Below are 224,780 nucleotides of genomic sequence, written 5' to 3'. Positions count from 1 at the left end.
CCAATCAGGTTCAAGACACCTGTCTCGCGGAACCGCGTGACATAGGTGTCCAGCTTGGCGAGGTTGTCCTGGAGCTCAGCCATCTTTCTTCCTTTCGATGAAATCGCGGACGGTGTTCAGCTTCGGTGCCAGGTCAGCATCGATGTTCCGCATTTCCAGCGAAAGCATCACGGGTCGCGAGTCGGTCAGCACTTTCAGATGCGACTTGGCGGCCTCAAAGATCGCCTCGGCGGCGACCTTCCGTGCCTCAAGCGGACGCCCCTCCCGCAAGCGAACGGAAATGTCGATAAAGCCGTTCTCCGGATCGCCATCGGCAATCGAATAGATGTCGCACCGGATCGCACGTACCCGGACACCGGTTAAGGGAAAGATTTCCTGTGCGGCCGCAGTCATTCGCAGCCGGTCGCAAAGCCCCGGAACATCGGCTTGCGACTCCAGATTGGCCGAGTACTCGACGATAATATGCGGCACTGTTCCTCCCTGAACAGTTAACTTGTTAACTACATTGCAGTCTTATCTGACAGAAAACCATTGACGGAGTCAATCCATATTCGCTTGACAGATTTCACCGCATGGCTTGGAGTGTTAAAACGTTCCCAGGTTAAATGAGTACAATGAACATTGCTTCACGTGAAAAGTCCCGGATGGGAATGCCGACGACGGCCCGCTCGCTCCCCATTGCGCTTCTTCGCGCGCGAGAACGCGTCATGCAGCCGATTCGCCATGTTCTCGCCGATGCCGAGGTAACCGAAGCCCAGTGGCGCGTTCTCCGCGTGCTCGACGAGATCGGGCCGACAGACGCCACGGAAATCGCGCGCGAGGCCTGCCTGCTGATGCCCAGCCTGACGCGTATCCTGCAGGGGCTGGAAGAAAAGGGCATGGCTGCCCGCCGGGCACATCCGAGTGACGGACGTAAGTCGCTGGTTTCGATCACCGAAAAGGGCAAAGCGCTGATCGCGACGCATTCAAGCGATGCGAACCGAATCTATACGGAGCTGGAGGCTGAATTCGGCCGCGAGAAGGTCGAGACGCTGCTCGACCTGCTCAACGAATTGTCGCGTCTCGAACGATAAATCGGATCAGAGCCCGCCGACCTCGGAAAGATACTCGGAAACCACCCAACCGGTGCGACCGGAATCTTGTACCTGTATCTCGACCCAGCCATCCTGTCCTTCGCTGATGATCTCGGCTTTGACGCCGCGACCAAGGCCGGTCAGCACCGAATGCTGCTGCGACGGGCCGGACCTAAGATTTAAGGCGAATGTCGAAACCTCATAGAGCTTGCCATCCATTGATACCGAAGCCTCCGGCGCCGCCGCAATTGTCTCGGAAGTGGCTTCCGAAGCAGAGGTAACCGGCAGAGCAGCCGCTGGGTCGGCAGAGGCGATCCGAACGGTGGCGTCTTCTGGCTCGTGGACCGTCATGACGAGCGACGATGCCCCGCTGTCAGTACCGGAGTGCAGCGCCAGACCACCGCCTCCATTCGGCACTTCCAGCGAAAGGGCACCAACGACTTCACCCAATGGACCCAGCGGAACCGCGTGCTCATCCGATCCGGCGATCTCCGGCGCTGCCGGTTCCCCGGTCTCGGTCGGCTCGGCCAGCTCGGGCGCAGCCAGATCCGGCTCGGGCATTGGATCCGGTACAGCCGCCGGCACCTCTGGTGCAGCTTCCATCGCGTCGACCAGTTCCTTCAACAAAGGGTCGGACGGATCAATCAGCGCGTCGATGCGCGCTTCGGGTAAACCGCTCTCCACAGGCTCGGCGAGCGAGGCGAGTTCGAGCTTTTTCTCGTGTTCTTCTTCGTCCGGCGTGAAGAAGTCCGAAAGCGCGTCAATCGGCAGGACACTCGACATGCCAGACTTGATAACACCGAAGGACCCGTCCGGCATCGGCATTTCCTTTGCAGGCAGGATTGCCGGCAAGTCGACTTCAGCCACCAGCGCCGGCACGCTGGGCGCCGTTACTTTCGCCACCGAACTCCCGGCCTCATCCCCGTCGGGCGCAATCGCGGTGGCAACTGCCGCTTTCGGTACCGCAGCAGACGCATCTTCCATCTCGACCATCGGCAGCATCTTGGATGCCGTCACGAGAAGGGCAAAGAGAATGATGTAACGCATTTCGGACTCCGGACGTGTCTGCCTTCTGTCCGAGTAACCATGAAATCTGGTCAAAAAGCGGCGACAGATTGCCAGTTTCCAGACAATCACATCGCTTCGAACAAACCGTCCCGTCTCACAGCCAGGAATGTTTCGTCGATCGACTGCCAGGCGCGTTCGACCAGAGTATCGATCTGTGCCGGGGTAAGGATCAGTGGCGGAGAGATGATCATCCGGTCTCCGACATGCCGCATGACCAGCCCGTTGCCGAAGCACCTTTCGCGACACCGCAGACCCACGGTACCAACGTCGGCCTTGAATTTAGCGCGGGCGGATTTGTCGGGCGTCAGCTGCAAGCCACCAAGCATGCCAAAGGTGCGCGCATCGTCCACCATCGGATGGTCTGCCAGTGTTGCCCACTTCTCGGCCAGATAAGGTGCTGCAACCTCGCGCGCATGGGTAATTATCCCGTCCTCCTCGAGGATGCGCAGGTTCTCCAGAGCCACAGCGGCAGCGACCGGGTGGCCGGAATAAGTGTAACCGTGTGCGAATTCGCCCGCGGCGTTTATCGCCTCGGCAACTTCCTTGCGGACAATCGAACCGCCCAGCGGCTGGTATCCAGAGGTCAGACCCTTGGCGATGGTCATGATATCCGGACGGATGTTCAGCGCCTGGCAGCCAAACCACTCGCCAGTGCGCCCGAACCCGCAGATCACCTCGTCGGCGATCAGCAAAATCTCGTGTTGATCGCAAATCCGCTGGATCTCGGGCCAGTAGCTCTCTGGCGGGATGATAACGCCGCCCGCGCCCTGGATCGGCTCAGCGATGAAGGCCGCCACATTGTCCTCGCCAAGCTCGGCGATCTTCGCTTCAAGTTCCCGCGCCCTGGCAAGGCCGAAGTCCTGCGGATCCGTGTCACCGCCTTCACCATACCAGAACGGCTGGCCGATGTGCTCGATATCCGGGATCGGCAGGCCGCCCTGTGCGTGCATACCGCTCATGCCGCCTAGGCTGGCGGAACCCATGGTCGAGCCGTGGTAACCATTGCGGCGCGATATGATGATTCGTTTGTCCGGTTTTCCTTGCGACGCCCAATAATGCCGCACGAGGCGGATATTTGTGTCGTTCGCTTCCGAACCGGAGCCTGCATAGAAGACATGGTCCATGCCCTCCGGAGCGACCTCGGCAATACGAGCTGCCAATGCGAGGGCCGGAATATGAGTCGTCTGGAAGAACGTGTTGTAGTACGGAAGCTGCCGCATCTGATCCGCCGCCACCTGCGCCAACTCCGGCCGACCGTAGCCGATGTTCACGCACCACAGCCCCGCCATTCCGTCCAGCATTTCCAAGCCTTCGCTGTCGGTAAGCACCGCGCCGTCAGCCCGCGTGATGATCCGGACACCCTTTGCATTGAGAGCATCGCCATCCGTGAAAGGGTGCAGGTGATGCGCCGCATCCAGTACCTGAAGTTCGGCGGTGGGCAGGTGGTTGGTGATCTGCGACATGGCGGCTCCTGGGGTAACTCGAACGGCGGCCAAGGTATGGGCCCGCGCGGCGCGGTCAATGGGCAATCGAACCCGGCGTCACGGCTACGCTACGTCCACAAATCCCAGTTGCGGGGGATAAATATATTCGTTCAAATGCCCAACCGAGAGAGCGCCGACTCTCCGACACAACAGGGGAACATCCAATGAGACTGAATTCCGCAGCCCTGGCCGCCGCCGCACTCGTGGCAAGCGCCGCTTCCGCAGAAGAGGTCCACGTCTACAACTGGTCCGACTACATCGACGAAGAGCTGCTGAGCAAGTTCGAGGAAGAAACCGGCATCGACCTGGTCTACGACGTCTTCGACTCGAATGAGGTGCTTGAAACCAAGATGCTCGCCGGCGGCTCCGGCTATGACGTCGTCGTGCCCACCGGCTCTTTCCTGCAGCGCCAGATAGCGGCCGGTGCCTTCCAGCCGCTCGACTACGACAAGCTGCCCAACGCCGAGAACCTCTGGGACGTGATCAAGGAACGCACGGAAACCTACGATCCGGGCCAGCAGTACTCGATCAACTACATGTGGGGCACCACCGGCATTGGTGCCAATGTCGGCGAAGTGACAGAAGCTCTGGGTGAGGATGCGCCCCTCGACAGCCTCGCCCTGATCTTCGATCCGGCGAACATGGAGAAGCTCGCCGAATGCGGCGTGCATTTCCTTGACGCTCCGACCGAAGTGATCCCGGCCGCACTGAAATACATCGGCGAGGATCCGGACAGCAAAGACCCCGAGGTCATCGCCAAGGCCGAGGAAGTTCTGCTGGCCGTGCGGCCCTACATCCAGAAGTTCCACTCGTCCGAGTACATCAACGCGCTCGCTAACGGCGACATCTGCGTGGCATTCGGGTGGTCGGGCGACATCCTTCAGGCCCGCGACCGCGCCGCCGAAGCCGATAACGGTGTGGAGGTCGTCTACAACGCACCGAAGGAAGGCGCGCTTATGTGGTTCGACCAGATGGCAATCCCGGCCGATGCGCCGAACCCGGACGCCGCGCATGTCTTCCTGAACTTCATCATGGATGCCGAGAACATGGCGGCTGCCTCGAACTATGTCTACTACGCCAACGGCAACCTCGCGTCGCAGGAATACCTTGTCGAGGATGTGATCGGTGACACCGCGATCTACCCGGACGAGGCCACGCTCGAAAACCTCTACACCTTCACCCCCTACCCGCCGAAGGTGCAGCGCGACGTCACGCGTCTCTGGACCAAAGTGAAATCGGGCATCTGAGCTTGCGCGTGCCCGAAACCGCAAAGTCACGGTTCCCCCGGACCATCGGGGGGACCGCGCAATGAGCCCGCAGGAAGTCTTCGCCCCGTGGGACGATCCGAACGCCAGGCCCCTGATCCAGTTCAAGGGGGTCACAAAGCGTTTCGGCGACTTCACCGCCATCGACAATGTCACCCTCGACATCTACGCACGTGAGTTCTTCGCGCTGCTCGGTCCCTCCGGCTGCGGCAAGACCACCCTGATGCGGATGCTTGCCGGGTTCGAGACTCCCAGCGAAGGCACGATCCTGCTCGACGGCACCGATCAGGCCCCGATCCCGCCCAACCAGCGCGCCACCAACATGATGTTCCAGTCCTACGCGCTGTTTCCGCACCTTACCGTGCGCGACAACATTGCCTTCGGGCTGAAGCGAGAAGGCAAGCCCAAGGACGAGATCCACGCGCGCGTCGAGGAAATGCTGCGCCTCGTCCAGCTGCAACAATTCGCCGCCCGCAAGCCGCACCAGATTTCTGGCGGCCAGCGCCAGCGCGTCGCCCTCGCCCGCGCCCTCGCCAAGGCGCCGAAACTCCTCCTGCTCGACGAACCGCTCGGCGCCCTCGACAAGAAGCTGCGCGAGGAAACCCAGTTCGAGCTGATGGATATCCAGGAAAAGACCGGGACCACCTTCGTGATCGTGACTCACGATCAGGAAGAGGCGATGACCGTCGCCTCCCGCGTCGCGGTCATGGATCACGGTCAGCTCAAGCAGGTCGCCACGCCGCCGCAGATCTACGAGAACCCCAACACCGTCTACGTCGCCGACTTCATCGGCGAGGTGACGATCTTCCAGGGCACCGCGAAAAAGGCGGACGGCTACTACGAATTCACTTGGGCTGAGGGCCAGCCACCTTTGAAATGCCGCTCGCCGCTGGAGCTCTCTAACGGTCAAAGCTGCTTCGTTGCGGTCCGGCCTGAAAAGGTCGAGATCAGCCACGTGAAGCCCGAGGACGACAATGTCCTGCCCGGCAAGATCATCGACATCGGCTATCTCGGCAACCTGTCGACCTACCATGTCGAATTGGGCAACGGTCAGATCATTCGCGCCCAGAACTTCAACACCGACCGCAGCACGCGGCAGGTCTTCACCTGGGACGACCAGGTCTGGGTCAACTGGACCGTCGGCTGCGCCGTCCTGCTGGAGCAATAGGAATGCGCCGCGCGATCCTTATCGGCATTCCGTTCATCTGGCTGCTGGCGCTTTTCCTGATCCCCTTCGTGATCGTCTTCAAGATCTCGCTGTCGGATCTCGCTCTGTCGATCCCGCCCTACACACCGCAGCTCGACCTGTCGCAGGGCTGGGCAGGCATCCGCGACTTCTTCTCGCAGCTCGATTTCGAGAACTACATCTTCCTGACCACCGACGATCTTTACTGGCGCGCCTATCTCTCCAGCCTCAAGATCGCCGCGGTCGCCACCTTCCTGACCCTGCTGGTCGGCTATCCTATCGCCTACGGCATGGCGCGCGCCGAGGAAAGCTGGCGCCCGATGCTGCTGATGCTTGTGATCCTGCCGTTCTGGACCAGCTTCCTGATCCGGGTCTATTCCTGGATGGGCATCCTCAGTTCAGAGGGCTACCTGAACCAGGTCCTTCTGGCGCTCGGCATCATTTCTGATCCGCTGACGATCCTGAACACGAATGCAGCGGTCTATATCGGCATCGTCTATACCTACCTGCCGTTCATGATCCTGCCGATCTACGCGACGCTCGAAAAGATGGACATTTCTCTACTCGAGGCCGCCGAGGATCTCGGCTGCTCACGCTTCTCCGCTTTCTGGCTGGTGACAATCCCGCTGTCTCTGCCGGGCATTGTCGCCGGCTGCTTCCTCGTCTTCATCCCGACCATTGGCGAGTTCGTGATCCCGTCGCTGCTGGGCGGCTCGCAGACTCTGATGATCGGCAAGGTACTGTGGGAGGAATTCTTCTCCAACCGCGACTGGCCGGTGGCCTCCGCCGTGGCGGTCATCCTGCTCCTGATCCTGGTGATCCCGATCGTGCTGTTCCAGCGCAACGAACAGAAACAGCGGGAGGCTGGCAAATGAGGCGTTTCTCATGGTTCAACGCCACCTCGCTGACGCTCGGCTTCGCCTTCCTTTACCTGCCGATGCTGATCCTCATCATCTACAGCTTTAACGAGTCGAAGCTGGTGACTGTTTGGGCCGGCTTCTCGACCAAGTGGTACGGCGAGCTGTTCCGCAACGAGGCGTTCCTGGATGCCGCCTGGGTGACGCTCCGCGTGGCGCTGTTCTCCTCGACCCTGGCCACGCTGCTCGGGACGATGGCGGCCTACGTCATCGTCCGCTCCGGCCGCTTCCCCGGCCGCACGCTGTTCTCGGGTATGATCTACGCCCCTCTCGTGATGCCCGAAGTCATAACCGGCCTGTCGTTGCTTTTGCTGTTCATCAGTATCGGGCTCGACCGAGGCATCTTCACCATCGTCCTGGCGCATACCACTTTCGCTATGTGCTATGTGTCGGTCGTCGTTTCCTCGCGCCTCGTCTCCTTCGACACCTCGCTGGAAGAGGCGGCACTGGACCTCGGCTGTTCACCCTTTGAAGCGTTCCGCTTGGTCACGCTTCCGATCATCGCGCCCGCCGTGATATCGGGATGGCTGCTTGCATTCACTCTTTCACTCGATGACCTCGTGATCGCCTCGTTTACCTCCGGCCCGTCGGCCACCACGCTTCCGATGAAAATCTGGTCTTCGGTCCGCCTCGGCGTCTCGCCCGAAATCAACGCGCTTTCCACCATCCTGATCGGCATCGTGGCCGTCGGCGTGATCACTGCGTCGCTGCTGTCGAAGCGCGCCATCGCCGCCCGCCAGCGCGAGGAACAGGCGGCGGTCGCAGCATGACCGATTTCCTTGACGAGTTCGCCGCCTACGAGGCGAAGCATGGCCAGCCAGATCGTATCGAGCTGCTGTTGCCCGATATAAACGCCATCCATCGTGGCAAGTGGCTGCCCGGCAATGACGCAAAAAAACTGGTCAGCGGCGCCGTGCGCCTGCCACTCTCGACCTACGCGCCGAACATCATGGGCGAGGATATCCCGGAAACCGGCCTCGGCCTTGCAATAGGCGACCCGGACGGGATCATGATGCCCGTGCCGGGCACGCTGAAGCCCGTTCCCTGGGCCGACGGACATGTGGCGCAGGTGCAGTGCGAGATGGGCGAGGACGGCGAGACGATCTCCGACCTTTCGACCCGCGGCAAGCTCGCCGCCATGGTCGACCGCTTCGCCGCCCGCGGCCTGAAGCCGGTGATCGCAAGCGAACTGGAGTTCTACCTCCTTACCCCGCGCGAGACGCCGGAAGAGGCCCCCTGCCCGCCGCCGCACGCGCCCGAGGCGCAGAACTACGAGTTGAACGTCCTCGACCGGACGCAGGAGATCCTGACCGAGATCCAGCAGGCCTGCGCGATCCAGGGCCTCGCCACCGACAGCCTGATCGCTGAATACGGGCCGGGCCAGTACGAGATCAACTTCCACCATACTGACGACGTGCTGGAGGCGGCGGATACCGCGGTGCTGTTCCGGCGGCTGGTGCGTGGCGTGGTGCAGCGGCACGACATGGAAGCCACCTTCATGGCCAAGCCCTATGCCGAGCATCCGGGCAACGGCATGCATGTTCATGTCAGTGTCGCCGACGAGAGCGGGAACATCTTCCGGCATGGCGGGGACGGATGCGGCGGGATCGCCGACACGCTGGGCTTCGCGGTGGCGGGCGTGCTGGAGACCATGGCGGAGTCGCAGGCGGTGCTGGCACCGCACATGAACTCGTTCCGGCGGTTCGCGCCGGGCAGCTTCTCTCCGAACCTGCCGGACTGGGGGATCGACCACCGGGGGGCGGCGATCCGGCTGCCGGATACCGAAGGCCCCGCCGCCCGGCTGGAGCACCGGATCGGCGGCGCCGACTGCAACCCCTACCTGGCGATCACGGCCATCCTGGGAGGCGTCCTCTACGGGCTCGACCGCAAGCTGCCGCCGCCGCTGCCGATCGAGGATCCGAACTGGGAGGAACCGGCGCCGCTGGGGCATGACTGGCGCCACGCGGTGGATGCCTTCGCCGCCTCGGCCTTCATCCGGGACATCTTCGGCGAGAGCTTCCAGCATATCTATGCGACCCTGAAATACGATGAGATCGCCAAGCTGACCTCGGAGATCACGACGGCCGAATACAGGGTCTATCTGGGCCGGCTCTGACGGGCGTCCCCGTGGGGACGGGGGGTCAAGTTATTGATTTCAGGCGTGTTAGCGCAAACGTCGGCGTGGGGACGCAATCCCGGCTCCTTCTTCTGGTCGGAAATATCCCGGGGGGTCTGGGGGGCAGAGCCCCCCAGCCGGTCGGATCGCGACAGCGATCCGAACCCGCCCCGCCAATCACCGCCGCCGCCAAAACAGTGACTCGCAAGCGACATGCGCGCCATTCCGGACAAAACCGGATTCAAATCGCGCCGCACCTGTTCTAGACAGGTTCGTATCCACCGAAAGGCCCTCCCATGCGCATCCTGATCACCAATGACGACGGCATCAACGCGCCCGGCCTGACCGTGCTGGAGGCCATCGCAGAGGCCGTCGCCGGCGAAGCGGGAGAAGTCTGGACGGTCGCCCCCGCCTTCGAGCAGTCGGGCGTCGGGCACATGATTTCCTACACCCATCCCACCATGGTTGCCGAACTGGCGCCGCGCCGGTTCGCGGCCGAGGGCTCGCCCGCCGACTGCGTGCTGGCCGGCATCCACGACGTGCTGGGCGGCAACGCGCCCGACCTGGTGCTGTCGGGTGTGAACCGCGGCAACAACGCCGCCGAGAACACGCTCTATTCCGGCACCATCGGCGGCGCGATGGAAGGCGCGCTGCAGGGGCTGAAGGCGATCGCGCTCAGCCAGTATTTCGGCCCCGGCAATGCCGCGCTCGACGATCCGTTCGAGGCCGCCGCCGCCGTCGGGGCGCAGACGGTGCGCAGGATCCTTGACCACGGCCAGTGGGGCAACGGCGAATACGGCATCTTCTACAGCGTGAACTTCCCGCCGGTCCCGGCCGCCGGGGTCAAGGGGCTGCGCGCCGCACGGCAGGGTCTGCGGCCGGGCACCAAGTTCAGCACCGAGCCGCATTTCTCGCCCTCGGGCCGGAAATTCGTCTGGATCAAGGGCGGGCCGCAGCACGTGGAATCCGCGCCCGGCACCGACAACCAGGTCAACCTGGAAGGCTATGTGTCGGTCACGCCGATGCGCTGCGACCTGACCGCCCATGACGTGCTGGACGAACTGACGGAGGCGCTGGAGTAATCGCATGCTGGGGGCAGCCATGACCATGGACGCAGAACGCACGATGCAGTTCCTCTTCGCTCTCCGCTCGAAGGGAGTGACGGACAAGCGCGTGTTGGAAGCGATGGAAAAGATCGACCGCGGCGAGTTCGTGCGCGGCCATTTCGCGGAACGCGCCTATGACGACCTGCCGCTGCCCATCGCCTGCGGCCAGACCATCAGCCAGCCGGGCATCGTGGGACTGATGACGCAGGCGCTGAACGTGCAGCCGCGCGACAAGGTTCTGGAGGTCGGAACCGGCTCGGGCTACCAGGCGGCGATCCTCAGCCTGCTGGCCCGGCGGGTCTATACCATCGAGCGCCACCGCACGCTGGTGGCCGAAGCGCGGGCGCTTTTCGACCGGCTGAGCCTGTCCAACATCACGACGATTGCAGGCGACGGAAGCTTCGGCCTGCCCGACCAGTCGCCCTTTGACCGTATCGTCGTTACCGCAGCGGCCGAGGATCCTCCCGGTCCGCTATTGGCGCAATTGCGTGTTGGCGGTATTATGGTATTGCCGGTCGGCCAGTCTGACGCGGTCCAGAGTCTCATAAAGGTGACAAAAACCGAGTCTGGACTGGAGTATGACGAATTGGCCCCGGTACGTTTTGTGCCTCTGATCGAGGGACTGGGACAGGACTGACGGCAAGACCCCGGGCAACAACGGGGAACCGAGAGGACGAGCGATGGCAGATTTCCGCTTACGCAAGGCATCCGTGCTATTTGTTTCCGCGAGCCTATTCGCGCTTGGCGCATGCTCCGGCGGCTTCGACGTCGACATGCGCGATCTGAGCGGCGGGTTCGACACGACCGACGCGACCCGGCTGGCCACCGAAAGGCGGCCGAACCCGGATGCGCGCGGGGTGATAACCTACCCGAACTTCCAGGTCGCGGTGGCGCAGGAGGGTGACACGATCGCCTCGATCGCGCAGCGGCTTGGTGTCGATCCGAACATGCTGGCAAAGCACAACGGCATCGGCGCGACCGTGCCGCTGCGCAAGGGCGAGGTGATCGCCCTGCCCGGCCCTGTCGGAACCGGAGCCGGGGCAAACGGCACTGTCGACATCAACTCGCTGGCCAGCGGTGCGCTGGATCGTGCCGGTACCGGCACCGTCCGGCCGCCGTCTTCGGTGACGACCACGACGCTCGACCCGGCACCCGCCCCGGCCTCCGCCGCCAAGGCGCAGCCCGGACCGGAGCCGGTTCGCCACAAGGTGGTGCGCGGCGAGACCGCCTATTCCATCGCCCGGCTCTACAACGTCTCGGTCCGGTCGCTGGCCGACTGGAACGGCATGGATTCGCAGATGACCGTCCGCGAAGGCCAGTACCTGCTGGTTCCGGTCGCGACGGCCGGCCAGCCGGAACGCGCGGCGCCACTGGACACCACCTCGGCCCCCGGCCAGGGCAGCACCGTTCCGGAGCCGCCCAGCGCCTCGCGGCCGCTGCCCGAGGAGAGCGAGGTCGCCTCGGCCGCGCCGCCGCCCTCGCCCGATCTCAGCAAGGAGCGCACCGCCGAATCCGGTGGCCGGCTGATGATGCCGGTTTCCGGGTCCATCATCCGCCCCTTCAACAAGGGCAAAAATGACGGCGTCGACATCGGAGCGGCCGCCGGCACCAAGGTGCGCGCCGCCGATGACGGCACCGTCGCCGCGATCACCCGCGACACCGACCAGGTGCCGATCCTGGTAATCCGGCACGCCGACAACCTGCTGACGGTCTACGCCAACATCCAGAACATCGCCGCCAAGAAGGGCGACAAGGTGACCCGCGGCCAGGCCATCGCCGAGGTGCGCGACAGCAGCCCGTCCTTCCTGCATTTCGAGGTGCGCGAAGGCTTCGAAAGCGTCGATCCGGTGCCTTACGTCAACTGAGTCTTTCCCGCGCCGCCCGGCCTTCCGGGCGGCGCGGGAGCCTGCCGTCGCGCTGGACCCGTCTGCCGTGTATTGCGGCAAACTTGGTTAATGCGCGCCAAACTCCCGTCACGTTCGACCTGATTTCAAGGGCTTACGCCCCCCGTTTCGCGTGACTGATCTCAAAACCGTCCGATTGTCGCCTCAGCCGGGCCGCGCCGGTCCCGCATACCGGGCGGACCCCATGGCGAGGGTCCGGGCCCGGCGCGTCTGCGCTGGGACGTCACTGACAGGACGGCCGGCCCCCGCCGAGATGAGAGAAACCGCATGGCCGTCTACAACGTCCGCTTCTACGACTATAACCCGCAATACCTGATCCCGTCGGGGACCGGCAGCAGCTTTACATGGTCCGGACCGTCCGCCGCCGTCGGCAAGGCGACGATCACCGACAACGAATTCGGCAGCCAGGGTTATACGCTTGACGACGACAACAGCGGGGGCGAAAGCGCGACCGCCTGGGTTCAGGTCGGCAACGACGTCTCGACCTATTCCAACGTCGACGCCGAAATCGCGTGGACGGTGACCGACAACGTCACCGGGCAGACGTTCCAGATCGTGCAGTTCGAGGTCGAGAACGGGTCTGCCAGCGGCTATTACACGCTGTCCGAGATCCCGCTGGTCGCGGGCCGCAGCTATACCGTCAACGATTACGACTCGAACCCCAACGTCCAGTCCAACGATCCGGTGTTCAGCGCGCAGGATTACGAGGCGCCGGACGCGGTGATTTCCGGGACCTCCGGGAATGACAGCATCGACGGGTCCTACACCGGCGATCCGGAAAACGACCAGGTGGATGACGGGTTCGCCGGCGGCAGCGACGGCAACGACAACGTCATCGAGGCGGGCGGCGGCAACGACACGGTCGAGGCCGGGCTGGGCGACGACAGCGTCGATGGTGGTTCCGGCGCGGACAGCATCGTCGGCGGCGACGGCGCGGACACGCTGGAAGGCGGCAGCGGCAACGACACGATCTTTGGCGACAATGCCGGCGGCACCCCCGCGGGCGACGACGAATACCTCGACTGGAGCGCGCAGGGCGGGGACGGCACCAACGTCGCCTCGGGCTTCACCCAGAATACCGGCGATACCGATGTCAGCGTGTCGTTCACGAACGACGGCAACAACAACCCGACGTTCAACGTCGAAACCTCCGACGACGTCTATGTCGGCAGCGGAGAGGGTTTCGACGACGACTCGAACCTGTACCTCTACGGGAACGGTGGCGGGGCGACCTCCAGCGCGTATTTCGAGTTTTCCGCCGCATCCGGCGCCGCGGTCACCGGCGAGGTGCAGGACGTGTCGTTCCGCATCAACGACATCGACTCCTACCCCAACAACCACGTCGATATCATCACGATCAACGCCTACGACGCCGACGGCAACGCCGTTACGGTGACGATCACGCCGTCCGGCGACGACACGGTGGACGGCAACACGATCACCGCCGGCAGCAGCCTGGACGACCCGGACGAATCCGACGGTTCGGCGCTGGTGGAGATCGCGGGGCCGGTGTCGCGGATCGAGATCAGCTATTCCAACGGTCATAACCTGACCCAGGCAATCTATGTCTCGGACGTGCATTTCACCACGATCCCGGATGTCGACGAGCTGAACGCGGACGTAATCGACGGCGGCCTCGGCGACGACGTGATCGACGGAGAGGAAGGCGCCGACACGATTACCGGCGGTGAAGGCGACGACACGATGACCGGCGGCGAGGGCAACGATACCTTCGTCATCGGCGCCGGCGACGGCAACGACGTCATCACCGATTTCGACACCTCGGACGAGGACGGCGACGGCCAGTTCGCGGACCAGCTGGACCTGTCGGGCCTGACCGATGCCGAGGGCGGCAGCATCGAATCCTGGGATATCGCGATCACCGATGACGGGTCCGGCAATGCCGTCCTGACCTTCCCCAACGGCGAAAGCATCACGCTTATGGGTGTCACGCCGGACGAGATTTCCGGCGCCGAGAACCTGAATGCCGCCGGCGTGCCCTGCTTTGCCGCCGGTACCCTGATCCGCACACCCACGGGCGACGTTCCGGTGGAGAGCCTGCACGCGGGCGACCTGGTCGAGACCCGCGACCACGGCCCGCAGCGGCTGATCTGGACCGGCCAGCGCCACCTCGATGCAGAGGCCCTGCTGGCCGAACCGCAGAACCGTCCCGTGGTGATCCCCGAAGGCGTGCTCGACAATAACAGCCCGCTCGTCGTTTCGCCGCAGCACGGCATGCTTCTGGACGAGCGCCACGGCCTGCCCGGCGAACGTCTTGTGCGCGCCAAGCATCTGGCCGAGGCCCCCGGCCCGGTCCGCGTTGCCAATGGCAAGCGGCAGGTGACCTATCATCATCTGATGTTCGCCGCGCATCAGGTGATCTTTGCCAACGGCACACCCAGCGAAAGCTTCTACCCCGGCCCGCAGTCGCTGAAGATGTACCCGGCCCCGGTGCTGGCGCAGCTTACCGCGCTGGTCCCCGATCTGGGCGTGAAGCCGGTCGAGACCGCCTATGGGCCCACCGCCCGCATCTACCTGAAGCGCCGCGAGGCGCTGGAACTGGTCGACCTGCGCGGTGTGGGGAAGATGGCGTCGGAGGCGGCTTAGGGTTCGCGCAGACGGCCACCCCGGAACAACGGGAAATGCCGCACACAGATCCGCAGCTCCTGACGGCGGCCGAAACCGTCGCGTAACGTGCCATCCGAACGAGGCATCGCGGCGTGGTCTTGACAATTAGTTCGCTACCTTGCAATTATTGTATGGTAGCGAACTAACTGACGAGATATAGCCTATGCATGAAGGCAACGACACCGAGCACACGACGGTCGGCGCGTGGGCAAAGCGGTGCTACTTCGCGGGCCGCGCCCTTATGGATGCGACCTTGCGGCCATACGACCTTGGTTCGACCCAATGGTATGTGCTCTGGCATCTGGCAACGTTCGGCCCGACCGTTCAGCGCGACCTGGGACGAGCCCTTGAACTCGAAAGAGCGACATTGAGCGGGATCGTGGCCACTCTCGTCCGGAAAGACCTCGTCAGCCAGGCAGCGAATGAGAAGGATCAGCGCCAGCGGCTTCTGACATTGACGCCGTCTGGACAAAAGCTGTGGCAAGACCTCCCCGATCTTTCGTTTATCCACGAAACCGCATTCGGCGACATGGATGATGCCGATCTGGCAACCACGATCCGTGTTCTCCAAGCCGCAACAGAGCGGCTGCAAGAGCGCCTTCGCACAGGAGACCCCGAATGACCGTGCTCGTAACCGGCGCGACCGGACTTGTGGGCGAGCGTCTTGTTCCGCGGCTCCTGGAGGCGGGATGTGACTGCCGGATTCTCCTGCGACCGGGAAAGCAGCCCGCTCAGAACGCGGAGACTGTGACGGGTGACATCCTTGATCCCGCGACGCTTGCGAACGCGGTTCAAGGCATCTCGGCGATCGTTCATCTGGCGGCCGTCTTCCGCACCAAGGACACCGATCTGATCTGGAAAAGCAATCTCGAGGGGACCCGTAATCTGATCGCGGCGGCGAAGGCACATGCCCCGGCTGCCAGATTTATCCTGTCGAGCACCAGCAACGTCTACAACGCCGACAATGCCCATCCCGGCCGCGAGGACGACCCGGTCGACCCGCACCATGCCTATCCCGCAAGCAAGGTGGCGGCGGAAGCGGAACTGCGCGATAGCGGGCTGAACTGGTCCATCGTGCGGTTCCCTTTCGTTTACGGAGACGGCGACGGTCACCTTGAAGCCCTTCCCGGACATGCCGGCCAATGGCATCCGGCACAGCGAATGAGCACCATCCACCATCGGGATATCGCGACAGGGATCAAGCTGGCGCTGGACGGTGTGTTCGACGGGCGCATCGTCAATATTGCCGACGAGGCGCCAACCTCGGTCTACGAGCTTGCAGCACTGGTCGGGGTGGAGATGGAGTCGATTTCAGAACCGTTGTCAAACCCATGGTATCTGCATGTCGACGGTTCGCTGGCCCGCAGCCTTGGCTTTCGCGCGTCCGTCAGGACCGTGTTCCAGGCGCAGCAAGAGGGGTTGCTGTGACGGGAGTCCCGTCCCTGATTCAAGCGTGCGGAGCCGCGCACCGGCGGGCCGCGGCGCGGCGATCCAACCGTTGGGCTATGGCGCTTAATAGTGGCCAGGCCCCTCTTCGCCATGAGCTAAGCGCTGGTGGCAGCCATATCGCCGGGCCCGGGGGCGGCCCGGCGATGCGCGGCGGCTTCGCCGCTGTTCGCGCGGGTTCTCTGAACGAACGGCTCGTGGCAGACGTCGCAATGGGTGGCCACCTGTGAGCGGCTCCTAGATCCGCACGCCCCGCCGGCCGGCAAGATCGGTGAAATATTGCCACGCCACCCGGCCTGACCGGGCGCCGCGCGTGGCCTGCCATTCGATGGCCTCGGCACGCATCTCGTCGTCGCTGATCTCGACCCCGTAGGCGTCGCAATAGCCGCGGACCATCGCGAGGTATTCGTCCTGCGAACAGGGATGGAAGCCCAGCCACAGGCCGAAGCGGTCGGAGAGCGAGACCTTTTCCTCCGTCGCCTCGGACGGAGAGATCGCCGTCGACCGTTCGTTCTCGATCATGTCGCGCGGCATCAGGTGGCGGCGGTTGGAGGTGGCGTAGAACACCACGTTGTCCGGCCGCCCCTCGATCCCGCCGTCCAGCACCGCCTTGAGCGACTTGTAATGCTGGTCGTCGTTGGAAAAGCTGAGGTCGTCGCAGAACAGGACGAAACGTTCGCCGGCATCGCGCAAAAGCGCCAGCAGACGCCCGACGCTCGGCAGGTCCTCGCGCTGCAGTTCCACGATCTTCAGCGCGTTGCCCTGCGCCAGCACCTCGGCATGGACGGCCTTCACGAGGCTGGACTTGCCCATGCCGCGCGACCCCCAGAGCAGAGCGTTGTTCGCGGGCAGCCCGCGCGCGAATTGCAGCGTGTTCTGCAGCAGCGTGTCGCGGGCGCGGTCGATGCCGATCAGCAGCGGCAGGTCGACCCGGTTCACCCTGCCCACGGGCACGAGGCGGTCGGGATCCACGTGCCAGACGAAGGCGTCGGCTTCGGAGAAATCGGGGGCCGCCAGCGGTGCCGGGCGCATCCGCTCCAGCGCCTCGGCGATGCGCCTCAGCTCGTCGCTCACGCCTTCGGGTCCTCGTCGTCGGAGTCCTCGGGTTCTTCGTCATCCTTGAGCGTGTCGAAGTAGTTCTCGAGCTCGTCCTCTTCGCCCGGCTCGTCGAACAGGCTTTCATCCTCGCCGATGATGCCTTCGGCGCGCGCTTCCTCGTCCTTCTTCTTCTCGACGCGGGCGACGAGGAAGATCGAGATCTCGTAAAGCGCGTAGACGACGGTGAACAGGATCACCTGCGTGGTCACGTCCGGCGGCGTCACCAGCGCGGCGACGGTCAGGATGCCGACGACGGCGTATTTCCGGGTGGCCTTGAGGCCGCGCGAACTGGCCAGCCCCGCCTTGCCCATCAGCGTCAGAAGGACCGGCAGCTGAAAGCAGATGCCGAAGGCCACGATCATCTTGAGGGTGATGTCGAGGGACTCGTTGACCTTGCCGTTGAAGACGATGCTGATGCCGCGGCTGGTGTCTTCGGCCTCGGGCACGCCCTCGGGGCTGGCCATCATGTTGGACAGCATCGCCGAAACGTAGGAGGGCAGATCCGCGAAGCCCAGGAAGAAGCGCATGGCCAGCGGCACGACGACGTAATGGGCAAAGGCCGCGCCGGCCAGGAACAGCAGCGGCGAGGCGATCAGGAACGGCAGGAAGGCGTTCTTTTCCGACCGGTAGAGGCCCGGCGCGACGAAGCGCCAGAGCTGGTAGGCGATCACCGGGAAGGACAGCGCGAGGCCGCCCACCATCGAGATCCGGATCAGGGTGAAGAAGTATTCCTGCGGCGCGGTGTACTGCATCACCGGGTTCGGGTTGCCGAGGTCCCGCATCGTCTTTTCGATCGGGACCAGCAGGAAATCGAGGATCGCGCCGCCGAAGGAGAAACAGATCACCATTCCGACGACGAAGGCGAGCACGGACCAGATAAGCCGCGTGCGCAGCTCGGCGAGGTGTTCGATCAGCGGGGCCGAGGAGGCGTCGATGTCGTCATCGTCGGCAGCGGTCATTTCGCGTCATCCCCGCTGGCCTTGGCCGGCTTGGTCGGTTTTGTGGTCTTGGGTTTGGTGGCGGTCTTGGGTTTGGATGCGGCTTTCGGTTTCGCAGCGGGCTTGGACGCCGTCTTGGGCTTTGCCGCTGCCTTCGGTTTCGCCGTGGATTTCGGTTTTGCCGCGGTGGCCGGTTTCGCGGTCGCCCCGGATTTCGCCGGCGCCTTGGGCTTGGCGGCCGCTTTGGGCGCCGGTTTCGGCGCTGCCGCCGTCTCTGCCGCCGCCGGTGTTTCAGGCGTCTCGGGCTTCGACACCGCGTCGGAGGCCGCCTTGGCGGCGCGGGCCGCCTCGGTCGCCTCGGCGGCTTCGCGCGCCTTCCGTTCCGTGGCCCGCTTTGCGGCGCTTTCGCGGATCTTCTCTGCCGCTTCGGCCCGTTCGGCGGAGAGCTTCGCGGTCTCGGGGCCCGGTTCGGCCTTCGGCTTGGTCTTGCCCGGCTCCCACTTGTCGAACTTGTCGGCCGCGGCGTTCAGCTTGTCGAGCCCCAGCGATTTCGCCGAGGTCGCCGATTTCAGCGTCTTGGTGACATCCGCCACCCCGGCCTCGTCGGCGGCGTCGTTCATGGCGCGCTGGAACTCGCGGGCCATGTTGCGCATCTTGCCGGTGAACCGGCCAAGGGTGCGGAACATGCCCGGCAGGTCCTTCGGGCCCACCACGATCAGCGACACGATGCCGATCAGGAGTAATTCGGTCCAGCCGAGATCAAACATGGAGCGGTCCGGGACAGAGGCGGATCAGGCCTTGTCCTTTTCCTCTTCCGGGGTCACGTCGCGGGCGGTGGTGGCGGCCGAGTCCTCGACCTCTTTCTTTCCGTCATCGACGCCCTTCTTGAAGGCGGTGATGCCCTTGCCAACCTCGCCCATCAGCGAGGAAATCTTGCCGCGCCCGAAAAGCACCAGCACGACGACGGCGATCAGAAGCAGGCCGGGAAGGCCGATATTGTTCAGCATGGGGTGTCTCCATCAGCAGGCCGCGGCGCGGCGGCCCGGTCCAAGATCACTGTCCGTGTTTATGGATTTCAGGCGCACCATGGAAGGCGCAAAGCGCCACATATCCCGATTTCGGGGTCACATTTTGCCCATCGAGGGGGTGTTTGGGGTTGCCGGAATTCCACCTGTCAGGTTTTTGTCAGTTAAGGGGATGCCGATCATGCCAGATCAGCCGAATCACCTGCGCCGAAACGGGGACCGCCATGCGCCGCACCGACCGCCTCTACACCCTGATCCAGACGCTGCGCGACGGGCGCATCCACAAGGCTGTGGATCTGGCGAAACGCGTCGGCGTCAGCGAGCGCACGATCTGGCGCGACATGGAGACGCTGATGTCCTCGGGCGTGCCCGTTCGCGGCGAGCGCGGGCTGGGCTACAAGATGACCAACCCGGTGACCCTGCCGCCCCTGAACCTGTCGCTGGCGGAGCTGGAGGCGCTGCACCTCGGCCTCGCCGCCGTGGCCGCAGGCGGCGACGAGGAACTCCGCACGGCGGCGCAGACGCTTTCCAACAAGATCGATGCGGTGCTGCCAGAGGATCGCGCCACGGCGCCGAAGAACTGGGGCTTTGCCGTCTATCCCTTCGCGGATGCGGCACAGGGCTTTCGCCACATGCCCCGCATCCGCGCCGCGATCCGTGCGCGGCAGAAGCTGGCCATCGACTATGACGACCCCGCCGGAGATTTCGGCCGGCGGGTGATCCGCCCGCTGAAACTCGATTACTGGGGCCGGGTCTGGACCGTCACTTGCTGGTGCGAAACCGGCGCCGACTTTGCCGTCCTGCGCATCGACCGGATCGAAACGCTGGACGTAATGCCTGCCCTATTCGTCGAGGAACAGGGCAAGACGTTGATGGATCTCAGGGCGCGGGAGGTAAGACCGTCCAACTTCTCAGGTCAAAGTTGAATGTATCGGCAGTACACAGCCGGTTAACTAGATGGCCAAACTCCCGCCAACTTTAGAACGTCCTCAAAGCCACCAATCTTTCCTGTACCATCAGGCGTTTCTGGCTCAAACTCCGCGTCACCTCTTCCGAGATAGCTCGTAATGTCATGCAAGATCAAACCGATCAGTGTGTTGGCCACAATGTGACTGCCCAATGGCCCGAGGTGTCTTCCGTCTGCGAAGACTTCCGCTTCACGCAGAATGTACAACCACATCGGCGTGGCATCCAACAGTCCAACCTGCTCTAGGGCCTCACCCACGCGGCCTTCACCCAACTCCTGGGGGGATAACTTTCGGATAGCTCCAGGATTGGAAACATTGATCGTATCGACAGCGGCTTGGCCCGTGGGAATATTCAATACGTAGCTTCTGCGAAGATTGCGGGTAGGAAGCCGTTGGATACCCGGTTCCTCATTTGGAAGCATCGAGGTGTCCGAAGGAAGGCTCTGGTCCATCGCACCCGCCGGCTGCGCCGTGTTGGTTAGACGAGACCAGTCGGCTTTGCATTGCTTCGGGAGCCGCTCATGCAGACAACCATTCCATGTGAGCATGCCAGCTCCTGTCAGCTCAAAGAACCGCAACAGCCGGACGCCATCCATATCCGAATTGTAATCATAGAACTGCTGAAGCATGGAATGCCCGAAGCGGAACGCAGCCACCGAAAATTCCAAAGGCATCGGGAATTCATCGTCTGCCTTCTCAATCTTACTGTAAAGTGGAGCCCCTTCTTGAATGACGGCTTCCACGATTTCCGGATCGCAAACCGACTTTAGATAGCTATTTATGATCAGCCAGTGATATACGTCCGTCACATACCGTCTGGCCGAATCAAAGTCCTTGCCTGCGCTAACGGCCGCGTTATGGAACCTAAGAAACGCGACCTGAAGCTGTGCTACCAACAAATTCTCGTCGTTACGCATATCGCCAATCAAAGCCATAGACCTGATTGGAACCCTGCCTCCATTATTGTTGGTACGGAAGAATTTGTTCGGAAGGTCCCCCTCGGCCAACACTTCCGCATCAAGCAGATCGCCGATCCGCGGCAGATCGAAATCATGGCTTCCAGTAACACCGCCCTCCAAGGTGCCCAACCGCATCTTGTTTGGGTTATTGCCGTCACGCATGGCCCTTTCAAGCGTCCCGCCTGGGTCGCCACCATAAAGACTGTCCAGATCCAGCCGACCAGTTCTGACATTCATCAGTCGGTCACACACATCACTACGCAAATTCGCTGTCAGCGGCACCCTGGCAATATTAAAGTTGGGCGAATCCTGCTCCCGATCTGTGTTGGCGGTACAATCATGGTCAATAAACTGACCAAAATACGTGAAAATGGCCGACAGATTCCCCATCAGCGTCCGGTGTTCGAACGTCGACAAGCCAAGGGTATCTAGTTTACGCGAGACCTCTCCGAAACTGTCGCTGATGTTGATGCCTGCTGCGTGCTCAAACATGTAAGCAAACTTGCCGCCTGCGTCTTCCACCGAGCTTTCAACGGCTTCGTGGTCCGGTGCTGTCGCCTCGTTCGAAACAGTATTGCAACGCGAGGTTCGCATTGTGACATGCATGTCAGGCTGTTTCTCCATGAAAATCATGCCATGACCTTGGCCTTTAAACATATTTCTCTCCATCGGCTAAATTAGATACGCAACGACGTCACATTCCGACGCCTCCAACAAATTCACTGAATGGATTACCCCCCCACAGCAAGAATAAACAGTTCAAATATTAAATTTACGATATCAAATATTGGAAATAAACCAAGTCTAAATTTTTACAATGAGGTGAATTCATTTCCGGACAGGGTTAACCGCAGGAAAAGTCAATCAAATCCAGACGCAGAAAGACTAGTTCTTTGCGTTTAAGTCACGTGACTGGACGCCCCGGTTCGGGAACTGGCTGCCGGAAACACGAAGCACCGGTCCCGCCGGATCGTCAGCCACAGCGCCATGCCCGGCTTTGGCAGGAACACGTTCGGCACCGTCGCCTTGATGACCGAGCCGTCGTGATCCATCCGGAACTCCACAAGGCTCTCCGACCCCATGAACCTCGCCCGCTGCACCACGCCCCGCGCCGGGGTGCCGTCCTGCGCGGTCGGCAACGGACCGGAGCCGTTGCGGTCGAAGTCGATCTTCAGGTGCTGCGGGCGGATCACGATTTCCACCTCGGTCCCGTCCGGAACGCCGGGGGCAAGGAACTGGCCGAAGGGCGTGTCGGTCAGCGCGCCCTGCACCCTGCCCTTCACCACGTTGATGTCGCTGAAGAACGCCGCCGCTTCCTTGTCGGCGGGCGTGTTGTAGACGTTATAGGGCGCGCCCTTCTGCACGATCCGCCCGCGCCGCATCAGCGCGATCTCGTCGGCCATGCGCATCGCCTCTTCCGGCTCGTGGGTGACCAGCAGGACGGCGGCGCCCTCTTCCTTCAGGATCTCCAGCGTCTCATCGCGGATGCCGTCGCGCAGCCGGTTGTCGAGGCCCGAGAACGGCTCGTCCATCAGCATGACCTTGGGCCGGGGCGCGATGGCGCGGGCCAGCGCGACGCGCTGCTGCTCGCCGCCCGACAACTCGTGCGGGTAGCGGTCGATCAGGTGGGTCATGTGCACGCGTTCCAGCATCGCCTCGACCCGCGCGCGTTTTTCCGCACGGTCGCCGGTCAGGCCGAAGGCCACGTTCTCGGCAACCGACAGGTGCGGGAACAGCGCGAAATCCTGGAACATCAGCCCGATTGACCGACGCTCCGGCGGAATACGAAAGACGGTGTCGCAGATCAGCTTGCCGTCCAGCCAGATCTCTCCCTCGTCCTGCATGTCGACCCCGGCGATGCAGCGCAGCGTCGTCGACTTGCCGCAGCCAGAGGGGCCCAGCAGGCAGGTCACCTGCCCCGGCATCACGCTGAGCGAGACATTGTCCACCACCGTGCGCCCGGCAAAGCGCCGCGTCAGGTTGCGGATGTCCAGCCGGGGAATGGCACTGGTCACGAAGCGGATCCTCGATCCCGATGGGATTTGTCGGGCATTGCCGGGGATAGCAACGGAGCCCGGCTGCTGCAAGGCGGTGGCCTGCCCCGCGCCCGTGTCAGGCGCCTGCCCCGTCTTCGGCATCGTCCGGCAGCCGGTCCACGATCCTGGCAAAGACCCAGTCCAGCGCCGCGACAAGGAACAGGACCAGCAGGACGACGATGACGATCGCCTGCGCCCGGTAGATCGCATCCTGCAGGGTCGCCGTTGAACACAGCAGAACCGCCGCCGAGAACAGCATCGACGCGAAGGGTCTTGGATGGACGACATAGCGGATGCCCAGCGTCGCGAATATCAGTGCGAGGATCAGGCGGACCTCTGTCGGCAGGCCGAGCACCTCGGCGAGGACGGCGATCACCACGCCGATGCTGGCCGCCTTGCCGAAGGTCAGCACCGCGGCCCGTTGCGCCTGCAGCGGCATGATGCCCCGCATCGTGAACAGCAGCGCGATCCAGTAGCTGCGCGGCGTCTGCAGCCACGCCATCAGCGCGTCGGTGATCAGCAGGCCGATCCCGATGAACACGGCAAGGGCGACAGCCTCGGCGCGGCTGATCTTCACCTTGGGAAACATGCCGGTGAGCCGCCTCCAGTGGGTGGCGGCGGCCCCGGCGATGAACCCGGCGGCATAGGTCAGCGCCAGGTTCCAGCTGCCGTCCTGCAGCAGGCCGAGCCGGACGGTCAGGTAGGTGAATATGGCGAAGACGACGACGCGGGTGCCGTATCTGTGCGCCTCGAACCCGGTGCCAATCACCAGCAGCAGCCCGACCAGCGTGGCGAACGCATAGCCCGGAATGGCGATCAGGCACAGGATCACGGCCAGCATCGCCGGTCCGGCGCGGAGCGCCATCCCCATGCCGCCGGATATGATCGCGAAGGCGCCCAGGACGAAACCGCCGACCGCGGCGAACGCACCGCCCTGACCGATGAGCAGCAGGCTTGGCAGAAGGACCACCATCGCGGCGCCGACCAGCGTCAGAGTCGTCGGCCACGGCAGCACCGGCGCGGCGGCGCCCTTGCCCTTTTGAGGATCGTCCGCCATCGCACCCCTCGCCACCGCTGAAATACCGTTGCGCGGGAATTGTCCGGAAAAACGGGCCGCACGGCAAGCGTGAAGCCCGGTTTCGCAGCCGTTGAGGGCCGGTTACAGCGTCGCGTTGACCCCGCCGCCGTCGAGCAGCCAGTTCTGACCGACGATGAACCCGGCATGCATCGAGCACAGGAAGGCACAGGCGGCGCCGAATTCCTCGGGCGTGCCGTAGCGGCGCGCGGGGATCGTCGCGGCGCGTTCCGCCTGCGCTTCCTCGATGCTGATGCCCTTCTGCTTGGCGACGCCGCCGTCCAGCCCCACGGCGCGGTCGGTGGCGTGGATACCGGGCAGCAGGTTGTTGATCGTCACGCCCGAAGGCGCCACCTGCCGCGAGGTGCCGGCGACATAGCCGGTCAGCCCGGCGCGGGCCGAATTCGACAGGCCCAGGACCGGGATCGGCGCCTTGACCGATTGCGAGGTGATGTTGACGACGCGGCCCCAGCCGCGCTCCATCATTGCCGGGACCAGCGCCTTGATCAGCGCGATGGGCGTCAGCATGTTGGCGTCGAGCGCCTTGATGAAATCGTCGCGGTCCCAGTCGGTCCACATGCCCGGCGGCGGGCCGCCCGCGTTGTTCACGAGGATGTCGATGTCGCCTGCGGCCTCCAGCACGCTGGCGCGGCCCTCCTCGGTGGTGATGTCGGCGGCCACCGCCGTCACCTCGACACCGTAATCGTCGCGGATCGCCTGCGCCGCGGCCTCCAGCGCCTCTGCGCCGCGGGCGTTCATCACCAGATCGACGCCGGCCTCTGCCAGCGCGCGGGCACAGCCCAGTCCCAGCCCCTTGGAAGATGCGCAGACCAGCGCCCGCTTGCCCTTGATGCCCAGATCCATCGCCGTCCGGCCTCCATCCCATGTCGGTTTGCGTTCGTCTCCGACGTAGCACCCCGGCCCGCCAAGGGAAAGCCGCCGAGTCGGCGCTATGGATGACGGGCACCGTTGTCGGATCGGCACCAAAGCCGGACAGAAATGCGGAATGCCTACCGCCAACCCTGCGGCACCTAATGATTTTAACCCTCAGGAAGGAAAGCGGTGGAGTGATTAACGGGCCGTTGATACTTCTGACTTACTCCATGTCCGTGGAGCGTCCGGCCTGGTCCCTCGGGGGCTGGTTCCAGTGCCGGGCGACCTCAGTTCTGGCTGGGTTTGGGGAAACGGACGTCTTTCTATGAGCGCACTCGGTTTCGCCGAAAGGCATGCCCTGCCGGGCCTGCCGGTCTTTTCTGCGCAGGACTTCCGGGTCTGCAGTGGCGTCAGCCTTGGCGACCCGCTCGGACCCGCCGACGAGCTTCTGCCGGACGACGTATATCGGCTCTCCGCATCCGCCCGTCGCATGCGACTGTCCCTTGACGGTGTTGACGGTGCCGCGCATTTCACCGTGGCAAACCGCTCGCGCGACGGACGTTGGGGGGCGGTGGTCCATCTCGATTGCTGCGCCACTTTCATGTCCGTCAACGGAACGCCGGTGGATCTGCTGATCCTCGTGGAACTGGAACCGGGGACGCACCTTATCGCCGCCACGTATCTTCTGCCACTGGCGCAATTGCAGCCGCGCGCGGAATACACGCTGATTGCGATCAATGCGGCCGGTGACAGCGGCCATTTCGCCGGGCTCGCCAGGTTGTCGTTCAGGAATGGCGTGCCGGCCGAAGCGGACGATGTTCATCCTGAAAGGGTGGAACAACTGGACGCCCTTACCGCGCCGGCACCCGCGCGCGCAATGCGAAGGATGTCCGGCGGGAAACATCGTCGCGCCTGATCAATGGGCGCGAAGCGCCGTGATCAGCTCTTTCTTGGTCATGCCGGACCGGCCCTTGATGCCGATCTCCTTCGCCCGGTCGTACAGGTCGTCGCGGGTCCAGTCCTCGTATGGCGGCTGCTTGCCGCCCTTCCGGGACGGATGCATCTCGTCATTCGCCTTGGCGTTGGAAATCCGCGCCGCCTTTTCCTTCGACATGCCCTTGTCGCGCAGTTCCTCGTACAGGTCTTCGTGCTTCAGTTGCGGTGTGGGCATTTGAGTCTCCTGTCAATCGGTGGTGACAGGCAAACGCCGCAAGTCATGCCGGCGTTCCGCGTTTGACGCGCCGCCGGCGGATTTCTACCGTACATCGGCAACTTATCCGGAGGTCCCATGATCCGCGCCGTTTTCCCTGCCCTGCTCTGCCTGCCGCTTCAGGCCGTCGCCGCACCTATCGAGCAGACCGAGACGCCGGAGCCGATCCATGCCACGCTCGCCGCCGAGGCGCAGAAGACCGGCGAAATCTTCGACAGTGTGCGCGGCTGGCCGATGGACCTGGAAAACGATGGCACGCTGGAATGGATGGTGCAGGCGGCCTATGCCTTTCCGGGCGGCAATGCCGTCTATGTCCGCACCTATTTCTTCGACGGCCCGGATGCCGGGTTCACGCCGTGGTACGACGCCGGCTTCGACCGCTCTATCAAGAGCGTCGACAAGGAAGGCACGGCGATCAACCTGACGCTCTACGAACTGCTCGACGGCGACCCGCGCTGCTGCCCCAGCGGCGAGATCCCGCACCGCTTCGACATCATCCTGCCGTAAGCGGCGATCTTGCCGTTTCGCCGCGGACTGTTATATCGCGCGCATGCTGGACCGTGCCTCAAACGCCCCTGACCTGCCCGCCGAGATTGCCCGGCGGCGCACCTTTGCCATCATCTCGCACCCCGATGCGGGCAAGACGACGCTGACCGAGAAGTTCCTGCTGTACGGCGGCGCGATCCAGATGGCCGGACAGGTGCGCGCCAAGGGCGAGGCGCGGCGCACGCGGTCGGACTTCATGCAGATGGAAAAGGACCGCGGGATTTCCGTGTCCGCCTCTGCCATGTCATTCGATTTCGCCAGCGGCGAGCGCAACTATCGCTTCAACCTCGTCGACACCCCCGGCCACTCGGATTTTTCCGAGGACACCTATCGCACGCTGACCGCCGTGGATGCGGCGATCATGGTGATCGACGGCGCCAAGGGCGTGGAAAGCCAGACGCAGAAACTGTTCGAGGTCTGCCGCCTGCGCGACCTGCCGATTCTGACCTTCTGTAACAAGATGGACCGGGAAAGCCGCGACACGTTCGAGATCATCGACGAGATCCAGGAAAACCTGGCCATCGACGTGACCCCGGCCTCGTGGCCCATCGGCGTCGGCCGCGATTTCCTTGGCTGCTACGACGTGCTGAACGACCGGCTGGAACTGATGGACCGGGCGGACCGCAACAAGGTCGCCGAGTCGATCCGGATTTCGGGCCTCGACGATCCCAAGCTGGCGCAACACGTCCCCGCCGACATGCTCGACAAGCTGCGCGAGGACCTCGAAATGGCGAAGGAGCTTCTGCCGCCCTTCGACGCGCAGGCGTTCCTTGACGGCACGCTGACGCCGATCTGGTTCGGGTCGGCGATCAACTCCTTCGGCGTCAAGGAACTGATGGACGGCATCGGCAAGTTCGGCCCAGTCCCGCAGCCGCAATCGGCCGAACCGCGCCAGATCGGCCCGGACGAGACCAAGGTGATGGGCTTCGTCTTCAAGGTGCAGGCCAACATGGACCCCAAGCACCGCGACCGCGTCGCCTTTGTCCGCCTCGCCTCGGGGCATTTCCAGCGCGGCATGAAGCTGACCCATGTGCGGTCGAAGAAACCGATGGCGATCTCGAACCCGGTGCTGTTTCTCGCCTCCGACCGCGAACTGGCCGAGGAAGCCTGGGCCGGCGACATCATCGGCATCCCGAACCACGGCCAGCTGCGCATCGGCGACACGCTGACCGAGGGCGAGACGATCCGCGTCACCGGGATCCCCTCTTTCGCGCCGGAACTGCTACAGAACTGCCGCGCCGGCGACCCGATGAAGGCCAAGCACCTGGAAAAGGCGCTGATGCAGTTCGCAGAGGAAGGCGCCGCCAAGGTGTTCAAGCCGAACATCGGCTCGGGCTTCATCGTCGGCGTGGTCGGCGCGCTGCAGTTCGACGTGCTGGCCAGCCGAATCGAGCTGGAATACGGCCTGCCCGTCCGCTTCGAGGCGTCGCAGTTTACTTCCGCCCGCTGGGTCACGGGGCCAAAGGCGGCGGTGGAGAAATTCGTGAACGCCAACAAGCAGCACATCAGCCACGACCATGACGGCGACATCGTCTACATGACCCGCCTGCAGTGGGACATCGACCGGATCGAACGGGACTACCCCGAGCTGACCCTGTCGGCGACCAAGGAAATGATGGTCTAGCCGGACCTGCGCAGGCAGGCCCCGGTCTACCTGTATCCCGAGACGGCAGGCGCCCGCCCCGATCGGCAAATTTCCGTGTGGCGCGGGCACCAAGATGGACCTTGCACCGCTCGGCCTGTATTTCTTCGGTAACGTAAGGCCGGCATCCAAGACCGGTGCCCGGATCGAGGTGCAGGAAAGGCAGGAGCCCCCCGTGAGCAGGATACCGAAATCGACAGTCTTGCAGCTGGCCTTTGCCAGCATCCTCGGTCTGGTCCCCTGCGCCAGCCTCGCCGCCGGCCCCTGGGACCTGCTGGGTTCGGTCGAGATCCGCGAGACCGAGAAGAACGGCCGCTGGGCGGTGGAAAAGACGTTTCCGGAAGAGTTGAAGGCCGCCGCTGACGGCTTCACCGTCACCGGCTTTTACGTCCCGATCGAGGCGCAGGCCTATGTCCGCAGCTATCTGCTGGTCGCCGACCCGGCCGATTGCCCGTTCTGCGGATCTAACGGCTACGGTCCGACGCTGGAGGTGCACATGCGCCGCCCGATGCCCGATATCGCCGAAGGCACGCAGATCACCGTGCGCGGGCGGCTGAACTTCCTGCTCAGCGAAGACACCTACCAGTCGGTGATCATGACCGAAGGCGAATTGCTGAACTGACCGGGAAACAGAAAGGCGCCCGCACCGTTTTTCCCGGGTGCAGGCGCCTTTTCAACCGGTCGGAAGCGCTCAGGCTTCCTTGATCTCGGATTCGGTGTCGGATGCGCGACGTTCCAGTTCCTGCGCCCGGCCGGGCCGGCGCGTCCAGAAAACGAAGAGCAGATAGACAATACCCAGAACCGCCATCGTCGCGGCGCCGGGGATCAGGTAAGGCGAGAATTCCATAGCGGTCTCCATTTGTTGGTAAAAACAGCTTAAACGCGAGAATTACGCCGGTATTGTGGCCGAATCGGGCCAGTTGGACGGCCCGGCTGTTCCAGTTGTCGGTAAATGCAAGCTGGCACCACGATAGATTTACTGTGGATAAAGCTGGGGAGGCCGCAGCGTCACTGTCAATCACAGTAACCGCGTTCTCCCGGCCAATTACCGGCCGAAAACACAACAAACCTCCGGATTCACGGGATTTTCCTGTGATCGCGGACAAGCCCCGGTGTCCTTGGGGAAAACTTGACGTTGCGGACGCCATCGCCTACATACCGGGCATGTGGAAGACGGGCAATTTGGCCTGTCGGGCCGCGCGGGTATAGCGGCCGTTTTGTAAGCCGCAAGTTATCCGAAAGGGCTCCATGACTGACTTCACTGATTTGGGACTGTCTCCCAAGGTTCTTCGTGCCGTAACCGAAGCCGGCTACGTCAAGCCGACGCCGATCCAGGAAGGCGCCATTCCACCGGCGCTGGAAGGCAAGGACGTGCTGGGCATCGCACAGACCGGCACCGGCAAGACCGCCAGCTTCACGCTGCCTATGATCTGCAAGCTCGCCCGTGGCCGCGCCCGCGCCCGGATGCCGCGCTCGCTGGTTCTCTGCCCCACGCGCGAACTGGCCGCACAGGTGGCGGAAAACTTCGACACCTATTCCAAGCACGTCAAGCTGACCAAGGCCCTGCTGATCGGCGGCGTTTCGTTCAAGGAACAGGATGCGCTGATCGACAAGGGCGTCGACGTGCTGATCGCGACCCCTGGCCGCCTGCTTGACCATTTCGAGCGTGGCAAGCTTCTGCTGACCGGCATCGAGATCATGGTGGTGGACGAGGCGGACCGCATGCTCGACATGGGTTTCATCCCGGATATCGAGCGGATCTTCTCGCTGACGCCGTTCACCCGTCAGACGCTGTTTTTCTCGGCCACCATGGCGCCGGAGATCGAGCGCATCACCAACACCTTCCTCTCCGCCCCCGCGCGGATCGAGGTTGCGCGTCAGGCTACCGCATCGGAAACGATCGAACAGGGCGTCGTCATGTTCAAGGCGTCGCGCCGCGACCGCCTGGCGACCGAAAAGCGCGCCGTCCTGCGCGCGGTGATCGAGGCCGAGGGCGAGAAATGCACCAACGCCATCATCTTCTGTAACCGCAAGGTCGATGTTGATATCGTCGCCAAGTCGCTGAAAAAGCATGGTTTCCATGCCGAAGCGATCCACGGTGATCTGGACCAGTCGCAGCGCACCCGTACGCTGGACGCATTCCGCGACAAGTCGCTGCGTTTCCTCGTCGCCTCCGACGTGGCCGCGCGCGGGCTCGACATTCCGTCCGTGTCGCACGTCTTCAACTACGACGTGCCCTCGCATTCCGAGGATTACGTTCACCGCATCGGCCGCACCGGCCGTGCCGGGCGTGACGGCAAGGCCGTCATGATCTGTGCGCCGTCCGACGAAAAGAACCTCGCCGCGATCGAGAAGCTGATCGACAAGGAAATCCCGCGGATCGAGAACCCGGTCAAGGCGGCCCCTGCCCCCGAGCCGGTAAAGGAAGAGGCAGACGCCGCCCCGAAACCGTCGCGCAGCCGCTCGTCTTCTTCTTCGTCTTCCTCCCGTGGCAGGTCGAAGTCGGATCAAGGCGGTGGTGGCCGGTCCCGCGGACGCGACGAAAAGGTCGTCGGCATGGGCGATCACATGCCGCAGTTCATCGCCATGAGCTTTGAAGAGCGCCGGGCGAGCTAAGGCATCGCCACCCCCCGTTTACGGAATCTTCACCGGAATGACGCAATTCATTCCGGTACTTGAAGAAGACGGGGACGCTTACCGATGGCCAGTGATACCGGCTTTCCTGAACTGGATCGTCTGTCGCTGAACCTGCCCTGCCGGGTGTTCACCGAAGACGACGTATACGCCGCTCGGCTGGTCGACCTCTCCTATGGCGGCGCCTGTGTCGAGGCGCCGGATCTGCCGGAATTCACGCCTTCCGGCCTGACCCGGATCGAGGCTCTGGGCCTCGGCACGCTGGATGTGATTTTCCGCTGGCGCCGGGGCGCCCGGATCGGCGTCTCTTTCAGATCGGATTTTGAGGCGCGCCCGATTCTGGAGGCATTCTTCGCCGCCCAGGGCGAGGCCCTGACCGGCGCCTGACCGGGCGCGCTCTGGCTCAGGCCAGTTTCGCGTCCAGCGTGATCTCTGCCTTGAACAGCTTCGAAACCGGGCATCCGGCCTTGGCCTTGTCCGCGGCTTCCTTGAACTTCGCCTCGTCCGCGCCGGGGATCGTTGCCGTCAGGTCGAGATGCACCTTGGTGATCTCCGGCCCCGCCGGATCCAATGTAACGGTGGCCGTCGTCGCGATCTCGTCCGCCGTCATGTCGTAGTCCGACAGCACGTTCGACAGCGCCATCGAAAAGCACGACGCATGCGCCGCCGCCAGCAATTCCTCGGGGTTGGTGCCGCTTTCGTCGCCGAAGCGCCGGGCAAAGCTGTAGCTCTCGCTGTCCAGCACGCCGCTCTGCGTCGAGATGGTGCCCTTGCCGTCCTTCAGCCCACCCGACCACTTTGCCGATCCGGTTTTCTCGATCATCGCGCGATCCTCCTGTTCCGCTACCCCGCCACATAGGCGTTCAGCGGGTCAGGACAAGCGGCTTATGACCACCGTGACCTCGGGCTTCTTGCCGATCTCGTCGGATGCGGTCTTGCGCACGATCCGCCGCATCGCGTCGTCCAGCTTGTCATCGCTGATCAGCGTCTTGCGGTCGGCGCGGTGCAGGAACTGGCTCAGGTCCTCTTCCATCACGTCGACCAGCGGTGCGCCGGTGACGCCGGTTTCCGGCAGGCCCACGACCTCGCACCACGGATCGCCCACCGGTTCGTCCTCCTCGAGGATCGCGGTGACGGTGACATGCCCGTTCAGCGCCATGCGGATGCGGTCGCGCACGATCCCGTCGAAGGCGCCGATCAGGATCGAGCCGTCCTTGTAGGTCCGCCCCGCCTCGATATGTTCGACCACCCTCGGCCTGTCGCCGGTCAGGTCCACCATGGTGCCGTTGGGCGCGATGACCCCGGGCAGGCCAGAGGCCTCGCCCAGCCGTACATGCGCGCGCAGGTGCCGGTGCTCGCCATGCATCGGGATCAGCATCCTCGGACGGATCACGCCGTGGAACCGTTCAAGGTCCGGCCCGTTGGCATGGCCCGACACGTGATAGGCGCCGCCTGAGTCATCCACGACGTCCACGCCCATCTCGGAGAAGGCGTTGACGATGCGGATCACGCTTTTCTCGTTGCCCGGGATGGTCTTGGACGAGAACAGGAACGTGTCCCCCTCCTTCAGCTCGATCCCCAGATACTTGCCGCGCGACAGCTGCGCGGTGGCGGCGCGGTGTTCGCCCTGGCTGCCGGAGGTCAGCAGCATCAGGTGATCGCGCGGGATGTCTGCGGCGTCCTCGGGGCTGACGACCTTGGGGAAATCCGCGAGGATGCCGGTCTCGATCCCCGCCGTCACCATGCGACGCATCGCGCGGCCCAGCAGCACGATGGACCGCCCTGCCCGCTGCCCGGCCTCGGCCAGCGTCTTCAGCCGCGCGATGTTGCTGGCGAAGGTGGTCGCGGCGACAAGGCCCGGCTGCGCGGCGATCAGTTCCTCGATCCCGGGCCCGATCTCGGATTCAGAGCGTCCCGGCAGCGGCGAGAACACGTTGGTGGAATCGCAGACCAGCGCCTGCACGCCGTCCCGCGCGATTTCGGTCCACATCGCCTCGTCATAGGGTTCGCCGACGCCGGGCGAGAGGTCCAGCTTGAAGTCGCCGGTATGGACGATCCGGCCGTGCGGCGTGTCGATGACCAGGCCCGAGCTTTCCGGAATCGAATGCGACACCGGCGCAAAGCCCACCGTGAACGGCCCCGCCTTCACGGTCTCGGGCCATGCTGAAACGGTGCGGATCTCCTCCGGGTCCAGCCCCGCCTCTTCCATCTTCATCCGGCCCAGATGGGCGGTGAAGGCGCGGGCATAGACCGGCACGCGCAGTTTCGGCCACAGCTGTGCCAGCGCGCCGATATGGTCCTCGTGCGCGTGGGTGATGAAGATCGCCTCCAGCCGGTCGCGGCGCTCGGCCAGCCACGCGACATCGGCCATGATCAGGTCCACGCCCGGCGTGCCGTCCATGTCCGGGAAGGTCACGCCGAGGTCGACGACGATCAGCCGCTCGTCATCCTCGGGACCGACGCTGTAGACATAGGCGTTCATGCCGATCTCCCCCGCGCCGCCGAGGGGAAGGTAGATCAGGCGGCTCTCGCTCATGCGTGTTCCTTGTTGTAACGGTGGATCACGGTCAGCCCGTGCATCGTCAGATCGTCCTCGATGTCATCGAACAGCACCTCGCCCGTAGCGAACAGGGGCGCGAGCCCGCCGGTGCCGACCACGCGCATCGGGCGGTCATATTCGCCCTTTATCCGGGCGGTAATCTCCTGCACCAGCCCGACATAGCCCCAGAACACGCCGGCCTGCATGCAGGCCACCGTATTGGTGCCGATCACCTTCTGCGGCTTGGTCACGTCCACATGCGGCAGGGCGGCGGCGGCCATGTGCAGCGCCTCCAGCGACAGGTTCACGCCGGGCGCGATGACGCCGCCGACATAGGCGCCGTCATGGGCCACCACGTCAAACGTGGTCGCGGTGCCGAAATCAACCACGATAATGTCGCCGCCATGCCGGTCGAAGGCACCGGCGGTGTTCACCAGCCGATCCGGCCCCACCTGTGTGCCCGCGTCGACGCGTGGCGGCACCGGCAGCAGGCAGTCGGGTCGGCCGACCACATAGGGCCGCGTATCGAAGTAGCGGTCGCAGAGGACGCGCAGGTTGAACACCACGCGCGGCACGGTGGAGGAGATGATCACGCCCCCTATCTCGATCGGGACGTGGCGATGCTCCATCAGCTGGCTGAACCAGACCCAGTACTGGTCCGCCGTCCGCTGGTGCTCGGTCGCGGTGCGGAAGGTCGCGACGAATTCGTGCCCGTCCCAGACCGAGAAGACCGTGTTGGTGTTGCCGCAGTCGATGCAGAGAAGCATGTCTCCGCCCTCCCGTTAGAAAAAGACCTCTGCCGCCGCGATGGCGCGCGACCCTTGCGCAGTGTTCAGGACGAGATATCCCGCCTCGTCCACCGTGTCGAACCGTCCGGTGACGGCCTCGTTCGGCAGGCGGGCCGTGATCGTGTCACCCAGTCGCGCCGCCCGCATCAGCCAGGCCGACCGGATCGGCGCGAAGCCGTAGGTGGTGAATTGCGTCTCCCACTTCGCATAGGCCGGGGCCAGCGTGGCCAGAAAGCTTGTGGGGCTTACCAGCGCCTGCGTCTCCTGCGCCAGCGAGACCGGCGGCACCGCCCCCTGCTCCACCGCGTCAGCGCCGGGCGCCTGCGCGAGGTTGATGCCGATACCTATGGCCAGCGCGCCGCCCGGCAACCCCTCCAGCAGGATCCCCGCCACTTTGCCGCCGTTCAGCAGCACGTCGTTCGGCCATTTCAGCTGGAACACGCCCTTGGTGCCGCAGCGTGCAAGGAAAGCGTCGTGCAGGGCCAGAGCGGTGACGAAGGATCGCAGCGCCGCCTGCGCCGGCTCTCCCGCCTGCGGCAGAACCAGCGTCGCGGCGAAGTTGCCCGGCGGGTGCTGCCATGTGCGCCCGCGCCGACCGCGCGCCGCCGTCTGATGCTTCGCAAGGATCCAGGCCGGGCCGCTCAGCTCCGGCAGGCGCCGGCGCGCCTCGTCCAGCGTGCTGTCGGTCTCGTCCAGAACGATCTGGGCATAGCCGTCCGGCCAGCCCTGCGGCAGATCAGTTGACAAGAGCCGCCGCCGCTGCCGCCGCCGGGCCCTCGATGCCGAACAGGTTCACGACGCCCAGCACCATGACCGCCGAGGCGACCATCAGCAGGGCCCACTGCACCGCCGGCATCTTGCCGTCCAGCGCCTCGCCCTCTTCGCCGAAATACATGTAGTAGACGATCCGCAGGTAGTAGAAGGCGCCGATGACCGAGGCGATGACGCCCGCAACCGCCAGCCAGGCCATGCCCGCATCCACCGCCGCGCGCAGCACATAGAACTTCCCGAAGAAACCCACCAGCGGCGGCACGCCGGCCAGCGAGAACATCAGCACCAGCATCGCCAGCGCCTTCAGTGGCTCGCGCTTGGAATAGCCGTTCAGCGCGTTGATGTCGGTCACGACGCGGCCGTCGCGGCTCATCGACAGGATGAAAGCGAAGGTGCCCACGTTCATCGTCACGTAGATCGCCATGTAGACCAGCATCGCCTCGACCCCCAGCGCGGTGCCGGACGCGAGCCCGATCAGGGCGAAACCCATATGGGTGATCGACGAATAGGCCATCAGCCGCTTGATGTCGCGTTGCCCGATGGCGGCGACGGAGCCGAGGAACATCGAGGCCACCGCGAGGAAGGCGAGGATCTGCCCCCAGTCGCCGGTGACGGTCCCGAAGGCGTCATGCACCAGTCGCGCGAACAGGCCCATCGCGGCCATCTTGGGCGCGGTGGCGAAGAAGGCAGTGATCGGGGTCGGCGCGCCCTCGTAAACGTCCGGCGTCCACATGTGGAACGGCACGGCGGAGACCTTGAAGGCAAGCCCCGCGATCATGAAGACAAGGCCGAACAGCAGCCCGATCGGCAGCGTCTCGTCCGTCGCGGCGGCGATGATACCATCGAACCGCGTGGTGCCGGAAAACCCGTAGGTCAGCGAGGCGCCGTACAGCAGCAGACCCGAGGACAGCGCCCCCAGCACGAAATACTTCAGGCCCGCCTCGGTCGATTTCACGCTGTCCCGCCGCAGCGAGGCCACGACGTAAAGCGCCAGCGACTGCAGCTCCAGCCCCATGTACAGCACGATCAGGTCCCCGGCGGAGACCATGACCATCATCCCCACCACGGCCAGCGCGACCAGCAGCGGATACTCGAACCGCAGCAGGTTCCGGCGCGCCATGTAATCCTGGCTCATCACCAGAACCGCCGCCGCCGACAGCAGGATCAGCACCTTGGAAAAGCGAGAGAATGCGTCGTCGCGGAACATGCCGTCCATGGCGACCCGCGCGCCCTCGTCCTTCACGCCGATCCAGAAGGCCAGCACCACGAATATCCCGGCGGTGATCCACAGGATCATGCCCGCCGTCTTGTCCTTGCCGGTGTAGACCGCGACCAGCAGCGCGATCATCGCGTAGATCGCCAGCGCGATCTCGGGCAGCATGATGTTGAAATCCGCGGATGTCATGTCAGTGCCCCGTGTTTTCTGCGACTTCGGTCGCGGCGCCCGGCCAGTCGGCCAGCGCGGTCTCGTGATCGGATATCAGCGCCTCGACCGAGGGGCCGATGACGTCTGTGACAAGGCTCGGGTAGACGCCCAGCAGCAGGGTCATCGCCACCAGCGGCGCAAAGATGAATTTCTCGCGCCTGTCCATGTCGGTGATGGAGCGCAGGCTCTCCTTGATCAGGTCGCCCATGACCACCCGGCGATAGAGCCACAGCGCGTAGCAGGCGCTCAGGATCACGCCGGTGGTCGCCACCGTGGCGACCCAGGTGTTGGCCTGGAACATCCCCATCAGCGTCAGGAATTCGCCGACGAAGCCGCTGGTGCCCGGCAGGCCCACGTTGGCCATGGTGAACAGCATGAAGATCAGCGCATAGGCCGGCATCCGCACGACGAGGCCGCCATAGGCGTCGATGTCGCGGGTGTGCATCCGGTCATAGATCACGCCGACGCAGAGGAACAGCGCGCCCGACACGAAGCCGTGGCTCAGCATCTGGAAGATCGCGCCGTCGATGCCCTGCTGGTTCACCGCGAAGATCCCGGCGGTGACATAGCCCATATGCGCGACCGACGAATAGGCGATCAGCTTTTTCATGTCCTGCTGCGCCAGCGCCACCAGCGAGGTATAGACGATGGCGATGGCCGACAGCCACAGCACCATCGGCCCCAGCACCTCGGACCCGATGGGGAACATCGGCAGCGAAAAGCGCAGGAAGCCGTAGCCGCCCATCTTCAGCAGGATCGCCGCCAGCACCACCGACCCGGCGGTGGGCGCCTGCACGTGCGCGTCGGGCAGCCAGGTATGCACCGGCCACATCGGCATCTTCACCGCGAAGCTCGCGAAAAAGGCCAGCCACAGCAGCGTCTGCAGACCGCCGATGATCTGGATGCCCATGACCGACATCGTCTCGGACCCGAAATTGTGCTGCAGCAGCGTCGGGATATCCATCGTGCCCGCGTCCACGTACATCGCGATGATCGCGACCAGCATCAGGACAGAGCCGAAGAAGGTGTAGAGGAAGAACTTGAACGACGCGTAGATCCGGTCCTTGCCGCCCCAGATGCCGATGATCAGGAACATCGGGATCAGCCCGCCCTCGAAGAACAGGTAGAACAGGATCATGTCGAGCGCGACGAACACGCCCAGCATCAGCGTTTCCAGCACGAGGAACGCGATCATGTATTCCTTGACCCGCACCGTCACGTTCCAGCAGGCGAGGATCGTGATCGGCATCAGGAACGTGGTCAGCATCACGAACAGGACAGAGATGCCGTCGACCCCGACCTTGTAGGTCAGCCCGACCAGCCATTCCCGTTCCTCGACGAACTGGAACCCTGTGTCCGAGGGGTCGAACTGTGCGATCAGGAAGATCGAGATCACGAAGGTGATCGTCGTCGCGATCAGCGCCAGCCATTTGGCGTTCTTCTGGGCCGCCGCGTCGTCGCCACGCAGGAACAGCGCAAGGATCACCGCCCCGAGAAGGGGGATGAAGGTGATCATGGAGAGGATGTTTTCCATAACTCAGCCCCCGCTCAGCGCAGCATCATCCAGGTGAGGAGGACAACGATCCCCAGCACCATGGTGAAAGCGTATGTGAAGATGTAGCCCGACTGCAGCCGCCCCGCGAGGCGGGTGAAGAAGGGGATGACCCCCATCGCCACGCCGTTCAGGAAACCGTCTATCGTGCCCTGATCGCCCTTCTTCCACAGCGCGTTGCCCAGCCAGCGGGCGGGCCGCACGAAAAGGAAGTCGTAGATCTCGTCGAAGTACCACTTGTTCAGCAGGAACAGGTACAGCGGGCGCTGGTTCTCGGCCAGCTTGCGCGGCAGAGAGGTGTCGCGGATGTAGAACAGCCAGGCGACGACGAACCCGATCAGCATCGCGACGAAGGGCGACACCTTCACCCAGGCCGGTGCGTGGTGCGCGTCGTCCATCACGTGGTTGTCCTCGCCGGTATAGATCGCGCCCTCGCCGGGATCCCAGCCATCCGGCACATCGCCCATCTCGTGGCCCTCGGCGCTTTTGGTCGCCGCTGCGTCCTCTGCGTGGCCGGCTTCCCCGGTGGCCTCGCCGGCCGTTTCGGCGGTTGCCTCGGCCGTGGCCGTCTCTTCCTGCGCCGTCTCCTCGGTGGCTGCGTCGTGGCCCTCTTCCGTTGCCTCGCCGTGGCCTTCCGCCGACGCCTCGTGATGCGCCGGGACGCCGTAGAACTCGTTCACCTTGTCATGATCGCCGAAGAAGTTGCCGTAATAGACCATGCCCGACAGGATCGCGCCGACTGCCAGCGCACCCAGCGGGATCAGCATGGTGTTCGGGCTTTCATGTGCGTGCTCGTGCGTGTGCCGGTCGCCGCGCGGCTCGCCGTAGAAGGTCATGAACATCAGCCGCCAGGAATAGAAGCTCGTGAACATCGCCGCGACGACGAGCATCCAGAAGGCGTAGGTGCCGACGGGCGTATGGCCGCCGAAGGCGCTTTCGATGATCGAGTCCTTCGACAGGAAGCCGGCGAAACCGACCGGGATGCCCAGCACCTCGCCCGACAGCGGGATACCGACACCGGTGATCGCCAGCGTGCCGATCATCATCGCCCAGAATGTGTAGGGCACCTTTTTCCGCAGGCCGCCGTAGTTCCGCATGTCCTGCTCGTGATGCATCGCGTGGATGACCGAGCCGGCGCCGAGGAACAGCATCGCCTTGAAGAAGGCGTGCGTAAACAGGTGGTACATGGCCGCCGAGTAGACGCCCATGCCCGCCGCGACGAACATGTAGCCCAGCTGCGAACAGGTCGAATAGGCGATGACGCGCTTGATGTCGTTCTGCACCAGACCCACGGTCGCCGCGAAGAAGGCCGTGGTGGCGCCAAGGAAGACGATCAGGTTCTTCGCCTCGGGCGCGAATTCGTAGAGCGGCGACATCCGGCAGACCAGGAAGACGCCCGCCGTCACCATGGTGGCGGCGTGGATCAGCGCCGAAACCGGCGTCGGGCCTTCCATCGCGTCCGGCAGCCAGGTGTGCAGCAGAAGCTGCGCCGACTTGCCCATCGCGCCGATGAACAGCAGCACGCCGACAAGGTTCGCCGCGTTCCAGTCCTGCCACAGGAAGCTCAGGTTGGTCTGCGCAAGCTCCGGCGCGGATTCGAAGATGATGTCCAGATCGATGCTGTCGGTCAGGAAGAACAGCGCGAAGATCCCCAGCGCAAAGCCGAAGTCGCCGACCCGGTTGACGATGAACGCCTTCATCGCGGCGGCGCCCGCGCTCGGTTTCCGGAAGTAGAACCCGATCAGAAGGTACGAGGCGACGCCCACGCCCTCCCAGCCGAAGAACATCTGCACGAGGTTGTCGGCGGTCACCAGCGACAGCATCGCGAAGGTGAAGAAAGACAGGTAGGCGAAGAACCTGGGCCGGTAGCTTTCGCCTTCCTTGAAGTTGTCGTCATGCGCCATGTAGCCGAAGGAATACAGGTGCACGAGCGCCGAGACCGTGGTGACGACGATCAGCATGATCGCGGTCAGCCGGTCGAGCCGGATCGCCCATTCTGTGGCCAGCGAACCGCTTTCGATGAAGCGGAAGATCGGGATCTGCTGGGTCACGCCGTCGAAGGACAGGAACACCGCCCAGCTCAGGATGCAGGCCAGGAACAGCAGGAAGGTCGCGACCCATTGCGCGGCGTATTCGCCGATCAGCTTCCAGCCGAAGCCGCAGATGACGGCGCCGACGAGCGGGGCGAAAAGGATGATGGGCTCCATTGGGTCAGCCTTTCATCACGTTGACGTCTTCGACGTCGATGGTGCCGCGGTTGCGGAAGAAACAGACGAGGATGGCCAGCCCGATCGCCGCCTCCGCGGCGGCCACGGTCAGCACGAACAGCGTGAAGATCTGGCCCGTCAGGTCGCCCAGGAAGGCCGAGAAGGCGACAAAGTTGATGTTCACCGACAGCAGGATCAGTTCCAGCGACATCAGCAGGATGATGACGTTCTTCCGGTTCAGGAAGATGCCGAAGATGCCGATCACGAACAGTGCCGCGGCAACCGCCAGGTAGTGTTCAAGTCCGACCATGTCGTCCCTCTAGTCTTTTCTTCTTTTCCCGCCGCCGCCTTATGGCGGTGACGATCAGCGCCACGAGCCCCAGCAGGGGCAGGAACGGCGCAAACTGGTTCACTTCGGCACGCCTCCGGTACGGACCCGCCGCCAGCGCGCCCAGCGCGGCGCGACCATGCGCAGCGCCACCGCACCGACCGTAGCCTTCACCGCCCAGAGCGCGACGAAGCCCGCAGGGCCGACCGTATGCCACAGGTGCTTGACGACCTCGATCACAGCCCCTGCCCCGGCTTCACGTCCTTGACTTCCATCGCCTTGGCCGGATCGCGGTACATCTGCGCCAGGATATCCTGCCGCTTGATCCACGTCCGGTGGCGCAGGGTCAGGACGATCGCGCCGATCATCGCCACCAGCAGGATCAGGCCCGCCAGCTGGAACAGGATGATGTAATCGTCATAGATCAGCTGCCCCAGCGCGGCGGTGTTGTGCACCTCCGGCGTCGCGATGGCGCCCATGCTCTCGGCCACGGTGACGCCCTCGGCGGTCACCCATGTACCATAGGCCAGCCCCATCTCCATCAGCAGGACCACACCGATCAGCAGCGCCAGCGGCATGTACCGGGCCATTTCGGCCTTCAGCTCGGCGAAATCGACGTCCAGCATCATGACGACGAACAGGAACAGCACCGCGACCGCGCCGACATAGACGATGATCAGCAGCATCGCGACGAATTCCGCGCCCAGCAGAACGAACAGGCCGGCGGCGGACAGGAAGGCGAGGATCAGCCAGAGGACCGAGTGCACCGGGTTGCGGCTGACGACCGTGAACAGACCGGCGGTCAGGACCACGATCGAGAAGACGTAGAAGGTGAAATCGGCAATCGTCATACACTGCCCTCCTTGCCGCCCGACAGGACCTCGCGGGCGAGGTTCATCGCCTTGGTCATCGCCGGTACGCCGCCGAACATGCCGGCCAGCGCGATGGTCTCGGTAATTTCCTGATCCGTGGCCCCGGCCTCCTGCGCGTGGCGCACGGTCAGGCGGATCTGCGCCTCGGCCTGCGCGCCCAGGATCGTCAGCCCCTGCAGCGTCAGCAGCAGCTTTTCCTTGGCGCCCAGCCCCTCCGGATTCCAGGTCCGGCCCCAGAAGGTTTCCATCACGTCCTTGGGCATCGTCGGCCACATCGCCTCGATGGCGCCGGGGGTGAACGACTCCATCATCGGACCCATCGCCTTGGCCCAGTCCTGCCCCATCTTCATGAGGTCCTCGAAGGGGTTCTTCGGGGTGTCGTTCATCGGTACGGCGCGTCCAATTCCAGGTTGCGGGCGATCTCGGCCTCCCAGCGCTCGCCGTTCTCAAGGAGCTTCTCCTTGGTGTAGTACAGCTCCTCGCGCGTCTCGGTAGCGAATTCGAAGTTGGGGCCCTCGACGATGGCATCCACCGGGCAGGCTTCCTGGCAGAAGCCGCAGTAGATGCATTTCGTCATGTCGATGTCATAGCGCGTGGTGCGGCGGCTGCCGTCCTCGCGCGGTTCCGCGTCGATGGTGATCGCCTGCGCCGGGCAGATCGCCTCGCACAGCTTGCAGGCGATGCAGCGTTCCTCGCCGTTCGGATAGCGGCGCAGCGCATGCTCGCCCCGGAAACGCGGGCTCAGCGGGCCCTTTTCATGCGGGTAGTTCAGCGTCGGCTTGGGGGCGAAGAAGTATTTCATCCCCAGCTTCAGGCCGCCGATGAAGTCCGACAGCAGGAAATACTTGGTGGCGCGGTTCCAGTCGATCTGGGTCATATTGCATCCCCGCTACGAAGCTCATCCTTAGCCCATGCGGTGAAAGCCTCCAGGACATGTTCTTCGTCCATGTTTTGATCTGAACCATCGCGGGTGAAGTAGTAGCCTTCAAGGCTACTACAGAGGCCCGCGGCGAATATCTCTTGGTCCTCTGGGCTCATGGCCAAGAACATTTTAGCTATTTGCGCTTCGGACATCGATCAGCCCCCCACGACCCAGCGGGCATAGGCGCCGCCGAACAGCTCGAATTGCGCGAAGAAGGACACCAGCACCACCCAGGCCAGCGACATCGGCAGGAACACCTTCCAGCCCAGACGCATCAGCTGGTCGTAGCGGTAGCGCGGGGTGATCGCCTTCACCATCGCGAAGAGGAAGAAGAAGAACAGCATCTTCCCGTACATCCAGAATATCCCGTCCGGCAGGCCCGGGATCGGCGACAGCCAGCCGCCGAAGAACAGCAGCGTGGTCAGCGCGCAGATCAGGAAGATCGCGATGTATTCCCCTGCCATGAACAGCAGGAACGGGGTCGAGGAATATTCCACCTGATAGCCGGCCACGAGTTCCGATTCCGCTTCCGGAAGGTCGAAGGGCGGGCGGTTTGTCTCGGCCAGGCCAGAGATGAAGAACAGGAACACCATCGGCAGGTGCGGCAGCCAGTACCAGCTGAACAGGCCGAACCGCCCGTCCTGCGCGGCGACGATGTCGCCGAAGTTCATCGAACCGGTGGAAATGATCACGCCGATGATGATGAAACCGATGGAAACCTCGTAGGAAATCATCTGCGCGGCAGAGCGCAGCGAGCCGAGGAACGCGTATTTCGAGTTCGACGCCCAGCCGCCCATGATCACGCCGTAGACCTCAAGCGACGAGATCGCGAGGACATAGAGAACGGCCACGTTGATGCTGGCGAGATACAGGTTGTCGCTGAGCGGGATCACCGCCCATGCGGCCATCGGCAGCGCGAAGGACAGAAGCGGCGCCAGCAGGAACACGGTTCGGTCGGCGCCGGCGGGGATCACGATCTCCTTCAGCACCAGTTTCACCATGTCGGCGGCGCTCTGCAGCAGCCCCCAGGCGCCCACCACGTTGGGTCCGCGCCGCATCTGCACGGCGGCCCAGATCTTCCGGTCGGCATAGAGGATGAAATAGGCCGTCAGCAGCAGGAAGATCGCCATCAGCAGTCCCTGTGCCACGATGATGATCGTTATGCCTAGGCCGGTTGAAAAGAAGTCAGCCATGAGTCCTCACACCGTCGGTATTCCCGTTTCCGCACAGTTTGCCACCGCAACTTCGGCGTCGATGGTGGCAAGTCCCCGCGGCAGAGCCGGTGAGATGGTGTAAACCGCATCTCCCCGCCAAAGACCACCCTCTTCCTCGATATTTGTGCGGACATGTCGCGCAAATCCGTAGCCCCGGATCAGAGCATACTGCGCCGCAGCACAATCGGCATAGGCCGAGACATCCGCCCGGTTCCGCGCGCCGGTCATGGCGACCCGGAATTCGACGAGATCGTCCTCCAGAAGACGGGTTTCGATTCCCCGGTAGTCGGAGGTGAAGGCGCCGCTCTCCGCCGCCCCATCCGTTGCATCGGACGGCGCGCAGGCGCAGAGCCCGCCCAGAGCGAGCCAGCCGAGTGTGGACGGCGCGCACAGGCTTTGCATTCTTACTCGGCCGCCACCGCCGTTTCGGTTCGCGCCCTTGCATTCGCGCTAAGCTCCGCCATCAGGGCCGAGGCACGCGCGATCGGGTTGGTCAGGTAGTGGTCGCGGATCGCCGGGCGGAAGCTGGCATCGCCCAGCTTGCCCATCTCCACCGCCTGCCACTCGTTCTCCGCCACCGCGCCGACCTTCTTCAGTACCGGAGCCGCGGCGACGAGCTTCTGGCGCAGCTGCGGGATCGTGTCGAAGGGCAGCGTCGCGCCCAGTTCGGCGGACAGCGCCCGCAGGATCGCCCAGTTCTCCTTGGCCTCTCCCGGCGGGAAACTTGCGCGGATCGCCAGCTGCGGGCGGCCCTCGGTATTGACGAACAGCCCCTGCTCCTCGGGGTAAGCCGCGCCCGGCAGGATGATGTCGGCGCGATGCGCGCCGCGGTCGCCGTGGCTGCCCTGGTAGATCACGAACGGCCCGTCGCCGATCTCGACCTCGTCGGCGCCGAGGTTGTAGACCACCTCGGCCCCGTCCAGCGCGGCGTCCATGCCGCCCTCGGTCACGGCACCCACATCCATCGCGCCGACACGGGCTGCCGCCGTGTGCAGCACCAGGAATTTCGACTCCGTCAGCTCGGCCACCTTCATCACCGCGCCCAGCACCGCCGCACCGTCGGCCTCGGCAATCGCGCCCTGCCCGACGATGACGACCGTCTCCTTGCCCCTGGCGTTCTTGTGGTCCTTCTCGGTCAGCGCCTGCAGCGCCGCCCGGTCGTTGCCGTAATACGTATACTCATAGGTCAGATCCGCCGCCTCGCCGACCACGGCGACACGCGCGCCGGACAGCCACGCCTTGCGGATCCGCGCGTTCAGCACTGGCGCCTCGTCGCGCGGGTTTGTCCCGATCAGCAGGATCGTCTTGGCGGTGTCGATATCCTCGATCCGCGCTGTCCCGACATAGCCCGACCGGTTCCCGGCGGGCAGCTTGGCGCCATCGGTCCGGCATTCCACGGACCCGCCCAGACCCTCGACCAGTTCCTTCAGCGCGAACGCCGCCTCGACCGGCACCAGATCGCCCACCAGCCCGGCAACCTTCTTGCCCTTCATCGCCCCGGCCGCCGCCGACAAGGCCTCGCCCCAGCTCGCAGGCCGCAGCTTGCCATTCTCACGGATGTAAGGCTTATCAAGTCGTTGCCGCCGCAGCCCGTCCCAGACGAACCGCGTCTTATCGGAAATCCATTCCTCGTTCACACCGTCATGGTTCCGCGGCAGGATCCGCATCACTTCGCGGCCCTTGGTGTCCACACGGATGTTCGACCCAAGCGCATCCATCACGTCGATGGTCTCGGTCTTGGTCAGCTCCCACGGCCGCGCGGTGAACGCATAGGGCTTCGACACCAGCGCGCCCACCGGGCACAGGTCGATGATGTTGCCCTGCAGGTTCGAATCCAGCGTCTCGTTCAGATAGCTGGTAATCTCCGCATCCTCGCCCCGCCCGGTCTGGCCCATCTGCGAGATCCCGGCCACTTCGGTCGTGAACCGGACGCAGCGGGTGCAGGAGATGCAGCGCGTCATGTGCGTCTCGACAAGCGGGCCGAGGTTCAGGTCGTCTACGGCGCGCTTCGGCTCGCGGTAGCGAGAGAAATCCACGCCGTAGGCCATCGCCTGGTCCTGCAGATCGCATTCGCCGCCCTGGTCGCAGATCGGGCAGTCCAGCGGGTGGTTGATGAGCAGGAACTCCATCACCCCCTCGCGGGCCTTCTTGACCATCGGCGAGTTCGTCTTGACCACCGGCGGCTGGCCTTCCGGCCCGGGCCGCAGGTCGCGCACCTGCATCGCGCACGAGGCGGCAGGCTTCGGCGGGCCGCCGACGACCTCGACAAGGCACATCCGGCAGTTGCCCGCGATGGACAACCGCTCATGATAGCAGAAGCGCGGGATCTCGATACCGGCATACTCGCAGGCCTGGATCAGCGTCATCGCCGGATCGACCTCTATCTCGTTGCCGTCGATGATGATCTTGCGAAGGTCGCTCATTGGTCGTCCCACTCGGTTTGGGCCGGGTTGCCCCGGCCCGTTCTTGTCTCAGTTCGCCCGCAATAGCCAGCCGGTCAGAGAGTTTCTCTCGATCTCGTCGCGGCCAAGCTGGCAGTAACTCTCGGCATCGCCACTGACGACACCGTTCTTCTCAAGGTAATTGTCGCGCTGCGTCTTCAGCCACTCCTTGGCGTCGGGATCCTTGCGCATCGCGTCGATGTCGTCCTTCGTGTAGCCCAGCGAGATCGCGTATTGCTCCAGCTCGCGCGCACGGGTCCAGACACGGAACATCCGGGCGGACATCGTGGGGCAGTTCTTGCGGATCTCGTCGCCGACGGCGGCAGACAGGAATTCCTTCTGCACGCGGTCATTGTCCCGCAGCGGCGGCAGGTCCTGCGCCGCGGCGGCCGCGGTCGCGGCGATCATGGTAACAGTCAGGGTTATGGTCTTGGTAAGCATGGGGGTCACTCCGCAGCCTGTATCGCACAATTGTGCGTCCGCCAGAGCCGAGCCTGCGGGACCTCGGCCCATCCGAACGCATGCTCAGATGGCCCCTTGCTACGCAAATGGTCCAGTCTTTCCAGCGCTTCTTCCAGCGATGGGCGGTGCCCCGCCGGAATCCACCACATGACAAAGTGCTGATCCGAAAGCATCTGAAACCATTCGTGACGGCGCTCGTAGAACTGCCGATGAACGGTGTTCCAGACGAAGGTTTCCAGACTGTTAACGTCGGTCCAGACCGTGAGGTTGGCCACGAACTGCGGATCGTCGCCGATATGGTTCTCTGTATTGCCGGTTCCGGGCTCGCCCGAGCCCTCCATCATCCAGACGAAGCCGGGCATGCGCTTGCCCAGACCGTTCACCCGGTCCAGCGCCGCCATGAACTCGGCCACCTCCGGATCGTCCGGCGGGGCGACCAGTCGGCCGACATTCAGCTGCGCAAGGTGCATCTCGCTCATGCGGCCGCCCTCCGGGCATAGTCCCAGCCGAAGGCATGCTCGCTGTCGCCATGCTGGCGCAGGTGCTCGGCCCGCTCAGCGGCTTCCGTGATCGTCGGGCGCGTGCCTTCCGGCACCCACCACATCACCAGCCGCAGCCCCTGCCCCGGCGCGTACCATTCGGCGCGGCGGTTATAGAAGATCTTGTGTACCGACTGCCAGACGAAGCGTTCCAGCGAGACAAGGTCGCGCCAGACCGACAGTGTGCTCGCAAATCGCGGATTGCCGCCCAGCGGCCCCTCCGGGTCCAGCTGAGCCGCTTCCATGTCGTCATCGCCCAGCCGCCAGATGAACCCGTCCGACCGTTCCGCGACCGCGTTCACCTTGGCAATGTTGTTCACGAAATCCGCGACAACGGGCGAGTCCCAATCGGCGCGCAGAACGCCCCAATTGAACTGTGCCAGATGCCGACCCATTCGCGCCTCCTTACCGTGCCGCGCAGCTGCCTCGCAGCGTGATCGTGTCGTCCACGATCCGCAGCTGCGCTGGCGGAATATCCGGCCCGATGGCCCAGTCCGTATCGGAACTGCCGAAGCTGCGGAGGCAGTAGACGGTCGCTCGATACCGCCCGGCCTCCTGCGCCGCGTTCGGGTCGATCCGGACAGGGCTGACACTGATCGTCAGGTCTCGCTTCTGCACGCCGTCGATCGACAGTTTCGAACGGAAGGTGATGTCGTTGATATTGACCTGGTTCGACCCGCGCGCGCTGGCAGTGCCAACCCCGAGGCTGCCCACGGTGTTGCGGTATATGCCGCAGGACGCGGTGGCCGTGATCAGCGCAAGCGCCAGTACCAGGCGGATCGGTTTCGCAATGCCTGTCATGTTCACTCCGCCGCGATGGCCGTTACGCGGCCGGTCTTCTTGGCCTTGATCCGGTCCTCGATTTCCTCGCGGAAATGCCGGATCAGGCCCTGGATCGGCCAGGCCGCCGCGTCGCCGAGCGCGCAGATCGTATGGCCCTCGACCTGCTTGGTCACGTCGAACAGCATGTCGATCTCTTCGACCTCGGCATCGCCCGTCACCAGCCGGTCCATGACCCGCATCATCCAGCCGGTGCCTTCCCGGCAGGGCGTGCACTGGCCGCAGCTTTCGTGCTTGAAGAATTTCGACAGCCGCCACACGGCTTTGATCACGTCGGTGTTCTGATCCATCACGATCATGCAGCCGGTGCCGAAGCTCGACTTGTTCTCGCGCATCCAGTCGAAATCGAAGATCGCATCTTCCAGCGCATCCTTCGGCAGAACCGGGCAGGACGCACCACCGGGAATGATCGCCTTCAGGTTATCCCAGCCGCCGCGGATACCGCCGCCATGCTTCTCGATGATCTCGCGCACTGACAGAGACATGCTTTCCTCGAAAACGCAGGGCGTGTTCACGTGCCCGGTCAGCCCCATTAGCTTGGTGCCCGCGTTGTTCGGCCGCCCGAAAGAGGCGAACCAGTCCGGCCCGCGTCGCAGGATCGTCGGCACGACGGCGATGGATTCCACGTTGTTCACCGTGGTCGGGCAGCCGTAAAGGCCCGCGCCCGCCGGGAATGGCGGCTTCATCCGCGGCATGCCCTTGCGGCCCTCCAGGCTTTCCAGCAGCGCGGTTTCCTCGCCGCAGATATAGGCGCCCGCGCCGTGCGCCAGGTACAGGTCGAAATCCCAGCCGGACCCCGCGGCGTTCGCCCCCAGCAGCCCGTCGTCATAGGCCTCGTCGATCGCGGCCTGCAGCGCTTCGCGCTCGCGGATGTATTCGCCGCGGATGTAGATGTACGAGGCATGCGCCCCCATCGCGAAGCTGGCGATCAGCGCCCCCTCGATCAGCGTATGCGGATCGTGGCGCATGATCTCGCGGTCCTTGCAGGTCGCGGGCTCGGATTCGTCGGCGTTGATCACAAGGTAGGCCGGGCGCCCGTCGCTTTCCTTCGGCATGAAGGACCACTTCAGCCCCGTCGGGAAACCCGCCCCGCCCCGCCCACGCAGCCCGCTGGCCTTCATCTGGTCGATGATCGTGTCCCGGCCCCTGGCGATGATGTCGGCAGTGCCGTCCCAGTGCCCGCGCTTCTTTGCGCCCGCAAGCGTGCGGTCGTGCATCCCGTAAAGGTTGGTAAAGATGCGGTCCTTGTCGGCAAGCATGCTCGGCTACCCTTCATTGTTCCGGCGTTTCCGCCAGATCTGATACGTGACGATGAATGACCAGAGAAACGCCGCCATGGCCGCGAAGTCGATCAGGAACATGTAACGTTCCTCGATCCCGAACCTCGCCCCCGCCCATTGCGCCACAAGCCAGACCACCAGCGTGGTGACGACGACGATCGCCACCAGCCGGGCCTGCCTTGCATGCGCCTTGGACATTTCCGGGGTCAGTGCCATGCAGTTCCCTAGTAGACCTCTCCCTTGTCGACCCGGCTGGAGAATTCGGTATCTCCGCCCGCGGCCAGAATTTCCGCCTGCTCGACCCAGCCGTCGCGGCTGACCCGGCCCTTGAAGCCCTTCAGGTTCGCGTCCATCCACGCGACCTCCGCCGGGCCCCAGCCCGCGATCTGGTCGAAGTGATAGACGCCCATCTGGTGCAGCAGTATCTCAAGCTTCGGCCCGACGCCCTTGATTTCCTTCAGGTTGTCCGGCCCGCCCTCGCGCGCCACGGGCAGCATCACGGGCTTGGTCTCGTCGCCCGCGGCCACCGGCGCGGGCTCCGCCACCGGCGCGGGTTCCGGCTCGGGCAGCGGCTCCGCATCCGTCGCGGGCGCCGGCGCGGGCTCTGCATCGGCGGCGGTCTCGGGCTCTGGCGCGGGCTCCGGGTGCGCGGCGGGCACCGGATCCGGCACACCGGCCGGCTGCGAGGTATGCGGAACGGAAGGCTCCGGCGACGCCACCGGCATCGGCTCCGGCGACTGCGCCGTTTCCGCCCCGACATATCCGCCGAACCCGAAATACAGGATCAGGAACACCACGATCCCGACGATCAGCCCTAACACGAAGGCTCCGAAAAAGCCGTAACTCGCGAACAGCCACAATATCAGCAGCACCACGACTCCGACGACTGCCGATATGATCAGCATCGTGTTGGTTGCCATCCGGTCCTGACTTTGGGCCATATCGTTTCTCCCCGTCTGCGCTGGTTGCGTTTACGGGATTAATACTTAGCGCGTTTAGAGAACTCTGTCTCCCCGCCCTCGGCGAGGATCCTTGCCTGGCTTACCCAGTCGTCGCGGCTGACCCGGCCCTTGAACCCCTCGAGGTTCTCGTCGACCCAGGCCACTTCCGCCGCCGTCCAGTTCGCCACCTGATCGTAATGGTAAAAGCCCAGCGAATGCAGCAGCTTCTCCAGCTTCGGCCCGACGCCCTTGATCTTCTTCAGGTCGTCCGCCTTGCCGTCGCGTGGCGCGTCTAGGGCTTCGGGCTTCGTTCCCTCGCCCGGCGCGACCTCGGCGTTCGGCTTGTTGCCCGTCGCATCGGCCTTCACCGTGCCGGGCGACGTCTCCGCCGCCTCGCGCTTGTCGATCCCGGTCTCGTCGGCCGGCTTGTCCTCGGACGGGCGCGGGCTCTTCGCCGCAGCGGCAGAGGCTTCGACCTCCGCCTCGGTCGTGTCGTTCCGGCGCCACGGCGCCGTCAGCGGCACCTCGGTTCCGTCGATCCGCTTGATCGTGTCGCCCAGTTCCACCGCCAGCGCGACCGATGCGTTATGCTCCGGCCGCCCCTCGACATATTCGGTCAGGCAGCTCGGCCCGCCTTTCGCCTCTGCCGAATAGCGGCCGTTCTGCGGCCCCGGCACCGGCACCTTGCCGGCGGCGAATTCGTCGAGGATCTCGGCAAAACGCTCCGCCGTCAGATCCTCGTAGTAATCCTTGCCGATCTGAGCCATCGGCGCGTTCGAGCAGGAGCCGAGGCATTCCACCTCTTCCCACGAAAACCGCCCGTCCTCGGACAGCGCGTGCGGATGCTTCGAGATCTTGTCCTTGCAGACCTGCATCAGCTCCTCGGCGCCGCAGATCATGCACGAGGTCGTGCCGCAGACCTGCACATGCGCGACCGAGCCGACCGGCTGCAGCTGGAACATGAAATAGAAGGTCGCCACTTCCAGCGCCCGGATATAGGCGAGGTCCAGCATCTCGGCGACGTGCTCGATCGCCGGGCGGGACAGCCAGCCTTCCTGCTCCTGCGCGCGCCACAGCAGCGGAATGATCGCAGAGGCCTGACGCCCCTCGGGGTACTTCGAAATCTGCGCCTCGGCCCAGGCCCTGTTGGCCTCGGTGAAGGCGAAGCTTTCGGGTTGTTCGTGGTACAAACGGCGCAACATCAGGCTTTTCCTTCCGCAACCAGGCGACAGCCGGTGAAAACCGAATACTGCGCACCCAGAAAATCGCTCAGGGCGGCGAACGCCCCCTTCGTTTCCTCGCTCCCCGCCGCGACCACGGTGGGGGTCATATCCATCAGCCGCTTCGACAGGCCCTCAAGCCGCTGCGCCAGATAGGCGCGGTACTTGTCGAGCTGCCCCAGCACGCTGGCCTTTGTCAGCCCGGCCTCCAGCGCATTCAGCGGCGGCACGACATCCCGTTGCAGCACCGCCAGACGCGCGCCGTCCTCGACGATGATCTTCGGCGGCCACGCCTCCTGATCCGCCATGCCGGGAACGGCCAGCCGCAGCGCCACGTCCAGCCGCGCCGCCTCGTCGAAGTTCTGCAGGCAGATGTCCAGCTTCTTCTCCAGGAACCGGGTCTCCGACGCCTCGACATAGGCGACACGCGCATACCACGCCTGCACGGCGACAAAGAGCGCCGCGATCAGCGTGCCCCCCGCCAGCAGGTAATTCGATATGTTCGCGCCTTCGGCCACTCAGGTATCCCGCATCATCACATCAATGGGCAAAAGCCTTTGCCGCAACCGCCGGCTGCGCCGCCGGATAGCGCGCAGGCGGTGCGATCAGGGCCAGGGCGGCGGCAGGCAACCAGGTGGCTCCCCCGAGCACCACCAGCAGCCCCAGGCTCAGCATTACCGGTCGACCTCGCCGAACACGATATCCATGGTCCCGATGATCGCCGCGATGTCGGCAAGCTGGTGTCCCCTGGAAACGTGGTCCATCGCCTGCAGGTGCAGGTAGCCCGGCGCGCGCAGCTTGGCCTTGTAGGGCCGGTTGGTGCCGTCCGAGACCATGTAGACCCCGAATTCGCCCTTCGGCGCCTCGACCGCGGCATAGACCTCGCCCGCGGGCACGTGGAAGCCCTCGGTGTAAAGCTTGAAGTGATGGATCAGCGCTTCCATCGACCGCTTCATCTCGCCTCGTTTCGGCGGGGTCAGCTTGCCGCGCGCCAGCACGTCGCCCTGTCCCTCGGGTTCGCGAAGCTTCGTAAGGCATTGGCGCATGATCTTCACGCTTTCGCGCATCTCCTGCATGCGCACGAGATAGCGGTCATAGCAGTCGCCGTTCTTGCCGACCGGAATGCCGAACTCCATCTCGTCATAGCATTCGTAGGGCTGCGACCGCCGCAGGTCCCAGGCCAGGCCCGAACCGCGCACCATCACGCCCGAGAAGCCCCAGTCGAGAATGTCCTGTTCGGTCACGATGCCGATATCGGCGTTGCGCTGCTTGAAGATCCGGTTTTCGGTCAGCAGTTCGTCGATATCGGCGAGCCGCTTCAGGAACGGGTCGCACCATGCCTCGATATCATCGATCAGCTTCGGCGGCAGGTCCTGATGCACACCGCCCGGCCGGAAATACGCCGCGTGAAAGCGAGAACCGCTTGCCCGTTCGTAGAACATGCACAGCTTCTCGCGCTCTTCGAAACCCCAGAGCGGCGGCGTCAGCGCGCCCACGTCCATCGCCTGCGTGGTCACGTTCAGCAGGTGGTTCAGGACGCGGCCGATCTCGGAATACAGAACCCGGATCAGCGAGGCGCGGCGCGGCACCACGGTGCCGGTCAGCTTTTCGATCGCCATGCACCAGGCGTGTTCCTGATTCATCGGCGCGACGTAATCCAGCCGGTCCAGATACGGCAGGTTCTGCAGGTAGGTGCGGCTTTCCATCAGCTTTTCGGTGCCGCGGTGGAGCAGGCCGATATGCGGATCGCAGCGTTCCACGATCTCGCCGTCCAGCTCCAGCACCAGCCGCAGAACACCGTGCGCCGCAGGGTGTTGCGGGCCGAAGTTGATGTTGAAGTTGCGGATCTTCTGTTCGCCGGTCAGCGTGTCGGAAGAGCCGTCGTCGTAAACGTGCCGGACGTCGCCATCCATCATTTCGCCGCCTCCTTCTCGTCACCGGGAAGGATGTACTGCGCCCCTTCCCAGGGAGACATGAAATCGAACTGCCGGTATTCCTGCACCAGTTTCACCGGCTCGTAGACCACCCGCTTCTCGGCCTCGTCGTAACGGACCTCGACATAGCCGGTGGTCGGGAAATCCTTGCGCAGCGGATGGCCGCGGAACCCGTAATCCGTCAGCAGCCGCCGCAGGTCCGGATGGCCCGAGAACAGGACGCCATACATGTCGTAGACTTCCCGCTCGAACCAGTTCGCGGCCGGAAAGACCTCGTGGATCGAGGCGGCGACCTCGTCCTCGCGGACGGCGCATTTCACCCGGATCCGCTGGTTCTGGTACATCGACAGGAAGTGGTAGACGAGGTCGAACCGCGCCTCCCGCTCCGGATAATCCACCGCGGTTATGTCCACCAGCGACGAAAACCGGCAGGTCTGATCGGTCTTCAGGAATTCCACAAAGGTCACAAGGGAACTCAGCGCAACGGTCACGTTCAGCTCGCCGTACGCGACCTCCCAGCCGACCACGCAGTCGGGGCGCTTCATCTCGATATGCGTGCCTAGCTCGTTCAGGGCATCCGACATGGCGTTACCTCACAATCGTGCCGGTGCGGCGGATCTTCCGCTGCAGCGCCAGCAGCCCGTACAGCAGCGCCTCCGCCGTCGGCGGGCAGCCCGGCACGTAGACGTCGACCGGCACGATCCGGTCACAGCCGCGCACGACGCTGTAGCTGTAGTGATAATACCCGCCGCCGTTGGCGCAGGAGCCCATCGACAGCACGTAGCGCGGCTCGGGCATCTGGTCGTAGACCTTGCGCAGCGCCGGCGCCATCTTGTTGGTCAGCGTGCCCGCCACGATCATCAGGTCCGACTGCCGCGGCGACGCGCGCGGCGCCATCCCGAAGCGTTCCAGATCGTAATGCGGCATCGAGGTATGCATCATCTCGACCGCGCAGCAGGCCAGCCCGAACGTCATCCAGTGCAGCGACCCGGTGCGCGCCCAGTTGATGACATCCGCCGTCGAGGTCACGAGGAACCCCTTGTCCTGCAGTTCCTTGTTCAGCGCCTGCACCGCATCCTCGCCTTGGAACTCGGTGTTGCGGGCCGCCGCCGGAACCATCGAGGACGGGGCCGATTTCACCCGGTCGTCCTGCTGGCCGTCGCCCAGCACCTCGGTCACCACCGCGGTGTCGGATTTGCTTTCGCTCACTCCCATTCCAGGGCCCCCTTCTTCCACTCATACGCGAAGCCCACGGTCAGGACGCCGAGGAAGATCATCATCGACCAGAAACCGACGGTCCCCACATCCTTGAACGCCACCGCCCAGGGGAACAGGAACGCCACTTCGAGGTCGAAGATGATGAACAGGATCGACACCAGGTAGAACCGGACGTCGAACTTCATCCGCGCATCGTCGAAGGCGTTGAACCCGCATTCGTAGGCCGACACCTTCTCGGGGTCCGGATTGCTGACCGCGAGGATCGCGGCGGCAAGCACGAGGACCAGGCCGAGTCCGACGGCCACGCCAAGAAATATCAGGATAGGGAGATAATCGGCGGCGAGGGTTTGCACGTACTGGCTCCTTCACTTGGGCGGCTTGTGCATAGTGCGAGCCCAGCCATAAACCCGGGCCCAGAGAGGGTCAACCGAGACTGAGCCTGTCGCGACGGCGCTGCACAGGGCTTTTTGTCAGCTGGCACAAATGAATATAGGGTGAATGCCCGAAAATGCGGCAGTGCGGAAAGTCGGGGCCGCCGCAGCGACCTGTATCTCACCGTACACTATAAAGAGTCGCCGGCGGAAACGTCACGTTTCCCAGGGCGGGTAGAAGTCCTGCCGGTACAAAAGCTCCGCCCCCTCCGGCGGCAGCGACGCGCGGAAAGCGGGGCGTTCGGTGATCCGCTCGTACCACTTCGCCAACGCAGGAAAAGGTTCCAGTTTCGCGAAATGCCGGCCCATATACACGGCCTGCCCCACCCCGATATCCGCCGCCGAAAACCCGCCCGTCAGCAGGTAGTCGCGGTTCTCCACCGGGGTCGATAGACGGCTCTCGACGGCGGCAAAGCATTTCTGCAGACGCATCGCCTCCAGCTTCATCACCGTGGGCGAGCGCATGCTGTCCTCGTAAAGCGCGATATGCTGCTGGGTCAGCGCCGCAGTGTGCTGGCTGACCGTCTCGGCGAAATGCATCCAGATCAGCCAGTCCGCCCGATCCACCGCCCCCGGCATCCGCGCCAGCCCCGCCTCGGGAAAACGTTCGCAAAGATACTGCGCGATGGCGCCGCTTTCCCAGATCACCTCGCCGTGGATTTCCAGCGCGGGCACGCGCCCCGCCGGGTTCAGCGTCAGGTACTCCGGGGATCGCAGCGTCCGGTCGAACGGATAGACCACCAGTTCGAATTCGACGCCAAGTTCGTGCAGCAGCCACAGGCTGCGCATCGACCGGGTCTGATGGCAGTGATGAAGCCGGATCATTCCGCCGCGCACCAGCCGGGCCCGCCCGGCAGCTGCACGGTTTCGGTCGCCAGCATCAGGTCGGCCAGGTTGGTGCCGTCGATCAGCACCACGACGGAGCCGTCGGGCACCACGGCGCGCTGCGCCGGCGCGGGTGTCTCGGCCGGTTCGGCATCCGGTGTCTCGGTGGCTTCGGCATCCGCCGCCTCGGTCGCACCGTCGGTCGCCTCGGCCGTATCCTCCGCCGGTTCACTGTCGGGCACCGGCACCGGTTCCGGCGCCGGCCCGATGGCCGCGCCCGGCCCCAGCACCTCGATCAGGTCCGCGCCGTAAAGGATTTTCCGCAGTTCCAGGCTTGCCATGCCCGCCGCTACCGCCTCGTCGACGCAGCCGGGCTCGAACAGCGCCGGCGCCTCGAAACCGGCAATCTTTTCCGGCAGCTGGCTGCAGCTCGATACGATGGTGCCGCCATCGACCACCACGCGCAGCGTGCAGCCCTCCTCCGGCGCCTTGGCCAGCCCGTTCACGAAATCCGCGCCTGGTCCGAAAATCAGCAACAGCAGCGCAATCCAGACCACGGCCTTCAGCAGGAAGCCCAGGAACGACCCGCGCCGCTTGGGCTCGTCACCTGACCCGCCGCTGAAGAACCCGCGTTTCGGCGCGTCTTCCTCGTGATGGGCCGGCCGCCAGTCCTTGTACCGGCTGTGCTCCCAGTTCTTCTTGTTAGACGGCGGTCCTTGTCGGTCGCTCATTTGTCACACCCGGATCGGTCCAAACTGCCTCTTGCGCGGGCGGCTGCCGCACCGCGCGCTTTTGCAGACAATCTTCCAAAACCGGAGCCGCAGGTAAAGACAGAGCGACCACCGACCATGCATTTCAGGTGCGGGTTGTTTGATTTCGGCCTCAGGCGCCTTCCGCCATCGGCGCGTCCGGCGCAGGCAGCGCCTTGCGTTCGATCAGCCAGCGTTGGCGATAGGCATAGCGGGCCGCCCGCGCCACATCGGCCTGAAATGACGCATTCACGGTCGCGCCCACGGCCCCGCCCACGATCGGTACGATCTGGCCCGCTTTTCGCGACGCAAGCGAAATGCCAAGCTGCCGCGTGATCCGCTCGACCACCTTCTCCGTCACCCAGCGCCCGCCCTGCTCCAGGATGATCCGCGCCTCTGGCCGTGCCAGTTCACGCGCCAGCCCGTTCAGGCTGTCCAGCGTCTCCTGCCGCCGGTCGCTTGCCATGGATGTCGCCACCTCCAGCACCATCAGCCGGAACACCCGCTCGCTTTCGTCATCCTTCACGAAACCATAGGCTGCGCCCGTCGCACGCACGTTCCGAGCCGCCAATGCGATTGTCGCTGGCACGTCCACGGCGAGTCCCGCCGCACCGAACCAGCCCGCGGCCCCGCCCGTGGCGGCGTTCGTGCCCTGCGCCCAGGCCTGCACCCTCAGCGCCACGCGGTCGCAGGCGGTGATGTCGTTCAGGTCATGCGCGGTCACTTCGCGCGGAACCGTCAGCCCGGCGGCCATGTCTGCCTGCCGCAGCGCGTGCCGCACTACGGCGGGCGGAATGATCCGTGCGATCAGGCCACCGAACGGCGCCGTCAGACGCTCTGCCCCGCTGCCCAGCCGCGAGGCGCGCCGCTTCTCGAACTCTTCCTGGTCCCGGATCACCTTCCGGATCAGTTCGGACATGCTGTCCGGGCCTTTCGGGGGTTTCGCGTCACTCATTGCCGTCTCGCCTCAACTGTTTTCCAGCATGTCTTCGAGATAAAGCGCCTACTCGGCCGTCAGCCGCATCAGGCAGTGAATGTGCACCGGACGGCTCAGCGTCCCGGCATACTGCGCGCTTTCATAGCGGCAGGTCGTATCGCGGAACCCGATCCAGGCGCGTTGCATCTCCTGCAGGGCGTCGACCTGGCTTTGGGCATAGGGCAATCCGGCAACCTCGGCATCCTGCGCGCGTTCGTGCGACCGCAGCGCCCTGTAAGTCGCGTTAAGCCGCGCATCCCAGAAATCACGCTCCAGCGCGGTGCATTCGACGATTCCGATTGTGGTTCCGCCTGCCGAGCCGGCCCTGCAGCTTTCGGATCCGAGGCCGATGCAACCCAGTTTCTCGTCCTGGGTGGCAGAGGCAGCGAGACAGGACTCGATGCGCGCCCTGTCGAAAGGCAGTTCCTGCGCCGGCGCCTGGGCCGGCAGCGACAAGGCCGTCAGAAGGACAAGTCTCCGCATCGGAACTCCGGTTACTCAATGACTGATAGATGGTAACTCCCGCGTGATCCGGCAATGCGTCCCCACACTAGGTTAGCGCTAACACGCCTGAAATCAATGGCTTGACCCCCCGTCCCCATGGGGACGCCCTGTTCCGTCAGCTCTCGGGCACCGCGAAATTCGCATGCGCCGTCACATACCAGGCCCCATCGATCTGCCGGAAGACCGTCAGCCTCGGCGCCCTTCTGGTCAGCGCCGCCCTGTCGACCTCCTCGTCCAGTACCAGCGAGTAGCGGATCACCCGGATCGCCCCGTCGCCGGTCTCCACCGCCCCCTCGACCTCCGGCACCGACTCGATCACCGGGAACCCGCCCGCCACATAGCTTTCCACGTCGTGCCCGGTCCCATCGGCCCGGACAAGCTGGAATTCCGGCGCCAGCACCCCTGCCACCATCTCCGCATCCCCCGACGCGACCGCGGCGACCCAGCCGCCAATCAGCGCCTCGGCACTCTCTCCCTCAATCCCGTCCGCTTGAGCCGCCCCCGCCAACGCCAGCGCGGCAAAAGCCGTCGCAACCAGTCTCCGCATGATCATCTCCCTTGATTCTTCGATCAGCCCATCGCCGCCATCAACTCACGGCCCACCAGCATCCGCCGGATCTCACTCGTCCCGGCCCCGATTTCCATCAGCTTCGAATCGCGGAAGATCCGCGCCACCGGCGCATCGGCCAGGAACCCCGCCCCGCCCATCGCCTGCACCGCCTGATGCGCGACCTTCATCGCCACCTCCGCGGTATAGAGCGCGCAGGCCGCCGCATCCTGCCGCGTTACCTCGCCCCGGTCGCAGGCCTTCGCCACCTCATATGCATAGGCGCGCGCCGAGTTCATCGAAGCGTACATGTCGGCGATCTTGCCCTGCATCAGCTGGAACGACCCGATCGGCTGTCCGAACTGCTTGCGCTCTGCCAGATACGGCATCACCTCGTCCAGACAGGCCGCCATCGTTCCCGCGCCGATCCCGGACAGCACCACCCGTTCATAGTCCAGCCCCGACATCAGCACCCGAACGCCCTGCCCCTCCTGACCCAGAACGTTCTCGAACGGCACCTCGCAGTCCTCGAAGATCAACTCGCCAGTATTCGACCCCCGCATCCCCAGCTTGTCGAAATGCACCGAGGTCGAGAACCCGGTCATGTCCTTTTCGATCAGGAAGGCGGTAATCCCCTTGCTGCCCGCCTCCGGGTCGGTCTTGGCGTAAACCACCAGCGTATCCGCATCCGGCCCGTTTGTGATCCAGTACTTGTTTCCGTTCAGCCGGTAGTGATCGTTCCGCTTCTCGGCGCGAAGCTTCATCGACACCACGTCCGACCCTGCCCCCGCCTCCGACATTGCCAGCGCGCCCACATGCTCGCCCGACACCAGTTTCGGCAGATACTTCTGCCGCTGCGCCTCGGTTCCGTTCAACCGGATCTGGTTGACGCATAGATTCGAATGCGCTCCGTAGCTGAGCGAAACAGAGGCCGAAGCACGCGCGATTTCCTCCACAGCGATGACATGGGCCAGGTAGCCCATACCGGCGCCGCCATATTCCTCGTCAATGGTGATCCCGAGGAGGCCCATCTCCCCCATCTCGCGCCACAGCTCGGATGGGAACTGATTGCTCCGGTCAATCTCCGCCGCGAGCGGTTTTACCCGGTCCTGAGCCCAACGATGGACGGCCTCCTGCAGGGCGTTGACGTCCTCGCCCAGATCGAACCGCATGGATGCGGTGAACATGGGGCTTCCTCCCTTTTGCCCGGTATCGAGGGAACGCTATCGGGCCGCCCGGAGGCGGTCAATCGACGCCAATACTTCTTTTGCGTCTGCAAATTCGGACTGGCGCTCAAGCTGCTGACAAAGATATGGTTTTGCGGATTCGTGAAATGAGGAGAACGCAAAACCGGTCGATGTTTTACGCCCGGTCGCAGGCTACTCCGCCGCCTTGTTCTGAAACACCCGCCCGACCTCCTGCGAGATGATGCGGGCGATCAGTTCACAATCCTCGACAGAGAAGGTCAGCGGAATCCGCATGTCCACAAGCCCCGCCAGCACGCGATCCGTCTGCGGCAATGACTCGGTCGGCGCATAGCGCCAGCTGTCGTAGCGCGAGGTGAAGGCAACCGGCTCCGCCGCGCCGAACCATTTCAGCTCCACGCCCCGTTCGCGGCAGCGGTTCAGTACAGTGCTGATATCATCCGGCGGCCAGTCGAGCAGGAGGAACTGGATCGAGGAGCCGACGAAGTCCTCTTTTTCCGGCCGCTCGATGACTTCGAGCCCGGCAACGCCGCGCAGCCCCGCCTCAACCGCACGGTACCGCTCGTTCCAGCGGGCACACTGGCCGGACAGCTGCCGCAATTGCACCCTCAAAATAGCGGCCCGCAGGTTGTCCATACGACCGGACATGTTCGGGGTCTCGTATCGGACACGTTCGAACGCAGTCGCAGCCGGAACCGCAAGATGCCTGTTGTACAGCATGTAAGACCCCGACAACATCACTGCCCGCGCCATGATTTCCCGGTCGTCGGTGATCAGCAGCCCGCCTTCCCCGGAATTCATGTGCTTGTAGGTTTGCGTCGAGAAACAGGCGACCACCCCATGACGGCCCGAGGAAACGCCGTTCCACGACGCACCCATGGTGTGCGCGCAATCCTCGACAACAGTGACGCCCTCGTCCCAGCACAGACCCATCAGACGGTCCATGTCGCAGATATGCCCCCGCATATGTGACAGCAGCAGAACCCGCGCGCCACTGGACAGGATCTTGGCCTGCAGGTCATCCAGATCGAGCACCAGGTCTTCCGTCACCTCGACAAAGACCGGCTCCGCCCCGACATTCGCGATGGCTCCTGGCACCGGAGCCAGGGTGAACGCATTCGATAAAACCTTGTCGCCAGGCTTCACCCCGACCGACCGCAGCGCCGCCGCGATGGCGTAGCCGCCGGATGTCACCGCAAGGCAATAGGCCGCGCCGGTATAGGCCGCGAATTCCTTTTCCAGCAGCGCAGCTTCGCCGTCCTCGCCTTCGGCAAGGTTATAGCGATGCAGCCGACCGTGGCGCATGACCTCGACGGCCGCCGCGATCCCGTCCTCGGGGATAGGTTCCTGTTGGGTAAAGCTGCCGGTGAATCGTTCATCCATGGCGCGAACTAATGCTCACCAAGGCGCTCGCGTCAATCGGTGTCACCCGATCAAACCTCGCGTCACCTTTGATAATTGATCAAAATGATCAAGTAGAGCATCGGGCTCCAGCTCGGCCACGGTACTACCATCGGGACCAAATGTCACAAGGGCGCAGGGCACCCCCGAGGCGCGCGCTGTGTCGCGGTCGGTAACGGTGTCACCCAGCAGGAAGGACTGTTCCAGAACGCCGCCGGCGCGTTCCACTGCAGCCCGATAGGGTGCCGGATCGGGCTTACGCACCGGCAATGTGTCGGCCGCGATCAGAGACGCGAAGTACCCCCGCACACCAAGCCGGTCGAGCAGGATCTCGGCCTGTGCCTCCGGCTTGTTGGTGCAGATGCCGACCGCATATCCATCCGCCAGCAACCGCTCGACCGCGTCGATTGCGCCGGGATAGATGGTCGTGTAGCGGTCGATGCTCTGCGTATAGCAGTCGACGAACGGCTGAAATTCTGCGTCGACCAATGCCTCGTCTTCGATCCCGATCCGCTTGAACCCCAGCCGAAGCATCGCCCGCCCGCCACGAAAGGCAGTGGATGCATCCGCCAAGGGATCCAACAGATCGCCGTGGCCCAGCCTTTGAAAACAGGCATTTGCAGCCGCGATAAGGTCGCCACTGGTATCGGCCAGCGTGCCGTCGAGATCGAAGATGACCGTGCGCACTATGTCCCCCGGCGTAAACTTGCCGCTCGCTGTAACCGGGCGAAACGCGTTTTGATAGTCACGGGACTTGCGAGGCGCACCGGTTCCGTTAGAACCGCCGTAATAACAGCAAAGAGCAGCGGAATGGCAACAGCACTGATCGTTCTGGCCGCGGGCCAGGGTACCAGGATGAATTCCGATTTTCCGAAGGTGCTGCATGAGCTGGGCGGCGCCCCGCTTTTTGCCCATGCGCTGGCATCCGGTGCGGCGCTCGCGCCGGAGCGCACTGTTCTGGTGATCGGCCACGGTGCCGGCGCGGTGGAAAAAGCCGCGCTTGAGGTTGACCCGGAGATAGGGATCGCCGTGCAGGAGGAGCAGCTCGGCACCGCCCACGCAGTGGCACAGGCCAAGGGCTTCTTCGACGGCTTCGAGGGCGACACCATCGTTCTTTACGGTGACACACCCTTTGTCCGCCCCGAAACGCTCGAGGCGATGCAGGCGGCACGCGCTGCGGGCCACGCGGTGGTCGTCCTCGGGTTCGAGGCCGCAGATCCCGCCCGCTACGGCCGGCTGGTGATGGACGGCCAGCAACTGATGCGCATCGTCGAATACAAGGATGCGTCAGACGAAGAACGCGCGATAACGCTCTGCAACAGTGGCGTTATCTGCGCCGATACTTCTGTGATGTTCGACCTGATCGACGCCGTGTCGAACGAGAATGCCAGCGGCGAGTATTACCTGCCCGACATCGTCGGGCTGGCGCGCGCCCGGGGCCTTACGGCCACCGCCGTCACCTGCCCAGAGGCGGAAACGCTCGGCATCAACTCCCGCGCGGAACTGGCCGCGGCGGAAGCGGAATTCCAGTCGCGCGCCCGGGCCGCCGCACTTGAGAACGGCGTGACACTGACCGCGCCGGATACGGTCTTCTTCGCCCACGACACGGTCATTGGCCGCGACGTCGTCGTGGAGCCAAACGTGGTCTTCGGCCCCGGCGTTACGATAGAAACCGGCGCCCGGATCCGCGCCTTCTCGCATCTCGAGGGCGCGCATGTCGGCGGCGGCGCCATCGTCGGCCCCTACGCGCGCCTGCGCCCCGGGGCGGAACTGGACGGCGGAGCGAGGATCGGGAATTTCGTCGAGATCAAGAACGCCCAGATCGGCCCCGGCGCCAAGGTCAATCACCTGACCTATATTGGCGACGCCACCGTCGGAGAGGACGCGAATATCGGTGCCGGAACAGTCACTTGCAACTACAACGGGGTGGAAAAATTTCACACCGAAATCGGCGCGCGCGCCTTCATCGGGTCGGATACGATGCTGGTGGCGCCGGTTACCGTGGGCGACGGCGCGATGACTGGCAGTGGTTCGGTGATCACAAAGGACGTTCCGGCCGACTCTCTGGCGCTTGGCCGCGCGGAACAGGTCGTCAAGATAGGCGTCGCGTCAAGGCTGTTCGAATTGTATAAGAAAAACAAAGAAAACAGGGGCAAGGAGTAAAGTAAATGTGCGGAATTGTAGGTGTTCTTGGAAAGCACGAGGTCGCTCCGATCATGGTCGAAGCGCTGAAACGGCTGGAATATCGCGGATATGACAGCGCCGGCATCGCCACGGTAAACGACGAGGCGCATCTGGAACGGCGCCGCGCCGTCGGCAAGCTGGTCAACCTCTCGGACCTGCTGGTGCACGAACCGCTGACTGGCAAGGCCGGCATCGGCCACACCCGCTGGGCGACCCACGGCGCCCCCACGGTCACCAACGCGCACCCTCACCGCTCCGGCCCCGTCGCCGTGGTGCACAACGGCATCATCGAGAATTTCCGCGAACTGCGCGAAGAACTGCGCGCCGATGGCGCGATCTTCGAGACCGACACAGATACCGAGATCATCGTCGCGCTGACCAACCGCTTCCTAGATCAGGGCCTGTCGCCCCGAGACGCCGCCGAACAGGCCATCGCCCGGCTCGAAGGCGCTTTCGCGCTAAGTTTTCTGTTCGAGGGCGAGGCCGACCTGCTGATCGCCGCGCGCAAGGGCTCTCCGCTGGCCGTCGGGCATGGAGACGGAGAGGTCTATGTCGGCTCCGACGCCATTGCGCTTGCGCCGCTGACCGACCGGATCACCTATCTCGAGGAAGGCGACCGCGCTGTCCTGACCCGCGACAGCGTCGATATCTTCGACGCGGAAGGCCGCCGCGCCAACCGCGCCATCCGCACCGTCAAGATCGACGCCGCCCATATCGACAAGGCGGGCCACAAGCATTTCATGGCCAAGGAAATCGCCGAACAGCCCACCGTGATCGGCGACGCGCTGGCGCATTATGTCGACGGCTCCCGCATCGACCTGCCCGAAGCGCTTGATTTCAAACGGATCGAGCGGATCACCATGGTCGCCTGCGGCACCGCCTTTTACGCCTGCCTGACCGCAAAATACTGGTTCGAACGGCTCGCCGGGATCCCGGTGGAGGTCGATATCGCCAGCGAATTCCGCTACCGCGAACCGCCAATCGGGCCGAACACGCTGGCGCTTTTCGTCAGCCAGTCGGGCGAAACCGCCGACACGCTCGCCGCCCTGCGCTACTGCGCCGCGCAGGCGCAGATCGCGGCGGTCACGAATGTCGAGACAAGCTCCATCGCCCGCGAGTCCGATGTAAACCTGCCGATCCTGGCGGGCGCGGAAATCGGCGTCGCCTCGACCAAGGCGTTTACCTGTCAGCTGACTGTCCTCGTGCTGATGGCTCTGAAGGCGGCGCATGACCGCGGCCGGATCACCGATGCGGACCTCGCCGAAAACCTCGCCGAATTGCAGAGTCTTCCGGGCCGCATGAACCTTGCGCTGACCCAGTCGGAGCAGATTGCCGCCGCCGCGCGCCGCGTCGCCGAAGCACAGGACGTGCTTTTCCTTGGCCGGGGCCAGATGTACCCGCTGGCGATGGAAGGCGCATTGAAACTGAAGGAAATCAGCTACATCCACGCCGAAGGCTATGCCTCGGGAGAGCTGAAGCACGGCCCCATCGCTCTGGTCGACAAGACCGTGCCGGTGATCGTGATGGCGCCGCAGGACGCGCTTTTCGACAAGACTGTGTCGAACATGCAGGAGGTCATGGCCCGTGGCGGCAAGGTGCTGCTGATCACGGACCCTGCCGGCGCGAAACTGGCCAGCGAGGGCACGTGGCAGACGCTGGTGATGCCCGAGGTTGCGACGCTGTTCGAGCCGATCCTCTACGCCCTTCCCGCGCAGCTTCTGGCCTATCACGCGGCGGTGGCCAAAGGCACCGATGTGGACCAGCCGCGCAACCTGGCCAAGTCCGTCACCGTAGAATGACGCCAGAGGCGGCGATCGCGGCTCTGGAAGGCTATATCCAGCCCGGAAAAGCTGCCGACATGGCCGCCTATCACAAGGCCGACCGCCCGTATCTTGGCGTTACCAATCCGGACATCGACACCCTGGTCAAGTACTGGCGGCGTGAAATGACCGTTGCCGAACGGGCAGAGTTGGCCGACGACCTCTGGCGCACGAATATTCACGAGGCACGCCTGGCTGCGGCCAAGCTGCTGACACAGGCGCGGATTAAGGAGGATGAGCCGGTCTGGCAGCTGATCGCCTCGTGGGTTCCGACATTCGATGCCTGGGCCATCGCGGATCACGCAAGCATTGCCGGGCAGAAGAGGCTCGTCGCCGATCCGTCGCGGCTGGACGAGGTCGAGGTTTGGACCCGCTCCGATCACATGTGGAGCAGGCGCGCCGCGCTGGTGATGACCCTGCCCTGGACCAAGCAGAACAATCCTAAGCCCGAGGAAGAAGCGATCCGCGACCGCGTGCTCGGCTGGGCAGCAAGCTATGTGCCGGACAAGGACTGGTTCATCCAGAAAGCCGTCGCCTGGTGGGTGCGGGACCTGTCAAAACACGACGCCGAGCGTGCGAAGGCGTTTCTCGAAGCGCATGGAGGCGACATGAAAGGCTTTGCCAGGAAAGAAGCCGGACGGCACCTGCGCTGACCATGTGCAAAAGTGACTTTTGCGCCGCAAACCCTTCCCTATGAACAAGTTTTGCGCGGTGCAATACTGCGATCTCGCTGAAGAACCCGGCCCGGTGGAACCACGACCCGAGCGCCTCACAGTGTCACGCCGCCAAAAGAATACTCCGCCCGCGGCCCAGGGCCGGGGCGGAGTCAATGTGCGAGCCGCGTCGGCGGCTCCTGTGGAAACGGTCAGCCTAGGCCAGCCGCTCCTTCACCATCGGGCCGACCCGGCCGAAATCCATCCGGCCGGTATATTGCGCCTTGAGCGCGCCCATGACGCGGCCCATATCGCGGATCGAGGAAGCCTCGGTCGTGCGGATGGCCTTGTCGACGGCATCCTCGATCTCGCTGTCGTCGAGCTGCTTCGGCAGGAAGTCCTCGATGACGCGGATCTCGTCCAGTTCGCGTTCGGCCAGGTCCAGCCGACCGCCTTCTTCATAGGCGCGGGCGCTTTCGTGGCGTTGCTTGACCATCTTGCCGAGAATGCCAAGCACCTCGGCATCGGTCACGCCATTGGCGCCCTCGCCCTCGCCGCGGAGGGCGATGTCCTTGTCCTTGATCGCCGCGTTGATTAGCCGGAGTGTCGACAGTCTGGCAGCGTCCTTCGATTTCATCGCATCCTTCAGCGCGTCGCTGATCCTGGTGCGCATGTCCATATGTGCGGGTCCTCTCCCCTTGAGGTTTCGCAAATCCGTAACATACTGCGAGTGCAAAATCCGCGCAACCGAAGCTTGCCGATCTAACCCATTGAGAACGCTAGGTAACGCGAATCGCGTCGAGGGTTGAAACCCGCCGCCGCTGCGAATAGGTTCCCGCCGATCCCGAACAAGGAGTCGCCTCCAATGCCCCTCTCGCGCGGACCGGATAACGCGACCGCCTGCCTTGCGCTGGCCGACGGAACCCTGTTTTTCGGCAAGGGGTTCGGCGCCGCCGGGCAGACAACGGCAGAGCTGTGCTTCAACACTGCAATGACCGGGTATCAGGAAATCATGACCGATCCGTCCTATGCCGGGCAGATCGTGACCTTCACCTTCCCCCATGTCGGCAATGTCGGGGTGAACCCCGAGGACGACGAAACTGCCGATCCGGTGGCCGAGGGCATGGTGGTGAAATGGGATCCGACCGAGCCGTCGAACTGGCGCGCGGCGGAACCGCTGGTCGGCTGGCTGGAAAAACGCGGCCGTATCGGCATCGGCGGCCTCGACACACGCCGCCTGACCCGCGCGATCCGCCAGCAGGGCGCGCCACATGTTGCGCTGGCTCATTCTCCCGACGGTGAGTTCGATATCGAGGCGCTGGTCGCCTCCGCCCGGGCCTTCAAGGGGCTGGTTGGCCTCGACCTCGCCAAGGAAGTGTCCTGCGCGCAATCCTATCGCTGGGATGAAATGCGGTGGGCCTGGCCCGACGGGTTCGCCCGGCGCGACGCGCCCGGCCACAAGGTCGTCGCCATCGACTACGGCGCAAAACGCAACATCCTTCGCTGCCTCGCCAGCGCCGGCTGCGACGTGACGGTTCTGCCCGCCACCGCAACGGCCGAGGATGTGATGGCCCACGATCCCGCCGGCCTGTTCCTGTCGAACGGCCCCGGCGACCCGGCAGCGACCGGCGAATATGCCGTGCCGATGATCCGCGACATCCTGGACAAGTCCGATATGCCGGTCTTCGGCATCTGCCTTGGCCACCAGATGCTCGCCATCGCGCTCGGCGCTCAGACCATCAAGATGAACCACGGCCATCACGGTGCGAACCATCCGGTGAAGGATCTGGAGACCGGGAAGGTCGAGATCACCTCGATGAACCACGGCTTCACCGTCGACAGCCAGACGCTGCCGTCCGACGTGACAGAGACTCATGTGTCGCTGTTCGACGGGTCGAACTGCGGCATCCGGCATCGGGAACGCCCGGTCTTCTCGGTGCAGTACCACCCAGAGGCGAGCCCGGGACCGCAGGACAGCTATTACCTGTTCGAACGCTTCGTTTCGGCCATCGAAAACCGTTAACTATCCTTAACTTAAGACAAAATTAACAACGATAGAAAATCCTCTGGGCGTTGCTTGCCTGAGGGTTTTCATCATGACTTCCGCGCGTCTGCTGTCCGCCGACGGGCCCGAGCGCCTGTCCGCCGTTCCTTCCAGCCGGCCCAACAGGGTTCCGCTGGGCCAGATCCTCGTCTCCCGCGGCGCGCTCAGTCCTGTCGACCGCCGCTTCGCTCTGGAACGCATGGCGCGCTTCGACACCAAACTCGGCGATATCCTCCTCGCGCAGAAGCTGGTTGACCGGCCCCGGCTGTTCGATGCCCTGGCCGAGCAGTTCGGTTGCGAGGTTGCGGATTTCGATGCGGTGCCACCCGACCTCGACCTGTTTGAAAAGGTCGGCGCAGAGCAATGCCTGAAACTCGGCGTTCTGCCATGGGTCGAACGGGACGGCCGAACCCTCGTCGCCTCCGGCCGCCCCGAAGATTTCGACCGGCACCTGCCATTGCTTGAGTCGCTTCTGGGTCCGGTTTCGATGGCGGTGACCGGAGAGATCGAGCTCCACCGCGCCGTACAGAAATTGCAGCCACAGTCGCTGATCCGCCGCGCCGAGACCCGCGTTCCGGAGCTGGAAAGTTGCCGCTCCATGGCATTCAGCTTCAACCGCCTACCGCCGCTCGCGCTGGTGCTGTTCCTGGTCCTCGCTGTGGCAGTGATCTTTCACCCGCTGCAATCGGCGCGCGCTTTCACCGTCTGGGCCATCGTCACGCTTCTGGCGAACAGCACGCTGAAACTCGCGGCGATGCTCCGGCAATTGCGTGCCCCGGCCGAACCGGACCAGCGGACCAAACGTCCCATCGTCGCCCGCCTGCCCCGCGTGTCGCTGCTGGTTCCGCTTTACAAGGAACGCAAGATCGCCGCGCGTCTGATCGGACGGCTGGAACGGCTGGACTACCCGCGCGAACTGCTCGACATCCTGCTGATCGTCGAGGCGGACGACACAACCACCCGCGCCGCACTGGCGGAAATCGACCTGCCGCAGCACATGCGGCCCGTCGTCGTTCCCGCCAGCAGGCTCAAGACCAAGCCCCGCGCACTCAACTACGCGCTGGAGTTCGCCCGAGGTTCACTCATCGGCGTCTATGATGCCGAGGATGCGCCAGCCCCCGACCAGATCCTGCGGGTGGTCGAACGGTTCCATGAGCGTGGACCGGACCTGGCCTGCGTGCAGGCTGTGCTCGATTTCTACAACAGCCGCTCGAACTGGCTGGCGCGATGTTTCGCCGTCGAGTACGCGGCCTGGTTCCGCGTGGTCTTACCGGGCATGACGCGCCTGGGGCTGGTGGCCCCGCTGGGAGGCACGTCGCTGTTCTTTCGCCGCACCGCGCTGGAAAACCTCGGCGGCTGGGACGCCCATAATGTGACAGAGGATGCGGATCTGGGCGTGCGCCTTGCGCGTCACGGCTACCGCACCGAGTTCATCGAGTCCGTAACCGCCGAAGAGGCGAACTGCCGGGCGTGGCCCTGGATCCGACAGCGGTCACGCTGGCTCAAGGGCTACATGATGACCTGGGCGGTGCACATGCGGCGCCCTTGGCGGCTGTGGCGCGAACTGGGGGCATGGCGCTTCCTCGGCGTTCAGCTCCTGTTCCTCGGCACGATCTCGCAGTTTCTGCTGGCGCCATTCCTGTGGCTGTTCTGGCTGATGCCCTTTGGCATCCAGCACCCATTCGCTCCGCTGATCGGCACTGCCGGCACCGTGGCACTGGTCGCCACCTTCATCGCATCGGAGGCGATCAGCCTTGCCGTCGGATTATTCGCCGTGAGGGGCAGACAGCACCGCCACCTCCTGCCATGGGTCATCACGCTGCACTTCTACTTTCCGCTGGCAGCGCTTGCCGCTTACAAAGGGCTATTCGATCTGCTGACGCGGCCGTTCTTCTGGGACAAGACCGCGCACGGCCTTTATGACGAAACCGCGGAAGCCACGACGGATTCCGAACAGGTCAGGCCGCGGCGCTTCCGCCAGCGTCGTGCTTGAGCCGGGTCTCAAACGCCTTGGAGATGTGTGCGCGCAGCGCGGTGTAGGCCGCATCTCCGTCCCCCGCCTCGATGGCATCGACGATCGCGTGATGCTCGCGCACCGTTCCCTCACCGCGCCCCTCGACCGCCAGCGACGTTGTCGCCAAAAGCGCCATCGTCCGGTGCACGAGGTCCAGCTGCTGCACGAGATAGCGGTTGTGCGACGCCAGATGGATCTGCTTGTGGAACCGCCGGTTCGCCCGCGACAGCGCCGCGGGATCGTCGACGATGCTTTCGTGCGCCTCGACCATGTCTTTTAGCACCCGCACCTCTTCGGGCGTGGCATGCTTCGCCGCCAGTCGTGCCGCCAGACCTTCCAATTCGGTCCGCACCACGTAAAGCTCCGCCAGCTGGTTATGATCCAGCGACGCCACGATCAGGGATCGCCCGTCGCGCGCCAGCAGCGATTGCGTCTCCAGCCGCTGCAGCGCCTCGCGGATCGGGGTGCGGGAAACGCCGAAGCGCTCAGCCAGTTCGCTTTCCACCAGTCGGTCGCCGGGCTTGTAGATTCCGACATCAATCGCCTCGAGTATCATCTCGTAGGCGTCCTTCTGCGTGGACTTCGGGTCCGACATGCGCGGCCTTTCTGAATACGGTGGTATACATTAGCCGCGCCCAAGCGTCACAATCAAGCTTTCACGATGGACGCTGCGCCGGCGCAGTCCTAAATACCGCCACATGGTGGCGCAGCATTTCTCTCATGTCCGGCACTGGGTCTTCGACCTGGACAACACTCTGTACCCGCCTGCGGCGCGCCTGTTTGACCAGATCGAAGAGAAGATGAACGCCTGGGTGATGCGCGAACTGTCGGTGGATCACGTCGAAGCGGACCGCCTGCGCGCCGATTACTGGCGCGAGCACGGGACGACGCTGGCTGGGCTGATGGCCAATCACAAGGTCGAGCCCTGGGATTATCTGCGCGAGGTGCACGACATCTCGCTCGACATGCTGGAACCGGACGAGGGGCTGGCGCGGTCGATCCGCGCCCTGCCCGGCCGCCGCATCGTCTACACCAACGGCGACGGCGAGTATGCCGAGCGGGTTCTGGAACGGCGCGGTCTGTCGGACGTGTTCGACGCGATCTACGGGATTGAGCACGCGAACTGGCGGCCGAAGCCGGAGCGCGCAGCGTTCGATCTCGTTTTTGCCGCCGAAAGGCTGGAGCCGAAGACCGCGGCGATGTTCGAGGATGACATCCGCAACCTCTCGGTGCCGCATGCGCTGGGGATGCGGACGGTACATGTGGCGCCCGAGCCGGATCCGCAGCCGCATATCCATCACCATACCGACGACCTGCCAGGCTTTCTGGCGATGCTGACATGACACCGGAGCGGGTCGATGTGTTCGTGGCTGGTGGCGGGCTGGCCGGTCTTGCCGCTGCCGCGGCCTTTGGCGAGACCGGCTTTTCCGTGCTGCTGGCTGACCCCTCGCCGCCTCCCGCGGAGAATGAACACGACGAGGATCTACGCTCCACCGCCTTCCTGCAGCCCGCCCGCGATCTGCTGGAGCGGATCGGACTTTGGGACACGCTTGCGCCGCATGCCATGCCGCTCGATGCGCTTCGGATCATTGATACCGCCGGCTGGCCGCCGGAGATCCGCGAGACGCGGGTGTTCGAGCCGGGCGACCTTGGCGCGGCGAGTTTCGGGTGGAACCTGCCGAATGCGCTGACCCGGCGCGAGATGGTGCGGGCGATTGCTAAGATGCCGGAGGTAGAGCTTTGCTGGGGCACCGGCTTCCGGTCGCTGCTGACCCGCACGGCCGAGGTGCGGGTGAACCTGACCGGGGGCCGGCAGGTCGCGGCGCGGCTGGCGGTGGCGGCGGACGGGCGCGACTCGGCGCTGCGGGAGGCGGCGGGCATCGGCGTCCGGATCAGCCGCTACGGGCAGAAGGTGCTGGCGTTCACGGCTACCCACGCGCTGGGTCATGCGCGGGTCTCGACGGAGGTTTACAACGAAGGTGGCGCCTTCACGACCGTGCCGCTGCCGGACGTGAACGGTCGGCCGGCTTCGGCGATCGTGTGGATGAATGACGGGCCGCGGGCGGTGGAGCTGGCGGGGCTGGATCCGGCGGCCTTCGGCGAGGCGATGACGGAGCGGGCCTGCGGGGTGCTTGGGCCGATGGAGCGGGTCGGCGGGCTGGGGATGTGGCCGGTGGTGACCCAGGTGGCCGAGCGGCTGACCGGCGAGAGGGTGGCTCTGGTGGCGGAGGCGGCGCATGTGCTGCCGCCCATCGGGGCGCAGGGGCTGAACACCTCGCTCCATGATATCGCGGCGCTGGTGGAGCTGGCGCGGGGGGATCCGGCGGGGCTGGGCGGGGAGGCGCAGCTTGGGGCCTATGAGAGCGGCCGGGCGGGGGATATTGCCCTGAGGGCGCGGGCCATCGACCTTTACAACCGGGTGTGCCGGTCGGGGGAGGCGCCGGTGCAGGCGCTGCGGCGGTTCGGGCTGAGGATGGTGCATGACGTGCCGCCGGTCCGGATGGCGATCATGAGGGCCGGACTGGGGCGGCGCTGAGGGGCGTCCCCATGGGGACGGGGGGTCAAGTCATTGATTCCAGGCATGTTAGCGCAAACGTCTGTGTGGGGACGCTTGCTCTCTGACCACGTCTCGAGCACATGCGAAATGGTCATCACAGCGTGAGCATCTTGAAATTTTGATAGCAAATTGCTATTTTGACGTCACCATGACTGGAGGTGGCCGATGCCGGTCCCCATGACACTTCGCGTCGATCAAAGCCTGAAGGAACAGCTGTCGAAACTGGGCGAGCTGCGTCACATGACGATGAACAAGCTGGCCATTCAGGCTCTGCAGCAATTCGTCGCCAAGGAGACGCTGCTGGTCGAGGAAGAACTGGAAGCCTCCCTCAGGGACCTGAGGAAGTACCGGGAAGCCGATCCGGACTTCGAGAAGGCCATCGAAGCAGCCGCCGAAGCCGAGCTGTCGACGGATCAAGATCCCGCGCAAGGCGTGATCGAAGCGCAGGAAGGCTTTGAGACGACAAGGCTCCTTCGCGGTCTGCTGAGTGCCTGACTGGGACGGGAACAGCGACAGGCTGCGCGAAAATCTGAAGAACGCATTTCGGCTTTCGCGGGATGAAGCCCGAAGCCGCGTGCTGCCCAGTGCAGAACTGGCGCGGCACTGGCATTCCACGTCGATGCAAGGACTTACCGGCAATCTGCACGGTAAAGTCGTTCCGGCCGAGACGTTGAGCGGCAAATTTCGCGGCGAAGAAGGGCTGGAAGGCGTCGAGGTCCGGATAGGTCCGCATCCGGGAACGCCGTCCGCGCAGGTTTCGGAAGAACTGGCGAAGTTCGAAGAGACCCTCACAGGCGCGGTTGAAGCGCTGGACGGGATTGTCCATGCCGGCGAAGGCCCAAGCGACAAGGATGAACTGAACGCCGTGATCGAGCTTTGCGCGTGGGCGCATGCCGAATGGGTCAGGATCCATCCCTTCGCCAATGGCAATGGCCGAACGGCGCGGATCTGGGCCGGGTTCATCGCCATGAGATACGGACTGCCGCCTTTTGTCAGACTGAGGCCGCGTCCCGACGATGGTTATGGGGCGGCCTGCGGCCTCGCCATGCGCGGCGATTGGGCGCCAACCGCCGAGGTGTTCCGCCGGATGTATCTGGATATCGTCCGTCCGCGATAACCCGTCGAGGCAATTGCACGTCAGGCCCTCTCCCTCAGCGCCCTTCGCATGATCTTTCCCGTCGCCGTCATCGGCAACGCGTCGATGGGTTCAATCCGGCGCGGGGCGACGTGGGGGCTGACCCGTTCGCGCACGCGCGCCACCAGCGCTTCGCCCAGAGCGTCGGACCACCCTGCCCCGTCGCGCAGGACGACATAGGCCGTCACCGCCTCTGTCCGCACAGGATCGGGGAGGCCGATGACGGCGGCCATGACCACGTCCGGGTGGCCGGTCAGGCAGGTCTCGATCTCGGACGGGCCGATGCGGTAGCCGGAGGACGTGATCACGTCGTCGTCGCGGGAGGCGAACCAGTAATAGCCGTCGTCGTCGCGGCGGGCGAGATCCCCAGTGCGCAGCCAGTCGCCGGAGAACTTGGCCGCCGTCGCCTCGGGCTTTTCCCAGTAGCGCAGGAACATCACCGGGGTGCCGCGGCGGACGGCGATTTCGCCCTCACCCGGCCCTTCGACCTCGCGCCCTTCTCCATCGAGCAGGGTCACGTCGAAACCCGGCAGCGGCTGGCCCATCGAACCGGGCTTCACCGGCATCGACCCGTGGCAGGAGGCCATGACGAGATTGCATTCGGTCTGGCCGTAAAGCTCGTTGATCGGGGCGCCCAGCGCCTCCAGCCCCCAGTCGAGGAGGTCGGCGCCCAGCGCCTCGCCGCCCGACGAGATGGTGCGGATGTTCAGCCCGTCCGGCACATCCGCCTGGCGCATCAGCTTCAGCGCGGTGGGCGGCAGGAACAGGTTCGTCAGGCGCTCGTTCCGGATCAGGCGATAGGCGTGCTCCGGGTCGAACTTGCGCATCCGGTGGCTGATCTGCGGTCGCCCGTAATAGAGGCAGGGCATCGCCATATCCATCAGCCCGCCGATCCAGGCCCAGTCCGCCGGGGTCCAGCCGATATCGCCCAGCTGCGGAAAACCTTCGTGGTTCGCCTCCATCGACGGCAGGTGGCCGAGCAGGAATCGATGCGCGTGTAGCACGCCCTTGGGATCGCCGGTGGTGCCGGAGGTGTAGATCAGAACCGCCGGATCGTCGGCGGCTGTGTCGACCGGCGTGATGGGGGCGTTGGCGGCGGCAATCTCTGCATGCAAGTCGCGCACCGGATCCGGCCCGCCGTCGACGCAATAGATCTCCGCCAGTTCCGGCAGCTCGGCGCGCAGGTCCATCACCTTGTCGAGATTGGCCGCGTCCGTGACCACCAGTTTTGCGCCGCTGTCCCGAAGCCGGTAGGCCAGCGCATCCGGCCCGAACAGGACGAACAGCGGCAGCGCGACCGCGCCAAGTTTCCATGTAGCGAAATGGCTGATCAGTACTTCGGGCGACTGTGCCAGCAGAACCGCGACGCGGTCACCCTGGCCCACGCCCCGCGCCCGGAACGATGCCGCGAGCGCGTCGGACGCGGCCTTGAGCTGCGCGAAGGTCCAGACCTGCCGCGAGCCATCCTCGCCCAGATGGGTGACGGCGACGCGATCCGCCGGACGCGCGGCCCAGTCGTCGCAGCACACCCGCGCGATATTGAAACGCGCGGGAACATCCCATCGGAAGCCCGCGCGCATATCCTGCCAGTTTCCGATCCGCGGCAGCAGCCTGCGCTGCAGCGGATCGGCGGGATCAGTTCCTGTAGACGACAAGCTCCGGCAGCCCGTCGAGCGGCGCGTCCAGCAGACGCAGCGCCGCGAGGGACACCTGGCTGCCCGATCCGCTGGCCCCGCCCGACGGGATCAGCTGAACCTGCACGGTGCGGCCGGAGGCCGGGTAGAACAGACGGCCAGAAGCGTTTTCCGACACGAGCGGCGTCTTGATCCAGAAGCCGGGCTCTTCCGGCGACCCGATCGAGGCGACCGTGGTACCAAGGCGGCCATCGCCCGCCGCTTCGGGCGCCGCGGTCGTGGTTTCCGTTGTGGTCGTCGTCGCCGGCGGCGAAGTTATCACCGGCGCCGGGGCCGCGGCGGCCTCGCGCTGTTCCGGCGTGGTGGTGTCGTAATCCTCGACCGTGCGCGCATCGGCCGATGGTGGCGGCGCGTTCGTCACCGCGGACAGTTCGGCATCGGAGATGATGCCTTCCTGGATTTCCTCGGGCGCTTCGAGATTGGTGGTCGCGGGGTCGATCGCGGAGAGCGGCTCGCCTGCGGGGCCGGTGGCGCCGCCGCCGAAAAGGCCGGTGTCCCCGGCGGTGTTCGCGCCGCCGCCGCAGCCGGCAAGCGCGAGCGCCGCGATTAGGAGTGTGGTTTGTTTCATGGCAGGCACGTTAGGTTGCTTCGGTACCCCTTACAACACGATGCTGTGGCTTGCGGCAAGGTCCCGCTCGCCCTAAGTTCACATGTCATGACCCCGCGATTAGTCGATCCTTTCGAGCGCGCAATCACTTACCTGCGCGTTTCCGTCACCGACCGGTGCGATTTCCGCTGTGTGTACTGCATGGCGGAGCAGATGACGTTCCTGCCGAAAAAGGAGCTGCTGACGCTGGAAGAGCTGGACCGGATGTGTTCGGCCTTTGTCGGGCTCGGGGTGGAGAAGCTGCGCATCACCGGCGGCGAGCCCCTGGTGCGGCGCGATATCATGACCTTTTTCCGGGCGATGTCGCGGCATCTGGAGTCTGGCGCGCTGAAGGAGTTGACGCTGACGACGAACGGGTCGCAGCTGTTCCGGTTCGCCGAGGACCTTTATGCGGCGGGTGTGCGGCGGGTGAACATCTCTCTCGACACGCTGGACGAGGCGAAATTCGCGCGCGTGACCCGCTGGGGCCGGCTGCCGCAGGTGATGAAGGGCATCGATGCGGCGCGCGCGGCGGGGATGCGGGTGAAGATCAACGTTGTCGCGCTGAAGGGGTTCAACGAGGACGAGCTGTTCGACCTGGTGGACTGGTGCGCGCGCGAGGACATGCACCTGACCTTCATCGAGGTCATGCCGATGGGCGACATGGGCGAGACCGACCGCGTCGGGCAATACTGGCCGCTGACGGATGTGCGGCGGCAGCTGGCGGAGCGGTACACGCTGACCGAGCTGACGGAGCGGACCGGTGGACCGGCGCGGTATGTGCGGCTGGAGGAGACCGGGCAGAAGCTGGGTTTCATCACGCCGCTGACCCACAATTTCTGCGAATCGTGCAACCGCGTGCGGCTGACCTGCACTGGCGAGCTGTACATGTGCCTGGGGCAGGAAGACATGGCCGACCTGCGCAAGCCGCTGCGGGATTTCCCGGCGACGGATGCGCCGCTGGTCTCGGCCATCGAAAAGGCGATCGGGCGCAAGCCCAAGGGGCACGATTTTGACTATTCTCGCCAACAGGTTGAGGGTCAGGTATCGCGCCACATGTCACATACCGGCGGGTGACCGAAGAAACCTCAGAGACGCCGAAAATCTGCCCAATTTTTTAACGAGATCTACGCCAGAAATTGAAGGCGGAGACTCGGACTTTGAGCATGATGGAAATATCGGCCCTGGCGCTGGAATTGATGGCGGCGCCGTTCATCGCGGTGGCACGCCTGGGCCCTGCCGCGCATCTTGCTGAATTCGTTGTCCTCGCCCTTGCCACGACCATCGCGCTGGTGTTGCTGGTGCGCCGTCTGGAAGACTGGATCCGGTCCAAGCGCAATCGCATCACCGAGGGGCGCGTGGTGCATATCTTCCCGGGACCGTCCGGCGTTGCGATGCCGCGAATCGGCTTCGTCGATGCGGCGGGCGTGAGCCACAGCTTCAGCTCCGCCCTGCCCTGCACGCAGGAAACCGGGCGGATCGGCGGGCGGGTGTCGGTGCAGTATGACCCGGTGAACCCGAACCAGGCGCAGCTGACCGGCCATCCCGGCGTGCAGCTGGCAAAGGCGGCGCTGATCGTGGCGATGCTGGTGGCCTTCGCCTATGCGGGGCTGAGCGCTTAAGGGCGCCCTACCCCCAGGCCTCTCCCAGATCCGCCCTGGCGCGGTCGATCCAGTGATCCTTCAGCCAGCCGCAGGGCAGCGAGTGGCGCAGCCATGAGCCTTTGTAGCCGGCGACCGCCTCTGGCATTTTCGGACGGCCGTGGAAGCAGACGACGCGGGCGTTGAGCGGCAGGCGCGGCGGGCGGAAATAGTTCATCGGCGGCAGGTCGAGGCAGTCGTGCTTGAAGCTGACCACGTGGTCGGACGGCAGGTAGGCGAAGGCGCCTTTTTCCTGCGCCAGTGTCGAGGTGTAGCGCTGTTCACTGCCGCGCGCCTTTTCGACCTCGGCGGTGGGTGACGCGGCGAGGGTCTCGTAGAGCCACGGGTGCAGCGCGGGGTCGTAGCGAAAGACGGAGCCGTGGCCGGTGGCGCGGCCGCGCCGCGCCTCTACCCAGTCGTGCCGCATCGCGACCTTTCCGGGCGCCATGTCATGGATCTCGTCCAGCGGGCCGGTAATCACCACGTCAAGGTCGAAGCCGAGGATCGGGCCGTCCAGATCCGGGATCAGGCCGGGACGGAACAGCGACACCTTCCGCATCGCGCCCTGCCGGTTGGCCACGGCGAGCGCCGCGTTCATTTCCTCGTGAAACGGTTCAGCCGGCAGGTCGAGGATCTCGACATCCGGATGGATACCCTCGGCATGTTCCGTCATGCACAGAAACCGCACGTCCCGCGACAGGTTGCGGCGCACGCCGGAGTACAGCCGGTTCACGTATTCAGGGCCGAACAGCGTGCCCCACTTGATGCAGACGACATTTGCCAAAGACATGGGCACCGGTTAGCGCGAAACCCGCGCCGCCGCCAGTGAGCGCTTGCCAGATCGGCCACGCCGGATTTACGATTTCCCCATGCCGCATAGCGGCATGACAGCCTCAACCGCCGTGAGGATCGCCATGCTCCCCCGCAAAGACACCGATGAAGAAATCGCCGCTGCCGCCTACATGATCTGGCTGGAAGAGGGCCAGCCGCACGGAATGGACAAGGAACACTGGTTCCGCGCCCAGACCGCGCTGGAAGGCACCAAGGCCAAGAAAAAGGCCCCCGCGAAGAAAAAGCCCGCGAAGGCCGAGGCGGCCGCGAAGCCGAAGGCGAAAGCAAAGCCGAAGGCCAAGCCGAACCCGAAGGACGCCTGAACCCGCGCCGCCGCGATCAGGCGGCGGGCAGCCTGCTTTCGACCATGCCTGCCAGCCAGGAACAGCCGGCGGGGATTGCCTCGTCATTGAAGTTGTATTCCGGGTGATGCACCGGTGCGGTATCGCCGTTGCCCAGCAGGATGTAGGCGCCGGGCCGTTCCTCGAGCATGTAGGCGAAATCCTCGCCGCCCATGACAAGAGGCGCCTCGTCGCAATCGCCGGCGACGTTGCGCGCGACCTCGGCCGCGAATTCGGTCTCGGTATCGGCATTCACCATGACCGGGTAGCCGGGCATGTAGTTCACCTTTGCGGTCGCGCCGAAAACCTCTGCCGTCGCCGCGGCGATCTGCGGCAGCCGCTCTTCGACCTGTTCCCGCACTTCCGGCGCCAGCGTGCGCACTGTGCCCTTCAGGGTCACGCGCTGCGGGATCACGTTGAACGCCTTCGACGAGGTCTCGAAGGACGTCACCGAGACCACGACCTGCTTGGTCGGATCGACATTACGGCTGGCGATGGTCTGCAGCGCCAGCACCACGTGCGACGCGACCACGGTGCTGTCGATGGTTTCGTGCGGTTTCGCCGCGTGGCCGCCCTTGCCCTCGACTGTGATTTCGAACTGGTCGGAGGCGGCGAAGAAGCCGCCGGGCCGGATCGAGAAGCTGCCCACCGGCTGGCCCGGCCAGTTGTGCAGGCCGTAGACCTCGTCGATCTTCCAGCGGTCCATCATGCCGTCGTCGCACATCTCCTTGCCGCCGCCGCCGCCTTCTTCGGCGGGCTGGAAGATGATGACAGCCGTGCCGTCGAAATTGCGGGTCTCGGCGAGGTATTTCGCGGCGCCGAGCAGCATCGCGGTGTGGCCATCATGGCCACAGGCATGCATCGCGCCGTTGGTCTCGGACGCATATTCGAGGCCGGTCGCCTCGACTATCGGCAGCGCGTCCATGTCGGCGCGCAGGCCGATGGTGCGGCCGGAATTGTTGGACTTGCCCCTGATCACCGCCACCACGCCGGTGCGGCCGATGGCATCGACGACCTCGTCGCAACCAAATTCTTCCAGCTTCTGCTTCACCAGCGCCGAGGTACGGTGCGTGTCAAAGAGGATCTCCGGGTGGCGGTGAATGTCTCGTCGCCATTCGGTGATCTCTGGCAACAGTTCGGCAAATCGGTTCTTGATAGGCATGATACCTCTGCGATTTCAGGTTGTTTCTGCGAAACTCCGACATTCCGGCCACTGCAACAAGGACCGTGCCGGATAGCGGCAACGGATGCGGGAGACCGGGTCAGCGTCCGTGCGATCCTTCCAGAACATAGTGGCCCGGACCGATTTCGCTATAGACCGACGGCTCCGGTTCGTGCCCGACGGGGAAGATCGGCGATGCGATGGGCTTGAAGTTCAGGTCGCCCTCTGACTTGCGGTTCGTGGGATCCGCCACGGGAACGGCTGTCAGAAGCGAGATCGTATAGGGGTGCTGCGGATTCTCGAAGATCGACGCGCGGGGACCGATCTCGACGATCCGCCCGAGGTACATCACGCCGACCCGGTGGCTAACCCGTTCCACCACCGCCATGTCATGGCTGATGAACAGGATCGATATGCCGAGATCCGCCTGCAGTTCCATGATCAGGTTCAGCACCTGCGCCTGAACCGTCACGTCGAGCGCCGATACCGCCTCGTCCGCGATGATCAGCTTGGGGTTCAGGGCAAGGGCGCGCGCGATCGCGATGCGCTGCCGCTGGCCGCCCGACAGTTCATGCGGGTAGCGATTCATGAAGCTGCGGGGCAAGTGTACCCGGTCGAAGAGCTGCGCCACGCGGTCGTTTATCTCGGTCGTACCGAGGTTGAAGTAGTTCCGCAGCGGTTCCGCCACCTGTGCGTTGAGCTTCATCTGCGGATTCAGGCTGGCAAACGGATCCTGGAAGATCATCTGCATGTCGCGGCGTGCGTTGCGCAGCGTCCGTTCGGACATGGCGATGACATCCTTGCCGTCCAGGATCACCTCTCCGGCATCGGGTTCCACAAGGCGCAGGATCGACCGTCCACAGGTGGATTTGCCACAACCGGACTCGCCGACGAGGCTGAGCGTTTCGCCTTCGCGGATGGCGAAGGAGACATCCTCGACCGCGTGGACGTTCGCCACGGTGCGTCTCAGGACTCCGGCCTTGACCTCGAAGCGGGTGACGAGGTGCTTCACGTCGAGGATAACCTTGTCCGACGCAGGGCGCACCGGACCCTCGACATGGGTGTCGTCGCCCAGCAGGCGCATCGGTTCGGGCGCTGTCTTGCCCCGCATCTCGCCCAGTTTGGGCACCGCCGCCAGGAGCTGCTTGGTATAGTCGTGCTGCGGGTTCGCGAAGATCTGTTCTACCGGACCTTCCTCAACCTTGTTGCCACGGAACATGACGACGACGCGGTCGGCGATCTGGGCGACCACGGCCATGTCGTGGGTGATGAACAGGACGGCGGCGCCGGTTTCGCGCTTCAGGCGGTTGATGAGCGCGAGGATTTCGGCCTGGATGGTCACGTCGAGTGCCGTGGTCGGCTCGTCCGCGATCAGGAGGCGGGGTTCACAGGCCAGCGCCATGGCGATGACGACGCGCTGGCGCATGCCGCCGGACAGTTCGTGCGGGTACTGTGTCAGGCGGCGTTCCGGTTCGGGAATGCGCACCATGCGAAGGAGTTCGACCGCGCGCGCAGCGGCTTCCTTCTTACTCAAACCTTTGTGAACGCGCAGGCCCTCGCTGAGCTGCATTCCGATGGTGAAAACCGGGTTCAGCGCGGTCATCGGCTCTTGAAAGATCATCCCGATCTTGTTGCCGCGAATCGTACGCATCAGGTCGTTGTCTGCCGCGGCGAGATCCAGGTTCTCGTCCTTTTTCACCTGGAAGCGCAGCTTTCCTCCGACAATCTCGCCGCCACTGAATTCGACGAGACGCATCAGACTGAGAGAACTCACGGATTTGCCGGAACCGCTTTCCCCGACGATGCAGACAGTTTCGCCCGGTGCGACTTCGAAGCTGACATCCTCGACTGCCACAACCGTTCCGTCGTTGGTCTCGAATTCGACACGCAACTTCTCAACGGAAACAAGTGGCTGGTCCAGCATTGCGCATTCTCCTTGCGGCTTCGGCACAGCTAGGACCCGCGACTGAAGATTGTCAAACCCGATCGCTTGTCAAATATGCGCTCTTCGCAGGCGCCGCCTATTTTTTTGGCGACTCTCCCGGCGGCAGGCTTGCATTTCCCGGAGAATTATTAAGAGACTTGCGGCAGTCGTCCTGAATGGCGAGCAAATGGCGAAAACCGAACAAGTCTTGCGCTTCACAAGTGCCGGAAAAGAAAATGTCGAACCGCCGTCAAGGCGCGTCATTCGCAGGGGACAAAATCCCAACAAGGAGGTTACTATGAATTTATCCAAAGCCCTTATGGGCACAGCGGCAGCATTGGCGCTGACGCCTTTGGCGGCAATGGCCGAGCGTGGCGAAGACGGCCAGCTCAACATTATCTACTGGCAGGCTCCGTCCACTCTGAATCCGTTCCTTTCGGGCGGCACGAAAGAGGTCGAGTCCGCTTCGATGATCATCGAGCCGCTGGCCCGCTTCGACCAAGACGGCAACATGGTGCCCTGGCTGGCAACCGAAATCCCGACGCTGGAAAACGGCGGCGTGGCCGAGGATCTGAAGTCGATCACATGGAAGCTGAAGGACGGCGTCGTCTGGTCTGACGGCACCCCGCTGACCGCGGCCGATGCCGTGTTCACCTGGGAATACTGCACCCACCCCGAAGGCGGCTGTGCCCAGAGCTCCTATTTCGATGGCGTGTCCTCGGTCGAAGCCGTGGACGACATGACCATCAAGGTCAGCTTCAACGAAGCCAAGCCGTTCCCCTATACCGCCTTTGTCGGCTCCGAGAGCCCGATCATCCAGGCGGCGCAGTTTGCTGACTGCCTCGGCGCAAAGGCGCCAGAATGCACCGATGCGAACTTCAACCCGATCGGGACCGGCCCCTTCGTCGTCACCGAGTTCAAGCCGAACGACGTGATCACGCTGGAAGCCAACCCGAACTTCCGCGAAGCCGACAAGCCGGCCTTCGCCACCGTGGTGTTCAAGGGCGGCGGCGACGCGGCCGCGGCGGCCCGTGCGGTGATGGAAACCGGCGAATTCGACTATGCCTGGAACCTGCAGCTGGATCCGGTCCTGCTGGACGAGATGCAGTCCAAGGGACTGGGCACGGTGGTTTCGGCCTTCGCGACTTCGGTCGAGCGTCTGCACCTGAACCAGACCGACCCGGACCCGTCTCTGGGCGATGCGCGTTCCACCATGGACAATCCGCACCCGTTCCTGACCGATCCGGCGATCGGCAAGGCCATGTCCATGGCCATCGACCGCGCCCTGCTGGTCGATGTCGGCTACGGCGCCGGCGGTACGCCGACCTGTAACGTCGTGCCCGCCCCCGCGGTCTATGCCTCGACAGCCAATGACGGCTGCCTGGTGCAGGACATCGAAGGCGCCAAGGCGGTTCTGGAAGAAGCCGGCTGGACCGACACCGATGGCGACGGCGTCCGCGACAAGGACGGCATGAAGCTCTCTGTCCTTTACCAGACCTCGACCAACGCCGTCCGTCAGGACACCCAGGCGCTGGTCAAGCAGTGGTGGGAAGAGATCGGCATCGAGACCGAACTGCGCAACATCGACGCCTCGGTCTTCTTCGGCGGCGATCCGGGCTCTCCGGACACGTTCCAGAAGTTCTATGCCGACATTGAAATGTACACCAACAACTTCTCGGGCGTTGACCCGGAGGCGTACATGGCGAACTGGCGCTGCTCGGAAATTCCGGGGCCGGATACCCAGTGGCAGGGCTCCAACATCCAGCGTTTCTGCACCGAAGAGTATGACGCGCTGGTCGACGAACTGTCGCAAACCGCCGGCATCGATGCGCGCGCCGAGCTTGTGAAGCAGATGAACGACATGCTCATGGAGAGCTATTCGATCATCCCGCTGATCTGGCGCGGCAACCCCTCCGCCCATGCCAACAGCCTTGGCGGCATCATGATGAACGACTGGGACTCGGAGATCTGGAACATCAAGGACTGGTACCGGATCGACGGCTGACCCCGTCCTGAAAGCAACCGGGATGCCCGCCGCCCGCGGGCATCCCGCCTGATGTACTGACTGCAAGAGCCCACAAGATGCTTCGCCAGCCCGTCTCGCCGAGAATACCTCCCAGATGCTGACCTTTACGATCCGCCGCCTGTTGCTGGCGATCCCGACCCTGCTGTTCATCTCGCTGGTGATCTTCCTGCTGCTTGAACTGGCGCCGGGCGACCCGATGGCGCAGGTGCCGCTGACGGTCCCGCCAGAGGTCAAGGAGAAGATGCGCGAGGCCCTTGGGCTGGGCGACCCGGTTTACATCCGGTTCTGGAAATGGCTAGTGCAGTTCTTCTGGGTCGAACCGATGCACCTGATCGACAACCTGTTCGGCACCTCCCTGGCCGAGGGCCAGCAGCGGGTGATTTCCTGGCAGACCCGGTCGCCGGTCATGGATATCGTCGCCCAGCGCATTCCGCAGACGCTGTGGGTCGTGGGCGTTGCCTATGTCGTCGCCGTGATCATCGCGATCCCGATCGGCGTCTATTCCGCCTATCGCCAGTACAGCTGGTTCGACCAGGCCGGCACATTCGTGACGATGGTCGGCTTTTCCGTGCCGCCGTTCTTTTCCGGCGTGCTGGTGATCGTGATCTTCTCGGTCCACCTTGGCTGGTTCCCGTCGATCTACGACACCACGCACAAGGTGACCGACTGGGACAGTTTCGTCGTGCAGCTGAAGCAGATGGTGATGCCGGTGATGGTGCTGGCGCTGCAGATCACCAGCCAGATCAGCCGCTTCATGCGCGCCTCTATGCTCGACAACCTCGGCCAGGACTACGTGCGCACCGCCCGCGCCAAGGGCATGACCGAAAAGGCCGTCGTGCTGATCCACGTGCTTCGCAACTCGATGATCCCCGTGATCACGGTGATCGCGCTGGGGATCCCTTCGATCTTCGGCGGGGCGATCATCACCGAGCAGGTGTTCAAGGTGAACGGCATCGGCCAGCTTCTGATCACCGCGATCTACGCCAACGACATCCCGATGGTGCAGACGCTGACATTCATCTTCGCCGTGCTGATCGTTCTGTTCAACCTGATCGCCGACGTGCTCTACGGCATCCTCGACCCGAGAATCCGCTATGACTGACCCCGAGCGCCCCACCGAGCCCGCAAGCAACCCGGCCGGCGCCGGAGCCGTTCCGGCCACGGACGCGGCCGGAAGCTACCGCGCGCCGCGCAACCAGTGGTGGGACGTCTGGGATCAATTCAAGTCCCACAAGGGTGCCGTGATCGGCGCCGTGTTCTTCATCCTGATGGTCGCCGCGGTCTATCTGGGCCCGTATATCTGGACCATCGACCCGACCTATATCGACATCCGTGCAAAGAACCAGGGACCGAACCTGCTGCACCCGATGGGGACCGACCAGCTTGGCCGCGATACGCTGGCGCGGATGCTGGCCGGGGGCCAGGTGTCGATCGCGGTGGGGCTGACCGCGATGGCGCTGTCGATCCTGATCGGCACGGTGATCGGCGTGCTGGCGGGGTATTTCCGCCGCCTCGACGGGCCGCTGATGCGGTTCACCGACCTGTTCCTTGCCCTGCCCCTGCTGCCGCTGCTGCTGGTGGCGGTGCTGCTGTTCCGCGACATGCTGTCGGCCGCCTTCGGGCCCGAGGGCGGGGTGTTCATCCTGATCGTGTCGCTGATCGGCATCACCTCGTGGATGCAGACGGCGCGGATCGTGCGCGGCGACGTGCTGGCGCTGAAGGAGCGGGAATTCGTGCTGGCGGCGCGGTCCATCGGCACGCCGTCGCAGCGGATGGTGACGCGGCATATCTTGCCGAACGTGCTGTCGCCGATCATGGTTTCGGCGACGCTCGGGATCGCGACGGCGATCATCACCGAGTCGGCGCTGTCGTTCCTCGGCTTCGGGTTTCCGCCCGACTTCCCCACCTGGGGGCGGCTGCTGTTCGACGCGGTCGACCGGATGCAGCTTTACCCCGAGCGGGTGATCTGGCCGGGGCTGGCGATCTCGCTGACGGTGCTGTCGGTAAACTATATCGGCGACGGGCTGCGTGACGCGCTGGATCCGCGGATCCGGGGACGTTGAGTCAAATAAGAACGGGCAGCCCTGCTGGATGGGCCGGTGCGGAACGCCGGCCTGCCTGAGCCGCGCCAATACGTACCTGATATCGCGGTTTCGGCCGAAATCGGGAAAACGTTCCGGTTTCGGCGTCGATTTCAGCCATTCGCATGCTTGAATGACAGGCATTTCCGGCGCAGGTGGAACATGTTCCCGCGCGCGAGGAGATCCGCCATGTTCGAAGAGCTCGGTTTCGAAACCCTGACCGCCCCGCAGGCCGCGATCTGGCTTGGGGTGCTGCTTGGCCTCGGTTTCGGCGCGCTGGCGCAGGTTACCCGGTTCTGCCTGCGCCGCAGCCTTGTCGGAGAGCCCGGCGAGCGCCGGAGTGCCGCGGGCGTATGGACGATAGCGCTGGCCGTGGCGGTGATCGGGACGCAGGCCGCGGTGGCGATGGGCTGGATCGGGTTCGGTGAGCATCGGTTTCTCGATCCCAACCTGCCGGTTCTGGCGATCGCGATCGGCGGGCTGGCGTTTGGCGCCGGCATGGTTCTGACCCGCGGCTGCGTCTCGCGCCTGACGGTGCTGGTCGCGGGCGGCAACCTGCGCGCGCTGACCGTGCTGCTGATCTTTGCGATCAGCGCGCACGCGACGCTGAAGGGCGTTCTGTCGGGGGTCCGCACCGGGCTTGGCAGCGTGACGCTGCCGCTGGGCGAGACCACCTCGCTGGCCGCGCTGCCTGGCGGCGCGCTGCTCTGGGGCGGGCTGATCGCGGTGGCGGCGCTTGCCATCGCCCTGCGCTCCGGCGCGCGGCCCCTGCAGCTGGCGCTTGCTGCCGCACTCGGCCTGCTGGTTCCGCTGGGATGGGTCGGGACCGGCTATGTCCTCTACGACGATTTCGACCCCATCGCGATGCAGTCGCTGAGCTTTACCCTGCCCTATGCCGACACGCTGTTCTGGACCGTCGCCGCCACCTCGATTCCGGCGAGCTTTGGCGTCGGGCTGGTGGGCGGCACCGTGGCCGGAGCGTTGGTCCTGACCGTGCTGCGGCGCGAATTCAGATGGCAGAGCTTCGAGACCCCGGCGCAGACCGGCCGCTACGTTCTGGGCGCGCTGCTGATGGGCTTTGGCGGCGTTCTGGCAGGTGGCTGCTCGGTCGGGGCGGGCCTGTCCGGCGTGCCGACGCTGGGCCTTGCCGCGATCCTCGCGCTGGCCTCCATCGCGGCGGGCGCGCTTGCGACCCACCGCATGGTCGACGCCCGCAGAGTGGCCGCAACGGCGGCGGTTCCCGCCGAATAGGTGCTGCTGCGTCCGGGCCGACCTCAGTGCAGGCGGTTGCGGATGCGGCGGACCATCAGGAAGACCGCGATCACGACGACCGGCACCAGCATGGCCGTCAGGTTGCCCTTGGACACCCCCAGCGGTTCCGCCAGCGGATAGGCGAGGTAGCTGGCGAGGCTGACCGCGTAGTAGCTGATCGCGACGACCGACAACCCCTCGACCGTTTCCTGCAGCCGCAGCTGGATCTGCGCACGCTGGTCCATGCTTTCCAGTAGCTTCTGGTTCTGCGCCGAGCGTTCCACGTCGACCCGCGTGCGCAGCAGCTCTCCGGCGCGCGCCGCGCGCTCCGCCATCGACTGCAGCCGCGCCTCGGTGGCCGCGACGGTGCGCATCGCCGGATCGAAGCGGCGCGCCATGAATTCCTGGAAACTCTGGCGGCCCTCGTAGCGCGCCTCGCGCAGGACCGCGATCCGCTGGTCCACCAGCGCCGCATAGGCGCGCGTGGCCGAGAAGCGGTAAGTGGACTGCGACAGCAGCGTCTCCAGCTCGGCATTGACGCCGAGCAGACCGCGCAGCGTTTCCTCCGCCGGTTCACTCTGCGCCGTCATCGCCTCCATCAGCGCGCCGAGCCGCAGGTCGGTGGCGCCCAGCTCCGGCGACAGCCGCCGGGCACGGGCGAAGCCCAGCATCGACATCGTCTTGTAGGTCTCGATCTCGCAGATGCGCTGCAGGATGCGTCCCTGCCGCGACGGGCCGGTATCGGCGCGGGGAAAGACCGCGAACCGCATGTGCCCTGCCGGATCGATGCGGAAATCCCCGGCGATGATCACGGCCCCGTCGAGGATTTCGCTGACGGCAAGGCTTTCCGGAACGAACCAGCGCAGCAGCTTTTCGGTCGGGTCGACGCCTTCCGCCTGCGGCTCGAACCGGATCAGTGCCGAGGTGATCCGCGCGCCGGGGGCGGCGTCCAGCCAGTCGGCGGGAAAGACCTCGAACTCCGCCGGATCGAAGGGACGGTCCGGCAGGTCGTTCGAGATCGCGGTATAGGTCACGAACTCGGTATGGCTTTCCCATTTCAGCCGGAACGGGCCCAGATCCGCGGAGTAATGCGTGGCGCCGGGCTGCGGATGCTGCGCGCCGAAGCGGTCCAGCAGCGCGACAAGGTGGGCACGGTCCTGGCCCCGGTCGCGGTTGGCCGCGTCCTCGGGCTGCTTCACCGCCAGATAGGCGGCGCGGGCCGGCGCCTTCAGCTGCGGGAAGGGCCGCGCGTGCAGCTCGTTGGCCAGCTCGTAGCGGAGGGCGTGATCCTGGATCGAACTCATGACAGTACCGTTGCGTCAGGACCTCACGGTACGGGGATTGCCGCGCCTGTAAACGGGTTTCGCCCGCTCTGCGGCGCTTTCGCGCGGGAAGGGACCGTCCCGCCGCCTCCTCGCGGCAGGACGGTCAGGGCCCGTCGTCCAGATGCTTTGCGCCCGCCCGGCGGCCGGACGCCGGCGATCGCCCCCGCAATCGCCGCGCCTCGGGCCTCCGGTTGCCCGCCCATGGCCGGGCGCGCCGCACCCCGGCCGGTCAGATGACCAGCACGTCGAGCGGCGGGAAGCCGTTGAAGCCCACGGAGCTGTAGGACGAGGTGTAGGCGCCCGTGTTGCGGATCACCACCTTGTCGCCCGCCTTCAGGTTCAGCGGAAGCTGCACCGGGCGTTTTTCGTAGAGCACGTCCGCGCTGTCGCAGGACGGGCCGGCGAGGATGCAGGGACCGGTCTGGCCGCCGTCATGCGGGGTCAGGAACTGGTAGCGGATCGCCTCGTCGATGGTCTCGGCGAGACCGGAGAACTTGCCGATGTCGAGATAGACCCAGCGGTGCAGGTCGTCCCCGGTCTTGCGCGAGACCAGCATCACCTCGCAGGCGATGGCGCCGCATTCGCCGACAAGGCCGCGGCCGGGTTCCGCCATGATGCGGGCGCCGGGGAAGCGGGCCTCGACCATCATGCGGACTTCGGCAGCGTAGGCGGCGGGCGCCTCGATCGGCTCGCCGTAGAAGGCCGGGAAGCCGCCGCCGATGTTGATCAGCGACAGGGCGTGGCCGGCGGCCAGCGCATCGGCCCAGATCGTCGAAACGTAGTCCAGCACGCCGGTCCACATGGTGGCGCGGCGGGTCTGCGAGCCGACGTGGAAGGACAGGCCGACCGGATCGAGGCCCAGGTCCGTCGCATAGGCCATCAGCGCCAGAGCGGTGTCGCGGTCGCAGCCGAATTTGCGCGACAGCGGCCAGTCGGCCTCGGGGTTGTCGACCAGCAGGCGGATATAGACCATGGCGCCGGGCGCATACTCGGCGATCTTCTCCAGCTCCTCATGCGCGTCGGCGGCGAAGAGGCGGATGCCGGCGGCGTGGGCGAAGGCAATGTCGGAGGCGCGCTTGACGGTGTTGCCAAAGGAGATCTGCTCGGGGCGGGCGCCCTGCGACAGGCAGAGCTCGATCTCGCCACGGGAGGCGGCGTCGAAGTTCGAGCCTTCCTGCACGAGGCGCTCGACGATCTCGCGGGCCGGGTTGGCCTTGACGGCGAAGTGGATGTGGGCGTGGCCCAGGCCGGATTTCAGCGCGTGGAACCGCTCGGCCACGACATCGGTGTCGAGCACCAGAGTGGGGCGGTCGAATTCATTCGCAGCGATGAAACGCTCGACACGGGACGGCAGGGATACGGGTACGGACGGCAGGGAGCCGTCGAACAGCATCGTCATGGTCATCTCCAATAGACCCGGCCATATATGACCGCTCAGTTCCAAGGGAGACGTTACCGTCGCTACGTAAACGCGGGCGAATGCGATGCCGGCCAGAGGCGCGTGCGTTGGCGTCTTGGCCGCGCATATGGGGCCAATTCCTGAGTCGCGCAAGAGGGTTTTTTCGGCGTGGCTGCGAATTTTTCCGGCGGAGTCGGAACGGGCGGATTTTGCCACACGTGGCGGGGTTTGGCGGGGCGCCCGGGCAGCGTCTGCGGGGAACGAGTTCCGAATTCCTGCCGTGTTAACCGCGCCTTAAGGTGAACCGGTGCATGGTGATCCGGCCGACGACCTGCCCGCGTTCCTTGATGGCGGAGCAGGACGAAACATCCTGTTTCATCGCGGCCCAGCACAGGACAGAGCGGATGAACGCGGCGAAGCATCCCGCCCCAATTTCGGGGCGGAATGCTTCGGGTCCGGGGATACCGGGCCTTGGCCCCGGTCTACCCTCGTCGGAGTGAACAGCCGGTTAAGCCGCGCCGGAGCCCGGCGCCGGTTCAGTCGATCATCGGCAGCAGCTTGTCGATCGACGCCTTGGCGTCGCCGTAGAACATCCGCGTGTTCTCCTTGTAGAAGAGCGGGTTCTCGATACCGGAATAACCGGTGCCCTGGCCGCGTTTCGACACGAAGACCTGCTTCGCCTTCCACACTTCCAGCACCGGCATACCGGCGATGGGCGAGTTCGGATCATCCTGCGCCGCCGGGTTCACGATGTCATTCGAGCCGATGACGATGACCACGTCCGTGTTCGGAAAGTCGTCGTTGATCTCATCCATCTCCAGCACGATGTCATAGGGCACCTTGGCCTCGGCCAGCAGCACGTTCATGTGCCCCGGCAGGCGCCCGGCGACCGGGTGGATGGCAAAGCGCACCTCCTTGCCCGCCGCGCGCAGCTTGCGGGTCAGTTCGCTGACCGACTGCTGCGCCTGCGCCACCGCCATGCCGTAGCCGGGCACGATGATCACGCTGTCGGCCTCGTTCAGCGCATTGGCGACGCCGTCGGCCTCGATGGCGATCATCTCGCCCTCGATCTCCTGCGCCGGGCCCTGGGTGCCGCCGAAGCCGCCGAGGATCACCGAGACGAAATGCCGGTTCATGGCGCGGCACATGATGTAGCTGAGGATTGCGCCCGAGGAACCCACCAGCGCGCCGGTGACGATCAGCAGGTCGTTGCCAAGGGTGAAGCCGATGGCCGCCGCGGCCCAGCCGGAATAGCTGTTCAGCATCGAGACGACGACCGGCATGTCCGCGCCGCCGATCCCCATGATCAGGTGCCAGCCGATGAAACCGGCGATCACGGTGACCAGCACCATGGTCCAGACCCCGGCGCCGCCGAAATACATCAGGCCGAGGATCAGGCATGCCAGCGCCGCACCGGCGTTCAGCATATGGCCGCCGGGCAGCTTCTCGGGCTTGCCGTCGATCTTGCCGGCGAGCTTGCCGAAGGCCACGACAGAGCCGGTGAAGGTGACCGCGCCGATGAAGATGCCGAGGAAGACCTCGACCTTCAGGATCGCCACCTCGACGGCGTCCTTGTGCCAGAGCTTCTCGCCGAAGCCGGTCAGACCGGCATCGGCCATCGCGGTGCCGGCGGCCTTCAGCTCGTTGACAGCGCCAAGCATCACGTCGGCATTGAGGCCGATGAACACCGCGGCGAGGCCGACGAAGGAGTGCAGCGCCGCGACCAGCTGTGGCATCTCGGTCATCTGCACCCGGCCCGCCACGAAGGCGCCGGCCACCGCGCCGCCGGCGATGGCGACGAGGATCAGGAACAGGTTCGACACGCCGGGGCCGAAGATGGTGGCGACGACCGCCAGGAACATGCCGACGATGCCGTACCAGATCGCGCGCTTGGCGCTTTCCTGGTTCGACAGGCCGCCGAGGGCGAGGATGAAGAGGACGGAGGCCGCGATATAGGCGGCAGAGACGATACCGGCAGACATGATCCCTACCCCCTTACGACTTCTGGAACATGGCGAGCATCCGGCGGGTGACCAGGAAGCCGCCGACGATGTTGATCGAGGCGATCAGCACCGCGACAAAGGACAGTAGCACCACCAGCCAGCTGGCTGCGCCGATCTGCAGCAGGGCACCGACGATGATGATGCCCGAGATCGCGTTGGTGATCGCCATCAGCGGCGTGTGCAGCGCGTGGCTGACGTTCCAGATCACCTGGAAGCCGATGAAACAGGCCAGCACGAAGACGATGAAATGGCTCATGAAGCTTTCCGGTGCCCAGGCGCCGATCAGGAACAGCACCACCGCGCCGATGCCCAGATAGGTCACCTGGCGCCGTGTCGCTTCCCTGAAGGCCAGAAGCTCCTGCTCTCGCTTCTCGGCAGGGGTCAGTTCCTTCACCGGCTCCTTCTTCGGCGCGGCGGCGATCGCCGCGACCTTGGGCGGCGGTGGCGGGAAGGTAATCTCGCCGTCATGGGTGACGGTCGCGCCGCGGATCACGTCGTCCTCCATGTTGTGCACGACATGGCCGTCCTTCTCGGGCGTTAGGTCGGTCATCATGTGGCGGACGTTCGAGGCGTAGAGCGTCGAGGCCTGCGTCGCCATGCGGCTGGGGAAATCGGTGTAGCCGATGACCGTGACGCCATTGTCGGTCACGATCTTCTGGTCGGGCACGGTCAGTTCGCAGTTGCCGCCGCGCTCGGCGGCAAGGTCGACGATGACGGAGCCGGGCTTCATCGCCTCGACCATGTCCTTCGTCCACAGCACCGGCGCGTCCCGGTTCGGGATCAGCGCCGTGGTGATGACGATGTCCATGTCGGGGGCCAGCTCGCGGAACTTCTCAAGCTGCTTCTCGCGGAACTCCGGCGAGGACGGCGCGGCATAGCCGCCGGTCGATGAGCTGTCCTGCGACGATTCCACGAAATCGAGGAAGACGAACTCGGCGCCCATCGACTCGATCTGCTCGGACACTTCGGGGCGCACGTCGAAGGCGTAGGTGATCGCGCCCAGCGAGGTCGCGGTGCCGATGGCGGCAAGCCCGGCGACGCCGGCGCCGACGACCAGTACCTTGGCGGGCGGGACCTTGCCCGCCGCGGTCACCTGCCCGGTGAAGAAACGGCCGAAATTGTTGCCCGCCTCGATCACCGCGCGGTAGCCGGCGATGTTCGCCATCGAGGACAGCGCGTCCATCTTCTGGGCGCGGCTGATCCGCGGCACCATGTCCATCGCGATCACGTTCGCGCCGCGGGTCTTCGCCAGCTCCATCAGCGCCTCGTTGGCGCCGGGGTAGAAGAAGGAAATCAGCGTCTGACCCTTGTTCAGCCGCTTGATCTCGGTGTCGCTGGGCGGGCGCACCTTGGCGACGATGTCGACCGCCTTGTAAAGCGCCGCGGCGCTCTTGATGATCTCGACACCGGCCGCCTTGTAGGCCGCATCCGGGAACCCGGCGGCCTCTCCCGCCCCGGCCTCGATCGCACAGTCGTAGCCCAGTTTTTGCAGCTGCGCCGCGCTCTCCGGCGTCATCGCAACGCGCGCCTCGCCCTCGTAAATCTCTTTCGGTGTCCCGATTTTCACCAGTCACTCCCTTGTCGCAGACATTTCCGGCCGGCTGACGGACCGCTCGCTGCCGAGAGATATCTTGCGCAAGGTAAGTTCACAAGCCATCGGCGGCGCAGAAGAAAGTTTCGCATGGGCGATTTCAGATCCAGCGGCGGGTGCGGGCCATGTAGGCCGCGTAGGCCTGAGGGAAAGCGGCGCCGACCCGTGCTTCCTCGGGCAGGATGAAGCGGGTCCGGATGATCCAGACGAAGAGCGGCAGCAGGATCAGGGGCAGGATCGCCCGCCAGTAGAGGATGGCACCGGCGAGGATCATCGCGTCGGCGAGATAGATCGGATTGCGCGACCACCGGTAAACGCCGGAGGAAATCAGCGCGTTGGGATGGTCACCGGGAATGATCGAGGTCTTGGCGCGGCGAAATTGCCAGGCTGCGGCGAAGAGAAGGACCGCACCGAGGATCGCGATGACCGGCCCGGCGATCGCCGCCCATGCGCCGAAGGCCGGGACCGGCACGAGGCGGCCCAGCGCCCAGGCGGCGGCCAGCGCGGCGATCAGCCAGACAGGGGGCATGTCGATCCATCTCATGGAGCAACGCTAGCCGGGCCGCGATCCGCCGCCAAGCCACTCTTGCGCCGCAGGGTGCGGGGGATAGAGTGACCGGCAAAGGAGGACCCCCATGAAACTTGCAGGCAGGCACGCGCTGGTCACCGGCGGCGGGACCGGCATCGGGCTGGGCATTGCGGCAGCGCTGGCGGAAGCCGGGGCGGAGGTGACGATCACCGGCCGCAGGCTAGACCGGCTGCAGGACGCGGCGGCGGGCAACCCCCGGCTCCACGCGCTGGAGATGGACGTGACCGACGAAGCCGCCGTGACCGGAGGCTTTGCACAGGCGGTGGAGGCGCACGGCCCCGTCGCCATCCATGTCGCCAATGCGGGCGTCGCCGAGGGCCGCTCGATCCTGAAGACCGATCTGGAGTTCTGGCGGAAAATCCTGACCACCAATCTCGACGGCGCCTTCCTGACGATCCGCGAGGCGCTTAAGACCATGTCGCAGCTGGATTACGGGCGGGTCATCGCGGTTTCGTCCATCGCCGGGCTGAAGGGCCTCAAGGGCGCGCCGGCCTACACGGCCAGCAAGCATGGCATGATCGGCCTGATCCGCGGCCTGAGCGCCGATTACATCGGGCGCGGCATCACCTTCAACGCGCTCTGCCCGGGCTATGTCGACACCGACATCGTCGACTACAACGTCCAGTCGATCATGAAGCGCGCCAAGGTGACCGAGGCGGAGGCGATGGATATCATGGTGAACGCCAACCCCCACAAACGCCTGATCGGCGTGGAGGAGGTAGCGGGCGCGGCTGTCTGGCTGTGCGACCCGGCCTCTGGCAGCGTCAACGGCCAGGCCATCGCAATTGCAGGCGGCGAGGTCTGAGTGACCCGCGACGAGTTCAACGCGTTCTGCGGCGGTCTCGCCGCGACCGATCATGTGGTACAATGGGGCAATGCCGATGTCTGGAAGGTCGGCGGCAAGGTCTTTGCGATCTGCGGCTGGAACGACGGGCGCGACGCTTTCACCTTCAAGGCGGGCGATATCGCCTTTGAAGTGCTGAAGGACGCGCCCGGCATCCGCCCCGCCCCCTACCTGGCCTCGCGCGGCATGAAATGGCTGCAGCATTACGCCGCGCCGGGGCTTCCGGATGGCGAATTGCGGGAGCATATCCACGCCTCCTACCGCATGGTCGCGGAGGGCCTGTCGCGGAAGAAGCGTAAAGAGCTGGGAATAGAGTTGCCGGAATGACCGATTTCACCGCCACGCGCGCGCTGTTCGACCTTCCCGAGGGGGTGATCTACCTCGACGGCAACTCGCTGGGCCCCCTGCCCCGCGCCGCCGCCGACCGGGTGGCGCAGGCGGTGAAGGACGAATGGGGCGGGATGCTGATCACCGCTTGGAACCGCGCCGGATGGATGGAACAGCCGAGACGGCTGGGCGACCGTATCGGGCGGCTGATCGGGGCGGCCCCGGGCACGGTCATGGTCGGCGATACCCTGTCGCTCAAGGTGGTGCAGGCCCTGCACGCGGCGCTGACGCTCCGGCCCGGCCGGCGCGTGGTCCTGTCGGACAACGGCAATTTCCCGACCGATCTTTACGTGGCGCAGGGGCTGCTCGCCGCCCTCGGCCCCGGCTACGAGCTGCGGACCGTCGCGCCGGAACACGTGGCCGACCATATCGACGAGACCGTCGCCGTCCTGATGCTGACGGAGGTGGATTACCGCACCGGGCGGCGCCACGACATGGCCGCGCTGACCCGCAAGGCGCATGCCGTCCACGCGCTCACACTCTGGGACCTTGCGCATTCCGCCGGCGCGCTGCCCGTCGACGTGACCGCGGCGAGGGCCGATTTCGCCGCCGGCTGCACATACAAGTACCTCAACGGCGGCCCCGGCGCGCCGGCGTTCGTTTACGTGGCGCCCGAGCATCAGCAGATCGCGCCGCTGCTTTCGGGATGGCTTGGCCACGAGGCGCCGTTTGCCTTCGATCCCGATTACCGCCCCGGCGCCGGGATCGAGCGGATGCGCATCGGCACGCCGCCGGTGCTGCAGATGGCGGCGCTCGATGCCGCGCTGGACATCTGGGACGGTGTGGACATGGTCGCGCTGCGCGCGCGTTCCGTCGAGCTGTCGGAGCTGTTCATCGCCGAGGTGGAGGCGAACTGCCCTGCCCTGACACTGGCCAGCCCGCGCGATCCGGCGCTGCGCGGCAGCCAGGTCGGGTTCCGCCACCCCGAGGGCTACGCAATCATGCAGGCGCTGATCGCGCGCGGCGTGATCGGCGATTTCCGGGCCCCGGATATCCTGCGCTTCGGCATCACGCCGCTTTACCTCGGTGCAGAGGACATCCGCCGGGCGGTCGTGATCCTGAGGGAGATCCTCGAAAAAGGTCTCTGGGACCGCCCCGAATACCGCGCCCGCGCCGCCGTGACCTGAACTACCAGCTGCCGCTGGCGCCGCCGCCAGAGGACGAACCGCCACCGAAGGACGACCGGCTGGAGCCGGAGGAACTTTCCGATTTCTTCGGGATCGTCCGGATCTCGGTGTCGTGGTGGCCGCAATTCTCGCAGTCATAGGTCACGCGCTTGCGCCCGGTGCTGCTGGTCGTCGCGTGTTCGAGGATCTCGGTCGTGCTCCGCAGCGTGCGATAGCTGCAGGCCGGACAGGCACTGAGGCTGGAGAAGATCGCCGGATAGCGCTTGATCTCCATCGACCCGCAGGACGGGCAGTACCAAACGTCGTAGTCCACCGATTTCAGGAATTCCTCCAGCTGCTGACCGCCGTCGAGATGCGCGTCATCGGCCTGCTCGCCCGCCCGCTGCATCCATGTATCGCATTGCGCGCAGCGACGTGGCCGGTTGCGGAGGTGCCGCCGCACCGCAAGGAACAGGGCTCCGGCCGCTCCGGCGGCCAGCGCCACCAGCCCGACCCAGACATCGGTCAGCACCCGGGCGATGCGGTTGAAGCCGCGCTCCAGAGTGCCGCTGTCCTCTTCGCCGGGGTAGAGACCGGTCAGTTCATAGATCGTCTCCTCGACCCCGTTCAGGATCCCCGCCTGATAATTCTCCTCGCGGAAATCCGGCAGGAACCCGTCGTCGATCACCCGCTGCATGCGGTCGTCCCAGGACGACGCATAGCCGGCGCCGATCTCGATCCGCATGCGCCGGTCGCCTTCGGAGACCAGCACCAGCACACCGTCATTGGATTCAGCGTTGCCGATGCCCCAGTCGTTGAACAGCGCCGTGGCGAAGCTTTCGAGCGAGCCCTGCCAGCCGTAGGTGCCAAGGCTGTCGATGGTCAGCACCGTCATCTCTACCCCGGTCCGGTCGTAGAGGCCGATCATCTCGCCGCGGATCTCTTCCTCCGCCGCCGGGTCCAGAAGGTCCGCGTAATCGTTGACGTAAACGTCCTGATAGCCGGGAATACCGTCCGCCTGCTCGCCTGCGCTGGAGGAATGGGTCGCAGACTCCGCCGACCGGACGCCAGCCTCGACCGGCGCGTCCGGCCGCGTCATCCAGCCGACGGCAAAGCCGATCGCCAGGCCGACGGCGATGGTGACGAGGGCGATCAGCCCGGCAAACCTGAGATCGTAGCGCGTCAAGGGTCCCTCCCCGGTATCGTTCCTTGCAGGGCGAACCCTATTCTGGGTCGTACGGGGAGGGAATTCGGTTCAAGCGCTCTTCAGCTTCGGACGGCTGCCGCGCGCGACCCAGTCGCGCACCGCGTCGCCGAAGGCATGGAACAGCCTGGTCGACACCGGGTCATTCTCGGCATTGAATTCCGGGTGCCACTGTACCGACAGGGTAAAGCCGGGCGCGTTCTTGACATACAGCGCCTCGGGCGTGCCGTCATCGGCAAGCCCGTCGACGACGATCCGCTCGCCGGCCACGTCGACGCCCTGGCCATGCAGCGTGTTGGTCATCACCTGGCGGTCGCCCATCAGGTGGTGGAACACACCGCCCTCGGCAAAGGTCACGCATTGGCGCAGTTCGAATATCTCTTCCTGCGTGCCATCCTTAGGCATGCGGTGGTTGAACCGCCCCGGCAGCTCGCGGATTTCCGGGTGCAGGGTGGAGCCATAGGCCACCGCCACCTCCTGAAACCCGCGGCAGATGCCGATATAAGGCTGGCCGCGTTCAGTCAGCGCCCGGATCAGCGGCAGCGTGATGCGGTCGCGTTCCCGGTCGAAGGTGCCGTGCGCCTCGGTCGCCTCCTGGCCGTATTCGACCGGGTGGACGTTGGCGCGGCCGCCGGTAAAGACGAAGCCGTCGAAATGGTCGAGCAGGTCGTCGACGTTCATCAGGTCCGGATCGGTCGGGATGATCACCGGCACGCAATCCGCCACCTTCGATACCGCGGCGGAGTTGTGGTACCCGCCCGCATGCACCCGGTAGGTATCGGAGATCATGTGCTGATTGCCGATGATGCCGACGAGGGGGCGTGCCATGCTCGAAACCTCTTTCTGTTCGATGCAGAATATAAGCGGATCAAACAGATGTGAACAGGGCCGCCTTTGCACAGCCGCCTGTGCAGCCGTGCAGAAGGCTGTCGAATGCGCAGGAAACGGGCAGCTGCGGGGCGAAACGCCCTATGCCTCGCCGTCCAGCCCCGCCGCCGCGACCCCGGCCAGCCCCGCCTCTGCATCGTTGTCGCTGGTATCGCCGGTCACGCCGACCGCGCCGACGACCGCGCCGCGCTTGTCGCGCAGCAGGATGCCGCCCGGCACCGGCACCACCGCGCCGCCGTAGACGCCGTTCACCGCCGCCATGAAATAGGCCTGGCTTTCGGCCCGCGCCATTTGCGCCTTGCCGGCCATGCCCAGCATCACCGCGCCATAGGCCTTGCCGTGGGCGATCGCAAAGCGCCCGGGCGCCGCGCCGTCCTCGCGCTCGAAGGCAAGCACGTGGCCGCCAGCGTCCAGCACCACGACCGAGAGCGGCTTCAGCTCCATTTCGCGGCCCTTGTCCAATGTCTTGCGAATGATCGTGCGCGCCTTGCGCAGGGTCACGTCTGCCATCGTCGTCCTTTCCTGTCCCTGCGGAGACCTTTCCGGATCCCCTGCTTCTTCTGGTTGAAAATATCCCAGGGGGGTCTGGGGGGACAGCGTCCCCCCGGCCTCTCCGCCGGAGAAACCCCTTACCCCTGCGCCTTCAGCTGCAGCCGCCGCGCGTGCAGTACCGGCTCGGTATAGCCCGAGGGCTGGTCCGTGCCCTTGAACACAAGGTCGCAGGCCGCCTGGAACGCGACGCCGTCATAGCCCGGCGCCATCGGCCGGTAGGCGGGGTCGCCCTCGTTCTGGCGGTCGACGACCTTGGCCATTTTCTTCAGCGCCTCCATCACCTGCGCGCGCGTCACCACGCCGTGATGCAGCCAGTTGGCCAGCGCCTGGCTGGAGATCCGGCAGGTCGCGCGGTCCTCCATCAGGCCGACATCGTTGATATCCGGCACCTTTGAGCAGCCGACGCCCTGATCGACCCAGCGCACCACGTATCCGAGGATGCCCTGCGCGTTGTTCTCGATCTCGGCGGCGATGTCGGCGTCGGACAGGTTCTCGCCCCGCTGCACCGGCACTGTCAGCAGGTCAGAAAGCGTCCCGTGCGGGCCGCCGGCGGCGATCTCGTCCTGACGCGCGAAGACGTCGACGTGGTGGTAATGGGTGGCGTGGAGCGTCGCGGCGGTGGGCGACGGCACCCAGGCGCAGTTCGCGCCGGATTTGGGGTGTCCGATCTTGGTTTTCAGCATGTCAGCCATCAGGTCAGGCATCGCCCACATCCCCTTGCCGATCTGCGCCTTGCCCTGCAGTCCGCAGGCAAGCCCGATATCGACGTTGCGATCCTCGTAGGACAGGATCCAGGGCGCGTTCTTCATCTCGCCCTTGCGGATCATCGGGCCGTATTCCATCGCGGTGTGGATCTCGTCGCCGGTACGGTCGAGGAAGCCGGTGTTTATGAAGGCCACCCGGTGCTTCGCCGCCCGGATGCATTCCTTGAGGTTCACGGAGGTGCGCCGTTCCTCGTCCATGATCCCCAGCTTCACCGTGTATTGCGGCAGGCCCAGCATCTCTTCGACCCGCGAGAATATCTCGTCGGCGAAGGCGACCTCTTCCGGTCCGTGCATCTTGGGCTTCACGACGTAGATGGACCCGGCCACCGAGTTCCGCTCGCCATTGGTCTTGTTGAGGTCGTGCATCGCGATCAGCGTGGTGATCGCGGCGTCCATGATGCCCTCGGGCACTTCCTTGCCGTTCGGATCGAGGATCGCCGGGTTGGTCATCAGGTGGCCGACATTCCGCACCAGCATCAGCGCCCGGCCCTTCAGGGTCAGCGCGCCGCCTTCCGGCGTCACGTAATGGCGGTCGGGATTCAGGGCGCGGGTGAAGGTCTTGCCACCTTTCGACACCTCCTCGGTCAGATCGCCGCGCATCAGGCCAAGCCAGTTGTAATAGGCCAGCGCCTTGTCCTCGCCATCGACGCAGGCGACGGAATCCTCGCAGTCCATGATGGCGGAGACGGCGGATTCGAGGTGGATGTCGGATATCCCCGCAGGGTCCTGCCCGCCGACCGGCGTGGAGGGGTCGACGACGATCTCGATATGCAGCCCGTTGACTCGCAGCAGGACCCGAAGCGGGTCAACCGCATGGCCGGCGAACTGCACCGGATCGGCAAGGCCGGTCTCGCCCTTGTCGTTCTCGACCAGCAGCTTGTCACCTTCGACCCTCAGCGCGGTCACGCTGGCCCAGGACCCGCCTGCCAGCGGCGCCACGGCGTCGAGATGTGCCTTGGCCCAGGCGATCACCTGCTCGCCGCGTGCGGGGTCGTAGCCGCCGCCCGGAGGTGGCGATCCGAGCGCGTCGGTGCCGTAGAGCGCATCATAGAGCGAGCCCCAGCGCGCGTTCGCGGCGTTCAGCGCGTAGCGGGCGTTGGTGATCGGCACCACCAGCTGCGGACCGGGGATGGTCGCGATCTCGGGGTCGATATTCGTGGTTTCGATGGAAAACGCCTCGCCCTCGGGCACGAGGTACCCGATCTCGCGCAGGAAGGCTTCGTGCTCTGCCGGGTCCTGCGGCGCGCCCTTCCGGTCGCCGAACCAGGCATCCAGCTGCGACTGCATCGACGCGCGTTTTTCGAGAAGGGCGGCGTTCTTCGGTCCCAGATCCTCGATCAGCTGCGCCAGATCCTGCCAGAACTGCACCGGATGAATATCGAGCCCGTCGGTGGCGATATCCTCGATGAACCCCGCCAGCGTCCTGTCGATATCCAGGTTCGCCCTCGTCACACGCGCCATGCAATCTCCCCTTTTCCGTTCGGACCCAATGCCGTTCGAAACGGCCTTGCCCTGCATAGGGCAGATGCGATGGCGCTGGCAACCGATCCGGGCGCGACAGCAGTTTTCGCGCTCCGGGAGGGATTCCGCCGATAGTTAGGCGATCACCTAAATATCTCTTGCCGAATCGAGTCCCGCCAATTACTTAGGGATCAACCTAAGTAAAAGGGATCGCTGCCATGACCCGCCTACGCATTGAAAGCTTCGCCGTCTCGCTCGACGGCTACGGCGCCGGACCTGAGCAAAGCCGGGACAACCCGATGGGCCGGAACGGGATGTCCCTGCACGGCTGGGCCTTTGCCACCCGCACCTTCCGCAAGATGTTCGGGCACGAGGGCGGCTCCACCGGCGAGGACGACCGCATCGCCAAACGCGGGTTCGAGAGTATCGGCGCGTGGATCATGGGCCGGAACATGTTCACCCATGAACGCGGCGACTGGTTCGATCCCGACTGGAAAGGCTGGTGGGGCGACGAGCCGCCCTATCACTGCGATGTCTACGTGCTGACCCACCACCCGCGCCCGGCGCTCGAACACGGCGGGACGACTTTCCACTTCGTCACCGACGGCATCCGCGATGCGCTGGACAGGGCCCGGGAGTCGGCAAAGGGCAAGGACATCCGCCTTGGCGGCGGCACGAAGACGCTGCGCGCCTACCTGTCTGCCGGTCTTGTCGACGAGGCGCATTTCGCCATTTCGCCGGTTCTTCTGGGCCGTGGAGAAGCGGTGTGGACCGGGCTCGACCTGCCCGGCCTCGGCTACACGATCAAGGAGACCACGGTGACCGACCTCGCGACCCATATCCGCCTTCAGAGGGAATGACCGGTCAGAAACTTGACCGCCTGTTCCAGGCGCTGGCCGACCCCACGCGGCGGGCCGTTCTCGCGCGGCTTTCCGCCGGACCCGAAAAGGCAAGCGTTCTGGCGGAACCCTTCGACATGGCCCTGCCTTCCTTCATGGAGCATCTGAAAAAGCTTGAAGAGGGAGGGTTGATAGAGACCACGAAACGCGGACGCACGCGGTACTGCGCTCTCAAACCCGGCGCACTGAACCCGGTGCGCGACTGGATGGAAGAACAGCGCGACCTCTGGGAGGCGCGCCTCGACAACCTGGAAGACTATTTGGAAACGCTTTTGAAAGAGGAAAAAAGATGACTGCCGAAACCGATCTCGTCCTGCATCGCATCCTGAAAGCCCCCCGTTCCCTTGTCTGGCGCTGCTGGACCGACCCGGAGCTTCTGAAGCCGTGGTTCATCCCGAAGCCGCATTTCATCTCGGAGGTGAAGATGGATGTCCGGCCCGGCGGTCAGTTCTTCACCATGATGAACGTCGACGGAAACGCCTATCCCAACGACGGATCGTTCCTTGAAGTCGTGCCGGAGGAAAAGCTGGTCTTCACCGACCTTCTGCTCGCCGATTACCAGCCGGTCGCGGAACCGGGGCTCGGCTTTACCGCGACGCTGACCTTCAAGGATCACCCCGAGGGCACGGAATACACCGCGCTGGCCCGTCACCGGACGCCGGAACAGGCAGAGAAGCACGAGGAGATGGGCTTCTCCCAGGGCTGGGGCACCGTTGCCACGCAGCTCGAGGAATTCGCCCGCAGCCTGATGGACTGATTTGGACACCGAAGGGAGGAGCTGCCATGACCCTCACGAGACGCGATTTCGCCAGTGGCGCGCTGCTGGCCGCCACAGCGCTGGCTGCCACTCGCGCAGCTGCTCAGGCGAGCCCGACGACCGGCTATAAGACCGTCAACGGCGTCGACTACTACTACGAAATTGTTGGTGAAGGAGAGCCCCTGCTGCTCCTCCACGGCGGGCTTGGCGCGGCCGACATGTTCGGGCCGAATACTGCCCTGCTCGGCGAGGACCGCCAGCTGATCCTCGTGGATCTGTATGGCCACGGGCACACGGCGCTGACCGAGCGGCCCGTGGGTTACGAGACGATGGGCGACGACATGGCCGGGCTGCTCGACGCCCTCGGGTATGATACCGTCGACGTCCTTGGCTACTCGATGGGTGGCGGCATCGCCTTTCAGCTCGCCGCGCAGCACCTCGACAAGGTGCGCCGCATGGCGCTTGTTTCGACCGGGTTTTCCCGCGACGGGTGCTATGCCGACATCCTCGCCATGCAGGCGATGGTCGGCGCGGACATGGCCGGGGCGATGCAGGGCACGCCGATGCACGCGACCTATATGGCCCGCGCGCCAAAGCCCGAGGATTTCCCGCGCCTGCTGGACGAGATGGGCACGCTGATGAAGACCGGTTACGACTGGTCGGACGAAGCGAAGGCGCTGCCGATGCCGGTCATGCTGGTTTACGGCGACTCCGACATGTTCCGCCCGGAGCATGAGATTGCCTTCTTCCAGCTGCTCGGCGGCGGGCTGAAGGACGGCGGATGGCAGCGCGAAAGCGTCACGCAGAACCGCCTCGCCATCCTGCCCGGGCGTACGCACTACGAGATGGGCGTCGCCCCGGAACTGCCCGGCACGGTTCTGCCCTTCCTGAACGGAACCGAGCCGAAGGCGGTCTGGACCGCCAACTGACCGCGCGCATTTCTTTGAATTACGGGACCCGATCCATGACCGACGCTGCCGAAGCCGACCGCACCCTCACGATCACCCGCGTCATGCCCGCCCCGCGCAGCGCGGTCTGGGCCGCCTGGACAGATCCGAAACGCCTGCCGCAATGGTGGGGGCCGCGCGGGTTTACCTGCCGCACGCACGAGATCGACATCCGCGAGGGCGGCGTCTGGCGCTTTCACATGATCGGGCCGGACGGCACCATCTATCCCAACCGCCACCGCTTTACCCGCATCGCGCCGGAACATGCCATCGACTACCTGCTAGACGATGACGGCAAGGGCGACCACAGCTTTGACGCCGTCGTTACTTTTGAAGAGGTCAAGGACGGCACCGAGGTTTCCCTGCGCATGGTCCTGCCCACCGCCGAAGAAGCGCGGATGGTGGAACAGTTCGGCGCCGTGCCGCATGGCTACACCACCCTCGACTGCCTGACAGAGGCGGCGATGGGGGACAGTGTCCTGTCGCTCACGCGGCTGCAAAACACCCCGCCCGAAAAGCTTTGGGAATTCTGGACAGAGCCGGAGCACCTGCAGCACTGGTTCGTGCCGGATGGGATGACCGTTGCGGAAACCGACTTCCTCCCCCGCGAGGGCCAGTCGTGGCGCACCGTCATGGTCGGCGAGGACGGCACCCGCTACCCCGTGCGCGGACGATTCGTCACCGTCGAGGCACCGCGCCGCCTGGTTTTCACGCATGGCTGGGAAGATGAAGCGGGACAGGTCGCGGCTGAGACAACCGTCACGGTCAGTATCAGCCTGCTTGGCAGCGGCTCGAAACTGACCTTGGTGCAGGAAAACCTTGCCAGCGCTGCCTCGCGCGACGGTCACCGGGAAGGATGGGGCGAGACGCTGGACAGCCTGTTGCGTTACGCGGGCTGAACCGTCTGCGCGGGCTGCCCCATCTGCGAAGTAGTGAGCTAATTCGAAGCACGAAGTTCCTCTGTCGTCGTCAGTTTCGACTCCGTGTCGCCGCGGTCTTCTCCCTGAACGGCGAGATACCCGAGGAACCATGCGGTCAGCAGTGTCGCGAAGATCAGCGCAAGCGCGATTCCGGCCAGCGGCGCCCAATGCCGCCGCTTCTGCTTTTCGATATTTGTCTTCGGTGCGGACATTGGGCTTCCTTTCTTTGCGTCTGCAGCCATTGAAGAGCGCGTTTCAGAGTTCTAACGTCCTCCGGAAGCTCAATGTTCCTCAGTTACCTAACGGGATTTCCTGAATGAAAGACGCGTCGCCCCAGCCGGTCTTCCTGGCCGACTACACGCCGCCCGCCTTCCTGATCGACGGCGTCTCGCTGATTTTCCGGCTCGATCCGGAGGCGACACGCGTGATCTCGAAGATCGCGTTCCGCCCGAATCCGGAGGCCGCACCGGGCCAGAACCTGGAACTTCACGGCGAGAACCTGAAGCTGATCCGCGCCACCGTGGACGGCACCGACATCACCCGCGATTGTGCGGTGTCGGAGACAGGGCTGACGCTCGGCGCCTCCGACCTGCCCGGGGGCGCCTTCACCTGGGAGGCCGAGGTCGAGATCAACCCGAAGGCCAACACCGCGCTGGAAGGGCTCTACATGTCGAACGGCATGTACTGTACCCAGTGCGAGGCCGAGGGCTTCCGCAAAATCACCTTCTACCCGGACCGGCCGGACGTGATGGCCACCTTCGACGTGCGCATCGAATCCGAGCAGCCGGTGATGTTGTCGAACGGGAACCGCGGCGGTTCCGGCCCTGGTTTCGCCGAATGGTCCGATCCCTGGCCCAAGCCCGCCTATCTCTTCGCCCTCGTCGCCGGCGACCTGCGCGCGGTGAAGGATACCTTCACCACCCGATCCGGGTCCAAGGTGGAGCTGGGCATCTACGTTCGTCCGGGCGACGAGGCGAAATGTGACTACGCACTGGACGCCCTGAAACGGTCGATGCGGTGGGACGAGGAGGTTTACGGTCGCGAGTACGACTTGGACATTTTCAACGTCGTGGCCGTCGATGACTTCAATATGGGGGCAATGGAGAACAAAGGGTTGAACATTTTCAACTCCAAGTACGTTCTCGCTTCTCCCGACACCGCGACCGATGTGGATTACGAAAACATCGAGGGAATCATCGCCCACGAGTATTTCCACAACTGGACCGGCAACCGCATCACCTGCCGCGACTGGTTCCAGCTCTGCCTCAAGGAAGGGCTGACCGTGTTCCGCGACCAGCAATTCTCGGGCGACATGCGGTCCCACGCGGTGAAGCGGATCGAGGACGTGCTGGCCCTGCGCGGCCGCCAGTTCCGCGAGGATAACGGCCCGCTCGCGCACCCGGTGCGGCCGTCCTCTTTCGTCGAGATCAACAACTTCTACACCGCGACCGTCTACGAGAAGGGCGCTGAGGTGATCGGGATGCTGAAGCGGCTGGTCGGCGACGATGGCTACGCCAAGGCGCTGGACCTCTATTTCGACCGCCACGATGGCGATGCCGCCACCATCGAGGACTGGCTGCAGGTCTTCGAGGACGCGACGGGCCGCGACCTGACCCAGTTCAAGCAATGGTACACGCAGGCCGGAACCCCGCGCCTGTCGGTCAGGGACGCGTTCGAGGACGGCACCTACACCCTGACTTTCAGCCAGCGCACGTCCCCGACCCCGGGCCAGCCCGACAAGGGCCCGCAGGTGATCCCCGTGGCGGTTGGCCTGCTGAACCCGAACGGCGACGAAGTTCTGCCGACGCAGATGCTGGAAGTGACCGAGGCGGAGCAGAGTTTCTCTTTCGACGGGCTCGCGTCGAAGCCGGTGCCGTCTATCCTGCGCGATTTCTCTGCGCCCGTCATTCTGGAACGCGACAGCAACACCGAGGAACGCGCGTTCCTGCTGGCGCATGACACCGACCCGTTCAACAAGTGGGAAGCCGGCCGCGCGCTGGCGAAAGACGTGCTGGCGCGTATGGTGACGGAAAAGGCCGCGCCGGGGCCTGCCTATCTGGATGCGCTGGAACGGGTGGCGCGCGACGACGGGCTCGACCCGGCCTTCCGCGCGCTGGCGCTGCGGCTGCCATCGGATGACGACATGGCGCAGACGCTGTTCGACGCGGGCACGGTGCCGGACCCGCTGGCGATCCATGCGGCCCGTGAAAAGCTGTATCAGGCCCTGGCCGAGCATCTGTCGCGGATCCTGCCCGAGATCTACGAGGCGATGAATATCCCCGGCCCCTATTCGCCCGATCCGAAGGCGGCCGGCTGCCGGGCGCTCCGGCTGATGGCACTGGGCCTGCTGTCGCGCCTCGACGGCGGAAAGGCGGCGGAAAAGCAGTTCCGCGCCGCCGACAACATGACCGAACAGCTCGGCGCGCTCGGCTGCCTGCTGGATATCGGTGCCGGGCAGGAAGAGGTCGGCCGGTTCTACCGCCAATGGCAGGGCGACCGTCTGGTGATCGACAAGTGGTTCGCCCTGCAATGCAGCCGCACAGCACCACTGGCCGCCGCAGCGACCGCGCGGGCGCTGACCGAGCATCCCGATTTCGACTGGCGCAATCCGAACCGCTTCCGCTCGGTGATCGGCGCTTTGGCGATGAATTCGGCCGGGTTCCACGATCCGTCCGGAGCGTCCTACGATCTGGTGGCGGACTGGCTGATCCGCCTTGACCCGCTGAACCCGCAGACTACCGCACGCATGACCACCATGTTCGAGACATGGCGGCGGTACGATGCCGACCGGCAGGCCCTGATGCGCGCGGCGCTGCAGCGGATTGCGGCGGTTCCGACCCTGTCGCGCGACACCACGGAAATGGTGGGCCGCATTCTGGGGGATGACTGATGCGGCCTTCGGTCCTGATCACCGGCGCCAGTTCCGGCATCGGCGCGGCCTGTGCGCGGGCCTGCGCCGTGGCCGGCTATGACGTCGGGATCGGTTATCGCAGCGACCGTGCGGGCACCGAGGCGGTCGCGGCGGATGTCGAGGCTGCGGGGGCCAAGGCCGTGCTGCTGCAGGGCGACGTGGCCGTCCCGGAAGAGGTCGACGCGATCTTTGCCGCTTTCGACGCGGCCTTCCCCCGGCTCCACGCGCTGGTCAACAATGCCGGGATCGTGGCGGAGGCGGCGCGGCTTGACGAGATGGAGCCGGAACGGCTGCAGCGGATGTTCGCGACCAATGTGACCGGGGCATTTCTTGTGGCGCGGAACGCGGTTCGCCGGATGTCCACGCGCCACGGTGGCGCTGGTGGTGCCATCGTGAACATCTCCAGCGTCGCCGCGCGGATCGGCTCTCCGGGATTGTTCATCGACTATGCCGCCAGCAAGGGCGCAATCGAGTCGCTGACCACGGGTCTGGCGCAGGAGGTCGCGACCGAAGGCATCCGGGTGAACGCCATCCGTCCCGGTCTGATCGAGACGGCGATCCATGGAAAGGGCGGCATGTCCGACCGGCTGGCGAAAATCGGCCACACCGTTCCCATCGGCAGGCCCGGCACGGCAGAGGAAGTCGCCGAAGCGGTGATCTGGCTGCTATCGGATAAGGCCAGCTACGTGACCGGTGCGGGCCTCGACGTCAGCGGCGGACGCTGACGGTCTGTGCGGCGGAAGGCGCGGGGCGCCTTCCGATATCTGTCACTCGGACTTGACGCAGTAGGGCTGCGCGCGAACCCAGTCGCGCATGTCGGCGACCTTGGACGGGGACTGGAACGGAGCCCAGTGCTGCGCGACGCCACCCCAGTCACCGGGGCCGCCGAGGATCTTGTTGTCCCGCGCCATCTCGTAGGCGGCAAGACGGACGCCGCAGGCGAGGTTGGCAGAGCCGTTGAACAGCGCCGCGGCCGATTGCGCCTGACAGCCGACGCCGCGCGCGGTGGCGGGAGCGATCTGCAGCAGGCCGAGCCAGCGGCCGCCGCCGCCTGACGCGTCCGGCGTCCAGCGGCTCTCGTGCTTGGCGAGGGCGGAGAACAGGGCGACCCAGAAAGCCTCTCGCTGTTTCAGCGGAGCCTCGCGATAAGCCGGGCACCAGTCATCGATGTCGGCGGGGGTCAGTCGGGGCAGAACGGCGCCATGGGATTCCAGCGCGTTCATGGTGGAGAGGGTCCATTCCTTGGCCTCTGGCCGGTGGTCCCAGCGCATCGGCGGAACTTCCGGTGTCTCATACCGCTTTTCCGCGCATCCAGCGGCGGCAAAGGCGGCAACAAGCGCAGCAGCGCGAAGCAGCGTAGCAAACATGGGCGGTAACCAGGCAGCACCGGGTCGTTGCCCGGCAAGAGATGCCTTTGCCAAATTCGGCGCGCTCGGTCTACCCTATGCCCTTACGATAGGCGAGAATCCACCGGCTTTCGCGCTGGATTTGCGGGGATAGACGGGATGCGCGCAGTGGTTGTAGAGTAAGACTTCGGATCAATTGAGTTAAAACAATGGACACTGCATTTTATTCAGAGTCGTCACTACGTGATAGAACTTTACGAATTGGCGAGTTCACACCGCAATCATATTCTTTCGTATTTGTTTCCACTGATAGTTACGGAAGCCCCGGAAAGCTGAAAAATTACGTAGAATCGGAGATTGAAGAAGATATCTTTACAGAAAGAAAGCAAAAGATTGAGAAATTTTACACATTCAAGTCAAAACAAGGGACAGCTTTTGCCGAGATTGTCACAATTAATGAAGAACGCTCGACGCAAACCAATCTTGAGGATAATTTCCGTGCACTAATTCGCTCCGGAGATCATACGGATTTAATTGATTATTATGGAGATTCCGAAAAGAAATATTGGATTCCACTTATGGGAACCGGCCAGGGCGGCTTAAAGTTTGTTGATTCTGCACGGGTCATTTTCTCTGTTGTTCGAGATGAAATATTAAATGGGAACTTCCCCAATAATTCAAAAATAGATTTCAGCCTTCCAAAAGATTTAAACCGGGAAGAACTTGAAGAAATTTCAAAAATATTCGATGACATATTTCCAAAAATCACTGCTAGAATCAAGATCTCCGACGCCGACTTTCGCTTCGACCGCCCGGTCGAAGGCAGCGAGGGCGACCGGCTTGACCGCATCGCCATCGCGGAAGCCATCGAAGAGAAGGTGATCGGCGTGTGGCGCGACTGCGTGACGCCCAGCGCGGAAGGCCAGACACCCGCCTACCCTGCGCATCCGTTCATCGTGCATCTGGCCGGCGCATGGGGATCGGGCAAATCCTCGATCCTGAACTTCCTGAAGGAGAGTCTGCGGAAGCAAACGGATGTTACCCTGCCGCCACCGCCCGGACGGGTCGGCGATTTCACCGAAAAGGGCTGGGTCGTCATCGAGTTCAACGCGTGGCGGCACCAGAAAACCGGCCACGCCTGGTGGGCGCTGATGACCGCCGTCACCGCGCAGGCGCCAATGCAGATAGGCGCGCGCGGTTCCGCCTTCCGACGCCGCGACTGGTGGTGGCGCGCCTATTCCAGCTGGCGCAACTGGATCGTTGGCGGGCTGGCGGTGGTGACGCTGGTTCTGTTCTGGTCGGCGGCCGCCGGTGCCGAGGGCGGCGTCGCCGAAACGATGAAGACCGTGGCCGGGCTGATCACCGGCATCGGCGCCATTGTCGCCTTCGCCTCCGGCTTCTCGCCGCGGTCCGAGAGGACCGCGAATGCGATCAAGGATCTGGAGATCGACCCCACCGCCGCGCTCAAACGGCGTTATGAAGCGATGATCCGCGAGATACACAATCCCGTGGCGATCCTGATCGACGACCTCGACCGCTGTGACGCCGCCTTCGTGGTGGAATTGCTGCAGGCGATCCAGACGGTCTATGCCGACGTCCCGGCGCTCTATGTCGTCGCGGCGGACCGGCAGTGGATCGTATCGGCCTACGATCAGAGCTACAGCAAATTCTCCGGTGCTATTGGCGAACCTGGGTTGCCGCTGGGCTACCTCTTCGTGAAGAAGATCTTCCAGCTTTCGGTGAACGTGCCGGATCTGGGACGCGGCGACCAGCGCAGCTTTCTGCGATCTCTGCTGCCTCAGATGACAGAGGAGACTGCGACTGAGGCGGAAATCGCCGAGGTGGAACAGAAGGTCGAGCAGGCTGCCGGGCTGGAGGCGATCACCGAGCTTGTCGGCCAGCAGACACGCGAGCCGCTTCGCCGTGCGGCCGGGCGGGCGGCCCTGCGCAAGCTGATGACGCCCGAAACGACGAAACAGGCGCAGCACCTGCTGCTCGATACGCTGGCGCCCGAGCAGGGAGAGATCCTGCTAGACCCGAACCCGCGTGCGATCACCCGGCTGGTGAACGCCTACTCGTTCCGGCTGGGCTATGCCCTGCGTGCCGGTGCGCTCGAGGTGGTCGACAAGCTGCCCTACTGGTGCGTGCTGGACCTGCGCTATCCGCTTGCCTCGAAGCGGCTGGCGGAAAAGCCGGAGCTCGCCGAGGCTGACGCCTGGAAGACGGATGCGGAAGCCGCCAGTTTCCCCGAACCCGCCGCGATCGGCGCGATCCTGGCCCATCTCAGTCCGGACGAGATCCGCGTGCTGCGTGGTTTCGGCTGAGCGTCGGGTGCTGGAGCGAGCCACACAGCTTTCTCCGCCGCGGATAAGTAGCTCACCTCGCGACAGGGCAAACCAGCCATACTGCCGGCACTTATCCCGAGAAATTCATTGCTCCCGAAATGCTCTTGAAAAACTGTCGGTTATCGGCTTGGTCAGATAGTCCGCGAAGGTGCGTTCCTGGGTCTGGATCATCACCTCCACCGGCATTCCCGGCGTCGCGATCAGGCCTGGCACAAGCTCAAGCTCGCTGGGATCGATGGAGACCCGGGCCAGGTAGACCTCCTGTGGAATGCCGCCGATATCCTCCATCAGCGCGTCGGCGGAAATGTAGAACACCTCGCCATTCAGCACCGGCGTGGTGCGACGGTTGAGCGCCGTCAGGCGAACCGTCGCCATCTGGCCCAGCACAACGCTGTCGATTTCGGTCCGCGCTATCTGCGTTTCGATGATAAGTGGCGCGTCCGCCGGCAGGATCTCGGCAATCGCCTTGCCCGGTTCGATGACACCGCTCTGGGTGTGATAATGCAGGCGCACGACCGTTCCGGCAACGGGCGCGCGGACCACCGATCTGTTCAGCACATTCCGCGCCTTCCGGGACTGTTCGCGAATGCTCTCGTACTCGGCGGCTATGGGGCCCAGTTCGTCCAGCGCCGCCTCTCTGTAGGCGGAATGGGCGCGCTCGATTTCGCTGGAATGCTTCAGGATCATCTGGCGCACCTCGTCCGTTTCGGCCTCCAGCCGGGCAAGCTGGCCTTCTGCCTCGGCCTGCATTCGGCGTAGCGCGTTCAGCTCACTTTTCCGTATCAGGCCGCTTTCCAGCAGCTCGGATTTCGCATCAAGGTCTTCGTCCAGGATGTCGCTGCGCAGTTCCAGCGACTGAAGCTGCGCCGAGTAACCGCGCTCGCGGATTTTGAGCGCCTCGATGTTCCGCTCTAGCAGGGCAATGTCGTTCATCAGGGATTTCCTGGTGATCTCGAATGTCAGCTGCTGGCCGTCGAGAATGGAGGCGACCTCGACGTCGCTCTGTCCGGCTTCGGTCAGGTTCGGAGAGAAAACCAGCTGGGCGCTTTCCCGGTATTCGGCGAGCAGCCGCTCCGAGGTTGCCTGCAAACGCAATTCGCGCAGAAAAAGCTCGCGCTCGTTGGCTTCCGCTGACGTCTGGTCGAGGGTGAGCATCTCGTCCCCTTCCTGCACGGTCTGGCCTTCGCTGACGTGGATCGCCTCGATGATCCCGCCTTCGAGGTGCTGCACGATCTTGTTGCGCCCGGTCGCCACAAAGCTTCCTTGCGCGATGACGGCGGCGGCGAGCGGCGCAGTAAAGGCCCAGACGCCAAATCCGCCGAAGGCGAACGCCATGAGGCTAAGACCCAGGACTGCAAGCCGGGTGATCGACCGTGGCACTTCCCCATACCACTCGCTTGCGGGATCCTGTGCGACCAGGTCAGGCATTGCCAATCTCCTGTGTTCCCTTGCCGTTACCTACGGGCGGCGCTTTTGGCCCGTTAATCTTGGCCAGTACCTGCTCGCGCATGCCGAACAGGGCGACGCGTCCATCGGTCAGCAGCATGATCTTGTCTACGACGCTAAGCAGCGCGGGCTTCTGGGTGATCACGACGATGGTGATGCCGCTCTGCCTGGCATGTTCGATCGCTTTTGCGAGGGCCTTGTCGCCCGCCACGTCGAGGTTGGAATTGGGCTCATCCAATACCACAAGGCGCGGATTGCCATAGAAGGCACGGGCCAAGGCGATCCGCTGTTTTTGCCCGCCCGACAGCGGCGCGCCGTCGGCGGCGACCGTCGTTTCGTATCCGTAGGGCAGCGACGCTATCATGTTGTGAACGTCCGCCAACATCGCAGCTGCGTGGATTTGCTCGTCGGTCGCGTCGTCGCGCATCCGTGCGATGTTGTCCTTGATCGTTCCCGGGAATAGCTGAACGTCTTGCGGCAGATAGCCGATGCTCTCGCCGAACTGGCGCGCGTCCCAGTTGCGAATATCCATCAGGTCCAGTCGCACGCTGCCCGAGGTCGGCAGGATCGACCCGACCAGCATCTTGCCCAGTGTCGTCTTTCCGGCACCGGAATTGCCGATCACGGCAAGGGTTTCACCTGGGCTGAGGGAGAACGAGATCCCGTTCAGAACGACCTGCTTGGTTCCGCCCGGCACATAGAGCAGGCGCTCAACATCCAGGCGCCCTTCCGGGTTCGGAAGGCGCAGTTTCTCGAACTTGTTCTCCGTGTTCCGCATGAGGGACCGAATGCGGCTTAACGCGCCACGCGTCAGGATCAGATTGTTCCATCCTTCGATCGAGCCTTCGATCGGCGAGAATGCGCGCCCCGAGATGATCGACGCCGCAATGACCATTCCGCCGGTCAGATACCCGTCTATCGCCAGATACGCGCCCCAGCCGAGGATCGCGACCTGGGTCAGAAGCCGGACGGCACGGGAAATGGCCGCGAAGGTCACGTTACGGTCCTGCGCCCGCACCTGCGCGCTGAGCGAGGCCGCCGTGTCCTTGCCCCAGATGCGCACGGCCTCGGGGATCATCGCCATAGCGTTGATCACCTGGCTGTTGCGAGACATCGAGTCGAGGTGCTGATTGGCCTTGGCCTGGGCAACGTTGGCCTCGCCGAAATGGCCAGCCGTGGCGCGCTGGTTGATCAGTGCGATGACGGTCAGAAGAATGGCGGTGACGGTGACGATCACCCCCAGATCCGGATGGATCAGATAAATGGCAAGCACGAAGAGCGGCGCAAAGGGCACGTCGAGAAACGAAAGCAGCGTCGGCGACACCAGAAAGCCGCGCACGGTCTGCAGATCGCCCAGCGTCTGATATTCCCTGCCGGTACCGTGCAGCGAAGCATGCGCCGCCGCCCGCAGGACCGGAGCCCCCAGCCTTGTCGCCACCTCGACGGCCGTTCGCATCAGAATAAATCTGCGGATCGCGTCGAAGACGGACTGCAAGATCACGGCCCCTACAATGAGCAGTGTCAGCATCACCAGCGTATCGACGGAGCGGCTGGTCAGCACCCGGTCACTGATCTGGAACAGGTAGACCGGAATCGCGAGCACCAGCAGGTTCGTGGCCAGTGTCAGCACGAAAACCACGATCATGTTCCGCGAGACGGCTTTCTTGGCCGACTGCATCATCCGTTCGTGCCGTTCCGGGTCACTCCGACGGTGGAACGGATCCTTCGGGCCGCCGCCGCCTCCGCCGGAGGACGCACGTTTCAGCGGCTCATTCGCACGGGCCTCGATCGTCTGCCCCATGCTGCCGGCGGCGCCGGACGGCGAGCCGGGTGTCGGCTCCGGCCCGCGGGCACGGTTCGGAGCCGGCGCTACCGTATCTCCGGCTGCCTCGTTGTCTGCGGCGGGTGACACGGTTTCCGTTCGCTTAGCCTCCTCCGGCGCCAGGTCACCCCCGGTAGAATCCTCCCGAGCGATGCCTTCCGCCTCCAACCGCTGAGCGGTGGCTTTCCGCTTGAACCAGAGCGCTAGTTCGGAGTCCGGTGCCAGGTTGTTGGTGCAATTCCGTTTGGGCCGCGCGTCCCCGGTTTCGGGCACGAGTTGGAGCTTGCCGAGCTTACTCGAATCCTGTGCCCCATCGTTTTCACCGGAGGACCTGCCAGAGCCCTGTTCACCACCGGCAGGCCTTGCCGCCTCTTGCGTATCGCTCTGCCGCGTGCCAGCGCCTTTCGCGGCCCGTGCATCCGTCGCCTCGACCTCCTTCGGCAATGGAACCGATTTCCCGTCGACAACCACGTCCCGGCCGTCCTTGTGCGGACACGCAGGAATAACGCGCATTTGCTTGCCCAGGATCAGACGATCCGGCGTTGGCGACCCGGCACCAGCAATTGGCGCATCGATCTTCTTAGAATATGCATTCATGAAAGTGATCCGATCGTCAGACGAGGACGCCGTTCATAAGGTCCACTTCATCGGTGGAAATTGTTTCGCCGGAGAATTCCCCTGCCATCTTCTGCGACACGGCCTCTTCCGTCTGTTCCATCAGGAACGCGACGGCCTCGCTGACCAGTTCCTGGTCCGGCGTAACGGTAAGGTCCGGTTCGTCGATCAGCTTGGCCTGGTGTATCAGAAGGTCGGGATAGATATCCTCCTGCGTCATGACGGTCGAGTCGATCCCGTTGGTCGATATCGAGGCGGCATTCAGCAAGGCGTTCGAACCCGCCACCAGTTCCAGCCCCGGCGGCACATTGCCATCGACGCGTATGTCATCCCGGTCGGAAGCAAGGATCGTCTGCTTGACTATCGTCGACTGGATCAGGTTGCCTTCGACCTTCAGGACGCGCGCCATTTCCAGGCCCGCCAGGGCCGGGTCGTTCAGCAATTGCTGTTTGAGCGCTTCGAGGTCGGACGCCGTGTCAGTGACCATTTCGGCCAGCGACTCGCTCAGCTCTGCCCGTGTGTCGATTCCGGTCGCGCTCAGTCGCGCCTCGTTCATGAGCAGATTGTCGGGTGCCGCATCAGGCCTTTCGTCGATGCCTTCGTCGATACCGGTATCAAATCGTCCCGGCGGGCCGCCGGTTTCCGACATCCCCGGCCCGTGTTCCTCATGTGTAGAGGCAAGCTGGTAGTCGGGCCCTGCCCCATCGGCAGGCATTGGCGGCATATCCGCTTCGATCCAGTCATCGTCCAGAAGCACCAGCGACTGCTGGATCGCGTTGATGGTAACGAAGTCCCCGCCTACCAGTATCAGGTCGTAGGCGAGTCCCCCGGTGGCCAGAGTGGTGGCATTGAAGACCGTATTGTCGCCAAGGATATAGGCCGTGTTCGCGCCGCTGATGGACATGCCGAACATGTCGTTGTCCATAATCTCGATGACCTGTTCCAGGTAATTCGAGATGAACAGGTCACCCTTGATGATGCTGAGTTGAACATTGACTGGGGCTGCGCCGTCCATGTCCCGTCCCGCCTGCCAGAAGGCCGGGCTAGATTCCTCTTCGATCAACACCGATTGGAAAACGGTAGTTGGTGTCTGCTGGGCACCCGAACCGAAATCACGGTTGGTAACAGCGGCAATCTGGCTGACAACGTCGATATCCGTCCACGATCCGCCAACCGCGATCAACGGCGCATCCACCAGCGAGATCGAAATGCTCGCCTCATTGATCAGAAGGTTCCCGCCGGTGATCAGGCTATGGCCCTCGGGCATGTCGGGGTTCGGCTCGTAGCCGTCCGGCAACGCCCAGTCCGGCAAAACGGTGTCGTCCTCTCCATCCTCCTCCGGACTATGGAAGAGGGGCAGAATATCGCTCCAGAACGGCAACTCGGTGGCTTCCTGTCCATTCAGAAGCGTGGCCGGAACGTCATCCCCGCGAAGGGTTATGATGTCGAAACCGAACGTCGCGCCGACGGAGAACGAACTGATCGCGTCAACCAGAGATGCGATCATGTCCGCGTCCGGTATGACACCCGACCACAAGCCAATTGGAGCGTGCAGCATTTCCACGATGGCGCTCAGCTGGGCCAGATCGGTGGCGCTTTCCGCGGCAGAGCGGAAAGCGCCTGTGCCCAGAATGTCGATATCGGACAGCCATGCGGATTGGACCACGACTGCTACGATCGAACCGGGCGGCGTCGGTGGCAGATCGGGTAGCTGCCACTCGAACGCGGGGAGGTCCCCTTCGATTGGCCTCGCGGACGCAACCGCATCCGAATTCCCTTCGGGACGCTCGGCCTGGTAAGGACTGGCAGAAAGGACCGGCAGGTCAATCTTCACCTCGCCCTCCGGGTCGAAGTGCATTTCAGGTATGGGATAAGGCGGAACGTTGGGAAGCGGATCGTCCTTGCCCTGGCGCAAGGTGTAATCCGTGGGGATCTCGACAGTGATGGTATCGATCGCTTCGAGTTCCTCGTTCTCCCGCAGCAGCTTGAACTTGTCGTAACTCTCGCGAAGCCGAAGTTCTTCTACCTTGAGGTCGAAAAGCCCAATGAAATGCGCAATGGCATCGGTCGTGCGATCTGCGCCCATCGTATCACCCCAACTAAATAATTTCGGGCCAAGAATCGGCCGGCCCAGGTAATCTCTACGTGCGCCGGGCCCGAAGGCCCGAGCGCGGTCTTATGATCAACAGACGATCATTCGGAATCGTCGCCGGCGTAGGACGAAGTCATCGACCCGCCGACCATCGTCATGTCGACCGTATTGCCAAGGACATTCGCGCCCATGACGATCGACTGGTTGAAGGCCGAGGTGTCCACGACAGCGGCGGCCGAGGCGTAGGATTCGCCAGTGACGTAACCGTCATCACCGTTGTTCGAGCCCCACATTCCCGAGTCGCCGCCCATGCCACCGGCACCAGAGTTGGCACCGGTTGCATCGCCGCCGGCCACGGCACCGCCAGAGGACGCACCGCCGGTGGCCATGCCTTCGGAATAGCCGCTGGTTCCACCGGTGGCCCCGCCGGCACCGCCAGCACCACCCATACCGCTCATGGTATCGCTGGTGTTCGCGCCCGACCCGGCCGAGCTGGCATCGCTGTCGTTGCTGGCTTCGCCGCCAAAGCCGGCGATGGCCTCGGACATGCTGTCAGCAGTACCGTCGGTGTCGGACTGTGCGAAAACGTCGGCATAGCCGCCGTCACCGGAGCTGCTGTCCGTAGCGGCACTGCCCGTGCCGTCTCCGGAGGAGTCGGCCGTCGGCATATTCGTGCCGCCCGCACCACCGTTGCCGCTGGTAGCGGAATCGCTGTCGGCATATCCGTTCGCGTTTCCATAGGCATCGTTGGTGCCGCCGTCGCCGCCCGACGAATCGGTGTCGGTGGTATTTGCGGCGTTAGTGGTCGGATCGCCGGAGGTCTGCTGAACCGTCGGGGAGCCGGTGGTCTGATCGCCGTTACCTTCAGCGGTCTGGGCAGCGTTCGCGTTTCCACCAGTGCCGTCACCGGCATTCGTGTCGCCGCCGGTCGAAGAACCGCCGCCGCCGGTAGTGGCTTCGCCGGTGTCGCCTTCGTCGTCATCGACTTCGCCTTCGCCGCCGTTAAGCTCTTCGTAGAGCGCGGCAATCGCAGCTTCGACCAGGCCGGAGAAGCCGCCATCGTCGCTGTCACCACCTTCGCCTTCGGCATCGGCTTCGGCATCGGCATGGACGTCGGCGTCGGCGTCGTTGTCGCCGCTTTCGACATCGTCCGAGTCGGTTTCGCTTTCACCCGAAGCACCGTTCAGGCCGACACCGAGCGCACCCGAGTGACCGCCATTCGCGTCTTCGGCTTCGACATCGCCGTCGACATCCGAGTCGGTATCGTTTTCGCTATCCGTCTCGTTGTCGCCGCCATCGGCGTCGCCTTCGGCATATGCACCGGACAGGCCCAGCCCGACACCAAGGCCGATCGCACCGGAATCACCGGTCTCACCGCCTTCGCCTTCGGTTTCGGCATCGCTTTCAGCCTTGGCTTCGCTTTCGGCATCGCTTTCGGCTTCGCCACCATCTCCACCGTCGGCATGACTGTCGGTTTCGGCTTCGGATTTGCCTTCGGCCTTGTTTTCGCTTTCGGCTTCACCGCTGTCGCCGCCATGGCCACCTTCGGCCTCGGCTTCGGCATCGCCGGTGTGGCCACCTTCGGCGTCGGCCATGCCGCCAACGCTGTTGGCGCCCTCGCCCTTCCCGCCAGAGGCCCATCCGCCCTTGCCGGACTCACCACCATCGGAACTGGCTGAGATGCCTTCCTCGGCACGGGCGTCACCACCCAGTGCATCGCCGTTCTGCTGGAAGTCGGCATTGTTCGAGACCGTCGCGTTCTCGAGGTAGTCATTGTCTTCCAGCTTGGCGTCCAGGAAGTTCAGCGACGCCATGTCGTTGCCTGCGCCGCTCAGCGCATCGGACATGTGAATGTCGTCGCCCGGATCGTAATTCATCTCGCCGTTGGACGTGATGACATCGCCATCCAGCTCCGCATCGTCCGAGAGGTCGATATCGACCCAGTCGTCGTCGCGCGGAATCCACTCGCCTTCGCCGAAGTCGATGTTGATGTCATTCGCCAGCGAGTTGGAGTTGTCGTTGTTGCCGTTCGTGTTGTCCACGGACTGAGCCTGGTCCTGATCCTGGCCCTGACCTTGGTCCTGACCCTGACCTTGGTCCTGGCCCTGATCCTGGTCCTGTCCTTGCCCCTGATCCTGGCCCTGACCCTGCTCGTTGTCGACTTCCGTCTTCTGTTCCTGGTCCTGGTCCTGCTCCTGGGCGTTGATATCCGCTTCTACCTTGGCGTCATCAACGTAAATGTTCGTATCGAAATCGGCATCGATCTTGTCGATGTTCACCTCTTCGAAGTCGGCGACGTTGACCGTTTGTCTTTCACCTCTACTCATGGTGTTCTTCCTTGATGCAATCGCCCGCCGGACCGCAAATCATCTCAAACGCGGTATTTCGGCGTGCTCGGTTTCAATGAATCGCGGGAGATCGGAATTCTCTGGATCGCCCCCGCACGATCGCTACAAGCCGTGTCCACCCCCTTCCCTTCCGACGGCCTTTCCGATCTGGGCGCAAATTGGCGCCTGCATTTGCCGCCGGTTCAAAATTCAGAAGTAAATGGTGGCAAAGGCATCAACTCTTTCCTATTCACCGAAAGAACAGGCGGGCTCAAAAATTTCATTTTACTTGCAAACTTCGAAAGTTAATTCCGTGACGAACCTCCCGAACAGTAACAATGGGCAGGTCATGGGAAGCGGAGAATCCGCCCGTCCTTAGCCGAAGGTGGATTGCTTTATCGGGCAGATCGTCGCGGTATACCCAAGCGTTCTAGAACCTTCGAAACTGTACCGGATTTCCCTTTGATACTAGCCAGATAGTAGAATCTTCCGAGGTTTCGCTGTACGCGCTCTGCCAATTCGTGTTATAGGGGTCAGGCTCTTTCAGGGCCGTTTGGGTGCGGTCTTCCCACGTTATATTTTTCATGTGTGGTAGCTGCTGGGGGGGACAATGTTTTCGGATCGTGGCGTGTCGCCAGGGCCGTCTTTTGTAGATGATTATTCCGTTGGAATAGCGGTTGTTGGTGGCGGATGGTTCTTTACGTCGCAGACGTGTAAGCACGTTGAAATTGAGTTCAGAATTCGCTGCGTTCAGGCGAACTCCTATTTCCAGCTTGTCGAAGAACACGAAAATCTTGACGAACTGAGACTTCTGGTCGTGGATCAGAGCCTTGCAGAAGACTTGCTTTCGCGGCCCGATGACTATTGGGCCATCAACCCAACCGCCACGGTCGCCCTGGGTTATCGCAGCATAGACGCGGCCAGAGCGTTCCTACAGCGAAGCTCCAGCGACAGGCACGGCCAGATCGGATTTCTGCCTTTGAATGTGCCGCTGGAGGTCCTTCTCTCCTCCATGCGCATGCTGTTCCACGGCGAATATTTCCTTCCCCGCAGCCTGCTCGAAGAAGTCGCCAAAAGCAGTGTCACCGGCGATGCGACGCGGACAGAGGAAGAAATTCTTCACGGAGAGCTGCGGTCGAAATTCAAAAGCCTTACTCCAAGGGAAATTGAAGTTCTCAAACTCGTATCGGAAGGGGACAGCAACAAGGAAATCGCCAAACGCCTCGGCATCACGGAGCACACGGTAAAACTCCACATCCACAACCTGTCGGGCAAATTCGGCGTGGCGAACCGCACCGCCGCGGCGAATCTGTTTTTCGCGATGCAGAAGGGCGGCTTCGATGCTCCCCAGTGATACGCACCGCAATTTCGAGCGCCTTCTCCTTCTGACCGGCCAGCTCAACTACATGTGGACCAACACCGAGAGCCTGCTGATCCACGTGATCGCGGGTCTCGCCGGCACCGACAAGGAAACCGCCGTCATAATTTTTCTGACACTGAACACGACGCGAGCACGCATCGATCTGGTTGAGCGGCTGGCCAAGATGGGCCGGCGCGAACCGGCGGAGCGGGACCGGATCCTCGAACTCTCCCGGGCGCTTTCAAAGCTGTCGGGCGTTCGCAATCATTTCAACCACTGCATCTATTCCTTCGACTCAGAAAGCGGCAATCCGCAGACGATCCTGATGCGCATTTCCGACCGGAAGACGGATATCCGGATGGGCCGAAAGGATTCCATCGACGCGGCCGAACTTGCCCGCATCGAGGACACGCTCGAAGAACTCGTGTCCGTCAACCGGAAGATCTGGCGCGCCATCAGCGAGCAGGGCTACCCGGCCTGACAGGCTGCAAATGGCGGTCCGGCGCTGCCGCTCGAAACTGCATCGCGAAACGACGTCGGTGGCAGCTTCAAAACGGACCCGCCGCGCATTTCGTACTACTGAGATTCCGACGCTATACCTGCCATTACACACTCCCTGCCCGGGCAGCGTTCCGACGCCCGGACCAGCGCTCAGGCCAGCCACTTGTCGTAGTCGGACACCAGCAGATGGAGCGGCGCTTCGTCCTCCTCGATCTGCGAGAAGCGGCCGATGGGCTCGCGGAACACGTTGTCCGTGCGGTCATCGTTGACATTCGAGACCTCTCCGATCAGCACGCGGCCGCCCTCGCCCCAGAAGGCGTGCCACGTGTCGGTTTCCAGTGTGACGCTTTCGCCAGGCTTCAGCTTCAGGTGATCGCCGGCGCCCATGCTGCGTTCCCGTCCGTCGGTGAGAACGCGGACCTCGGCGCTTTCGTCGATGGACCCGTCGGATTTCGCCTTGAACAGCTCCAGCACCAGCGTGCCGCCGCCGCGGTTGATGATGTCCTCGGTCTTCATGTTGTGCCGGTGCATCGGAGAGATCTGGTTCTCGCCCGAGATCATGATCTTCTCGGCATAGAGCATACCCTTGCCCTTCGGCACGTTGTCATTGGTGCCGTTGCGAACGGTGAACAGGAAGAGACCCATCTCGTCGAATTTGCCCAGCCCGTAATCGGTGATGTCCCAGCCAAGTGCATGATCGCGGATCATCGGCGAGTCGCTCGCAGCGTGCTGCTTCAGTTCCTCAGGCGTCCAGTAGGCAAAGGGCGGCATGATGTACCCGAAGGAGCGGATGAAGGCGTCGCTGTCCTTCAGGATCTCGTTGACCATTGACCGTTTCATGCGAGCCCTCCCGGCGTGGATATATCTGCGCCTGAACCTACAGCGCCCACCGGTGCCTTCAAGCCCGGACGCCACCGCTGGTGCGATTGACCGGGTTGCCATGCAACCATAAGGTCGGTCACGGGAGGAGATCGCCGGTTGTCGGAGTGCTTGGCATGCTTCTCCACGAAACGATCCGTATCGAAGCGCCGCCGCGGCAGGTCTGGAATGTGACGACCGACGTACTGCGCTGGCCGGTCTGGACACCCACGGTGACCTCGGTACGGGCGCTGGAGGAGGGCGAAATCCGGATCGGCGCGCGCTTTGCCCTGAAACAACCAATGCAGGCAGAGGCTGTATGGGAAGTGACCGAACTGGACCCACCGCACCGGTTTGCCTGGCGGCGCATGCCTCGCCGCGCCCTGGAAGGCAAGACGACAGGCGGTGTGCAAGCCGTCCACGCGTTGACCCCAGCCGGAACCGGCACCGAGAACCGCCTGGAACTGGAGATGCCAGGGCTGGCCTGGCTGATCTTGCCGCTGCTTCGGCGGGCGCTGCGGGCCGAGAATGCCGGACTGAAAAAGCACTGCGAGATCAAGACTTAATCGATTTCCCTTGCACAGCCTGCACGGCCCGCGCAACTCTGACCGTCGGAGGTGGCAGATGCTGACACTGCACAACTATTTCCGTTCCTCGACCTCGACTCGCCTGCGCGCCGCGCTGAACCTGAAAGGTCTGGATTACGACTACCGCGCCTATTCTCTCCTGAAAAAGGAGACGCAAAAACCTGATTTTCTGTCGAAAAACCCAGCAGGTCTGGTCCCGGTTCTGGAGCTGGAGGATGGCGTTATGCTGTCCCAATCGCTCGCAATCATCGAGTATCTCGACGAGGTCCATCCCGAGCCGCCCCTCCTGCCCGCCGACCCCAAAAGCCGCGCCCGCGTCCGCGCGCTGTCCTACATGATCGCCTGCGAGGTTCATCCCCTGAACAACCTCCGCGTCCTGAACTACCTCGCGTCCGAGTTCGACTCCGACGACCAGGGCAAGGCCGCCTGGTTCAACCACTGGGTCCACGAGACATTCCAGCCGCTGGAATCACTGCTGGCAAAAAGCCCCGACACGGGAACCTATTGCCACGGAGACTCCCCAAGCCTGGCGGATTGCTGCCTTTACGCCCAGATGTGGAACAACAAAAGGTTCAAGGTCGATTGCTCGGGATATCCGACAGTTAGCCGGATCTTTTCGAACCTGGACCAGCTGGAGGCGTTCCGAAAAGCGGCGCCTCCCGTGCAGCCTGACGCAGTCTAACAGCGGAAAACGGGACAGGGACGGGCCGACGAAACAGCCGCCAAAGCGCGTCTGTCACTTTCGGCCTCTTCCTGTCCAATTCGGCCCCGTGGCCTGTCAAATCTGCCATTGGAACGTCCTTTTTGCCACTGCCGTGATTCAGTGCAGCAGCAGATATTCCCGCCCGTTCGGCGAACAGATTTTTCAACCAAGCAAACTTGCCGGATGACACATTCAAACGAAGGAAACTTTTATGAGACGGATTACTTTTGTTGTTGCCACGAGCCTGACCATCCTTGCCTCGGGCAGTATCGCCTCCGCCCAGCAGTCTGCGGAACAGGCTCGCGCCGAAGCCGCTGAAATGATGGGTGGTAAGCCATTGCCGGATATCGAGAATTACCCGGACTTCGCGACCGGTGTCGCGTGGGAATGGATGAAGGCAATGGAAAGCGGCGAGGGCCCGCTTGATGTCAAGACGTCGAACCTGATCGGCCTTGCCGTGGCAGCGCAGATTCCCTGCGAGTTCTGCTCTGCCTACCATTACGCCGCCGCGAAAGCGGCGGGGGCCACCGACCAGGAACTCGCGCATGCCGCGGCCATGGCGGGCTACACCCGCAACTGGTCAGCCGTGCTTTATGGCACGCAGACGGATATTCCGGCTTACAAAAAGCTGGTTGCAGAGGTCTTCGGCAGCGAGTGACACATCCGGGCCGTGATGGCCCGAGGTACATCCTGAAACGGCATATTCGACAATCTTTCTGCAAAGGATGAGTGTCCGGTAGCCTGTTGTACCCTCACGTGAAAGCGCAGGGCGGAATCTGGGCGCGAAAGCGACCGGAGCCCGCCCTGCGCCGCGTAATGCCATACCGTCCGGTTAGTTACGAAAAGACACAGGTCGAAACACACGCGCAGCTGGATCATTGTCCGCCCTGAACCGTCACTGTACCAAAGAACCGTATTGGTTGCATTAGGCTAGGGAGGCGCGATGCGGGCGGTCATCCACATAGGAGCCCCCAAGACCGGAACAACATCGCTTCAGCGAAGCTGTGTGATGAATGAAGCTGTGTTGCTTGCAAACGGTGTCCTATTTGCGAAAGCCGGACGCGTATTCGAGTCCAGGACCGAACAGCGCCATGTTGGCCTGCGGTTCGCAGTGAAGGTACCCGCAAGCCCGCCCGATGGCATGATGGAAAGACTCGGTCTTACGACCGCAGATGCGAGGTCCCGTTATGCCGAAATGTTTGCCGATCAGCTCGACACCGAGATCGGTGAAGCAGAGCCGGAAACGGTTCTTCTCTCTGATGAAGCCCTGTTCCTGCTTGGCGACCGAAGCACGGTCGAACAGCTGTCTCAGTTCTTACGCGAACGTTTCAGCAATATTCTGGTGGTCTGTTTTTTAAGGCACCCGGTCGACTATGTCCGGGGTCTGTGCTCCCAGCGCATCAAATCTGGTGACCTTACCCGCATTGACCTAGAGAACGATCCTTACTTCGCGAACGGTCTCTATCAGCAAAGGCTGGACTACTGGTCAGCTGCCTTCGGCCGGGACGAGTTCAAAGTGCGGGTCGCGGATGAAGACATCATCAGTCAGTTCCAGGCCGTGACGGGAATCACCGGTCTGAACGATGCCGAACCACAAGACCTGAATAAATCGCTGAACGCCTTCGGTGCCGAATGTTTCCTCCAGCTGAACCAGCGTTACTCAAAGGACACGAGACCACCGATCATCCGGCGCGCATTCGAGCAATCGATGACGGGCAAGCCGTTTTCGTTGACAGCGACCGATGAGAAATGGGTCTGGGACCGTTTCAAATCGGAAAAGGAAGGGATCGTCCGCCACCATCTCGACCGGGACGAAGACGTCCGGGTGGTTCAGGAGACGTGGGTTTCCAGCCCGGTGCAAACCGAAACCAGCCTAATCGATCAGGATATCGTCAGGGAAACGGCAGATATCATCTCATTCCTGAGTGACCAGATTGAGGAAACGAAAAAACATCACCTGAAAACTGCGGGCCGGATGCGGAAGACCAACCTGCAATTAAGGACACGGGTCAGGAAACAGCAGAAGAAGATGGAGGTTCTGAATGCTCAGGTCGACTCTCTGTCCGGAGAGATCGAGACCCGGATCAAGGAGATCCAGGAGTTGCAGGAAGAAATCGAACGCCTGTCCAGACCGCTCATTAAGCGATTGTGGTCTTAGTAACAGCCGGCTTGGATCTCGAGTCGGCCGCTGATCCGGTTTTTCCCTTCTTTCGAAGGTCAATCGATCAGATTAGCTGAAAGACAGCAGATCTCCTGTAACTGCGGAAATGCGCGGAAGGCGTCTCACGCCCCTCCCGCCGCCTTGGACTGATTGACGCGGGCAGACAGTTCGGCGCGGGATTCCACGCGTTCTGAGTAGCGGTCGACGAGATGGTCGCGGATATCGCGGGTCAGAAGGGTGAATTTCACCAGTTCTTCCATCACGTCGACGAGCCGGTTGTAATAGGGCGACGCCTTCATCCGGCCCTCGTCGTCGAACTCGTCCCAGGCTTTCGCGACCGACGATTGGTTCGGGATCGTCAAAAGCCGCATCCAGCGTCCGAGAATCCGCAACTGGTTGACGGTGTTGAAGCTCTGACTGCCACCGCTGACCTGCATCACCGCCAGCGTCTTGCCCTGTGTCGGGCGCACGCCGCCAAGCGAGAGCGGTATCCAGTCCACCTGCGACTTCATCAGCCCGGTCATCGCACCGTGGCGTTCTGGAGAAGACCACACCATCCCTTCGCACCACGTTACCAGGTCGCGAAGTTCGGCGACCTTTGGGTGGCCGGGATCATCCGTGTCCACCTGCGGCAGCCCGCGTGGGTCGAATAGCCGGACTTCGGCGCCCAACCGGTGCAGGATTCGGGCGGATTCCTCGGCGCAGAAACGAGAATAGCTGCGTTCCCGGAGGGAGCCATAGAGTATCAGGATCCGCGGCGCATGGGAGCTGCGACTGGCAGGGGAAAGCCGGTCGGGCGAGACGGGTTGGAAGCTGTTTTCGTCGAGGTTGGGCGTGTCGGTCAACTCAGTCACCTGTTCATACTGCTTGTCGTCGGACCATGCCGGGCGCGGCGCTGTCTATCATGTTTCCCGCGGCATGCGAGCCAAATGCTCCCCGAAAACGGAACAATAGCCCCACGTGGCGATGTGACATTTGGCCGGGCAGACTGGGGGGCACACCCGCAATCGGGTATCTGAAAATACATTCGGCTTGACATGTCACCGACTGGTGACTTATGCATGTCACCAGTCGGTGACATGTATGGACACCGCATCGATCCGCAGACTGCGCCCTTCTTCCAGAACCAATCGGAGTCGACCATGCCTTCGCTCAAAAACGTTGCCAGATCTGCGCTTCTGGCCATCTGCTTCGCGACACTTGCCGCCTGTTCCGACCAAGTGCCCACCCGCACAGGCTTTCTGGACAATTACAGCACACTGACCGCCAGGCCGCTGGAGAACGGCGCGACGCTATTGGAGGCCTGGACTCCCAATGTGGACTGGTCCTCCTATGACAGGGTCTTTGTCGAGCCTGTCGTGCTGCGCATTGGCGAAAACGTACCGGCCGGCTTCACTGCCGCAGATGCAAGTTCCCTGACGGCGCGGGCAACGAATGACCTGAAGACCCGGCTTGACCGGAATTACACTCCGCTTTCGTGGCCCGAAGCAGGATCGCTGACGGTGAAGGCGGCCATCACCGGACTGGATCTGTCAGATCCGGCCCTGAACGTGCTGACCGCCGCGCTGCTGTTCGCGCCGCTGGATACGGGCGGGGTCACGGTCGAGATCGAGGTGTCAGACAGCGGCACCGGCACGATACTGCATCGCCGTGTCACTGCAATGAACGGAGAGGTTCACTGGGTCAGCGGCGCCTTGTCGAAAACCGGGCAGGCGGACCGTGCCCTCGACCAGATCTTCCTGCTGCTGGCCAATGACCTTACATTGCGCCGCGCAGGGAGAGTCGTGGATGGCAGATGAATCCGAGACCAACCGAGTGCGGGAACGGGCGGGCACCGAGGCCCGCCTGATCACTGCATTGGGTGAGATCATCGCGAAGAAAGGATTTGGCGCGGTCGGCGTGAATGCCGTGGCGCGCCAGGCCGGTACCGACAAAGTGATGATCTATCGGTACTTCGGTGGGCTGCCCGAACTGGTTCGCGCATATTCTGAGACGGCCGATTTCTGGTGGCGGCCCGAGGACCTGCTGGCTGACCCGTTGCCGGACACCCCAGAAGAGCTGCCAGACGCGATTGCGCTGATTTTCGAACGCCACGCTGCTTTCCTGCGCGCACATCCGGTGACATTGGAAGTGCTGGCTTGGGAGATGTCGGAGCGGAACGCCCTGACCGAGTGCCTGGAGGAACTGCGCGAACGCCGGTCGGCCGAACTACTTGCTGCGGTGGCGGGCCGCTTCGGCTTGCCGCAGGACAACGCAAGAGAACGGCTGGGGCCGGCCTTCGCATTGCTTGGAGGCTCGGTGAATTACCTGACGACCCGAGCCCGGCTGACTCCTATCTATGACGGGATGGACCTGACATCGGACGCCGCCTGGGCTGTACTGAGCGAAACGGTTGCCCGGATGGCAAAGGCGCTTGTGGAACACTGAGCGGGCCGCATCCGTGCTTGCCCCTCCCCCTGCCCTCGCCTACAACACGCTCCGATCCCCGAACCGGAGCGGATAGCCATGCTGGACCTCACCTTCGAGCCCCCGAAACCGAAAGTCATACAGGGCGCACAGAGCGACTGGGAACTGGTGATCGGGCTGGAGGTACATGCCCAGGTAGCTTCGAAGTCCAAGCTGTTTTCCGGCGCGTCGACGGAGTTCGGGGCAGAGCCCAATTCCAACGTCGCCTTCGTGGACGCGGCGATGCCGGGGATGCTGCCGGTGATCAACGAGTTCTGCGTCGCGCAGGCGGTGCGGACGGGGCTGGGGCTGAAGGCGGCGATCAACCTGGTCAGCGCCTTCGACCGGAAGAACTATTTCTATCCGGACCTGCCGCAGGGCTATCAGATCAGCCAGCTCTTTCACCCGATCGTCGGCGAGGGCGAGGTGCTGGTGGATATGGGGCCGGGCGTGGCGCGGCTGGTGCGGATCGAGCGGATCCACCTGGAGCAGGACGCGGGCAAGTCGATCCACGACATGGACCCGCATTACACCTTCGTCGATCTGAACCGGACGGGCGTGGCGCTGATGGAGATCGTCAGCCGCCCGGATATCCGCGGGCCCGAGGAGGCGGCGGCCTATGTCGGCAAGCTGCGGCAGATCCTGCGCTATCTGGGGACCTGCGACGGCAACATGCAGAACGGGAACCTGCGGGCGGACGTGAACGTGTCGGTGTGCCTGCCGGGGGCCTACGAGAAATACCAGGAGACGCAGGATTTCTCGCATCTGGGCACGCGCTGCGAGATCAAGAACATGAACTCGATGCGGTTCATCCAGCAGGCCATCGAATACGAGGCGCGGCGGCAGATCGGGATCGTCGAGGGCGGCGGGACGGTCGAGCAGGAGACGCGGCTTTACGATCCGGACAAGGGCGAGACGCGGTCGATGCGGTCGAAGGAAGAGGCGCATGACTATCGCTACTTCCCCTGCCCCGACCTTTTGCCGCTGGAGATCGAGCAGGCCTGGGTCGACGATATCGCCGCCTCGCTGCCGGAGCTGCCGGATGAGAAGAAGGCGCGGTTCGTGGCGGACTACGGGATGACCGAGTACGATGCGGGGGTGCTGACGGCGGACGTGGTGTCGGCGCATTTCTTCGAGGAGGTCGCGGCGGCGTCGGACGGGAAGCTGGCGGCGAACTGGGTCATCAACGAGCTGTTCGGGCGGCTGAAGAAGGACGACCGGGAGATCACCGACAGCCCGATGAGTCCGGCACAGCTGGGCGGGATCATCTCGCTGATCCAGAAGGGCGACATCTCGGGCAAGATCGCGAAGGACCTCTTCGAGATCGTCTATACCGAGGGGGGCGACCCGTCGCTGATCGTGGAGCAGCGGGGGATGAAGCAGGTCACCGATACCGGCGCCATCGAGGCGGCGGTGGACGAGGTGATCGCGGCGAACCCAGAGCAGGTGGAGAAGGCCAAGGCCAATCCGAAGCTGGCGGGGTGGTTCGTAGGCCAGGTGATGAAGGCCACGGGCGGCAAGGCCAACCCGAAGGCGGTGAACGAGCTGGTGGCGGCCAAACTGGGGCTCTGATCCGGGGCGTCCCCATGGGGACGGGGGGTCAAGGCTCTGATTTTGTTTATGTTTGCGCTAACATAGGGTGGGGACGGGTTTCCGTCTCCACCCTTCTTTCTGAATCAGCCGATCCACGCCAATAGTGCGTAAAGACCGGCGGAAGTCAGCATTACCGGTGTCGTTGGCGCACCGAATGCGGCGGCGATACTGACCGCCACAAAGGCAATACTCACGCCGCGCGGGCAGAGAATTATCTTGCCTGTCTTCTTCATCCACACAGACTGTCCGGTGGACTGGGCGAAAGCACAGGACAATTTGGCGATTGCCGAATTGGCCATCGCGGATACCGACGGCACCGCCGATCCGCGCCCGCATCTGGAGGCGGCTATGGTACATGTGGAGGCAGCTCTGGAAGTCTTCGACCCGGGGCATATGGCCTTCAATTACGACAAGGCCGCCCGCCTGCGGGACCACCTCCGCACCCGCCTCTCCACCTAGACCCGGCCATTTCCCGCCCCGATGCCTGCCTGCCGCTTTCCCTTGCCCTCCCCATCTGCTAGTGTCCCGCGGCGCAGCATCCGGAGGGGGTCATGCGATACGAATACAAGGTCGTGCCGGCGCCTAAAAAAGCCCGGAAGATCAAAGGTGTGAAGACCACCGAAGATCGCTTTGCCCATGAACTTGCGGAGATCATGAACGCCTACGGCGCGGATGGCTGGGAGTATCAGCGGACCGACACCCTGCCCTGCGAGGAACGCAGCGGGCTGACCGGGCGGACGACGAATTTCCAGAACATGCTGGTGTTTCGCCGGGTGATCGGCGGCGAGGAACGCGTGCCGGTGGAGATGCGGGCTGCGCCCGTTGCGGCAACGGCGCCGGTGGCAGCCCCTGCCCCCCTGGCCGAGCCTGAGCCCGCGCCCGCCGCCGAACCGGAGGCCGTCGCGCGCGAGGAGGCTGAGGTGCCGGAATTCCATTCCGCCGGCCACCACCCGCAGGACGCGGAGACCGGTGCAGACGCGGCCCCGGCGCCGGAGGAGACAGAGGCTGAACCAAAGACAGAGGGGCTGACATTCTCGTCGCGCAGCCAGGAGGGGCACACGCCGCGGCTGGGCGCGGCCCGGCATCCCGAAGCGAGCGACAAGGCGCCTGGAATAGCGGCGCGGTAGACCTTAACTTTCGATGTGCAGCGCCAGGGCGTGAAGGCTTGTCATGACGTCTTCGCCCAGCGCTGCATGGATCGCGCGGTGGCGTTCGAGACGGCTCATCGGACCGAAGGCGGCAGCGCGGATGTGAACCCGGAAATGGCTGTCGCCCCCTTCGCGATACCCGGCATGCCCGCGATGCTTTTCGCTTTCGTCTTCGACAGTTAGCTCGTCGGGTGCAAAGGTTTCGCGCAGACGCTGCTCGATGGTCTGTGACAGTTTCATTTTTTCCTTTCCGCCCCCTTCAATCCGGCGGCAAAACCATTAGACTTCCGTGTCCGAGTAGCAAAGGCAGACTACAATGGCGAATCCTGATCCGTTCGGCTTTGACATCCGCGTCTCTTCCGACAAGAAGAAACGCAACCGTGGAAAACGGGGGATGTCGGGCGCGTTCGAGACCTCGCAGCGCGAGTGCGAGCACCCCGGATGCACGGAAGCGGGACAGTACCGCGCGCCGCGGTCTCCGGATCACCTGGACGAGTACCTTTGGTTCTGCAAGGAGCACGTGCGCGAGTACAATCTGAAATGGAACTTCTTCAACGGCACGACCGAGGAAGAGTTCGAGGAGCAGATGGAACAGGATCGGGTCTGGGGCCGCGAGACCAAGCCATTCGCCAAGCCGGGGGAAGAACAGCGCGCCTGGGCGCGGCTGGGAATCGACGACCCGCACCAGGTGCTGGGCGAGAACGCGACGCGCAATCCGGGCAAGTCGATCACCGGCACGCGCAAGCTGCCGCCGACGGAACGCCGCGCGCTGGATATCCTCGATGCCAAGGATCACTGGGCCAAGTCCGAGATCCGCAAGAGCTACAAGGCGCTGATCAAGGTGCTGCACCCGGATATGAACGGCGGCGACCGGGGCCACGAAGAGCAGCTGCAGGAAGTTGTCTGGGCCTGGGACCAGATCAAGGACAGCCGCAACTTTCAGAACTGAGGCGCGGCACCGCCCGCCGCAACGCAGCGATGCGTTGACCTCCCCGTCATAATCCCCCATGAAGACCCGCGGCGGGGTCCGAGGATCCTGCAGCGCAGACGAATCCCCTGAGCAGAGGTCGACATGGCGGACGGTATACTGGATATCACGGCGAAGCCGACGGAAGAACTCGATGTCCGCGATGTGTTCGGCATCGACTCGGACATGAAGGTGAAGGGGTTCGCCGAACGCACCGACCGGGTGCCAGAGCTGGATACGACCTACAAGTTCGATCCGGACACGACGCTGGCGATCCTTGCCGCATTCAGCCGGAACCGCCGGCTGATCATCCAAGGTTATCACGGCACTGGCAAGTCGACCCATATCGAGCAGGTCGCGGCGCGGCTGAACTGGCCGTGTGTGCGGGTGAACCTCGACAGCCACATCAGCCGGATTGACCTGATCGGGAAGGACGTGATCAAGCTGCGCGAGGGCGTGCAGGTGACCGAATTCCAGGACGGGATCCTGCCCTGGGCGCTGCGGAACCCGACCGCCATCGTCTTTGACGAATACGATGCGGGCCGCGCGGACGTCATGTTCGTGATCCAGCGGGTGCTGGAGCATGACGGCAAGCTGACGCTGCTGGACCAGAACGAGGTGATCACGCCGCATCCGTATTTCCGCCTGTTCGCAACGGCGAACACGGTTGGTCTGGGTGACACGACCGGCCTCTATCACGGGGTTCAACAGATCAACCAGGCGCAGATGGACCGGTGGTCGCTGGTGGCGACGCTGAACTACCTGTCGCATGACGCCGAGACCAACATCGTTCTTGCGAAGAACCCGCATTACAACACCGAGAAGGGCCGCAAGCAGATCAGCCAGATGGTGACTGTCGCAGACCTGTCGCGGACGGCCTTCATGAATGGCGAGTTGTCGACGGTGATGTCGCCGCGGACGGTCATCAACTGGGCGCAGAACGCCGAGATCTTCCGCGATATCGGCTATGCGTTCCGGGTGACGTTCCTGAACAAGTGCGACGAGCTGGAGCGCGAGACGGTGGCGGAGTTCTACCAGCGCTGCTTTGACGAGGAGCTGCCGGAAAGCGCGGCGAGCGTCAGCCTGGGGTAAGGCGACCCCCGGCGCGGCGGCCTTTGATCAAGGGGCCGCATGCCGGGGATACGATCAGACTTTTGCGATCGAGGGCCGGGTGACCGGCCCTTTCGCGTTTCGCGGGTATGTCAGGCCGCGGCCTTCTGTTTTTCCGCGCGGGCGTCTTTCAGCAGGCCAGCCCACCAGGCCAGTTCGCCGATCATCGCGTCAGCGGAGGCGCCGATCGAGGCTTCAATCTCGGACAGCGGCTTCGGATCGCCGCCCAGCGGGTGCACCTTGATGAAGTCGCCGCCGCCGATATGGACGGCCGGGGCGACATTGACCATCGACAGTTCGACAGCGATCAGGCGCAGGTGTTCAACGGCGCGGGCCGCGCCGACGCCGCCGTAGCCGACCATCGCGGCGGGCTTGTGGTTCCATTCGAGGAAAGCCTGGTCGAGCGCGTTCTTCAGGGCGCCGGAAATCGAGTGGTTGTACTCGGCGACGACGAAGACGTAGCCGTCATATTTGGCGAGGTCTTCCTGCCACTTCACGGCATTCGGGTTCTGGGACGGCATCCACTTGTTCGACGCCATTTCGTCGAACATGGGCAGGTCGTAATCAGCGATGTCGAGGATGTCGGCATCCAGCCGGCCATCGGCTTCGATGCGGGATTTGATCCAGTCGGCGGGTACGTGGCCCCAGCGGGACGGACGTGTGGTGCCGAGGATCACGGCAATACGGGGTTTGGTCATTTCACTCTCCACGGGGATGTAGGTTTCTACTGGAAACCAGAGATAAAAAAGTTATCTGATACCGCAAGGAGGCACTTTGATGAAACCACCTCATGCCGCCCCCGATCAACGCACAGGATCTGTGCAGGCGGGCACAAAACACGCGCAAGCGTCTGAATTTTCAGGAAAAGTCGACCAGGGCGGGTCGGACTGCATGGCCGTTTCGTCGATGCTGCAGCGGATCGGCGACAAGTGGACGGTGCTGATCGTGTCCTATCTCGGGAACGGGCCGATGCGGTTCAACGCCCTGCGCCGCGAGATCGGCAACATTTCCCAGAAGATGCTGACGACCACGCTGCGCAATCTGGAGCGGGACGGATTCGTCCTGCGGACGGTGACGCCATCGCGGCCGCCGGCGGTGGAATATGAGCTGACGCAACTTGGCCGCTGTCTGCTGGTGCCGGTCAGCGGGCTGGCGCGCTGGACGCTGGAGAACATCGACCGGATCGAGGCGGCGCGGGCCGAGTACGACGCGAAGGAAGGTTGAGCGGACCGGGTCCCAATCCGTTCAATCCGGCTTTTCCGGCCTTGCCCTGACAAACCGGCGCCCATTTCGCGCCGGAATTTCCCGTTACATTGTTTTCATATCGCCTAATTGATTGGCAGTATTTTGATGATAATGTGTGATTCATGGGCATAAAAAGAACGACCTGCGCAGGCGCCGCCGTTATCCTTCTCAGCCTCCCGGCTGCGGCGTCTGCCGCTCAATCCTTTGACCTGGTTCGGGAATTCGCCAATTGCACCGGCCGCTACTCTGCCCTGATGGAACATCAGCGGCTGCTCTACGATCCCGCCTCGGGCCGGACCGAGGCACGGCGCAACAGTTTCGCGGATTTGCTGGAGGCGGTTCAGCCCAGGGAGGCCGGGCGAGAGGTGCTGACCTGGCGGATCGAGGCAAAAGTTGCGCAGGCCGCCCTGTTCCGCGCGGCGGATTTCGCGACCGACGACAGGACAAGACGCGATGCGCAGACACTGGCGGACCGCCATATCGCGGCCTGCGACATGCTGATACTGGGCAGCTGACCGGGGCGCATCCGGGCGCAGTTCCGCCTTGCGTTTCGCCGCCTGCGGGACGATGTATCGGCATATGAAAAAGCCCAACGACAACCCGGCCGATCCGTTCAAAAAGGCGCTTGCCGAGGCGACCAAGGTGATCGCCGACGATCCGGAGCTGCAGGTCAGCTATTCCGTCGATCCGCCGGGCGCTTCGAACGACTCGGTCCGCCTGCCGCAGGTAAGCCGCCGCATGACCAAGCAGGAGGTGCTGCTGGCCCGCGGCACCGCCGACGCCTATGCGCTGAAGATCAAGCATCACAACGAGGCGACCCATAACCGCTATGCCCCTCCGGGGCAGATGGCGCGGGATATCTACGAGGCGATGGAGACAGCGCGCTGCGAGGCGGTAGGCGCACGATCGATGCCGGGCACGGCGACCAATATCGACGCCAAGATCGAAGCTGAGGCGGAGCGCAAGGGTTACGGGCAGATCACGGAGTCGTCGGAGGCGCCGCTGGCTGCTGCTGCTGGCTACCTGATCCGGCATCTGGCGACGGGCCGGCCGCTGCCGGTCTCGGCGAACAACGTCATGGAGCTGTGGCGCCAGCATATCGAGGATCAGACGGGCGCGCGGCTGGAGGACCTGCAGGACAAGCTGTCGGACCAGTCGGCCTTTGCGAAGTTCGCGCGCGGGATGATCGAGGATCTGGGCTACGGCGACCAGCTGGGCGACGACCCCGACGAGATGTCGGACGAGGATCAGGACGACGCGGCGTCCGAGGAGCAGGAGGAGGATCCGGAAAGCACCGGCAGCGAAGAGGACGATGCCGAACAGGATCCCGACGCGACGCCGGAGCAGTCGCAGGACGAGCAGATGGATGCCGCCGAGGCGCAGGTCTCGATGGACGAGATGGACGACATGGAGCTGTCGGACGAGGCGGAGATGCCCGAAGGCGACATGCCGATGGAACCGCCGCCGCCGATGCCGCATTCCGAGGCGGACCCGGATTACAAGGCCTTCACCACCGACCACGACGAGGAGATCAAGGCCGAGGACCTCGCCGAGCCGCAGGAGCTGGAGCGGCTGCGCGCCTATCTGGATCAGCAGCTGGAGCCTTTGAAGGGCGCCGTGGGGCGGCTGGCGAACAAGCTGCAGCGGCGGCTGCAGGCACAGCAGAACCGGGCGTGGGAATTCGACCTGGAAGAGGGGATGCTGGACGCGGGCCGTCTGGCGCGCGTGGTGGCGAACCCGACGACGCCCTTGTCCTTCAAGATCGAGAAGGACACCGAGTTCCGCGATACGGTCGTGACGCTGCTGCTGGACAATTCGGGCTCGATGCGCGGGCGGCCGATTTCCATCGCGGCGATCTGCGCCGACGTGCTGGCGCGGACGCTGGAACGGTGCGACGTGAAGGTGGAGATCCTGGGCTTCACGACGCGGGCCTGGAAGGGCGGGCTGAGCCGGGAGGACTGGCTGAACGCCGGGCGGCCGCAGTCGCCGGGGCGGCTGAACGATCTGCGGCACATCATCTACAAGGCGGCGGATGCGCCGTGGCGCCGGTCGCGGGACAACCTGGGCCTGATGATGAAGGAAGGCCTGCTGAAGGAGAACATCGACGGCGAGGCGCTGGAATGGGCGCATCGGCGCGTGGCCTACCGGCCGGAGGCGCGGAAGATCCTGATGGTGATCTCGGACGGCGCGCCGGTCGACGACTCGACGCTGTCGGTGAACCCGGCGAACTATCTGGAGAAGCACCTGCGCGACGTGATCGCGATGGTGGAGAAGCGCAAGCAGGTGGAACTGATCGCCATCGGCATCGGGCACGATGTGACGCGGTACTATCAGCGCGCGGTGACGATCACGGATGTGGAACAGCTGGCCGGCGCGATGACCGAGCAGCTTGCGAGTCTGTTCGACAGTGACCCGCGCGCACGGGCACGGATGATGGGGATCCGGCGGGCGAGTTAGTTGCCCGCCGCTCATTGATCTGGCGGCCCGCCCCCGGCGGGCTTCCCCGCAGAAAAGCAGTATCCCGGACCAAAGGCGCAACGGCCAGCAGTCGCATCGCACCTTCGCCCGCGGACTCCGCCAGAGCCGAAGGCGGCGACGGAGAGATGAGTCTTGCAGCGTCAGCGGCGCATTTAGACGGCGGTGCCCTCTGGCATATCGCGCGGCGGCGGGGCAGTCTCGCGGCGAAGCAGAAAGGCCCCGAACATGTTCCAGACATTCGACTCGTCCTCCTCGCCCGATCAGGGGCCGCCGCGGCTTGCTGCTTTGCGGACGGAACTGGAGAAGGAGGGCCTCGACGGGTTCCTCGTGCCGCGGGCGGATGCGCATCAGGGCGAGTATGTTGCCGACTGTGACGCGCGCCTTGAGTGGCTGACCGGGTTTACCGGGTCGGCCGGGTTCTGCGCTGCTTTGCGGGACCGGGCGGGCGTGTTCGTGGACGGACGTTACCGGGTGCAGGTCAAGGTGCAGGTGGCGGATGAGTTCACACCGGTGGACTGGCCCGAGGTGCAGCTGGGCGACTGGCTGAAGGACGCTCTGCCAGATGGCGGCAAGGTCGGGTTCGATCCGTGGCTGCACACACTGGGCGAGATCGAGAAGCTGCAGAAACGGCTGAAGGGTACCGGGATCGAGCTGGTGGAGGTGGAAAACCTCGTCGACCGGATCTGGGCGGACCGCCCTGCCCGGCCCGCCGAGCCGGTGACCGCCTTTCCGAAGGAATTCGCTGGCGAAGGCGACGAGTCCAAGCGCGGGCGCATCGCGGCCATCCTGACGGCGGAGGGGCAGAAGACCGCGGTGCTGACGCTGCCGGATTCGATCTGCTGGCTCTTGAACGTCCGCGGGGCCGACCTGCCCTGCGTGCCGGTGACGCAGGCCTTCGCGATCCTGAAGTCCGACGGCACGGTCGAGCTGTTCTCTGACCCTGAGAAGTTCGCCGGGCTCGGCCCCGATCCGGCCATCGCATTGAAGCACTGGGACGATTTCGCGCCGGCGCTGGCCGCACTGGAGGGTCCGGTGCGCGTCGACAGGGCCAGCGCGCCGCTGGCGGTGACGCGGGCGCTGCAGGCGGCGGGGGTGCAGATCGCCTATGCAGACGATCCCTGCATCCTGCCGAAGGCCTGCAAGAACGAGACCGAGATTGCGGCGACGAAGACCGCGCATCTGCGCGACGCCGGCGCCATGTGCGAGTTCCTTGCATGGCTGGCCGAGGAAGCCCCGAAGGGCGGGCTGACGGAAATCGACGTGGTGACGGCGCTTGAAGGGTTCCGGCGGGCGACGAACGCGCTGCAGGACATCTCTTTCGAGACCATATCCGGCGCGGGGCCGAACGGGGCCATCGTGCATTACCGGGTGACCGAAGAGACCAACCGCGCGGTCAATCCGGGCGAGCTGCTGCTGGTGGACAGCGGCGGGCAGTACGTGGACGGGACGACGGATATCACGCGGACGATCGCGGTGGGTGCGCCGACCGACGAGCAGAAGACCTGCTTCACTCAGGTTCTGAAGGGCATGATCGCCATTTCGCGGGCGCGCTGGCCGGAGGGGCGTGCGGGCCGCGACCTCGACGTGCTGGCGCGGATTGCGCTTTGGCAGGCGGGTCGGGATTACGACCACGGCACGGGGCATGGTGTCGGGCTGTACCTGTCGGTGCATGAGGGGCCGCAGCGGCTGGCGCGGACCGGCGAGGTGGAGCTGAAGCCGGGCATGATCCTGTCGAACGAACCCGGGTATTACCGCGAGGGTGAATTCGGCATCCGGATCGAGAACCTCGTGGTGGTCAAGGACGCCGGTGACCTGCCGGGGGGCGATGCGAAGCGGAAGATGCTGGACTTCGAGACGATCACCTGGGTGCCCATCGACCTGGCGCTGGTCGCGTCGGACATGCTGACCCAGGACGAGCGCGACTGGCTGAACGCCTATCATGCCGAGGTGTCGGAGAAAGTGGGCGCGCGGCTGTCCGACAGCGCCCGCGCCTGGCTGGCCCATGCGACCCGGATGATTTGACATGGGAATGTCATCCGAAGGGTGGTAAAAGCCGCCGGACACTATGGATAGGGGATCGCGGGACATGAGCAGCCATATCGAGACGCGCAAGGCCGCGGGAACCTGGGTTGTCCGCGCCGGTGGCGCCGTGCTGGGAGAGACCCAGAATGCCGTAGAACTGCTGGAAGACGGCTATGAGCCGGTGATCTATTTCCCGCGCGAAGACATCGCGATGGCGTTTCTCGAGGCGTCGGAGAAAACCTCTCATTGTCCGCACAAGGGCGATGCCAGCTATTACACGATACAGGCCAAGAGCGGCCCGATCCTGAATGCGGCCTGGTCTTACGAGAGCCCGATTGCCGGGATGGAGGCGATCACGGGGCATCTGGCCTTTTACACCGACCGGGTAGCGGTGGAGCAGCTTTGATCTGATCCGGGCGGAAGGCCCGCTGCTTCAGGATCGTGGCGGCCGCGGCACGGTGAAACGACGCTGCTACGGCAGTCTCGGCCGGAAATCCTGCAGATGTCCCGTTACCGGTGTTCCTCTGCCGCAGTCGCGGCAAGTGCCTTGTTGTAGGCTTTGAGCGCGTCGACGTGATGGAGCGCGCCCAGCAGCTCGGGCGGGCGGCCATCGCTCCAGAGCGTGACGACCGGCAGGAAACTGGCGCCGCCCTTGTCGAAGATCGGCATCGCGCTGGCGAGCGTGGCAGCCCCGTCGACATAGATGCCCTGCTCTATCAGCTGCCAGCAGGCCTGCTCGGTTGCCGGCCCCTTCTCTGTCAGGTCGCGGGTCAGGCGGGCGACACGCACCGTGGACAGAAGATAGGTCTGCGGCCCCGCGGCGAGGTGGATATTGCGCCTGGCAAGCGTCGTCAGGAAGAATGACCGCGCGACGAGCTGGCTGGCGAGGGCCGTCGACATCGAAACGGCCACCATCACGGCAAGGCCGGTCTGCCAGTCGCCGGTCAGTTCGAATACGATCAGTGTCGTGGATATGGGCGCGCCGAGAACGGCTGCCGCGACCGCGCCCATGCCGGCCAGTGCATAGAGCGTCTCGGACCCGGACACGTCCGGGAAGACCGCGGTGGCGATCATGCCAAAAGACAGGCCCGTCAACGCGCCGACCATCAGCGAAGGCGAAAACACGCCGCCGCCCATTCTACCCCCCAGGGTGATTGCAAGCGCGGCGACCTTGATCACGGCGAAGATGATGGCCTCGTGCAGAAGCAGTTTGCCGGTCAGCGCGGCGGCGGTCGTTTCGTAGCCGACACCGATGATATGGGGGTAGAAGATCGCGATACCGCCAAGCAGAAGGCCGGCTGCCGCGGGGCGCAGCACCGCCGGAAGCCCGACACGGCGCTGCAGCCAGGAACCAAATTCGTCAGCGACAAAAACCGACCGCATCAGCGCGACCGCGACCAGCCCGGCGACAAGGCCGAGGATCAGGTATGCCGGAAGCTCGACGTAGAATTCCAAGGCGCTGGAGTCTGTCAGAGTGAACTCGGTGACATCGCCGAAGGTCAGGCGGCTGACAACGGTGCCAGCGACCGAGGCGATCACGATTGGCGCGAATGCGTTCACCGCGAAATGGCGCAGCACGACCTCCATCGCGAAAAGCGCACCGGCAATCGGGGCGTTGAAGCTTGCCGACACCGCCGCCGCCACCGCGCAACCGAGAAGGTCGCGCCCGGTGACGGCGTCGGCCTTGATCCGGTCGGACACCCAGGTGGAAATCACACCCGCGAGGTGAACAACCGGGCCTTCGCGACCCGACGATCCGCCCGAAGAGAGCGTGATCCAGGAAGCCACCGCCGATGCGAGCCCTTCGCGGACCTCGACGCGGCCATCGTTCAGGGCGGCACCCTCGATCACGTCGGCGACGGAGCGGACGCGATGGTCGCGGGTGAACCGGCTAAGGATAAATCCAACCAGCAATCCCCCCGCCACCGGAATCAGGAGGATCCAGTACCAGGCGAGGCTGCGCGCGAAGGTATGCAGGTGCAGGATGTCGTCGACGCCGTATAGCAGCCCCTGAAGCCAAAAGATCGCGATCCGGAATCCCGCCGCCGCGATCCCCGCCGCAGCGCCAATCAACAGGGCGATGAACCAGAACTGGACCTGACCAGGCCCCTTTGTCAGCAGCAGTTGCCAACCGTTGCACAAAGAGGCGCTGCCTCTGGACAAACTGCGTGCCAGAAACGATCTTGCGCTTTCATCCGCATCGTGTCCCGCTGACTTGTCTACGAGTTTCGGGCGGTTACGCAACGAACTGTCATCCTCTAGTCTGCGCCGCGTTCTAGTGGAACCTTGGGGGGCGAAGCCAATGGCTTACAACGCGGCATTGAACGAGTTGTCAACGTTACTAGGGAATCGGCTGAGCCGTTCCAAGTCCGATCTCGACCTGCACGGGCGCTCGGAGAGTTACTTCCCGTTAACGGTGCCCGAGGCGGTCGCCTATCCGGAGACTTCGAACGAAGTCAGCGAGATCGTGAAGATCTGCGCGAAGCACGACTGCCCAGTGGTTCCCTGGGGTGTCGGAACATCGCTGGAGGGGCACGCACTTGCACTGACCGGTGGCGTGACGGTGGACTTCACGCGGATGAACCGTGTGTTGCAGGTGAACCAAGAGGATATGGATGCCGTGGTGCAGCCCGGGATCACGCGCGAGGAACTCAACAAGGAACTGCGCGCCACCGGACTGTTCTTTTCAGTGGACCCGGGTGCGAATGCCACTCTGGGCGGGATGGCGATGACCCGTGCGTCGGGAACGACCGCGGTCCGCTACGGCACAATGCGCGACAACGTGATGGCTCTGGAGGTGGTGCTGGCGGACGGGCGGATCATCCGGACCGGGACGCGGGCACGGAAATCCTCGGCCGGGTATGACCTGACCGGGCTGATGGTCGGTTCGGAGGGTACGCTGGGGCTGATCACCGAGATGACGGTGAAGCTGCAGGGACAGCCGGAGGCGGTGTCGTCGGCGGTCTGCGCCTTTCCATCGATGGAAGACGCGGTGAACGCAGTGATTGCGACGATCCAGATGGGTATTCCGATGGCGCGGATCGAGTTCGTCGATCCGGCGACGGCGGCGGCATTCAACTCCTATGCGGGTTCGTCTTTCCAGGAGGTGCCGCATCTGATGCTGGAGTTCCACGGATCGGAGCGGGGTGTCGCGGAGGATGCGGAGCGGTTCCGCGAGATCGCCGACGATTTCGGCGGGTCCGATTTTCAGTGGGCGACGAAACCCGAAGACCGTACCGCGCTGTGGACGATGCGGCACAACGCGCATTTTGCCTGTCTTGCCTCGCGCCCGGGTGCGCGGGCGATCGTGACGGATATCTGCGTGCCGATTTCCCGGCTGGCGGAGGCGGTGGAGGAGACGCGCGAGGATATTGCAGGTGCGTCGATACCCGGCCCTATCGTGGGACACGTGGGCGACGGGAATTTCCACTGCATCCTGCTATTCATGGAGGACGACCCGAAGGAACGGGCCGAGGCAGAGGACTTGTCACATCGGCTGTCGCAGCGAGCTTTGCGGCTGGGCGGAACCGTGACGGGCGAGCATGGTATCGGCACCGGCAAGATGAAGTACATGGAAGCGGAGCACGGCGCAGCCTGGGACGTGATGGGCGATATCAAGCGCGTGCTCGATCCGCAGAACATCCTGAACCCCGGCAAGATGGTGCGTCAGATGTGAGCCTGTCCTCGCCGGAAGAGATGCCGCATGCCTTTGCCCGCGCCTGGATGGCGCGGGATGCGGAGGCTCTGGCGGCGCTGTTCGCGGAGGACGCGGATTTCGTGAATGTCGTGGGTATCTGGTGGCAGGACCGGGCCGCGATAGAGCGGGCGCATGACTATGCGCTGACATCGTTTTTTGCGCAGACGACGCTGACACCTGGCAAGGTGAAGGTGCGCTATCTGGGTGATGACGTTGCAGTGGTTCATTGCCGCTTTGTGCTGACAGGACAGAAAGCGCCTGACGGAAGCGACGCAGGGCGGAGGAATACCATACTCGTCTTTGTAATGCGGCGTACCGATCTTAAATGGTACTGTGTGACGGCGCAGAACACCGATATCATGCCAGGCGCCGAGACATTGCGAGCAACCAGCGACGGGCTGAAACCACAGGATTACCGATGACGTTCAAATGGCTGAAAAAGACCTGGGACACTGCGGTGGAACTGACGCTCGCAGGCCAGAACTGGGCGCGCCATCGGCTGCCGCCGGGCACGCGGCTTCCCGTCGGGCTGTTGCTGATGGCCGGTGGCATGGTGGGCTTTCTGCCGATACTGGGCTTCTGGATGCTTCCGCTGGGCGTTGCCGTCGCATCACTGGATGTCGTCCCGGCGTATCGATGGGTGACGGGCGGGTTCCGGCGGCAGTAAGCTGCGGACGATTCCGGACCCTCAGGAGCCAGCCGCGTGGCGTCCATCATCTTTCTTCACGGCGCATCGAGCAGCGGCAAATCCACCATCGCGCGGGCGTTGCAGGCGACGATCGAACAGCCGTTCTGGCATATTTCCATCGACCATCTCAGGGACGCTGGCGTGCTTCCGACGGAGCGCTTCAAGAGCGGCGAGTTCCGGTGGCGTGACGCGCGGCCCGCGTTCTTTGACGGGTACCATGCGTCTCTGGGCGCATATGCGGATGCCGGGAACAACCTGATCCTTGAGCATATCCTCGATACAGAGGGGTGGATCGACACGCTGCGCGCGCTGTTCGCGCCGCACGATGTGCTGTTCGTGGCGGTGCATTGTGCGCTGGACATGCTGATCGCGCGCGAGGCGGAGCGCGGAGACCGGCCCGCGGGCAGTGCGAAGCAGGATTTCGAGACGATCCATGTCAGACGGGTCTATGACCTTGAACTGCAGTCCGAGGATGGGCTGGAGCGGAACGTGGAGCGCATTCTGGCGGCATGGCGCAGCGGTGAGCGGCGCTCGGAATTCGCTGCCAGCTGAAGGTTGCGCCTTGGTCAGCGTTTTTCGCGCGGATGCGGCCGTGCGGGGCTTTCCTTGAGCAGGCCCCCTACCCCCATCGCGGCGATGTCGGCGTCGGTGACCTCGAGCCCGCAGGCCACGCGTTCCAGCACCCAGTCGGCGCCGTTCAGTGCCGGCGAACGCGCGCACCCCGGCAGGCCGATCACCGGGCGGCCGCCCTGCTCGCCGATGAACAGCAGGTTGCCGGGATCCACCGGCATGCCGAAGCGGGTCACTGTGCCGCCTGCCTGCCGCACCGCCTCGGGTGCCACGTCATGCGGGTCGGAGGTGGCGGAGGCGGTGAGGATCAGGACGAGGTCGCCTTTCGCGCGCGCCACCGCTTCGGCGAGGGGCGCGGTGCGGTGCGGGACCGTTTCGGTACCGGTCAGGTCCATGCCCAGCGCGTCGAGACGGCCGGCGATGGCGTCCTCGCCCTTGCCGGGTCCGGCGCCGATATCGGTCTGGATCAGCGTGGCGGTGGCCAGCTGCACGGGGCAGAGGCGCATGGCGTCGGCAACGAGGACTTCGGCCATATCCACCGATTTCTCGGCGACGCCGTAGGCGATGATCTTGACGGTCGCCACCATGGTGCGGTCGCCGCAGCGGGCGAAGGGCGGGAGCGTGGCGATGGTGACCAGCGGATCGATGCGGTTCGCGGCCTCGATCTTGTCGACGTCGATATCGAGGACACCGAAGGTCGTGGCGTAGACGTTGACGCGGCCGGTGCTGGCCCTGGTCACGCGAAGATGGGCGGCTTCCGGGTCGGGGATCATCGCGGCGGTGATGCGGGTGGCGGCGGGGTCTTCGCCGAGGTCGTCGGTGTCGAGGCGGGCGACGATGACCTCGTCGAGACCTTCGTCTCTTATTGCGGTGATGTCGTCGGCTTCGAGCACCCTGCCCTTGCGCAGCTTCCTGCCGCCGAGCGCCAGGGAGTGGGCGAGGACCGCGCCCGCGGCCTCGCCAACAGGAACGGGTCCGAATTTCATCGTTTCTGCCGCAGCGTCTGGGTGATCTCGGCCATGACGGAGATGGCGATTTCCGCCGGGGATTTCGCGCCGATGTCGAGGCCGACCGGGGCGTGGATCCGGGCAATCTGATCCTCGGTGAAGCCCGCCTCCTGCAGACGCGCGACGCGCTTGGCGTGGGTGCGGGTGGAGCCCAGGCAGCCGAGGTAGAAGATGTCGGATTTCAGCGCCGCCATGATCGCGGGGTCGTCGATCTTGGGGTCATGAGTCAGGGTCACTACTGCGGTGCGGGCGTCGAGGCCGTAATCCGCCAGCGCCTCGTCAGGCCAGTCGTGGTTGATGGTTTCCTCCGGGAAGCGGCTTTCCGAGGCGAAGGCTTCGCGCGGGTCGATCAGGACGGGATCGTAGCCGGCAAGCCGGGCCATCTGCAGGAGCGGCTGGGCGATGTGGACGGCGCCGATGACAGCCATGCGGAGCGGCGGGTTGTGGATGGCGACGAAGGTCTTTTCGTCCTCGTCGAAGCCGGAGCGGTCGGCGCGGAAGCGGTCGGGGAATTCCTCCGGCCCGGCGGTGCGGCGTTTCCATGTCTCGGTGTCGACGACATAGGCGATGGGGCGGCGTTCGGCGCGGGCCGTGACGATTTCGGCGAGGACATCCTCTGGCAGGCCATCCTCGTAATCGCCGATGGGCTGGACCTTGACGCGGATCGTGCCGCCGCAGGCGAGACCGACGGCAAAGGCTTCGTCATCGGAAACGCCGTAGGTCAAAAGCCGGCTTTCGCCGGTGTCCAGAACCTCGAAGGCTTCAGCGACGACCGCGCCTTCGACGCAGCCGCCGGAGACGGAACCGGCGAGTTCGCCCTCTCCCGAGACGGCGAGATTGGCGCCGACTGGGCGCGGGGCCGAGCCCCAGGTCTGCACGACGGTTGCCAGCACGGCGCCCTTGCCGGCGCGATGCCATTCCAGTGCGGTTTCGAGAATGTCGTCGAAGCCCTTGGTTTCTATCGTCTTGTCCATGGCGGCCTCCTCTGTCCCTCCGCAATATGGGGATGGGACGCGGCGAGGACCAGATGCAAAACGGGCCCGGAGGTATGCTCCTCCGGGCCCCGCGCTGCGAAGGGAAGAACCGCAGCGTGTGCGGATCGGGTTTCAACCAGGCCGGACACCGCCGCGAAAGTATCGGAAAAGCGGGATGTCCGGCTTATGCCTCCGTCTGAACCCGGACCCGTCTTACTCCGCAGGCACCGCCCTGCCCTGGCCCGAGAGCCGTTCCGGGAGAACGAAGGCCACGACGATGAAGGCGGCGCCCAGGAGCAGGCCGAGGAGGTCGCCCGGAATGGCCGTGAGCCCCTCGTAGGACGAACCGGGCACAGTTCCGAGCGTCACCTTGCCGCCGGCGATGTCGTTCAAGATGCCGCTGGCCTTCCACCCCGGGTAGGTCGCCATGTAGGCTGCGGCGCCGAGCAGGCCGCCAGCGATGAAGGCCAGCGCGTCCTTGCGCCCTGCCCCGGCGCCGACGACCGCGGTTCCCGGGCAGTAGCCCGAGAGCGCCCAGCCGAAGCCAAGGAGCAAACCGCCGATGAAGACGCCGACATAGGCAGCCTTAACCGACATGTGGCCGACGTCGACCAGGCCCAGCATCTGACCGCCGAACATCAGGACAGAGCCGGTGCCGATGGCCAGCAGGATCGTCTTCATCAGGTGCAGGTTGGTCAGCGACAGCATGCGGCCGATCCAGGTTGGGTTGGCGGCACCGATCCGGTCGAGGACGAAGCCGAAGGCGGTGCCGATCACGATTGCCAGAAGGATTTCCATGGCTCAGGCCTCCTGTCTGAAGAGCAGCATTGCGGTGGGGATGGCGGCCGCAAAGGCGCCGGCGGCGAAGATGTAACCTGACAGCGCGGTCTGCATCATGCCGGACATCATGTGGCCCGAGGTGCAGCCGCCCGCGAGGCGCGCGCCGTAAAGGACGATGAAGCCGCCGACGAAGGCGACGGCATAGCGGGTCAGGGTGCTGCCGCCGAAATTCGTGCGCCACAACTGCGGCATCTGCCGCTCTCCGCGTTCCAGCCCGCCGCGCAGCATGACGGAGGCGAAGCCGCCCAGCGCCATCGCAAGCACGAAGAGGAAGCTGTAGTTCAGCGGGTTGGCCACCGCCTTGGCATATTTGCCGCTCGACTTGTCGAGATAGGCGTTGGTGGAGGTGTAGCCTTCCTCTGTCTGGGTGACGACCGAACTGTCGACCGCGTTCCAGGCGACGCCATCGAGGATGACGAACTGCGTCGAGACCCCGATCGGTTTGACGAGTGCCACTGCGAGGAAGAACACCAGCCCCAGCAACAGCCCGCCGATTTTCCAGTTGAGCACCATGTCCGCGCCCTCCTTATCACATTCGTTGATGCGAATATGTTAGGGTCTGTAGGGATCGGCACCTTGATGCAGGTCAATTCCGGTGCGGCGTGCGCCCTGCCGAAGAAAAAAAAGGCGCGCCGGGTTTGGCGCGCCTTACCGTGGGGTTTGGCGGTCTTAGCCCGCGCTGGCGTCGGCGACGGTCAGCAGCGGCGTGATCCGGCGCACGGTGGCGCGGCGGTTGGTCCGCTCTGCGTCATCGGTCGGCACCAGCAGGAATTCCTCGCCGTAGCCCTGAACGATCATGTTTTCGGGCGGCACGTCGAAATACTCGGTCAGCGCCAGCGCGACGCTTTCAGCGCGGCGGTCCGACAGGGCGAGGTTCATCGCGGCGCCGCCGACGGCGTCGGTGTGGCCTTCGATCAGGAACAGCTCTTCCGGGTTCTCCCCGATGAACTCGCGAAGCGCCTCGCCCAGCGCGTAGAGATCTTCGGCCTCGTTGGGACGGATCGCGGACGAACCCGTCTCGAAGTTGATGGCGTCGATGTTGATCTCCGGCATCAGCTGGCGCACCTCGCGGATGTTGCGCACCTGGCTGAGGGTGAAGCGGCGGCCCACGTCGGCGGCACGTTCAGCCTCCAGCGCGGCGCGCAGCGCGGCTTCGTTGTCGGCCTCGACGGTTTCCTGCGTCGGCGCGGCAGGCAGCTGGCTGACCTGCACGGGCTCGGCACCCTGAGTGTCGTCGAAGAGCACGACCTGGCGGCCGTCGGGCATCACCTTGGCGCGGCGCAGGACGGTACCGTCAGCGGCGGAGATGGTGACCACCTTCACGCCGTTGGGGCGGGTCACAGTGGTGCGGGTCGAACCGTCGCGAAAGGTTTCGGTCTGCACGTCCGAGCCGGGGCGGCGCAGGAGTTCATCCTCGTCCTTCAGCACGTAGTAGCTGCCGTCCTGGCGCTGGACCACGACGCGGTCGCCGGTGTTTTCCACGACCTGATCGTTGTTGCCGATCAGCTGGTCGAGCACGACGAGACCGGCCGCGCCGAGCGCGAATTTCTCGAAGTTCGAGAGACCGCCATCGTCGTCATCATTCGCTTCTGCGCTGGCCTTCGGCTTCAGTTCTTCAAACTCCTCACCGCTCGAGCGGGAGTTTTCCTCTGTCACCTTGGTTTCCTTGGTTTCGACGACTTCTTCCCCGGCACCTTCGTCTGCTGCGGCGGCCGCGGCAGCAACAGGTTTGCCATTGTCGTTGGAAACGGCCAGTTCACCATCAGCTGACGTGTTGGCAGCGGTTTCCTCGGACACCTTGGCATTTTTCTCGGGAGCTGCGTCTTCGCCCGTCAGTTCTGCCGCGACTTCCGGCCCGGCGAGTTCCTCGACGATTTCACCGACCGTCGGCGCGTTGGTCTGCTCCGGCGTCTCGGCGGATTCCGCGGTCTGTTCCGGCGCAGGGTCGGCTGCGGGCTGGTCCGTCTCGGCGGTCGCCTCGGCATCGCCTTCGGCTTCAGCCGCCGGAGCGGGGGCCTCTGCGGTTTCTTCCTGAACGGGTTCCGCGGCAGGTTCCTCGGCGGGGGCCTGCGCGGTCTCCTCGGTCGTTTCCGCGGCTGGCTGTTCGGCGGGCTCTGCCGAAGCTTCGGCCTGCGCGGGCGCTTTTGCGGCCGGGGTTTCGGCCGGCTCGGCGGTTTCGGCCTGCTGTGCATCGCCGGACTCGTCGGAAGTCATGCCCGGCAGGTTTTCCGACAGACCTTCGACGACTTCTCCGACGGCAGGCATGGCACCCTCGGATTCGGCTGCAGCCGCATCTTCTTCGGCCGCCGGGGCTTCGGTGGCGGGCGCCTCGGCGTTTTCCTCTGCGGGTGGGTTCTCGACGGGTGTCTCAGCCTGCGCTTCCTCGCCTTCCGGTGCGAGCACACGCAGCTTGCCGTTCTTGCGGACACAGACACCCTCGGTTTCAAGCAGGCCAGGCAGATCTTCCATCGTGATCTCGCCGGTCAGGTTTTCCTGCGTGATCTCGGCGATTGGCTTGGCCTCGATATTCTGCCTGCAACCGGGGATGCTCTGCGCGGCGGCCATCTGCGGCACGACGGCGGTGAGGGCGACCAGCGCCGTCGAGGCGCTGAGGATGCGAATGCGATGCGTCATGTCCTATCCTTTTCGGTTTCGCGACGGGAACGGCGCATGTTGCGGGTGCCTTGAAGGCGCTCCGCCCCGTAGGCTGGCTCAACGCGGGCTCGGATTGATTGTTCCGAAGGAAAGCCGGTGTGGTCCGGTCAGTCGGCGTGCATCAGCCGAAGTAGGCGCGCCTTTTCGCCGTGGTCGCGCGGGTCGGAGATGGCGGCGGCCAGCCCTTCGAGCGAGGCGATGTTGTGGCCGGCGCGGAAGCTGTCGACATGAGGCAGAATGGACCGGATGCCGCGCGCGCGTGGCGCGAAACCTTCCCATCTTAACAACGGGTTGAGCCAGATGAGACGGCGTGCGGAGAGGTGCAGGCGCTCGATCTCGCGCTCCAGCAGTGCCGGGTCGTCGCGGTCGAGCCCGTCGGTGATCAACAGGACCACGGCGCCCTGCCCCAGCACGCGGCGCGACCAGTCGCGGTTGAAGGCGTGCAGGCACTGGCCGATGCGGGTGCCGCCTTCCCAGTCCTGCGCCTCTGCACCCGCGGTCGCCAAAGCCGCGTCGACATCGCGGGTCGCGAGGTGGCGGGTGATGTTGGTCAGGCGCGTGCCGAAGGTGAAGGCGTGCACCCTGGCCCATCCGGCGCCCTTGTTGTTCGAGACGGCATGGAGAAAATGCAGAACGGCGCGGGAGTATTGCGACATGGAGCCGGAAATATCGCAAAGCACGACGAGGTTCGGCCAGCGGGTGCGCTGCGCGCGCCTTGAGAATTCATGGACTTCGCCGCCGCGCCGCATCGCCGCGCGCATGGTGGCGCGCCAGTCGGGGCGCGGGCCGGCCGGGTCGCCCATCAATCGGCGCGACTGAAGTGGTTTCACGGGCAGGGTCAGGCGCGCAAGCATGCGCTTGGCCTGCGCCGCCTCTTCGGTGCTCATCTGCTCGAAATCGAGGGTGCGGAGGCGTTCTTCGGAGGAAGCGGTGCGCGAGGCGTCGATCCGTATCTCGGCGTCTTCGTCGTCTTCGGTCGGGGTATTCTCCGGTGCCTCCCGTTCGACACCATCGAGCAACGCCTCGGCGGCGCGTTTTTCGCCGGCCTGCGGCCCGCGCTCTTCCTGCACGCCGCGGATCGCCGGGAGCAGCATCGCCATCATGTGCTCCATGTAGCGGGGATCGCGCCAGTAGAGCCGGAAGATCTGGGCGAAGACGGCGCGGTGCTCGGGGCGCGAGACGAAACAGGTGTGGAGCGCCCAGTAGAAATCCTGGTTCGAGGTGAAGCCCGCGGCTTCCACCGCGCGGATCGCGTCGAGCGTGCGGCCGGGACCGGCGGGGAGACCGGCCTTGCGCAGCGCGCGGGCGAACCAGACGATGTTGTGGGTCAGCTTGCCGTCTTCGGGGATGTCCCGGGGGAACTGTTCGGCCATTCACAGAGAATGGGGGCTCTGCCCCCATACCCCCGGGATATTTTCGACCAGAAGAAGCATCACGCGGTTTCGAGATCGGCGCGGACCTCGTCCAGCAGACGCTTGGCCTCCGATCCCTGGATGCGCTGGATGTCGTCCTGGTATTTGAGGATTGCGCCAATCGTGTCGGCGATGACCTCGGGGCTGAGGGCGATGACGTCGAGGGCGAGGAGGCATTTGGCCCAGTCGATGGTTTCGGCGACGCCGGGTTTCTTGAACAGGTCCTCAGTTCGGAGTTTCTGGACGAAGGCGACCACTTCGCGGGACAGCGCCTCGGCGGCCTCGGGGGCGCGGGCATGGAGGATCTCGATCTCTCGGTCGAAGGCGGGGTAGTCGACCCAGTGATAGAGGCAGCGGCGTTTCAGCGCGTCGTGGACCTCGCGGGTGCGGTTCGAGGTGAGGATGACAATGGGCGGATGTTCCGCCTTGATGGTACCGAGCTCGGGGATGGTGACCTGGAAATCCGACAGCGCCTCCAGCAGGAAGGCCTCGAACGGTTCGTCGGTGCGGTCAAGCTCGTCGATCAGCAGAACCGGCGGGCCGCCGTCCTGCGGGCGCAACGCTTGCAGCAGCGGGCGTTCGATCAAGTAGTCTTCGGTGAAAAGCTCGTCCTTCAGAACGTCGCGGTCGGCGCCGCCGGCAGCTTCGGCGGTGCGGATCGCGATCATCTGCTCGGCGAAGTTCCATTCGTAGACCGCGGCGGCGGCGTCGAGCCCCTCGTAGCATTGCAGCCGGATCAGCCGGCGGCCCAGCGCGGCGGCGATGGCCTTGGCGATCTCGGTCTTGCCGGTGCCGGCCTCTCCTTCGAGGAACAGCGGCTTGCCGAGTTTCAGGGCGAGGAACACGACGGTGGCGAGCGGGCGGCCGCAGACATAGTCCTGCGCGGCCAGCAGCGCCTGCACGTCGTCGATGGATTTGGCTGTCACGTCTGGCTCCTCCGGATCCCGCCATTGGGGGCATGCGGCATGGCGCGGGTCAAGGGCATCTTGCGCCTGCCGCGCAAGCGGGACTATTGATCCGGCATGAAATTTCTTACCCGCGCCCGGGGGATGGCCCTGCTGGCCGCCGCGCTGGGATCAGTGATCTTCGTCCTGCTCGGCCTGCCGCTGCCCCTGTTGCTGGGTCCGATGCTGGGTTGCCTGGCCTTCGCGCTGGGAGGCGTGCGGCTTGAGGGGATGGGGCTGCTGGGCGTGGTGATGCGGACGATCCTGGGCGTGGCGATCGGGACTTCGATCACGCCGGAACTGGTGCGGGACCTGCCTGGCTATGCGCCGACACTTATCCTGATCCCCGTATTCATCGGGTTGATCGGCTTCACCTGCTACCCGTTCTTCCGGCGGGTGATGGGGTTCGACCACCCGACGGCGTTTTACTCCGCAATGCCCGGCGGGCTGCAGGACATGCTGATATTCGGCGAAGAGGCGGGCGGGGACGTGAGGGCGATGTCGCTGATCCACGCAACGCGGGTGCTGGTGATCGTGACTGTGGCGCCGTTCCTGCTGACGCTGTTCTACGACATCGACCTAACGGCGCCGCCGGGACAGCATGTGGGCGACATTCCATGGCACGAGATAGCCCTGATGATTGCCTCCGGGATCATCGGATGGAAGATCGCCGAGCGGCTGAAGATCTTCGGCGCGTCGATCATCGGGCCGATGGTACTTACCGCGATCCTGTCCCTGACCGGGCTGATCGAGCACCGGCCGCCGGCGGAGATGATCTGGGCGGCGCAGTTCTTCATCGGCCTGGCGGTGGGCGCGAATTACTCGGGGATCACGACGCGGGAGATCCGTGTGGATGTTGGCGCGGGACTAGCTTTTTCCCTGATCCTCGCAGCGATCAGCCTGGCCTTCATCGAGGTGGTGCTGCTGTTCAGCCCTGCCGAACCGCTGGACGTGATGCTGTCCTTCCTGCCCGGCGGACAGGGAGAGATGGTCGTCGTGGCGCTGGTGTCGGGGGCGGATATCGCCTTTGTCGTCACCCATCACCTGCTCAGGGTGTTCACGGTGATCATCTTCGCCCCGCTCTTCGCGCGGCTGATGGACCGGCCGAACCGCGGGCCCTAGGGCATGATCAGGGTGACGTCCGGCATTGCCGCGATCGTTTCCATGTCGGCGTCGTAAGTTGCGCTAACCTCGTCGACGAAATCGGGCGTCCAGCCGGGCAGATCGATCTCTTCCTCGAGCTCTTCCTCGAGCGCGAACTTGTCGAGGAATGCGCTGATGATCCGGCGCCGGTGGATGGCAGTCGCCGGGGGATGCACGCTGAGGAAGTGTTCGAGCTTGACCAGCCCTTCCTCCTTCATGATCCCGCGCAGAAGATCGAAATCGCCAGTCATGTGATAGTTGGCCTCCGTCCCGGTGATCGCGCGCAGGATTTCCGGCCAGATCAGCGGCGTATCCTCGTTGCACCAGACGGTGACCGGACAGCCCGGGTTGTTCTTCTGGATACGTTCGATGACGCCGGACCAGAGCATGTTGCGCGGGTCGACGCCATTCACGAATTTCTCGTAGTCCGGCATGCCCTTGCGCTGCAGTACTTCCGGCAGGTAGGTGGCCGGGTTGCGCATGGCGAAGAAGAACTCGCACGGGTTTTCCGGAAACAGGTAGCGCAGCCAGGCGGTGCGGAAGCCAGCCTTGGAATAGAGCTGCCGGTGTTCGAAGACGCCGCGAGGAAGTGTGGTGTAATCGGCATCGCTGAAGATGACACGCTCGACCGGCGCTTCCGGCAGCAGCTTGTCGTAGAACACCTTCTGTTCCGCTTCGGGCGCCGGATTGCCGCGGTTTTCGTGCATCTGATCGCGCACCAGTTTGCGGTAGGCGCGCGGACGCGGAACGAGGATCTGGCGTTCTTCCAGGCGGGCGCTGTCCTGCAGCAGCGACTGCACGAGCAGGTCGTCGTCGGTGCAGTGTACGCCCAGATGATAAACGAAAGTGGTGGGGGGACTGCCGAACTTCATGTTCCTGCCGCTACTCGTTCTTTTCGAAATTTCTTGTGCCTTGAGTGGGAATACTGCCGTTGCGCCTCTCGCGCAACCGACCGGGTTGCCGCGTCACCCTTCTGCCTCTGTCTTTGGCCGCGGGGCGTTGAAGAAGTAGTCCGGGGCGAGATCTGCCGCGTGGGCCTCTCTGGGCAGGCAGGACGGACCCGTGAGAAACACGTTCGCTCCGAAATGCGCATGACGGGTCGAGAGGCGCTTCATGCGGGTGGAGGTGAGGGAGGTGTAGAGCGCCGCGTAGTCTTCTCGCTGCGACAGCTCTGCGATCCGGGCTTGGTGGGCTTCGACGCAGGCGGCGTGAGCTGCTGCGATTTCGGGATCCTGAAGGAGGCGGTCGATCTCCTGGCGTAGCGCCGGGAGGTGGCGCTGGATCGAATGGTCCTGTTCGGCGTTATTGTTCATCCGGAACCAGTAAGCCTCTCCCTGGTCGCGGTCGACGTGGTTGACGCGGCCCCGGTCGCGTTTGACGAGGAAGCTTTCTGCATTGCGGACGGCGTAATGGTTCAATGTGACAAGGTCGTAGCCGTAGCTGTCGAGACTGCTGCGCCAGCCGGTCCGCAGTATCTTTCGCGGCATCGGCTGACCGGAGCCGTTGACCCAGTGCACCTTGTCCGCGGCGCCCTGTGTCAGGCCCTTGGGCCGGTGCACGCCCATGTCGGCGAAGAGGCCCAGATTGCGATAGAGCGTCTTGAAACCCCAGGCCTGGTGTGGACGGCGGATGAGTTCGGGGGCGCATCTGGTGAACTGTTCGGTGACGGGCCGGTCCTCGTAGGTGTCCCGGTCCGAGTTGCCGAACAGGCGCCAGGTCAGGGATATCAGGTTGGCCGGGGCGATTGCCGTGTAAAGGTCGTTCAGGTGGCCCGCCCCGACATGGATGTTGACGAATTCATCGACGTCTATGGGCAGGATCCAGCCCGCGGATTTCAGGACTTCTTCGCCTCTCGCCACATCCAGCGCCGCGTGCTGCGGGCGTAGGTCCATTTCCCGGAACGGATTGTCGCGGCGCTGCACCAGGCCTTTCGCCTGCAACATGTCCAGCATCGTGTCGGTACCGTCGGTACAGTCGTTGGTGTAGATCAGGAAGTCGCTGACCCCGATCATCCGGTGATAGGCCAGCCATTCGAGGATGAAGGGCCCCTCGTTCTTCATGCAGGTGACGACGACGGTCCGGTCCGTGGTGCCGGCGCCGGACGGTAGAACGGGCTTTGGTGCAGCGGGCGGCCGTACGGGCTTGGCGCCGAACACGTCATACGCGCGTTCCAGCAGGCTGGCATCCTCGACTAGCAGCGCCTTGTCGATCAGGTCCTGGACCTGGTTCTGAGGCTGCACGACCGACATGCATCGGTGGTAGCTGCCGTATTCGTCCTTCGGCACGGCGTGGCCCAGCAGCATGCCCGGCAGCCACAGATTGCCGGGGCCGGAGCGGCGTGGCGCGACGGCCCAGCGCCTTGGAGCCGGCACGGGCGGATCTGCGTGGCAGATGTGGTCGCCGAAGCCCGGCGGCTTCGCCTTTTTCACGCGCCACGGATAGATCGCTTCGCCCTTGAGCGGCAGCGCGCCGCCGGGGGAGCGGCGGACGGCGTCGAAGACACCGAAATCATCCTCCGCCTCTGTCAGGAGTTCACAGACATCCAGCGCGACCACCGCGCCGGCCTGGCCGAGGAACCGCCATTTGAGGATGTCGTAGAGCACCGCCTCGCCCAGCGGGGCACGCCATGGGTCGGGTACCGGCCTGGCTTTCAACCGCGGCGCGGTTAGCGGGTCGCCGAAGGCAGGTTGATCGGACTGTCCCAGCGGCACAGGCGCCGTCACCAGCATCACTTTCTGCAAACCTTCGATCCGCATGCCGGAAAGGGCGGCGGCGAATGCCTCCTGCTCCGGTCCGGGTGCGGAACGATCGACGATCAGCGCAGCCTCGGCACCGTGCTGCTCGATGTGATATTGCAGCCAGTCCGCGATGACCTCTGGTAGCTCGGCGTAGCACTGCGCGCAGAGCGTGTTCAGGCCGTCGAACAGGTCCGTTTCGGGGAGACTTGGACTCAATATCTCGTGCCGACCGCCGATTTCAGCATTGACCGGGCCGTTCAGTGCCGCAGCCTCGCCGCGTGCGATCAGGTTCTCGCCGACACGCTGCGTGCCGACGATCCGGAGGTCACCCGTGATCGCGGGCAGCGACTCTGTCCCCTGCCCGAACCAGAGGCGCAGTTCGTTGCTGTCCGGGCCGAGACGCAGAGCGTCGAGCAACAGCAGACCACCCGGCCATGAAGTGTTCAGGGCGCGCCGCAGAAAGACTCGCTCAGACATTGGCGGCTTGGTAGCGGCGGATCAGGTCGGTGACGACGGCGCCTTCGAGCGGCGTGCTGTCGGCAGCGAGCAGTAGCCGGCCGTAGAGCTTCAGCTCCGCCTCGTCGCGCATCAGCTCGTCGAACCGCGCATGGTGCCATGCCGCCGCCGCCGCGTGCAGTTCCGCGACGCGGGGGATCTGCATCAGCTCGCTCAGGACTGCCTTCGTGCCGGGGACGAGCCGGTTGATCGAGTGATCCTCGACGCTGTTGAAGTTGCGCTCCACCCAGTACATGAGATCGATCGGCTTGTGCTTGCGGTTCGGCAACCCGCGCGCACGCTTGAGCAGGAAGCTTTGGGCGGAGCGGAGCGAGTAGTGGTTCAATTGAACCAGATCCGAGGCCGGTTTCAGGCCGAACAGCGTGATCTTCTGCTCGTTCTGCGCGAACCAGTCCGGCAGAACGTGCCCCGAACCGTCGACCCATGCAGCACTTTGCCCCTTCCTGGTGCGCGGGCGGTGGACGCCGAGCCGAGCGAATGGCCCCCTGCTTCGGAACAATGTCTTGAATTGGCGACCGTCGGCCGGGTAGTCGCAGCCTTCCGGTGCAGCGCGTGAAAACAGCTCCGTCGTAAGACCCTGCCGCAGGCAACGCTCGCCATTCCATCCAAACAACCGCCACGGCAACACGACGGCATCTGTGACGCCGACCTTGCCAAGGAGGTCGTCCAACGTGTCCAACGGCGCACGCAGGTTTACGAACTCGTCGCAGTCGATGGCCAGAATCCAGTCCGCCGCCTTCCGCAGATCGTGCTTCCATGCCAGTTTCAGCGCATTCCATTGTATCGACTTGTTCGGGGGCGGCTGGTTCCTGACATGCGCCACACCGGCGGGCGCAAGTGCATCGAGCAGTTTGTCGGTACCATCCGAGCAGTCATTCGAGAAAAGCAGAAAATCCGTAACACCGATGGCACGGTGATGCGCCAGCCATTCAAGAAGATGCGGTCCTTCATCGCGCAGCGCCGAGATCAAAAGGATCCTTGCCATCCCGCCCTTCTGCGCCATGCCCACCCGAGGATCGCCTAGCAAGACGGCGTAATCTGCCGGCGAATTTGCGATTCATTAACCGATCCAGCCTTTTATGACATCAAAGATGGCGAAAGATAAGCGACGGCTCGTTGACACGAGCCGATCCGATCCGCGCAATACGGTGGGGTGCTGCGCTATTTCCTTGGGAATGGCTTTGCTTGCAGGAGTTGTGGGTGACGACTATCGGAACGGCGTGTACCGGGCACGATGCAATGGACGTCACGCATCGGCGCCGGCAAGCGTTGGAAAATGAACACGGTTCGGTCAAATGCGCGGCGTTTTTTCCGAACAAGGTCGAGCCAAGGGATGTCGGGCGATTGCCGTCTGGTCCCTTTGTCGCCGCCTCCACTCACCGCGGTGACGTATCCGCTAGTATTGTAAGACCCGTGCTTCGTGAAAAAGGCCAGCGGGCCCAACCGCAGGCCGTGCGTACATGGTAGGCAGAGAACAGGACGACACACCTATGGCAGAGGCCATGACCCAGGCGCGACACGCCGCCAGCATCGAGGATGTGCTGGAGGGGCTGAAGTCAGAGCTTGGTCCGAACGGATATCAGAGAATTCTCGACGACCACCATACCGTCAGCTACGTCCCGCGCGGGCCGAAGCTGCTAGTCAGTTTCGAGAAAGTTCAGGACACGCTTGACACCACCGGTGACGGCATGCCGCTGGGACTGGATTTTGCCGACGACAAGAACTGGTCGGTGCTGCATTTCACCGCCGACAGGGACACCTGGTTCCGGTCGGAGGCGGTTTACGCCTATCTCGACGATCTGGTCGACGAGGCGTTCTTCGAGAATTTCGATCAGGTTACCTTTTACGGAACCAACATGGGCGGTTACGCGGCCGCGACCTTTTCCGTCGTGGCGCCCGGTTCGACCGTGATCGTCATGTCACCGCAGGCCACTCTGGATGCGGAGCTGACCGAATGGGACAGCCGGTTTCCGGCTGCGCGGATGCTGGATTTCACCGATCGCTACGGATACGCGCCGGACATGATCGAAGGCACGCGCCGCGCCTTTATCCTGTATGACCCGCACGCGAAGCTGGACTGCGTCCATGCGACCTTGTTCCGGGGCCCGAATGTGACCAGGTTGCCGTGCCGGTTTTTCGAAAACCAGATTGCGCGCACGCTGTTCGACATCGACCTGCTGCACCGCGTGGTCGAACACGCGGCGGAAGGACGCCTGACGCGCTCTGGTTTTTACCATGACCTGCGGCGGCGGCGGAAACACCGCCGCTATCTGCGCCACGTGTTGAACCATCTGGAACATCTAAACCGCCCCTACCTGATGGCGCTGTTCTGTTGTCATGTGCTTGAATGGCATGACGCCCCGGCCTTTCGCCGGCATCTGCGGCAGGCCCAAAACCAACTTGCCGAGCGCGGTCGCCTGCCCGACTGGTTGCCTCAGCCAAACTAGACGTCAGCCCGGACAGGCCGGAACGGTCTCGAAGTAGCCCGCCGGGAGCCACTTCGCATTCGCGAAGTCATCGTTGTAGTCCGGAGACCCTGGCACGACATTGTTGAACTCTGCGACGACGGAGCCTCCGGCCGCTATTTCGATGGCCTGACCCTGTTCCGGAATGGTGATCAGCCTGTTGCCGTTTGGCAGGACCTGATGCTTGCCACGATAAGCGCTCTTGAACGGGCCGTCGAACCCCGGGGCTGCATTCGACACAGCGCCAGTCGCCGGATCGACGGCAATGATCGAGGAACGCGGTCGGTCGCGGCTGTTGTTGTAGACCGCGATGGTTCCGTCGGCTTCAAAATCCGGGTCGTGTTGTTTCAGCCATGGGCCGTGCTGGTGCCACTTGATCTGACCACTCGGGGTGATCACCGCGACCATGTCCAGTTCTCGGATGGAGATCAGGAGATCGCCGGCCTCGAACATCGGAAACGCGGGGGCAAGTTCCGGCAGGAGTTCCTCTACATCGTTGGGATGGAAGATATCCGGCGGGCGGGCATCGTCCGGAACAAAGGGAAAATCGGGGTACATGGAGAATAGCAGGGCACTGTCCGGCGACCGAAGCACGATATCGTCCCGAAAATCGATCCGGGTCAGATCCTCGCCGGTCAGAGGATCGAATTTCAGGATGGCCTGCATTTGACCGTAAGCCGAACCGGCGCCGTACCATGTCCAGATACCGCCGTCGGCGGCGGGCGAGAATGCATGGTGAAAAAAGCCTTCACGGCTCCAGATCGGATCACCACAAGCGTCGAGCCGGGCGATGAGCCCCAGCCAGTCGAAGCTGACCAGCGCAGTTCCGTCAGGCAGCACCTCCATCGCGTGCGGAGCGTTCTCATGATGCTCGGCCCTGTCGGTGATCGCCATTTCGTCCACAGGCCAGGTGTGAACCAGCTCTCCCGACGCATCGCGCAGAAAGATGGAATAGGCGGCGCGCGGCGCATCCCAAGCGAGGAATGCGTAATGGCCTTCGCCGATGACACTGTCGGGATCATGGATCACCGCGGGAACACGGGCCGCCCCGGACGGAGCTAGGTGCCGCCGACCAGCGGCAGGCACATCCCCGTAGGTCCAGAGGGTGTAGAGAATGTACTGCGCACGAAGGATCTGAACGTAGGGCCAAAGCTGACGGTGCGCGACGGAGAAGCCAAGCGCCGCGGACAAGAGCACCAGAAGCGCCAAGCCCGCCATCACCGACACCAATCGCGGAAATCGTCCCTGCACCCACGCACCTTTCCGCCGAAGTGTCCGGCGCAATCAACCCCTGTCAGCGCCCTTTTGATTGGTCGCATGACCTGTTCCGGGCGAGGATAACCATCAGCATGTCCCTATCGCGACACAGAATTTCCCGATTTGGCAAATATTGTTTCCAGGTGATGCAAATGCCCCATGAGCCCCGGCCGTCGCCGCGCCACTTGCCCGATACGGCCTGAAGGTGAAACACAAAGGGAACAATACCGTGCGTCTTTTCCTATTCGCCGCTATGGCGGTTCTTTCATTTCCGCTTTCGGCGCAGGCCTATGTCGGCCCGGGGATCGGCATCGGAAGCATTGCGGCCGCACTGGCACTGGTGTTGGGCGTGTTGCTCCTGATGGCGGGCTTTTTGTGGTACCCACTGAAACGGATGATGCGTGGAGCCAAAGTTCCAACCGCCGATCATCCCGACCCCACCAAGCGGGGCTAGTCAGGCGTGAGCATGGCGGTTGAAGCCGGCGCGGTTGTTGTCGCTTTACTGGCTGTGGCCGCCTTTGCCGCAGTGCTGGTCCGCAGCCGGGCGCTGCCGATTGCGGGCGGGTTAGCCGGCATTGCCGTTTCCGGCGTTTCGACGATGCTGGATGGCTCACTGGACGACGACACCAAGGAACGCGCGGTGCGCGAGGCCGGGTTGCGGCTTTTGCTCGGCGCGTGGGGAATTGCGTGGCGTATTGCGCTGGCAGCCGCCGGAGTCCTGTTGCCGATCCTTGCAGCTGACGGGCTTGGCCTGGTGCCACTGGAGCGCAGCCTCGGCGTTCTGACGCGAGCCGATTTCATCCTGCTCGTGTCTGCACTGGCGATTGCCGCCGGCTGGATGATGTCACGCGTTCGCAATTCGCATGAAACTGCTGCAAACGGCTTAGGCGACCGGATGCTCCACGCCTTCGCCTTTTCGGGGCCAGCAACTCTGAAAGGTCTTGCTCGGCTCGACGACCGTCTCTTTGCCCGGACACTCGCCGAAACGCCCGATGCACCGCCGATTTTCATCACGTCGTTGGCACGGGGCGGGACGACAGCACTGCTGAATGCGATGCACGACCTTCCGGGCATAGCCACGCATCTTTACCAAGACATGCCGTTCATCAGTGCCCCGTTGCTGTGGTCGCGCCTTTCTGGCCGCAGGGCCACCGCCGAACGTGAACGCGCGCATGGCGACGGACTGGCGATCGGGCTCGACAGCCCGGAGGCGTTTGACGAGGTCTTCTGGCGACTGCACTGGCCGGGAAAATATGGCGAGCGGCAGATCGAGCTGTGGAAAAATGGGGATGCAAGCGACGAATCTCGCGCGTTTTTCACCCGCCATTTTCGCAAGATCGCCGCGCTGAGGCACCCGGACGACACTTCGGGTGTCCGGTACCTTTCGAAAAACAACGCCAATCTCGCCCGGCTCCGCCTTCTGCCGGAGATGTTTCCTGGATGCGATATCGTGGTGCCGCTGCGGGGGCCTGCAGCACATGCTGCGTCGCTGCACCGCCAGCACATGAATTTCACCCGGCTGCATGGTGAGGACGAGTTCGCGCTCCGCTACATGCGGGACATTGGCCACCTCGAGTTCGGGGCGCTACACCGGCTGCTCGGGTTCGACCCGGACATCGCGGACAGGTATCGGCCGGACGATCCCAACTACTGGCTGGCCTATTGGTATGCGGCTTTCTCGGAGGCGGCCCGCAACGCCGATCGCCTGCATATCGTGACGCAAGACGCTTTGCGTCAGTCCCCGCAGGCGACAATGGACGCGCTGCTGGAACGCCTGAGCCTGACCGGGCGCCGCGATTTCAGCACCCAGTTCCACAGCGGGACGGATGAGCAGCCATGCGAGATGTTCGATCCCCGGCTGTTGCGAGAGGCGGTCAATCTATATGACGACCTCGCGGCCGGGGCGGTTCGATAACAGTTCAGACTGCCCAATAGGCTGAGAAATAGCCTTGGGTACGAGGCAGCGCATATTCAGAGCGAAAATGTGCCTTTGCCTTGCGGACAAACTCCTGCTCTGCGGCGACCCAGACGAAATAGTCGTCGCGATCTTCCGGCACAGTCTGTTCGAGCAATGCGTCCCACAGGCTGCCCCCCTGCCCTCGCATGATCCATCGGACGTCTATCCCCTCCGGAACGGTCAGTTCGCAGCGGTCGGCAGCATCGCCGATCTCGAGCAGTACACTGCCGCGCCGATCCGGGCCGGAATGTTCAAGAATGCGCCGGATCGCCGGCAGCGCCGTTTCGTCCCCTGCCATCAACAACCGGTTTCCCGGCGGGAAGTCGCCCCCGCCGGGCCCCATGACCGCAACCTTGTCTCCCGGCTGTGCCTGTCTTGCCCATTCGGTCGTCCGGCCGCCATCGTGTTCGAACACATCGAAGGTGAAGCGGCCGTTATGCGCGTCTAAGTCCACGAAAGTGTAGGCGGCGCGGTGCAGGGCGTCTTCTCCTTCGGCCCACACGGTACGGCCCTTTTCGTTGATAACGGGCCAGACCGGGCGGCGGTGCCTTGGCGGCATCAACAGCGTGAAGTGCATGCCACCATGGAGCAGCGCCCCGACGCCGTCGCAGTCCAGCTCCACCCGAAGGAAATTCGCGCTGATCCGATCCACGGAGGCGACGGTCGCGTGATGGAAATTCGGAGGAACATCCGGGGTTTGGTTGTCGGGTCCGGCAAAGAGCTCGTTTGCCGCATCGGGAAGGACGTGGTCCAGAAGATAAAGGACGCTTTCGCGCATCTGGTAGAGGTGGATGTGGCTCTTTGCGGCAATCGAGACAGTCAGCCAATCGTCGCCGCATGCCAATTGAACATCGGACTGTGCGAATGCCACGCGCAGGCCATCAGACGTACGTTTGACGGGGACTCCGAACTCGACCACGTGGCTTTCGATATGCTCGAAGAAGCCTTTCGGGATAGGACCATCGTGGCGCGCTTCGAGCCGTTCGGGATAGTCGGAAATGTCCGGGAAATCGGCGGTCAGCGTGTCAGTCATAGGGGAAAAACCATCGGATTGCCGGTTACGGGGTCGGGCTGCACCTGCGCCTTGAGGCGGAAGGCGCGGTCGAGGTTGTCGGGTGTCAGAACGGTGTCGGGCGCGCCCGTCGCGACGAGGCCATTCGGGCCGAGGAGGACGAGGAAATCGTTGAACCGGGCCGCCATGTTCAGGTCATGCAGGACACTGATCACGGTCATGCCGGTGTCGCGGTTCCGGGTTCGAAGCAGGGTCAGGACGTCGATCTGGTGGACCAGATCGAGAAAGGTCGTGGGTTCGTCCAGCAGCAGGAGCGGTGCTTCCTGTGCGAGCACAAGGGCGATCCAGGCGCGCTGGCGCTGTCCGCCGGACAATTCGTTCAGCGGACGGTCGGCGAGGTCGGTCATCTGAACGGCTTCCAATGCCGCTGCGCAGGCCGCCGCATCTTCGTCGCGCCAGGGGCTTAGGAAACCGCGCCATGGGGTACGGCCGCGGCGGACAAGGTCGGCCACGCTGATGCCTTCGGGCGCAAGCGGTGCTTGCGGCAGGATCGCCATGCGCCGCGCCAGGGCGCGTGTATTGAGGGCATGAATGTCTTCGCCGTCCAGCACGACACGGCCCCTGATCGGTTTGATCAGCCGCGCCAGAGCGCGCAGCAGCGTGGACTTGCCACACCCGTTGGGGCCGAGAATGGCGGTCATCTTGCCTTCCGGGATGTCGAGGGTCAGCCCCTCGACCACCGCCGTGTCGCCGTATCCTAGCGACAGGTCCTGTGCCTGCAGGTTCATAGCTTGCCCCTTTCCATCTCTCGCGACAGGCGCCACAGCAGATAAGGGGCGCCGAGGATGCCCGTCATCACGCCTGCCGGCAGAACGATGCCCGGAAGGGCTGCTCGCGCGGCCAGGTCGGACAGGACCAGCACCACGGCCCCTGCCCCGGCCGCGGACAGCATCCGCCCAGTGCCGGATTTCGCGCAGGTGATACGGGCACCGAGCGGTCCGGACATCAGCGCGACGAACGGCACAGGCCCGGCCACTGCGACGCCGGTTGCGGCCAGCAACACGCCGGTGGCCGAGATACCCCAGCGCGCCTGTTCCACCTTCAACCCAAGGCCTGCGGCCAGATCTTCGCCCAGTTCCAGCACTTCCAGCCGGCGCGCCTGCACGAGTGCTGCGGCGCCGAGGAGAGTGCCCAGTATCCAGACCTGCGCGACATGGGACCAGTCGCGCGCTGCCAGCGAACCGGTCAGCCACCGCTGTGCTTCTGCCGCCTCGTTGTAAGGCAACAGCGTCATCAGGAAGGTGGATAGCGCAGACGTAAAAAATGCCACGCCGAGACCGACAAGAATCAAGGTCAATGGCGGCGTACTGTGTCCGGGCCTGTATGCGAGAAGGGCGACGAGCAATCCCGCAAGCAAACCACCGACGGCAGCGATCAGCGGCATCGGCAAGGTCAGCCCGAATGCGGTTGCGGCAACGACGGCCAGCCCCGCACCAGAGGTGAAACCCATCACATCGGGCGCGGCCAGCGGATTACGGAACAGGGTTTGGAACAGGGCACCCGACATTCCCAGTACCGCGCCCGCACCAACAGCGGTCGCCACACGCGGCCCACGAAAGGTATCGATCATAAGGGCGCCTGGCCCTTCTCCGGTCAGGATCCCGTCCCAAAGCATCGCGACGCTGACGGCTTCCTGACCATATAGCAGCCCAGCAGCAACCGCCGCGAGAAGGACCAAAACAAGGGCGACGGGCCTCATGACGATGCCCCCGGCCGTACCTGACGCGCAATCCAAAGAAAGACCGGCCCGCCGATGAGCGCAGTCATGATCCCGGCGCGGATCTCCTGAGGCGCCAGCAGAATGCGTCCCAGCGTATCGGCGAATATCAATAGCGCCGCACCAAGAAGTGCCGCGACTGCAAGTTCCTTGCGCAGGTTGTGGCCAACCACGAGCCTCGCGAGCGGCGGTACCATGAGGCCGAGAAATGCGATTGGCCCGGCAACGGCGACAGCTGCTCCGGTTGTGAGGGTGACGACTGTCAATGCGCCTGCCTGCACGCGGCCCGGCCGGGTTCCCAGACCTCTCGACAGGGCGCTTCCGAGCGCCAAAGCCTCGACCCGTGGCGCGATCAGCAGGGCGAGAATGCCGCCAAGGGCCGCTACCAATGCCATTTCAGGCAATGGACGTGTCGTGGCCTGGGTCAGCGAGCCCGCGACCCAGAAGCGGAACACCTCCAGCGACTCCTGTCGGACGAGCACGATGGCCGTTACGAGCGACAATAGCAGCGCGTTCAGTGCCGCTCCCGCAAGTGTCAGCCGAACCGGTCCGGCATCGCCGCGCAGCCCGCCGCCCAGTGCAAAGACCGCCGCCGACGCCAGGGCCGCACCGGGAAATGCAAGGATCGCGACAATAGCTTCATCGGCGCGACCCAGCAGTGTGGTGCCGAGCAAAAGCGCGAAGGCTGCGCCCGCATTCACACCTAGAATGCCGGGATCGGCCAAAGGGTTACGCGTGACCGCCTGCATGACCGTGCCCGCCAAACCCAGTGCCGCGCCGGCGATCAGCCCGGCCACCAGACGCGGGATGCGGATTGCCAGAAGCGTCACATGGGCCGGGTCGCGCGGGTCGTAGTTAAAGAGCGCATCGAGATAGACCTGTGGCGGCAGGCTCCGCTCTCCAATGGTCAGAGAGGCGAGCACAACGACCGCAAACACAACCGCGACCCAGACAACGCGCATCAGGGGATCAGACCTGCCTCTTCAGCAGAGGGAACCACGGTGGCCGGATCGCCATCCAGCGCCAGGTCGATCTCCTGTTCCAGGGCGTCCAGCGCGAAGGGCAGCGACAACACGCTGCCGAAAGACAGCGCGCCCCCGATCAATTGACCGGCAAAAACCTCCCGCCCCTCGAAGTGAGCATCCAAGGTGCGGCGCATGGCCAGTTTTGCGATGTCCGGCGCACGATCGTAGGAGGAGATCCAGATCAGCAGGTCGGCATCCAGTGCCGACAGGTCCTCTGGCGAGAGTGTCGTGTAGAAGCCGTCGATGGCGTCCATCGCGACCAGTTTCTCTGTCGGCACAAAGCCGAGTTCTGTCAGGAAACGGGCGCGCGTGTCCTCGGCCATGAAAGCTCCGGTCTGTCCACCATCATGCCACGCAGCAATCGCGGTCTGACCCTGCCAGTCCGGATGCCGCTCTCGCGCAGCCGAGAATTTTGCCTCAACCCCGGCCACCAATTCTTCGGCTTTCTCCGGCATGCCCAAAGCTTTGCCGACCATCCGTGTATCTGCATGCCACGGGCTGCCGTAAGGGGAATACTGCGGCTCGCGCATCACAACCGGGGCGATCTGCGACAGGAGTGCGTATTCCGCCTCCGATATTCCCGAACCCGTGCCGAGGATCAGGTCCGGCTCGAGGCTAGCCACGACCTCCACCGATACTTCGCCGGTGAGGAGTGTCGGCTCCGCTTCACCAAGATACGGCTGTGCCCAGGGCCAGACGCCGTAGTCGTAGTCGCCATACCAGTAACGGATGCCTACCGGCACCACATCGAAGGCGAGCACCGTGTCCTGCGTGTTGTAACCCAGCGAGACGATGCGGCGCGCCGGCTCTGTTAATGTCGTGGTGCCGTAGACATGCTCGAAGCTCAGGTCTGAATCCGCTGCCAGAACCGGTGGCGCAGCCAGAAAAGCCGCGCCGCCGGCCAGGAAACCGCGGCGGGATGGAGCCAACCATGCCTGGTGCAACTTTGGGGCGGGCAATTTGCGTCTCCCTGAACGTCGTCCGGCGCCTCGGGAAGGCGCCGGTCGCAGTTAAGGCAGCCCGCCGCCGGCAGACTGCCCGAATGAGTTACCAGCTGTATTTCAGCGTGGCCAGAATGGTGCGCCCGTCGCCGTAATACTCGGTCCCGTAGTAGCTCGAGGCCACGTATTCCTTGTCGAACAGGTTCAGGACGTTGAGCGACAGGTCCACGTCGTCGGTCACGCCGTAGACAAAAGCGGCATCCACCAGCGTGTAGCCCGGCACCTTGGTCGTGTTGGCATCGTCGCCGAAGGTGTCGCCCACATAGCGCACGCCAAGACCGAAGGTCATATCACCGCGCCATCCTTCGCCCGGGAGCGTGTAATCGGCCCAGATAGACGCGATATGCTCTGGTACACGCGAGGGACGGTTGCCGACGTTGCCAGCAATCCCGTCTTCCCGGATCTCGGCGTCCCAGTACGAATAGGCGAAGGTCAGGTTGGCACGCTCATTCAGTGCCATCTTGCCCTCCAGTTCGAAGCCGCGCACGCCGACTTCACCTATCTGGCGCTGGGTGGTGGGCGTTACGTAGCTGTTTACGTTGGTCTGGGTCAGGTCGAACACCGCAGCCGTGATGAGGGCATTCACGCCCTCGGGCCGATATTTCAGGCCGACTTCGTACTGGGTTCCTTCCTTGGGGTCTTCAGCAAGATTCCAGACGTTCGGCTCGAAGGATTCCGAGTAGTTGGCATAAAAGGACAGGTTGGGCGTTGCCTTGTAGGTAAGCCCCATTCGCTTGGTGAAAGCAGTATAATTTTTGTCCGTGGTTGTTCCGTAAAGATGATCCTCGACGCTTACGTCAACGTCGTCATAGCGTACACCCAGCGTGGCAATCCAGCGGTCGGAGAACGTCAGCTCTTCCTGCGCATAGATCGCGCGGGTGGTCTGCTCCGGCACCCAATCGATGTAGTTAAAGAGCGTGACGCAGGATGAGCCGCAGTATGCGATATTGTTGATGTCGATCCCGGTTGCGATGCCGTAATAAGCCGTCTCGTCCACTTTGAGCCAGCTGTACTCCAGCCCGACCATCGTGCGGCTGTCGATGCTGCCGAAACTCGTTTCGTAGATCAGCTGGTTGTCCCAAGCAAATTGCTCGCTGTCGCTGTAGACGGCAAAGGCCTCGCGATCCACCGCGGGGGTAGTCGAACCGCCGTAGACCTGCTCGTAGTCAACGTCCAATAGCCCGTACCGCGCATTCGACCGGAATTTCAGGCCGTTTCCGAAATCGTGGCTGAACGCCAAACCGACGTTCCGGTCGATCGTGTTGAACTTGTTGAACTCCGGTTCGCCAAGGAACGTGGTACGGTCGATGTCTATCCCGGCCGGGAACCCGATGCCCGGCACGCCATCGCGGTCATTGTAGTTCGCGAGGAAGGTCAGTTCGGTCGCGTCGGTCGGTCGGTAGCTGAGTGCAAGACCGAGATAGGCGCGGTCGTCGTTCGAGTAATCGTAGGTGTAGGCCGAGTCCTGCCATTTGGCGGTGACGCGATAGCTCCAGACACCGTTCTCGTCGAGCACGTCGCCAAAGTCCGTGCCGAACTCGATGTGGTCTTCGCCGAAGGTGGTGTAGACCTCTCCGAATTTGTAGGGTTTCGGCCGCTTCGTGGTCTGGTTTACCAGCCCGCCTGGTGCGTTCAGGCCGAAGAGCGAGGAGTTCGAACCTTTCAGGATCTCGACCCGATCGAACGCATAGGGTTCGCTGCGCGGGAATGTCCAGCCGAACCCGCGGACCGGAAGACCGTCGCGGTAGGTCCCCATCGCCAGCTCGTCAAAGCCGCGTATGCGATAGTAGTCGTAGCGGTCATCTGTGCCGAACTCATCCACCGTCACGCCCGCAGTGTATGACAGGATGTCCTGCAGGTTCGACGCACCGCGAAGCTCGATTTCCTTTTCTGTCACGACCGATACGGAGGCCGGTGTGTCAAGGATATCGGCGTCGGTCTTGGTGCCGGTAGATTCGGTGCCCGCCACGATGGTGTTCGAGTCGTCCTCGATACCTTCCAGGTAGACGGTCCCAAGCTTTTCGTAACTCTGCGCTGTCGCTCCCGTCGGGAGTACAAGGGCGGTGCAACCCAATAGCGCAGCCACGGCACCAAATCTCGAAGTCGAAAGCACAGGGGGGTGCGTGCGCAGGCGGGCACACCGAGCGGTCGTGTTCATAGTAGTCGTCCAGGTTGTGAGGTGTGTCTCTTGCTTGCTAGTCCAGCGTGCATCCGGTGGTGCACACAAGAAACCCTGGCTCGCTACGGCACTTTATTTCCGACTGTTTTGCACAGGTAATTCGGGAACGAAAGCGAAAAACCATATTTTCTACGGTCACGCCTCAAGTATCCGTGAAATGTGTATACATCACAAGCTGGCATTAACCGAGTGAGCGACCTTAGACGGCCTATTTCGCTGAACGGTTGTGCTCTCGAAGATTGCGCCGGCGGAGTTCGAAATAGGCAAAAAAGCCGTCTATCAAGAGGCCGCCCCAGATTACAGCCCCCAGAATTATGAAGAAGCTGGACTGGATACTTCCGAATAGGAACGAATAGACCGTAACGGCGCCAACGACAAAGACAAGAAAATTCACCAATACAAGGATAAAGAGCACCCAGAACGGAATCCTGCCAGTCTTTAACGCAGTCATTTTCCCCCCTTATGCGCCTTATAAGTGGCTGTTCTACCTCTGAGAGTAGATTCGGAATTATCACATTGCACGCATTTTGCTTACCAATCGGCAGCAGATTGCCGATTTCCCTTACGGAAGTCTCTGGGTTTGCACACATTATGACCGAGACTCTGCTCGGTGCTCATTCAGTTGAGCCCATTCTTATTGGGCCCCAGCAGGAACGTTTTTCCCGAGTATTGACCAAGACAATCTGCAAAAAAAATCATTGAACAAAATGCATTGGCGACCGAGAGAGCAAATCACGTAAAGCCTTTACGCGGCAATTCGGGACATCACTTTGGTGGTGCCCAACACCAAGGCGACAATCTGATGTCGGAGATCGCCGGAGGGCTCCATAGACCGGTTCGCCGCGCTACCAGACTGTTTGATGAACCTGGTTTTACGCGCAATCCAGCACTTCGACCGACAGAATAGTGGGCAAATGGCGCGCGACCTCTTGCCAGCTGTCCCCCTCGTCAGTGCTTGCAAAGACGGAACCGGAATTCGTGCCAAAATAAAGGCCCGCCGGGTCACGGCTGTCGCCGGCCATGGCCTGCCGCAGTACTGTAAAATAGCAGCCCTTTTGGGGCAGGCCATCGCGCATGTCTTCCCAGCTTTCGCCGCCGTCACGCGAACGCCAAACCGCTGCCGCCGCGTCGGGCGGGAAACGACCGACACTGTCCCCATTGAGCGGCAAGGTCCATATTGTCTGGGGATCACGTGGATGCACCCGGATTGGGAAGCCGAACGTGCTGGGCAGGCCGTCGGTTATGTCATCCCAGCTGCGCCCGCCATCGCCGGAGCGCCAGACTCCATGGTGGTTCTGCTGGTACAGGACGTCGCCGCCGCCCGGCGCCCGCATCATGTTGTGAACACAGTGGCCCACATCTCCGTTGGCGGGCCCTGCCGGGTGCGCATGGCCGTGGCAAGCTTCGGCATTTGAAAGCCGGTTGCGCCGCTCCCAGCTTTTGCCGCCATCTTCGGTGGCGAACACCCCTGCGGCGGAGATTCCGATCCACATCGTCTCCGGTTCCTCGGGGTGCGCGACGATCGTGTGAAGCACGAGCCCGGCGGCGCCCGGGTTCCAGCTGTCGGCAGAAGGGTGATTTGTCAGCCCTTCCAGTTTTTCCCATGTCTCACCGCCATCTTCGCTGGCCAGCAGCGATGCCGGCTTGGTCCCGGCATACAGAGTTCCGTGGGCGTGGTTGAGGCTCCAGATCTGCTTGAATTCGTCGCCGAATGGCAGAGGCTCTTCCGTCCAGCCGATCATCGCGGCGAAATCCGGATCGTTCGCCGCCCAGTTATCCATGTCACCCTTGGTCAGCCGCGCCTTGGCCCAGCTCTGGCCGCCGTCGGTCGAGCGCCAGACCCCTGCTCCGGTAAAATCTCCCCCGCCACCAGCCCAGATTGTGCCGGTCTCGGGATCGCCGATGACATGGTTGATTGGCCACCCATCGCAGAATGGTCCGGTTATCTCCCAACCATCGCGGTCGGTCCCGCCATCAAGCAAAAATACACCTTTTGTTGTGCCGAGCAGAACGGTAACGGACCCCAGTGACATATCTTCCTCCCAAATAGGATGAATTCAACGTAAATGAATCAGGCGCAGCATAGCACGCTGTTTTGGCTTGCATAGTCCCGTGTTAACGCATCGGCAGAAAGGACAACAAACCGCTGAACCAGCGGCGGCTCAGCGCTGTGCGCGTTCGACGTGCGCCTTCAGGCGACCCAGAACGTCCTCCCAGCCACGCGCGATACCATTGAGGTAGCTTTGAGCCTGCAAAAGACCATCCGGCGCCAGCCTCAGGTGCCGTTCGCGCCCTACCGTTTCCGCTTCGACGAGTCCGGCAGCCTCCAGCACCTTAAGGTGCTTCGTTGCCCCCTGTCGGGTCATATCGCAATCCGCGACCAGCCGGCCGAGCGGCAGGCTGTCGACCTCCGACAGCCGGGCGAGCAGATCCAGACGAACCTGATCGCCCAGGGCAGAGAACACGCGTGCCGGGTCAGCCTTCGACATGTGCTTTGATGTTCTCCAATTGGATTTCCCAGCCTTTCGTATTGTCGGGATACTTACGCTCCGCAATCTCTTTGGGCAGGCTCGCGAAACCGGATTCTGTCACCGTGACGCGGGTGCCGCCGCCTTCCTCGGCAAGGTCGAAGGTGACGCGGTTCGTCTGTGATTTCTGTGGATCGGCGTCGGTTGGCGCGTCTCCCGCAGGCCAGTCGAATTCAAACTGGTTCGGCTCATCAAACCGGACCGGGCGCAGCCAGAAACGAACGCCTTCATGTCCCTTTGACAGGCTCTCGAGCCAGACGGTGCGGTCCTTTTCCAATGGACCTTCGACCTTGGCGCGGAACCAGGTGCCGAACTCTCCGGCGTCCACCAGCGCGGACCAGACGGCCTGGAGCGGCGCGTCAATCCAGATGGTTTTTTCAATCATATCCTTCATATCGAGGTCCTCCACGGCCGGTGCTTAATTATGCTACCTATTGGTTGCATAATAAATGCGGCGATTCGATTTTTTATGCAACCATAAAGTTGCGCAACCAACCTCAATCACTGCTTTCCCCCTTCCGTATCGTAACGTCTCAATGGCCATCGGGTTGATATCCGGCGCGGTTCTTGCCATATCACGCCGGTCAGTCCGGGCCTGCCGCTTCAGTGGCTTACCGTCCCGGCCCCCGGGATATGTGCGCCCATCGCGTGCTTTGCCGTCCCGGAGCTTTCCAGTCAGGGCACTCCCTGTCCGCAAGCGGCCTATCGCCCGACCGCGTGCTTTGCGGCGCCCCGACACGAGATTGGTCGAAAGAAAGAAGGAGAAACAGATGAGCATGACCGACGAAGAGCTGATTCAACGCATCGAGGACCTGGAAAAGTCCGGCATGCATCTGGCCGCGAAGGCGCTTCAGCGCGAGCTGAACAACCGGCGTCGCCACGCCGCCTGAACGGCCTGAATTGAATTCGACAGGGGCGGAGACGTTTCCGCCCCTTTTTTGTCGCATGTTCTGTGAGAGTCGCTGTATCAGGCCGTCTGAGCCGCGTGCAGGAAGACCGCGACGAAAAACAGGATCGAGGCGGTGACGACGAAGACGTGCCAGATCGTATTGTGGAAACGCATCCGTTCCAGCAACAGAAAAAGCGTCCCAAGGCTGTAGAGTACGCCGCCGGAAACCATCAGCACTACGACCGGGGTAGACAGCATCGCCATCAGATCGCGCCCGCCGAGCAGGACAGTCCAGCCCATTGCAAGGCAGATCGCGACACCAAGGAGCGTCGAACGCCGCCGCATCAGAAAGGCGGAAAGCGTTGCCAGGAGGGCCATGCTCCACACTGTGGATAGCAACCCCCAGCCGGCTTTGGACAAAAGAGTGAACGGCGTATAAGTGCCGGCAATCTTGAAGTAGATCGCCGAATGGTCGAGACGTCGAAGCGTCTCTCTCCAATCGGGTTTAGGGATGTGGTTGTAGGCGAGCGATGCGGACAGCATCAGGATCAGCGTAGCCCCATATAGCGACACGCCGAAGATGCCCGGCGCATCACCGCGCCAAACGGCTGTCAGCGTGATAAGTACAGGCACCGCGCCTACGGCCAGGACAAGCGCCGCTATATGTACCACAGCGTCGCTGATAAGTTCCGGCCGCGAGTAGGTCGGCTCGGCAGTTAGGTTGTTTGCCTCTTCGCTCATGGCACCAGCCTATACCCGTGAATGGTATCCGCGAAGTAACGTTTGGTGCAAACGGCGGCGGACGCTGCGGCTGCCTCAGAATTGTGCGCCAAAATGCGCCCGCAGCACCGCTGGGCGACTGCGTTGAGCTAGTGCCCTTCGGGTTCGGCGCCTTCCTTCAGGATGAAGCGCTTATCGCAATAGCCGCATTCCACCCAGCCGGTCTCCGGCGGGATCGAAAGCCAGACGCGCGGATGGCCCAGCGCACCCTCCCCCCCGTCACAGGCGACGCGAGTGGTGGTGACGTATTCGACTTCGGGCGCTTCGATGGTCATTGGCATTGGCTCATTCGTCTGGCTGAGTTTCTCTGCGAATTCTAATGATCGAGTTAAGGCCGACAAGGGTCGTTAAGACGCAGGCTCCAGCATCCGGCCTAGCGAGCGTCCAGCAAGGATATGGACATGCATGTGCGGAACTTCCTGTACCGCGTCCGCACCCGCATTCGCTATCATGCGCCAGCCGTTGCCTGCCACGCCGAGTTCCTTGCACATCGAACCGAGAGCGCGAGTGAAATCAACGATTTCCGCATCCGAAGCGTCCTGTGCGAAATGGTCGTAGCAAACATAGGGCCCTTTCGGGATGACGAGAACATGGGTTGGTGCCTGGGGCCGGATATCCCGGAAAGCCAGGGAATGCTCCGTATCCAGAAGCGGTTCGCTCGGGATTTCGCCTCTCAGGATCTTGGCGAAAATGTTCTGGTCATCGTAGTGGTAGCCCATACCGCCCCTCAATCCACAAACAGGTAGCCGGATTCCGCGATCTCGCGCGCCTGTTTCTCTGGGATATCGAGGAACCGCGCAAGGGCCAAGGTGTTCTCTTCCACAGGTCCGTCTTCGCGCATCTTGAACACATGCTCGAATTCGGCGTCGCGAATCTGGTCGCTTTCGAAAACGAAATCGGCGCGGATCGTGGGGAGCAGCGCATCCAGAGTCTCCTGTGGCGTACGGTCACCGGCGAGCCCGACCCGTTTGGCGTGCCCGATCAGGTAGTCGTCGGAGAACGCACACTGCACCTCCAGCATCTTCGTCGTTGAACGGTCCGAGTTGAAATCTCGAAGCAGGTCAATGTTCGATGGATCCAGGCAGATGACCAGGCGGTTGGTGTCGTAGAAGTCGAAAAGCATTCGCATCAACGCGCGCCGGTGTCGGGTGCGCTTCGCGATAGACCGTTGGATACCTCCCAGGTCTGGCAACGGAGTGCCCTCTTCGTTGAACAGATACTCGATAGTTGGGATTCCAGTTATCGAATGAATTTGATCAACGAGACGCTTTGCGACGTGCCATTTCTTACACAAAACGATCATCAACACGCGCTCTCGGCCCAGCGACGATTCGGTTTCCCAGAATCTCGGGGAAAACCGGCGCCCAATGCGACCGCGCCCGGTCAGGAACTGGAACAGACTGCGGCCTTCATTCGAGATCTGGAAGGTCATCTCGTGAGAAGCAAACAGGTCGCCCAGCCGGCGCTTAAGCACTGCCGCGCCGGGCGATATCTTGCGCGCGAACAGGTAGTCCTGAGACAAGAGCAGGTCGTAGTGATCGTTGTAAAAGGTCACCGGCATTCCGTAATCGGTGAACATCAGGAAGGTCAGGGTTCGGGTCCGAATCTCCTGCTCTGCCACCAGGTGCGGAACCAGCGTCTGGAAAAAGGTCTCGTCCGGTATCCAGGTCGTCCGGAAAAACTTAACGACATCGGGCCTTTTGCGGATGAAGCCGACAATGCTTTCTACTGTCTGCCGCCTCAGGCACCACCACTGCGACCCGATCATGATCTGTAGATCGGACGGTATCTCTCGACGGATGCCCAGTTTTTCCTGAAAGCGGAGCGCGGCGTAAAACAGGTTTTTGTGTTTCCTCTCGTTGAAGACGTGACGGTAGTGAAGCCTTTCGCCCTTCAACCCGGTCTTGATCCAGTCACTTTCGAAAAAATCAAAACTTTCAATGTAGTCGACGTCTTCGGCGTCCAGAAAGGCGTGTGCATACTCGGCAGATTTAATTGCCATACAGTCGCCGGACAGCATGTAGAAATGCGTGGCGCGCGGAAACGCTTCGACTGCGACTTCCACGGCCTGAAGGGTTGCGGCGACCAGTGACCATTCCCCCCAGCCACATTTGATCCGCCGCCTGGCGAATGTGACATTCGGGTTATCTTTCAGGGCATTACGGATCGTTTCGTATTGCTCTTGTGGGGCTCGAGCATCGAAGTGGATGGCTATGTAATCGCCCATCGCGGTCAACTGCCGCGCCTGCGCAACGATCGCCTTCGGGTCCTTGTGGCACAGAAGAATGAACGCGATCTTCGCCATGTTTCGCAAGAATTGCCCGTCTGCCGCCGACTGTCTGCTTTCATAACGCGAAGAAGCATTGAAAAAACAGTCATTCTTTGCTCTTTTCCAATGCAATCAAGCCGGGGACACGGGGGTGGGAAAACGCCGGCTACAGGAGGCGACGCATATGGGCTTTCCAGGCACCTGGATGACCGAGAGCGAATCCATGGTCTACAGGGTCGTGCCGAAATGCGCCTGCTCGACCATCGGTCAGGTCATGTTCTATTCCGACCACGGGCGGTTCTACGATGGCGATATCCACGACGCCGAGGACGGCCTGTGCAAGTGGTCGCAGGAAAACAACCAGCCGCGGATCACCGACAACGTCCAGAACCACAAGTCCTATTCCTTTACCTGCGTCAGGAACCCCTACACGCGGATATTGTCGTCGTTCTTCGACAAGATCTGCGGCATCCAACGCAATGGCCGCCGGTACCGCGGAAACCTGGTTCCGCTGCTGATACAGAAATACGGGATCGAGGTTGGCGGCGACGACGGGAAGCAGGAATTCGATCAGATCCGGTCGTTCCGGCGGTTTCTTCTGTTCGCGCGCGACACGATCCGCTGGCGGCGTCCGATGGATCCGGACATCCACTGGTCCGCCATGTCGGGCCATGTCTCGACCTTCATCGTCAACGGCGGCCGCTACGACAACATCTTCTTCACCGAGAAGTTCAACGAGGGGATGCAATCCGTCCTCGACGCCGTCGAGGTGGCGCACCCTGTCGACCTGAAAACCATGCCGCGTTTCAACGAAAGCGAGGGCCACGGCCCGAAACGCGCGCATCCTGTAGAAGACTATTTCGACGACCTGTCGATGCATCTGGTCTATGAGATTTACAAGCGCGACTTCGAAGTGTTCAAATACGATTTCGAGAACCCCGCCAACAAGATGCCCGTGGCAGAGATCGATCTTGACGAGGTTCATGCGAAACTGGGGGACTGACCCCGCGATTGACAGTGAGGGATAGAGATGGCTGGAAAATTTGAACTGTACAAAGACAAGGCGGGCGAATTCCGGTTCCGCCTGAAAGCAGGTAACGGCGAAGTCATCCTTGCCAGCGAAGGCTATAAGCAGCGGGCGAGTGCCGAAAACGGCATCGAGTCGGTCAAGCGGAATGCGGCCGAAGACGGTCGTTTCGAGCGCAAGGAAACCAAGTCCGGCGGCTACATGTTCAACCTCAAGGCCACCAACGGACAGGTCATCGGAACGTCCGAGAGCTATACCAGCACCTCGGGCCGCGACAATGGGATCCAATCCGTCATGAAAAACGCGCCGGACGCGGCCGTCGTCGACCTGACCGACGCCTGATTTCTGATCCCATCGGCTTAGTTGACTGTCGCCGACCTGTCCTGTGCCTCACGGATCGACTGCAGCAATTGCGTCTGGAACGGAACGCCAAGTTCCGCGTCCAGGCTGTGATCGAACACCGGCGGCACCAGGCAGGTCGATGAGGCGTTGAGTTTCAAGGTCTCGAGCGTTCCCACCGTTGCCACGCCGGTCTGCGGCTTCATACCTGCAAGGGTTGCGGCGACATAAGAAATGATGGGGTGGTCTTCGGGGTAGTCGCGAAGCAAACGGGTCTTCAACAGATCGGTGTTCTGCGAAGTGGGACCGCTGACAATATTGAACGTCATGTCGCCCACGACGCCGGCCTGCCAGATGATCAATGGCGTTCGCGGATCATAATCGCGATCCATGAGCACGTAATCGGTCGCCTCGACCATTCGGCATCCATACGGGGCCGGGTCAAATTCCAGGTCCGCGAACATGCAATCGACGGCAGATACACCGGGCAACATGCGCGCATCGAAACCTTCCTTGCGGGCGCGCTTGATCGCTTCAAAACCAGGACCAACGAACACGCCGGGATGTCCGTAGAATGCAGCCACCACCGTCTTGCCGGCGTGCAGTTCGGTCAGGATCGCATCGACCATTTCCTCGTAGGATTCGGTTCGATTCTTTCCTTCTGCGTAAAACTCATAGAGATCTGTAAAAGCGCGCGCATTGCTTCGCAGCCAGTCCGTCGCAATGGCATGGTTCCCCACGTTAAACAGGGTTATGTCCGCCATCTTGATTGCGTCCGCTGCCTCGAACGTCATCTGGCTCGGAAAACAGATGCCGGTTCCTACAACAGTGAGTCCCATCGGTTCACTCCGGAATTTGCATGAAAAGGGCGCGGCTGCGCGCGCCCTTCCGATCCGATCTCTCGGTCATTCACTCAGGTAGACATCCATTGCGAGCTGGCCGGGCGCGTGCCCTGCATCTGCTGCTTGCTGGAACAGCGCTTTCGCACCCTCCACGTCGCGTTCCATGTCGACTCCGTGGATCATGTGAAGCGCCAGATAGTACATACCATCCGGGTCGCCGCCTTCTGAGGAAGCCTTGAGATAGCCGATGGCTTTGGGGCGGTCGGCCGCCACGAAGATGCCGATGTGATAGAGCGATGCCATCACGAAGGCCGCATGCGGGTCACCACCTTCCGCCTTGCTCTCGATACTTTCCAGTGCAGCCTTGATCTGCGCCAGTTCCTCGTCGATGCCCTCCTGCGCCGCCAGCGGCGCGGTGAAAAGCGTGACCGTAACAAAGACGGTCGCGATCAAACGCAACATGACAGCCTCCTTAATGTGCAAATGCTGCCGAGCGCTCGGCAACGTGCGACCAGAAGCCATCGTGATATTCTTCGGCAGTTGTTTCCGAGGCTTCGACCTTGGGAGCCAGGATGACAGCGACAACGGTTACGATTGTGGTCGTTGCACGATAGTCCAGCTTGCCGCCATATTGGTTGGACGGATCGTTGATGTAGCCAGAAATCGCGCTTGAATCCCCGCTCAGGATGAGCGCGCGCTCGTGAGGCGTCATCGCGTCGTAGCGATCAAGGAAGCTTTCCGGATCTGCCTGGAACGCCGCCAGATGTTCACCCGAGTAAGAGATATCTTTCAGGAACTTGATCATTATTCAGTCCTCCTTTTGCCGCTGCGAAAAGCCGCAACGTTATTCACAACCTCAGGATGTACCTATAACTTGATTCTTTTCACTTCATAAAGTGTTATATTCTTGACAATCGTTGCCACGTTAATTATTTTCACACTCTAACTCGACGTCAACCTCCAGATATTACGCAAAATCATTAAGCGAAAAAGTTGCATTAGTGAAATTTATAAGTATAGATTATTGGATAAAATTCTTCCAATGGTTGTAATTCGTTAACCCAGACGGGCGGCATTCCTGAAGAGAACATTGCCAGGACGAGCCTTGGCGACTGCCTGATGCTCCCAACTTTCCTCACTGCCGCGCCTGTATCAGCGCAGCTTCGGCGGCTTGTCAGGGTCCATCCCGGGTGCGCTGGGTGAGAGAATCTGAACTTCATCCGGAACTGGCAGGTCGATCCTGAGCGCGGTCATGGCAAGGCGCCCGGCCATGGGATCGGTCGCAGCAAAAAATGCGACGTCGATCTCGCCGGCGTCCAGTCCAGAAAACACCAGCGCCTCGCCGACGGCCTGAGACAGTGCCGGTTCGACCTCTGTCGCGGCATCGACGAATGCAAGCAGGTGACCGCGCCTGCCGCCGGAATAGACAACCGACGCAAGATAGGCGAGTGGGGCAAACCCGGTGGCGGTAGCCAGTTTTTGATCCAGCGCATTCAGCAACGCCTCCGGAACGCCAACTGGCCGGGAGACGTCCTCGGGGCGTTCAAACACTTCCCTTGGACGCTGAGCCAGGGTGGCGGCGAGCCAGTCCACTGCCTCGGCAGGGATAAGGATCGAGGATGCTGCGACTTCGAGGTTCAAACCGAGCCCGATCCCCTGCCCCGCAAGCATGGACGCGATTGCCCGGCCGGAAAGCGCCGCGTATGGGGCGGTGCGGCCGATGAACTCGGCGAGCCTTGCTTCGCTGTCGAAGACGAGCACGAAGCGGCCGCCTTCGACCTCGAAAAGTTCGGGCTCGACCGTATCCCCGTCAGCATCGGCAGCCAGGAGCATGACCAGCTCCGCCTCGGCCAGACGGTCGTAGAAGCGGAGGCGGGCGGCGTCATCTTCGGGGGCGGCGTCCATCGCGGCGTGGGCGCGGTCCAGTGGGGTCTCGGTCATTCCAGCACCTCGGCGACGCGGGCTCGGAGGACGGGCAGAAGCTCGGCCTCGAACCAGGGGTTTTTCTTCAGCCACCCGGTATTGCGCCAGGAGGGATGCGGCAAGGGGAAGACCGAAGGCAGATGGTCGCGCCAGGCGGCGACGGTGGGGGTGACGGAGCGGGCCGAGGGGCCGAGGTGCCAGCGGTGGGCATAGCCGCCGACGAGGAGGGTCAGGCGGATGCCGTCGAGGGCGTCCATCAGGGGGGCGTGCCAGGTCTCGGAGCAGATCCGGGGCGGCGGCAGGTCGGCACCTTTGGCGTCGTAGCCGGGGAAGCAGAAGGCCATCGGGATGATGGCGAGGCGGGTCTGGTCGTAGAAGGTGTCGCGGTCGATGCCCATCCAGTCGCGGAGGCGGTCACCGGAGGGATCGTCGAAGGGCTTGCCGGAGGCGTGGACACGCGCGCCGGGGGCCTGGCCGGCGACGAGGATCCGGGCGCCGGGGCGGAACCAGGCGACGGGGCGCGGCTGATGGGCGGTGGCGGTCGCGGCGAAGCGGGCGGCACAGAGGCGGCAGGACTGGATCTCAGCGCGGAGGGTGTCGAGGGAGGGCGGCATGGGGGTGAAGGTAGGGGTTTGGCGGCGGGGCGCAAGGAGGGGAAAATGGAAGCGTCCCCATGGGGACGGGGGGTCAAGTCATTGATTTCAGGCATGTTAGCGCAAACGTAGGTGTGGGAACACTCTTCAGAGAACGAGGGCCGCTGTTCCGTAATGTGCGCGGACCGACAACCCGGTGGCCAGCACATTCGGAGGGAACGGGGAAGCACAGACGCCCGCGCGCGGTCGTGAAGTCGTACACGCTGAAGGCGATTGCTGCGGCCCCCACATTGTGGTCTGATTATGCGGGGGACATCGGTCCGGGGTTGCGGCAATGGCACAAACGAGAGTGGATCAGTGTGACCTGGCCATCGTAGGCGCAGGCATCGCAGGGCTGAACGCCTTGTTTGTCGCGACCGAGTATCTGCCCAGGGACGCGAAGATCGTTCTGATCGACCGCAAGCCGCGCGCGGGGGGCATGTGGAACGACGCCTATGGCTATGTCCGACTGCACCAGCCGCACCGGATGTTCACCGTGGGCGACCTGCCCTGGGGCTGGGACATGCCGGCCAACTACCTCGCCACCGGGCAGGAGGTGCGGGATCATCTGCAGAACTGTCTCGACCGCATCCGGGACCGTGTCGATCTGGTCGAGCGCTTCGGATTCGAGCTGGAGCATATCGCGGAAACGTTCGGCACCGACGGGCCCGGCGCCCGGCTGGTCTGCCGCGACGTGACGGACGGAACGGAACTGGTGGTCGAGGCAAATCGCGTGGTGAACGCGCCGGGGTTCGACGTGACCGGGAAGGAGCCGCTGACGCTGAGCAGCGGGGCCGTGACCTCGACCACGCCCGAAGCGCTGAACGACGTGCTGACCGACGGCGATGCCCCGGTCTACGTTGTCGGCGGCGGCAAGACCGGCATGGACACGGTGCAGATGCTGATGCGGCAGGCGACGACGCGGCCGATCCGACTGATCAACGGGCGCGGCACCGTGTTCATCAACCGGACGAAAATGTTTCCGGACGGTGCGGGCGGACGCTGGTGGGGAAGCCCGCTGCAGCTGACCGCGATCACCGACGTGGTGATGCATTTCGACGGGGCGAATACAGAGGACGCCTTTGACTACTTCCGACAGACCTACACCGTCTGCCCGACCGGCAAGGGCGCGCAATTCATGCTGGGCATCCTGTCGGAGAGCGAGAGCACCGAAATAGCCGGCGGGCTCGATGCGGTAATTCCCGGCTACCTGGAAGATGTCGTGGACGGCGCGGACGGGACCGAACTGGTGATGCGCGACGGCGGGCGGATGGCGGTGCCGGAAGGATCGATCTTCGTCAACTGCACCGGGCACCTGTTCCGCAAGCAGATGCCTTACACGCCGTACCTTTCGCCGAACGGGGCGATCCTGACGATCTCGCAGCGCTCAGCCGTGCATTTCCTGCCAAGCGCCAGCGGCTATTTCTGCGCGCATCTGTTCTACCTCGGGAAGCTGCCGGAGGTTCCGATTTACGAGATCGACCTTGTCGAGCTGCTGAAGGAGGGGCGGCAGCTGTGGTACCTGACGGTGCTGACGCATGCGGTCTACAACATGATCCAGCTGATGGATGCCCTGCCCTTCGACGTGCTGAACCGATGCGGGCTGGACCCGGACCGCTGGTTCCCCCTGCCCCGGCGCGCGGCTTCGGTGATGAAGGTCAAGATGAACCGCAAGCGGTACCTTGACCATTGCGAGACGGTGCTGGCCCGGGTTCATGCAGAGCATGGAACGAGGGTCGGTCCGCTGGCGCGGCGCATCGCGGCGGAGTAGATCCGGCACTTGACTTTGGTTCGATAATTCTAGAAATGTCGAATCATGAAGATACACCGTGATTCCCGCCTTACCCCTGTCGAAGCCGCTTCGACCTTTGCAGCACTCGGGTCCGAGCAGCGGCTTGGCGTGCTGAACGTGCTGGTCCGGGCGGGTCCTGAGGGCCTAACCATCGGCGAGCTTGGCCAACGGTCGGGGATCACGGGCTCTACCCTGACACATCACATGAAGATCCTGACCCAGGCCGGTCTGGTGACGCAGGAGAAGAAGGGCCGCTCGATCATCTGTGCCGCCGCGGCACATGAAGAGCTGCAGGCCCTGTCCGACTTCCTCCTGTCGGAATGCTGCGCCGATTGCGAAACCTGCGAGGAAGACGGAGAGCATTGCCATGACTGACCTGACCGGACGGCTGCCGAACCTTCCCAATTTGTGGAAGCGGCTCGACAAGGCGTGGCTGGTGATCCTGCTGATCCCGCTGATGCTGGCGCTGTTCGATCCCGACCAGGCCTGGCTGACTGTGACCTTCGCAGCGGGGGCACTGGCCCGGACCGGGATCTACATCGTCCTCGCGGTGCTGGCGGTCGCCTACATGAAGGCGACCGGGGCGGAATCTCTGCTGGCGAAAGCCTTTGAGGGGCGCGAGGCGCGGATGATCGTGCTGGCGGCCCTGCTGGGCGGGCTGTCGCCCTTCTGTTCGTGCCAGGTCATTCCGTTCATCGCGGCGCTGCTGGCGATGGGCGCGCCCCTGTCGGCGGTCATGGCCTTCTGGCTGGCGAGCCCGCTGATGGATCCGGCGATGTTCCTGATCACCTCGGGCACGCTGGGCTGGGATTTCGCGGTGGCCAAGACCGTGGCGGCCGTGGCCATCGGGCTTCTGGGCGGCGTGACGGTGATGCTGTTCGCGAAGACCGCGGTGTTTGCGGACCCGCTGAAACAACAGCCGAAGAAAAGCTGCTGCCAGTCGACCTGCGGGACAAACCCCTTCACCGGACGGCCGCACTGGGCGTTCTGGACCGAAGCCGAGCGGCGCGAGACCTTCCGCGACACGGCGCTGGAGAACGCGCTGTTCCTCGGCAAGTGGCTGTTGCTGGCCTACATGCTCGAGTCGCTGATGCTGCACTATGTGCCGGCGGAGACGGTGGCGAACCTGCTGGGCGGCACCGGGCCGGGCCCGATCCTGATGGCGGCTCTGGTGGGCGCGCCGGCGTATCTGAACGGCTATGCCGCGGTGCCGCTGGTCGATGCGCTGCTGGATCAGGGCATGTCGAACGGCGCCGCGATGGCCTTCATGGTCGCGGGCGGGATCAGCTGTATCCCGGCGGCGGTGGCGGTCTGGGCGCTGGTGAAGCCGCGCGTTTTTGCCGCTTATCTGGGCATCGCCGTGACTGGCGCGATCATCGCCGGTTCGATCTGGGGCCTTGTCGCCTGAGCGCGGTTTTGACCTGTTGCCCGCCGCGGTGAGAGCCGCTATCCGGCGGATATGGAACACAGACACCGGCGGCCCATGTATCGGGTCTGGGACTTTGTCACCAACTACTCGATCCTGCTGGTCGCCGGCGCTCTGCTTGCGCTGATCTGGGCGAATACCGACCCGGCGACCTATCACCACTTTGTCGAATACCCGATCTGGTTCAACGACCTGCTTGGCACGGACGCGCAGACATGGGTGACCCTGCACGGCGAGGACTACCATATCGACGGCATCGGCGACGTGACCCGCGTGCTGACCGTGCATTTCCTGATCAACGACGTGCTGATGGCGCTGTTCTTTGCGATGGCGGCGAAGGAGGTCTGGGAGGCGGTGGCGCTGCATAACGGGTCCTTGCGCGGACGGCGGGCGGCGACACCCCTGATCGCGACGCTGGGCGGGATGACGGGGCCGATCATCGTCTACCTTGGGCTGGCGTCTTTCATGGGGTCGGACGTGTTTCAGGCGGTGTCGAACGGATGGGCGGTGCCGACGGCGACGGATATCGCGTTTTCCTACCTCGTGGGGCGGCTGGTGTTCGGGGCGGGACATCCGGCGGTGCGGTTCCTGCTGCTGCTGGCGATCGCGGACGACGCGCTAGGGCTGGTGATCCTTGCGGTGTTCTACCCGTCGGGGGACCTGGCGCCGGAGTGGCTGCTGGTGTCGCTGGGGGCGGCGGTGGCGGTTTACCTGCTGGCCAACGTGCTGCCGCGGCGGATGGACCGGCACAACCAGCTGCGCCCGCATTCGACGTGGGTGGCGGAGAAGCTGTCGTTCTGGCCGTACCTGCTGGCCGGTGCGGTGAGCTGGTACGCGTTCCAGCGCAGCGGGCTGCATCCGGCGCTGGGGCTGCTGCCGATCGTGCCGGCGATCCCGCATGCGGACCGCGCGTTCGGGCTGTTCAGCGAGGCGGAGCATTACCTGACCGACCTGCTGAACCAGATCCAGCGGCTGCTGAAGCATCCGGTGGAGATCATCCTGTTCTTCTTCGGGCTGACCAATGCGGGTGTCGAGTTCGGCGCCATCGGCGCGCCGACATGGCTGGTGCTGCTGGGGCTGCTGATCGGCAAGCCGGTGGGGATCTTCGTGATGGGCTGGATCGCGGCGCGGCCGCTGCGGCTGGGCCTGCCCAGCGGGATGCGGCTGGCGGATCTGGTGGTGCTGGGCTGCGTGGCGGCGATCGGATTTACGGTGTCGCTTTTCATCGCCTCGGTCGCGTTCGATCCCGGTCCGGTGCAGGACGCCGCGAAGATGGGGGCGCTGTTCAGCTTCTCGGCGGCGATCGTGGCTGTGGCGGCCGGAAAACTGTTCCGCGTGCAGAAACAGCATCACCGGTAACACCAGAAATCCCGCGGAGATTGTCGCCAGTTCCGCGCATATGGCCGGAAACAAGGCCGCATTGTCGCCGCAAACAGGCCTTTAACGTTGATAATCTGGCAGCATAGGCGACATAATTGAGCCCAAAACCGTGTCTATAGGTTCAGCTTAACGATAACTGGATAAATCCGGTTGAGGCAGAACAGACGACGCCAGGGGCTTGGATGATCGAGTTCGACAATGTGAGTAAGTCCTTCTGGACGGGCAAGCAGCGCAAGGTGATCCTTGACCGCGCCTCGTTCCGGGTGGAGCTGGGAAATTCACTGGGCATCCTTGCGCCGAACGGCACCGGAAAGACCACGATCATCAACATGATGGCCGGGCTGGAAAAGCCCGACGAAGGCTCGATCCGCCGCACCAGCCGCGTCTCCTTCCCGCTGGGCTTCATGGGCGGTGTCGTCCACAAGCACACGGCGCGGGAAAACGTGCGGTACATCGCGCGGCTCTACGGGCTCGATCCCGACTATGTCGAGGCGTTCTGCCGCTGGATCTGCAATCTGGAAGAATACTTCGACATGCCCGTCGGCACCTACAGCCAGGGCATGAAGGCACGCCTTAACTTCTCGCTGCTGCTCGCCCTCGATTTCGACATTTACCTGATCGACGAGGGCATGCCCTCGACGACCGATGTCGCGTTCAACAGGCGCGCAGGTTCGATCCTGCGTGAGCGCCTGGAAGGCGCCACCATCATCGTTGTCAGCCACAAACCGGAAGTGCTCGAAAAATTCTGCCGCTCCGCCGCCGTACTGCGGGATGGCCAGCTGACAATGTTCGACACCCTGGAAGAAGCGAAGGCTCTCTATGACTACGAAGCCCAAAGCTAAGAAATTCCGGATCCGCAGGGTCTCGCCGCTGCCGGGCAACGGCGGCGCGGTGCCCGCGGCTGCCAACAGCGCAGCGGCGGAGATCGTAGAAGACGACGATATGCTGTTCGCGGAGAGCTCGGAAGGCAGTTTCAACGACGGTCCCCTGCCCGCCACGCGCAACGACGGCGGTGAGCCGGAAATCAGTACGCCGCAGGATCTGGACGACGAGCTGGAGCTGACGAAGATCCGCAAGGAGGGCCTGACGGGCCGGCAGCTGCGGATGGCGCGGCGGGTCGCGCAGAAACACGGGCTGGCCCCGGTCAGCGATTTCGACGCAGTGCGGCTGCTGCGCAAGCAGGGCATCGATCCGTTCGAGCGCGCCAACATGCTGGAACTGGTGGTGCCGGGGACCGAGCCCGGCGGCGACCGGTCGCTGCCGCAGACAGTGGAGCGGCCGCAGCTGCCTTCTGTCGAGGTGCGCACCCCCGACGAACGCGCCGGCGAAATCCTGAGGATGCAGCGCGACATCGCGCGGCGGCGGCGCCGGAGGCTGCTGCAGCTGGTGGCGCGGCTTGCCTTCTTCGTGCTGATTCCGACGCTGATCGCGGGCTGGTATTTCTATCGCATCGCCACGCCGATGTATTCGACCCATTCGGAATTCGTGATCCAGAAGGCGCAGAACCCGGCGGCGGGCGGCAGCGGGCTGGCCAGCATGTTCTCTGGCACCAGTCTTGCAACCAGCCAGGATTCCGTCGCGGTGCAGGGCTATCTGCAGTCGATGGACGCGATGCTGCGCCTGGACGAGGATCTGGGCTTCATCGAGCATTTCAGCAATCCCGAGATCGACCCGCTGCAGCGGCTGGAGACCGACGCCACCCGCGAGCAGGCCTACCGCGCCTACAAGAAGCGGGTGAAGATCAGCTACGACCCGACCGAAGGCATCATCAAGATGGATGTCACGGCGGCCAATCCCGACATGAGCGAGCAGTTTGCCGAGAAGCTGATCCAATACGCCGAGGAGCAGGTCGACAGCCTGTCGCTACGCCTGCGCGGCGACCAGATGCAGGGCGCGCGCGACAGTTATGAAGAGGCCGAGGCGTCGATGTTCGAGGCACAGCAGAAGGTGCTGGAGCTGCAGGAAAAGCTGGGCGTTCTGGATCCTGTGACCGAGCAGCAGGGCCTTATGTCGCAGATCACCGGGCTGGAAACGCAGCTTGCCGAGAAGCGGCTGGAGCTGTCGCAGCTTCTGGACAACGCGCGGCCGAACCAGGCACGGGTCGACGGCGTGCAGGGCGATGTCGACCGGCTGGAAAACCTGATCGCCGAACTGCGGTCGCAACTGACCGTGTCGAATTCGAACGGCCAGTCGCTGGCTCGGATCACCGGCGAGCTGCGCCTTGCCGAGCGCGAGCTGCAGACCCGGGAACTGATGATGCAGGCGGCGCTTCAGCAGATGGAGACCGCCCGGATCGAGGCGAACCGGCAGACGCGCTATCTTGAGACGGCGGTTTCGCCGGTGCGCCCGGACGAGCCGAGCTATCCGCGGGCCTTCGAGAACACAATCCTCGCCTTCCTGATCTTCGGGGGCATCTACCTGATGGTGTCGCTGACCGTCGCCGTGCTGAAAGAGCAGATATCGAGCTAGACGTGTCCCGCGTGGCATCGTAGGGCTGGCACCGGCCGGTTTCCGCCCCTGGCGGACCGGTTGCGGAGGGGGAGCCCGCCATCCTCTGGCCCTGCGGCCAGCGGTGGGTTCACAACACTCGCTCCGGTATCCTGCAGGCAAAAGAAGGGGGCTTCGCGAGAGCCCGGCGAGTGACCATGAATGACGTAAGCATCGGCGACCTGACCATCGGCAACGACCAGCCCCTGACGGTGATCGCGGGGCCCTGCCAGCTGGAGAGCGCGGACCATGCGCAGATGATCGCAGGCGTCATGAAGGAAGCCTGCGCGGCGGCGGGCGCCGGATACATCTTCAAGGCGAGCTACGACAAGGCGAACCGGACGTCGGTATCCGGGCGGCGCGGCCCCGGCATCGACGAGGGGCTGGCGCTGCTGGCCGGGGTGCGGAAGGCCTGCGACGTTCCCGTGCTGACCGACGTGCACCTGCCCGACCAGTGCGCCCAAGCGGCGGAGGCGGTGGACGTGATCCAGATCCCCGCCTTCCTGTGCCGGCAGACCGACCTGCTGCTTGCCGCGGGAGAGACCGGCGCGGTGGTGAACGTGAAGAAGGGCCAGTTCCTGTCGCCGTGGGAGATGCCCAACGTCGTGGCCAAGCTTGAGAGCACCGGGAACCGGCGGATCCTGCTGACCGAGCGCGGCACGTCCTTCGGCTATAATACCCTGGTGACGGACATGCGGGCGCTGCCGCAGATGGCGGCGACCGGATATCCGGTGGTGATGGATGCGACGCATTCTGTGCAGCAGCCCGGCGGGCGCGGCGGCTCGTCCGGCGGGCAGCGCGAATTCGCGCCGGTGATGGCCCGCGCCGCGGTGTCGCTGGGCGTCGCGGCGGTGTTCATCGAGACGCACGAGGACCCGGACAACGCCCCCTCGGACGGGCCGAACATGATCCCTCTGGACCAGATGCGCGACCTCGTCGCCTCGCTGATGGCGTTCGACCGGCTGGCGAAGGAGATGCCGATCCGGCTGTGAGCGGGGAGATAAAATTCCCCTTTCAGGGCTTGCAGACACCGTCACGAATCCGTAAGAGACGCTTCGCTGCTGGGGTGTAGCCAAGCGGTAAGGCAGCGGTTTTTGGTACCGTGTACCGTAGGTTCGAATCCTACCACCCCAGCCAGCGAGATCTCCTCGTTAGAATTGAGACGACCGGCGCGCACCGAAGGTGGGAAACTGCCCCGGCCTCTTCCCCGGCGGGATGTCGGCAGCAGTCGGTGTGCCGGGGGTGTCGCGAATTCGGGTCGGGTCAAGGGTGAGGAGGTCAGCGTGTGGCAAGCCCCCTCGGTGGATCCGGGATCGGGTATTTGGCTAGGCGGGTCGGGTGCCTTTGCTCTTCCGGCAAACCCCGGCGGCCAGTGCGCCAAGGGTCTGCCGTACGCGGTCGATGCATTTGCGTCGGCGCGAAGGGCTCAGAAGTTCCCCCAAGCAGCCTCGGTCGGGGTCAACTTGTCCAGAGTCAGGTCCGACGCTGCTCGCCGCAGCCGGGCATTCTCCTTCTCCAGCTCGTTCAGGCGTTTCAACTGGTACAGGTTCATCCCGCCGTACCGGCGTCGCCGTCGGTTGTACGTTGTCTGCGTTACGCCGATCTGGCGCACCGCCTCCGTTATCCCAGGGCCTTGCCCCTGCAGCACCTCAACCTGCCGCAGCTTCATCACGAGGTCTTCCGGCTGCTCTCGCTTGCCAGCCATCTCCTGGCCCTCCAATCTGCGGGGCAAAATTACCCCAGTTGGTGGGCCACTTCGGCGGAGGCATTTCGCACTTCTGGCGACGATCAGGTTCGTGGCAAGCGGCATCCAGAAGCACTGGACCAATCTTCGGACCAATTCATGCCGTGAGACCTTCCACCTTGTCAGAGAGATCCGACAGATAGGGGCCGGGATCGAGCGGCGCTCCTGCGACGCGCTCCAGCGTCTCTGCCGGGGTAGAAGCGCGGCCGTGGCGCCAGACGTTGTCACGCATGAAGGTGTGCAGCGGCGCGTAGTCGCCCACCTCAAGGCCCTCGGCTACGCCGGGGGCCCGGCATGCGGCTGCGAAGAGTTGCGAGGACATGATGTTACCAAGCGTGTAAGTCGGGAAGGAACCTACATAGCCATGCGACCAATGCACGTCCTGCAGAACGCCGCGTGTGTCATCAGGCACGTCGAGATCCAGCAGGTCCTTCATTGCCGCGTTCCAGGCTGCGGGCAGGTCAGCGACTGCAAGGCTGCCTTCCATCAGGGCTGCCTCGATCTCGGAGCGCAGGATGATGTGCATGTCGTAGGTCAGTTCATCAGCCTCGACGCGGATGAAATCCGGTCGCAGCCGGTTGACGGCGCGCCAGTATTCGTCGTGGGTGACATCCGACAGCTGGTCGGGAAAGTGGTCACGCAATTCGCCAAAATGCAGTTGCCAGAACTGTGGAGAGCGCCCGACACGGTTCTCCCACATCCGGCTTTGCGCCTCGTGCATCCCAAAGCTCGCCCCGCCCACAGCGTAGAGATTCACCAGATCGGTGGCGAAAATCGTGCGGCTGTGCTCCGGCGCCACGTTCTGCTCGTACATGCCGTGGCCGGCTTCATGCCAGAGCGCGAAGGTGCCGCCGGGCAGCCAGGACTCGCGGAACCTGCTGGTGATGCGCACGTCGGACCGCGTGAACGAGATCTCGAACGGATGCGCGGTGTCGTCCAAGCGACCGCGGTTCAGGTCGTATCCCATGCGCTCTGCCATTTTCAGGCCGAACGCCTTCTGCTGCGGGATAGGAAAGCCGCGTTCGAGGAAATCGTGGCGCGGCGCACCGGCAGCGCGGGCGCGGTCAATCAGCGGTCGGATCCCCTGCTTGAGACGGTCGTAGATCTGTTGGAGCCCGGCCCATGTCATCCCCGGTTCGAACTGGCCGATCAGCGGGTCATAGGGATGCTCTCCGCCCCCGATCGCCGCCGAAACGGTCCGCTGCATTTCCATCATGCGCTGCAGAACCGGTGCGTAGGCGGAGAAATCGTTGGCTGCGCGTGCGGTGACCCAGGCGCCATGCGCACGAGTCTTGAGCGCGGCCATTTCAGCCGTGATTTCGGGTGGAACTGCGGAGAGTGTGGCGATTTCGCGCTCTGCCAGCGCGACTGCGCGGTGGCGCAGGTCTTCGCGCGGTGTCCCGTCAAGCTCCTCCCTGGCGCCGTCGAGCGCGCGTCGCATCCCCTCTCCCGTCGCCAATTCGCGCGCGAGCGTGGTCAGCGTGGTGACCTGCTCTGCCCGCGCATCAATCCCGCCGGGCGGCATCATCGTGCGGCTGTCCCAGGCGAGGAGATTCAGCGTGCAGAGAACATCGTTGATCCCTGCAATCCGCTCCTGAAAGTCTGTGTAGCTCATGCGGGTCCTTCTATGCCGGGGTTGGCCAAGTGGCAGGCTGCCACATGCCCCGGGCCGCGCGATGTCAGCCCGGGCGCGTCGCTGCGGCAGCGGTCGAAGACATGAGGGCAGCGGGTGTGGAACAGGCAGCCTGACGGCAGATTGGAAGGGCTGGGCAGTTCGCCCTTTGCGGCCACCTTACGTGTTCGCGTGGATGGATCGAGTGAAGGCGCGGCCTTCAGAAGGGCCTGCGTGTAGGGATGTCGCGGGCGCTCGAACAGCTCCTCGGTGGGAGCGACCTCAACTACCTGGCCGAGGTACATAACCGCGACGCGGTGGGAAATATGCCGTACCAGCCGCAAGTCATGGGCTACGAAGACCAGGGTCAGTTCCAGGCGTTCCTGCAATTCCAGCAGCAGGTTCACCACTTGTGCCTGCACGCTGACGTCGAGCGCCGAGACCAATTCATCCGCCACCAGCACTTCGGGTTCGACCGAAAGGGCACGGGCAATGCCGATGCGCTGGCGCTGTCCGCCCGAGAATTCGTGCGGGTACTTGGTCGCAGCGTCCTGTGGCAGGCGCACCAGCGTCAGAAGCTCGGCAATCCGGTCATCGACCCTGTCGCGTGGAACCATGCCGTGCACCGAAAGGGCCTCGGCCAGGATCTGGCGGACTGTCATCCGGGGATTGAGTGAAGAATACGGATCCTGAAAGATCATCTGAACCCGCCGGTTGAACGCGCGGCGATCCGCGCCCGACAGCATCGCGATGTCGGCTCCCTCGAACGTCACCCGGCCGGCATCGCATTCGTGCAGGCGCACGAGACAGCGGGCCAGAGTAGACTTGCCGCAGCCGGATTCACCGACGATGCCCAGAGTTTCGCCGCGCCGCACCTCAAGGCTGACGCCGTTCAGCGCGTGGACCGTGCGGGCGGGCCGGCCGGTGAAGCGCTCGGCAATCGTGCGGGCAAACAGGAAATCCTTCGACACTGCTTCTGCCGTGAGCAATGGCGTAGTCATCGGCCGCCCCCGGAACCGGCGGCGCGGGGAATTGGCACGGTGGTCTCGTCAGCGACACGGTCTCTATGGTGGCAGGCGGCCTGGCGCGCGGGACCGGAAGGCACCAGTTGCGGCAGTGTCTGGCGGCATTCGGATGTGGCGAATCCACAGCGGGGGTTGAAGGCGCAGCCAGGCGGGATGGCCGCCAGCCCCGGCGGCGTGCCCTCGATCGAATGTAATGGCCGGCGTTCGCCGCCAGCATGGGGCACCGAGCCCAACAGTCCCAGTGTGTAGGCGTGGTGCGGCTGCGCCAGAACATCGGCGACGGGCCCCTCTTCGGCGATGCGGCCGGCGTACATCACCGCCATCCGGTCGCAGATCTGGGCTACCACACCCAGGTCGTGCGTGACGAACACGACCGACATTCCCAACTCGTCCCGAAGGTCGAGGATCAGGTTCAGTATCTGATCCTGTATGGTGACGTCGAGCGCGGTAGTCGGCTCGTCCGCCAGCAACAGATCTGGGTCGCTGGCCAGCGCGATTGCGATCATTACGCGCTGGCGCATCCCGCCGGAGAACTGGTGCGGGTATTCGTTCAGCCGCCGCGCCGCGTCAGGTATGCCGACAAGGTCCAGCAGCTCACGCGAGCGCGCTTTCCGCCCCGCGGCATCCAGCCCGGTATGGGCGCGCAGGTTCTCTTCGATCTGCACGCGAACGGGAAGAACCGGGTTGAGCGCGGTCATAGGTTCCTGAAAAATCATCGAAATCTGACCACCGCGCACCTGGCGCAGCGCCGCTGGCGGCAGACTTACAAGATCCCGCCCACGCCACATGACCTGGCCCGTGACCTCTGCGCCCTCCGGCAGGAGCCGCGTCAGCGCGCGCAGAGTGACGCTTTTGCCGGAACCGCTTTCTCCGACGAGACCCAGCACCTCTCCCTTTCGGACATCGAAGGACACGCCATTCACGGCGGTCAGTTTTCTGTCTCCCTGACCGAAACTGGCGGTCAGGCCACGCACGGACAGGACGGTTTCGCTGCTCATTTCCGTGTCCTCAGCAGGTCCGCAAGCCCGTCCCCGAGGAGGCTGAAACCGAGACCGGTAATGACGATTGCGATGCCGGGAAACACCGAGATCCACCAGGCGGTCGCCATGAAGTTCTTGCCTTCCGCGATCTGCACGCCCCACTCCGCCGCCGGCGGCTGCGCACCGAGTCCCAGATAGCCAAGGCTCGATCCCAGCAGGATGGCGAGTGCCATGTCTGTCATCCAGTAGACGATGGCAGGTGTGACCGAATTGGGAAGCAGGTGGCGGAACACAATCCGCGTGTGGGTGTACCCCATTGCCCGGCCGGCGTCGGCATAGTCGAGCCGTTTCTGCACCTTCACCTCGGCGGCGATGATCCGGGCATAGAATACCCAGCCGACCAGACCCACCGCGATATACATGTTCACAAGGCCCGGGCCGAGGACCGAGACGATGGCGATCACCAGGACGAGGAACGGGAAGGTTATGACTGCGTCGACCACCCGTCCGAAAATCGTTTCGGCAATGCCGCCGACATAGCCCACCACCGCACCCAGGAGTGTGCCGAATACAAAAGGCGTGATCGTCGCGAAGATCGCGATCTGAAGGTTGATCGTGCTGGCATGAATGACGCGGCTGAGCACATCCCGGCCGAAATTGTCCGTGCCGAATGGATGTGCAGCAGACGGCGGCTGGAGCACGGCCGAATAGTCGAATGCCAGGGGATCGTAGGGCGCGAAGAACTCGGGGAAGATTGCGATCAGCACCAGTGTGCCAAGGATCAGGACGCCGAACATGAACGTTCGCGGGAGGCGGGACAGCAGACCGGCGCGACCGCGTGAGGGTACGGGGGTTTCCGGGCGGGCGGTGTCGGTCACTTGGTCATCCGCGGATCGAGCCACGCCTGCAGAAGATCGGTCAGGAGAAACGTGACCGAAACCAGTACTGCCAGCGCGACCGTGAGGCCCTGCACTACCGGGTAGTCACGGCCATATATGCTGTCGACCATGAGGCGGCCGGCGCCAGGAATGGCAAAAACGGTCTCTGTAATGACGGCGCCGCCCAGCAGCGTACCAATCGACAGGCCGAACAGGGCCAGGGTCGAGATCAGCGCATTGCGCAGGATGTGCCGATAGAGGATCAGCCGGGTCGCAAGCCCTTTCGACTGGGCGAAGCTGACGTAATCGGCGTCCAGCACGCCAATGATCGCCGCACGCAAGTTTCGCATCAGGATGGCCGAAAGCGACAGCGCCAGCGTCACGGCGGGCAGGAAGAGATGATAGACGTGATCGAGGAATCCGTCGCCGTAACCGCCGACCGGAAACCAGCGGAGTTTTGCTCCGAAAATCGTCAGCAGTATGAGGCCGACGTAGAAGACCGGCATCGACAGCCCCACCTGGAACCCGCCTCTTATGATGCTGTCGGGCGGCCGGTCACGTTTGAGTGCTGCGACGAAGGCCAGAGGTACCGCCATCAGAAGCGATATGACGGCGGCCATGAAGGTCAGCAGCATCGTGATCGGAAGGCGGTCTGCGATCAGCTGCGATACTGGCAGCTTCAGGGTAATCGAGTTTCCGAGGTTGCCCGTTGCGAAGGATTTCACGAAGACCCAGAACTGCACCGGAATGGGCTTGTCCAAGCCAAGCTCGCGGTTGATGCGCTCGACATCCGCGTCGATCGCGCGGTCACCGAGGATCGCGCTCGCCGGATCGCCCGGAAGCAGGCGCACCAGCGCGAACACGACCACGAGAATGAAGATCAGCGTCGGAATCAACTGTAGCAGCCGGCGGGCGATGAATTCAGGCATCGACACGGGCGGATCTGCTCCTTGTTCTTTCTGTCCGGGTAAAGGGAGGGGGCGCGGACGCCCCCGCCATGATCAAGCCTAATCTTCCAGCCAGGCTCCACGGAAGATGTTGTTGCCAAGCGGAATCTGCACGAATCCGTGCACTCCCTCCTGCAATGCTACCGGATAAGGCGTCTCGTACAGCGGGACGGTCGGCCCTGTGGTGTTGAATATTTCCTGTATCCGCGCGTACTGTTCGCCACGCTTTGCCTCGTCGACCTCGGATTGCGAGGCCTCGTAAAGCTCATCGACCTCTTCGCTCTTCCATCCCGAGTGAAGGGCATCGATCGTCGGCGAATAGGCGAAGTAAGACGTGATCTGGCCGGGATCGGCGATGTCGTTGGTCCAGGCGGCTACACGCATTTTGAACAAGCCTTCGCGGTACTGTTCGGTTCGGGTCGCGTTGTCGACCTGCTGGATCTCCATGTTGATGCCGATCTGGCTCCACATCTGCTGAAGCGCGGTGGCGATGCCGATCTCGTCCTGGTTGCCTGCAAGCACAAGGATCGAGGTCGTGAAACCGTCAGGGTATTCCGACTCGGCCATCAGCCCCTTGGCCTTTTCCAGATCATATGGATAGAGCGGCCCGTTATCAGTGGCCAGCGGTGTGGCCGAAGACATGAATGTGGTCATGGGCTTGCCGACGCCGAAGGTGACGGTCTGGATGATCGCCTGCTTGTTTGCCGCATAGTTCATCGCTTCGCGCACATTCGGGTCGGAGAGCGGGTTGTCCTCGCCCGCGATGTCTTCACGCACGTTCATGGTGATGTACTGCACCCGGGTCGACGGAAAGAGTTCCATGTTGATGCTCGGATCGCTCTGCAATTCCGCGACACGGGCGAAGGGGATCAACTCGGCACCATCCAGTTCTCCAGACTGCAGGCGCAGAATGCGGGTGGCATCGTCCGGGATCACCTCGAAGGTCACTCCATCGAGATAGGGCAGTTTTTCTCCGTCCTCGCCGTCTGCCCAGTAATATTCGTTGCGGACCAGCTTCATGGTGGCACCGCGATCCCAGCTTTCCAGAACGAAGGCGCCGGACCCAATGGGGTGCGTACCGAAGTTTTCGGCCTTCTCGGCCATCGTCTCGCCCTCGGATTCCTCAAAGGCCTTCTGCGGCATAATCGCGGAGTTGAAGACTGTAAGCGCCGCGACAATTGCCGGATCTGGCTGTTTCAACGTCAACATGATGGTTTTGTCGTCGGGAGCCGTGACGGTGTCGACCGACGCCAGAAGGAAATTCCAGATACCATTGTCGGGGTTGCGAGCACGGTCGAGCGACCAGATCACATCTTCAACCGTTATCGGCGAACCGTCGGAGAACATGATGCCGTCCCGGAGCGTCAGGGTCACGGACATTGCGTCATCGGCGACGCTCCATTCGGAAGCGAGGCCAGGTTCCACGCTTTTGCCGTCAGCCGAGGGCAGCAACAGCGTGTCGTACATATTCGACAGGATCCAGATGTCGACGTTGGCGTCGTTGAGAACCGGGTCGAGAAACAGCGAGTCGGCATAGCGGCCATAGGTCATGACACCGCCTCGCTCCTGACCGACGGCAGAAGTGCCTGCCGTCATGAGGGCAGCGATACAGGCCGCTGTAAGGGTTAGGTTCTTCATCATAGACCTCCTGTTGGTTTTGCCGAATGTTATGTTTGCTAAGAGCGTTCCACTGAAATCGACCTCAGTCAATGATACAGTTTGCTGGATTTTCCTTTGAGAGACCCATAAACTGCCATTCAACGAGCCAAGAATCCTAAAAAGTGTACTATTTATGCAGAACGAAAACAGCAGCCCGGCAATCGGCCTCGATATCGACCGGTCTTTGGGGATTTCGGTCCGTCAGCAGATTCGCGCAACTCTCGTGCACCGGATATCCACAGGCGAACTGTCTGCAGGAGCCCCTCTGCCTTCGGTTCGCGATCTCGCGGAAATGGCCGGAGTAGCGCCCATGACGGTCAGCAAGGTCTACGCGGAACTGAAGGATTCCGGGCTGGTCGAGGCTCGGGTCGGCGCGGGCACCTTCGTTGCAGACTGCGCACTTGCCAGGTTTGCCGCGAGCGGTGAAATCGCGTCTTTGCTGGCCGAAACCGACTCCGTAATCGACCGTGCATCGGCAGGAGGATTGTCGGCCGCGGACATCGTTGCGATGCTCGCCGCACGAACGATCCGCCGCGCTGCCGGTGCGCTCAAACCGAGGTACCTGATGGTCGGCTTGTTCGATGCCGCCACCCGCAGTTATGCGGCGCGCGTGTCCGAGCAGCTGGGCGACAGGGCGACCATCACACCCATGATCCTGCCTTCCATTCCAAGTGAGGACGAGATCGCCCTGATGCGTTCCAGCGATCTGATCATGACGTTTTCCAGCCAGCATGATCGCATTGCCCTGCTGGCACCCAATACGCCAATTGTCTCGCTGCGGTTCATACCTGCGGAATCCACACGGCTTGCCCTCGCCTCGCTCGATCCTCTTGCGCGAATTGCGGTCGTGTCGCGCTTTGCCGACTTCCTGCCGGTGCTGGAGATGGGTGTCCGCCGCTTCGCTCCTCATGTCGCCAACGTGACTGCGATGGGTATGGATGCACCGGGTCTCGTCCGCGCTGTCGCAGAGGCCGACGTGCTGGTCCTTTCAACCGGCGCCGAGTCCGCAGCCGAACACGCTCGGCCGGATGCAACCCACATCGAATACCGGCATATCCCCGACCCTGGCGACGTGGCCCGCCTTGTGCTTCCGCGCCTCGACCAGGTCAGGGCCTCATTGGACGAAGCCTCCCCGTCGGAGCGCCAAAGGAAGGAAGCGTTATGAAGATTTCCGAGATGAGTTGGCAGCAGGTCGAGGATTACCTGAAGTCCGATGATCTGGGTGTGCTTCCGCTGGGGAGTACCGAGCAGCATGCCGGTCTGTCGCTGTCAGTCGACTCGATCCTGGCCGAGAAGATCGCGCTCGACGCCGCCGAGCCGCTGGGAATCCCCGTGTTTCCGGTGGTCGCCTATGGTCTGACGCCGTACTTTACCGCGTTTCCCGGCACGATCAGCCTGCGGGTCGAGACCTACGTGTCTTTGGTTCGCGATATACTCGATGGCATGTACGCACAGGGTTTCCGCCGTATCGTTATTGTCAACGGTCACGGCGGCAACGCGCCCGCCGGAGCCTACGCCATCGAGTGGATGGCGGATCATCCTGGCACCTCGGTCAAGTTTCACAACTGGTGGAACGCGCCGGATACGTTCCAGAAGGTGCAGGACATCGACCCGGTCGCCAGCCATGCCAGCTGGATGGAAAACTTCCCCTGGACCCGCCTTCCCGGCGATCTGCCGACCCAGCAGAAACCGATGATCGACCTTTCGAGGATGCGCGCGATGGATCCGGCCGGAGTGCGCAAATACCTGGGCGACGGCAACTTTGGCGGTTACTATCAACGTTCGGACGAAGAGATGCAGGCGATCTGGGATACCGGCGTCGCCGAGACCCGGGCGCTGATGGAGGGCCCGTGGGAATGACCACCGCTCAGGACGGACCGATCCTGGTGTGGGGAGCGGGCGCCATCGGCGGCACGCTGGGCGCTGCCTTCCTTCGCACCGGCCAAGATGTGGTCTTTGTCGACTCCGCCACCGACCATATCGCCGCAATACGCCGTGACGGCCTGAAGATCGAAGGACCTATCTGGACCGACACGGTTCGCGCCCCGGCATTCCAGCCAAGCGAATTGGACGGTACGTTCCGCAGAGGCTTTCTCTGCGTGAAGGCACTTCACACCAGAAGCGCCATCGCGGCGATGGCGCCTCATATCGCGGCGGATGGGTTCGTGGTGTCGGCCCAGAACGGCCTCAACGAGATCGAGATCGCCGAGGCTGTGGGACGCGAGCGCACCGTTGGCTGCTTTGTCAACTTTGGCGCCGACTACCTGTCGCCCGGCGTAGTACATTACAGCGGCCGCGGAAGCGTGGTGGTGGGAGAGATCGACGGCAGCGAGACGCCTCGTCTCGAGGAAATCCATGCGCTTCTGTCGCAATTCGAGCCCAACGCAATCGCCACGGTGAACATCTGGGGATTTCTTTGGGGCAAGTTGATCTACGGTGCCCTCCTCTTTGCCACCGCGCTGACCGATGACAGCATTGCCGACGTGCTGGACAATCCCGCCGCCCGCCCCGTCCTTGCGCGGCTCGGACAAGAGGTTGGCACGGTCGCTGCCGCGCAGGATATACGCACCGAGGGTTTCGATGGCTTTTCGCCGGACGCATTCCGACCGGGGGCGGCATCGGCCGCGCTGGACCGGTCGTTCGATGAGATGGTGGCGCACAACCGCCGGTCGGCGAAATCTCATTCCGGCATCTGGCGCGATCTGGCGATCCGCAAACGGAAGACCGAGGCCGACGCGCAGCTTGGCGCGATCACGGCTGCCGGAGCGCGGATCGGCGTGCCTACCCCGCTGACATCGCGGCTGACATCGATGATTCATGAAATCGAGGAAGGCCGCCGGGAACTAGCGCGCGAGAACCTGAACGAACTCGCGGAGCCCGAGGGGGCAGGCGCATGAAGATACGCTTCGACAACCGGCGCGCCGTCGTCACCGGGGCGGGCCACGGAATTGGGCGGGCCATCGCGCTGGCACTTGCCGAAGACGGAGCGGATGTGGTGGCGGTCGATATCAATACGGACGGGCTGGCGGAAACCGCAAGCCTTTCCAGCGGGGCCTGTCGGGCGGTCACTTTGGATCTTGGCGACCGCAGTGCCGTGCATGCGGCGCTGGACGCAATCGACGCGGACATTCTCGTAAATTGCGCGGGCGGGGTCCGCGGACAGGTCGGCAGGCCGATCGAGGAAATCGACGCGGCGGACTGGCAGGCGATCTTCGACGCCAATCTCGCCGGCGCCTTCTGGGCAACACAGGCGGTGGTGCCGGCGATGAAAGCGAAGGGGTATGGCCGCGTGGTGATGATTTCCAGCGGCGCCGGCCGAACCGTCAGCCTGACCGGTATCCAGGCATATGCCAGCGCCAAGGCGGGGCAGATCGGCCTGACCCGCCAGCTTGCGCATGAGCTCGGACCGTTTGGCATCACGGTGAATTGCATCGCACCCGGTTTCGTCCGCTCGAACCCGACGACCGAAAAACAGTGGGAGGCCATGGGCGAGGGCGGCCAGGCCGCCTTACTGGAGCGGATCGCAATGCGACGGCTGGGCAAGGCAGAGGATATCGCCAACGCAGTGCTGTTTTTTGCCAGCGATCAAGCCGGCTGGATTACCGGGGAGACACTGGGCGTGGATGGCGGCAAATGAGCAGCGCGGAGGACTGGCTGGCCGTTCACGAGGCTGAAGGGCTGAAAATGGTCAAGGCTTTCTGCCGCATTCCGAGCGTCAGCGCCGACCCCGCCTATGCCGATGGCATCGCCGCGGGCGCAAGCTTTGCCGCGGACAGGCTGCGCGAGGCAGGTTTTCCGTTTGTTGAAGTCATCGAGACGGGCGGCCACCCTGCGGTACTTGCGGAATGGGTGCATGACGACACCCTTCCGACGATCCTGGTTTACGGCCATTATGACGTGCAGCCGCCCGACCCGCTCGACAAGTGGCGCAGTGCGCCCTTCGAACCTGAGGTGCGCGACGACCGGCTCTATGCAAGAGGTGCGTCGGACGACAAGGGTCCGCTTTCGGTTGCGATCCTTGCGCTGCGTGCTTTCGCCGAAACGGCCGGCAAGCCGCCCCTGAACGTCAAGGTTCTGATCGAAGGCGAGGAGGAATCCGGCAGCCCGCATTTCGCCCCAACCGTTGCGCGGCTGCGGGACCGGCTGGCCTGCGATCTCGTGGTGTCGGCCGACGGCGCCATGTGGCGGCCCGATCTGCCCTCTGTGACCGTGGCAAGCCGAGGGTTAACCGCGTTGGACGTCACCGTCGAAGGTGCGGCGAAGGATCTGCACTCGGGGCGGCATGGCGGCTCGGCACCGAACCCGATCCGCGCGCTGGCCGCGATGCTGGCGACCCTGCATGACGCCGACGGCATGGTCGCCGTGCCCGGTTTCACTGATGGTGTTAAGGATCCTGATCCCGCGATTGCACGTGCAATTGAGGCGGCAGGTTTCGACACCGGCGAATACTACGACTCCATCGGTGCCGAGCGTCCTGATCCTTTACCCTCCGGCAGGGAGCTGCTGGAGCGGCAGTGGCTGGTACCGACGCTCGAGTTCAACGGGATATTCGGCGGGTATACCGGGCACGGAACAAAGACGGTGATACCTGATACAGCGACAGTGAAGATCACTTGCCGGCTCGTCGCAGGGCAAGATCCCGCCGCGGTGGCAGGAGCAATCGAGACACATCTGCGCGGCGTGCTCCCGACTGGGTATCGTCTGTCCGTCCGACGGCATGGTCCCGGCTCTGCCGCCTTCGCGCTGGACCCTGCCCTGCCCGGCCTCTCTGTTGCGGAGGAAGTGCTTGAGGAAGTGCTGGGCCAGAAACCGTTGCGGGTGGCCATGGGTGCGACAGTACCAATTGGCGAGGTTTTCGCCCGCCAACTCGGGACTGGCTGTGTCTTTTTCTCGTTCGCGACATCGGACGAGGATTACCACGCCCCGAATGAGTTCTTCCGGCTTTCGAGTTTTCGCACCGGCCAGATCGCTTGGGTTCGCCTGCTGGAGCGACTTGCAACCGCGCTGGCATGAGCGCGCAGGGCGATATCGCCCAACTCGCCGCGGCCTACCGGTCCGGAACCTCCACACCTCGCGATGTCGTGGAAGCTGCACTCGAAAGGATCGCAGAGCGCAACCCGGTGCTGAACGCTTTCGCGGACCCGATGGCGGATCAGGCCCGCGCCGCCGCAGATGCTGCGACCACGGAACTGCGCGCGGGTATCGATCGCGGCCCGCTGCACGGAATCCCGATTTCCGTGAAGGACCTGATCGAGGTCCGTGGAGCACTCACCGGCTATGGCAGCCGTGTGATCGAACCGGCCATGGCCGATAGCGATGCGCTGCTGATCGCCCGGCTCCGCGCGGCGGGCGCGGTTATCCTCGGCAAAACGCAGCTTCTGGAATATGCCTACGGTATTGCCCATCCGGAGATAGGCCAGACCAACAATCCGCACGACCCGTCGCGCACCGCGGGTGGGTCCAGCGGCGGCTCCGCGGCAGCCGTGGCGGATGGCATCGTGCCTGCCGCCATCGGAACCGACACGGGCGGCTCGATCCGCATTCCTGCCGCCTACTGCGGCATCGTGGGCGTCAAACCGAGCTATGGTCTGGTGCCGCTCGATGTTGTCTTTCCCTTGTCCTGGACGCTCGACCACGCCGGACCGCTGGCGCGAACCGTAGGCGATGCGGCCCTTGTTCTAGGCGCGCTCGCAGGGCACGTTTTTGCCCTATCGGAAGTTCCGGCGAACAGGATAAGACTGGGCGTTCTGCGACAGCATTTTCCGCGCGACGCCGGCAATCTCGATGTTGGCACATGCATGGATGACGTGCTGAAGCGACTTCAGCGTGCAGGCGTGGATCTGGTCGAAGTCCATATCCCAGAACTTGGCGAAGCCAACGCCGCGCTGCTCGACATACTGCTGCCCGAGGCATCCGTTATCCATCGGGATCTGTACTCGAAAAATCCCGGCGGTTACGCCGCCGGTACGCGGCGGCAGATCGAGGCGGGTTTCGATATCAGCGCGACCACTTATGTGGAGGCGCGCCGCACACAGTCGAGGGTCCGCGCCGCCGTCGATGCAGCCCTGGCGGGCGTGAATGCGCTGGTCTCACCGGCAGTGCCATTCGTTGCGCCGCACGAAGATCCCGAGATCGCAGATGGCGGCGACAGCGAGATGCTTGCCAGTGGATTTGCCAATCTCACCGGCCATCCCTCGCTGAGCTTGCCAGTTGGAAGAGCGTCCCGCCTCCCGGTCGGCCTGCAGATGACCGGAAGCGACGACTTGAGGCTGTTATCGCTTGCCGCTTCGATCGAAGTTTTGATCGCGCAACCCGTTGGCAGTTTGGATTCTGGGCTCACGGGCTCCACACGATAGCAACCAAAATTCAAACTCGTGCCATGCGTGCTCGCTCTTTGAGGTCACCAGCACTGCATTGAACCAGTGGCGACTAAGCCTTGGCGTGCACGGTCACAAGAACGGTCGTCGAGGTCCCGTCCGGCATCGTCGCACGGAGCCGCAGCCAGTTGCCGAAATGACTGATGCGAGCCGCGGAAACTTCGTTCTTTCGTTTGGGCAGTTCAATGTCAGTGCCTTCCTGCATCCAGTGCATACCGTCAGGAGATATCTCGACCGACGCAGTTTTCTGGTCGCCCACAGGGTCCTTCAGAGCCCGGACGAACATCACGACCTCCCGTGCCCATCCGGCCTCGTAAGGCTCGGTCGTGGACACGCCCGTCCAGGTCTCGTTGCGGGCGATGACGGCGGTAATGTTCTCGGGCAGCATCAGAAATCCCCCGAGATGCAAACGGAGTTGATGTATAGGAAGGTCCGCTTCGCCGTGTCCGTCTCGGCGAATACGCAGAAGTTCAGCATGCACCAAAGGTTCTTCATGGCCGGGATGCGGATCGACTCGAACCCGGACATGTCGAAAACCCGGTCGTTACACTGGAACTCCAGCGCCTTCATGCTTCGAAGGTCGAAATCAAAGCGCAGATAGCTCCAGTTCACCTTCGTGGCGATCTCGTTGTAGCAGAGTTTCTGCTCGCCGTCTGGCAGGTCCATCCAGCCGTCGTTCGCCAGGTGATAGTGGCTTTCGGTCTTGTCTTCGGTCCCGATCTTGCGAAATGCCGTCGTTTCACGTTTGAACTGCCATTTCTGCAGATGTCGCCCGTTTTCGGCATTGAGAAACCGCAGATGCGGCATCACCCGCTCGGAATCGTTGTCCTGATCTCCGCCCTGAAGGTCGAACAGGAAGCCGACAGAACGCACGTCGGTCTCTGACAGTTTCAGCTCGTTCGCCTCGGGTTTGAAGGTGAAGTACATCTCGAACCTGATCGGCGAACGGTGCCGGGTGGTGAGCCGCTTGATGGCGACATTCTGGGCTCCTGCCCTTGGCCGCGTCGCGACCTTCAGGGCATATGAACTGTCGTAGCCCCCGTGAGATCCCGCGTCCCAATGACCGAGTGTCGAAAGCATCGCACTGGTGTGCTGGGCATAGCCCGGGAGCATAGTGTCGAGATCATCCTCATAGTTGCCGACAAGCTGCGACCAGCCGCAGTGGCCGTTCGAGAAATCATCGTGGCTGATGATCCTGCGCATGGGGTCGAACCTGCTGAGCCTTGGATCAGCGAGAACAAGCGCCTGGCGCATCGCTTCGGACATCGAAGTCTGAGGAATCGTTTCTGGCACGTCGATCTCCGCCTTTTTGAATTGGTGCTTAAGGTCGCCACTTTACAACCTAGTTGCTAGGTTGGTAGGTAGCATGCTAATCTGGTTCAGGCAAGAACCCAGTACGGAACCTCAGACGTGTCAGAAACTCCGCTTTTCTCAGCAATTTCAGCAACTCCGAAGCGTCTTGCGGATTCGGTCGCAGACGCGATCGCGCAGCTGTTGCTGGATGGAAGGATCGCGCCGGGAGAGGATCTGCCGTCGGAAGGTAAGATCGCGAGCGAGTTCGGCGTCTCGAAACCCATCGCGCGCGAAGCCCTCCGCAATCTTTCCGCGGCGGGCCTGATCGAAACCCATCCGGGCAAGCTGGCCCGCGCAAAGGCGATGGATGGGGAGCCGCTGAACAGGTTTTACGGTTATGCCGTGCGCTCCAGTCTCCTGCGCCTGCGGGAAGCCAACGAGATGCGGATGGTGGTCGAGACGGGAATTGCCCGCCTGGCCGCCCAGCGCCGCGGGAAGCGCGGGCTGCAGATGATGCAGGCCGCGACCGAAGACATGCACAAGGCGCTGCAGAATCCCAAGAAATTTACCGAGGCTGATGTGGCCTTTCACTTCGGAATGGCCGCCGCCACCGGGAACGAGATGCTGCAGATGCAGATGGAAGGGCTTCGCGCCATCCAGCGCGAAGTGTCTGGCCTGTTCTCCACCCGTGCCAGCCGTACGGCGGCCGACTGGCTGGCCACTGTCGAGCGGCACGAAACCATCCAGGACACGATTGTCGCCGGCGATGAGGAAGGAACGCGCAAGGCGATCGAGGCCCATTACGCCGCTGCCGACATCGCGTCGCTCGAAGTCGCTGACAGGCTCGGTCAGGAGGACGACTCCGATGCCTGAGGCGCACCCGTTTCGGCTTGACGGGCGACGTGCTCTTGTGACCGGGGGGACGTCCGGTATTGGCCGCTCGGTTGCTCTGTCGCTGGCACGGGCCGGGGCGGATTTGGTTATACACCACCTAGACGAGCCAAAAAGCGCCACCGAACTGATGTGCGAAGCCCAGCGGGAAGGCGTGAGCGTCACGTTGGTTGAGGGCGATTTCGCCGACGATACGGGACCTGAGCGGATCGCACATGAGGCCCTGTCCGGCGGACCCGTCGACATACTGATCCTGAACGCTGCCGTCGAACACCGGATGCGCTGGACCGAGATTGACGCCGCCCAGATTGACCGCCACGTCGCCACCAACTTTACAGCGACGATCCGACTGGCGCAGGCACTGATCCCTCCGATGATGGATCGCGGCTGGGGCCGGATCGTCGCAATGGGCAGTATCATGGCCGCGCGGCCGAGGTCCGAGACGCTCGTTTACGCCGCCATGAAGTCCGCGCAGCGCACGGCCCTGTGGGCCATTGCCCGAGACAGCGCCGCGCGCGGCGTCACTGTGAACAGCGTGTCGCCGGGGGCAATCCGGACCGCTCGGAATGACGGCGTCTATGCGGATCCTGAAACCTTTGCCGCCATCACGGCGAAGATACCGGCAGGCCGCCCCGGCCTGCCCGAGGACTGCATTGGCCCCATTCTGATGCTCTGTTCTGATGCGGGTGGCTACGTGAACGGTGCAGATATCCCCGTAGACGGCGGCTGGTCGATCGGCGACCCGCCCGGCGCTCTGCCACAGAGCCGGTCAGGCTAAAGACCGGCACCTACTGTCCAACCAATCTGAGGAGGAGATTGATCATGAACGGAATAAGACATTTGACTGCCGGAGGCTTCGCCCTTGCGATCTGCCTTGCGGCCCCCGCCACAGCACAGGAGCTTCGGTTCACGGTCTGGACGGGCAACGACGCGCATCTGGCGATGCTGAATGGAATCGCGGACACATTTCGCGAGACGCACCCGGACGTCACCGTTCGGTTCGAAACGATCCCGGCGGCGGATTACACCCAGAAACTGACGTTCCAGCTCGCCGGCGGCAATATCCCGGACCTTGGCTGGATCATGGAGGACGCCGCACCGGCCTTTATCAATGCAGGCGTGCTGGAAGACGTGGGTGAGGCGCTGCGTGCCGATGCCGACTATGACTATGGCGATTTCTCAGAGCCCGCGATGGGTCTCTGGGTCGACGGAGACGCGGTGTACGGCATCCCCTTCTCCACTTCGCCTCTGCTGATCTTCTACAACAAGACGATGTTCGACGAAGCCGGTGTCGAAACGCCGATGGAACTGGCGCAGAAGGGCGAGTGGACACTGGACAAGTTCCAGGAGGTCTCGAAGCTGCTGGCAGAGGCCGACAATGGCGCTTACGGGTTCGAGTTCAAAGACGGTCAGGGTTACGACGCCCGCATGATGCACGCCATCATGCCGTCGATCCGCGCCAATGGCGGCTTTGCGTGGCGTGACGGCAAATGCGGCTTCAGCGAGCCCGAGGCGATCGCCGCGGTCAAGCAGCTGCACGACATGATCCACGTCGATCATTCGATTGTCCCGCCGGGCGAACAGGGCGACTTCTTCTCGGGCGGTGCCGCGATGACGGTCAGCCAGATTTCCCGGGCGTCCAAGCTGGCCGAGGGGCCCTTCGAATGGGGTCTTGCGCCCCTGCCCGCGGGATCGGCAGGCGAGTCTCCGGCCATCGGTCAGGCCGGCATCGCCGTCTTTGCACAGGGCAAGAACAAGGAAGTCGCTACCGAGTTTCTTGCGCACATGACCAATGAGGAAAACGTGAAGATCATGGCGCAGTTCTTCCCCCCGGCACGCAAATCCATTCTGAACAGCCCGGATTTCGTCGAAAGCAATGCGCTGATCCCGCCCGAGCAGATGGCGGTTGTCGCCGACGCGATCGCCAATGGCTCCATCCTTCCCAGCCACGAGAAGCTGCCGCAGATCGAGGCAGCGATGAAGCCGCGGATGGATACCTACTGGCGGCCAGATGCGGATGTCGAGAAAGCGATGGCGGATGTCTGCGCCGTCGTGACACCGCAACTCTGATACGGATCGGGCCTTGAAACCTTCGACCGTGAACGACCCCCGGCGCACCGAACGTGCGCCGGGACTTTCCCTGAAGATGCGGGGAATGCTGACGGCATGGCTGTTCGTCAGCCCTACCGTCGCAGGCTTCATGGTGTTCTTCCTCGGCCCGCTAATTGCAGTGGTGTTCTACTCCGCGACCGAGTGGAACATGCTCAGCCAGACATCGACCTTTGTGGGCTGGGCCAACTACCAGGACGCGCTTACCCGGAATCCCGACTTCTGGCACGTGATGCGCAACTCGGTCGTCTTTGCCCTTGGTCTCGTGCCCATGAACATCGCGCTGGCGCTGGCGCTGGCAATGTCTCTTTACCGTCCGTTCCGGGGCGTTGTCGTCTTCAGGACAATCTTTTTCGCGCCCGTCGTCACGTCGGCCGTGGCGTGGGCAATTGTCTGGAAATTCCTGTTGCAGGGCGAAGCGGGCGCGGTGAACCAGATCCTTGCCACAGTTGGCATAGACGGACCGAACTGGCTGCGCGAACCCAACTGGGCCATGTTCGCGGTGATCGTGACCCGGGTCATCAAGATGGTGGGTCTGAACATGATCCTTTACATCGCCGCGCTGCAGGCAATTCCGCGCGATTTTTCCGAGGCCGCACGGCTGGAGGGCGCCACGAACTGGCAGATCTTCCGCATGGTGATCTGGCCGAACCTCGCGCCCGCGACGCTGATCATCGTGGTCATCACCATGATCGGTTCGTTCAAGGTCTTCGACCACATCTACCTGATGACCGGCGGCGGCCCCGAGAACGGAACCCTCGTGCTGGCCTTCTACATCTACCAGCAGGCTTTCGAGTTCTTCAACGTCGGCTATGCCTCTGCGCTGGCCATCATCATGTTCTTCATCGTTCTGGCTCTGACGCTGGTGCAGATCCTGCTGCGGCGGAGGGGATCCTTGTGACCTATCGCCAGCAGCAACGGATCAAGAGGATCTGCTGGGTCATCAGCCTGTCCATCGTGGCGATCCCGTTCGTTTTCCCATTCCTCTGGATGGTCAGCTCGGGCTTCAAGAGCGCCAACGAGATATTCGGGCAGCCGTCCCTGCTGCCCGATGTCTGGCGGTGGCGCAACTTTGTCGAGGTGTTCGAGTACCAGCCGTTCGCCAGGCAATATTTCAACTCGATCTATATCGCGCTGGTCGTGACTGGCCTGACGCTGATCGTGTCGTCGCTCGCGGGATATGCGCTGGCGCGGATCCGGTTCGCCGGTTCCGTCCTTCTGGTGGTGTTCCTGCTGTCGGCGCTGATGGTACCCGAGGAAGTGACGATCATTCCGAACTTCTTCCTGATCCGGTGGCTTGGCCTGACCGACACGCATGTGCCGCTGATCCTGCTGCCAGTGTTCGGACCGCAGGGTGTGGTTGCGACCTTCCTCATGCGCCAGTACTTCATGGCACTGCCGAAGGACCTTGAGGACGCGGGCGAACTGGACGGGCTCAGCCGGATCGGGATCTGGTGGCGCATCGCCCTGCCCCTGTCACGCCCGGCGCTGGCCGCTGTGGCGATCATCACCTTCCTGCATTCCTGGAACCTGTTTCTCGAGCCGCTGGTTTTCCTCAGCTCGCTCGAGAAATTCACTCTGCCGCTTGCGCTCGGCAATTTCACCGACCCCTACGGTATGCCGCTCTGGCACCTGCAACTCGCGGCGACCAGCCTCGCCGTGGTGCCGGTGATCATCGTCTACGTGATCGCCCAGCGCCAGATCGTCGAAAGCTTCGCGATGACGGGGGTCAAGGGATGAACGGAACTGAAAATTCTCAAGGAAACTGCCCGTGGCCGGCCTGACACTGAACAATGTAACCAAGAAATTCGGCGCGGTGTCGGTCATCAAGGGTGTCGACCTGGAGGTAAATGACGGCGACTTCGTCGTGTTCGTCGGCCCTTCGGGGTGCGGGAAATCTACTCTCCTGCGGGTAATCTCCGGGCTAGAAGACGTCTCTGGCGGCGAGATTCGGATCGGCGACCGGCTGGTGAATGACGTGCAGGCCGCCAGGCGCGGCGTGGCAATGGTGTTCCAGTCCTACGCGCTCTACCCGCACCTGACGGTCGAGCAGAACATGGGTTTCGGCCTGAAGGTCCGGAAGGTCAAACCGGCCGACATCAAGACGCGGGTCCGCGAGGCAGCGGCAACGCTGAAACTGGAGGATTTCCTGGAGCGCTACCCTCGCGAGCTGTCCGGCGGCCAGCGCCAGCGTGTCGCAATCGGCCGCGCCATCGTCAGCGATCCGGCAATTTTCCTGTTCGACGAACCATTGTCGAACCTCGATGCCGAACTTCGCGTCCATATGCGCGCCGAGATCGCCGCGCTGCACCAGCGGCTTGGAAACACGATGATCTACGTCACGCATGACCAGATCGAAGCGATGACGCTGGCGGATCGGATCGTCATTCTGCGCGACGGCCAGATCGAGCAGGTCGGGAGCCCGCGCGAGCTGTATTCCCACCCGAAGAACGTTTTCGTGGCCCAGTTCATCGGCAGCCCGAAAATGAACGTTGTCGAAGCAGCGTCACTTTCCGCCGTCTCCGAGATCGGAGGCGATCTGGCGGGAGTGGTTTCCGTCGGCATGCGGCCCGAGCACCTGACTGTCACGCAGCCGACGGACGGACTTTTCCGGGGCCGCGTGTCGCTTAGCGAATACACCGGCGCGGGTTCGCTGCTGCATGTCGAGGTTCCTGGCTCGGGCACTTTCCTCGTGCTTCAGAATGGTCCCGAGGCCGCCGAGACCGGCGCCGAGATCGGCTTGTCCATCGAGCCGGAAAACGTCCATCGCTTCGATGCGAACGGCCTGCGCATTCCTTCATCCAATTCCCTGAAAGGAGAGACCTGACTTGTCCCTGTATTCGACTTTCGCCCCGGACGCCTTTTCCGGAAAAACCGTGATGATCACCGGCGCGGCCAGCGGCATGGGATTGGAGGCCGCCCGAGCATTTGCCGCGAAGCAGGCCGAGGTCTTGATGTGCGATATCAACGCATCTACCCTGGATTCAGCAGCCAAAGACATCCGCTCGGCTGGCGGAACCGTTCACGCGCTGGAGATGGATGTCGCCGACCAGTCGTCCGTCGATGCGGCCTTCGCGTCGTGCGATGAATTGCTCGACAGCCTCGATGTACTGATCACCTGCGCCGCTATCGGCAGCACCGCGAGGATACCCGACCAGGACCGTGCCCTTTGGCGGCATGTGATGGAGGTGAACCTGCTTGGCACCTTCTTCTGCGCGCAGGCGGCGATTGCGCGGATGAAGAAACAGGAAAGCGGCGGCAACATACTTTGCATCGCGTCAGATGCCGGGGTGAACGGCGGTGGCGGACTTGTTGTGGACACGGCCTATGCGGCGTCCAAGGCGGGCACGCTGTCACTGGTGAAGTCCATCGCACGCGAGCTGTCCGGTGGAAACATTCGTATCAATGCCCTGAATCCTGGTCCGACGGACTCGCCGTTCATGGCGAAGATCGGTGACGAGCTGAAGGGGCGCATCGCGGGATCGCTGCCGGTGCGTCGGATGGGAAAGCCGTCGGACATGGCAGCCGCGATGCTCTATATCTGTTCGGACGACGCCCCGTTCCTTTATGGCAATGCCGTTGATGTTAACGGTGGCTCGATCTTTCGCTGACATGAATACAGCAGCACATTTACCCAAGGCTCATCGGATCGCCGATGTCATTGCCCACCCGATCACCGCCAAGCTCACGCGTCCGACAAGCACGTCGTGGGGCACGTACACTGAGGTGTCTATCGTCATCGTGGAGGTCCGGACCGAAACCGGCATCGTCGGAGTTGGCGAAACCCTGGCTCGTTTCGGCCCCAAGGCTTACGCCGAGGTGATCGAACGCCTGCTGAAGCCGCGCCTTGTCGGACAGAACGCCTGCAACATCGCGGCCCTGTGGGAGTCCATGCGCAAGGCCCTGTCCGGCCGGAGCGGTGGTATGCTGATCGAAGCCATCGCCGGTGTCGATATCGCGCTGTGGGACATCCTCGGGAAGGTAGCGGGGCTGCCCATTTCTACCCTTCTCGGTGGTGCGGGGCGGACGGAGGTGCCCTGCTATGCCGCGTCCGTTAACTGGGTGGACGAAGGCGAGGCGACCGAAGAGCTGCAGACCTACATGGAGCGCGGTTTCACGCGGGTGAAGGTGAAGCTGGCGGGCCCGGTGCCGGAGGCCGTGAAACGCGTCGAGGCAATGCGCGCGGTCGCCGGCGACGGCATTTCTCTTTGCGTTGACTGCAACTGGGCATTCAAGCTCGACGAGGCAATCCGTGTCGGCCATGCGCTGGCCGCGAACGGTTACGCGTGGTTCGAGGAACCGCTGAAGCCCGAAGATGAAGATGGCTACGAGACGTTGAGTAAGCGGGTTGACGTGCCGCTTGCCGCTGGCGAGAGCAACTACACGCTGGATCAGGCCAAACGTCTGGTCTCTTCCCGCACCCTGTCAGTTCTGCAGCCCGACGTTGCGCGATCGGGCGGCATATCCGAGACGCGCCGCATGGTGGAGTTCGCGCGCGCGCATGATGTCGAGTATGCGGCGCATATCGGTATGTCCGGGATCATCTGCGAGACCGCGAGTGTCCATCTTGCGGCAGCCATGCCAAATGCGCGTGAGATGGAGTGCGAAACCGACTTTGGGCCATTCAAGACGGAACTGGCTGATCTGTCCCCGGGCTGCGTCCGGATGAAAGACGGAATGCTCAGCGTTCCTGCAAAGCCCGGATTGGGGCTTGAGCTGGACTGGGACGCAGTGGCGCGGATGCGAAGCGCTTAGGCCAATGGCAAGTTCAAGCCGCAGGTGATTAGGTTCCGTTAAGCTCGCCGTACCCAAGAAGGCTCATGTCAGTGACCAGAGTCCGGAGGTCCCCTCCCCCAAAAATTCCGGACAAACAAACCAATTTTTCGACGCAGGAAACACGCGGTCAGTTCGGCAAAGGCATAGCACTCTCCCTCGTCAGCCCGTGTCTTCGGGGGATTATGCCGATCGTCTCGAACCTGCGGCCGTCCAGCATTGGTACGCTCAGTTTCGCCTTCGACCGGTCTGCTCGTCAGGTGGGCTTCGCCGCGCCCGTAATGGGCTGGGAAATCCGGCTCTGCACCAAGGGGATCTTCGGACTCGACCTGTCACGCCGGGATCGCGGTCGCATGGCACGCGACGCGCTGTGCACGGGCGCGCTCTTTGGCCTTTCGGCCTATCTCTAGGTTCTCGGGCTCGAAAAAGCGCAGCGGCAGGGCGTACGCGTTGTTGGTCAGGGCTGGTCCATTCCCGTGCCATCCATCAAAGACATTGCAGACCGGATCTTCGGATTAGAATTCCTGCCAAATTCTTTGCCCGGTGGCCCCGGAGGCTTTCGATCCGCTGAACCTCCAGCCGATGATGCACTGACAACCGGATACCACGATTCAGTCAGGCCCGATCAGAGATACAGGCGCGCGCAAAGATGGTTTTCCTGTTTCCGGAAGACGCGACTACCGCACGTTATCTCAAACAAACGCAAAGGAAATCACTTCGGAAGGGAACGAGTCGTCATCCAGATATCCCTGATCTCGGTCAGGACTTCAGGAGTGGCAAGGATCCTTTCCGTCCCTGCGTGTTGCGACCGGAGACGGCTGGTTCAGGTTTGGGAGATGGCGTGGCTGAGCTCTTGCACCGAGCGCAGCAGCGGCTCGGCGACGGTCCGGTGATCGAACGCGCGGAGCGTCACCAAGGACAACACAAGGATCGCGCCGGACTCCCCGGAGCCCGGCACTACCGCGGAAACGCCGTAGCGCGATTGCACGACCGTCCCCCGGCCGACCGCGTAGCCGAGCCGGCGCGCCTCGCGCACCTCTTCCGGGTCGTCGTCGCGAGGCGGCTGAAGCGCCTGGACCGCGACCCGCAGGGATAGCGGCCCGCTGGGATGGCGAAACCCCGGCGGGGTGAAGACATGCTCGCCGTTGGTGCCCGGTGTCTTCGAGACGATCGTGGTGAGCACATCGTCGTCGTCGGACGTCAACGTCGCCGTCATACCGGTCTCGTTGGCGAGCATGGCGAGGATCGACTCGACCCCGGTCGGGAACTGCGAGGAATAGGCCCTCGCGAGTTCGAGCGTCGCCACCCCAAGGAGGTACTGCTTACGGTCATTCCGGCGCACCAGACCTTGCGACTGCAGGGCCTCGAGTATCCGGTACAGCGGCGCTCTCTGGGTGTTCAGCTCGCGGGCCAAATGGGTTATCCCCAGTCCCCGCGGATGCTGGGCGAGCAACAGCAGCAGCGCGCCTGCACGCTGCGCCGTAGTGGAGACTTTCGCCGTGGCGCGTTGTCCGGGTCCCTGCATATCCCTCAATACCAAATACTCGAAACCCGGCAACAGCCCCTCCCCGGCAAGAGGAGGGGACTGCAATATCCGCGGTTCAGCCGCCGAAGAAGGCGATCACCTCCCGGACGAACGGTCCGTAGGCCTTGATTGCCTCCTCGTCCGGTAATTGCTCCATCAGTTCGACCGTGTCCAGCGGGGGAAGCCCGCCCGGCCCCGGCGTGCCGGGCATCACCGGATAGAGACCGGATTCGGAGAGTGTGTTCTGGCCCTCCATGCTGAACTCCCAGTTCATGTAGAGTTCGGCTGCAAGCGGGTTCGGCGCGTTCACGATGAGGCACTGCGCGCTCTTCGTCCACATGTTGCCGCCGCCTTCTGTGAACGGGAACACGAATTCGATCGGGGCGCCCTGGGCCTTGATCTGGACGAAGTAGGGATAGTAGGCGAGCGCGCCAATCGGGTAGTTGCCTGCGGCCACCTCCTGCAGAACCAGCGCATCCTTGGCGACAAGCGAGATGTTTTCCCTGATGCCTTCTTTGATGCCGTCGTATTTTTCGTTGTTGGCTTCCGGGTGATCCATCTGCGCAAAGGTGAACGCGGCAGCCCCGCCGGCGGCGGGCGACACCATGACGACCTTGCCCTTCCATTCTTCGGAAGTGAGTTCTCGCCAGCTCGTCGGTGCGTCGGCTATGTCGAGCAGATTGGTGTTCACCGCCATGCCAAACACCGCGACCTGCTGGAACTGCACGGTATTGTCGACGCCGCGCCATTCCTCCGGCACGTCCATGATGTGATCGATCGGCTGACACCAGCCGTCGACGGCCATCGAGACCACCGGGGTCCGGCCGTCCGAGGCTATGTCGCCTACAAAGTTCCCGGTCTGCTTCTCCTGTTCGAGCTTCGCCAGCCGTTCGGCGCTTTGAAGCTGCTGGTAGATGACCTCGATCTCTGGGAACCGTTCGTGGAACGTGTCGAGCACCACCTTCGCGGGGGGCGGACCGTAGACGATCACCTGGTTCTGACCGGCAGCGAGGGCGGCCTCGTAAAGTTCCTGGAACCTGGCTTCCTGCTCGGGCAACCCGAGCGCACCGCCGTAGTCGGCCCACGCAGCTGTCCCTCCGGTCAGCAGCGCCAGCGGGATTGCCAGCGCCATGGCGCTGCGCCTTCCGTGTTTCTTAAACATGCTTTTTCCTCCCTTTAAACATGCTTCTCTCTCCCTTGGTCTTTTAGTGCGCGATCAATGCGGGATCTTCGGATCCGCTTGAGCAGATAGCTTGCGACAAGCGCCAGACCCCAGGCGATACCGCCGACGATGGCGACGGCGAGCATGAGCAGGACGAACAACGCGGCCGCCTGCGTGGCATAGCCCTGCCGATATGCGTCGTAGGCCTGCACGGCGACCGTCTGCATCGTCGGAGAGGATAGCAGCACCGGGAGACTGAGGTTCCCGGCGACGCCGATACCGGCGATGAACCATCCGGCCAGGAAGCTGGGCAGGACCAGTGGTATGACCACAGTGAAGAAGGTGACCACCTTTGAGGCGCCGGAGATCCGGGACGACTCCTCCAGTTCGGGCGAGATCTGCAGGACTCCGCCCTCGATCGCCCGGGTTGCGATCGGCGTCACCACGACGATGAAACCGATCAGGAGCATGTACGGGGTCCCGATCAGGCTCCGCAGTCCCGGAACCGGCAGATACGCGGTGATCAACGCCAGACCAAGCAGGATGCCGGGAATGACCACCGGCGCCCACGAAACCAGGGCCGCAACGAGGCGAAGGAACTGCCCGCCGCGCGTTGCCATGTGGCTCATCACGAGGGCGACGAAGGCCGCAAGGAAACCGCCGGTCGCCGCGAGGATCAGGGTCAGCGCGATGGTGGACGCTGTGCGCCGTTCGGAGAGCACCGCTTCGTAGTTTGCTGTCGTGAAGCCGAGCGAGAGGCCGAACAGCGGCTGGAAGGACCCGATGATCATCTGTGCCAGCGGGATCACACCGGCCCAGAGAACGACAATCAGGAACACCGCCAAGAAAGCCCATTGGATGCGACCGTAGTCCTTTGGCTCGGGCCGGAAGCCCTTGCCGGTAATGGTCGAGTAGCGGCGGTCGCCCAGGATGGCCGAACGCGTCACGACAAGACCGATGACCAGCACCGTCAGTATCAGTGATAGCGTGCTCGCCCCTGCATAGTTGGGCACCGCGTCCTGCCCGGTCAGGGTCGTGTAGACGGCGGTCGAGAAGACGTGAATGTCCGCCTGGATGCCGAACAGCAGCGGAAGCTCAAATGCGCTGAAGCCGTAGGAGGTCATCAGCACGAACACTCCGAACATGGTGGGTCGTAGGAGCGGCAGCGTCACGGTGAAGAACGCGGCGCTTCGAGACGCTCCGCTCATTCGGGCCGCGTCGTCGAGGGCGGCGTCCATGCGAGCCATGGGGCCGACCATGAAAAGGTAGCCAACCGGGATCACGTAACCGATCACGACGACGATCATGGTCGGCCATCCGGAGCCGAGGGGAGAACCGGTGATGCCGAACCACTCGCGCAGAAGGATGTTTACCGGGGCGGCATTCCCATTCACCATCAGGTACCAGCCAAGGCCGTAGAACAGTGAAGGCATCACCAGGATCACCGCCATCGCCGGTGTCATAAGGCGGCGCAGCGGGGTCCTGGTTCGGACCGAGATCCAGGCGAGAAAGGTGCCGATGGCGAGCGCGCCGAAGCTTGACGCGGCGGAGAGCACGATGGAGTTCAGCGCGACGCGCCAGGTACTTCTCCGGCTAAGGGTCTCGACGAACGGCTGGATGCTCCAGTCCCCCTGCCCGGCCAGGTTGCCGACCCGGAATGCGGCGACGGCCATCATGATCGGCGGCAACAGGAACAGGACGAACAGGATCGCTATGGCGACTCCGAGCAGGAGCTTTGCGACCAGCCGCTCGCCCCGCCAGTCTGCCGGCAGGCGTTTCGGTCTTTTCCAGCCGACGGCCGACAGTGTGGACGGCTCGATCATTCCATCGCCCCGGTCCCCGCGAGTTCCGGCTCGGCGCCGACCTTGTTCTTCGTGGCCGGCGCCGGGCCGATCGGCATGATGGAGACCAGTTCAGCTTCGACCTCGACCCAGATCTCGGCCCCGACGTCGCGGCACAGCGTGTCTCGCCGATAGGCGCGCTCGGACTCGGTGACCCTGAGGCACGCTTCGCCGCTGTTGATGCGAAACTCGTTCCGGGAACCCAGGAAGTTGACCTGGTCGATCGTTCCGCGGAACAGAAGTCCGGGACCGGTGGCGACAGGACGCTCTCCGTGCAGGACCGCGTTCGCAGAACGGAAGGCCACGCTGACCCTCTCTCCGGTCTGGACCGGCCGCGCGGCGGCGGTGACGGGCAGCCCTGCCCGTTCGCCGGTCGCGTCGAGCTGGAACGTGATCTCACCGCTGGCGGTCGAGAGGACGCGGGCCGGAAGGAGGTTCTCGAAGCCGACAAACTTTGCCACGAACTCGTTGGTCGGTCTTGTGAAGATCTCTGCCGGGGTTCCGGATTGTTCCAGCAGTCCCGACTGCATGACGATGATCCGGTCGGAGAGGTGCATCGCCTCCTCAAGATCGTGGGTGACATAGACCGAGGTCGTACCGTTCAGCCGATGCAGGCGCAGAATCTCGTCGCGCACCTGCCGGCGCAGCGAGGGATCGAGGTTCGACAATGGCTCGTCGTAGAGCATGAGCTGCGGGCGGATGACGAGCGCCCGTGCAAGGGCGACCCGCTGCTGCTGGCCGCCGGACAGGGAAGTTGCGGCCCTGTTGGCGAACCGGTCCAGGCCGACGATCTCGAGCATTTCATGCGCACGGCGGACCGCCTCGGCACCCTTCACTCTGCGGCGACGCAGGGGGTACAGCACGGTTTCGATCACTGTCAGGTGCGGCCACAGCGCGTAGCTCTGGAATACCATCCCGGTCTCGCGTTTTTCGGGCTGGATCTCGATCCGCTGCTCGCCGTCGAAAACCACCTGATCACCAATCACGACCCGGCCAGAAGACGGCGTCTCCAGGCCCGCGATGCAGCGCAGCGAGGTAGTCTTGCCGCACCCGCTTTCGCCGAGCAGCGTGACGAACTCGCCTTCTGCGACGCGCAGTTGGGCGCCCTTGATCGCGTGAAAGGCACCATAATACTTATGCAGGGAATGTACGGTCAGAGAGGACAAGCGAACCTCCAATGTTCGCTGAAGACGTGTGCGGAGCCGATTGGCGCCGCTCTAGCCGGAGAAGCTTGCCGAGGTCGCCTCCGGCCGTCTCGTCTCTGCCTCGCGCACCCAGTCCTGCCAGGGCTTGACCCGGTCGTGCTGGGGATGCGGCCCCGGGATGAAGCCGATCCCGCCGATCTCGATCTCGGGACCGTTCGGCGAATCCTTCGACATCAGGTATTGCCCCACACGGTCGAAGGCCGCTTCGGCCATCAGCGCGTGGTTCGCGGCTGTCAGCATGTCCCGGTGGATCCGCTCAAGGCGACGTCCGCGGAACACCGCGGGTGCGCCGGCCTGCTGAAAGATCATGTCGATTGCCTGCCGTGACACATGCACGGTGTTCAGCAGGGCCGCCTGGACCCGGACCCGGAGGTCGTAGTTGACCGGCCAGCTTTCCACCGCGTCGTTGTAAGCCTCTTCAACGAGCTGCCAGAAATAGGCACGGGCAGCGCGCACCATCGTGTCGGCCTTGCCGAGCGTGATCTGGTTAATCTGCTCTTTTCCGAGTTTCGCCTGCCGGTACGAGCCGTGCCGGGCCGCGACATGCACCAGCCCCGTGAACTCGTCTATCGCCGCCCGTGCAAGTCCGAGGGCATGTGCGCCGTGAGCCATGACGTTGAACCAATAGCGATAGAGCGCCCGGTCGAAGGGACGTTTCCAGATCCCCGCCTCGTTCACCATCTCGCGGGGAACGAAAAGATCCTTGATCTCGAAGTCGCCGGAACCGGTGCCGCGCAGACCGTGGCCGTCCCATGTGTCGATCAGTGTAGCGTCTTTGGCGGGCCACAGGCCGACGATGAACCAGGGAAGACCGTCGCGAGGGTTCATGACCGGCTGGTCGTTCTCGTCATAAAGAATGCAGCGGCCAGACAGCCAGTTCGCCTCTGGCGAGCCGCTGGTGAACGACCAGCGCCCGCTGATCCGGTAGCCGCCGGGAACCCGGACCGCCTTGCCCGCCGCGCGCCCAACGTTCGAGGCCATGATCCAGCGATCCTGGGCGAGCAGCTTCTCCATCACCTCGCGCTTGAGGAAGGTCTGGCCGGAGTGAAGCATGCAGAGCCAGCCGACGGATCCGTTGATCCGCGAAAGCTCTTCGACTGCGTCCAGCCATTCGAGAGGATGCACCTCAAGGCCACCCAGCTCGCGCGGCAGGAAAGCGCGATACATGCCGTTGTCATAGAGAGCGTCCGTGATTTCGTCCGGCATCCGGCGCTCGTTTTCGATGATCGATTCCGCATCGCGGATCATCGGCTCGAGCTTCCTTGCCTCGTCGAGCAATGTCGCCCGACCCTCAACTACAGGATAGGTCGCCGGATAAGGCGCGAGCGTATTCGTGACGAAGTTCATCGTCCTAATCTCCTCCCGGTGGCGGCATTTAGTATCACATTGATACGTTGCGCTTTTTTATGAGACTTCGAATTTATCGCCGGGCTTTCGACTGTCAAGAGTTTTTCAAGTGAATGAGTATCATTATAGTACCTCTTGTTTATTTATAGATACTTTCTAATCTAACCGAGCAACCGTTCGAGGAGAGGAGAACTCGACGATGATGGCGGTCCAGACCCGGCTGCAGCCGGCAGAACTCAGGGATCAGCGAAGCCTTCGGGACACTCTGGGGCGCTATCCCACGGGGGTTGTGGTTATCACGGCGGCGGCAGCGGACGGACCCACCGGCATGACGGTCAATTCCTTTACCTCGGTGTCACTCGATCCGCCGCTCATCGCCTTTTGCCCAAAGCGATCAAGCACGACCTGGGCGCAGATCAGGCGAGCCGGCGGATTTGCCGTTTCACTCCTGCGATTGCATCACGAGGAGATAGCACGGCGGTTCGCGCAATGGGGAGCCGACCGCTTTTCCGGGCACGAATGGTGGGAAAGCCCGACTGGGCATCCGCTGCTCGCCGAAGCGATCGGCTGGCTCGACACAACAATCGAATCGGTCTCTTCCGCGGGCGATCATGAGATTGTCGTCGCCCGGGTGCTCGACTGGTCGGCACCCGGCGAGGGCGAACCCCTCGTGTTTTTCTCCGGCGGGTACCGCGCGCTGTCCTGAACGCGCCGTGTTGTTCCGCATCGTTCGGCGACAGTTTCCGGCCCCGTTGCCGCAGGTCTCCGGCGGTTTCGGACGAGATGTTCGGAGGAGATCCTTGGCTGTTCAGGACGAGGGCTCCGACGGCGGGAAACTCCGGTTGTTTAGGCCCTCCGGATGACCTGTAAACGGGACGAAGCAACCTTGCGCTCACTGACCTCCGTTTGCCGTTGAGGTCTCTTGGCGGCTTCGAGATTTGGCCTGCCAATCAATTCCACGATTTCAAGCGTTCCTCCATTCAGCTGCTTACCGCTGATACTTGTGGTTGACGAACGCTGGTTCCCCGGCAGTTCACAAACCGAACTCGAAGACACGGTGAACACATCAAGCGCCGTGCGTATTGTACCGACCAATCGCCTGGTCGATTCTCGATTGTGTCGCCGTTGTCCCGAGAAATCTTGTGAAACCTGTGGGGATCACCTGCGATTGTCCTGATCCGTCACGTAAGGGTCGTATTTCCCGTGCTATCGGCATCAGGAATAGCGACAGGGGATCCGGGCGCAGCGATGGTACTTGCCTTTTGCGACTTCGAACTCGACACGGAAACATACGAACTGCGGCACAGAGGAAATCCGGTCACGGTCGAACCGCAAGTTCTCGACCTGATAATCCTGCTGGCAGAAAATCAGGATCGCGTCGTTTCGAAGGCGGAGCTTGTCGAACATGTCTGGAAGAACCGAGCGATCTCGGACTCGACGATTTCCAGCGCGGTGTCCTATGCCCGCAAAGCACTGTCGAGGGCCGGAAGCAAAAAGACATTCATCCGCACGGTCCACGGACGCGGATTTCGCTTTGTCGAGCCGGTCACGTGGAAGACCGAAGTCGATCAAGCGGACGAGGCTCCTGCCAAAGTTTCTCTGCCGTCGATCGCCGTTTTACCCTTCCATGACGTTTCCAATGACCCCGACCTGCAGGGCCTGGCGGACGGGATCACGCTTGACGTTACTGCACTGATCGCGCGGATCCGATGGTTGCGTGTCGTTCCCGGCCGTTCGGCCTTTCAATTCAGGAACAGTTCCTTCGCGGTTCGGGAAATCGGCGAAAAGCTCGACGCCCGGTACCTGGTAGAAGGATCATTCCGGCAAGTCGGGGACAGACTGCGGATCACGGCTGCCCTGGTCGATGTTGCCGAAGAACGTCAACTTTTTGTCGAGCAATTCTCGCCCTCTCTCGAGGAACTGGCAGACGTTCAGGATGTGATCGCGAACCGGATTGCGGCCATGGTGGAGGCCGACCTCGCGCTTGCGGAAGCCAATCGCGGGCGGACGCGGGGAACGTCGAACTTGGATGTCTGGGAGTTGTTTCACGGCAGCCATTCCGGGCTTCACAGCTTTGATCCCGAGCTTCTTGACCGGGCGAGGCAACGGCTGGGGCAGCTTTTGCACCTGGAGCCTGATTTCCCGGGCGCGCATGCCCGACTGGCCTGCGTGGAGGTCGAGCGCTTTTGGTTTCTGCCTCGCCCGGAACGGCAGCAGATCCTCGCCCAAGCGGAAGAGCTGGCGAATGAAGCGATCCGGCGTGACGACCGTGATGCGTTCGGCTACCTGGCCCTGGGTTCCGCGCATGCTTTTTCCGGACGTCACCATGACGCAGTCGCAGCCTTCGAAGACGCAATCCTGCACCATCCATGCCATGCTCAACCCCGATTCGCGATGGGTAAGACGCTGTTTTTCATGAACGAACTGGATCGCGGCATCGAGCAGATCGACCGGGCGCGACGGTGGAGTCCGAATGCACCCTACCTTTCGTCGGCACTCAGCTTTCGCGGAATTGCGCTGGTCATGCTGGGGGCAAAGGACGAGGCCGTTCACAGTACCAAGCTGGCGACGCGTGATCCCCGGGCGACGCGTTGGGCCTATGGCATGCACGCGGCGGTGCTGGCGCTTGCAGGACAGCCGCGCGAGATCGGCGCCTGTCTGGCCAAGCTGGCGATGCTCGATCCGAATTACAGCGTGACTACCGCGGCCGAGGAATTCTCGTTCCTGGCAGATTGCTCGTTCGTCGATGCGTATCTCGAAGGCCTGACACGCGCTGGCCTGCCCCAGTAGTCCGCTCTGTTCCCCAAAAAACGACGGTGTGCCATCGGCGGATGATTCGCGTCCCCGTATGGGACCGTTTCACAGCGAAGATGCAGAGCCCAAGAGTCCCAGAGTGTCCCAAGGAATTCCCAAGGCTTCGACCGGATATCCCCGGCTGACCATGCCACACGCAAAGGAGACATACTGACCGGTGGGCCGATAGACACCCTGAAAAATCCAAGCTGCCGAAGGGGATATCGGTGACGGAACTGGCGAACAACCCGGTCATAATGACTGCGGAAGACGAATTCCTGGCCCTCTTCATGGGTGAGGAGGAATCATACGAAGCCTTTTCCGCTTCGTCGGCGAAAAGTTACAACTCCAAGTACGAAAGCTTCCTGTATTACACGTACCGCGCCATGGAGAAGATCGGCAGCTTTTCCGGCACCTCCTCGGTGGGCAAGACGGACGCAAAGTTCGTCCGTGCGGGCACGGTCAATGCACATGCCGTGTCTGACTACTTTGCCGGCCTCAAGGGGCGCATCGACAAGATCATAGAAGCCGAGGATGCAGCCGAGTTTACCTCCTCGATCCTGAAAGCGACCGGCAGCACCTCCAGCCTGATGAAGTACGTAACGCAGGCCGGTTTCGCACAGGCGATTTCGAACCTGCGAAGCTGGCACGAGGTAACCGGCTCGGACCTCGGGCTCGTTTATCCGACGGATTCCAAGGGCGCGAGCCTGCAGGCCAAAATCATGACGATGGAAGCTACGCCGGCGAAGGCCATGGCGTATCACCATACTGTCATTCTTCACAATATCGATCTGGAAGTGGCCAGGATCCTGACGGATGCCGGGCTTGACCTGACCGCAGCCAGTAGCCAGTTCGACGACATCTTCAGGTCGCTTGAGAACGAGATTGCGAACGCGCCCGCCGAGCTTCAGGCCGATCTGGCCGCGCGGTTCGAGACGTTGAAAAAGGCGGTGACCGCGGCGAACGAAGACCTGGTCAATGCGAACATCCGTCTAACCATAGCGGAAAAAATCGGTGACAGCGCCGAGATTGAAGCGGCCCGGACCAAACTGCAGACTGCGCAGACCGCGTTCTCGGAACTGAACACGACGATCGACGATTTCCAGCGGACCAACAATATCAATGCGCCCGATGTGACCTCCTCGAAGGTCGCCGGCGCGATGAGCGACGTGGAGACTTACAAGTCTCAGGCGATCGGCGCGATCGACGCGGACAGCGCTCGGATCGACAACCTCGCCAAAAATTACCTGCTCACGGACGACGTGAACCCGATCTATGCGAGCGACGGCAAGCTCGATTACAAATTCGGCCTCGCCGCGGATGCACTTGCCGTCGGGTCGATGATCGTCGCGATGACCACGGATGACTTCAAGAACGCCAGCGAGATCGAGAAGGCGCAGGTATCGCTGGAATTCATCGGAGTGACGCTGAACGCGGTCGCCAATGGTCTCAACCTTGCGGATCTGGAGAAACTCCAACTAGGGACGGTTTCTGCCGGGACGGCCTTTATCGTGACCAGCGCCCTGATCAAGCTTGATGGACTGAGACAGGCGCTGGACGATCCAAACCTGACAAATACGCAGCGCACGGCGCTGGAGGCGGAATTTGCGCTGCAGACCACGGCAGTTACCCTGTCGGTCGCGCAGGGGGCCATTGACCTGGCCATCCACGCCGGTGTCGCGGGGTCGAAATACCTGCTCAAGGCGTCGCCGATCATTTCCTGTATTGCTGCGGTCGCTACGACAATCAATCCGTCGAAATGGGCAGAGTTTGCCAGCAAGGAAGACTATATCGACGTCGTCGAAGCGCGCGGCGACTACTCCTCGGAAGTCCTTGGAGATGCGCTGTCCAACAGCCTGAAAATCGAACAAGATTACTACATTGCGAAAACAGTCGTCGATGCGGTCTTTACCCTGGCGTCCGGTATCATGATGGCATCCGGCGTCGGTGCCCCGATTGCGTTTGTCACCGGAGCCATTGGCGGCATCGCCTCGCTGGTCATGTCAGCGATCGAGGAAGCCCGGCTCGAGAAGCTCGCCGAGAAGACACTCGACGATATCACCGACGGCGGAACCCGTTCGATCGATGACTTCTTCCAGGAGAGCCTGGAGAAGAGTTTCGAAGACACACAGGAGCGCTACACACCGATCTTCGACAAGCTATTGGACAGTGGCGAGTACGGCTCGGCTGTGCTGATCGGCAACGAGACGCTGACACAGACCGATCTTGAACTGATATTGATGGCTCGAATTGACGGCCAAGTGACGAATTATGCCGGTAACTTCGGTTCGTCCTACACGCTTGACGACGGCTGGCAGGACGAAAAGGTCCACATCGAAGAGGATGAGTTTGCCCAGAACAAGGTCATTCTGGAAGACGACGACGGGGACAAGCGTTATGTCACTTTCTCGACGCCACTGCTTGAGAAGCACCAAGGCGGCTACACTGTAGTTTCCGGATTTTACGACTATGACGATAACGAGGAAACTCCCACCACTCATATCCTTAATATTCTCAGTTTCAATGGCTGGTCGGTCGAGGATGACAGTCAGGATACCGGAACGACATTTGATATTAAATGGATTAACAATGAGCTCATATATGAAGATAGGTACATTGATACAAAGCAGATTAAATCGGCTGAACCCTTTGGCGATAGAGTAAGGTACTTCTATGAAAGTGTCGAATATGTTCACTATACAGGAAACTCAACGACAAAAACAGTAGATTTCAGTATCGAGGCCAGGGGAGGTGACGATACTTACATCGCACATGGCAATTTCGTTAACTTTGACGGAGGAGAAGGGCGGGACGCGGTAATCTATTCGCTCCTCGACGAGGAAGATGTGGTCGGCGGAATTGTGATCGAGAACTACGCCGATCAAATCGCTGGCGACGCCACAAACCAACTGGCCGGAGTGATGCGTGTAACGACCACGATGGCGGCGGGAACAGAATACACGCGGGAAGCGATTGTTCGAAACACCTATGATGAAGGCTCGACCGAGAAGGAAGAAAGCCATACCGAGCAAGCCACCAGGGCATCCGATCAAGAGATTTACGACGACCTGATCTCTGTGGAGGAGATCGTGGCGACCAGTCTGGATGACCGCATCGATCTTCGCGGGCACTCCGGCAATGGGAACTCCGTGATCGAGGTTCATGGCCTTGCGGGTGACGACGAGATCTTCGGCGACACGACAACGAACATCATCACCGGCGGCGCCGGAGACGATGTGCTCGATATTTCGTGGCGCCTTTCAGAGACCACGGCGACCTTCCAATCGCTGATCAGCCAGCTTGGCGTCACCGACCTGTACATCAGCAACGTTGTTGGAGACGGGCTTCTGACCCGGGCCCAGGCGGACGCGCTTCAACAGACGGTATTCGACGCAACAGGCATGTGGGCGAGTGAGACGCTGCACGAACAGCTTGCGGCCTATGCGAACGGCGAACGG

At 63.5% G+C, this 224,780-nt stretch carries 224 protein-coding genes and 1 tRNA gene (1 of these 225 running past the window's edge); 101 read left to right on the top strand and 124 right to left on the bottom strand.

The features are described 5' to 3' along the window. A protein-coding gene (gene hpaE, locus HCO70_RS21555) for a 5-carboxymethyl-2-hydroxymuconate semialdehyde dehydrogenase (RefSeq protein ID WP_172299956.1) crosses the window boundary here: on the bottom strand, positions 1-83 show its beginning. Its footprint begins 1,429 nt before the window's first position; the window shows 83 of its 1,512 coding nt (coding positions 1-83); its start codon is at positions 81-83; its stop codon lies off the left edge, out of view. Then, complete coding sequence (locus tag HCO70_RS21550; RefSeq protein ID WP_172299955.1) at positions 76-471, bottom strand: 5-carboxymethyl-2-hydroxymuconate Delta-isomerase; 396 nt, start codon at positions 469-471, stop codon at positions 76-78. The genes hpaE and HCO70_RS21550 overlap by 8 nt, the downstream gene beginning before the upstream one ends. A gap of 179 nt (positions 472-650) precedes the next feature. Between HCO70_RS21550 and hpaR the strand changes: the two genes are divergently transcribed. Then, positions 651-1,073, top strand: a complete 423-nt coding sequence (hpaR, locus tag HCO70_RS21545; protein ID WP_172299954.1) for a homoprotocatechuate degradation operon regulator HpaR — start codon at positions 651-653, stop codon at positions 1,071-1,073. 6 nt (positions 1,074-1,079) lie between these two features. On the opposite strand, the gene HCO70_RS21540 is transcribed toward hpaR, so the two are convergent. Next, positions 1,080-2,120, bottom strand: coding sequence for an SH3 domain-containing protein (locus HCO70_RS21540; protein WP_172299953.1), 1,041 nt, complete (start codon positions 2,118-2,120; stop codon positions 1,080-1,082). Positions 2,121-2,206: 86 nt separating this feature from the next. Further along, complete coding sequence (locus tag HCO70_RS21535; protein ID WP_172299952.1) at positions 2,207-3,604, bottom strand: aspartate aminotransferase family protein; 1,398 nt, start codon at positions 3,602-3,604, stop codon at positions 2,207-2,209. A 185-nt stretch (positions 3,605-3,789) separates the two neighbouring features. Here HCO70_RS21535 and HCO70_RS21530 point away from each other — a divergent pair, with 185 nt between their 5' ends. From HCO70_RS21530 to HCO70_RS21480, 11 genes are all read left to right on the top strand, one after another. After that, on the top strand, positions 3,790-4,872 hold the full coding sequence (locus HCO70_RS21530) for a polyamine ABC transporter substrate-binding protein (RefSeq protein ID WP_172299951.1): 1,083 nt from the start codon (positions 3,790-3,792) through the stop codon (positions 4,870-4,872). A 61-nt stretch (positions 4,873-4,933) separates the two neighbouring features. Next, positions 4,934-6,058, top strand: a complete 1,125-nt coding sequence (locus HCO70_RS21525) for an ABC transporter ATP-binding protein (protein ID WP_172299950.1) — start codon at positions 4,934-4,936, stop codon at positions 6,056-6,058. Between the two features lie 2 nt (positions 6,059-6,060). Next, positions 6,061-6,951: an ABC transporter permease subunit gene (locus HCO70_RS21520; RefSeq protein WP_172299949.1), complete on the top strand. Its 891-nt coding sequence runs from the start codon at positions 6,061-6,063 to the stop codon at positions 6,949-6,951. After that, a complete protein-coding gene (locus tag HCO70_RS21515) occupies positions 6,948-7,763 on the top strand; it encodes an ABC transporter permease (RefSeq protein WP_172299948.1) in 816 nt (271 codons plus the stop codon). Before HCO70_RS21520 ends, HCO70_RS21515 begins: the two co-directional genes overlap by 4 nt. Next, positions 7,760-9,109 carry a glutamine synthetase family protein gene (locus tag HCO70_RS21510; RefSeq protein ID WP_172299947.1) on the top strand — a complete coding sequence of 450 codons (1,350 nt, stop codon included), beginning with the start codon at positions 7,760-7,762 and terminating at the stop codon, positions 9,107-9,109. The genes HCO70_RS21515 and HCO70_RS21510 overlap by 4 nt, the downstream gene beginning before the upstream one ends. A gap of 296 nt (positions 9,110-9,405) precedes the next feature. Beyond that, the gene (surE, locus tag HCO70_RS21505) at positions 9,406-10,191 is read left to right on the top strand and encodes a 5'/3'-nucleotidase SurE (RefSeq protein WP_172299946.1); all 786 of its coding nucleotides are present in this window, start codon (positions 9,406-9,408) and stop codon (positions 10,189-10,191) included. A gap of 19 nt (positions 10,192-10,210) precedes the next feature. Then, positions 10,211-10,852 carry a protein-L-isoaspartate(D-aspartate) O-methyltransferase gene (locus tag HCO70_RS21500; RefSeq protein ID WP_172299945.1) on the top strand — a complete coding sequence of 214 codons (642 nt, stop codon included), beginning with the start codon at positions 10,211-10,213 and terminating at the stop codon, positions 10,850-10,852. 43 nt (positions 10,853-10,895) lie between these two features. After that, the gene (locus tag HCO70_RS21495) at positions 10,896-12,080 is read left to right on the top strand and encodes a peptidoglycan DD-metalloendopeptidase family protein (protein ID WP_172299944.1); all 1,185 of its coding nucleotides are present in this window, start codon (positions 10,896-10,898) and stop codon (positions 12,078-12,080) included. A gap of 306 nt (positions 12,081-12,386) precedes the next feature. Beyond that, the gene (locus tag HCO70_RS21490) at positions 12,387-14,726 is read left to right on the top strand and encodes a Hint domain-containing protein (RefSeq protein ID WP_172299943.1); all 2,340 of its coding nucleotides are present in this window, start codon (positions 12,387-12,389) and stop codon (positions 14,724-14,726) included. A 184-nt stretch (positions 14,727-14,910) separates the two neighbouring features. Next, the gene (locus HCO70_RS21485; protein ID WP_172299942.1) at positions 14,911-15,369 is read left to right on the top strand and encodes a MarR family winged helix-turn-helix transcriptional regulator; all 459 of its coding nucleotides are present in this window, start codon (positions 14,911-14,913) and stop codon (positions 15,367-15,369) included. After that, on the top strand, positions 15,366-16,175 hold the full coding sequence (locus HCO70_RS21480) for an NAD(P)-dependent oxidoreductase (protein ID WP_172299941.1): 810 nt from the start codon (positions 15,366-15,368) through the stop codon (positions 16,173-16,175). The genes HCO70_RS21485 and HCO70_RS21480 overlap by 4 nt, the downstream gene beginning before the upstream one ends. Before the next feature lie 255 nt (positions 16,176-16,430). Here HCO70_RS21480 and HCO70_RS21475 read toward each other — a convergent pair whose 3' ends face one another. Genes HCO70_RS21475 through HCO70_RS21460 form a run of 4 tightly spaced genes read right to left on the bottom strand, consistent with a single transcriptional unit; the run spans position 16,431 to position 19,236 of the window. Then, positions 16,431-17,267 carry a DUF815 domain-containing protein gene (locus tag HCO70_RS21475; RefSeq protein WP_172299940.1) on the bottom strand — a complete coding sequence of 279 codons (837 nt, stop codon included), beginning with the start codon at positions 17,265-17,267 and terminating at the stop codon, positions 16,431-16,433. Next, positions 17,264-18,250, bottom strand: coding sequence for a twin-arginine translocase subunit TatC (gene tatC / locus HCO70_RS21470; RefSeq protein WP_172299939.1), 987 nt, complete (start codon positions 18,248-18,250; stop codon positions 17,264-17,266). Before tatC ends, HCO70_RS21475 begins: the two co-directional genes overlap by 4 nt. Next, entirely contained in the window at positions 18,247-18,996 is a 750-nt protein-coding gene (gene tatB, locus HCO70_RS21465) for a Sec-independent protein translocase protein TatB (protein WP_172299938.1), read from the bottom strand. Before tatB ends, tatC begins: the two co-directional genes overlap by 4 nt. 24 nt (positions 18,997-19,020) lie before the next feature. Beyond that, positions 19,021-19,236, bottom strand: a complete 216-nt coding sequence (locus tag HCO70_RS21460; protein ID WP_172299937.1) for a twin-arginine translocase TatA/TatE family subunit — start codon at positions 19,234-19,236, stop codon at positions 19,021-19,023. Between the two features lie 242 nt (positions 19,237-19,478). Here HCO70_RS21460 and HCO70_RS21455 point away from each other — a divergent pair, with 242 nt between their 5' ends. Then, positions 19,479-20,180, top strand: a complete 702-nt coding sequence (locus HCO70_RS21455) for a YafY family protein (protein ID WP_172299936.1) — start codon at positions 19,479-19,481, stop codon at positions 20,178-20,180. Between the two features lie 23 nt (positions 20,181-20,203). Here HCO70_RS21455 and HCO70_RS21450 read toward each other — a convergent pair whose 3' ends face one another. The 4 genes from HCO70_RS21450 to HCO70_RS21435 form a co-directional block, all read right to left on the bottom strand. Then, positions 20,204-21,838 (bottom strand): peroxidase family protein, encoded by a 1,635-nt coding sequence (locus tag HCO70_RS21450; protein ID WP_172299935.1) that lies wholly within the window; start codon positions 21,836-21,838, stop codon positions 20,204-20,206. Between the two features lie 242 nt (positions 21,839-22,080). Then, on the bottom strand, positions 22,081-23,196 hold the full coding sequence (locus HCO70_RS21445) for an ABC transporter ATP-binding protein (protein WP_371742296.1): 1,116 nt from the start codon (positions 23,194-23,196) through the stop codon (positions 22,081-22,083). Between the two features lie 97 nt (positions 23,197-23,293). Beyond that, positions 23,294-24,274 carry a hypothetical protein gene (locus HCO70_RS21440; protein WP_172299933.1) on the bottom strand — a complete coding sequence of 327 codons (981 nt, stop codon included), beginning with the start codon at positions 24,272-24,274 and terminating at the stop codon, positions 23,294-23,296. Positions 24,275-24,376: 102 nt separating this feature from the next. Continuing rightward, complete coding sequence (locus HCO70_RS21435) at positions 24,377-25,156, bottom strand: SDR family oxidoreductase (protein WP_172299932.1); 780 nt, start codon at positions 25,154-25,156, stop codon at positions 24,377-24,379. Positions 25,157-25,490: 334 nt separating this feature from the next. Between HCO70_RS21435 and HCO70_RS21430 the strand changes: the two genes are divergently transcribed. Continuing rightward, positions 25,491-26,081: a hypothetical protein gene (locus HCO70_RS21430; protein WP_172299931.1), complete on the top strand. Its 591-nt coding sequence runs from the start codon at positions 25,491-25,493 to the stop codon at positions 26,079-26,081. Here HCO70_RS21430 and HCO70_RS21425 read toward each other — a convergent pair whose 3' ends face one another. Then, the gene (locus tag HCO70_RS21425) at positions 26,082-26,336 is read right to left on the bottom strand and encodes a Rho termination factor N-terminal domain-containing protein (protein WP_172299930.1); all 255 of its coding nucleotides are present in this window, start codon (positions 26,334-26,336) and stop codon (positions 26,082-26,084) included. It abuts the gene before it with no gap. 117 nt (positions 26,337-26,453) lie between these two features. Here HCO70_RS21425 and HCO70_RS21420 point away from each other — a divergent pair, with 117 nt between their 5' ends. The 3 genes from HCO70_RS21420 to HCO70_RS21410 all read left to right on the top strand — a co-directional run bounded on the left by HCO70_RS21420 (position 26,454) and on the right by HCO70_RS21410 (position 29,185). Then, entirely contained in the window at positions 26,454-26,882 is a 429-nt protein-coding gene (locus HCO70_RS21420; RefSeq protein ID WP_172299929.1) for a hypothetical protein, read from the top strand. Positions 26,883-26,925: 43 nt separating this feature from the next. Next, the gene (locus HCO70_RS21415; protein WP_172299928.1) at positions 26,926-28,545 is read left to right on the top strand and encodes a peptide chain release factor 3; all 1,620 of its coding nucleotides are present in this window, start codon (positions 26,926-26,928) and stop codon (positions 28,543-28,545) included. A gap of 193 nt (positions 28,546-28,738) precedes the next feature. After that, positions 28,739-29,185, top strand: coding sequence for a hypothetical protein (locus HCO70_RS21410; protein WP_172299927.1), 447 nt, complete (start codon positions 28,739-28,741; stop codon positions 29,183-29,185). Between the two features lie 69 nt (positions 29,186-29,254). On the opposite strand, the gene HCO70_RS21405 is transcribed toward HCO70_RS21410, so the two are convergent. Beyond that, entirely contained in the window at positions 29,255-29,410 is a 156-nt protein-coding gene (locus tag HCO70_RS21405; protein WP_172299926.1) for a hypothetical protein, read from the bottom strand. 401 nt (positions 29,411-29,811) lie between these two features. Between HCO70_RS21405 and HCO70_RS21400 the strand changes: the two genes are divergently transcribed. Together HCO70_RS21400 and HCO70_RS21395 are read left to right on the top strand one after the other, a co-directional pair. After that, positions 29,812-31,179, top strand: coding sequence for a DEAD/DEAH box helicase (locus HCO70_RS21400; RefSeq protein WP_172299925.1), 1,368 nt, complete (start codon positions 29,812-29,814; stop codon positions 31,177-31,179). Positions 31,180-31,263: 84 nt separating this feature from the next. Then, positions 31,264-31,584 carry a PilZ domain-containing protein gene (locus HCO70_RS21395; protein ID WP_172299924.1) on the top strand — a complete coding sequence of 107 codons (321 nt, stop codon included), beginning with the start codon at positions 31,264-31,266 and terminating at the stop codon, positions 31,582-31,584. A 16-nt stretch (positions 31,585-31,600) separates the two neighbouring features. On the opposite strand, the gene HCO70_RS21390 is transcribed toward HCO70_RS21395, so the two are convergent. The 38 genes from HCO70_RS21390 to HCO70_RS21210 all read right to left on the bottom strand — a co-directional run bounded on the left by HCO70_RS21390 (position 31,601) and on the right by HCO70_RS21210 (position 62,016). Next, positions 31,601-32,020 carry an OsmC family protein gene (locus HCO70_RS21390; protein WP_172299923.1) on the bottom strand — a complete coding sequence of 140 codons (420 nt, stop codon included), beginning with the start codon at positions 32,018-32,020 and terminating at the stop codon, positions 31,601-31,603. A 48-nt stretch (positions 32,021-32,068) separates the two neighbouring features. Further along, the gene (locus HCO70_RS21385; protein ID WP_172299922.1) at positions 32,069-33,733 is read right to left on the bottom strand and encodes a ribonuclease J; all 1,665 of its coding nucleotides are present in this window, start codon (positions 33,731-33,733) and stop codon (positions 32,069-32,071) included. After that, positions 33,730-34,503: a type III pantothenate kinase gene (locus HCO70_RS21380; protein WP_172299921.1), complete on the bottom strand. Its 774-nt coding sequence runs from the start codon at positions 34,501-34,503 to the stop codon at positions 33,730-33,732. The genes HCO70_RS21385 and HCO70_RS21380 overlap by 4 nt, the downstream gene beginning before the upstream one ends. Before the next feature lie 15 nt (positions 34,504-34,518). Continuing rightward, complete coding sequence (locus tag HCO70_RS21375; protein ID WP_253913416.1) at positions 34,519-35,271, bottom strand: biotin--[acetyl-CoA-carboxylase] ligase; 753 nt, start codon at positions 35,269-35,271, stop codon at positions 34,519-34,521. After that, complete coding sequence (nuoN, locus tag HCO70_RS21370; protein ID WP_172299920.1) at positions 35,261-36,700, bottom strand: NADH-quinone oxidoreductase subunit NuoN; 1,440 nt, start codon at positions 36,698-36,700, stop codon at positions 35,261-35,263. Before nuoN ends, HCO70_RS21375 begins: the two co-directional genes overlap by 11 nt. 1 nt (position 36,701) lies before the next feature. Further along, a complete protein-coding gene (locus HCO70_RS21365; protein WP_172299919.1) occupies positions 36,702-38,255 on the bottom strand; it encodes an NADH-quinone oxidoreductase subunit M in 1,554 nt (517 codons plus the stop codon). Positions 38,256-38,269: 14 nt separating this feature from the next. After that, complete coding sequence (gene nuoL, locus HCO70_RS21360) at positions 38,270-40,480, bottom strand: NADH-quinone oxidoreductase subunit L (protein WP_172299918.1); 2,211 nt, start codon at positions 40,478-40,480, stop codon at positions 38,270-38,272. Between the two features lie 4 nt (positions 40,481-40,484). After that, positions 40,485-40,790, bottom strand: a complete 306-nt coding sequence (nuoK, locus tag HCO70_RS21355) for an NADH-quinone oxidoreductase subunit NuoK (protein ID WP_172299917.1) — start codon at positions 40,788-40,790, stop codon at positions 40,485-40,487. A gap of 99 nt (positions 40,791-40,889) precedes the next feature. Continuing rightward, complete coding sequence (locus HCO70_RS21350) at positions 40,890-41,048, bottom strand: hypothetical protein (RefSeq protein ID WP_172299916.1); 159 nt, start codon at positions 41,046-41,048, stop codon at positions 40,890-40,892. Further along, the gene (locus HCO70_RS21345) at positions 41,045-41,659 is read right to left on the bottom strand and encodes an NADH-quinone oxidoreductase subunit J (RefSeq protein ID WP_172299915.1); all 615 of its coding nucleotides are present in this window, start codon (positions 41,657-41,659) and stop codon (positions 41,045-41,047) included. Before HCO70_RS21345 ends, HCO70_RS21350 begins: the two co-directional genes overlap by 4 nt. After that, positions 41,656-42,066, bottom strand: a complete 411-nt coding sequence (locus HCO70_RS21340) for a carboxymuconolactone decarboxylase family protein (RefSeq protein WP_172299914.1) — start codon at positions 42,064-42,066, stop codon at positions 41,656-41,658. The genes HCO70_RS21345 and HCO70_RS21340 overlap by 4 nt, the downstream gene beginning before the upstream one ends. Beyond that, the gene (nuoI, locus tag HCO70_RS21335; protein ID WP_172299913.1) at positions 42,063-42,557 is read right to left on the bottom strand and encodes an NADH-quinone oxidoreductase subunit NuoI; all 495 of its coding nucleotides are present in this window, start codon (positions 42,555-42,557) and stop codon (positions 42,063-42,065) included. Before nuoI ends, HCO70_RS21340 begins: the two co-directional genes overlap by 4 nt. Beyond that, positions 42,554-42,754, bottom strand: a complete 201-nt coding sequence (locus HCO70_RS21330; protein WP_172299912.1) for a hypothetical protein — start codon at positions 42,752-42,754, stop codon at positions 42,554-42,556. Before HCO70_RS21330 ends, nuoI begins: the two co-directional genes overlap by 4 nt. 3 nt (positions 42,755-42,757) lie before the next feature. Then, a complete protein-coding gene (nuoH, locus tag HCO70_RS21325; protein ID WP_172299911.1) occupies positions 42,758-43,795 on the bottom strand; it encodes an NADH-quinone oxidoreductase subunit NuoH in 1,038 nt (345 codons plus the stop codon). A 6-nt stretch (positions 43,796-43,801) separates the two neighbouring features. Beyond that, on the bottom strand, positions 43,802-44,218 hold the full coding sequence (locus HCO70_RS21320; RefSeq protein ID WP_172299910.1) for a hypothetical protein: 417 nt from the start codon (positions 44,216-44,218) through the stop codon (positions 43,802-43,804). A gap of 2 nt (positions 44,219-44,220) precedes the next feature. Beyond that, positions 44,221-46,239: an NADH-quinone oxidoreductase subunit NuoG gene (nuoG, locus tag HCO70_RS21315; protein WP_172299909.1), complete on the bottom strand. Its 2,019-nt coding sequence runs from the start codon at positions 46,237-46,239 to the stop codon at positions 44,221-44,223. 48 nt (positions 46,240-46,287) lie between these two features. Next, complete coding sequence (locus HCO70_RS21310; RefSeq protein WP_172299908.1) at positions 46,288-46,698, bottom strand: DUF5333 domain-containing protein; 411 nt, start codon at positions 46,696-46,698, stop codon at positions 46,288-46,290. Between the two features lie 5 nt (positions 46,699-46,703). Continuing rightward, positions 46,704-47,198 carry a DUF3291 domain-containing protein gene (locus HCO70_RS21305; RefSeq protein WP_253913414.1) on the bottom strand — a complete coding sequence of 165 codons (495 nt, stop codon included), beginning with the start codon at positions 47,196-47,198 and terminating at the stop codon, positions 46,704-46,706. After that, positions 47,195-47,653: a DUF3291 domain-containing protein gene (locus HCO70_RS21300; protein ID WP_172299907.1), complete on the bottom strand. Its 459-nt coding sequence runs from the start codon at positions 47,651-47,653 to the stop codon at positions 47,195-47,197. The genes HCO70_RS21305 and HCO70_RS21300 overlap by 4 nt, the downstream gene beginning before the upstream one ends. A gap of 10 nt (positions 47,654-47,663) precedes the next feature. After that, the gene (locus HCO70_RS21295; RefSeq protein WP_172299906.1) at positions 47,664-48,059 is read right to left on the bottom strand and encodes a hypothetical protein; all 396 of its coding nucleotides are present in this window, start codon (positions 48,057-48,059) and stop codon (positions 47,664-47,666) included. A gap of 2 nt (positions 48,060-48,061) precedes the next feature. Next, positions 48,062-49,357, bottom strand: coding sequence for an NADH-quinone oxidoreductase subunit NuoF (nuoF, locus tag HCO70_RS21290; RefSeq protein WP_172299905.1), 1,296 nt, complete (start codon positions 49,355-49,357; stop codon positions 48,062-48,064). Positions 49,358-49,363: 6 nt separating this feature from the next. Beyond that, positions 49,364-49,594, bottom strand: a complete 231-nt coding sequence (locus HCO70_RS21285; protein WP_172299904.1) for a DUF5337 domain-containing protein — start codon at positions 49,592-49,594, stop codon at positions 49,364-49,366. 8 nt (positions 49,595-49,602) lie between these two features. Further along, entirely contained in the window at positions 49,603-50,319 is a 717-nt protein-coding gene (locus HCO70_RS25065) for a hypothetical protein (protein WP_172299903.1), read from the bottom strand. A gap of 38 nt (positions 50,320-50,357) precedes the next feature. Then, the gene (locus HCO70_RS21275) at positions 50,358-51,521 is read right to left on the bottom strand and encodes an NADH-quinone oxidoreductase subunit E (RefSeq protein ID WP_172299902.1); all 1,164 of its coding nucleotides are present in this window, start codon (positions 51,519-51,521) and stop codon (positions 50,358-50,360) included. Continuing rightward, entirely contained in the window at positions 51,521-52,057 is a 537-nt protein-coding gene (locus tag HCO70_RS21270) for a hypothetical protein (RefSeq protein ID WP_172299901.1), read from the bottom strand. The genes HCO70_RS21275 and HCO70_RS21270 overlap by 1 nt, the downstream gene beginning before the upstream one ends. Positions 52,058-52,079: 22 nt before the next feature. Then, positions 52,080-52,214, bottom strand: coding sequence for a hypothetical protein (locus HCO70_RS25025; protein ID WP_256373023.1), 135 nt, complete (start codon positions 52,212-52,214; stop codon positions 52,080-52,082). Then, complete coding sequence (locus HCO70_RS21265; RefSeq protein WP_172299900.1) at positions 52,214-53,455, bottom strand: NADH-quinone oxidoreductase subunit D; 1,242 nt, start codon at positions 53,453-53,455, stop codon at positions 52,214-52,216. Before HCO70_RS21265 ends, HCO70_RS25025 begins: the two co-directional genes overlap by 1 nt. Further along, positions 53,452-54,057 (bottom strand): NADH-quinone oxidoreductase subunit C, encoded by a 606-nt coding sequence (locus HCO70_RS21260; RefSeq protein ID WP_172299899.1) that lies wholly within the window; start codon positions 54,055-54,057, stop codon positions 53,452-53,454. Before HCO70_RS21260 ends, HCO70_RS21265 begins: the two co-directional genes overlap by 4 nt. A 4-nt stretch (positions 54,058-54,061) precedes the next feature. Beyond that, entirely contained in the window at positions 54,062-54,592 is a 531-nt protein-coding gene (locus tag HCO70_RS21255) for an NADH-quinone oxidoreductase subunit B family protein (RefSeq protein ID WP_172300019.1), read from the bottom strand. An 86-nt stretch (positions 54,593-54,678) separates the two neighbouring features. Then, the gene (locus HCO70_RS21250; protein ID WP_172299898.1) at positions 54,679-55,044 is read right to left on the bottom strand and encodes an NADH-quinone oxidoreductase subunit A; all 366 of its coding nucleotides are present in this window, start codon (positions 55,042-55,044) and stop codon (positions 54,679-54,681) included. A gap of 234 nt (positions 55,045-55,278) precedes the next feature. Then, entirely contained in the window at positions 55,279-55,947 is a 669-nt protein-coding gene (locus HCO70_RS21245) for a glutathione S-transferase family protein (protein WP_172299897.1), read from the bottom strand. Beyond that, a complete protein-coding gene (locus tag HCO70_RS21240; protein WP_172299896.1) occupies positions 55,944-56,678 on the bottom strand; it encodes a hypothetical protein in 735 nt (244 codons plus the stop codon). Before HCO70_RS21240 ends, HCO70_RS21245 begins: the two co-directional genes overlap by 4 nt. Before the next feature lie 151 nt (positions 56,679-56,829). Further along, positions 56,830-57,615 carry an EcsC family protein gene (locus tag HCO70_RS21235; protein ID WP_216665560.1) on the bottom strand — a complete coding sequence of 262 codons (786 nt, stop codon included), beginning with the start codon at positions 57,613-57,615 and terminating at the stop codon, positions 56,830-56,832. A gap of 84 nt (positions 57,616-57,699) precedes the next feature. Beyond that, positions 57,700-58,155 (bottom strand): lysozyme inhibitor LprI family protein, encoded by a 456-nt coding sequence (locus tag HCO70_RS21230; protein ID WP_172299894.1) that lies wholly within the window; start codon positions 58,153-58,155, stop codon positions 57,700-57,702. 136 nt (positions 58,156-58,291) lie between these two features. Next, a complete protein-coding gene (locus HCO70_RS21225; RefSeq protein WP_172299893.1) occupies positions 58,292-58,723 on the bottom strand; it encodes a nuclear transport factor 2 family protein in 432 nt (143 codons plus the stop codon). Between the two features lie 23 nt (positions 58,724-58,746). After that, positions 58,747-59,910, bottom strand: a complete 1,164-nt coding sequence (locus HCO70_RS21220) for an isovaleryl-CoA dehydrogenase (protein WP_172299892.1) — start codon at positions 59,908-59,910, stop codon at positions 58,747-58,749. 192 nt (positions 59,911-60,102) lie between these two features. Next, positions 60,103-61,311 carry a DegT/DnrJ/EryC1/StrS aminotransferase family protein gene (locus HCO70_RS21215; protein WP_172299891.1) on the bottom strand — a complete coding sequence of 403 codons (1,209 nt, stop codon included), beginning with the start codon at positions 61,309-61,311 and terminating at the stop codon, positions 60,103-60,105. A 42-nt stretch (positions 61,312-61,353) separates the two neighbouring features. Then, positions 61,354-62,016: an HAD-IA family hydrolase gene (locus HCO70_RS21210; RefSeq protein ID WP_371742295.1), complete on the bottom strand. Its 663-nt coding sequence runs from the start codon at positions 62,014-62,016 to the stop codon at positions 61,354-61,356. A gap of 123 nt (positions 62,017-62,139) precedes the next feature. Between HCO70_RS21210 and glmU the strand changes: the two genes are divergently transcribed. The 3 genes from glmU to HCO70_RS21195 are packed head-to-tail and all read left to right on the top strand — an operon-like array spanning position 62,140 to position 65,986. Next, positions 62,140-63,492 (top strand): bifunctional UDP-N-acetylglucosamine diphosphorylase/glucosamine-1-phosphate N-acetyltransferase GlmU, encoded by a 1,353-nt coding sequence (glmU, locus tag HCO70_RS21205; protein ID WP_172299889.1) that lies wholly within the window; start codon positions 62,140-62,142, stop codon positions 63,490-63,492. A gap of 5 nt (positions 63,493-63,497) precedes the next feature. Further along, entirely contained in the window at positions 63,498-65,312 is a 1,815-nt protein-coding gene (gene glmS, locus HCO70_RS21200; protein WP_172299888.1) for a glutamine--fructose-6-phosphate transaminase (isomerizing), read from the top strand. Further along, positions 65,309-65,986 (top strand): DNA alkylation repair protein, encoded by a 678-nt coding sequence (locus HCO70_RS21195; RefSeq protein WP_172299887.1) that lies wholly within the window; start codon positions 65,309-65,311, stop codon positions 65,984-65,986. Before glmS ends, HCO70_RS21195 begins: the two co-directional genes overlap by 4 nt. A gap of 217 nt (positions 65,987-66,203) precedes the next feature. On the opposite strand, the gene HCO70_RS21190 is transcribed toward HCO70_RS21195, so the two are convergent. After that, the gene (locus tag HCO70_RS21190; protein WP_172299886.1) at positions 66,204-66,665 is read right to left on the bottom strand and encodes a GatB/YqeY domain-containing protein; all 462 of its coding nucleotides are present in this window, start codon (positions 66,663-66,665) and stop codon (positions 66,204-66,206) included. 186 nt (positions 66,666-66,851) lie between these two features. Here HCO70_RS21190 and carA point away from each other — a divergent pair, with 186 nt between their 5' ends. After that, positions 66,852-68,009: a glutamine-hydrolyzing carbamoyl-phosphate synthase small subunit gene (gene carA / locus HCO70_RS21185; RefSeq protein WP_172299885.1), complete on the top strand. Its 1,158-nt coding sequence runs from the start codon at positions 66,852-66,854 to the stop codon at positions 68,007-68,009. A gap of 73 nt (positions 68,010-68,082) precedes the next feature. Beyond that, on the top strand, positions 68,083-70,023 hold the full coding sequence (locus tag HCO70_RS21180) for a glycosyltransferase (RefSeq protein WP_172299884.1): 1,941 nt from the start codon (positions 68,083-68,085) through the stop codon (positions 70,021-70,023). Here the strand turns inward: HCO70_RS21180 and HCO70_RS21175 are convergent. Beyond that, positions 69,989-70,639, bottom strand: coding sequence for a GntR family transcriptional regulator (locus HCO70_RS21175; RefSeq protein WP_172299883.1), 651 nt, complete (start codon positions 70,637-70,639; stop codon positions 69,989-69,991). The two genes, HCO70_RS21180 and HCO70_RS21175, sit on opposite strands and share 35 nt — an antisense overlap. A 103-nt stretch (positions 70,640-70,742) precedes the next feature. On the opposite strand from HCO70_RS21175, the gene HCO70_RS21170 reads away from it, so the two are divergent. From HCO70_RS21170 to HCO70_RS21155, 4 genes are all read left to right on the top strand, one after another. Beyond that, on the top strand, positions 70,743-71,387 hold the full coding sequence (locus tag HCO70_RS21170) for a pyrimidine 5'-nucleotidase (protein WP_172299882.1): 645 nt from the start codon (positions 70,743-70,745) through the stop codon (positions 71,385-71,387). Next, on the top strand, positions 71,384-72,580 hold the full coding sequence (locus HCO70_RS21165; RefSeq protein WP_172299881.1) for an FAD-dependent monooxygenase: 1,197 nt from the start codon (positions 71,384-71,386) through the stop codon (positions 72,578-72,580). Before HCO70_RS21170 ends, HCO70_RS21165 begins: the two co-directional genes overlap by 4 nt. 186 nt (positions 72,581-72,766) lie before the next feature. After that, positions 72,767-73,096, top strand: a complete 330-nt coding sequence (locus tag HCO70_RS21160) for a hypothetical protein (RefSeq protein ID WP_172299880.1) — start codon at positions 72,767-72,769, stop codon at positions 73,094-73,096. 79 nt (positions 73,097-73,175) lie between these two features. Further along, positions 73,176-73,718, top strand: coding sequence for a Fic family protein (locus HCO70_RS21155; protein WP_172299879.1), 543 nt, complete (start codon positions 73,176-73,178; stop codon positions 73,716-73,718). 20 nt (positions 73,719-73,738) lie between these two features. Here HCO70_RS21155 and HCO70_RS21150 read toward each other — a convergent pair whose 3' ends face one another. Continuing rightward, a complete protein-coding gene (locus HCO70_RS21150) occupies positions 73,739-75,316 on the bottom strand; it encodes an AMP-binding protein (RefSeq protein WP_172300018.1) in 1,578 nt (525 codons plus the stop codon). 55 nt (positions 75,317-75,371) lie between these two features. Beyond that, a complete protein-coding gene (locus HCO70_RS21145) occupies positions 75,372-75,998 on the bottom strand; it encodes a hypothetical protein (RefSeq protein ID WP_253913413.1) in 627 nt (208 codons plus the stop codon). A gap of 87 nt (positions 75,999-76,085) precedes the next feature. Between HCO70_RS21145 and moaA the strand changes: the two genes are divergently transcribed. Beyond that, a complete protein-coding gene (gene moaA, locus HCO70_RS21140) occupies positions 76,086-77,093 on the top strand; it encodes a GTP 3',8-cyclase MoaA (RefSeq protein WP_172299878.1) in 1,008 nt (335 codons plus the stop codon). Between the two features lie 92 nt (positions 77,094-77,185). Continuing rightward, positions 77,186-77,638: a DUF3592 domain-containing protein gene (locus HCO70_RS21135; RefSeq protein WP_216665559.1), complete on the top strand. Its 453-nt coding sequence runs from the start codon at positions 77,186-77,188 to the stop codon at positions 77,636-77,638. A gap of 7 nt (positions 77,639-77,645) precedes the next feature. On the opposite strand, the gene HCO70_RS21130 is transcribed toward HCO70_RS21135, so the two are convergent. Then, positions 77,646-78,446 (bottom strand): glycosyl transferase, encoded by an 801-nt coding sequence (locus tag HCO70_RS21130; protein WP_172299876.1) that lies wholly within the window; start codon positions 78,444-78,446, stop codon positions 77,646-77,648. A 94-nt stretch (positions 78,447-78,540) separates the two neighbouring features. Here HCO70_RS21130 and HCO70_RS21125 point away from each other — a divergent pair, with 94 nt between their 5' ends. Beyond that, positions 78,541-78,810: a DUF2934 domain-containing protein gene (locus tag HCO70_RS21125; RefSeq protein ID WP_216665558.1), complete on the top strand. Its 270-nt coding sequence runs from the start codon at positions 78,541-78,543 to the stop codon at positions 78,808-78,810. A 16-nt stretch (positions 78,811-78,826) separates the two neighbouring features. On the opposite strand, the gene HCO70_RS21120 is transcribed toward HCO70_RS21125, so the two are convergent. Then, the gene (locus HCO70_RS21120; RefSeq protein ID WP_172299874.1) at positions 78,827-79,990 is read right to left on the bottom strand and encodes a M20 aminoacylase family protein; all 1,164 of its coding nucleotides are present in this window, start codon (positions 79,988-79,990) and stop codon (positions 78,827-78,829) included. 100 nt (positions 79,991-80,090) lie between these two features. Next, a complete protein-coding gene (locus HCO70_RS21115) occupies positions 80,091-81,914 on the bottom strand; it encodes an ABC transporter ATP-binding protein (RefSeq protein WP_172299873.1) in 1,824 nt (607 codons plus the stop codon). 298 nt (positions 81,915-82,212) lie between these two features. Here HCO70_RS21115 and HCO70_RS21110 point away from each other — a divergent pair, with 298 nt between their 5' ends. The 4 genes from HCO70_RS21110 to HCO70_RS21095 all read left to right on the top strand — a co-directional run bounded on the left by HCO70_RS21110 (position 82,213) and on the right by HCO70_RS21095 (position 87,272). Then, positions 82,213-83,919, top strand: coding sequence for a peptide ABC transporter substrate-binding protein (locus HCO70_RS21110; RefSeq protein ID WP_172299872.1), 1,707 nt, complete (start codon positions 82,213-82,215; stop codon positions 83,917-83,919). Between the two features lie 115 nt (positions 83,920-84,034). Beyond that, the gene (locus HCO70_RS21105; protein WP_172299871.1) at positions 84,035-85,042 is read left to right on the top strand and encodes an ABC transporter permease; all 1,008 of its coding nucleotides are present in this window, start codon (positions 84,035-84,037) and stop codon (positions 85,040-85,042) included. Further along, entirely contained in the window at positions 85,035-86,003 is a 969-nt protein-coding gene (locus tag HCO70_RS21100; protein ID WP_172299870.1) for an ABC transporter permease, read from the top strand. Before HCO70_RS21105 ends, HCO70_RS21100 begins: the two co-directional genes overlap by 8 nt. A gap of 207 nt (positions 86,004-86,210) precedes the next feature. Continuing rightward, complete coding sequence (locus HCO70_RS21095; protein ID WP_172299869.1) at positions 86,211-87,272, top strand: YeeE/YedE family protein; 1,062 nt, start codon at positions 86,211-86,213, stop codon at positions 87,270-87,272. A 23-nt stretch (positions 87,273-87,295) separates the two neighbouring features. On the opposite strand, the gene HCO70_RS21090 is transcribed toward HCO70_RS21095, so the two are convergent. The 5 genes from HCO70_RS21090 to HCO70_RS21070 all read right to left on the bottom strand — a co-directional run bounded on the left by HCO70_RS21090 (position 87,296) and on the right by HCO70_RS21070 (position 94,134). Further along, entirely contained in the window at positions 87,296-88,576 is a 1,281-nt protein-coding gene (locus tag HCO70_RS21090; protein ID WP_172299868.1) for a DUF3422 family protein, read from the bottom strand. Between the two features lie 250 nt (positions 88,577-88,826). Continuing rightward, entirely contained in the window at positions 88,827-90,002 is a 1,176-nt protein-coding gene (locus HCO70_RS21085) for a type III PLP-dependent enzyme (protein WP_371742294.1), read from the bottom strand. Positions 90,003-90,532: 530 nt separating this feature from the next. Then, positions 90,533-91,978, bottom strand: coding sequence for an NAD(P)(+) transhydrogenase (Re/Si-specific) subunit beta (locus HCO70_RS21080; protein ID WP_172299866.1), 1,446 nt, complete (start codon positions 91,976-91,978; stop codon positions 90,533-90,535). A 13-nt stretch (positions 91,979-91,991) separates the two neighbouring features. Next, positions 91,992-93,566, bottom strand: a complete 1,575-nt coding sequence (locus tag HCO70_RS21075) for a Re/Si-specific NAD(P)(+) transhydrogenase subunit alpha (protein WP_172299865.1) — start codon at positions 93,564-93,566, stop codon at positions 91,992-91,994. Between the two features lie 124 nt (positions 93,567-93,690). Further along, positions 93,691-94,134, bottom strand: a complete 444-nt coding sequence (locus HCO70_RS21070; protein WP_172299864.1) for an isoprenylcysteine carboxylmethyltransferase family protein — start codon at positions 94,132-94,134, stop codon at positions 93,691-93,693. A gap of 91 nt (positions 94,135-94,225) precedes the next feature. Here HCO70_RS21070 and HCO70_RS21065 point away from each other — a divergent pair, with 91 nt between their 5' ends. The 3 genes from HCO70_RS21065 to kynU are packed head-to-tail and all read left to right on the top strand — an operon-like array spanning position 94,226 to position 96,537. After that, the gene (locus tag HCO70_RS21065) at positions 94,226-94,984 is read left to right on the top strand and encodes an SDR family NAD(P)-dependent oxidoreductase (RefSeq protein ID WP_172299863.1); all 759 of its coding nucleotides are present in this window, start codon (positions 94,226-94,228) and stop codon (positions 94,982-94,984) included. Further along, positions 94,985-95,350, top strand: a complete 366-nt coding sequence (locus tag HCO70_RS21060) for an MmcQ/YjbR family DNA-binding protein (protein ID WP_172299862.1) — start codon at positions 94,985-94,987, stop codon at positions 95,348-95,350. Further along, positions 95,347-96,537 (top strand): kynureninase, encoded by a 1,191-nt coding sequence (gene kynU / locus HCO70_RS21055; RefSeq protein WP_172299861.1) that lies wholly within the window; start codon positions 95,347-95,349, stop codon positions 96,535-96,537. Before HCO70_RS21060 ends, kynU begins: the two co-directional genes overlap by 4 nt. A 1-nt stretch (position 96,538) precedes the next feature. On the opposite strand, the gene HCO70_RS21050 is transcribed toward kynU, so the two are convergent. The 4 genes from HCO70_RS21050 to HCO70_RS21035 form a co-directional block, all read right to left on the bottom strand. After that, positions 96,539-97,702 carry a YgcG family protein gene (locus tag HCO70_RS21050; protein WP_172299860.1) on the bottom strand — a complete coding sequence of 388 codons (1,164 nt, stop codon included), beginning with the start codon at positions 97,700-97,702 and terminating at the stop codon, positions 96,539-96,541. Positions 97,703-97,771: 69 nt separating this feature from the next. Beyond that, entirely contained in the window at positions 97,772-98,548 is a 777-nt protein-coding gene (locus HCO70_RS21045) for a gamma-glutamyl-gamma-aminobutyrate hydrolase family protein (protein ID WP_172299859.1), read from the bottom strand. A 141-nt stretch (positions 98,549-98,689) separates the two neighbouring features. Next, positions 98,690-99,118 carry a heme-binding protein gene (locus tag HCO70_RS21040; RefSeq protein WP_172299858.1) on the bottom strand — a complete coding sequence of 143 codons (429 nt, stop codon included), beginning with the start codon at positions 99,116-99,118 and terminating at the stop codon, positions 98,690-98,692. A 119-nt stretch (positions 99,119-99,237) separates the two neighbouring features. Then, complete coding sequence (locus HCO70_RS21035; protein ID WP_172299857.1) at positions 99,238-101,385, bottom strand: malate synthase G; 2,148 nt, start codon at positions 101,383-101,385, stop codon at positions 99,238-99,240. 218 nt (positions 101,386-101,603) lie between these two features. On the opposite strand from HCO70_RS21035, the gene HCO70_RS21030 reads away from it, so the two are divergent. From HCO70_RS21030 to HCO70_RS21010, 5 genes are read left to right on the top strand one after another with little or no spacing between them, the layout of a single operon-like run. Beyond that, the gene (locus HCO70_RS21030) at positions 101,604-102,245 is read left to right on the top strand and encodes a dihydrofolate reductase family protein (protein ID WP_172299856.1); all 642 of its coding nucleotides are present in this window, start codon (positions 101,604-101,606) and stop codon (positions 102,243-102,245) included. After that, complete coding sequence (locus HCO70_RS21025) at positions 102,242-102,577, top strand: helix-turn-helix transcriptional regulator (protein ID WP_172299855.1); 336 nt, start codon at positions 102,242-102,244, stop codon at positions 102,575-102,577. Before HCO70_RS21030 ends, HCO70_RS21025 begins: the two co-directional genes overlap by 4 nt. Further along, positions 102,574-103,041 carry an SRPBCC family protein gene (locus HCO70_RS21020; RefSeq protein ID WP_172299854.1) on the top strand — a complete coding sequence of 156 codons (468 nt, stop codon included), beginning with the start codon at positions 102,574-102,576 and terminating at the stop codon, positions 103,039-103,041. The genes HCO70_RS21025 and HCO70_RS21020 overlap by 4 nt, the downstream gene beginning before the upstream one ends. 26 nt (positions 103,042-103,067) lie before the next feature. After that, positions 103,068-103,970 carry an alpha/beta fold hydrolase gene (locus HCO70_RS21015; RefSeq protein ID WP_172299853.1) on the top strand — a complete coding sequence of 301 codons (903 nt, stop codon included), beginning with the start codon at positions 103,068-103,070 and terminating at the stop codon, positions 103,968-103,970. Between the two features lie 35 nt (positions 103,971-104,005). Next, entirely contained in the window at positions 104,006-104,887 is an 882-nt protein-coding gene (locus tag HCO70_RS21010; protein ID WP_172299852.1) for an SRPBCC family protein, read from the top strand. Between the two features lie 38 nt (positions 104,888-104,925). Here the strand turns inward: HCO70_RS21010 and HCO70_RS21005 are convergent, their stop codons facing one another. Then, positions 104,926-105,120, bottom strand: coding sequence for a hypothetical protein (locus tag HCO70_RS21005; protein ID WP_172299851.1), 195 nt, complete (start codon positions 105,118-105,120; stop codon positions 104,926-104,928). 104 nt (positions 105,121-105,224) lie between these two features. Between HCO70_RS21005 and pepN the strand changes: the two genes are divergently transcribed. Both pepN and HCO70_RS20995 read left to right on the top strand, forming a co-directional pair. Then, positions 105,225-107,798, top strand: a complete 2,574-nt coding sequence (pepN, locus tag HCO70_RS21000; RefSeq protein WP_172299850.1) for an aminopeptidase N — start codon at positions 105,225-105,227, stop codon at positions 107,796-107,798. Next, positions 107,798-108,544, top strand: a complete 747-nt coding sequence (locus HCO70_RS20995; RefSeq protein WP_172299849.1) for an SDR family oxidoreductase — start codon at positions 107,798-107,800, stop codon at positions 108,542-108,544. The genes pepN and HCO70_RS20995 overlap by 1 nt, the downstream gene beginning before the upstream one ends. A gap of 42 nt (positions 108,545-108,586) precedes the next feature. On the opposite strand, the gene HCO70_RS20990 is transcribed toward HCO70_RS20995, so the two are convergent. After that, positions 108,587-109,186, bottom strand: a complete 600-nt coding sequence (locus tag HCO70_RS20990; protein ID WP_172299848.1) for a transglycosylase SLT domain-containing protein — start codon at positions 109,184-109,186, stop codon at positions 108,587-108,589. 188 nt (positions 109,187-109,374) lie between these two features. On the opposite strand from HCO70_RS20990, the gene HCO70_RS20985 reads away from it, so the two are divergent. Next, on the top strand, positions 109,375-111,489 hold the full coding sequence (locus HCO70_RS20985; RefSeq protein WP_172299847.1) for a P-loop NTPase fold protein: 2,115 nt from the start codon (positions 109,375-109,377) through the stop codon (positions 111,487-111,489). Positions 111,490-111,594: 105 nt separating this feature from the next. On the opposite strand, the gene HCO70_RS20980 is transcribed toward HCO70_RS20985, so the two are convergent. The 4 genes from HCO70_RS20980 to HCO70_RS20965 all read right to left on the bottom strand — a co-directional run bounded on the left by HCO70_RS20980 (position 111,595) and on the right by HCO70_RS20965 (position 119,812). Then, positions 111,595-112,938, bottom strand: a complete 1,344-nt coding sequence (locus HCO70_RS20980) for an HlyD family type I secretion periplasmic adaptor subunit (RefSeq protein ID WP_172299846.1) — start codon at positions 112,936-112,938, stop codon at positions 111,595-111,597. Further along, entirely contained in the window at positions 112,931-115,375 is a 2,445-nt protein-coding gene (locus tag HCO70_RS20975; protein ID WP_253913412.1) for a type I secretion system permease/ATPase, read from the bottom strand. The genes HCO70_RS20980 and HCO70_RS20975 overlap by 8 nt, the downstream gene beginning before the upstream one ends. Positions 115,376-115,391: 16 nt before the next feature. After that, positions 115,392-117,479: a hypothetical protein gene (locus tag HCO70_RS20970; RefSeq protein ID WP_172299845.1), complete on the bottom strand. Its 2,088-nt coding sequence runs from the start codon at positions 117,477-117,479 to the stop codon at positions 115,392-115,394. Between the two features lie 107 nt (positions 117,480-117,586). Further along, positions 117,587-119,812: a hypothetical protein gene (locus tag HCO70_RS20965; protein ID WP_172299844.1), complete on the bottom strand. Its 2,226-nt coding sequence runs from the start codon at positions 119,810-119,812 to the stop codon at positions 117,587-117,589. Positions 119,813-119,944: 132 nt separating this feature from the next. Here HCO70_RS20965 and HCO70_RS24670 point away from each other — a divergent pair, with 132 nt between their 5' ends. From HCO70_RS24670 to HCO70_RS20955, 3 genes are all read left to right on the top strand, one after another. Next, a complete protein-coding gene (locus HCO70_RS24670; protein ID WP_216665557.1) occupies positions 119,945-120,121 on the top strand; it encodes a hypothetical protein in 177 nt (58 codons plus the stop codon). A gap of 301 nt (positions 120,122-120,422) precedes the next feature. Then, positions 120,423-121,166, top strand: a complete 744-nt coding sequence (locus HCO70_RS24905) for a response regulator transcription factor (protein WP_172299843.1) — start codon at positions 120,423-120,425, stop codon at positions 121,164-121,166. Then, positions 121,153-121,653 carry a hypothetical protein gene (locus tag HCO70_RS20955; RefSeq protein ID WP_172299842.1) on the top strand — a complete coding sequence of 167 codons (501 nt, stop codon included), beginning with the start codon at positions 121,153-121,155 and terminating at the stop codon, positions 121,651-121,653. Before HCO70_RS24905 ends, HCO70_RS20955 begins: the two co-directional genes overlap by 14 nt. A gap of 170 nt (positions 121,654-121,823) precedes the next feature. On the opposite strand, the gene HCO70_RS20950 is transcribed toward HCO70_RS20955, so the two are convergent. Then, positions 121,824-122,513 (bottom strand): D-lyxose/D-mannose family sugar isomerase, encoded by a 690-nt coding sequence (locus HCO70_RS20950; RefSeq protein ID WP_172299841.1) that lies wholly within the window; start codon positions 122,511-122,513, stop codon positions 121,824-121,826. Positions 122,514-122,668: 155 nt separating this feature from the next. Between HCO70_RS20950 and HCO70_RS20945 the strand changes: the two genes are divergently transcribed. From HCO70_RS20945 to HCO70_RS20930, 4 genes are all read left to right on the top strand, one after another. Then, positions 122,669-123,097 carry an SRPBCC family protein gene (locus HCO70_RS20945; RefSeq protein WP_172299840.1) on the top strand — a complete coding sequence of 143 codons (429 nt, stop codon included), beginning with the start codon at positions 122,669-122,671 and terminating at the stop codon, positions 123,095-123,097. A 58-nt stretch (positions 123,098-123,155) separates the two neighbouring features. Beyond that, positions 123,156-123,800 carry a maleylacetoacetate isomerase gene (gene maiA, locus HCO70_RS20940; protein ID WP_172299839.1) on the top strand — a complete coding sequence of 215 codons (645 nt, stop codon included), beginning with the start codon at positions 123,156-123,158 and terminating at the stop codon, positions 123,798-123,800. A 232-nt stretch (positions 123,801-124,032) separates the two neighbouring features. Next, positions 124,033-124,479 (top strand): carboxymuconolactone decarboxylase family protein, encoded by a 447-nt coding sequence (locus HCO70_RS20935; protein ID WP_172299838.1) that lies wholly within the window; start codon positions 124,033-124,035, stop codon positions 124,477-124,479. Positions 124,480-124,764: 285 nt separating this feature from the next. Then, entirely contained in the window at positions 124,765-125,979 is a 1,215-nt protein-coding gene (locus HCO70_RS20930; protein WP_172299837.1) for a hypothetical protein, read from the top strand. Positions 125,980-126,104: 125 nt separating this feature from the next. Here the strand turns inward: HCO70_RS20930 and arsH are convergent, their stop codons facing one another. Then, positions 126,105-126,827, bottom strand: coding sequence for an arsenical resistance protein ArsH (gene arsH / locus HCO70_RS20925; RefSeq protein ID WP_172300015.1), 723 nt, complete (start codon positions 126,825-126,827; stop codon positions 126,105-126,107). Positions 126,828-127,124: 297 nt separating this feature from the next. Here arsH and HCO70_RS20920 point away from each other — a divergent pair, with 297 nt between their 5' ends. From HCO70_RS20920 to gatB, 3 genes are all read left to right on the top strand, one after another. Continuing rightward, positions 127,125-127,781: a DUF3313 family protein gene (locus HCO70_RS20920; RefSeq protein ID WP_172299836.1), complete on the top strand. Its 657-nt coding sequence runs from the start codon at positions 127,125-127,127 to the stop codon at positions 127,779-127,781. Further along, entirely contained in the window at positions 127,771-128,409 is a 639-nt protein-coding gene (locus tag HCO70_RS20915; protein WP_172299835.1) for a TetR/AcrR family transcriptional regulator, read from the top strand. The genes HCO70_RS20920 and HCO70_RS20915 overlap by 11 nt, the downstream gene beginning before the upstream one ends. Positions 128,410-128,487: 78 nt before the next feature. Further along, on the top strand, positions 128,488-129,999 hold the full coding sequence (gene gatB / locus HCO70_RS20910; RefSeq protein WP_172299834.1) for an Asp-tRNA(Asn)/Glu-tRNA(Gln) amidotransferase subunit GatB: 1,512 nt from the start codon (positions 128,488-128,490) through the stop codon (positions 129,997-129,999). Positions 130,000-130,103: 104 nt separating this feature from the next. Here the strand turns inward: gatB and HCO70_RS24660 are convergent, their stop codons facing one another. Then, positions 130,104-130,253 carry a hypothetical protein gene (locus tag HCO70_RS24660; RefSeq protein WP_216665556.1) on the bottom strand — a complete coding sequence of 50 codons (150 nt, stop codon included), beginning with the start codon at positions 130,251-130,253 and terminating at the stop codon, positions 130,104-130,106. Positions 130,254-130,269: 16 nt separating this feature from the next. Between HCO70_RS24660 and HCO70_RS20905 the strand changes: the two genes are divergently transcribed. Then, on the top strand, positions 130,270-130,479 hold the full coding sequence (locus tag HCO70_RS20905; RefSeq protein WP_216665555.1) for a hypothetical protein: 210 nt from the start codon (positions 130,270-130,272) through the stop codon (positions 130,477-130,479). 92 nt (positions 130,480-130,571) lie between these two features. Then, complete coding sequence (locus HCO70_RS20900; protein WP_172299832.1) at positions 130,572-131,147, top strand: DUF4177 domain-containing protein; 576 nt, start codon at positions 130,572-130,574, stop codon at positions 131,145-131,147. A 3-nt stretch (positions 131,148-131,150) separates the two neighbouring features. Here HCO70_RS20900 and HCO70_RS20895 read toward each other — a convergent pair whose 3' ends face one another. Next, positions 131,151-131,408, bottom strand: a complete 258-nt coding sequence (locus HCO70_RS20895; RefSeq protein WP_172299831.1) for a BolA family transcriptional regulator — start codon at positions 131,406-131,408, stop codon at positions 131,151-131,153. A gap of 76 nt (positions 131,409-131,484) precedes the next feature. Here HCO70_RS20895 and HCO70_RS20890 point away from each other — a divergent pair, with 76 nt between their 5' ends. Then, complete coding sequence (locus tag HCO70_RS20890; RefSeq protein ID WP_172299830.1) at positions 131,485-132,117, top strand: DnaJ domain-containing protein; 633 nt, start codon at positions 131,485-131,487, stop codon at positions 132,115-132,117. A 123-nt stretch (positions 132,118-132,240) separates the two neighbouring features. Then, entirely contained in the window at positions 132,241-133,227 is a 987-nt protein-coding gene (cobS, locus tag HCO70_RS20885) for a cobaltochelatase subunit CobS (protein WP_172299829.1), read from the top strand. A gap of 110 nt (positions 133,228-133,337) precedes the next feature. Here the strand turns inward: cobS and HCO70_RS20880 are convergent, their stop codons facing one another. Continuing rightward, positions 133,338-133,943, bottom strand: coding sequence for an NADPH-dependent FMN reductase (locus HCO70_RS20880; RefSeq protein ID WP_172299828.1), 606 nt, complete (start codon positions 133,941-133,943; stop codon positions 133,338-133,340). Positions 133,944-134,136: 193 nt separating this feature from the next. On the opposite strand from HCO70_RS20880, the gene HCO70_RS20875 reads away from it, so the two are divergent. The 5 genes from HCO70_RS20875 (at position 134,137) to HCO70_RS20855 (ending at position 139,396) form a co-directional block, all read left to right on the top strand. After that, complete coding sequence (locus HCO70_RS20875; RefSeq protein ID WP_253913411.1) at positions 134,137-134,469, top strand: helix-turn-helix domain-containing protein; 333 nt, start codon at positions 134,137-134,139, stop codon at positions 134,467-134,469. A 143-nt stretch (positions 134,470-134,612) separates the two neighbouring features. Further along, positions 134,613-135,005 carry a hypothetical protein gene (locus HCO70_RS20870; protein ID WP_172299826.1) on the top strand — a complete coding sequence of 131 codons (393 nt, stop codon included), beginning with the start codon at positions 134,613-134,615 and terminating at the stop codon, positions 135,003-135,005. A gap of 64 nt (positions 135,006-135,069) precedes the next feature. Further along, the gene (cobT, locus tag HCO70_RS20865) at positions 135,070-136,947 is read left to right on the top strand and encodes a cobaltochelatase subunit CobT (RefSeq protein WP_172299825.1); all 1,878 of its coding nucleotides are present in this window, start codon (positions 135,070-135,072) and stop codon (positions 136,945-136,947) included. Positions 136,948-137,193: 246 nt separating this feature from the next. Further along, the gene (locus HCO70_RS20860) at positions 137,194-138,990 is read left to right on the top strand and encodes an aminopeptidase P family protein (protein WP_172299824.1); all 1,797 of its coding nucleotides are present in this window, start codon (positions 137,194-137,196) and stop codon (positions 138,988-138,990) included. Between the two features lie 64 nt (positions 138,991-139,054). Then, the gene (locus tag HCO70_RS20855; RefSeq protein ID WP_172299823.1) at positions 139,055-139,396 is read left to right on the top strand and encodes a DUF427 domain-containing protein; all 342 of its coding nucleotides are present in this window, start codon (positions 139,055-139,057) and stop codon (positions 139,394-139,396) included. Between the two features lie 104 nt (positions 139,397-139,500). Here HCO70_RS20855 and HCO70_RS20850 read toward each other — a convergent pair whose 3' ends face one another. Beyond that, on the bottom strand, positions 139,501-141,132 hold the full coding sequence (locus HCO70_RS20850) for a chloride channel protein (protein ID WP_172299822.1): 1,632 nt from the start codon (positions 141,130-141,132) through the stop codon (positions 139,501-139,503). Positions 141,133-141,292: 160 nt separating this feature from the next. Between HCO70_RS20850 and HCO70_RS20845 the strand changes: the two genes are divergently transcribed. The 4 genes from HCO70_RS20845 to HCO70_RS20830 are packed head-to-tail and all read left to right on the top strand — an operon-like array spanning position 141,293 to position 143,927. Continuing rightward, entirely contained in the window at positions 141,293-142,666 is a 1,374-nt protein-coding gene (locus HCO70_RS20845; RefSeq protein ID WP_172299821.1) for an FAD-binding oxidoreductase, read from the top strand. Further along, positions 142,663-143,109, top strand: coding sequence for an SgcJ/EcaC family oxidoreductase (locus tag HCO70_RS20840; RefSeq protein WP_371742293.1), 447 nt, complete (start codon positions 142,663-142,665; stop codon positions 143,107-143,109). The genes HCO70_RS20845 and HCO70_RS20840 overlap by 4 nt, the downstream gene beginning before the upstream one ends. Then, entirely contained in the window at positions 143,106-143,354 is a 249-nt protein-coding gene (locus tag HCO70_RS20835) for a hypothetical protein (protein ID WP_253913410.1), read from the top strand. The genes HCO70_RS20840 and HCO70_RS20835 overlap by 4 nt, the downstream gene beginning before the upstream one ends. Before the next feature lie 36 nt (positions 143,355-143,390). Continuing rightward, entirely contained in the window at positions 143,391-143,927 is a 537-nt protein-coding gene (locus HCO70_RS20830; RefSeq protein WP_172299820.1) for an AAA family ATPase, read from the top strand. Between the two features lie 14 nt (positions 143,928-143,941). Here the strand turns inward: HCO70_RS20830 and HCO70_RS20825 are convergent, their stop codons facing one another. From HCO70_RS20825 to HCO70_RS20795, 7 genes are all read right to left on the bottom strand, one after another. Next, positions 143,942-144,931: a molybdopterin-binding protein gene (locus HCO70_RS20825; protein WP_172299819.1), complete on the bottom strand. Its 990-nt coding sequence runs from the start codon at positions 144,929-144,931 to the stop codon at positions 143,942-143,944. Beyond that, positions 144,928-145,926 (bottom strand): XdhC family protein, encoded by a 999-nt coding sequence (locus HCO70_RS20820; protein WP_172299818.1) that lies wholly within the window; start codon positions 145,924-145,926, stop codon positions 144,928-144,930. The genes HCO70_RS20825 and HCO70_RS20820 overlap by 4 nt, the downstream gene beginning before the upstream one ends. Before the next feature lie 213 nt (positions 145,927-146,139). Further along, positions 146,140-146,724: a YeeE/YedE thiosulfate transporter family protein gene (locus HCO70_RS20815; RefSeq protein ID WP_172299817.1), complete on the bottom strand. Its 585-nt coding sequence runs from the start codon at positions 146,722-146,724 to the stop codon at positions 146,140-146,142. A gap of 3 nt (positions 146,725-146,727) precedes the next feature. Then, positions 146,728-147,279, bottom strand: coding sequence for a YeeE/YedE thiosulfate transporter family protein (locus HCO70_RS20810; RefSeq protein ID WP_172299816.1), 552 nt, complete (start codon positions 147,277-147,279; stop codon positions 146,728-146,730). A 156-nt stretch (positions 147,280-147,435) separates the two neighbouring features. Next, positions 147,436-149,400 (bottom strand): OmpA family protein, encoded by a 1,965-nt coding sequence (locus HCO70_RS20805; protein ID WP_172299815.1) that lies wholly within the window; start codon positions 149,398-149,400, stop codon positions 147,436-147,438. A gap of 128 nt (positions 149,401-149,528) precedes the next feature. Then, positions 149,529-150,794, bottom strand: coding sequence for a VWA domain-containing protein (locus tag HCO70_RS20800; RefSeq protein WP_172299814.1), 1,266 nt, complete (start codon positions 150,792-150,794; stop codon positions 149,529-149,531). Between the two features lie 59 nt (positions 150,795-150,853). Continuing rightward, complete coding sequence (locus tag HCO70_RS20795; protein ID WP_172299813.1) at positions 150,854-151,759, bottom strand: AAA family ATPase; 906 nt, start codon at positions 151,757-151,759, stop codon at positions 150,854-150,856. Positions 151,760-151,855: 96 nt separating this feature from the next. Here HCO70_RS20795 and HCO70_RS20790 point away from each other — a divergent pair, with 96 nt between their 5' ends. Beyond that, positions 151,856-152,899, top strand: coding sequence for an AbrB family transcriptional regulator (locus tag HCO70_RS20790; RefSeq protein WP_253913409.1), 1,044 nt, complete (start codon positions 151,856-151,858; stop codon positions 152,897-152,899). On the opposite strand, the gene HCO70_RS20785 is transcribed toward HCO70_RS20790, so the two are convergent. The 3 genes from HCO70_RS20785 to HCO70_RS20775 form a co-directional block, all read right to left on the bottom strand. Then, the gene (locus HCO70_RS20785) at positions 152,896-153,792 is read right to left on the bottom strand and encodes a hypothetical protein (protein ID WP_172299812.1); all 897 of its coding nucleotides are present in this window, start codon (positions 153,790-153,792) and stop codon (positions 152,896-152,898) included. The genes HCO70_RS20790 and HCO70_RS20785 overlap by 4 nt on opposite strands. Positions 153,793-153,885: 93 nt before the next feature. After that, positions 153,886-156,135 (bottom strand): glycosyltransferase family 2 protein, encoded by a 2,250-nt coding sequence (locus HCO70_RS20780; RefSeq protein WP_172299811.1) that lies wholly within the window; start codon positions 156,133-156,135, stop codon positions 153,886-153,888. After that, a complete protein-coding gene (locus tag HCO70_RS20775) occupies positions 156,128-157,159 on the bottom strand; it encodes a glycosyltransferase family 2 protein (RefSeq protein WP_253913408.1) in 1,032 nt (343 codons plus the stop codon). Before HCO70_RS20775 ends, HCO70_RS20780 begins: the two co-directional genes overlap by 8 nt. 475 nt (positions 157,160-157,634) lie before the next feature. Here HCO70_RS20775 and HCO70_RS20770 point away from each other — a divergent pair, with 475 nt between their 5' ends. Beyond that, positions 157,635-158,621, top strand: coding sequence for a phosphoadenosine phosphosulfate reductase (locus HCO70_RS20770; protein WP_172299810.1), 987 nt, complete (start codon positions 157,635-157,637; stop codon positions 158,619-158,621). A 3-nt stretch (positions 158,622-158,624) separates the two neighbouring features. Here the strand turns inward: HCO70_RS20770 and HCO70_RS20765 are convergent, their stop codons facing one another. Then, on the bottom strand, positions 158,625-159,857 hold the full coding sequence (locus HCO70_RS20765; RefSeq protein ID WP_172299809.1) for an arylsulfotransferase family protein: 1,233 nt from the start codon (positions 159,855-159,857) through the stop codon (positions 158,625-158,627). Between the two features lie 268 nt (positions 159,858-160,125). On the opposite strand from HCO70_RS20765, the gene HCO70_RS20760 reads away from it, so the two are divergent. Together HCO70_RS20760 and HCO70_RS20755 are read left to right on the top strand one after the other, a co-directional pair. Beyond that, on the top strand, positions 160,126-160,350 hold the full coding sequence (locus HCO70_RS20760) for a hypothetical protein (protein ID WP_371742291.1): 225 nt from the start codon (positions 160,126-160,128) through the stop codon (positions 160,348-160,350). A 12-nt stretch (positions 160,351-160,362) separates the two neighbouring features. Further along, positions 160,363-161,811: a sulfotransferase gene (locus HCO70_RS20755; protein WP_172299808.1), complete on the top strand. Its 1,449-nt coding sequence runs from the start codon at positions 160,363-160,365 to the stop codon at positions 161,809-161,811. 4 nt (positions 161,812-161,815) lie between these two features. On the opposite strand, the gene HCO70_RS20750 is transcribed toward HCO70_RS20755, so the two are convergent. The 13 genes from HCO70_RS20750 to HCO70_RS20690 form a co-directional block, all read right to left on the bottom strand. Next, a complete protein-coding gene (locus tag HCO70_RS20750; protein ID WP_172299807.1) occupies positions 161,816-162,886 on the bottom strand; it encodes a siderophore-interacting protein in 1,071 nt (356 codons plus the stop codon). Then, positions 162,883-163,653, bottom strand: a complete 771-nt coding sequence (locus HCO70_RS20745) for an ABC transporter ATP-binding protein (protein ID WP_172299806.1) — start codon at positions 163,651-163,653, stop codon at positions 162,883-162,885. The genes HCO70_RS20750 and HCO70_RS20745 overlap by 4 nt, the downstream gene beginning before the upstream one ends. Continuing rightward, entirely contained in the window at positions 163,650-164,624 is a 975-nt protein-coding gene (locus HCO70_RS20740; protein WP_172299804.1) for an iron chelate uptake ABC transporter family permease subunit, read from the bottom strand. The genes HCO70_RS20745 and HCO70_RS20740 overlap by 4 nt, the downstream gene beginning before the upstream one ends. Beyond that, the gene (locus HCO70_RS20735; protein WP_172299802.1) at positions 164,621-165,604 is read right to left on the bottom strand and encodes an iron ABC transporter permease; all 984 of its coding nucleotides are present in this window, start codon (positions 165,602-165,604) and stop codon (positions 164,621-164,623) included. The genes HCO70_RS20740 and HCO70_RS20735 overlap by 4 nt, the downstream gene beginning before the upstream one ends. Then, entirely contained in the window at positions 165,604-166,596 is a 993-nt protein-coding gene (locus HCO70_RS20730; RefSeq protein ID WP_253913407.1) for an iron-siderophore ABC transporter substrate-binding protein, read from the bottom strand. The genes HCO70_RS20735 and HCO70_RS20730 overlap by 1 nt, the downstream gene beginning before the upstream one ends. A 118-nt stretch (positions 166,597-166,714) precedes the next feature. Beyond that, entirely contained in the window at positions 166,715-168,754 is a 2,040-nt protein-coding gene (locus tag HCO70_RS20725) for a TonB-dependent siderophore receptor (protein ID WP_371742290.1), read from the bottom strand. Positions 168,755-169,719: 965 nt separating this feature from the next. Beyond that, complete coding sequence (locus HCO70_RS20720) at positions 169,720-170,880, bottom strand: exo-alpha-sialidase (RefSeq protein ID WP_172299797.1); 1,161 nt, start codon at positions 170,878-170,880, stop codon at positions 169,720-169,722. Between the two features lie 129 nt (positions 170,881-171,009). Continuing rightward, entirely contained in the window at positions 171,010-171,336 is a 327-nt protein-coding gene (locus tag HCO70_RS20715; RefSeq protein WP_172299796.1) for a helix-turn-helix transcriptional regulator, read from the bottom strand. After that, positions 171,323-171,769 (bottom strand): SRPBCC domain-containing protein, encoded by a 447-nt coding sequence (locus HCO70_RS20710; protein ID WP_172299795.1) that lies wholly within the window; start codon positions 171,767-171,769, stop codon positions 171,323-171,325. The genes HCO70_RS20715 and HCO70_RS20710 overlap by 14 nt, the downstream gene beginning before the upstream one ends. 573 nt (positions 171,770-172,342) lie before the next feature. After that, positions 172,343-173,005 (bottom strand): hemolysin III family protein, encoded by a 663-nt coding sequence (locus HCO70_RS20705; RefSeq protein ID WP_172299794.1) that lies wholly within the window; start codon positions 173,003-173,005, stop codon positions 172,343-172,345. Positions 173,006-173,133: 128 nt separating this feature from the next. Continuing rightward, positions 173,134-173,319: a zinc-finger domain-containing protein gene (locus HCO70_RS20700; protein WP_172299793.1), complete on the bottom strand. Its 186-nt coding sequence runs from the start codon at positions 173,317-173,319 to the stop codon at positions 173,134-173,136. Between the two features lie 72 nt (positions 173,320-173,391). Further along, positions 173,392-173,763 (bottom strand): HIT domain-containing protein, encoded by a 372-nt coding sequence (locus tag HCO70_RS20695; protein ID WP_172299792.1) that lies wholly within the window; start codon positions 173,761-173,763, stop codon positions 173,392-173,394. 8 nt (positions 173,764-173,771) lie between these two features. Then, positions 173,772-175,349 (bottom strand): DUF5928 domain-containing protein, encoded by a 1,578-nt coding sequence (locus HCO70_RS20690; protein WP_172299791.1) that lies wholly within the window; start codon positions 175,347-175,349, stop codon positions 173,772-173,774. A gap of 148 nt (positions 175,350-175,497) precedes the next feature. Here HCO70_RS20690 and HCO70_RS20685 point away from each other — a divergent pair, with 148 nt between their 5' ends. Both HCO70_RS20685 and HCO70_RS20680 read left to right on the top strand, forming a co-directional pair. Continuing rightward, positions 175,498-176,316, top strand: a complete 819-nt coding sequence (locus HCO70_RS20685; RefSeq protein ID WP_172299790.1) for a sulfotransferase family protein — start codon at positions 175,498-175,500, stop codon at positions 176,314-176,316. A gap of 27 nt (positions 176,317-176,343) precedes the next feature. Beyond that, a complete protein-coding gene (locus HCO70_RS20680; RefSeq protein WP_172299789.1) occupies positions 176,344-176,682 on the top strand; it encodes a YegP family protein in 339 nt (112 codons plus the stop codon). Positions 176,683-176,699: 17 nt separating this feature from the next. Here HCO70_RS20680 and HCO70_RS20675 read toward each other — a convergent pair whose 3' ends face one another. From HCO70_RS20675 to HCO70_RS20655, 5 genes are all read right to left on the bottom strand, one after another. Beyond that, positions 176,700-177,518: an SAM-dependent methyltransferase gene (locus HCO70_RS20675; protein WP_172299788.1), complete on the bottom strand. Its 819-nt coding sequence runs from the start codon at positions 177,516-177,518 to the stop codon at positions 176,700-176,702. Between the two features lie 66 nt (positions 177,519-177,584). Further along, the gene (locus tag HCO70_RS20670) at positions 177,585-177,983 is read right to left on the bottom strand and encodes a tetratricopeptide repeat protein (protein ID WP_172299787.1); all 399 of its coding nucleotides are present in this window, start codon (positions 177,981-177,983) and stop codon (positions 177,585-177,587) included. A gap of 10 nt (positions 177,984-177,993) precedes the next feature. Continuing rightward, positions 177,994-178,326 (bottom strand): hypothetical protein, encoded by a 333-nt coding sequence (locus tag HCO70_RS20665; protein WP_172299785.1) that lies wholly within the window; start codon positions 178,324-178,326, stop codon positions 177,994-177,996. A 347-nt stretch (positions 178,327-178,673) separates the two neighbouring features. Further along, positions 178,674-179,462, bottom strand: coding sequence for an SseB family protein (locus HCO70_RS20660; protein ID WP_172299783.1), 789 nt, complete (start codon positions 179,460-179,462; stop codon positions 178,674-178,676). Further along, positions 179,459-180,058 (bottom strand): uracil-DNA glycosylase family protein, encoded by a 600-nt coding sequence (locus HCO70_RS20655; RefSeq protein ID WP_172299781.1) that lies wholly within the window; start codon positions 180,056-180,058, stop codon positions 179,459-179,461. Before HCO70_RS20655 ends, HCO70_RS20660 begins: the two co-directional genes overlap by 4 nt. A 313-nt stretch (positions 180,059-180,371) precedes the next feature. Here HCO70_RS20655 and HCO70_RS20650 point away from each other — a divergent pair, with 313 nt between their 5' ends. The 8 genes from HCO70_RS20650 to HCO70_RS20615 all read left to right on the top strand — a co-directional run bounded on the left by HCO70_RS20650 (position 180,372) and on the right by HCO70_RS20615 (position 188,298). Continuing rightward, positions 180,372-181,847, top strand: coding sequence for an FAD-dependent oxidoreductase (locus HCO70_RS20650; RefSeq protein ID WP_172299779.1), 1,476 nt, complete (start codon positions 180,372-180,374; stop codon positions 181,845-181,847). 45 nt (positions 181,848-181,892) lie between these two features. Beyond that, positions 181,893-182,243 (top strand): helix-turn-helix transcriptional regulator, encoded by a 351-nt coding sequence (locus HCO70_RS20645; RefSeq protein WP_172299777.1) that lies wholly within the window; start codon positions 181,893-181,895, stop codon positions 182,241-182,243. After that, positions 182,236-183,276, top strand: coding sequence for a permease (locus HCO70_RS20640; protein ID WP_172299775.1), 1,041 nt, complete (start codon positions 182,236-182,238; stop codon positions 183,274-183,276). Before HCO70_RS20645 ends, HCO70_RS20640 begins: the two co-directional genes overlap by 8 nt. 75 nt (positions 183,277-183,351) lie before the next feature. Beyond that, the gene (locus tag HCO70_RS20635; RefSeq protein WP_172299773.1) at positions 183,352-184,653 is read left to right on the top strand and encodes a Na+/H+ antiporter NhaA; all 1,302 of its coding nucleotides are present in this window, start codon (positions 183,352-183,354) and stop codon (positions 184,651-184,653) included. 203 nt (positions 184,654-184,856) lie between these two features. After that, positions 184,857-185,516, top strand: coding sequence for an ABC transporter ATP-binding protein (locus tag HCO70_RS20630; RefSeq protein ID WP_172299771.1), 660 nt, complete (start codon positions 184,857-184,859; stop codon positions 185,514-185,516). Next, entirely contained in the window at positions 185,494-187,143 is a 1,650-nt protein-coding gene (locus tag HCO70_RS20625; RefSeq protein WP_172299769.1) for a capsule biosynthesis protein, read from the top strand. The genes HCO70_RS20630 and HCO70_RS20625 overlap by 23 nt, the downstream gene beginning before the upstream one ends. A gap of 176 nt (positions 187,144-187,319) precedes the next feature. Continuing rightward, the gene (gene kdsA, locus HCO70_RS20620; RefSeq protein WP_172299767.1) at positions 187,320-188,153 is read left to right on the top strand and encodes a 3-deoxy-8-phosphooctulonate synthase; all 834 of its coding nucleotides are present in this window, start codon (positions 187,320-187,322) and stop codon (positions 188,151-188,153) included. A 70-nt stretch (positions 188,154-188,223) separates the two neighbouring features. Then, positions 188,224-188,298 (top strand) — tRNA-Gln (locus HCO70_RS20615). A 289-nt stretch (positions 188,299-188,587) separates the two neighbouring features. Here HCO70_RS20615 and HCO70_RS20610 read toward each other — a convergent pair. The 7 genes from HCO70_RS20610 to HCO70_RS20580 form a co-directional block, all read right to left on the bottom strand. Beyond that, a complete protein-coding gene (locus HCO70_RS20610) occupies positions 188,588-188,866 on the bottom strand; it encodes a transposase (RefSeq protein ID WP_172299765.1) in 279 nt (92 codons plus the stop codon). A gap of 136 nt (positions 188,867-189,002) precedes the next feature. After that, positions 189,003-190,520: a carboxypeptidase M32 gene (locus HCO70_RS20605; protein WP_172299763.1), complete on the bottom strand. Its 1,518-nt coding sequence runs from the start codon at positions 190,518-190,520 to the stop codon at positions 189,003-189,005. Beyond that, a complete protein-coding gene (locus HCO70_RS20600; protein ID WP_172299761.1) occupies positions 190,517-191,518 on the bottom strand; it encodes an ABC transporter ATP-binding protein in 1,002 nt (333 codons plus the stop codon). Before HCO70_RS20600 ends, HCO70_RS20605 begins: the two co-directional genes overlap by 4 nt. Continuing rightward, positions 191,515-192,540 (bottom strand): ABC transporter ATP-binding protein, encoded by a 1,026-nt coding sequence (locus HCO70_RS20595; protein ID WP_172299752.1) that lies wholly within the window; start codon positions 192,538-192,540, stop codon positions 191,515-191,517. Before HCO70_RS20595 ends, HCO70_RS20600 begins: the two co-directional genes overlap by 4 nt. Beyond that, on the bottom strand, positions 192,537-193,400 hold the full coding sequence (locus HCO70_RS20590) for an ABC transporter permease (RefSeq protein ID WP_371742289.1): 864 nt from the start codon (positions 193,398-193,400) through the stop codon (positions 192,537-192,539). Before HCO70_RS20590 ends, HCO70_RS20595 begins: the two co-directional genes overlap by 4 nt. After that, the gene (locus HCO70_RS20585) at positions 193,397-194,329 is read right to left on the bottom strand and encodes an ABC transporter permease (protein ID WP_172300008.1); all 933 of its coding nucleotides are present in this window, start codon (positions 194,327-194,329) and stop codon (positions 193,397-193,399) included. Before HCO70_RS20585 ends, HCO70_RS20590 begins: the two co-directional genes overlap by 4 nt. A 78-nt stretch (positions 194,330-194,407) precedes the next feature. Next, the gene (locus tag HCO70_RS20580) at positions 194,408-195,985 is read right to left on the bottom strand and encodes an ABC transporter substrate-binding protein (protein ID WP_172299750.1); all 1,578 of its coding nucleotides are present in this window, start codon (positions 195,983-195,985) and stop codon (positions 194,408-194,410) included. A gap of 154 nt (positions 195,986-196,139) precedes the next feature. Between HCO70_RS20580 and HCO70_RS20575 the strand changes: the two genes are divergently transcribed. Genes HCO70_RS20575 through HCO70_RS20550 form a run of 6 tightly spaced genes read left to right on the top strand, consistent with a single transcriptional unit; the run spans position 196,140 to position 202,362 of the window. Further along, positions 196,140-197,171, top strand: a complete 1,032-nt coding sequence (locus HCO70_RS20575) for a GntR family transcriptional regulator (RefSeq protein ID WP_172299748.1) — start codon at positions 196,140-196,142, stop codon at positions 197,169-197,171. Next, the gene (locus HCO70_RS20570; protein WP_172299729.1) at positions 197,168-197,866 is read left to right on the top strand and encodes a creatininase family protein; all 699 of its coding nucleotides are present in this window, start codon (positions 197,168-197,170) and stop codon (positions 197,864-197,866) included. The genes HCO70_RS20575 and HCO70_RS20570 overlap by 4 nt, the downstream gene beginning before the upstream one ends. Next, the gene (locus HCO70_RS20565) at positions 197,863-198,903 is read left to right on the top strand and encodes a ketopantoate reductase family protein (RefSeq protein ID WP_172299728.1); all 1,041 of its coding nucleotides are present in this window, start codon (positions 197,863-197,865) and stop codon (positions 198,901-198,903) included. Before HCO70_RS20570 ends, HCO70_RS20565 begins: the two co-directional genes overlap by 4 nt. Further along, entirely contained in the window at positions 198,900-199,643 is a 744-nt protein-coding gene (locus HCO70_RS20560; RefSeq protein WP_172299727.1) for an SDR family NAD(P)-dependent oxidoreductase, read from the top strand. The genes HCO70_RS20565 and HCO70_RS20560 overlap by 4 nt, the downstream gene beginning before the upstream one ends. Next, entirely contained in the window at positions 199,640-201,019 is a 1,380-nt protein-coding gene (locus tag HCO70_RS20555) for a dipeptidase (protein WP_172299726.1), read from the top strand. Before HCO70_RS20560 ends, HCO70_RS20555 begins: the two co-directional genes overlap by 4 nt. Beyond that, complete coding sequence (locus tag HCO70_RS20550; protein ID WP_172299725.1) at positions 201,016-202,362, top strand: amidase; 1,347 nt, start codon at positions 201,016-201,018, stop codon at positions 202,360-202,362. The genes HCO70_RS20555 and HCO70_RS20550 overlap by 4 nt, the downstream gene beginning before the upstream one ends. Before the next feature lie 73 nt (positions 202,363-202,435). Here HCO70_RS20550 and HCO70_RS20545 read toward each other — a convergent pair whose 3' ends face one another. Together HCO70_RS20545 and HCO70_RS20540 are read right to left on the bottom strand one after the other, a co-directional pair. Further along, positions 202,436-202,771 (bottom strand): hypothetical protein, encoded by a 336-nt coding sequence (locus HCO70_RS20545; protein WP_172299724.1) that lies wholly within the window; start codon positions 202,769-202,771, stop codon positions 202,436-202,438. Continuing rightward, a complete protein-coding gene (locus tag HCO70_RS20540) occupies positions 202,771-203,676 on the bottom strand; it encodes a DUF6772 family protein (protein WP_216665554.1) in 906 nt (301 codons plus the stop codon). Before HCO70_RS20540 ends, HCO70_RS20545 begins: the two co-directional genes overlap by 1 nt. A gap of 117 nt (positions 203,677-203,793) precedes the next feature. Between HCO70_RS20540 and HCO70_RS20535 the strand changes: the two genes are divergently transcribed. The 9 genes from HCO70_RS20535 to HCO70_RS20495 all read left to right on the top strand — a co-directional run bounded on the left by HCO70_RS20535 (position 203,794) and on the right by HCO70_RS20495 (position 211,859). Further along, positions 203,794-204,549 (top strand): FadR/GntR family transcriptional regulator, encoded by a 756-nt coding sequence (locus HCO70_RS20535; RefSeq protein WP_371742287.1) that lies wholly within the window; start codon positions 203,794-203,796, stop codon positions 204,547-204,549. Then, positions 204,542-205,345, top strand: a complete 804-nt coding sequence (locus HCO70_RS20530; protein WP_172299723.1) for an SDR family NAD(P)-dependent oxidoreductase — start codon at positions 204,542-204,544, stop codon at positions 205,343-205,345. Before HCO70_RS20535 ends, HCO70_RS20530 begins: the two co-directional genes overlap by 8 nt. 44 nt (positions 205,346-205,389) lie before the next feature. After that, positions 205,390-206,637, top strand: coding sequence for a sugar ABC transporter substrate-binding protein (locus tag HCO70_RS20525; protein WP_172299722.1), 1,248 nt, complete (start codon positions 205,390-205,392; stop codon positions 206,635-206,637). Between the two features lie 28 nt (positions 206,638-206,665). Then, complete coding sequence (locus HCO70_RS20520; protein ID WP_216665552.1) at positions 206,666-207,577, top strand: carbohydrate ABC transporter permease; 912 nt, start codon at positions 206,666-206,668, stop codon at positions 207,575-207,577. Next, positions 207,574-208,416, top strand: coding sequence for a carbohydrate ABC transporter permease (locus HCO70_RS20515; RefSeq protein WP_172299720.1), 843 nt, complete (start codon positions 207,574-207,576; stop codon positions 208,414-208,416). The genes HCO70_RS20520 and HCO70_RS20515 overlap by 4 nt, the downstream gene beginning before the upstream one ends. Positions 208,417-208,447: 31 nt before the next feature. Continuing rightward, positions 208,448-209,503, top strand: a complete 1,056-nt coding sequence (locus HCO70_RS20510) for a sn-glycerol-3-phosphate ABC transporter ATP-binding protein UgpC (RefSeq protein WP_172299718.1) — start codon at positions 208,448-208,450, stop codon at positions 209,501-209,503. Between the two features lies 1 nt (position 209,504). Beyond that, complete coding sequence (locus HCO70_RS20505) at positions 209,505-210,287, top strand: SDR family NAD(P)-dependent oxidoreductase (protein ID WP_216665551.1); 783 nt, start codon at positions 209,505-209,507, stop codon at positions 210,285-210,287. Position 210,288: 1 nt separating this feature from the next. Next, complete coding sequence (locus HCO70_RS20500) at positions 210,289-211,431, top strand: mandelate racemase/muconate lactonizing enzyme family protein (RefSeq protein ID WP_172299716.1); 1,143 nt, start codon at positions 210,289-210,291, stop codon at positions 211,429-211,431. A 203-nt stretch (positions 211,432-211,634) separates the two neighbouring features. Further along, positions 211,635-211,859, top strand: a complete 225-nt coding sequence (locus HCO70_RS20495) for a hypothetical protein (protein ID WP_172299714.1) — start codon at positions 211,635-211,637, stop codon at positions 211,857-211,859. A 413-nt stretch (positions 211,860-212,272) separates the two neighbouring features. Here HCO70_RS20495 and HCO70_RS20490 read toward each other — a convergent pair whose 3' ends face one another. The 5 genes from HCO70_RS20490 to HCO70_RS20470 are packed head-to-tail and all read right to left on the bottom strand — an operon-like array spanning position 212,273 to position 218,529. Next, positions 212,273-213,007, bottom strand: coding sequence for a helix-turn-helix domain-containing protein (locus HCO70_RS20490; protein WP_172299712.1), 735 nt, complete (start codon positions 213,005-213,007; stop codon positions 212,273-212,275). Between the two features lie 43 nt (positions 213,008-213,050). Further along, the gene (locus HCO70_RS20485; protein WP_172299710.1) at positions 213,051-214,136 is read right to left on the bottom strand and encodes an ABC transporter substrate-binding protein; all 1,086 of its coding nucleotides are present in this window, start codon (positions 214,134-214,136) and stop codon (positions 213,051-213,053) included. Between the two features lie 14 nt (positions 214,137-214,150). Then, positions 214,151-215,959 carry an iron ABC transporter permease gene (locus HCO70_RS20480; protein WP_172299708.1) on the bottom strand — a complete coding sequence of 603 codons (1,809 nt, stop codon included), beginning with the start codon at positions 215,957-215,959 and terminating at the stop codon, positions 214,151-214,153. Then, a complete protein-coding gene (locus HCO70_RS20475; RefSeq protein ID WP_172299706.1) occupies positions 215,956-217,143 on the bottom strand; it encodes an ABC transporter ATP-binding protein in 1,188 nt (395 codons plus the stop codon). Before HCO70_RS20475 ends, HCO70_RS20480 begins: the two co-directional genes overlap by 4 nt. Before the next feature lie 51 nt (positions 217,144-217,194). Next, positions 217,195-218,529 carry an acyl-CoA dehydrogenase family protein gene (locus HCO70_RS20470; protein WP_172299704.1) on the bottom strand — a complete coding sequence of 445 codons (1,335 nt, stop codon included), beginning with the start codon at positions 218,527-218,529 and terminating at the stop codon, positions 217,195-217,197. 199 nt (positions 218,530-218,728) lie between these two features. Between HCO70_RS20470 and HCO70_RS20465 the strand changes: the two genes are divergently transcribed. Beyond that, positions 218,729-219,235, top strand: a complete 507-nt coding sequence (locus HCO70_RS20465; RefSeq protein WP_216665550.1) for a flavin reductase family protein — start codon at positions 218,729-218,731, stop codon at positions 219,233-219,235. Between the two features lie 509 nt (positions 219,236-219,744). On the opposite strand, the gene HCO70_RS24900 is transcribed toward HCO70_RS20465, so the two are convergent. Further along, the gene (locus tag HCO70_RS24900) at positions 219,745-219,936 is read right to left on the bottom strand and encodes a hypothetical protein (RefSeq protein ID WP_253913430.1); all 192 of its coding nucleotides are present in this window, start codon (positions 219,934-219,936) and stop codon (positions 219,745-219,747) included. On the opposite strand from HCO70_RS24900, the gene HCO70_RS20460 reads away from it, so the two are divergent. Next, entirely contained in the window at positions 219,874-221,319 is a 1,446-nt protein-coding gene (locus HCO70_RS20460; protein WP_253913419.1) for a winged helix-turn-helix domain-containing protein, read from the top strand. The genes HCO70_RS24900 and HCO70_RS20460 overlap by 63 nt on opposite strands. 230 nt (positions 221,320-221,549) lie before the next feature. Beyond that, on the top strand, positions 221,550-224,780 hold a 3,231-nt coding region (locus HCO70_RS20455; RefSeq protein ID WP_371742285.1), incomplete at its 3' end, for a hypothetical protein.

This window comes from Pseudoruegeria sp. HB172150, from assembly GCF_013184805.1.
Classification (GTDB): Bacteria; Pseudomonadota; Alphaproteobacteria; order Rhodobacterales; family Rhodobacteraceae; genus Psychromarinibacter.
The sequence above is the reverse complement of the archived record's forward strand: the minus strand, read 5'-3'. Positions and strand labels throughout refer to the sequence as shown.

Coding starts and splice junctions, on each gene's coding strand:
- hpaR (WP_172299954.1), top strand. CDS start 651: ATGCCGACGACGGCCCGCTCGCTCCCCATTGCGCTTCTTCGCGCGCGA.
- HCO70_RS21540 (WP_172299953.1), bottom strand. CDS start 2,120: ATGCGTTACATCATTCTCTTTGCCCTTCTCGTGACGGCATCCAAGATG.
- HCO70_RS21535 (WP_172299952.1), bottom strand. CDS start 3,604: ATGTCGCAGATCACCAACCACCTGCCCACCGCCGAACTTCAGGTACTG.
- HCO70_RS21530 (WP_172299951.1), top strand. CDS start 3,790: ATGAGACTGAATTCCGCAGCCCTGGCCGCCGCCGCACTCGTGGCAAGC.
- HCO70_RS21525 (WP_172299950.1), top strand. CDS start 4,934: ATGAGCCCGCAGGAAGTCTTCGCCCCGTGGGACGATCCGAACGCCAGG.
- HCO70_RS21520 (WP_172299949.1), top strand. CDS start 6,061: ATGCGCCGCGCGATCCTTATCGGCATTCCGTTCATCTGGCTGCTGGCG.
- HCO70_RS21515 (WP_172299948.1), top strand. CDS start 6,948: ATGAGGCGTTTCTCATGGTTCAACGCCACCTCGCTGACGCTCGGCTTC.
- HCO70_RS21510 (WP_172299947.1), top strand. CDS start 7,760: ATGACCGATTTCCTTGACGAGTTCGCCGCCTACGAGGCGAAGCATGGC.
- surE (WP_172299946.1), top strand. CDS start 9,406: ATGCGCATCCTGATCACCAATGACGACGGCATCAACGCGCCCGGCCTG.
- HCO70_RS21500 (WP_172299945.1), top strand. CDS start 10,211: ATGACCATGGACGCAGAACGCACGATGCAGTTCCTCTTCGCTCTCCGC.
- HCO70_RS21495 (WP_172299944.1), top strand. CDS start 10,896: ATGGCAGATTTCCGCTTACGCAAGGCATCCGTGCTATTTGTTTCCGCG.
- HCO70_RS21490 (WP_172299943.1), top strand. CDS start 12,387: ATGGCCGTCTACAACGTCCGCTTCTACGACTATAACCCGCAATACCTG.
- HCO70_RS21485 (WP_172299942.1), top strand. CDS start 14,911: ATGCATGAAGGCAACGACACCGAGCACACGACGGTCGGCGCGTGGGCA.
- HCO70_RS21480 (WP_172299941.1), top strand. CDS start 15,366: ATGACCGTGCTCGTAACCGGCGCGACCGGACTTGTGGGCGAGCGTCTT.
- tatC (WP_172299939.1), bottom strand. CDS start 18,250: ATGACCGCTGCCGACGATGACGACATCGACGCCTCCTCGGCCCCGCTG.
- tatB (WP_172299938.1), bottom strand. CDS start 18,996: ATGTTTGATCTCGGCTGGACCGAATTACTCCTGATCGGCATCGTGTCG.
- HCO70_RS21460 (WP_172299937.1), bottom strand. CDS start 19,236: ATGCTGAACAATATCGGCCTTCCCGGCCTGCTTCTGATCGCCGTCGTC.
- HCO70_RS21455 (WP_172299936.1), top strand. CDS start 19,479: ATGCGCCGCACCGACCGCCTCTACACCCTGATCCAGACGCTGCGCGAC.
- HCO70_RS21450 (WP_172299935.1), bottom strand. CDS start 21,838: ATGTTTAAAGGCCAAGGTCATGGCATGATTTTCATGGAGAAACAGCCT.
- HCO70_RS21440 (WP_172299933.1), bottom strand. CDS start 24,274: ATGGCGGACGATCCTCAAAAGGGCAAGGGCGCCGCCGCGCCGGTGCTG.
- HCO70_RS21435 (WP_172299932.1), bottom strand. CDS start 25,156: ATGGATCTGGGCATCAAGGGCAAGCGGGCGCTGGTCTGCGCATCTTCC.
- HCO70_RS21430 (WP_172299931.1), top strand. CDS start 25,491: ATGAGCGCACTCGGTTTCGCCGAAAGGCATGCCCTGCCGGGCCTGCCG.
- HCO70_RS21425 (WP_172299930.1), bottom strand. CDS start 26,336: ATGCCCACACCGCAACTGAAGCACGAAGACCTGTACGAGGAACTGCGC.
- HCO70_RS21420 (WP_172299929.1), top strand. CDS start 26,454: ATGATCCGCGCCGTTTTCCCTGCCCTGCTCTGCCTGCCGCTTCAGGCC.
- HCO70_RS21415 (WP_172299928.1), top strand. CDS start 26,926: ATGCTGGACCGTGCCTCAAACGCCCCTGACCTGCCCGCCGAGATTGCC.
- HCO70_RS21405 (WP_172299926.1), bottom strand. CDS start 29,410: ATGGAATTCTCGCCTTACCTGATCCCCGGCGCCGCGACGATGGCGGTT.
- HCO70_RS21400 (WP_172299925.1), top strand. CDS start 29,812: ATGACTGACTTCACTGATTTGGGACTGTCTCCCAAGGTTCTTCGTGCC.
- HCO70_RS21395 (WP_172299924.1), top strand. CDS start 31,264: ATGGCCAGTGATACCGGCTTTCCTGAACTGGATCGTCTGTCGCTGAAC.
- HCO70_RS21390 (WP_172299923.1), bottom strand. CDS start 32,020: ATGATCGAGAAAACCGGATCGGCAAAGTGGTCGGGTGGGCTGAAGGAC.
- HCO70_RS21385 (WP_172299922.1), bottom strand. CDS start 33,733: ATGAGCGAGAGCCGCCTGATCTACCTTCCCCTCGGCGGCGCGGGGGAG.
- HCO70_RS21380 (WP_172299921.1), bottom strand. CDS start 34,503: ATGCTTCTCTGCATCGACTGCGGCAACACCAACACGGTCTTCTCGGTC.
- nuoN (WP_172299920.1), bottom strand. CDS start 36,700: ATGACATCCGCGGATTTCAACATCATGCTGCCCGAGATCGCGCTGGCG.
- HCO70_RS21365 (WP_172299919.1), bottom strand. CDS start 38,255: ATGGAAAACATCCTCTCCATGATCACCTTCATCCCCCTTCTCGGGGCG.
- nuoL (WP_172299918.1), bottom strand. CDS start 40,480: ATGGAGCCCATCATCCTTTTCGCCCCGCTCGTCGGCGCCGTCATCTGC.
- nuoK (WP_172299917.1), bottom strand. CDS start 40,790: ATGGTCGGACTTGAACACTACCTGGCGGTTGCCGCGGCACTGTTCGTG.
- HCO70_RS21345 (WP_172299915.1), bottom strand. CDS start 41,659: ATGACGATTGCCGATTTCACCTTCTACGTCTTCTCGATCGTGGTCCTG.
- HCO70_RS21340 (WP_172299914.1), bottom strand. CDS start 42,066: ATGAACGACACCCCGAAGAACCCCTTCGAGGACCTCATGAAGATGGGG.
- nuoI (WP_172299913.1), bottom strand. CDS start 42,557: ATGACCCAGATCGACTGGAACCGCGCCACCAAGTATTTCCTGCTGTCG.
- HCO70_RS21330 (WP_172299912.1), bottom strand. CDS start 42,754: ATGTCCGAAGCGCAAATAGCTAAAATGTTCTTGGCCATGAGCCCAGAG.
- nuoH (WP_172299911.1), bottom strand. CDS start 43,795: ATGGCTGACTTCTTTTCAACCGGCCTAGGCATAACGATCATCATCGTG.
- HCO70_RS21320 (WP_172299910.1), bottom strand. CDS start 44,218: ATGCAAAGCCTGTGCGCGCCGTCCACACTCGGCTGGCTCGCTCTGGGC.
- nuoG (WP_172299909.1), bottom strand. CDS start 46,239: ATGAGCGACCTTCGCAAGATCATCATCGACGGCAACGAGATAGAGGTC.
- HCO70_RS21310 (WP_172299908.1), bottom strand. CDS start 46,698: ATGCTTACCAAGACCATAACCCTGACTGTTACCATGATCGCCGCGACC.
- HCO70_RS21305 (WP_253913414.1), bottom strand. CDS start 47,198: ATGAGCGAGATGCACCTTGCGCAGCTGAATGTCGGCCGACTGGTCGCC.
- HCO70_RS21300 (WP_172299907.1), bottom strand. CDS start 47,653: ATGGGTCGGCATCTGGCACAGTTCAATTGGGGCGTTCTGCGCGCCGAT.
- HCO70_RS21295 (WP_172299906.1), bottom strand. CDS start 48,059: ATGACAGGCATTGCGAAACCGATCCGCCTGGTACTGGCGCTTGCGCTG.
- nuoF (WP_172299905.1), bottom strand. CDS start 49,357: ATGCTTGCCGACAAGGACCGCATCTTTACCAACCTTTACGGGATGCAC.
- HCO70_RS21285 (WP_172299904.1), bottom strand. CDS start 49,594: ATGGCACTGACCCCGGAAATGTCCAAGGCGCATGCAAGGCAGGCCCGG.
- HCO70_RS25065 (WP_172299903.1), bottom strand. CDS start 50,319: ATGGCCCAAAGTCAGGACCGGATGGCAACCAACACGATGCTGATCATA.
- HCO70_RS21275 (WP_172299902.1), bottom strand. CDS start 51,521: ATGTTGCGCCGTTTGTACCACGAACAACCCGAAAGCTTCGCCTTCACC.
- HCO70_RS25025 (WP_256373023.1), bottom strand. CDS start 52,214: ATGCTGAGCCTGGGGCTGCTGGTGGTGCTCGGGGGAGCCACCTGGTTG.
- HCO70_RS21265 (WP_172299900.1), bottom strand. CDS start 53,455: ATGATGGATGGCGACGTCCGGCACGTTTACGACGACGGCTCTTCCGAC.
- HCO70_RS21260 (WP_172299899.1), bottom strand. CDS start 54,057: ATGTCGGATGCCCTGAACGAGCTAGGCACGCATATCGAGATGAAGCGC.
- HCO70_RS21255 (WP_172300019.1), bottom strand. CDS start 54,592: ATGGTTCCGGCGGCGGCCCGCAACACCGAGTTCCAAGGCGAGGATGCG.
- HCO70_RS21245 (WP_172299897.1), bottom strand. CDS start 55,947: ATGATCCGGCTTCATCACTGCCATCAGACCCGGTCGATGCGCAGCCTG.
- HCO70_RS21240 (WP_172299896.1), bottom strand. CDS start 56,678: ATGAGCGACCGACAAGGACCGCCGTCTAACAAGAAGAACTGGGAGCAC.
- HCO70_RS21235 (WP_216665560.1), bottom strand. CDS start 57,615: ATGTCCGAACTGATCCGGAAGGTGATCCGGGACCAGGAAGAGTTCGAG.
- HCO70_RS21230 (WP_172299894.1), bottom strand. CDS start 58,155: ATGCGGAGACTTGTCCTTCTGACGGCCTTGTCGCTGCCGGCCCAGGCG.
- HCO70_RS21225 (WP_172299893.1), bottom strand. CDS start 58,723: ATGCGGAGACTGGTTGCGACGGCTTTTGCCGCGCTGGCGTTGGCGGGG.
- HCO70_RS21220 (WP_172299892.1), bottom strand. CDS start 59,910: ATGTTCACCGCATCCATGCGGTTCGATCTGGGCGAGGACGTCAACGCC.
- HCO70_RS21215 (WP_172299891.1), bottom strand. CDS start 61,311: ATGGATGAACGATTCACCGGCAGCTTTACCCAACAGGAACCTATCCCC.
- glmU (WP_172299889.1), top strand. CDS start 62,140: ATGGCAACAGCACTGATCGTTCTGGCCGCGGGCCAGGGTACCAGGATG.
- glmS (WP_172299888.1), top strand. CDS start 63,498: ATGTGCGGAATTGTAGGTGTTCTTGGAAAGCACGAGGTCGCTCCGATC.
- HCO70_RS21195 (WP_172299887.1), top strand. CDS start 65,309: ATGACGCCAGAGGCGGCGATCGCGGCTCTGGAAGGCTATATCCAGCCC.
- HCO70_RS21190 (WP_172299886.1), bottom strand. CDS start 66,665: ATGGACATGCGCACCAGGATCAGCGACGCGCTGAAGGATGCGATGAAA.
- carA (WP_172299885.1), top strand. CDS start 66,852: ATGCCCCTCTCGCGCGGACCGGATAACGCGACCGCCTGCCTTGCGCTG.
- HCO70_RS21180 (WP_172299884.1), top strand. CDS start 68,083: ATGACTTCCGCGCGTCTGCTGTCCGCCGACGGGCCCGAGCGCCTGTCC.
- HCO70_RS21175 (WP_172299883.1), bottom strand. CDS start 70,639: ATGTCGGACCCGAAGTCCACGCAGAAGGACGCCTACGAGATGATACTC.
- HCO70_RS21170 (WP_172299882.1), top strand. CDS start 70,743: ATGGTGGCGCAGCATTTCTCTCATGTCCGGCACTGGGTCTTCGACCTG.
- HCO70_RS21165 (WP_172299881.1), top strand. CDS start 71,384: ATGACACCGGAGCGGGTCGATGTGTTCGTGGCTGGTGGCGGGCTGGCC.
- HCO70_RS21160 (WP_172299880.1), top strand. CDS start 72,767: ATGCCGGTCCCCATGACACTTCGCGTCGATCAAAGCCTGAAGGAACAG.
- HCO70_RS21150 (WP_172300018.1), bottom strand. CDS start 75,316: ATGCGCGCGGGCTTCCGATGGGATGTTCCCGCGCGTTTCAATATCGCG.
- HCO70_RS21145 (WP_253913413.1), bottom strand. CDS start 75,998: ATGAAACAAACCACACTCCTAATCGCGGCGCTCGCGCTTGCCGGCTGC.
- moaA (WP_172299878.1), top strand. CDS start 76,086: ATGACCCCGCGATTAGTCGATCCTTTCGAGCGCGCAATCACTTACCTG.
- HCO70_RS21135 (WP_216665559.1), top strand. CDS start 77,186: ATGGAAATATCGGCCCTGGCGCTGGAATTGATGGCGGCGCCGTTCATC.
- HCO70_RS21130 (WP_172299876.1), bottom strand. CDS start 78,446: ATGTCTTTGGCAAATGTCGTCTGCATCAAGTGGGGCACGCTGTTCGGC.
- HCO70_RS21125 (WP_216665558.1), top strand. CDS start 78,541: ATGACAGCCTCAACCGCCGTGAGGATCGCCATGCTCCCCCGCAAAGAC.
- HCO70_RS21120 (WP_172299874.1), bottom strand. CDS start 79,990: ATGCCTATCAAGAACCGATTTGCCGAACTGTTGCCAGAGATCACCGAA.
- HCO70_RS21115 (WP_172299873.1), bottom strand. CDS start 81,914: ATGCTGGACCAGCCACTTGTTTCCGTTGAGAAGTTGCGTGTCGAATTC.
- HCO70_RS21110 (WP_172299872.1), top strand. CDS start 82,213: ATGAATTTATCCAAAGCCCTTATGGGCACAGCGGCAGCATTGGCGCTG.
- HCO70_RS21105 (WP_172299871.1), top strand. CDS start 84,035: ATGCTGACCTTTACGATCCGCCGCCTGTTGCTGGCGATCCCGACCCTG.
- HCO70_RS21100 (WP_172299870.1), top strand. CDS start 85,035: ATGACTGACCCCGAGCGCCCCACCGAGCCCGCAAGCAACCCGGCCGGC.
- HCO70_RS21095 (WP_172299869.1), top strand. CDS start 86,211: ATGTTCGAAGAGCTCGGTTTCGAAACCCTGACCGCCCCGCAGGCCGCG.
- HCO70_RS21090 (WP_172299868.1), bottom strand. CDS start 88,576: ATGAGTTCGATCCAGGATCACGCCCTCCGCTACGAGCTGGCCAACGAG.
- HCO70_RS21085 (WP_371742294.1), bottom strand. CDS start 90,002: ATGACCATGACGATGCTGTTCGACGGCTCCCTGCCGTCCGTACCCGTA.
- HCO70_RS21080 (WP_172299866.1), bottom strand. CDS start 91,978: ATGTCTGCCGGTATCGTCTCTGCCGCCTATATCGCGGCCTCCGTCCTC.
- HCO70_RS21070 (WP_172299864.1), bottom strand. CDS start 94,134: ATGAGATGGATCGACATGCCCCCTGTCTGGCTGATCGCCGCGCTGGCC.
- HCO70_RS21065 (WP_172299863.1), top strand. CDS start 94,226: ATGAAACTTGCAGGCAGGCACGCGCTGGTCACCGGCGGCGGGACCGGC.
- kynU (WP_172299861.1), top strand. CDS start 95,347: ATGACCGATTTCACCGCCACGCGCGCGCTGTTCGACCTTCCCGAGGGG.
- HCO70_RS21045 (WP_172299859.1), bottom strand. CDS start 98,548: ATGGCACGCCCCCTCGTCGGCATCATCGGCAATCAGCACATGATCTCC.
- HCO70_RS21040 (WP_172299858.1), bottom strand. CDS start 99,118: ATGGCAGACGTGACCCTGCGCAAGGCGCGCACGATCATTCGCAAGACA.
- HCO70_RS21035 (WP_172299857.1), bottom strand. CDS start 101,385: ATGGCGCGTGTGACGAGGGCGAACCTGGATATCGACAGGACGCTGGCG.
- HCO70_RS21030 (WP_172299856.1), top strand. CDS start 101,604: ATGACCCGCCTACGCATTGAAAGCTTCGCCGTCTCGCTCGACGGCTAC.
- HCO70_RS21025 (WP_172299855.1), top strand. CDS start 102,242: ATGACCGGTCAGAAACTTGACCGCCTGTTCCAGGCGCTGGCCGACCCC.
- HCO70_RS21020 (WP_172299854.1), top strand. CDS start 102,574: ATGACTGCCGAAACCGATCTCGTCCTGCATCGCATCCTGAAAGCCCCC.
- HCO70_RS21015 (WP_172299853.1), top strand. CDS start 103,068: ATGACCCTCACGAGACGCGATTTCGCCAGTGGCGCGCTGCTGGCCGCC.
- HCO70_RS21010 (WP_172299852.1), top strand. CDS start 104,006: ATGACCGACGCTGCCGAAGCCGACCGCACCCTCACGATCACCCGCGTC.
- HCO70_RS21005 (WP_172299851.1), bottom strand. CDS start 105,120: ATGTCCGCACCGAAGACAAATATCGAAAAGCAGAAGCGGCGGCATTGG.
- pepN (WP_172299850.1), top strand. CDS start 105,225: ATGAAAGACGCGTCGCCCCAGCCGGTCTTCCTGGCCGACTACACGCCG.
- HCO70_RS20995 (WP_172299849.1), top strand. CDS start 107,798: ATGCGGCCTTCGGTCCTGATCACCGGCGCCAGTTCCGGCATCGGCGCG.
- HCO70_RS20990 (WP_172299848.1), bottom strand. CDS start 109,186: ATGTTTGCTACGCTGCTTCGCGCTGCTGCGCTTGTTGCCGCCTTTGCC.
- HCO70_RS20985 (WP_172299847.1), top strand. CDS start 109,375: ATGGACACTGCATTTTATTCAGAGTCGTCACTACGTGATAGAACTTTA.
- HCO70_RS20980 (WP_172299846.1), bottom strand. CDS start 112,938: ATGCCTGACCTGGTCGCACAGGATCCCGCAAGCGAGTGGTATGGGGAA.
- HCO70_RS20975 (WP_253913412.1), bottom strand. CDS start 115,375: ATGAATGCATATTCTAAGAAGATCGATGCGCCAATTGCTGGTGCCGGG.
- HCO70_RS20970 (WP_172299845.1), bottom strand. CDS start 117,479: ATGGGCGCAGATCGCACGACCGATGCCATTGCGCATTTCATTGGGCTT.
- HCO70_RS20965 (WP_172299844.1), bottom strand. CDS start 119,812: ATGAGTAGAGGTGAAAGACAAACGGTCAACGTCGCCGACTTCGAAGAG.
- HCO70_RS24905 (WP_172299843.1), top strand. CDS start 120,423: ATGTTTTCGGATCGTGGCGTGTCGCCAGGGCCGTCTTTTGTAGATGAT.
- HCO70_RS20955 (WP_172299842.1), top strand. CDS start 121,153: ATGCTCCCCAGTGATACGCACCGCAATTTCGAGCGCCTTCTCCTTCTG.
- HCO70_RS20950 (WP_172299841.1), bottom strand. CDS start 122,513: ATGAAACGGTCAATGGTCAACGAGATCCTGAAGGACAGCGACGCCTTC.
- HCO70_RS20945 (WP_172299840.1), top strand. CDS start 122,669: ATGCTTCTCCACGAAACGATCCGTATCGAAGCGCCGCCGCGGCAGGTC.
- maiA (WP_172299839.1), top strand. CDS start 123,156: ATGCTGACACTGCACAACTATTTCCGTTCCTCGACCTCGACTCGCCTG.
- HCO70_RS20935 (WP_172299838.1), top strand. CDS start 124,033: ATGAGACGGATTACTTTTGTTGTTGCCACGAGCCTGACCATCCTTGCC.
- HCO70_RS20930 (WP_172299837.1), top strand. CDS start 124,765: ATGCGGGCGGTCATCCACATAGGAGCCCCCAAGACCGGAACAACATCG.
- HCO70_RS20920 (WP_172299836.1), top strand. CDS start 127,125: ATGCCTTCGCTCAAAAACGTTGCCAGATCTGCGCTTCTGGCCATCTGC.
- HCO70_RS20915 (WP_172299835.1), top strand. CDS start 127,771: ATGGCAGATGAATCCGAGACCAACCGAGTGCGGGAACGGGCGGGCACC.
- gatB (WP_172299834.1), top strand. CDS start 128,488: ATGCTGGACCTCACCTTCGAGCCCCCGAAACCGAAAGTCATACAGGGC.
- HCO70_RS24660 (WP_216665556.1), bottom strand. CDS start 130,253: ATGAAGAAGACAGGCAAGATAATTCTCTGCCCGCGCGGCGTGAGTATT.
- HCO70_RS20900 (WP_172299832.1), top strand. CDS start 130,572: ATGCGATACGAATACAAGGTCGTGCCGGCGCCTAAAAAAGCCCGGAAG.
- HCO70_RS20895 (WP_172299831.1), bottom strand. CDS start 131,408: ATGAAACTGTCACAGACCATCGAGCAGCGTCTGCGCGAAACCTTTGCA.
- HCO70_RS20890 (WP_172299830.1), top strand. CDS start 131,485: ATGGCGAATCCTGATCCGTTCGGCTTTGACATCCGCGTCTCTTCCGAC.
- cobS (WP_172299829.1), top strand. CDS start 132,241: ATGGCGGACGGTATACTGGATATCACGGCGAAGCCGACGGAAGAACTC.
- HCO70_RS20880 (WP_172299828.1), bottom strand. CDS start 133,943: ATGACCAAACCCCGTATTGCCGTGATCCTCGGCACCACACGTCCGTCC.
- HCO70_RS20875 (WP_253913411.1), top strand. CDS start 134,137: ATGGCCGTTTCGTCGATGCTGCAGCGGATCGGCGACAAGTGGACGGTG.
- HCO70_RS20870 (WP_172299826.1), top strand. CDS start 134,613: ATGGGCATAAAAAGAACGACCTGCGCAGGCGCCGCCGTTATCCTTCTC.
- cobT (WP_172299825.1), top strand. CDS start 135,070: ATGAAAAAGCCCAACGACAACCCGGCCGATCCGTTCAAAAAGGCGCTT.
- HCO70_RS20860 (WP_172299824.1), top strand. CDS start 137,194: ATGTTCCAGACATTCGACTCGTCCTCCTCGCCCGATCAGGGGCCGCCG.
- HCO70_RS20855 (WP_172299823.1), top strand. CDS start 139,055: ATGAGCAGCCATATCGAGACGCGCAAGGCCGCGGGAACCTGGGTTGTC.
- HCO70_RS20845 (WP_172299821.1), top strand. CDS start 141,293: ATGGCTTACAACGCGGCATTGAACGAGTTGTCAACGTTACTAGGGAAT.
- HCO70_RS20835 (WP_253913410.1), top strand. CDS start 143,106: ATGACGTTCAAATGGCTGAAAAAGACCTGGGACACTGCGGTGGAACTG.
- HCO70_RS20825 (WP_172299819.1), bottom strand. CDS start 144,931: ATGAAATTCGGACCCGTTCCTGTTGGCGAGGCCGCGGGCGCGGTCCTC.
- HCO70_RS20820 (WP_172299818.1), bottom strand. CDS start 145,926: ATGGACAAGACGATAGAAACCAAGGGCTTCGACGACATTCTCGAAACC.
- HCO70_RS20815 (WP_172299817.1), bottom strand. CDS start 146,724: ATGGAAATCCTTCTGGCAATCGTGATCGGCACCGCCTTCGGCTTCGTC.
- HCO70_RS20810 (WP_172299816.1), bottom strand. CDS start 147,279: ATGGTGCTCAACTGGAAAATCGGCGGGCTGTTGCTGGGGCTGGTGTTC.
- HCO70_RS20805 (WP_172299815.1), bottom strand. CDS start 149,400: ATGACGCATCGCATTCGCATCCTCAGCGCCTCGACGGCGCTGGTCGCC.
- HCO70_RS20800 (WP_172299814.1), bottom strand. CDS start 150,794: ATGGCCGAACAGTTCCCCCGGGACATCCCCGAAGACGGCAAGCTGACC.
- HCO70_RS20790 (WP_253913409.1), top strand. CDS start 151,856: ATGAAATTTCTTACCCGCGCCCGGGGGATGGCCCTGCTGGCCGCCGCG.
- HCO70_RS20785 (WP_172299812.1), bottom strand. CDS start 153,792: ATGAAGTTCGGCAGTCCCCCCACCACTTTCGTTTATCATCTGGGCGTA.
- HCO70_RS20780 (WP_172299811.1), bottom strand. CDS start 156,135: ATGTCTGAGCGAGTCTTTCTGCGGCGCGCCCTGAACACTTCATGGCCG.
- HCO70_RS20775 (WP_253913408.1), bottom strand. CDS start 157,159: ATGGCAAGGATCCTTTTGATCTCGGCGCTGCGCGATGAAGGACCGCAT.
- HCO70_RS20770 (WP_172299810.1), top strand. CDS start 157,635: ATGGTAGGCAGAGAACAGGACGACACACCTATGGCAGAGGCCATGACC.
- HCO70_RS20765 (WP_172299809.1), bottom strand. CDS start 159,857: ATGGCGGGCTTGGCGCTTCTGGTGCTCTTGTCCGCGGCGCTTGGCTTC.
- HCO70_RS20755 (WP_172299808.1), top strand. CDS start 160,363: ATGGCGGTTGAAGCCGGCGCGGTTGTTGTCGCTTTACTGGCTGTGGCC.
- HCO70_RS20750 (WP_172299807.1), bottom strand. CDS start 162,886: ATGACTGACACGCTGACCGCCGATTTCCCGGACATTTCCGACTATCCC.
- HCO70_RS20745 (WP_172299806.1), bottom strand. CDS start 163,653: ATGAACCTGCAGGCACAGGACCTGTCGCTAGGATACGGCGACACGGCG.
- HCO70_RS20740 (WP_172299804.1), bottom strand. CDS start 164,624: ATGAGGCCCGTCGCCCTTGTTTTGGTCCTTCTCGCGGCGGTTGCTGCT.
- HCO70_RS20735 (WP_172299802.1), bottom strand. CDS start 165,604: ATGCGCGTTGTCTGGGTCGCGGTTGTGTTTGCGGTCGTTGTGCTCGCC.
- HCO70_RS20720 (WP_172299797.1), bottom strand. CDS start 170,880: ATGTCACTGGGGTCCGTTACCGTTCTGCTCGGCACAACAAAAGGTGTA.
- HCO70_RS20715 (WP_172299796.1), bottom strand. CDS start 171,336: ATGTCGAAGGCTGACCCGGCACGCGTGTTCTCTGCCCTGGGCGATCAG.
- HCO70_RS20710 (WP_172299795.1), bottom strand. CDS start 171,769: ATGAAGGATATGATTGAAAAAACCATCTGGATTGACGCGCCGCTCCAG.
- HCO70_RS20705 (WP_172299794.1), bottom strand. CDS start 173,005: ATGAGCGAAGAGGCAAACAACCTAACTGCCGAGCCGACCTACTCGCGG.
- HCO70_RS20700 (WP_172299793.1), bottom strand. CDS start 173,319: ATGACCATCGAAGCGCCCGAAGTCGAATACGTCACCACCACTCGCGTC.
- HCO70_RS20695 (WP_172299792.1), bottom strand. CDS start 173,763: ATGGGCTACCACTACGATGACCAGAACATTTTCGCCAAGATCCTGAGA.
- HCO70_RS20690 (WP_172299791.1), bottom strand. CDS start 175,349: ATGGCGAAGATCGCGTTCATTCTTCTGTGCCACAAGGACCCGAAGGCG.
- HCO70_RS20685 (WP_172299790.1), top strand. CDS start 175,498: ATGGGCTTTCCAGGCACCTGGATGACCGAGAGCGAATCCATGGTCTAC.
- HCO70_RS20680 (WP_172299789.1), top strand. CDS start 176,344: ATGGCTGGAAAATTTGAACTGTACAAAGACAAGGCGGGCGAATTCCGG.
- HCO70_RS20675 (WP_172299788.1), bottom strand. CDS start 177,518: ATGGGACTCACTGTTGTAGGAACCGGCATCTGTTTTCCGAGCCAGATG.
- HCO70_RS20670 (WP_172299787.1), bottom strand. CDS start 177,983: ATGTTGCGTTTGATCGCGACCGTCTTTGTTACGGTCACGCTTTTCACC.
- HCO70_RS20665 (WP_172299785.1), bottom strand. CDS start 178,326: ATGATCAAGTTCCTGAAAGATATCTCTTACTCGGGTGAACATCTGGCG.
- HCO70_RS20660 (WP_172299783.1), bottom strand. CDS start 179,462: ATGACCGAGACCCCACTGGACCGCGCCCACGCCGCGATGGACGCCGCC.
- HCO70_RS20655 (WP_172299781.1), bottom strand. CDS start 180,058: ATGCCGCCCTCCCTCGACACCCTCCGCGCTGAGATCCAGTCCTGCCGC.
- HCO70_RS20650 (WP_172299779.1), top strand. CDS start 180,372: ATGGCACAAACGAGAGTGGATCAGTGTGACCTGGCCATCGTAGGCGCA.
- HCO70_RS20645 (WP_172299777.1), top strand. CDS start 181,893: ATGAAGATACACCGTGATTCCCGCCTTACCCCTGTCGAAGCCGCTTCG.
- HCO70_RS20640 (WP_172299775.1), top strand. CDS start 182,236: ATGACTGACCTGACCGGACGGCTGCCGAACCTTCCCAATTTGTGGAAG.
- HCO70_RS20635 (WP_172299773.1), top strand. CDS start 183,352: ATGTATCGGGTCTGGGACTTTGTCACCAACTACTCGATCCTGCTGGTC.
- HCO70_RS20630 (WP_172299771.1), top strand. CDS start 184,857: ATGATCGAGTTCGACAATGTGAGTAAGTCCTTCTGGACGGGCAAGCAG.
- HCO70_RS20625 (WP_172299769.1), top strand. CDS start 185,494: ATGACTACGAAGCCCAAAGCTAAGAAATTCCGGATCCGCAGGGTCTCG.
- kdsA (WP_172299767.1), top strand. CDS start 187,320: ATGAATGACGTAAGCATCGGCGACCTGACCATCGGCAACGACCAGCCC.
- HCO70_RS20610 (WP_172299765.1), bottom strand. CDS start 188,866: ATGGCTGGCAAGCGAGAGCAGCCGGAAGACCTCGTGATGAAGCTGCGG.
- HCO70_RS20605 (WP_172299763.1), bottom strand. CDS start 190,520: ATGAGCTACACAGACTTTCAGGAGCGGATTGCAGGGATCAACGATGTT.
- HCO70_RS20600 (WP_172299761.1), bottom strand. CDS start 191,518: ATGACTACGCCATTGCTCACGGCAGAAGCAGTGTCGAAGGATTTCCTG.
- HCO70_RS20595 (WP_172299752.1), bottom strand. CDS start 192,540: ATGAGCAGCGAAACCGTCCTGTCCGTGCGTGGCCTGACCGCCAGTTTC.
- HCO70_RS20585 (WP_172300008.1), bottom strand. CDS start 194,329: ATGCCTGAATTCATCGCCCGCCGGCTGCTACAGTTGATTCCGACGCTG.
- HCO70_RS20580 (WP_172299750.1), bottom strand. CDS start 195,985: ATGAAGAACCTAACCCTTACAGCGGCCTGTATCGCTGCCCTCATGACG.
- HCO70_RS20575 (WP_172299748.1), top strand. CDS start 196,140: ATGCAGAACGAAAACAGCAGCCCGGCAATCGGCCTCGATATCGACCGG.
- HCO70_RS20570 (WP_172299729.1), top strand. CDS start 197,168: ATGAAGATTTCCGAGATGAGTTGGCAGCAGGTCGAGGATTACCTGAAG.
- HCO70_RS20565 (WP_172299728.1), top strand. CDS start 197,863: ATGACCACCGCTCAGGACGGACCGATCCTGGTGTGGGGAGCGGGCGCC.
- HCO70_RS20560 (WP_172299727.1), top strand. CDS start 198,900: ATGAAGATACGCTTCGACAACCGGCGCGCCGTCGTCACCGGGGCGGGC.
- HCO70_RS20555 (WP_172299726.1), top strand. CDS start 199,640: ATGAGCAGCGCGGAGGACTGGCTGGCCGTTCACGAGGCTGAAGGGCTG.
- HCO70_RS20550 (WP_172299725.1), top strand. CDS start 201,016: ATGAGCGCGCAGGGCGATATCGCCCAACTCGCCGCGGCCTACCGGTCC.
- HCO70_RS20545 (WP_172299724.1), bottom strand. CDS start 202,771: ATGCTGCCCGAGAACATTACCGCCGTCATCGCCCGCAACGAGACCTGG.
- HCO70_RS20530 (WP_172299723.1), top strand. CDS start 204,542: ATGCCTGAGGCGCACCCGTTTCGGCTTGACGGGCGACGTGCTCTTGTG.
- HCO70_RS20525 (WP_172299722.1), top strand. CDS start 205,390: ATGAACGGAATAAGACATTTGACTGCCGGAGGCTTCGCCCTTGCGATC.
- HCO70_RS20500 (WP_172299716.1), top strand. CDS start 210,289: ATGAATACAGCAGCACATTTACCCAAGGCTCATCGGATCGCCGATGTC.
- HCO70_RS20495 (WP_172299714.1), top strand. CDS start 211,635: ATGCCGATCGTCTCGAACCTGCGGCCGTCCAGCATTGGTACGCTCAGT.
- HCO70_RS20485 (WP_172299710.1), bottom strand. CDS start 214,136: ATGTTTAAGAAACACGGAAGGCGCAGCGCCATGGCGCTGGCAATCCCG.
- HCO70_RS20480 (WP_172299708.1), bottom strand. CDS start 215,959: ATGATCGAGCCGTCCACACTGTCGGCCGTCGGCTGGAAAAGACCGAAA.
- HCO70_RS20470 (WP_172299704.1), bottom strand. CDS start 218,529: ATGAACTTCGTCACGAATACGCTCGCGCCTTATCCGGCGACCTATCCT.
- HCO70_RS20465 (WP_216665550.1), top strand. CDS start 218,729: ATGATGGCGGTCCAGACCCGGCTGCAGCCGGCAGAACTCAGGGATCAG.
- HCO70_RS24900 (WP_253913430.1), bottom strand. CDS start 219,936: ATGTTCGACAAGCTCCGCCTTCGAAACGACGCGATCCTGATTTTCTGC.